Origin of the sequence: Streptomyces sp. NBC_01622 (genome assembly GCF_045209635.1) — a bacterium.
GTDB lineage: Bacteria > Actinomycetota > Actinomycetes > Streptomycetales > Streptomycetaceae > Streptomyces.
Genome location: NZ_CP109293.1, coordinates 4408722 through 4639407 on the forward strand (window position 1 = coordinate 4408722; position 230686 = coordinate 4639407).

Sequence of the window (230686 nt, forward strand, 5' to 3'; positions counted from 1 at the left end):
GCGGCGGGGTGATCGGCGCCGGGTCCCTGTCTGGCCGCTCGGGGTCCTTCGGGTCCTTGGGGCCCTCCGATGCCGGTACGGCGTCCGAGGGGCCCTCCAGGCGGTCGTAGGTCATCAGGAGCAGGACGACGAGGCCGAGCACCACCACCATGAACGCGAACGCGGCCTTGCTCAGCATGGCCCACGCGAACGCGCCCAGCAGTCCGTGCACCACGGCGACGCTGATCAGCAGGATGCGGCCGAGGCCGGCCGGGGCCCGGTCGCGGACCGCGACCAGCAGGGCGACGAGGGCGCATAGGAGGAAGTAGAGGCCGAAGAGGACTCCGCCGACCTTCGAGGAGACGGACATCGCGTCCGGGTCGATACCGGCCAGAGACATGTTCTGGCGGTCGGCGACGATCCCCAGGAACCAGTTCAGCGCCGCTACGCCGAAGGCCTCCACGAAGAGGACGACCGCCAGGATCCATGCCACCGGCCTGCGTACCACCGGCCCCCACCCACTCTCGACCACCGCTCGACCAATGTTGTCGTTACCCCAAGTACGTTCGAGGCACAGTGAACGCTACTAACGGGTAAACCGCGGGACAAGGGTTGCGGCAGGGGCAAAGAATCATTGGGCCATTCGTAGGGACTCCACAAAGAAACCGCGTGGCGCGCGGCACGCTCTCACAGAGACCTTGACCACACCGGAGGGCTAGGGTTTCACGGAGGAGTCCTGCGTACCGAGGTGCGACAAGGGATTTCACGGGTCGAGCGGGCCTCGTATCACGCTCCGTGTGGGCAAGCTCACCACAGGGGACGGGTCGATGCGCCGTGTCGGCAGTCCCTAAACTCGGCTTGTTTCAAGGAGGGAGCCTCAATCGTGCGCAAGGTGCTCATCGCCAATCGTGGCGAAATCGCTGTCCGCGTTGCCCGGGCCTGCCGGGATGCCGGGATCGCGAGCGTGGCCGTATACGCCGACCCGGACCGGGACGCTCTGCATGTCCGCGCCGCGGATGAGGCGTTCGCCCTGGGCGGTGACACACCGGCGAGCAGCTACCTGGACATCGGCAAGGTCCTGAACGCGGCCCGTGAGTCCGGTGCCGACGCCGTCCACCCCGGCTACGGCTTCCTGTCGGAGAACGCCGAGTTCGCGCAGGCGGTCCTCGACGCGGACCTGATCTGGATCGGCCCGCCGCCGCAGGCGATCCGGGACCTCGGTGACAAGGTCGCCGCCCGGCATATCGCGCAGCGCGCCGGCGCCCCCCTGGTGGCCGGCACCCCCGACCCCGTCTCCGGCTCGGACGAGGTCGTCGCGTTCGCCGAGCAGCACGGGCTGCCCATCGCGATCAAGGCCGCCTTCGGTGGCGGCGGCCGCGGTCTGAAGGTGGCCCGCACGCTCGAAGAGGTTCCCGAGCTGTACGACTCCGCGGTGCGCGAGGCCGTCGCCGCCTTCGGCCGCGGCGAGTGCTTCGTCGAGCGCTACCTCGACAAGCCCCGGCACGTGGAGACCCAGTGCCTGGCCGACACCCACGGCAACGTGGTCGTCGTCTCCACCCGTGACTGCTCCCTCCAGCGCCGGCACCAGAAGCTGGTCGAGGAGGCGCCCGCGCCCTTCCTCTCCGACGAGCAGGTCGCCGAGCTGTACGCCTCCTCCAAGGCCATCCTCAAGGAGGCCGGCTACGTCGGCGCCGGGACCGTCGAGTTCCTCGTCGGCCAGGACGGCACGATCTCCTTCCTGGAGGTCAACACCCGCCTCCAGGTGGAGCACCCGGTCACCGAGGAGGTCGCCGGCATCGACCTCGTCCGCGAGATGTTCCGCATCGCCGACGGCGAGGAACTCGGCTACGGCGACCCCGAACTGCGCGGCCACTCCTTCGAGTTCCGCATCAACGGCGAGGACCCGGGCCGCGGCTTCCTGCCCGCGCCCGGCACCGTCACCACGTTCGCCCCGCCGTCCGGCCCGGGTGTCCGGCTGGACGCCGGTGTCGAGACGGGCAGCGTCATCGGCCCGGCGTGGGACTCACTGCTCGCCAAGCTGATCGTCACCGGCGCGACCCGCGAGCAGGCGCTCCAGCGCGCGGCGCGGGCGCTGGAGGAGTTCCGGGTCGAGGGCATGGCCACCGCGATCCCCTTCCACCGCGCGGTCGTCAAGGACCCGGCGTTCGCCCCCGAACTCACCGGCTCCACCGACCCGTTCACGGTCCACACCCGCTGGATCGAGACCGAGTTCGTCAACGACATCAAGCCCTTCGCGGCTCCCGCGGACGCCGAGGCGGACGAGGACACCGACCGCGAGACGATCGTCGTCGAGGTCGGCGGCAAGCGCCTGGAGGTCTCCCTCCCGGTCTCGCTCGGCATGTCGCTGGCCCGCACCGGCCTCGCCGCCGGCGCCAAGCCCAAGCGCCGGGCGGCCAAGAAGTCCGGCCCCGTCGCCTCCGGCGACACCCTCGCCTCGCCGATGCAGGGCACGATCGTCAAGGTCGCGGTCGAGGAGGGCCAGGAGGTCAAGGAGGGCGACCTCATCGTCGTACTCGAAGCGATGAAGATGGAACAGCCGCTGAACGCGCACAAGTCCGGCACCATCAAGGGCCTCGGTGCGGAGGTCGGTGCGTCCATCACCTCCGGCGCCGCGATCTGCGAGATCAAGGACTGATCCGACCGCACGTCCAGAGGTGCCCGGCCGACAGGAACAGCCTGTCCGCCGGGCACCTCTGTAATGTGACGGGACAACGCCGAGGAGGGCAGGTGGGACCCATGGCCAGCACAGCCGGGCCGCCGGCGGGTCTGCGTGCCGACGCCCGCCGCAACTACGAGCGGCTGCTCGCCGAGGCCCGGGTGTCCTTCGCCGCGCACGGCACGGACGCGTCCCTGGAGGACGTGGCCCGGCGCGCGGGCGTCGGCATCGGCACGCTGTACCGGCACTTCCCCAACCGGCAGTCCCTGATGAGCGCGGTCTTCGAGGACGCGGTGGGTGAACTCCTCGCGCGCTCAAGGGAGTTGCTGTCCGCGCCGCAGCCGTGTGCGGCCCTGGTGACCTGGCTGCGGGAGATGGTGACCCACGCGAGCGAGTACCGGGGGCTTTCACGGGCGCTGATGGCGGTGGCCGACGACGACACGTCGGCGCTGGGCCGGTGCAGCGCGCCCATCCGGGAGGCCGGGGGTGCGTTGCTCTGCCGAGCGCAGGACGCCGGTGACGTGCGTGGTGACGTCGAGATCGGTGATCTGCTTCAGCTGACGCATGCGATTGCGTTGGCGGCGGAGGGGAACCCTGGGGATCCTGAACTGGCTGACAGGTTGCTGACGTTGACCTTGCGCGGGTTGAAGCCGTAGTGATTCGGGTGCGGCGCCGTCGTGGCTGGTCGCGCCCACGCGGCGGAGCCGCATATCGATACAGCCCCGCGCCCCTAAAAGCGGCCTGCGTTTTAGGGGCGCGGGGAACTGCGCGACCAGCCCCCACCGGCCCGCAGCCGAAATCCGCACCGATCAACGCCTGCGCAGATCCGCCACCCTGGCTGCCCGCTCCCGCTCCGGTGACTCCCCGCCCAGTACGCCCGCCGAGCGCAGCCCCGGTACTTGACCCCGTCGCGGAGCCGGAAGGGGTACGTCCCGGCGTCGTTGTTCCCGCGCCGGGGTCTGATCACCCCCCTGGCTGCCCGCCGCGCCGGCCACGGCGATCTGCACCCCCTGGTCGGCGAGGGCCTGCAACTCCGTGGCGGCGCGGTCGTCGTGGCCCGGGGGCTCATCGGTGACGAGGCGGGTGATCACGTCCGTGGGCACGGTCTGGAACATGGTGTCCGTACCGAGCTTGGTGTGGTCGGCGAGGACGACGACCTCGGCCGCCGCCTGCACGAGGGCCCGGTCGACGGACGCCGAGAGCATGTTGGACGTGGAGAGACCGCGTTCGGCGGTGAGGCCGCTTCCGGAGAGGAAGGCCCGGGAGACGCGGAGCCCCTGGAGGGACTGCTCGGCCCCGCTGCCCACCAGCGCGTAGTTGGAACCGCGCAGGGTGCCACCGGTCATCACGACCTCCACGCGGTTGGCATGGGCCAACGCCTGGGCCACCAGCAGGGAGTTGGTGACTACGGTCAGTCCGGGCACCCGGGCGAGCCGGCGGGCCAGCTCCTGTGTGGTGGTACCCGCCCCTACCACGATCGCTTCGCCCTCTTCGACGAAGCTCGCGGCGAGATCGGCGATTGCCGTCTTCTCGGCGGTCGCGAGATGTGATTTCTGCGGAAAGCCGGACTCCCGCGTGAACCCGCCCGGCAATACCGCACCGCCGTGCCGGCGGTCGAGGAGTCCTTCTGCCTCCAGTGCGCGCACGTCCCGCCGTACGGTCACTTCGGAGGTCTGGACGACGCGGGCGAGCTCACGGAGCGATACAGCCCCATTCGCTCGCACCATTTCGAGGATCAATTGGCGACGTTCTGCAGCGAACACGAAACTGACAGTAACCCCAACGACCGTCTGCTTTCAGCTGTTTGCGGTGAATAGCAGAAGTTGTTCGCACAGGAGGGCGAGAAGTGGTATAGGGGGTAGTCCCAGCGCCTATGCCGTACGAATGGGCGGCAACTCCCCGTGACCAACGGGGAGTCGGTGCGGCCTCAGACTTCGCCCGTCGCCTTGCGGGTGTGCAGCTGTCGGGCCACCTCGGCGATCGAGCCCGAAAGGGACGGGTACACGGTGAAGGCGTTCGCGATCTGTTCGACCGTCAGATTGTTGTCGACGGCGATCGAGATCGGATGGATCAGCTCCGAGGCGCGGGGCGCCACGACCACACCGCCGACGATGATCCCGGTGCCCGGACGGCAGAAGATCTTGACGAAGCCGTCCCGGATGCCCTGCATCTTCGCGCGCGGGTTGCGCAGGAGCGGGAGCTTCACGACCCGGGCGTCGATCTTGCCCGCGTCGACGTCGGCCTGGCTGTAGCCGACGGTCGCGATCTCGGGGTCGGTGAAGACGTTCGAGGAGACCGTCTTGAGGTTGAGCGGGGCCACCGCGTCGCCGAGGAAGTGGTACATGGCGATACGGCCCTGCATCGCGGCCACCGAGGCGAGCGCGAAGACACCGGTGACGTCACCGGCCGCGTACACGCCCGGAGCTGTCGTACGGGAGACCTTGTCGGTCCAGATGTGGCCCGAGTCGCGCAGCCTGACGCCCGCCTCCTCCAGGCCCATGCCCGCGGAGTTCGGGATGGCGCCGACGGCCATGAGGCAGTGGGAGCCGGCGATGACGCGGCCGTCGGCGAGGGTGACCTCGACCTTGTCGCCGACGCGCTTGGCGGACTCGGCACGGGAGCGGGCCATGACGTTCATGCCGCGGCGCCGGAAGACGTCTTCGAGTACGGCGGCTGCGTCCGGGTCCTCGCCCGGCAGGACGCGGTCGCGGGAGGAGACGAGGGTGACCTTGGAGCCGAGGGCCTGGTAGGCGCCGGCGAACTCGGCACCGGTGACACCGGAGCCGACCACGATCAGCTCTTCGGGGAGTTCGGTGAGGTCGTAGACCTGGGTCCAGTTCAGGATGCGCTCGCCGTCCGGGCGGGCGTCGTCCAGCTCGCGGGGGTGACCGCCGGTCGCGATGAGGACGGCGTCCGCGACGAGCGTCTCCTCGGTGCCGTCGGCCGCCTTCACGATGACCTTGCGGGAACCGTCGATCGCCTGCATGCCGTCGAGCCGGCCCCGGCCGCGCATCACGCGGGCGCCGGCCCGGGTCACGGACGCGGTGATGTCGTGCGACTGTGCGAGTGCGAGGCGCTTCACACGGCGGTTGACCTTGCCGAGGTCCACGCCGACGACCCTTGCCGCCTGTTCCAGCGGTGGAGTGTCGTCGGCGACGATGATGCCGAGTTCCTCGTACGACGAGTCGAAGGTGGTCATCACCTCGGCCGTCGCGATAAGGGTCTTCGACGGCACGCAGTCGGTCAGCACCGACGCCCCGCCCAGACCGTCGCAGTCGACGACGGTCACCTCCGCGCCGAGCTGCGCTGCCACCAGCGCCGCTTCATAGCCGCCGGGTCCGCCACCGATGATCACGATCCGAGTCACGTAGTCCATTGTCCCGCACGCTTCAAGGTGCTTCCGCCCGGGTGCGGGTGCGGTGGGTGGTTCGCCTGTGGTTCGGTCTGGGTCGGTGCCGTGTCGGGGGGTGTCCGTCCTCTGAACGGCGTGGAATCGGTCACTCGAGAATCTGGCGGTGTTGACGCGCCAACGGCTGCGGGCGGACACCCCCCGACACGTCACCTTCTCGCCGTACGCGGCCCCGAATACCGACGGTTACGGGAGTGGCGGGTGTGTCGGCTGCCGTACTCTCGGAGCATGTCGCTCTACGCCGCGTACGCCGGCAATCTCGACGCGCGGCTGATGACCCGCCGCGCCCCGCACTCGCCGCTGCGCGCCACGGGCTGGCTGAACGGGTGGCGGCTGACCTTCGGCGGTGAGCACATGGGCTGGGAGGGCGCGCTCGCGACGATCGTGGAGGCGCCGCGCTCCCAGGTCTTCGTCGCGCTGTACGAGATCGCGCCGCCCGACGAGGACTCCATGGACCGCTGGGAGGGCGTCGGCCTCGACGTCTACCGGCGCATGCGGGTCCGCGTGCACACGCTGGACGGCGAGGAACCCGCCTGGGTGTACGTCCTCAACGGATATGAGGGTGGGCTGCCGTCGGCGCGGTATCTCGGTGAGCTCGCCGACGCCGCGGAGTCGGCGGGCGCGCCGCACGACTATGTGATGGAGCTGCGGAAGCGCCCCTGCTGATGATTCGCGCGGCTTACTGAGGGCTTCCCACACACCACGCCCGTCACGGGTCTCGTTGGAAACGACAAGACAACGATCGCAATCCCGTGAGCTCTGTCATCTACGCGCGTAGGCCCAGACCAGCTACCCTCAACCGCGTGAACGCATCTCTTCTTCCGGACGACATCCAGGGCGACCCCCACGCCGCCGCTGACGCCGCCGCCACGCGCCTGCGCGAACTGACGGGCGCCGAGACCCACGACGTCGCTCTTGTGATGGGCTCCGGCTGGGGGCCGGCCGTCGACGCCCTCGGCGTACCCGAGGCCGACTTCCCCGTCACCGAGCTGCCCGGATTCCCGCCGCCGGCCGTCGAGGGCCACGGCGGCCGGGTCCGCTCGTACGCGATCGGTGACAAGCGCGCGCTGGTCTTCCTCGGCCGCACCCACTACTACGAGGGCCGCGGTGTCGCCGCCGTCGCGCACGGGGTGCGTACCGCCGTCGCCGCCGGCTGCAAGACCATCGTGCTGACCAACGGCTGCGGGGGGCTCCGCGAGGGCATGCGGCCCGGCCAGCCGGTGCTGATCAGCGACCACATCAACCTCACGGCGGCCTCCCCCATCATCGGCGCGAACTTCGTCGACCTGACGGACCTGTACTCCCCCCGGCTGCGGACGCTCTGCAAGGAGATCGACCCCGCTCTGGAGGAGGGTGTCTACGCCCAGTTCCCCGGCCCGCACTACGAGACTCCCGCCGAGATCCGCATGGCCAGGGTGATCGGGGCGGACCTGGTGGGCATGTCGACGGTGCTGGAGGCGATCGCGGCGCGTGAGGCGGGTGCGGAGGTGCTGGGTATCTCCCTGGTGACGAACCTCGCCGCGGGGATGACGGGGGAACCGCTGAACCACGAGGAGGTTCTGCAGGCGGGCCGGGACTCCGCCACGCAGATGGGGTCGCTGCTGGCCCAGGTGCTGGGCCGGCTGTAGGCAACCAGCCGTACCTTCGCCCACCCACCACACGAGAGGTTGACCGGACGTGCACGACGATCTCATCGCGCGGGCCAGGACCTGGCTCGCCGAGGACCCCGACGCGGACACCCGCGAGGAGCTGGGGAAGCTCATCGACGCCGGGGACGTCACGGAACTCGCGGAGCGCTTCGGCGGCACCCTCCAGTTCGGCACCGCCGGCCTCCGCGGCGAACTCGGTGCCGGACCCATGCGGATGAACCGCGCCGTCGTCATCCGCGCCGCCGCCGGCCTCGCCGCGTACCTCAAGCACAACGGCCACACCGACGGAGTCGTCGTCATCGGCTACGACGCCCGGCACAAGTCCGCGGACTTCGCCCGCGACACCGCCGCCGTGATGACCGGCGCGGGACTCCGGGCGGCCGTACTCCCGCGCCCGCTCCCCACCCCCGTACTCGCCTTCGCCATAAGGCACTTGGGCGCGATCGCGGGCGTGGAGGTCACCGCCAGCCACAACCCGCCCCGGGACAACGGCTACAAGGTCTACCTCGGCGACGGCTCCCAGATCGTGCCCCCGGCCGACGCGGACATCGCCGCCGAGATCGAGGCGATCAGCTCCCTGCACGACGTACCCCGCCCCACGGACGGCTGGGAAACACTCGACGACAGCGTCCTGGACGCCTACCTGGCCCGCGCCGACGCCGTTCTGGCCCCGGGCTCCCCCCGCACCGCCCGTACCGTCTACACGGCGATGCACGGCGTCGGCAAGGACGTCCTGCTGGCCGCGTTCGCCCGCGCCGGGTTCCCGGAGCCGGTGCTCGTCGCCGAACAGGCCGAGCCCGACCCGGACTTCCCGACCGTCGCGTTCCCCAACCCGGAGGAGCCGGGCGCGATGGACCTCGCCTTCGCCCGGGCCCGCGCCACGGACCCCGACCTGATCATCGCCAACGACCCCGACGCCGACCGCTGCGCCGTGGCCGTGAAAGCCGACGGCGACTGGCGCATGCTGCGCGGCGACGAGGTCGGCTCCCTGCTCGCCGCACACCTCGTGCGACGCGGCGCGCAGGGCACCTTCGCCGAGTCGATCGTCTCCTCGTCCCTCCTCGGCCGTATCGCCGAGAAGGCGGGCCTGCCCTACGAAGAGACCCTCACCGGCTTCAAGTGGATCGCCCGGGTCGACGGTCTGCGCTACGGCTATGAGGAGGCCCTCGGCTACTGCGTGGACCCGGACGGTGTGCGCGACAAGGACGGCATCACCGCCGCCCTGCTGATCACCGAGCTGGCGTCCGAGCTGAAGGAGGAGGGCCGCGATCTGCTCGACCTCCTCGACGATCTCGCCGTGACGCACGGACTGCACGCCACCGACCAACTCTCCGTGCGCGTCGAGGACTTGACCGTCATCGCGGACGCCATGCGGCGGCTCCGCGAGCAGCCGCCGACCGAGCTGGCCGGACTGGCCGTCACCAGGGCCGAGGACCTGACCGAGGGCACGGAGCTGCTCCCGCCCACGGACGGCCTGCGCTACACGCTCGACGGTGCCCGCGTCATCGTCCGGCCCAGCGGCACCGAGCCCAAACTGAAGTGCTATCTGGAGGTCGTGGTCCCCGTGGCCGCGCACTCCGACCTACCGGCGGCCCGCGCGCAGGCGGCCGGGACGCTGGCGACGATCAAGCGGGACCTGTCGGCGGCGGCCGGTATCTGAGCCGTCGCCCGCGGCCCAGCCGTCACCCGCGGTCGGACGGGGTGTCCCTGCCCGGGACACCCCGTCTTCGGTTCTGCCGCGCCACAGGACCTACAGCCAGCCCTGACGAACCGCCACCAGCACTGCCCACACGACCGCGAGCAGCGCGGCGTACGGCCACAGCGGACGCCCGCGCTCCTTCTCCCCACTCCCGCCGGTGGGCCGCAGGGCGGGCTCGGCGATCATCGCGGAGAGTTCGGCGGCCAGGGCGTCGTAGGGGTGGATCCGGCCGCGTGCGCGTTGCAGTCGGGCCGAGTGCGGGGCGGCGACCACCCAGGAATCGCCGCCGCGCCGGCGGAGCTTCAGGTCGAACCCCTCCCGGCGGGCCGAGCGGAGGTCGTCCCAGGGGATGTGCCGGGGCCAGAGCAGACCGTTCAACCAGATGCCGGTGCGGTCGGCGGTGATGCGCCAGGACAGCTTCACGGGGATACGGGTGGCGCCCCGGAGACCTATGAGGAACAGCAGGGCGCGATGCCAGAGGCTCTCGTCGGTCGCGATCCAGTACAGCCAGACGCCGCATTGCGCCATCAGGAAAGCCGCCAGCCAGTCCACCGGGCCCGCCCGCCAGCGCCGTACCGGCACGGGTTCGGCGCTCTCCGCCCGCACGGCCGCGACCAGTTCCTCGTGCCGCGCGTCGTTGCGGGCCGCCCGGACGGCCGCCCGCTTCTCCCGCACGAGCCGCCGCCGCACCCCGGACTCCGACAACGGCCTCACGGGTCCGGTCGACCACTGCGTCACCGGCCGGCCGCCCGGCTTCGGGGCGGCGCTGACGATGAGGATCTCCGCGCCGTCGTAGGGCGTGCCGTAGAGGACGGCCTCGCGGAGGGGGCCGGACCGCTCGGCGGGGAGACCGTCGGAAAGGGCGTCGTCGAGCGCGTCGAGGAGGCCGTCGACGTCGTCGGGATCCTCCGGGTCCTTGTCGGCGCGGTCGGCGCTGTCCTCCTGTTCCGAGACGGCGACCCGGAACAGGGGCCGTAGCGCGGCCGGGTCGTCGGCGGCGAGGATCTCTGTGTCGCCGTGTGCGCTCTCCCGGACCAGCACGCGCAGGACGGGTGCCGGAGCCTGCCGCAGCGCGCGGGCCCGTCGCCTGCCCTGTACGCCGGACAGCAGGACGGTGAGGCCGAGTCCGATGACGTAGACGCCGGTCATCGCGGCGGCCCGCTGGTCCTCGGCGTGGGGGACGAGCGGCGCCAGGGCGGTCAGTACGGCGCCGGGTACGAGAAGGAGCGCTCCGGCGCGGATGAGGAAACGGCCGCGGCGGACCGGCCGGCCGGCGTCGGGGAGACGGGCTGTGACGCCCTCTGACGCGGCGAGGGCCGCCTCCTGTTGCCGGGCACTCGCGCGTGTCCGGTATTCGGCGGGCGGCACGGAGAGCACCAGCGCCGGCAGGACGACACCGCCGAGCACCCACCAGGACGCGTGCGGCGGCCACGACGCGTACCCGACCACCGCGACGAACAGGACCGATGCCGAGTACCAGACGATCTCGGGCCGCCACAGCACCCAGATCAGCTGGAGCGGCAGCACCGCCGCGAGATACGGGGGCAGACCGCCGTAGTACAGCAGCGCCGCCGCCGACAGCCAGCCGGACAGCACCGCGAGCTTCACATGGACCAGTCGCAACCGCACCGACATCCGGCGCGGCGGCAACGCCAGCGTCCACCGGCGCGGGTGCTCCCCGCGCCAGGAAACGCAGCCGTCGGGTAGGGCGGAGGCGGGCAGCCGCGACAGCTCCCGGACGTTCGTGTCCATGACTTCCCAGAGACTCGGACCACGGGTGTGGTCGGCGTTGCTCGGCTTCGCCTCCGGGTGGGGGACCGCCGCCGCGGCCGAGTTCGGGTCGAATGATGACCCGGAAAGCTGTGAGAGCGGGGGCGGTCCGGTCAGCCCGTGGCCAGCAGGATCGCCAGTACTACGGCACCCGCGAGCGCCGGGGCGATCACCTCGTACGCCCAGCGCACCGTGACCTCTCCCTGCGCCGACTCCGCCTGCTCCCGGTTCTCCAGCAGCTCGTTCAGGTCGCTCATGATCTGGTCGGACTCCGCGCGCGTGGACTCACCGGCCGCGGAACCGCCGCCCAGGCCCCCGCCGAAGCCCCCGAACCCGCCGGCCCTGCCGCCCCGGCCGGCCTGGCCGCCCGCCTCCGCCTTGGACCGTGCCTCGCGACGCGCGGCCCGCTTGCGGCTGCGCAGCGAGACCGGGATCGCCCACAGCTGGAACTTGGTGCCGGACTTGGCGATGACCTCGTTCGAGAGCCCGGACCGCAGCGCGGCCACCTCGCCCCACGGCACGACGACGAGCCGGAACGGGTTGCGCACGCGCAGCCGGTCGTCGTTGGCGTACACGGCCGGGCGGAACGTGAAGGCGACCACCAGCGGCACGACGAGGATCAGCCCCGCGAGCGCCAGCCACGGCGTGCGGCCGTTTCCCCGTACGAGCGCGTCGATGCCGAGCCAGAGCCCGATGGCGAGCAGCAGGACGCCGCCCACGATGCCCATGGACGACCTGTAGATGCGGTCGGGGGGCTGCGGTGCGGGGGGCTCGTGGTGCGGGGTCGTCATGGGCCGATTGTGCCTCAGGGGTTCGCCTCATCGCCGTCGGGGACCTGTTCGTTTGCGAGTGCGGGTGCGTTGTGGCTTGTCGCGCCCACGCGGCGGCGCACTTGGATACAGCCCCGCGCCCCTTAGGTGTGACCAGGAGCCCGGGGTGTACAGCCGCTACGCGCGTAGATATGCTCGTCTGGTGACCATGCCCACCACTGCACCCACAGCACCCGCTCTCGGTGACGTCACCGCGTCCGACAGCACGCTGCGCCGCTTCCTCCACGGGCTGCCCGGCGTCGACGCGGTCGGCCTGGAGGCGCGTGCCGCCTCGCTCGGGACCCGTTCCATCAAGACCACCGCGAAGGCGTACGCCATCGACCTGGCCATCTCGATGGTCGACCTGACGACCCTGGAAGGCGCGGACACCCCCGGCAAGGTCCGGGCGCTCGGCGCCAAGGCGGTCCGCCCCGACCCGACCGACCGGACGAGCCCCTCGACCGCGGCCGTCTGTGTCTATCCCGACATGGTGGCCGTCGCCAAGGAGGCCGTCGCCGGCTCCTCCGTGAAGGTCGCCTCCGTCGCCACCGCCTTCCCGGCCGGCCGTGCCGCGCTCCCCGTGAAGCTGGCCGACGTGCGCGACGCGGTCGCCGCGGGCGCCGACGAGATCGACATGGTCATCGACCGCGGGGCGTTCCTCGCGGGCAACTACATGAAGGTCCACGACGAGATCGTCGCCGTGAAGGAGGCCTCGGGCGCCGCCCGTCTGAAGGTCATCTTCGAGACCGGCGAGCTGTCGACGTACGACAACATCCGCCGCGCGAGCTGGCTCGGCATGCTGGCCGGCGCGGACTTCATCAAGACGTCGACGGGCAAGGTCGCCGTCAACGCGACGCCCGCGAACACCCTGTTGATGCTGGAGGCAGTGCGCGACTTCCGCGCCCAGACCGGCATCCAGGTCGGGGTGAAGCCCGCGGGCGGTATCCGCACCTCCAAGGACGCCGTCAAGTTCCTGGTCATCGTCAACGAGACGGCGGGCGAGGACTGGCTGGACAACCACTGGTTCCGCTTCGGCGCGTCCTCGCTCCTGAACGACCTGCTGATGCAGCGTCAGAAGCTGGCCACCGGCCGCTACTCCGGCCCCGACTACGTGACGGTGGACTGATCCAACATGGCATCCGCATCCGCTTTTGAGTACGCACCGGCCCCCGAGTCCCGCTCGGTCGTCGACATCGCGCCCTCCTACGGCCTGTTCATCGACGGCGAGTTCACCGAGGCGGCCGACGGCAAGGTCTTCAAGACCGTCTCCCCCTCCACCGAAGAGGTCCTCTCCGAGATCGCCCAGGCGGGCGAGGCGGACGTCGACCGCGCGGTGAAGGCCGCCCGCAAGGCCTTCGAGAAGTGGTCGGCTCTGCCCGGCTCCGAGCGCGCCAAGTACCTGTTCCGCATCGCCCGGATCATCCAGGAGCGCAGCCGCGAACTGGCCGTCCTGGAAACCCTGGACAACGGCAAGCCCATCAAGGAGACGAGGGACGCCGACCTCCCCCTCGTAGCCGCGCACTTCTTCTACTACGCGGGCTGGGCCGACAAACTCGACCACGCCGGCTTCGGTGCGAACCCGCAGCCGCTGGGCGTCGCCGGCCAGGTCATCCCGTGGAACTTCCCGCTCCTGATGCTGGCGTGGAAGATCGCCCCGGCGCTCGCCACCGGCAACACGGTGGTGTTGAAGCCCGCCGAGACCACCCCCCTCTCCGCCCTGTTCTTCGCGGACATCTGCCGCCAGGCGGGCCTGCCCAAGGGTGTCGTCAACATCCTTCCGGGATACGGCGACACGGGCGCCGCGCTCGTCGCGCACCCGGACGTCAACAAGGTCGCGTTCACCGGCTCCACGGCCGTGGGCAAGGCGATCGCCCGCCAGGTGGCCGGCACGACCAAGAAGGTCACCCTCGAACTCGGCGGCAAGGGCGCGAACATCGTCTTCGACGACGCCCCCATCGACCAGGCGGTGGAGGGGATCGTCACCGGCATCTTCTTCAACCAGGGCCAGGTCTGCTGCGCGGGCAGCCGACTGCTCGTACAGGAGTCGATCCAGGACGAGTTGATGGATTCGCTCAAGCGGCGACTGTCGACCCTCCGCCTCGGCGACCCGCTCGACAAGAACACCGACATCGGCGCGATCAACTCCGCCGAGCAGCTCTCCCGGATCACCACGCTCGTCGAACAGGGCGAGGCGGAGGGCGCCGAGCGCTGGTCCCCGGCCTGCGAACTCCCGTCCTCCGGCTACTGGTTCGCCCCGACGCTCTTCACGAACGTCACCCAGGCGCACACCATCGCCCGCGACGAGATCTTCGGCCCGGTGCTGTCCGTGCTGACCTTCCGCACGCCCGAGGAGGCGGTCGCGAAGGCCAACAACAGCCAGTACGGCCTCTCCGCCGGCATCTGGACCGAGAAGGGCTCGCGCATCCTCGCGGTCGCGAGCAAGCTGCGCGCGGGCGTCATCTGGTCCAACACGTTCAACAAGTTCGACCCGACCTCGCCGTTCGGCGGTTACAAGGAGTCGGGCTTCGGCCGCGAGGGCGGTCGCCACGGCCTGGAGGCGTACCTCGATGTCTGACCGTTTGAGCGTCTTCAAGACCTACAAGCTGTACGTCGGCGGGAAGTTCCCGCGTTCCGAGAGCGGCCGGGTGTACGACGTGACGGACTCCAAGGGCAAGTGGCTCGCGAACGCGCCCCTTTCCTCCCGCAAGGACGCCCGTGACGCGGTCGTGGCCGCCCGCAAGGCGTTCGGCGGCTGGTCCGGCGCGACGGCTTACAACCGGGGCCAGATCCTCTACCGCATCGCCGAGATGCTGGAGGGCCGCAAGGACCAGTTCGTGCGCGAAGTCGCCGACGCGGAGGGCCTGTCGAAGTCGAAGGCTTCCGTGGTCGTGGACGCGGCGATCGACCGCTGGGTCTGGTACGCGGGCTGGACCGACAAGATCGCCCAGGTGGTCGGCGGCGGAAATCCGGTCGCGGGCCCCTACTTCAACCTCTCCTCCCCCGAGCCGACGGGTGTCGTCACCGTGCTCGCTCCGCAGGAGTCGTCGTTCCTGGGCCTGGTCTCGGTCATCGCCCCGGTGATCGCGACCGGCAACACGGTCGTCGTCATCGCGAGCGAGAAGTCCCCGCTCCCGGCACTGTCGTTGGGCGAGGTCCTGGCCACCTCCGACCTGCCCGGCGGAGTCGTCAACGTCCTCTCCGGCAGGACGGCGGAGATCGCGGCGCCCCTCGCCGCGCACCAGGACGTCAACGCGATCGACCTGGCCGGCGCGGACGACGTACTGGCGAAGGAGTTGGAGATCGCGGCGGCCGACAACCTCAAGCGCGTCCTTCGTCCACAGCCTGTGGATTACGCGGAGACTCCCGGGACCGAGCGCCTGACGGCCTTCCTGGAGACGAAGACGGTCTGGCACCCGACGGGTTCACTGGGAGCAGGCGGCTCCTCGTACTGAGCGGCCGAAGGCCCGCTCACCAGGGGCGCGGGGAACTGCGCGACCAGCCACACGGACTCGCACCCGGCAACGAGACCGCAGCTCCCCGAACCGCTCCCGCGATCGCTCAGCCCCCCAGCAAGCCAGTCACCTGTCCCACCACCGGCATGCTCCCGATCGACTCCGCCTCAGCCACCGGCCCCGTCAGCGCCTGCGAGGCCAACGGCTGAAAGTCGGCGAGCCGCGTGGCAACCCCGTTGTCGAGCGGGTCAACCCCCGTCCCCGCGAGCGGGTTGGGCTTGAGACCGGCAACGGGCCCGGTGACGTAGCCGACGGTGCCGGTGAGGGCGCCCAGACCCGCCGCAGGGTCGATCTTGCCCAGCGAGGTGGGCCGCGTCCGCATCACGTCCACCACCGGGGCGGTGTCCGCGGAGGCCGTCGCCGCACCCGCGCCCAGGGCGCCTGAGGCGATCGCGAGGGCGACCAGGGCGCGCTGGGCGGTCGGGTGCTGGGGGGACGTGTGTCGTGCCATTACTGGTGCCACCTTCTGGCGCGCAGGGTAATCAGGTCAGCACGAAGGGTAGTTGACGTGTGATGCGCGTTCCAATGCCGACCCGCGGGGTCGGCAGGACGTACGGAATACGTCAAACTGGTGTCCCGTGAGCATCCTTTCCCCGTCACCGGCCCGTGTCGTGCTGCTGTGCGGCCCCTCGGGTTCCGGCAAGTCCCTCGTCTCGGCCCGCTCCGGTCTTCCCGTGCTGCGGCTCGACGACTTCTACAAGGAGGGCGACGACCCGACGCTGCCACTGGTGGCGGGGAGTTCGGACATCGACTGGGACCATCCCGACTCCTGGGACGCGGAGGTCGCGGTCGCCGCGATCGTCGAGCTGTGCCGCACGGGTCGTACGGATGTGCCGGTCTACGACATCTCGCTGAGCGCCCGCACGGGCACCGAGGCTGTCGATGTGGGCCGGACCCCGCTCTTCATAGCGGAGGGCATCTTCGCGGCCGAGGTCATCACCCGGTGCCGGGAGCTGGGTGTCCTCGCGGACGCGCTGTGCCTGAGCCGGGGTCCCGTGCGCACCTTCCGGCGGCGTTTTCTGCGGGATCTCAGGGAGGGCCGTAAGTCCGTGCCGTTCCTGTTGCGGCGCGGCTGGCGGCTGATGCGGCTGGAGCGCTCGATCGTGGCCCGGCAGACGGCACTCGGCGCGTACGCCTGCGACAAGGACGAGGCGCTGGGCCGGCTGGCCGCGGCGGCGGTCGGACGGCGGCCGGTACGCACGACTCCGGCGCCCTCCCCCTCGTAGACAACAAAGAGCGGGACTGGACGGACCCCCCGGCCCTCCAGTCCCGCTCCCTCATTCCCCCGTGGTACTTCCCCCGTGATCCCCCCAGGACCCCGTCGGCACCCCCCAGCGCCGATCCCCCGTGGTCCCCTTCGTGCTCCCCCGTTACCTACTTCCCCCCCAACCCTCAGGCGACGAGCTCCCCGAAGGCGTCCTCCTCGTCACGGCCGAAGCTGAGGACCTCGTCCTCGCGCATGCGGCGGAGCGACCGCCAGATGCTGGACTTCACCGTGCCGACACTGATGTCGAGGATCTCCGCGATCTCCGGGTCCGTGCGGCCCTCGTAGTAACGGAGGACCAGCATGGTGCGCTGGAGTTCGGGCAGCCGGGCCAGCGCCTGCCACAGGACCGCGCGCAGTTCGGTGCCGCGCATCGCGTCCGTGTCGCCGGGCGTCTCCGGCAGTTCCTCGGTCGGGTACTCGTTCAGCTTGCGGCGGCGCCACGCGCTGATGTGCAGGTTCGTCATGGTGCGGCGGAGGTAGCCCCCGACCGCGGCCTTGTCGCTGATCCGGTCCCATGCCTTGTACGTCGAGAACAGCGCGCTCTGCAGCAGGTCCTCGGCCTCGAAGCGGTCGCCGGTCAGGTGGTAGGCGGTCGCGTACAGGGAGGCGCGGCGCTCCTGGACGTAGGCGGTGAACTCCGCTTCCGACAGCGAACGACGCTCCCCCGTGTCCTCCCTGTACCCGCTTCCCCCATGCGCTTCCCCCGTGTGCGCGTCAACCACCGTCATGTAACCGGTGTGCTGACGCCCGGCACCGCGAACGCACCCCCGCCCGCTCACGGCACCGGACTTCTCGGAACCCCGGGTGACGTCGTGCAGACGCGTGATGACTGCGTTGTTGCTGGTGCTGTGCAGCGTGCTCATCTCGCGCCCCCCGTAGTGGACTTGCCCGGTGTTCGGATGTTCCGGCTTGGTTCCTTCGTGGTTCCTTGCCTGTGCCGAAAATCCTGCCCGGGGCACTTCATGGACGTGTCCCCCGACTGTCACAGACCTGTCACAGGGGTGGGTCCCTGCGGCTGCCCTCAGAAAACGGACAGTCCGGTCACAGAAAGGAGCGCTACGGGCGTGTACCCGTGCAGGTGTCGAAACACCGCCCCCACATGGGCCAGAATGAGCCCCGTGCCTTCCCTGTTGCTGATCGAGGACGACGACGCCATCCGGACGGCCCTGGAGCTCTCGCTGACGCGCCAGGGACACCGGGTAGCCACCGCTGCCAGCGGCGAGGACGGTCTGAAGCTGCTGCGTGAGCAGCGGCCGGACCTGATCGTGCTGGATGTGATGCTGCCCGGCATCGACGGTTTCGAGGTGTGCCGTCGTATCCGGCGCACGGACACGCTGCCGATCATTCTGCTCACCGCGCGCAGCGACGACATCGACATCGTCGTCGGACTGGAGTCCGGCGCCGACGACTACGTGGTCAAACCCGTGCAGGGGCGGGTGCTGGATGCCCGCATCCGGGCCGTGCTGCGGCGCGGGGAGCGGGAGTCCAACGACGCGGCCTCGTTCGGTTCGCTGGTCATCGACCGGGCCGCGATGACCGTCACGAAGAACGGCGAGGACCTCCAACTCACGCCCACCGAGCTGCGGTTGCTCCTCGAACTGAGCCGGCGGCCCGGACAGGCCCTGTCCCGGCAGCAGTTGCTGCGCCTGGTGTGGGAGCACGACTACCTCGGTGACTCGCGGCTGGTGGACGCCTGTGTCCAGCGGCTGCGCGCCAAGGTCGAGGACGTGCCCTCGTCCCCGACGCTCATCCGTACCGTGCGCGGCGTCGGTTACCGCCTGGACTCGCCTCAGTGACCGACGCACCAGGGGGGATCCGCGGCTGGCGCCCGGGTCGTAAGGGAGTTCTGTGGCGGCTGCGGTTCACCAGCCTGCGCCTCAGGCTGGTGGTCGTCTTCGGTCTGGTCGCGCTGACCGCCGCCGTGTCCGCGTCCGGCATCGCCTACTGGCTCAACCGCGAGGCCGTCCTCACCCGCGCCCAGGACGCGGTACTGCGCGACTTCCGGCAGGAGATGCAGAACCACGCCGGCGCCCTGCCCTTGCACCCCACGCAGGACGAACTCATGCGCACGGCCGGTCAGATGGCCAACAGCAGCCAGCGCTTCAGCGTCCTGCTGGTCGCCCAGGACTCCAACGCCAAGACGGTCTACGGCAACTCGGGCGGCCTGAACGGGTTTTCGCTGGAGGACGTGCCCAAGTCGCTGCGCACGGCGGTGAACAAGCAGCAGTCGGTGACCGACGGCAACAAGGAGCCGTACCACCTGTACTGGCAGCGGGTCACCGAGCACGGCACGCCGTTCCTGGTGGCCGGTACGAGGATGATCGGCGGCGGTCCAACGGGCTACATGCTCAAGTCACTTGAGCCGGAGGCGAAGGATCTCAACTCCCTCGCCTGGTCGCTGGGGATCGCCACCGGGCTCGCGCTGATCGGTTCCGCGCTGCTCGCGCAGGCCGCCGCGACGACCGTCCTCAAGCCCGTGCACCGGCTCGGCATCGCCGCCCGCCGGCTCGGCGAGGGCAAGCTCGACACCCGACTGCGCGTGTCCGGGACGGACGAACTCGCCGAACTCTCAAGGACGTTCAACCAGACCGCCGAGGCGCTGGAGAAGCGGGTCGCCGACATGGCCGCCCGGGACGACGCCTCGCGCCGCTTCGTCGCCGACATGTCCCACGAGCTGCGGACTCCACTCACCGCCATCACCGCCGTGGTCGAGGTCCTGGAGGAGGAACTCGACGCCGAGACCGGCAGCGTGGACCCGATGATCGAGCCCGCCGTACGGCTCGTCGTCAGCGAGACCAAGCGGCTCGGCGACCTCGTCGAGAACCTGATGGAGGTCACCCGCTTCGACGCGGGCACCGCCCGCCTCGTCCTGGACGACGTCGACCTCGCCGACCAGATCACCGCCTGCATCGACGCCCGCGCCTGGCTGGACGCCGTAGACCTCGACGCCGAACGCGGCATCCACTCCCGGCTCGACCCGCGCCGCCTCGACGTCATCCTCGCCAACCTCATCGGCAACGCCCTCAAGCACGGCGGCTCCCCGGTCCGGGTGTCGGTCCGCCTGGAGGACGACGACCTCGTCATCGCGGTCCGCGACCACGGCCCCGGCATCCCCGAGGACGTCCTCCCGCACGTCTTCGACCGCTTCTACAAGGCGAGCGCCTCCCGCCCCCGCTCCGAGGGCAGCGGCCTCGGCCTCTCCATCGCCCTGGAGAACGCCCACATCCACGGCGGCGGCATCAGCGCCGCCAACTCCCCCGACGGCGGCGCGGTGTTCACCCTGCGGCTGCCGAGGGACGCCTCCGTACTCACGGAGGAGACCGACAAGGGCGAGGGCGAAGGGGACAGTTCGAAGGGGAACCCCTCATGACGGTACGCCGGTTGATGGCTCTCCCACTGCTCGGACTGCTGCTCGCCGGCTGCGGGATCCGGGCCACGGAGGTGCCGACCGACTTCGGGCCCGCGCCCTCGATGGTGCCCTGCACGCTCACCGAGCCGGACGTGTCGACGCAGGCCGCGCGCGGGGTGCCCGTGCAGGTGTTCCTGCTGTGCGGGTCGTCGCTGGTGACCGTCGACCGGACCGTACAGGTGCCGGACGGCACCGCGGACGTGCAGCGGCGCGTGATCGTGGCGCAGGGGCTGCTGGACCAGCTCGCACAGTCGCCGTCGCCGGGCGAGAAGGACGCCCGGTACACGACCGACGTGCGGGGCGGCATGACGGTCAGCGGGCCGCGCGCCAAGGACCCCAAGGACGCGTTGCGGCTGAGCAATTCACCGGCCGACCTGACGTCGTACGCGCTCGCCCAGATCGTCTGTACGTTCTCCGACTCGGCCGCGGCCGAGGGCGACGGCTCCGTCATCCTCGGCGGCCCCGACGACACCCCGCTGCGCCGCTACGAATGCACGGACGACGTCCGCTCCGCCCCCGGCACGAAGGCTCCGCCCTCCACCGAGGTGACGGACGGCTGACGGGGCGGGTGGGCCGACGGGACGCGCCGGTGCCGAGGACGGCACGGGGTGCCTGATCGAGATGCCCCGTGAAACAAAGTCCGTGTCCACCACGTCGTAGCTTCCGCAGGGAGTCCGTGCAGCTCTGACGGTCTCGCCCTCGTGGCCCTTGTACGAAACCTTGGCGGTGCGCGCGTTCGTGGTGTTCTGCACGGGGCCGCTGCACACGGTGCAGGAGCCGCCCTTCCCACCCTCCTTCTGGTGGCACTCCGCGAGCCGGACCTCCACTTGCCGCCCGGCGCCCCGGAGGTGAACAAGCCGGAAAGGAGGGGTGTGGCGGAAGCCTCAGCTTGGTGCTTGGGCCCTACCCGGAACCGATCGTGCCGGAGGGGGCGTCTAGTGGGGCGTGCAGCGTCAAGGCTCCATCGGCGGCAGTGCCGCGATTCGCGTCCGTGTGACAGGGGGTGTCCTCCTCGTCGCACATCTCGTGCTCGTCGCCTGGGTCACGCTGCGCCCGCGGGACGTCCCCTGGGTGATGCCGCCGAACCTGCACCCGCTGGCCAGCATCCGGGCCGATCTGGCGCTGGGCTGGCCGGAGGCGACGAAGCGGATCGGTGAGGGCCTCGCACTGCTGGCTCCGCTCGGCGTCCTGCTCCCGATGGTGAGCGGCCGGCTGCATGTCTCCCCGCTCGCGTCCCTGATCCGTACGGTCGCTGCGGGCGCCTTGATCTCACTCGGCATCGAACTGCTGCAGACCGGCGTGCCGGGCCAGGTCGTGGACGTCGACTCGCTGCTCATGAACACGGTGGGCGTGGCCCTCGCGCACGCCGCCATCGTCCCCGCCGCCCGCGCCTGGCTCCGCCGCAGGGGCGAGAGCCCCCTCCCCGCGCCCCTCCTCCAGGAGGAAGCGACTCAGGGACGGACCCCGACGATTCCCAGGGTCGGCATCGCACCGTAGAGCGACGCCCGCAGGCCTCCGCCTCCGTACCGTTGAGGGCAGTTGGGCAACCCGCCCACAACAACGAACGCCCAGGGCCCACCAAGGGCCAGTGTCCCCACGCGTCGGCCGGGAGAGAGCCGCAGGGGGCGCGCCGGTGTCGAGAGCGTGAACGCGCGGAGGCGCGCAGCGTCGAGCGCGTTCACGCTCTCGACACCGGCTGAGGCGCCCCCGAAGGCGAACGACCCAAAAAAGGAGTGTGCGCAACATGACCGCCATTGCCCGCCCCACCCAAGGCCGCATGATCGGCGGAGTGTGCGCAGCGCTGGCGCGGCGCTTCGGTACCTCCGCGACCACGATGCGGGTGATCTTCCTGCTCTCGTGTCTGCTGCCCGGGCCGCAGTTCCTGCTCTACATCGCGCTGTGGATCCTGTTCCCGTCAGAGGACAAGGTGCGCACCGAGGCCTGGTGACCCACCGAAGCCTGCCAAGACACCGGCGCACGTACGCCGATGGGGCGCACCCCTCGTCCGGGGGCGCGCCCCATCGGCGCGTTCGGGGGCGGGCTCGGCCCAACGGACCTCAGCCCAGCGGACCTCAGCCCAGCGGAACGCCGTTCAGCGGCAGGCCGTGCGTGGGCAGGCCCGTCCGCGACAGCGGGAGGCCGCCCAACAGTCGGGCGACGGGCGCGGTCGGGCCGTCGGAGAGGACCTTCTCGGCGGCCGGCTGCACGGCGGAGAGACCGCCCGCGAGCGCGGGCTGCGCCTGGCTCAGCGCCTCGCCGGCACCCGGCAGCGCCTTGGTGACGTTCTCCGCGGGCAGCGTGTGGGTCACGGCGCCCAGTACCTGGGTGGTGTCCGGGACCGCCGGAGCCGCGCTCGCGGCACCCGCGCCGACGGCGGCGAAGGCGGCACCGAGGGCGGCGACACCGAGGGTCTTGGCAGCAGACTGCTTCATGGTGAATGCGTCCTTGAATGGATGACGGGGAGCGGTCCAAGACCGTAAACACGCGAAGCCGCCCGCCGCAAACATCGAAATGCGGACGGATTGTGAACACCCGCCCGCATTCCCTGCCCTCCACTCAGTCCCGTTCATCCCTCTTCGGACACAGAACCGCTGGTGGAAGCCGTCTGCCGGAACAGCCATTCGGATTTCAGCTCGGCATAACCCGGCTTGATCACGTCATTGATCATCGCGAGTCGTTCATCGAAAGGAATGAATGCTGACTTCATAGCATTGACGGAGAACCATTGCATGTCGTCGAGCGAATAACCGAACGCCTCGACAAGGTGCTCGAATTCGCTGCTCATGCTGGTGTGGGACATCAGCCGGTTGTCGGTGTTGACCGTAGCCCGGAAGTGGAGCCGGCGCAGCAACCCGATCGGGTGCTCGGCGTAGGAGTCGGCGGCGCCGGTCTGGAGGTTGGAGCTGGGGCACAGTTCCAGCGGGATGCGCTTGTCCCGGACGTAGGAGGCGAGCCGGCCGAGCTTGACCGTGCCGTCGTCCTGGAGCTGGATGTCGTCGATGATGCGCACGCCGTGCCCGAGCCGGTCGGCGCCGCACCACTGCAGCGCCTGCCAGATGGACGGCAGTCCGAAGGCCTCGCCGGCGTGGATGGTGAAGTGGTTGTTCTCGCGCTTCAGGTACTCGAAGGCGTCGAGGTGCCGGGTGGGCGGGAACCCGGCCTCGGCGCCCGCGATGTCGAAGCCGACGACGCCCAGGTCGCGGTAGCGGTTGGCGAGTTCGGCGATCTCCAGGGCGCGGGCGGCGTGCCGCATGGCGGTGAGCAGGGCGCCGACGCGGATCCGGCGGCCGTTCTCGCGGGCCAGCGACTCCCCTTGCCGGAAGCCCTCGTTGACTGCCTCGACGACCTCTTCGAGGCTGAGCCCGCCGTCGAGGTGCTGCTCGGGCGCGTACCGCACCTCGGCGTATACGACACCGTCCTCGGCGAGGTCCTCCGCGCACTCGCGGGCGATCCGGATCAGCGCGTCCTGGGTCTGCATCACGGCGACGGTGTGCGAGAAGGTCTCCAAGTACCGTTCCAGGGAACCGGAGTCGGCGGCCTCGGCGAACCACACGCCGAGTTTGTCCGGGTCGGTCTCGGGGAGCCCGGTGTACCCGGCGTCCCTCGCGAGTTCGACGATCGTCCCCGGGCGGAGGCCGCCGTCGAGGTGGTCGTGCAGCAGAACCTTCGGCGCCCGGCGGATCTGGTCCGACGTCGGGGTGTTCGGGGTGCTCTGGCTCGTCATTTCCGCACTCTAACTCCTACGCGCGTAGATCGCCCGTTGTACGAATCCGTCGATACGTAACGGTGACCGCACGGAAGGATGGCGTACACGCTCACTTCTGACACTGTTCTGTCATGGCACAGCAAGCGACGCCGGTTCGGACGGCCCGGCTGGGGAGAGCGCTCGGTCCCGAACCGACCTCGGTGAGCGGCGTGGTACTGCTGCTCCCCGGCGGCGATGAGGTCTCCGCCCGCAGGCCCTCCCCTCTCCTGGCGACGGCCTCCGTACGGACGTTGGGGCGCCGGCTGTCCCGGGCGGGCGCCACGGAGGGGCTGGCCGCGCATGTCGTCCACTACCGCTGCCGCGGCTGGAACGGCAGCGAGGCGTATCTCGCGCACGACACCACCTGGGCGGTGGACGAGGCCGTACGACGCTACGGCGACGTGCCTGTGTGTCTCGCCGGGGTCGACATGGGCGGGCGGGCCGCGCTGCGCTCCGCCGGGCACGAGGCGGTCAACTCCGTTGTGGCGCTGGCTCCTTGGCTGCCCGAACAGGATGTGGCCGCGCCACCCGAACCGGTGAAGCAGCTGGTGGGCCGGCGGGTGCTGATCGTGCACGGCACGAACGACGAACGTGCCGATCCCGAACTGTCGTTCCGCCTGGCGGCCCGGGCGAAGAAGGCGAACCGTGACGTGTGCCGCTTCGAAGTGCACTCCGACGGCCACGCGTTGCACCAGCACCGCCAGGAAGTACACGCACTGACCGAGGACTTCGTACTGGGCGCGCTGTTCGGACGGGCGTTCGCCCGCCCGGTGGAGGACGCGCTGCAGGCTCCGCCGCCGCTGGGACTGCGGATGCCGCTGGCGGCGGGGTTCGGGCGTTCGTTGCGGAAGTGAGCCGGGCGCGGCGGCCGACTGGCGCAAACCCGGGTGGCGGGCAGGCAATGCAGGCGCGCCGCTACTGCGGGCGCAGCGGCCAACTGGCCCGCGCCCGGGGCGAGTCGGCAATGCGGTGGCGGCGGGCTTCAGGCGTTCCCTGCGCAAGTGAGCCCGGCACGAGCGCGCGGCGCGGCGGCCGGCCGGCGCCCACGGCCAGCCGGACAGGCGGTCGCGCCGCCACCGCACGGCAAAGCGGCCAACCGGCCCGCGTCCGGGGCGAGTCGGGACAGGCGCTCGCGCCACCGTCGCGTGGCACCCGGCCAACCGGCCTGCGTCCGGGGCGAGTCGGGAATGCACCGACGGCAGGCTTCAGACGCTCCCTGCGCAAGTGAGCCCGGCACGAGCGCGCGGCGCGGCGGCCGGCCGGCGCCCACGGCCAGCCGGACATGCGATCGCGCCGCCACCGCACGGCAAAGCGGCCAACCGGCCCGCGCCCGGGGCGAGTCGGGACAGGCGCTCGCGCCACCGTCGCGTGGCACCCGGCCAACCGGCCTGCATCCGGGGCGAGTCGGGAATGCACCGACGGCAGGCTTCAGGCACTCCCTGCGCAAGTGAACCGGACGCGACCGCACGACAGGGCGGCCGACCGGCCAGGACCCAGAGCCGGCCGGGGCATGCGGTCGCGCCGCCACCGCACGGCACAGCGGCCAACCGGCCTGCGTCCGGGGCGAGTCGGGAGCGCCGACGGCAGGCTTCAGGCACTCCCTGCGCAAGTGATCCGGTCGCGCCCGCCCGGCGCGGCGACCGACCGGCCAGCGTCCCGAGCCAGCCCGGACATACGCCCGCGCCGCCACCGCGCGGCACAGCGGCCAACTGGCCGGTGTCCGGGGCGAGTCGGGAATGAAGCCCAGGCCACCGGACGTTGATGCCCGCCGACCGACTCTCCTCCTCGCCCGGGAAGAAGGCAGGCCCATGACGACGTCCTCGCCGACCACCATGCGTGCCGTACGGCTCTCCGGCCCCGGCCCCGTACACAACCTGCGACTGACCACGCTTCCCCTCCCGCCCGAGCTGGACGGCTGGGTGCGGATCCGGGTCGAGGCGTTCGGGCTCAACCGGTCGGAGCTGAAGCTGCGGCTGGGGGTGAGCGAGGGCGTCAGCTTTCCGCGGGTGCCGGGTATCGAGGCGGCCGGTACCGTCGACGCGGCCCCGGCCGGCAGCGGGCTGGTGCCCGGGCAGAAGGTCGTCGCGATGATGGGGGACATGGGGCGTACCTACGACGGCGGCTATGCCGAGTACACGTCGGTGCCACTGGCTCAAGTGATCGCCGTCGACACCGAGTTGCCCTGGGAGGTGCTGGGCTCCCTGCCCGAGATGGTGCAGACCGCCTACGGCTCCCTCACCGTCGGCCTCGACCTGCGCCCCGGCCAGACCGTGCTGATCCGCGGCGGCACCTCCTCGGTGGGCCTGGCCGCCGCCGCGCTCGCCCGCCGGCGCGGCGCCACGGTGCTGTCCACCACCCGGCGCCCCGACCGGCTACCGCTGCTGAAGGAGCACGGTGTCGACCACCCCGTGCTCGACACCGGCGAAGTAGCCCCTGCCGTACGCGAGTTGTACCCGGACGGCGTCGACACCGCCCTCGACCTGGTCGGCACCCCGACCCTCTCCGACACCCTGCGCGCGGTACGCGTCCACGGCACGGCCTGCTTCGGCGGCAGCCTCTCCAACCAGTGGACCGTCCGTGACTTCTCCCCCAACGAGTACCTGCCCAGGGGCGTACGCCTCGCGGGCTACTTCGGCGACGCCTCCGACCTCCCCCAAGAGACCTTCCAGGAAATCCTGGACGCGATCGCCGGCGGCCAACTGGCCTTCCCCGTGGACCGCGTGTACGACGGCCTGGAGCAAGTCCCGCAGGCCCACGACGACATGGAGCACAACCGCGCCACCGGGAAGCTGGTCGTGCGGGTCCGGCACCTGAACTTCCCTATTCGGGCAGCAGGTTGCCCCTCCTCGACAGCAGGAACTTCTTGAAGGCGGCCACCGGGGGTGTGTCCGGGCGGCCGTCCAGCCAGGCCACGCCGATCTCCCGTACCGCCTTCGGGGCCGTGACCGTCAGCTCCGCAACTCCCGGGCGGGGTACGGCCGGTGGGGGGAGCAGGGCCACTCCCAGCCCCGCCGCCACCAGGCCCCGTAGCGTCTCCGCCTCCTCCCCCTCGAAGGCGATCTTCGGGCGGAAGCCGGCCTCCGCGCAGACGTCGTCGGTGATGCGGCGCAGGCCGTAGCCCGGTTCCAGGGTCACGAAGGTCTCGTCGGCCGCCTCCGCGAGGCGGATCCGCCTGCGGGACGCCAGGCGGTGGTCGGCCGGGACGACGAGGCGGAGTTTCTGCACGTCGAGGCGGTGGGCCACGACGTCGGGGGCGTCGAGGGTCGGGGCGGTCAGGAGGCACAGGTCCAGCTCGCCCGCGCGCAGCCGCTCCAGCATGGCCTCGCCGTAGTTCTGGACGAGGCTGAAGCGGACGCGGGGGTGGTCGGCGCGGAAGGCGCGGATGAGTTCGGGGACGGTCTCCGAGCCGAGGGTGTGGAGGAAGCCGAAGGCGACCTTGCCGGTGGTGGGGTCGGCGTCGGCGCGGACCTCGTCGGCGGCCTTCCCGATCTCGGCAAGGGCACGCTCGACCGAGGTGAGGAAGGTGCGGCCGGCGGGGGTCAACGACACCGTGCGGCCTCTGCGGGCGAACAGGTCGACGCCCAGGTCCTGTTCGAGGCGGACCATGGCCCGCGACAGGGTGGACTGCGGGACCTGCATCTCCTGCGCGGCCCGGGTGACGTGCTCGGTGCGGGCGACACCGGCGAAGTACGCGAGCCGGGGCGCGAGCAGCGCGACGATGTCTTCTGTGTCACCGGACGGTGACAGGTGAGCCTGTGAGCTGTACTGATGCTCCATGGGAACGATTATGGCGTTTCCGTGCATTGGACGGATGAGCGGGAGCGTACGTAGCTTCGAAGCATGTCTCCCGCCGATACCGGGGCGTCCACCGCCGTGGCCGCCACGCCCCCCGCCCCCGCCGCCACCACTTCCCCTTCCCCCGACTCACGGCTGACGCCGGGTGGTCCCGGCTATCGCCGGATGAGCTTCGCGCTCTTCCTCGCGGGTGTGGCGACCTTCGCGCTGCTGTACTCCACGCAGGCCCTGCTGCCGCTGATCTCCGGCGAGTTCGGGGTGGCGGCGAGCGCGGCCAGCTGGACGGTGGCGGCGGCGACCGGCGGACTCGCGCTGTTCGTCCTGCCGATGAGCGCGTTGTCGGAACGTTTTGGACGCCGTACGGTCATGACCGCGTCGCTGGTGGTCGCGGTGAGCATCGGGGTCCTGGTGCCGTTCGCGCCGTCGCTGGGCGCGCTGGTGGTGTTGCGGTTCCTCCAGGGGGCCGCGCTGGCCGGGCTGCCCGCGTCGGCGACGGCGTATCTGGCGGAGGAGGTCCGGCCGAAGGCGCTGGTCACGGCGATCGGCCTGTTCGTGGCGGGCAACAGCGTCGGCGGGATGAGCGGCCGGGTCATCACCGGGTGGGTCGCGCAGGAGTGGGGCTGGCGGGTCGCCGTAGGGGTGATCGGTCTGATCGCGGTCGGCTGCGCGGTCGCCTTCCGCCTCCTTCTCCCCGCGCCGCAGCACTTCACGCCGGGCTCGCTGCGCCCGCGTGTCCTGGCCCGCACGGTCCGCGCCCACCTCGCGAACCCGCTGCTGTGCCGGCTGTACGCGATCGGCGCCCTGTTCATGACGGTCTTCGGCGGCGTCTACACGGTGATCGGCTACCGCCTCACCGAGGCCCCCTTCTCCCTCCCCCAGGGCATCGTCGGCTCGATCTTCCTGGTGTATCTGGTGGGGACTGTGTCGGCGTCCACGGCCGGCCGCCTGGTCGGCCGGCTCGGGCGTCGGGGAGCCTTGTATCTGGCGGGCGGTACGACGGCCACGGGTCTGCTGGTCTCCCTCGCCGACTCGCTGCCCCTGGTCCTGCTCGGCCTGGTGCTGATCACGGCGGGCTTCTTCGCGGGGCACGCGGTCGCGTCCTCGGCGGTCAGCAAGACAGCGACCACCGGGCGCGCCCAGGCCTCCGCCCTCTACCAGTCCGCGTACTACATCGGCTCCAGCACCGGCAGTACGGTCGGCGCGCTGGCGTTCCACGCGGGCGGCTGGGCGGGCACGGTCGGCGTGGGCGTCCTGGCGGTGCTGGGCGTCGTGACGATCACGGTGCTCGGGTCGCGGGCGGCGCGGGTGGAGCGGGGACTCGCCGCCGCCTGAGCGGTCACATTCGCCCAACCCTGTAGTGAAACCTTCCTGACCTGCACGTTCAGCCACTCCGGACGCCATTGTCAGTGGGCTGCGCTACGTTTCGGGGTAAGGGAAGAACGGCCACAGGGGTGGGTGGGCGAGACCATGAGTGACAGCGCTGTGACTACGACGGACCTCGACATCAGGCTGGAGAAACACCGCGTCGAGCTGACCGGGTACTGCTACCGCATGCTCGGCTCCTCCTTCGAGGCCGAGGACGCGGTGCAGGACACGATGGTCCGCGCCTGGCGGAGTTACGACAAGTTCGAGGGGCGCTCCAGTCTGCGGTCCTGGCTGTACCGGATCGCGACCAACGTCTGCCTGGACATGCTGTCCGCGGGCAACAAACGGGCGCGGCCCGTCGACCTCAGCGACTCCACCCCGCTCGCCCAGGCCGCCCTGTCGCCCCGCCCGGACAACACCTGGCTGGAGCCGATGCCGGACGCGCGCGTGCTGCCCACTGTCGTCGACCCGGCGGAGGCCGCCGTCGCCAAGGAGTCGGTGCGGCTCGCGTTCATGGCCGCCCTGCAGCAACTGCCGCCCAAACAAAGGGCGGTGCTGATCCTGCGCGAGGTGCTGGCCTGGCGGGCCAACGAGGTCGCCGAGCTGCTTGGCACCTCGGTCGCGTCGGTCAACAGCGCGCTGCAGCGGGCCCGCGCCACCCTCGCCGAGCGGGACGAGAAGGCGGCCGACGCGACTGTCTCCGACCCGCTCGACGACGAGCAGAAGAAACTCCTGGAGCGGTATGTCGCGGCCTTCGAGGGCTACGACATGGCGGCCCTGACGGCGCTGCTGCACGAGGACGCCATCATGACGATGCCGCCGTTCGACCTGTGGCTGACCGGCCACGACGACATCACGGGCTTCATGACGACGATCGGCGCCGCCTGCGAGGGCTCCCGCCTGATCCCGGTGGAGGTGAACGGCCTGCCGGGCTTCGCCCAGTACAAGCCGGACCCGGAGGCGGGCGGCTTCAGCCCCTGGTCGGTGCAGGTCCTGGAGATCTCAGACGGCAGGCTCACCGGGTTCCACTTCTTCCTGGACACCGAGCGCTGGTTCCCGCTGTTCGACCTGCCCCTCCATCTCGAAGCGGAGCCCGACCAGATCGAGGAGGGCGCGTAGTCCGGGGCTGGGCCCGCGGAGCCTGATCCGGCCACCGGCCCGCCGCGCGGTCAGTTCAAGGCGGGCCAGGAGATCGACGGTACCGAGCCCCGGCGGCCCCGGCCCCACGGTCTCGACCGCGACGAGGACGACCCCGGCGCCGGTCGCCTCCAGCAGCCGCCGCACCTCGTCGCAGAGCCGCATCACCTCGTCACGGGTGACGGGGCGGTTCGGCACGAGTACAGCGGGTGTCATGGCGTCCACGATCGGTAGACCGGGTGGGCGGTCGTAACTCATCGGGAGCGACCGCCTAGGTTTGCTGTATGCCCCACGGATCAGCCCCGCCCTGGATACCCGACGCCCTCCCGCGCGCCGCAGCCGCCGAGGAGGCGCCGTGCAGGGGGTGTTGACCGGGTTCGCGGTCATCGGCGTCGTCATCGCCGTCGGCTATCTGCTCGGCCTGCGCGGCTCCCTCGGCGAGAACGGCCGTGACGTACTGACCAAGCTGGCCTTCAACGTGGCGTCCCCGGCCCTGCTGTTCACCACCCTCGCGCGGGCCGACCTCTCGGTGGTCTTCTCCAGCTGGCTGCTCGTGACGGTGCTGAGCACGGCGGCGGTGGCGGGTGTGTTCGTAGCGGTGGGGGTGGCACGCGGCTGGGGTGTGGGCCGTACGACGATCGGCGCGCTCTGTTCCAGCTACGTCAACTCCGGCAACCTCGGCATCCCGATCTCGGTGTACGTCCTGGGCAACGCCTCGCTGGTGGCACCGGTGATGCTGTTCCAGCTCGTGGTGGTCAGCCCCCTCGCCCTCACGGTCCTCGACCTGTCGGACCGGGGCGAGAAGGATCCCTGGTGGCTACGGCTGCTCACGCCCGTGCGCAACCCGGTCGCGGTCGGCTCCCTCACCGGGGTCGCGGTGGCGGCGTCCGGCGTGCACGTCCCGGGCCCGGTGATGGATCCGCTCACTCTGATCGGCAACATGGCGGTACCGGCCGTCCTCCTCGGCTTCGGCATCTCGCTGCGCGGAAGCGCGATGCCGGCGCGCGGTGTCGAGCGGTGGCCGGTGCTGCTGTCGGTCGCCCTGAAGTCGGTGGGGCAGCCGGCGATCGCCTGGGCGCTGGCGGTGGGGGTGTTCGGCCTGCACGGGTCGGCGCTGCTCGACGTGGTGGTGACATCGGCGCTGCCCGGTGCGCAGAACCTGTACACGTACGCGAGCCGCTATCGCGTGGGTGAGGGACTGGCCCGGGACTCGATCCTGCTGTCGACGATTCTGTCGGTGCCGGTACTGGTGGTGATCGCGGCGCTGCTCGGGTGAGCCGGGGCCCGTCTCAGGGCCGCCGTAAAACCCGTTGGCCGACCATGGCGGCCACTGCTACCTTTCCGCAGGCCGTGCGAGAGAACGAGGAGGCGGTACCCGTGAACACATCAACGACATGGGTGCTCTCCTCCGGGGTCACGGTCGGGCGATAGGTCGTCCGGGAGCGCCGTTCTGAGCTCTCCCGAAAGGCACGACCATGCAGCTCACTTCCGAGCAGCGCCTCGACGACGGCGTCCTCGAACGCGAATTCACCCTCGGCGAGATCCCCGGCACCCTGTGGACGCCCGACTCCACCGCACCGGCTCCGCTGATCGTCGTCGCCCACAACAACGGCCTGCCCAAGGCAGAGCCCCGGCTGGTGGCCCGGGCCAGGGCCACCGCGGCGGCCGGCTACGCGGCGGTCACCATCGACGCCGCGGGCTGCGGCGACCGTCCCCGTTCCGCTGCCGACGTACAGCTCCGCGCCGACCTCGGCCGGGCGATGCGGGCCGGTGAGCCGACCGACGAGATCTTCGAGTCCCTGGTCGGCCCGCTGGTCGAGAACGCGGCCCCGGAATGGCTGACCACCCTGGACGCCGTCCTCGCACTGCCCGAGGTCGGCGGCCCGGTCGGCTACTCGGGCTGGACCGCCCTCGGCATCCGCCTCGCGGTGACCGAGCCGCGCATCACGGCAGCCGGCTTCTTCGCCGGGGGCTATGTCCCCCGCGCTCAGCGCGAGGAGGCCAAGCAGGTCACCATCCCGCTGCTGCTCCTGCTCCAGTGGGACGACGAGGGCAACCCCCGGCAGCGGGCCCTGGATCTGTTCGACTCCTTCGGCACCGAGGAGAAGACCCTGCACGCCAACATGGGCGGCCACACGGGCACTCCGTGGTTCGAGTCGGAGGACGCGTTCCGGTTCTACGCCCGGCATCTGATGTAGGACCGGGCCCCAAGTAGGCAGGAGGGGCCGGGACTTGAAAGCCCGGCTCCTCTCCCACTCCCCCGACGACCGATCAGGCGATGCGCTCCAGCACCACCGGCGAAGCCGTGAACGCGGTGCCCTCCGCGCCGATGTCGTACGAGCCCTCGACCGCCTCCAGGGCGTACGCGAAGCGCTCCGGAGTGTCGGTGTGCAGGGTCAGCAGAGGCTGGCCCGCTGTCACCACGTCGCCCGGCTTGGCGTGCATCTCCACTCCCGCGCCCGCCTGGACCGGGTCCTCCTTGCGGGCGCGGCCCGCGCCCAGGCGCCAGGCGGCGATACCGATGTCGTAGGCGTCGAGGCGGGTGAGAACACCGGAGGCCGGGGCCGTCACCACCTGGCGCTCGCGGGCCACCGGCAGTTCCGCGTCCGGGTCGCCGCCCTGGGCCGCGATCATCCGGCGCCAGACGTCCATCGCCGAACCGTCGGCCAGGGCCTTCGCCGGGTCGGCGTCCTTGATGCCGGCCGCGTCGAGCATCTCGCGGGCCAGCGCGATGGTCAGTTCGACGACGTCGGAGGGGCCGCCGCCCGCCAACACCTCGACGGATTCCCGGACTTCGAGGGCGTTGCCCGCCGTCAGGCCCAGGGGGGTCGACATGTCCGTCAGCAGCGCGACCGTCTTCACGCCGTGGTCGGTGCCCAACCCCACCATCGTGGACGCCAGTTCACGCGCGTCCTCGATCGTCTTCATGAACGCGCCCGTGCCGACCTTCACGTCCAGGACCAGGGAGCCCGTGCCCTCGGCGATCTTCTTCGACATGATGGACGAGGCGATCAGGGGGATCGCCTCCACCGTGCCCGTGACATCACGCAGGGCGTACAGCTTCTTGTCGGCGGGAGCCAGGCCGTCGCCCGCCGCGCAGATGACAGCGCCGGTTCCCTCCAGTACGGAGAGCATCTCCTCGTTGGAGAGCAGCGCGCGCCAGCCGGGGATCGACTCCAGCTTGTCGAGGGTGCCGCCGGTGTGGCCGAGGCCGCGGCCGGAGAGCTGCGGGACGGCCGCGCCGCAGGCGGCGACGAGGGGGGCCAGGGGAAGCGTGATCTTGTCGCCGACGCCGCCCGTGGAGTGCTTGTCGGCGGTCGGGCGGGAGAGGGACGAGAAGTCCATGCGCTCGCCGGAGGCGATCATCGCGGCGGTCCAGCGGGCGATCTCGGAACGGTTCATGCCGTTGAGGAGGATCGCCATGTTGAGGGCGGCCATCTGGTAGTCGGCCACCTCCCCGCGGGTGTACGCGTCGATGACCCAGTCGATCTGCTCGTCGCTCAGTTCACCGCGGTCCCGCTTGGTACGGATGACGGAGATGGCATCCATCGACACTTGCGTCATGGCTTGGCTTTCCTTCCGGGCGTTCGGAAAAATGCGCGGCCCCGCTGAGCCGGATGGTCCAACTCAGCGGGGCCGCACGGGAGTTACCTGGTGAGATGGTCCGGCCCGAAGGCCTGCGGGAGCATCTCCGAGAGCGGCAGGATGCCCGCCGGTGTCTCCACCAGCAGACCGGGACCGCCGAACTCGTACAGCAGTTGTCGGCAGCGACCGCACGGGACGAGGATGTCGCCCTTGCCGTCGACACACGTGAAGTGCGTCAGCCGGCCGCCGCCGGTGCGCTGGAGGTCGGACACGAGCCCGCACTCCGCGCACAGGCCGAGGCCGTACGACGCGTTCTCCACGTTGCAGCCGGAGACCGTGCGGCCGTCGTCGACCCGGGCGGCGACCCCGACCGGGTAGCCCGAGTACGGCGCGTAGGCGTGGGACATCGCCTCCCGCGCCTCGGCGCGCAGTTCGTCCCAGTCCACGGCCAACTCGGCGGCGGGCGAGGTCACTTGCCCTGTCCCTTCCGGTACGGCAGGCCGTCCGCCTTCGGCATCCGCAGATGCTGCGCGGACAGCGAGAGGACCAGCAGGGTGACGATGTACGGGCTGGCGCCGACCAGTTGGGTCGGGACCTGGTCGGTGGTGGCGTACCAGACGAACATCAGGGCCGCGATGGCGGCGGTGACGCCGGCGGGGACGTACCGCTTCTTCCAGACCAGGTAGCCGACGCCGGCGACCAGCAGGAAGCCGAGGAGCAGGATCAGGGCGTGGACGTTGGTGGCGCCGCCGCGCAGGTTGAGGCTGTCGGTGTAGCCGAACAGGCCCGCGCCGAGGGCGAGTCCGCCCGGCATCCAGTTACCGAAGATCATCGAGGCGAGGCCGATGTAGCCGCGACCGCCGGTCTGGCCGTCGAGGTAGACGTTCGAGGCGACGATCGACAGAAAGGCGCCGCCGAGGCCGGCGAAGCCGCCGGAGATGATCACGGCGAGGTACTTGTACTTGTAGACGTTGACGCCGAGGGACTCGGCGGCCACCGGGTTCTCGCCGCAGGAGCGCAGGCGCAGGCCGAAGGCGGTGCGCCACAGGATCCACCAGGTGGCGGGGACGAGGGCGACCGCGATGACGGTGAGCGGCGACAGGTTGGTGACCAGACCGCCGACGAGACCGGCGATGTCGGAGATCAGGAACCAGTGCTTCTCGTTGAGCGTGTTGAGCCAGCTGGAGAGGCCGGGGATGTCGAAGTTGCCGAGCGAGTCGATCGGTGGGGACTGCTTGGCGGAGCCCTCGGAGGTGTCGGCGAAGGTGAACTTCGACAGATAGCGGGTGATGCCCAGCGCCAGGATGTTGATGGCGACACCGGAGACGATGTGGTTGACGTTGAACGTCACGGTGGCGACGGCGTGCAGGACGGCGCCGAGGCAGCCGCCGAGGATGCCGACCACGACACCGGTCCAGGGTCCCCACTGGTAGCCGGCCCAGGCGCCGAACCAGGTGCCGAGGATCATCATGCCTTCGAGGCCGATGTTGACGACGCCCGCGCGCTCGGCCCACAGACCGCCGAGACCGGCGAGCCCGATCGGTACGGCGGCGCGCAGGGCCGTGGACATCTGGCCGGTGGAGGTGATGCCGTCCGCGCCGGTGATGAGGCGGACGATCGAGGTGAGGATCAGCGCGCCCGCGATGATCAGCAGGAGCACGGGGAGGGAGAATCGGCGTCCGCCCTTGCCGGGCTGCTTCGCCTGCGGCTTGGCGATGGTCGCGGTACTCATCGGGCCGCCACCTCCTTCTTCTCGGAGTTGTTCCGGGCGGCGGCGGCGAGTTCCGCACCGACGCGGCTCTGCTGGCGGCGCAGGCCCCAGGTGCGGACGACCTCGTAGGAGATGACGACCGCGAACACGATCAGGCCCTGCATGATCGTCGCGATCTCCTTCTCGTACGCCACCGGGGTCGCGTAGTCGAGGGCGGGCGACGCCTTGTCGAGGAAGGCCCACAGGAGGGCGGCGAGGGCGATGCCGCCGGGGTTGTTGCGGCCCAGCAGGGCGATGCCGATGGCGGTGAAGCCGAGGCCCTCGGGGAAGGTGAGGCTGTAGGTGTGGCTGTCGCCGAGCAGCAGCGGCAGTCCGGCGAGGCCGGCGACACCGCCGGAGATCAGCATCGCGGTGAGCGTCATGCGCTTGGCGTCGACGCCGGAGGCCGCGGCGGCGGTCTCGGACTCGCCGGTGGCGCGCAGGTCGAAGCCGAAGCGGGTGCGGTTGAGGACCAGCCAGTACAGGACACCCATGATCACGGCGAGGAAGACCAGGCCGTAGATCTCGCCGGTGTCCGCGCCCATGTCGATGCCGGGGATCCAGCCGGACTTCTTCATGATGCCGGTCGTCATGTTGTTGCCGACCTGGACGCCCCACGTGTTGGTCTGCGTGAGGTAGAGGATCAGGCTGGTGGCGATCGCGTTCAGCATGATCGTGGCGACGACCTCGCTGACCCCTCGGGTGACCTTGAGGACGCCCGCGATTCCGGCCCAGAAGGCGCCGGTGAGGATCGCGACCAGGAGCAGCAGCGGGACCTGGAGCGCGGCGGGCAGCGCCACGTGCGCGCCGACGACCGCGGTCATCACGGCGCCGAGGCGGTACTGGCCGTCGACGCCGATGTTGAACAGGTTCATCCGGAAGCCGAGGGCGACCGCCAGGGCGGCGATGTAGTACATCGACGCCTGGTTGATGATCAGCACCTGGACGTCCGAGTACCCGATCTGCTGGAGCATCAGGTGGTACGGCTCGATCGGGTTCTTGCCCGAGGCGAGCAGCACGACCGAGGTCAGCAGGATCGCCGCGACAAGCGCCATGACCGGGCCGGCCACGGCGAGGAGCAGCCGCTCCTTGTCGAACTTCTTCATCGGGCCTCGTCCTCCGGGGCGGCGGTTTCGTCCGTGTTCTCTACGGTGCTCTCCGCGCCGTCCGCTTCTTCCTCGACGTGTTCGAGGTGACCGGACGCGGCGCCGGTCATGGCCGAGCCGAGTTCCTCGGGTGTGACGGTGGCCGGGTCGGCGTCGGCGACCAGCCTGCCGTCGTAGATCACGCGCAGGGTGTCCGACAGGCCGATCAGCTCGTCCAGGTCGGCGGAGATCAGCAGTACGGCCAGGCCCTCGCGGCGGGCCTCGCGGATCTGGTCCCAGATCGCGGCCTGCGCGCCGACGTCCACACCGCGGGTGGGGTGGGCGGCGATCAGGAACTTCGGCTTGTGGCTCATCTCGCGGCCGACGATCAGCTTCTGCTGGTTGCCGCCGGAGAGGGAGGCGGCGGTGACGTCGATGCCGGGGGTGCGGACGTCGTACTCCTCGACGATCCGGCGGGTGTCCTCCTGGGCGCCCTTGATGTCGAGCCAGACGCCCTTCGCGTTGGGCTTCTCGGTGACGTGGCCGAGGATACGGTTCTCCCACAGCGGGGCTTCCAGGAGGAGGCCGTGGCGGTGGCGGTCCTCGGGGATGTAGCCGATGCCGTGCTCGCGGCGCCTGCGGGTGGCCCAGGGGGTGATGTCGTCGCCGAGGAAGCCGATGGTGCCGGAGTCGGCGTTCTTCAGGCCGATCAGCGCGTCGATCAGCTCGGTCTGACCGTTGCCCTCGACGCCGGCGATGCCCATGACCTCCCCGGCGTGGATGGTGAAGGTGACATCGTCGAGGACGCGCTTGACGGCATCGCCCGCGACGGCCACGTCGCCGAGCAGTCCCCCGGCGGTGGGCTCCGACTCGGCGCCGAGGGAGGCGCCGGCGGCGTAGACGGTGAGGCTCCTGACCTCGATGACGGGCTGGTCGGTGACGGTCGACTCGGCCGTCTCGGGGGTGGGGAGTTCGCTGCCGACCATCATCTCGGCGAGCTGGCGGGAGGTCGTCTCGGCGGGGACGGCCGTGCCGACCGTGGTGCCGCGCCGGATGACGGTGATCTCGTCGGCGACCGACAGCACCTCGCCCAGCTTGTGCGAGATGAAGATGACGGCGAGGCCCTCGGACTTCAGCTCGCGCAGGTTGCTGAAGAGGGCGTCGACCTCCTGCGGGACCAGGACGGCGGTGGGCTCGTCGAGGATGAGGGTGCGGGCGCCGCGGTAGAGGACCTTGAGGATCTCGACGCGCTGGCGCTCGGCGACACCGAGGCTCTCGACGAGGACGTCCGGGCGGACGTTCAGGCCGTAGCGGTCGGAGATCTCCTTGATCTTCTTGCGGGCGCCGCCGCCGATGCCGTAGAGCTTCTCGCTGCCCAGGACGACATTCTCCAGGACGGTGAGGTTGTCGGCGAGCATGAAGTGCTGGTGGACCATGCCGATGCCGCGGGCGATGGCGTCGGCGGGCGACGAGAAGGTGGCCTGCTCGCCGTCGACGGCGATGGTGCCCTCGTCCGGCTTCTGCATGCCGTAGAGGATCTTCATCAGGGTCGACTTGCCGGCGCCGTTCTCGCCGACAAGGGCGTGCACGGTGCCTTTTCGGACAGTGAGATGGATGTCGTGGTTGGCCACGACACCGGGGAAACGCTTGGTGATCCCGGCCAGCTCGACCGCGGTCGACTGTGCGGTGAGCGGAGGGCTGCTGGACGCGTCGATGGCGAACTCTCCTCGTGGAAAGGGGCCTCTCTACGCGCGTAGCGCCCCTGCTTTAAATAGTGCCCGGACCTGACCGGCTTTGTTTGACATCCGATCCGTTCCGAGCATTCTGCCGCGCGAACGGGGTGCGGCGAGCCATCCTCCCCACACCCCGTTCCGTGGCCGTAACGCTGCCATTACAGCGCTCTTTTGGCCATGGTCGTAACTGGCCTACGCCCCTCGGATCAAGAGGTCTTGACCGTGATCGAGCCGTCCTTGATGCCGGCCTCGGCCTTCGTGAGGGCGGCCTGGAGGGTGGCGTTGTTCTTGAAGACCGGGTTGGAGTCGGCCAGGCCGACGCCGCCGTTGCTCAGCGAGCCGCGGATCTCGCCCTTGAGCGGCTTCTTGTCCTTGATGACGGACTTGGCGAGGTCGTAGACCGCGCCCTGCACGTTCTTCAGCGCCGAGGTGAGGATGTACGGCTTGTAGGCCGCCAGCGCCTTCTGGCTGTACTGGTCGGAGTCGACACCGATCGCCCACACCTTGTGCGCGGCGGCGGCCTTGATGACGCCCTGGCCGGAGAGACCCGCGGCGGCGTAGACGACGTCCGCACCGGCCTCGATCTGGCCCTCGGCCGCGCTCTCGCCCTTGTCGGGGCTGGAGAAGCCGCCCTCGGCAGCGGTCTGCGTCAGGTACTGCGACTTGACCTTCACGCCCTTCTTGGTGTCCGCGACACCCTGCGCGAAGCCCGCTTCGAACTTGTGGATCAGCGGGACGTCCACGCCGCCGACGAAGCCGACGGTGTTGGTCTTCGTGGTGAGCGCGGCGGTGACGCCGGCCAGGTAGGAGGACTGCTCCTCGTGGAAGACCATGTCGGCGACGTTGTCGGCATTGATGGTGTTGTCGTCGATGATGCCGAAGGTGATCTTCGGGAACTTCGCGGCGGCCTCCTTGACGGCGGGCGCGTAGGCGAAGCCGACACCGATCACCGGGTTGTACCCGGAGCGGGCCAGCGTCTCCAGGCGCTGCACCTTGTCCGCGTCGGACTCGCCGTCCTGCGGCTCCACGTCCCGGCCGCTGACGCCGAAGTCCTTCTGGGCCTTGGTGAAGCCCGCGTACGCGGCGTCGTTGAAGGACTGGTCGCCCTTGCCGCCGACGTCGTAGGCGAGGCCAATACCCTTGGAGGAGCCACTGCTGCTACTGCTGCTGGTGGACTCGCTGGACGAGCTGCCACAGGCGGAGACGGTGACGGCAAGAGCTGCGGTTGCAACGCCTGCAACGGCGATACGGGACACCCGGCGCATGGAACGAGACTCCTTCGTGCAAGCGCCCCAACCAGGCGCTGGTTCCGTCGCAGAGTAACGCGCGTAGACATGGTGGAGAACCCCAACTTGCCAGAGCGTTATCCGACCGTTTTGAACCCTTGCCAAACGCCAAGCACCCGGAGGGCGGACACGGAGAACACCGGGGAGCCCCGGGACCGTTTCGGTCCCGGGGCTCCCCGGTGTCGGCGTCAGGAAGGTGCTGTCACCCTCACTTGGTCGTGGTGGCGACCGTGACCTTGCCGTCGATGATGTCCTGCTTGGCCTTGTCCACCGCGGCCACCGCGGCGGTCATGGCCTTGTACTTCGGGTTGGTGTCGGAGAAACCGACGCCGTCGTTGTCGAGGCCGTAGCGGATCACGCCGGTCTTGGGCTTGCCCTCGTGCACGGACTTCACCAGGTCGTAGACCGCGCCGCCGACGTTCTTCAGCGCCGAGCCGAGGATGGAGTCCTTGTACTTGGCGAGCGCCTTCTGCTCGTACTGGTCGGAGTCCACTCCGATGGCCCACACACCCTTGGCGGAGGCCTCGGAGATGACGCCCTGGCCGGAGAGACCGGCGGCGGCGTAGATGACGTCCGCGCCCGCCTCGATCTGGCCGCTGGCCGCGTCCTTGCCCTTGTCGGGGCTGGAGAAGCCGCCCTCGGCAGCGGTCTGCGTCAGGTACTGCGACTCGATCTTGATGCTGGGGTTGACGGACTTGGCGCCCTGGTCGAACCCGGCCTCGAACTTGTGGATCAGCGGGACGTCGACGCCGCCGACGAAGCCGATGTGGTTCTTCTTGGTCGCCTTGGCCGCGGCCACGCCCGCCAGGTACGAGGACTGCTCCTCGTGGAAGACGAGGTCGGCCACGTTGGCGGCCTTGTCCTGCTCGTCGTCGATGATGCCGAAGGTGATGTTCGGGAACTTCGCGGCGGCTTCCTTGACGGCGGGCGCGTAGGCGAAGCCGACACCGATCACCGGGTTGTAGCCGGCCGTGGCGAGGCTCTCCAGGCGCTGCACCTTGTCCGCGTCGGACTCGCCGTCCTGCGGCTCGATGTCGCGGCCGGTGAGGCCGAAGTCCTTCTCGGCCTTCTGGAAACCGGCGTAGGCCGCGTCGTTGAAGGACTGGTCGCCCTTGCCGCCGACGTCGTAGGCGAGGCCGATGCCCTTGCCGGTGTACTTGCCGGACGAGGACGACGAACTGCCGCTGGCCTTGTTGGCATCCTTGCTGGAGCTACCGCAGGCGGTAGCCGCGAGGGCGATGACCGTGACGGCCACCGCGGCTTGGGAGAACTTCGTCCTCCGAGATGTATGACGCACAGCAAGCACTCCTTCGTCCTCACGGCACCGTCACCGGACCGCTTCCCCAACGCGCCGCCTCTGGTGGCGATTTCCGCGCACAGTAACGCGCGTAGACGAGGAGGGGAACGGGGTTTCTCCTTGCCGTTACCGGATCGTGCCGCCGTCGCGTTACGTTCACGCGCCGGTGGTTACACCCGGGTGACACAAGGGGACGTAGGGGTACCGAACGGGCACCTCTACGCCCCCGTACCGGTCAGAGCGCCGCGTCGATCAACGCGGCGGCGGTGAACAACTCCACGCCGACCGTGATCGCGGACTCGTCGGCGTCGAAGTCGCCCTGGTGGAGATCCCGTACGGTCCGCTCCCCCGGTGTGCGCACGCCCAGCCGGGCCATGGCGCCCGGCACATGCTCCAGATACCAGGAGAAGTCCTCGCCGCCCAGGCTCTGCTCGGTGTCCTCGACGGAGAGCGGCCCGCGGCGCGCGACCATGGCGTCCCGCAGCAGCTCGGTCACGAGCACGTCGTTGACCACGGGCGGCACCCCCCGCACGTAGTCGATCACCGTCTTGGCCCGGTACAGCCCGGCGACCTCGTCGATCGCCGCGTGCACGATGTCGGGCGCCCGCCGCCAGGCGTCGAGATCGAGACACCGTACGGTGCCCGACAGCTCGGCGTGCTGCGGAATGACGTTGGGGGCATGACCCGACTCGATCCTGCCCCAGGTCACGGAGACCCCGCTCCGCGCGTCCATACGGCGGGCGACGAGCGCGGGGACATCGGTGGCGACCCGGGCGGCGGCGGTGACCAGGTCGGTGGTGAGGTGCGGCCGGGCCGTGTGCCCGCCCGGCCCGTCGAGGGAGACCTCCAGCCGGTCGCAGGCAGAGGTGATCGGACCCACCCGCAGCCCGATCCTCCCACTGTCCACCTTGGGGTCGCAGTGCACGGCGATGATCCGCCCGACCCCCTCCAGCACCCCGCACTCGACGGCGTCGGCGGCACCGCCCGGCAGGATCTCCTCGGCGGGCTGGAAGAGCAGCCGCACCGGCCGGGGCAGCAGCCCCTGCTCGTGCAGCCGGGCCAGCACGAGGCCTGCGCCCAGCACCACGGTCGTGTGCACGTCGTGGCCGCAGGCGTGGGCACGGTCGGGCACGGTGGAGCGGTACGCGCAGTCACTCTTCGTGTCCGGGATGGGCAGGGCGTCGATGTCGGCGCGCAGCGCGAGCATGGGTACGCCGCTGTCGCGCGGCCCGATGTCACAGACGAGGCCGGTCCCGATGGCGAGAACACGCGGTTCGAGACCTGCCTGCTCCAGCCGGGCCTTGATCGCGGCGGTGGTCCGGAACTCCTGATTGCCCAGCTCGGGATGCATGTGCAAGTCCCGGCGGAACGCGACGAGTTCGGCCCGCAGGGCCTCCGGCAGGGTGCCCGGAAGCACATTCCCGACGGATTCGGCCCCGGACTCCGCCTCGGATTCCTCGGACTCTGGTGACATCAATTGCTTCACCCTCTGAAGGGTAGGGCGCCCGGGTGGTCAACTGACCCTCGATCAACAAAAAGTTCAACCCGTTAGACGAAGAAAATCTGACCGCCGACCGCTTAGCCGCTCGCGGGGATGGGTATGCTTCCCGCTTCTTCTGGGATACCACGTCCCACCGAGCCCCAGCCTGTCCCGTCCGTATCCCGGAATCCTCACGGCCACGCGACGTTGCGGCTACACAGCGTGGCGGTGCCAGGGGTGGCGGGAAAAGGATCTCCCGGATCTCCGGGCCGCGGGCCCTTGCTAGGGTCCGCCGACGTGACCGACGACTCCCACGCGGACCTCACAGGGGCCACCCGCTCCTCCTACGACGCGATCGCCCCCGCGTACAGCGCGGAACACCCCGACGGCCTGGGCGACGGCCCCCTCGAAACGGCCCTGCTGACCGCCTTCGCCGACCTCGTCCGTACGACGGCGCCCGAGGCACCGGTGGCCGACGCGGGCAGCGGCCCCGGCTATGTGACAGCACGCCTGAACGCCCTCGGCATCCCGGCCTTCGGCATCGACATCTCCCCGCACATGGTGGCGCTGGCCCGCGAGGCGCATCCCCAACTCCGGTTCGAGGTCGGCTCGATGACGTCCCTGGACGTACCCGACGCCACCCTGGGCGGCATCATCGCCCTCTACTCCACGATCCACGTCCCGGACCCCGAACTGCCGGGCGTCTTCAGGGAGTTCCGCCGGGCCCTACGCCCCGGCGGCCACGTACTCCTCGCCTTCCAGGCCTCGGAGGGCGAACACATCCACATGACGGAGCGCTACGGCCTGGACATCTCGCTCGACTACTACTTCCGAACGCCGGCCGAGGTCGCCGCACACCTCGCCGGGGCGGGCCTGACCCTTGACGCACAGGTGCGGGTGGAGCCACGGGGGGCGCAGAGGTGGGGGCGGGCTTTCGCGCTGGCTCACAAGCCGGTGGCGGCGGCTGGGTAGCGGTCGCCGTTGAGGTGACTCCCACTCCGGCGGCGTGAACGTTTCCGCGCAACTCGAAAGGGTGAACGCATCCCGATCGCCCGGACGCCCCGCCCCTTGATCAACCTAGGTTGCGCACATGGTCACATCAACCCACGAGGGCATGCACCGGATCTTCCAGGAGCGGCCCGAGATCCTGGCGCCCGTGTTCAAGGTTCTGGAGGTTCCGTTATCCGCCAAGGCGACCGTGGACGCCGTCACCACGGACGTGACGGAGACCCGGCCGCTGGAACGGCGCGTGGACACGGTCCTGCGCATCGGCCAGTCCGACGGCGAGGACTTCCTGCTCGCCATCGAGGCCCAGTCGGACAAGAAGGAGGCGAAAGCGGCGAGTTGGGCGTACTACATCGCCTACCTCCAGGCCAAGTACCGGCTGCCCGTGCTGCTTCTCGTGGTCTGTCAGGACCGGGCCACGGCCAGGTGGGCGGTCGGTCCCTTCGAATGCGGCACGAGCGAATGGACGGCGCTGCGGACGTATCCGCTCGTCGCCGGGCCGGACAACCTGCCGGTGATCACCGACACCAGGACCGTGGCGAAGAAGCTCGCGCTGGCCGTCCTCTCCGCGGTGGCCCACGCCCGCAACCCCGAGTGCGGCGCCATACTGGAGGCGATCGGCAACGTCCTCCAAGAACTCCAGGAAACGGACCCCGAGACGGTCGGGTACTTCGCCGAGTTCCTGGAAATCAACCTGGGTAACACCCCCGCCGGAATGCAGTGGAAGGAAATCATGTCGTTCGTCAGCTACTTCCCCGGCCGGGGGACGGTCCGTGAGACGGCCTACTTTGAGGGCAGGGCCGAAGGCAAAGCCGAAGGCGAGGCCAAGGGGATTCTGTTCGTACTGGAGGCGCGCGGCATCCCCGTACCGGACAGCGTGCGTGAGCGCATCACCACCTGCACCGATCTCGACCGTATGGACGCCTGGTTGGAGCGTTCCCGCACGGTCGAGCGGGCGGAGGACCTGTTCGCCGAGGACCCGGAGACTCCAGGGAGCGGGCCCGAGGCGGCCTGACCCCCTGCACCGCTCAAGCGTGCCCTACGCCGCCGTAACCGCCGACAACCGATGCACATCCTTCGCCGTCCCCGTAACCCCCGACAGGAACCCCTGCGCCCGAGGTGAGGCGTTCTCCGTCAGCCAAGCGGGGTCGATGTCACACACGGCGACCCGCACCTCCGTGCCCACCAGCGCCAGCGGCAAGGTGTGGACCACCGTCGACGGGAAGCTGAGGATCGTACGGCCGATGGGACCCCGGCGGGCGATCACCTCCAGCGGGAGGTCCGGGCGGACGATCTCCAGGCCCGTTTCGACCGCCAGCCGGTGCAGCTTCTCGGTGCTTTCCCTCCGATGGGCGAAGTACCGCGTCGCGCCGTGGGTCTTGGCCAGGGCGGTGACCGCCTCCACGTAGCGGTCGGCGTCGACCACGCCCGTTTCGACGAGGGACGTGCCGACCATGTCGGCGCCCTTCGTGATGCGGGGCGGGCCGAAGGTGGCGCGGGTCCAGGCGAACTCGTTCGCCGTGATCGTGACGCCCTCCGGGGTCTCCTCGATCGGCATCGAGGAGAAGATCTCCACCTTGCGGCGGGTGCTGGGGGTCAGGCGGCGGCGGGCCGAGGACGACACCGGGGCGAAGATCAGGTCGCGGGGGCCGGGGCGGCCCCCCTTCCGGTGCCAGCGCACCAGGCGTTCGCCGCTGGCGAGTTGCGCGACGAACTCCATCGTGGCCGTGCCGTCGTCCACCACCACCAGGTCGCGTGCCCTGGTGATCGTCAGCAACAACTGCACATACCGCGAGAACGGGTCGCCCATGACGATCCGGTCCGCCCTGCGCAGCAGCCGGGTGAGGCCGCCGATGGTCTGGAAGGGGGCCGCGGGTCCGCCCCGGGCCTCCTCCCAGCGCACGGTGTGGCCCTCGTCGCGGGCGAGGTCGGCCATGCGGCGCAGCTGGCCGCGGGTCATCGGGTCGGTCGGCGACAGGACCACGAGGGTGAGCCCCCCGCCGGGTGCCTCCTCGGCCCGGGGCGCACGGAGGTGCGCCCACTCCAGCACGTTCAGAAGCTGTACCGGACTCTCCACGAACGCGAGAGTGTGGGGGGTGAGGCCGGCGGTGCCGGCGTGGGGGCTCATTGTCGTACGACCGTCCCGTGACCGTAAGTGACGCTGGCGCTTGATGGTTCAGACTCAGACCGAGACCGGCTCGCCCGCAGCCGCGGCGATCTCCGCCTCGGCGACGACGCCGTTGACGCGGCGCAGCTTCTTCATCGGGCCGAGCTCCGAGTCGTAGACCTTCTTGACGCCGTCGCCGAGGGAAGCCTCGATGGTGCGGATGTCGCGGACGAGGCGGGTCAGGCCCTGCGGCTCGACCGACGCGGCCTGGTCCGAGCCCCACATGGCGCGGTCGAGGGTGATGTGACGCTCGACGAAGGTGGCGCCGAGCGCGACCGCGGCGAGGGTGGTCTGCAGGCCCGTCTCGTGGCCGGAGTAGCCGATCGGGACGTTGGGGTACTCGGCCTGGAGGGTGTTGATGACGCGGAGGTTGAGCTCCTCGGCCTGCGCGGGGTAGGTCGAAGTGGCGTGGCACATCAGGATGTTGTCGCTGCCGAGGACCTCGACCGCGTGGCGGATCTGCTTCGGCGTCGACATGCCGGTGGAGAGGATGACCGTGCGGCCGGTGGCGCGGAGGGAGCGCAGGAGCTCGTCGTCCGTGAGGGAGGCGGAGGCGACCTTGTGGGCGGGGACGTCGAACTTCTCCAGGAAGGCGACGGCCTCGGTGTCCCACGGGGAGGCGAACCAGTCGATGTTCTTGCTCTTGGCGTAGTCGTCGATCTGGCGGTACTCGTCCTCGCCGAACTCCACGCGGTGGCGGTAGTCGATGTAGGTCATACGGCCCCAGGGAGTGTCGCGCTCGATGTCCCACTGGTCGCGCGGGGTGCAGATCTCCGGGGTGCGCTTCTGGAACTTGACGGCGTCGCAGCCGGCTTCGGCGGCGGCGTCGATCAGCTTGAAGGCGTTCTCCAGCTCACCGTTGTGGTTGATGCCGATCTCGCCGACGACGTAGACCGGGTGGCCGGGGCCTGCGGACTTCGAACCGAACTGGCGCAGACGGGAGTTGTTGCTCATGACAGCGGGTTTCCTTACTTGGTGAGGGAATCGAGAGAGGGGCCGAGGATCCAGCTGGCGATCTCTCGGACAGCGCCGTCGCCACCGGGCACGGTGGTGACCGCGCGTGCGGCGCCGCGTACGACGTCGTGGGCGCTCGCGACCGCCACGGGCCAGCCCACGAGGGCGAAGCACGGGAGGTCGTTGACGTCGTTGCCGACGTAGAGCACGCGCTCCGGCGCGATGCCCTGCTCCTCGCACCACTGCTTCAGTGCGAGGTCCTTCCGGTCGATGCCGTGCAGGACCGGGAGCTGGAGCTTCCGGGCCCGGGCGGCGACGACCGGGTTCTGCTCCGAGGACAGGATCAGCATCTTCAGGCCGCTCTTGCGCAGCGCCGCGATACCGAGGCCGTCTCCACGGTGCACGGAGACGAACTCCCGTCCGTCGGAATCGATCAGCACCCTGTCGTCGGTCTGGGTGCCGTCGAAGTCGAGTACGACCGCGTCGATGTCGTCGGCGGTCGGCAGTGAGCCGGGGCGGTCCGCGTCGAAGAGCGGGGCCAACGCCCGTGCCCTGGCCAGCTCGTGGGGATCGTCGATCTCCAGCACCCGGGCGGGGTCGGTCCGTACGAGTTCCGTGCGGCCGAAGAAGCGGTGGCCGGCCTTGCGGAAGCCGGCCGCGTCCATGCCGTAGACGGCACCGGTCTCCAGGAAGTCCTGGGGGCGGTCCTGGCGGCGCGGGCGGAAGGACTTGTCGTGGTTGACGCCGTAACCGCCGCTGGTGACAGGGGGGGTGGCGACCTTCGTGGCGCCACCCAGCTCGCCCGCCCGCGTCGGCTCGACGACCGTGGTCGCCTCGTCGTCGGCGTCGCGCCACACGAAGCCGTGGAAGGGGGCGACGGTGTGCGCGGTGTCGGCGCCGTTCGCGACGATCGCGTCGACGATGCCGTCGACGTCCTCGCGGACGATGAACGGGCTGGTGCACTGCACCAGCAGGACCACGTCGACGGCCGCGCCGTGCAGCGCCTCGTGGGCGTCCATGGCGTGCAGGACGGCGGCCTCGGAGGTCGCCGTGTCGCCGGCGATGGCGGCGGGCCGCAGCACGACCTCGGCGCCGGCCTGTCGGGCGGCGGCGGCGATGGCCTGGTCGTCGGTGGAGACGACCACGTCCGTCACCAGCCGCGAGGCACGGCACTCGCGGACGGCGCGGGCCACCAGCGGCACTCCGCCGACGGGCGCGAGGTTCTTGGCGGGGACGCCCTTGGAGCCGCCGCGCGCGGGGATCACCGCGAGCACCCGGCGCATCGAAACGCCTTGGCCCGCTTGCGGGTTGGACATGGGCTCTACTCCTTGAGCGGGACTGTCGGCGTTCACAGCTCCCCCATCCGGCGGATGACGGGCGCCACGCGCTGCACGCCGTGGCGGTAGGCGCCGCGCGCGGCCCGGCGCACGATCTGCCGGACGGGTCCCGGCTCCTTGTCGGCGGCCGGGGCGCCGGGCAGCGGGGTGCCGTCCGGGCCGAGGTGGTGGCGGGCGAGGATGCCGGGCAGATAGCCGGGGGCTGTCTCGGGTGTGTAGTACGGCGTCAGGGCGGGCATGTCGCCGCCGGCCAGCAGCCTGGCGATGCGCTCCCGGGCCGCGTCGAAGGCCGTCTCGTACGACCCCTCGGCGGCGACGCCCTGCCGGGCCACCCACTCCGTGTCCGGCACCGGCTCGTACCCGGCGTCCAGTTGCTCCCAGGAGGCGAGGCACCCGGAGCCCACGAAGTGGTGGTTGCCGAGCCCCTCGCGGATGCCGAGGTCGGTCAGCACGACGGTGGGGATCCGGCGGTGCAGGGACTCCAGGGCGGCCGTCGAGCTGATGGTCACCAGGAGGTCGGTGCGGTCGAGCACCTCGCCCATGTGCCCGTACACCAGGCGGAAGTTGGCGGGCAGGTCCTTGCCCTGGACCAGCTTCTGGTAGGGCAACTCCTCGATGTGCGTGGTGTGTTCGCCGGGCTTGGAGCGCAGCTTGAGGAGGACCTCGCGGTTCGGGTGGAACCGTGCGTGCTGGATCGCCCTGTCGAGCAGGTAGTCGCGGTCCCTGCGGTTGTCGGGCACCGAGGGCTGTACGGCGAAGACGACCGTGTACGGGTCGCGCTCCCCCGTGTAGGCGTCCCCGCCGAGGAACGGCAGGGCGACCTCGGTCACCGCCGAGGAGTCGGCGCCGACCCCGTCGTAGACCTCCCGGAAACGGTCCGCGTCCTGGCGGGAGTTGGCGAGGACGAGGTCCGCGCCGTGCCGCAGCAGCAGGCCGTCCGCGAGCTTCTCGTAGACGACTCCGACATAGCCGGTGACGACGACGGGCCGCTCGGCGCGCCCGCGCCAGGCCCGTGCCAGACCGTGCAGCATCGCCTGGACCCCGCCGCCTACGAGGGAGAGGACGAGGATGTCGTACTGGTCCTCGGGGCCTCGCTGCATGGCGCGCAGGAACTCGACGGCGGTCACCTCGCGGAGGGAGTCCGCGGTGACGCCGACTTCCTTCAGCTGGCGGGCTGTTGGGGTGGCACGACCCCGCAGGAGGTATCCGTCCAAAGAGATGTCCGAATTCGGCGGAGCAATGCGATTCGCGGTGAGCGAACCCCATTTCCACCGGGTGTCGGAATCCGCGAGGACGGCTACTCGCAGGGTCTGCGTTGTACTTGCTGGCACACGGAAGACGCTAGGAAGCGATTCCGTTGTTCGGCCCAACCCGAAGGCAACAGACGGTTAACAGCACACCGCCGAATGGCGAATCAGGGCGCTTGCAGCGCGAAAACCTGGCCGCTTCATAGGTTCGCCACGCGCCGTTCATCCAATATCAAGGTGAAGGTAAAGACGGATGACGGGCCGCCGCCTAACGTCGTCTGCGTGGTCAAGCTCTCCGTCATCGTGCCGTTCTACAACGTGCAGCAATACGCGCCCGACACGCTCAGGAGCCTGCGGGCGAACGCGCGCGCGGACTTCGAATTCATTCTCGTCGACGACTGCTCGCGCGACGGGACACCCGACATTCTCGCGCGCGCGGAGCGCGAGTTGCCAGGCGCGGTGTATGTCAGACACGAGAAGAACGGAGGACTGGCGACCGCGCGCAACACCGGGATCGACAAGGCCCGGGGGGAGTATCTGACGTTCCTCGACGGGGACGACTGGCTCGCTCCCGGCTACTACCCCCAACTGGTGGACGCCATCGAGGAGTTGGGCTGCGACTTCGTGCGCACGGACCATGTCCAGTGCACCGCGCGGGCCCGCACCATCCAGCGGCTGCCGCACGGCAGACGCGGGGTCGTGATGAATCCGCGCGAGGCGATCCTGCCCGCCGACCGGTCCACCTCCGTCGACTACGCGTACGCCTGGGCGGGGGTCTACCACCGCCGGCTGGTCGACCGCGGCCTGCTCCACTTCACCGACGGGCTGCGCACGGCCGAGGACCGGCCGTGGATCTGGAAGCTACACCGGGAGGCGGAATCCTTCGCCGCGGTGAGCCTGCTCGGCGTTTTCTACCGGCGCGGGGTCGCCTCCTCCCTGACCCAGATCGGGGATGTCCGCCAACTCGATTTCATTCGCGCGTTCGACCAGGTCATCGAGGAAACCGCACAGGACCGGGACGCGGACAAACTGCTCCCCAAGGCCGTCCGTACTTATTGCGCAATCATTTCCCATCATCTGGGATCCATCGAAAGGTTCGAGCCGGCGGTGGCGAGAAAACTGAAGTCGATGAGCGCCGTCGCCCTGCGACGTATGCCACAGGACGTGGTGGACGAGGCGCTCGACTCCATGGACATCCAGCGCGCGACGAGGCTGCGCCGACTGCGCCGCCGTCCCGCCGCCGCGGGGGCCGCCGCGTGAGGACCCAGATCTTCCTGGCGTCGACGCTGTACGGCACGGCCACGCTGGCCGCCGCCCTCGACTCCGACTCCTTCCGCCCCGCCGACCGGCGCATCCTCCTGGTCTGCAACAACGCGGCGACCCCCGAGACCACACCCGGCCTCGACGAGGCCCCCGGCTTCGAGCAGCTGCGCGAGCGCTTCGACGAAGTGCTGTCGTGGAACGAGACCATCTCCCCCTTCCACCCCGGCGGCTGGTCCCCCCGCCTCGACGACGTCCCGCTGTGGGAGCGCCATCTGCGGCTCCTGTGGAACCTCGGCGACGACGAGGTGGAACTGGTTGTCGAGTCGATCCAGGTCAACCCGGCGCTCGGCGTCTGCCAGATCTTCACCGGCGCCCCCGTCACCGTCTACGCCGACGGCCTGATGAGCTACGGCCCGACCCGCAACAAGATCGACCCGCTGGTCGGCACCCGGGTGGACCGGCTGCTCCACCTGGACCTGGTCCCGGGCCTCACCCCGCTGCTGCTCACCGAGTTCGGCGTCGAGCCGGAGATCGTGCCGACCGACGCCTTCGTCAAGGTGCTGGCCGAACTCGGCGACACCGCCGACGAGTTGCCCCCGCTGCCCGACGAACCCGCCCTGCTGCTGGGCCAGTACCTCTCCGCGCTCGACATCCTCACCGCCGAGGAGGAGGAGGACCTGCACGTCCGGATGCTCAGGGGCGTGGTCCAACTCGGCCACACGCGTGTGGTGTTCAAGCCACACCCCTCGGCGCCGGCCCGCTGGTCGCGCGCGCTGGAGCAGGAGGCGGAGAAGCTCGGCGCCGACCTCACGGTCCTCGACACCCCGGTCCTCGCCGAGGTCCTTTACCAGCGGCTGAGACCCGTCCTGGTCGTCGGCTGCTTCTCCACCGCACTGCTCACCGCGAGCGCGCTGTACGGCCTGCCGGTCGCCCGCATCGGCACGTCCACGCTGCTGGACCGGCTGACGCCGTACGAGAACAGCAACCGGGTGCCGGTGACCATCGTCGACGCGCTGGTGCCCGAGCTGACGAACCGCGCGGCGGTCACCGACCAGCGCGAGGGCATGGCCGTGGCGGTGCTCAACGAGCTTGTCCAGGCCGTCGGTTACGCGATGCAGCCGAAGATCTACCCGAACCTGCGCCCGGCCGCCGAGGCCTATCTGACCCGGCGGCTCGACGGACACAGCTGGCGCTACTTCAAGCGCAAGCGCCTCACCTCGCTGGCGCTGCCCGGCGCGGTACCGGCCCAGCTCGCGTTCATCCCGCGCAACGCGACCGTGCGCCGGGTGGCCCGGCGGGCCCGGCTGCTGAAGCGGACCGTGAGCCGCTGACGCGGGGCCCACGGCACACCGGCGGGCCGGCTCCCCAGGGGCCGGCCCGCCGCCTTGTCCGGGCGCCGTACAGGCGGGTCGTGACGGTGGCCCCACAAGGTTGGGTACGCGCAGGCGAAACCTGGGTGAACGGACGCGGACGGGGTGACGAAGGGTCGCGGCGAGAGCGTAAACCCGGCCGGATGTCGTTCTAGTGTGCTGAGACCCAGCCAAGTCCCATCGAGGGGAAACCTGTGATCGACACGCCCGCGGACACCCGGGAGAACCCGACGGGCACCGTGGTCCGCGCCGTCCTGCCGCCGGCCGCCGACGAGCTGCCCCCGGCCGGTCCGCCGCGGCCGCCCAAACGCCGGGAGACCCGCCTGCGCGCCCTGGACGGGCTGCGCCTGGTCGCCGCGCTGATGGTGGCGGCCTACCACTACGGCGGCCGCGACGGCGACGTCGTCAAGGCGTGGGGCACCTCGCCCAGGCACCAGTTCCCCACGCTGCACACGCTGTTCTCCTACGGCTGCCTGGGCGTGCAGGTCTTCTTCGTGATCAGCGGCTTCGTCATCTGCATGAGCGGCTGGGGCCGACCGCTGCGCTCCTTCTTCGCCTCCCGTGCCTCCCGGCTGCTGCCCGCGTACTGGGCGGCGATCCTCGTCATCACCGGCGTCTTCGCGCTGCCGATGGTGGCGTACAAGGCCGCCGCGCCGAGCGACGTCCTGGTCAACCTGACCATGCTGCAGATGCCGTTGGGCGTCGACCGGGTGCTCGGCGTGTGCTGGACGCTGTGGGCGGAGATCCGCTTCTACGCCCTGTTCGCCCTGTGCGTCGTGCTGCCCGGCGCGAACCGGCGGCGCGTGATCATGTTCTGCGCCGGCTGGACGCTCGCGGCGGCGATCACCCAGGGCGCCAAGTCACCACTGCTCGACATCATTCTGATGCCCGAGTACGCGCCGTACTTCATCGGCGGCGTCGGCCTCTACCTCGTGCACCGCGACCGCAAGGACGCCTACGCGTGGGGCATCGTCGCCGTCAGCTGGCTGATCGGCCAGCACTACGCGGTGGCGAAGCTGTGGCACGCGCCCAACGACACGGCCTTCTCCAACCGCTCCGCCTGGGGCATCATCCTGGTCGTCACCTTCGGCTATGTCGCGGTCGCCGCGATCGCCCTCGGCTGGCTGCGCTGGGCGAACTGGCACTGGCTGACGGTCGCCGGCGCGCTGACGTACCCCTTCTACCTCGTCCACGAACACCTGGGCTGGGTCGTCATCAAGGCCTACCACCGGACCCTGGGCATCCCGTCGTACGCGACCGTCGTGCTCACCGTCCTCACCATGCTGCTGCTGGCATACGCGCTGAACCGCGTCGTCGAGAACCGGCTGACACCGAAGCTGCGCTCACTGCTGTCGACACCACGCAGCTGACCGCAGCCGGAAAACCCTCGACCCGGACGCCCGCTCCGCACCCCCGCACAACAGACGCACAGGAATTGGTCCGCCGTTCACCTGAGAGCCCGTTTGGCAGGACGCCGTTGGGCAGATGCTGGGGTGTCCCGCACGGGCTCAAACAGGCGAGCCCGTCCCTGTCAGGGAGCGTTCTCCACGATGACCCTCGCACCACGCACGATACGACCGCCCCACCGGCTCGACGACGTTCCCGGCTGGTTTCCCGTGCTCGACCAGGTGCTCTTCGAATGGTTCCTGGACCGGCAGGAGGCCACGGGAACGCGGGGCGATCTGCTGGAGGTCGGGGTGTACATGGGGAAGAGCGCGATCTGTCTCGGCCGGCACAGCCAGGACGGTGAGAACTTCACGGTCTGCGACCTCTTCGAGGGCGACGCCCTGGACGACGCCAACCAGGCGGAGTCGACGAAGTCGTACAGCGCGCTCACCCAGCAGGTCTTCGAGGAGAACTACCTCGCCTTCCACGACACCCTGCCCCGGGTCCTGAAGGGCCCCAGCAGCATCGTGCCGGCCGAGGTCGCCCCGGCCAGCTGCCGCTTCGTCCACATAGACGCCTCGCACCTGTACGAGCACGTCCGCGACGACATCGGCGCGGCCCGCGAGGCGCTGCTGCCCGGCGGGATCGTGGTCCTGGACGACTTCCGCTCGGAACACACGCCCGGCGTCTCCGTGGCCGTCTGGGAGGCGGTGCTCACCAGGGGCCTGCGCCCGATCTGCCTGAGCAGCCAGAAGCTCTACGGCACCTGGGAGGACCCGGGCCCCGTCCAGGACGAGCTGCTGGCGATGGTGCGCGGGCGCGAGGACTGCAACCTCAGCGTCCAGCAGGCCGCGGGGCACCGCATCGTCCGTCTGAAGTCCAAGAAGGGCATGCAGGCCCCGCCCTTCCCGCCGTCCCGGTTCGCGCACCGCAGGGAAGAGGTCGCGCCGGGGTCCGCGACGGCCAAGGCCCCGCTCCGCGGCCGTAGCACGGCCCGGGCCCGCCGCTTCGCGGCAGACGTGCTGCCGCCGATCCTGACCCGCGCGATCCGCAACGGCCTCAGCCGGTCCTGAACCGGGCCTCGATGCCCGCGATCACCAGGTCGAGCCCTTCCTCGAAGTGCCGGCCGTAGTCCTGGAAGATCTCCGCGCCCGCCGCGGCCGACATCGGGAAGTCGGCCATCAGGCGGGCGCGTTCGTCCATGTCGTAGCCCTCGCGGCGCTCGTCCGGCAGTGGCTGGACGCCCTGTTCCTCGCTGACGAAACCGATCGTGTAGAGGTACGACGTCGAGGTCGCGCGGACCGCCTGGGCGAGGGTGAAGCCGGCCTCTGTGAACAGCCGCAGGGTGTCTTCCATGTGCACGGCGTGCAGGGTGCCGGTGAAGCGTGAGCCGCTGAAGACCTTGGCGCCGTCGCGGTAGCCGAGCAGTGCGGAGCGCAGGCCCCGGTTGGATTTCAGCAGCCGCTGCTGCCAGGTGTCCTCGCGCGCGAGCGGGGCGTCGGCGACCATCCGCCGGTACATCTCGGTCGCCATCTCGTCGAGCAGCGCCTGTTTGTCCTTGAAGTGCCAGTACAGGGCGGGCGCCTTGACGTCCAGCTCCTTGGCGATGGCTCTCAGGGACAGCCGGTCGAAGCCGACCTCGTTCAGCACCTTCAGGGCGGTGTCCGCGACCCGTTTGCGGTCGAGGGGGATGCGTCGTTCCGTACTCACGCTCGACAGCTTGACAGCTTAACGGCGTTAAGGGCACCCTGATGCCCCTAGTCACTTAACAGCGTTAAGGGGATGGGGATCGTGACGGAACACGTGGATGTACTGGTGGATGCGCTGATCGTCGGCGCCGGCCCGACCGGCCTCGCCCTCGGCATCGACCTGGCCCGGCGCGGGGTGGACGCGCTGGTCGTGGAGAAGGCGGACGCACTGTTCCCCGGCTCGCGCGGCAAGGGGATCCAGCCGCGCACGATGGAGGTCTTCGACGACCTCGGAGTGATCGACGCGATCCTCGCGCAGGGCGGCACCTACCCGACCGGCGCGATCTGGCAGGACGGCCGGAAGGTCGGCGAGCACCGGATGTTCGAGCCCTCCGAGACGGACCCCGACACCCCGTACGGCACCCCGTGGATGGTGCCGCAGTGGCGCACCCAGGAGATCCTGTTCGCGCGGCTGACCGAGCTGGGCGGGACGGTGGCCTTCGGACGGGAGGTCACCGGCTTCACCCAGGACGAGACGGGTGTGACGGTCGGGTTCGCCTCCGGTACGGCGGTCCGCGCCCGGTACCTCGTGGCCGCCGACGGCGGTCGCTCGCTCGTCCGCCGGACCCTGGGCATCGGCATGACCGGCGAGACCGTCGACCCGAACCCGATGCTGGTCGCGGACGTCCGCATCAGTGGCCTGGACCGCGACAGCGTGCACGTCTTCCCGCCGCACGGCGACGTCGGCTTCCTCGCGGTCTTCCCGCTGGCCGGCACCGAGGACTTCCAGGTCGTCGCCCAGTTCCCGGAAGGCACCGCCATCGACCTCTCGCTCGACGGCATCCGCGAGACCGTGGCCGTCCGCACCCACCTCGCCCCCGAGGACGTGACCGAACTCCGCTGGGCCTCCGACTTCCGGCCGCGCGCCGCACTCGCCGACCGCTTCCGCGCCGGGCGGGTCTTCCTCGCCGGGGACGCGGCCCACGTCCACTCGCCGGCCGGCGGACAGGGCCTCAACACGAGCGTCCAGGACGCCTACAACCTCGGCTGGAAGCTCGGCGCGGTGCTGCGCGACGGCGCCCCCGAGTCCCTGCTCGACACCTATGAGGAGGAGCGGCTGCCCAACGCCGCCGACATGCTCGGCATCTCGACCCAGGTCCACCGCGGCGAGGTGCAACGCGGCAAGGCCACCCACCAACTCGGCCTCGGCTACCGCAGCCGCTCACTCGCGGTGGACACCCGCACCGACCTGCCCGAGGACACACTGCGGGCGGGCGACCGCGCCCCGGACCGCACGATCGACGGCGTCCGCCTCTTCGACACCTTCCGCGGCCCGCACTGGACCCTGCTGGCCCTGGACACGAAGCCCCCGACGGCCGTCGGCCATGCGGTGCGCGTCGTGGAGGGCCCCGCCGTCGAGACGTACGGCACAGGCCTCTTCCTGGTCCGCCCCGACGGCTACGTCGGCTGGGCGGGCACAACGGAGGACGGCCTCGCGGAATACGCGGACCGCTACGGCCTCCGCTAGACGGAACTGGCGAGCGACAACTTCACCGCGAACCCCAGGAACAGCGCGCCCGCCGCCGAGGTCGCCCCCGCCGCGAGCCGCCTGCGCCGCCGGAAGGCCGTCGCCAGCCGGGTCCCGCCGAAGATCAGCGCACTGAGGTAGAGGAAGCTCGCCAGCTGCGCGAAGGCGCCGAGCACGACGAACGACAGGGCGGGATAGGCGTAGCCCGGGTCGACAAACTGCACGAAGAAGGCGACGAAGAAGAGAATCGCCTTCGGGTTGAAGAGACTGACGACGAAGGCACGCCGGTACGGCCGCTCGTCGGCGGCCTCCGCGGCGGGAGCCGACTCCATGGCCGCCCGCTCCTTCCGGGTCCGCCACATCGCCCAAGCGGCCCGCAGCATCCCGAACGCGAGCCAGGTCAGATACCCGGCCCCCGCGTACTTCACGATCCCGAACAGCACGGCGTTGGCCTGCAGCAGCGAGGCGACCCCGGCCGCGGAGAGCGTCATCAGCACGGTGTCCCCGCACCAGACACCGGCGGCAGCCGTGTATCCGGCCCGGGTCCCGCGCCGGGCGGCGACCGAGACGACGTACAGCGAGTTGGGGCCGGGCAGCAGGACGATCAGGACCAGGCCGGCGAGGTAGGTGGGGAGGTCTATGACACCGAACATGAACACGAGTGTGTCATGGGGGTACGACAATCAGCCCTCGCCGTCGAGGAGGACGTCCACGGAGAGGTCGAGGGCGACGCCGACAGACTCCGGAACGGGCACGCTCTGGCCCCGCTTGTAGCGCTCGGGGTCGGGGTACTTGCCGTCGGCCGGGTCGGTGTAGAGAAGCACCTCGTCGTGCTTGCGGTCGACAACGAAGTACACGGGGACGTCAGCCCGCGCGCAGACATCGACCTTGGTGGCTGTGTCATTCGTCCAGGTACTGGAGGTCACCTCCAGTACCAAGCGGAAGACGTGCGGCGCGTAGCAGTTCTTCTCAATGAGTTCGTCTCCGTAATCGGCATCGACGACTGAGAAGTCCGGCACTGCATAGTCGTCCGGCCCGGTCGGCAGCCAGAGGCCGATGCCCTGAAGCCACTCAGCACCGCTTCCATCGATGCCTGCGCGTTCGAACGCCCTGGCAAGCTTGGTCAGCGTCTGCTGATGCGGGCCATCCGGCGGTGGTGTCACGACGGTACTCCCGTTGAGGATTTCCACCCGGTGCCCGGGCAGCTCCTCCCAGAGCCAGTCGGCAGCGTCAGCGAGCGACGACTCGTGCAGCATCACAGCCACGGCACCCTCCTTTCGGGAACACCCTCCGCGAGCGTAACCGGCTGCGTGCGCCTTCCGCCCTCGATCACCCATTCGGAGCAACCCCCAGATCAAAAGGCATCCGCCGGCACATAACTCCCCCACACGTCCCGCAGGGCCCCGCACACCTCCCCCACGGTCCCCCGAGCCCGCAACGCCTCCTTCATCGGATACAGCACGTTGTCCGTACCCTCCGCCGCCCTCCGCAGCGCGCCCAGCGCCGACTCCACCGCCCCCCGGTCCCGTTCGGCGCGCAGCCGCGTGAGGCGTGCGGCCTGCTGCGCCTCGATGGCCGGGTCGACACGCAGCGGCTCGTACGGTTCCTCCGTGTCGAGGCGGAAGCGGTTGACGCCGACGACGACCCGCTCGCCGGAGTCGGTCTCCTGGGCGACGCGGTAGGCGCTGCGCTCGATCTCGCCCTTCTGGAAGCCGTGTTCGATGGCACCGACCGCACCGCCCAACTCCTCGACGCGCCGCATCAGTTCGACGGCGGCCCCTTCCACGTCGTCCGTCATGCTCTCCACGGCGTACGAGCCCGCGAAGGGGTCCACGGTGGCGGTCACGTCCGTCTCGTACGCCAGGACCTGCTGGGTGCGCAGGGCTAGGCGGGCGCTCTTGTCGGTCGGCAGCGCGATCGCCTCGTCGAAGGAGTTCGTGTGCAGGGACTGCGTCCCGCCGAGGACCGCGGCCAGTCCCTGGACGGCGACGCGGACGAGGTTCACCTCCGGCTGCTGGGCGGTGAGTTGGACACCCGCGGTCTGCGTGTGGAAGCGCAGCATCAGAGATTTCGGGTTCCGCGCGCCGAACTCCTCCCGCATCACCCGGGCCCAGATCCTGCGCGCCGCACGGAACTTGGCGACCTCTTCGAGCAGCGTCGTACGGGCCACGAAGAAGAACGACAGCCGGGGCGCGAAGTCGTCGACGTCCATGCCGGCCGCGATCGCGGTACGGACGTACTCGATGCCGTCGGCGAGAGTGAAGGCGATCTCCTGCGCGGGCGAGGCGCCGGCCTCGGCCATGTGGTAGCCGGAGATCGAGATGGTGTTCCACTTCGGGATCTCGGCCCCGCAGTACCGGAAGATGTCCGCGGTCAGACGGAGGGACGGCTTCGGCGGGAAGATGTACGTCCCCCGCGCGATGTACTCCTTCAGTACGTCGTTCTGGATCGTGCCCGTCAACTGCCCTGCCGCCACGCCCTGTTCCTCGCCGACCAGTTGGTACATCAGCAGCAGGAGGGCCGCGGGGGCGTTGATCGTCATCGACGTCGACACCTTGTCCAGCGGGATGCCGTCGAACAGCACCCGCATGTCGTCCACCGAGTCGATCGCGACGCCGACCTTGCCGACCTCGCCCTGTGCGAGGGGCGCGTCGGAGTCGTGGCCCATCTGGGTGGGCAGGTCGAAGGCGACGGACAGGCCTGTGGTGCCGTGGGCGATCAGCTGCCGGTAGCGGGCGTTGGACTCCGCGGCCGTGCCGAAACCGGCGTACTGGCGCATCGTCCACGGGCGGCCCGTGTACATGGACGGGTACACCCCCCGTGTGAAGGGGTACTCCCCCGGCTCGCCCAGCCGCTCGGCCGGGTCCCAGCCGGCGAGTGCCTCCGGGCCGTAGACGGGTTGGACGGGCAGGCCTGACTCCGACTCGCGCACCATGGTGTGCACCTCCGGACACCACGATGCCGCGCCGTTCGCGGCCCGTCATCCGGGGGTACGTGTCCGGGTGACACCGGTGAGACGGCGGGGGTCCGGGATGCGTACTACGGGTATGGGGAGAGCGATCGTCGCCACGGCGGCCCTGTCGGCGCTGCTGGCGGTGTGCGGCTGCACGGTGCAGGGCACGGACGCGGACGGCAAGCACCACTTGCCGGTGCGCATCAAACTGCCGGGAGCCGATGCCGGCCCCTCGGCCACGGCGAGCGCCCCGAGCACGCCCGGCGCCACGCCCGCCGCGAACGTCCTGTGGTCGCGCGGCGACAGCGGCTCCGGAGTGCGCGAGCTGCAGGCGCGGCTACAGCAGGTCGACTGGCTCTTCGACGGGCCGACCGGGACCTACGACGACCTCACCGAGCAGGCCGTCGCCGGTTTCCAGGGCAAGCGGGGGCTGCCGAAGACCGGCGAGACCGACAAGGTCACCTGGCAGCGGCTGCTGGCGATGACGCACGAGCCGGGCAAGTGGGACCTGTATCTGATGGGCGGCCAGCCGGCCGGCGCACCCGACCCGCGCTGTCTGACCGGCCGGGTCCTGTGCATCGACAAGACGACCCGCACCCTGCGCTGGATGATCGACGGACGGACGGTGTCGACGATGTCGGTGCGCTTCGGCGCGCAGTACACCCCGACCCGGGACGGTGTGTTCCACGTCTACTGGAAGGCCCGGAACTGGGTGTCCACCCTCTACCACTCCCCCATGCCGTACGCGATGTTCTTCAGCGGCGGCCAGGCGGTGCACTACTCCTACGACTTCTCGGCCCGGGGTTACGCGGGCGGCTCGCACGGCTGCGTCAACGTACGGGACGAGGCGGCGATCGCGAGTCTGTTCGCGCAGGTGCGGACCGGCGACAAGGTCGTCGTCTACTGGTGAGGCGCGAGAGAAGTCGTGCGGGGCGCGGGCGGGACCGGGGGAACGTGTCCCGCCCGCGCCGAGTGCACGAGCCGTAGGTACGGGGGGAACCCCCGGCTCTGTGCGATGGCCGATGACCAGTCGGCTCACTCAGTACTGCGCCACGGGGCCCGAAAACGTCACACCCCGCGCGAAAAAAGTTCCGCGCGTCACGAAGTCGCAGGTCAGAGGGCGCTGTACGTCGGGCCCGGCGCCGGTGTCCGCGAGGCGCCGGTGGTGTACGACGCGGCCGGGGTGGACGGCGTCTGCCGGGCCGGCGGGGTGAAGGCGGAGGGGAGCGGGGTGGCGACCACGCCGTTGCCCTTGTGGCCACCGGCGCTCCCGCCACTGCCATTGCCGCCGCCCGGGGCGATCGGGGCTATGTTCCCGGTGCCCTCGTCGTCACCGCCCAGGCCGCCGCTCTGGTCGCCGCCCTGGGAGCCGCCGTTCTTGCCGTCGCCGCTGCCGCTGCCGCTGCCCTGGTCGTCCGAGCCGCCGCCGGTGTTCTTGAGCAGGCCCTTGCAGTACGTCCACACATGGGAGGTGCCGCCCGCCACGCCCTCCAGGGTGCGCTTGCGGCCGGGCTCCAGGAACTTGCCGTCGCGCACGGCACGGCAGGACGAGGCGACGGCGCTCCACCAACTGCCCGAGTGGGCGGAATTGTCCTCACCGGTGCCCGCGGCGGGGGTGCGGTCCGTGCCGCCGCCGACCGCCTCGCCGGAGGAGTCGTCGGAGCCGTCCGTGCCGCCGCCCGCCGAGGGCGTACCCGAGCCGAAGGTGCCGCGGGGCGAGGGCGAGACGAGCGGGCGGTCCGGGGTCGCGGCGGCGGAGACGGAGGCGGCGGGCGTCGGGTCGTCGAACGGCGACGGCAGGACTCCCGTACCGACCGCCGCCGCGACCCCGCCGGCCAGCCCGACGGCGAGCGCGGCGGTCAGCCCGAACCGCGCGGGTCTGCCCAGGCGCGGTCCCCGCACGGTCTCCACGGGCCGCCCGAGCCGGACGAGCCCGGCGTCGGAGGAGTGCGCGCGGCCGGGCCCGCCGAGGGCGGCCCGCTCGACATCGTTGCCGGTGCGTGCTGCCCGGAAGGCGGCCAACGCGGCTTCCTCGCCCGGGAGTTCGGCCTTGCCCGAGGTGGGTTCCACGGCCAGCGCGCCAAGGGTCCTGGCGAGCCGTTCGGCCTGGTCGCGGGCGGCCGGGTCGACGGCTTCGAGGGACTCACCGCGCAGCAGGAGTTCAGCGGTTTCGCGGTCCAGCCATCGGCCGGGGGTCCGGGGGGTGCCTCCTGGCACAGCAGAGCGCTCGTCGGCCATCACATGTCCTTCTGCGTCCGCGCGCGTGTATGCGTCACAGTGGCGGACGTCACCCCGCGGTCGCGCGGGTCTCGCTGGGGTGGCAGGGCGCCGAGGGCCGCGGCCGATTCGGGGTCGCCGCCCAGCAGTTCCGCGAGCCGTTTCAGACCGCGGTGCGCGGCCGTGCGGACGGCGCCGGGCCGCTTGCCGAGGGTCTGCGCGGCGGTCTTGGCGTCGAGGCCCATCACCACCCGCAGGACGACGGCCTCGGCCTGGTCCTGCGGCAGTTGGGCGATGAGGGAGAGGGTGCGGTCGGTGGCCAGCGCCTCGATGGCCTCGCCCGCCGTGTCGGACTCGGCGGCACGGCCGGCCAGCTCGGTCTCGTCGGCGACAGTCGCGGGGCGGCGGCCACGCATCCGTATGTGGTCCAGGGCGCGGTTGCGGGCGATCCGGGCCGCCCATCCCCTGAACCGGTCCGCGTCCCCGCTGAAGCGGTCCAGGTCCCGGGCGATCTGCAGCCAGGCCTCGGACGCGACGTCCTCGGCGTCGGGTTCGCCGACCAGCGTCCGTACGTATCCGAGCAGCCGTGGGTGCACCGTGCGGTACACAGTCCGGAACGCCGTCTCGTCCCCGTCCTGTGCCGCAAGCACCGCGGCGGTCAGCTCCGCGTCGTCCCCCAGCACGTGGTCCCTCGAATTTGTCGGTCGCGGCCGCACTCCGGCGCGAAAGGCACGTTACGACCTGAAACTGCTCCTCGTCCATGTCCGTACAACCCGCAACTACTTGCTTCGGGCGCGCGGTGTGACAGAAAACGCACTCCTGACGCTGTAGAGAGTACGGGCCGCCGCGCGGCCCGTGCCGCGCGACGGCCGGGGCCTCTCCTGTGGGGGGTGGCGGCCCCGGCCGTTGCCGCGACGGGGGCGACCGTGGGCGACACAGCACCAGCTGACGGCTCGTGGCCGAGTTCGGGGGGCGCGACCGTCTACCGCTACGACCGCGAAGGCACCGTTCTCCTGGCCTCGCCCGCGACGACAAGGCGCGCTGGGGCGCCAGCCCGCCCATCCGCGCCCCGTCCGATACCGCCAGTTCGCTCAGCACCGTGAGCCCTTTCAGCGTGGCTGCTGATCGGGGGGGGTGACACGGGCGTCCGCAACGGCCCCATCGACAAGATTCGCCCTACTGGATTTACCCACGAGCCGGGCACCTGGTGTCATCACCGTCGCGGCGGAGGCGGTCCCGGAGCGGGGCCCGATAACGATCCGGTCGCCGGTCGACGAGGCCTCGGGAGAGCGGCGACCCGGTGGAATCCGGCAGCGGCGGGGGCTTCTGGGGGCCCAGCCTGCGGCGCTGGGGACGCCGGTCGCTCGGTACGGTCAACACCCCTTACGCAGCAGGCGTGTTAACTCCGTGAAACCCGACGGAGTGACCTCCGATACGCACGGTTGACGGTGATAGCATTCCGCCGTCTGCGACCTTGATCCACTTTTGTTCAGGCCCCGAGTCTGAGCGCGCTTGTCTCTCCGCGTAGATCAGTCATGCAGTCCCCTGGACGGGTTGCGGATCCTTGCAAGGCGTACCCCCGATGACGCCTGCGTGCCACGCGCCGGGAAAGGTTTCCATGACTCAAGACGTGCTTCTTTGGTGCCTGGTTGCGATAGCGGTGACAGCCGTAGCCGCAGTCGTGGCGCTCGTGCTCCGCAGCAGAGCCCTGGGGAGGAGGAAGAGGGAGTCCGAGGCCGCGCTGGAGGCGCGGCTGCGGTACGCGCAGGGTGAACTCGACCGCGCCCAGGCCGCCTTGACCTCGCTGCGGGACGAGCAGGACGGTGTCATCCGCGAGGCGGAACAGGCCGCCGAGGAGAACACCAAGTCGGTCCTCAAGGGCGCCGCCCGTTTCCTGCAGAGCCTCGCGGCCGAGCAGACCACGCTGCTGGACGGGGTCCAGCGCGAGTACGGCGGCCACGCGGTCCTCTCCGACCTGATGGACATCACCCACGCCAACGCCCAGATGGCCCGCAAGGCGCAGGGCATCGCCGTGATGTGCGGTGCGCCGCTGGGCCGCCGCAGCCAGCCCGCCAGCGTCTACGACGTCGTCCGCAGCGCGCAGAGCCAGATCCGCAACTTCCAGCGGGTCGAGATCATGCAGCCCAGCGGTATCGCGCTGAAGGCCTCGGCCGTCGCGCCGGTCGCCCTGGCCGTGGCCGAGCTCCTCGACAACGCGGCCAGTTTCTCCCAGGCGGACGCCCCGATCGAGGTCACCTTCCGCCAGGTGCAGAAGAACCTGTGCATCGTCATCGACGACGCCGGCGTCGGCATGGGCGACGAGGACCGGCAGCGGGCCAGCGCGCTGCTGTCCGGCGAGGGTCTGCCCCGGCTGTCACAGCTGGGCACCCAGCCGAAGTTCGGTTTCCCCGTCATCGGTCTGATCGCCCGTCAGCACGGCTTCACGGTGGATGTCACCGGTGTCTCCCGGTACGGCGGCGTGCGGGCCGTCGTACTCCTTCCCGAGGAGCTGTGGACCATGGAGGAGGCCCTGCCGCCGGCCACCGAGGCGCCCGTGAGCAGCATCCGGCCGATGGAGACGGGACGGTCGGCGCGTACGGCGGGCGGTCTGCCGAAGCGTGGTTCCCGTATCTCGCCCACCGGTGTCACCACCGGCGGGGAGCAGGCGCCCCGGCGCAGTGCCCGGCGCGGCACCGGCAGCCTGGCGGCCCTGCAGCGCGGTACGCAGTCCGCGCGCGACACGGCCTCCTTCGACACCCCGACGCCCGGAGGGTCCGAAAACGCATGAGTACAGCAGACCTGTCCTGGATGGTCCAGGACATCGTGGACAACGTGCCCAGAGCACGGCACGCCGTGGTGCTGTCCGCGGACGGTGTCCCGCGCGGGTCCACGGACGACCTGACCGGCCAGGACGTGCGGACCATCTCGGCGGCCATGGCGGGGATGCAGTCGCTCAGCCGGGCCACCGCCCACTTCGCCGGGCTGGCCCGGGACCGGAACTGGATCCAGACGGTCATCGAGTTCCAGCACGGCTGGGTGTTCCTGATCGGGGCCGGGCAGGGTGCTTACCTGGCCGCCGCCGCGGAGCCCGACGTGGACATGGAGCAGCTGTCGTTCCGGATGAACCGGCTGGTCTCCCGGCTGGGCAACAACCTCACCGTCCCGGCGCGGGTGACCGGAAGTGAGCCGGCCCATCCCGGGGACGGCGCCGGGGCACCGCTGGACGGCGGGGGCGGCGGGGTCTTCCTGCTCGCGGAGCTGGACAAGGCGGTGGCGTCGGTGCCGGGCGCGCTGCACGCGCTGCTGCTGGGCGCGGACGGTCTGCCGCGCGGGGCGAGTTCGGGGATCGGCAGGAATCTCGCGGACACGATCTCGGCGGCCATGACCGGCATCCACGCCTACAGCCGGGCGACCGCTCCGTTCGCGGGCGGGCAGCAGGACGACGAATGGATGCAGACGGTCATCGAGTTCGAGCACGGCTGGGTGTTCCTGATCGCGGCCGGCGAGGGAGCGTTCCTCGCGGCAGCCGCCGAACACGGCTGTGACATCGAGGAGTTCACCGTACGGCTGGGCGACACGATGCCGGCGCTGACCGCCGGGTCGGCGGCCCGGGGAGGAAGGACGGGCGATGAGTGACGAACTGGACGGCGAGCTGGAGCTGACGGCTCCATTAGTCCCACTCTTCGTCATCGCGCAGGGTCGCGCGCTGCCACGGGAGAGCGAGTACGAGCACACCACGATCATCACGGCCCAGGACGGTGCCGTGGCGGCGGCCCGGACGCTGTCCCCCGAGGCCCGTACGGTCATGGATCTGATCGCGGACGGCTTCCTCTCGGTGGCCGAGGTCGCGGCCCACACCCGGCTGCCCCTGGGCATCGTCCGCATTCTGCTGGCGCAGATGGCCGAGGACGGCCTGATCCATGTGCGCAATCCGGTGCCCCATGCCGAACGCCATGATCCCGTCCTGCTGACCGCCGTGCTCGACGGCCTGATGCGAATTCGAACCGGAGCGTAGTCCCGTGTATCTGGATCCCGACGTCTCCCGCTCCGTGAAGATCCTGGTCGTGGGCCACTTCGCGGTCGGGAAGACCACGTACATCGGAAGCGTCTCCGAGATAGAGCCGCTACAGACCGAGGAGGAGATCACCGAAGCCAGCGAGGGGCTCGACGATCTCTCCGAGACCCCGGACAAGACGACCACGACCGTGGCGATGGACTTCGGGCGTCTCACCCTCGGCGAGGACCTGGTCCTCTACATCTTCGGAACCCCCGGGCAGGAACGGTTCAAGCAGATGTGGGAGGGGCTGTCCCGGGGAGCGCTGGGAGCGCTGGTCCTGGCGGACCCCGAGCGGCTGGAGGAGACGTTCCCCGTCCTCGACCTGGTCGAGGCGTTCGGTCTGCCCTATGTCATCGGCGTCAACACGTTCGAGGGGAAGCACGAGTTCCCGCTGTCGGAAGTGTGCGAGGCGCTCAACATCTCCGAGGAGACCCCGGTCATCCACTGCGACGTGCGTGACCAGGACTCCTCGATGCAGGCACTCATCACGCTCGTGAAGCACCTCTTGTCCTCACTCGGCTAGGAGCCAGCATGCAACAGCCCTTCGACACGTCCGGGGCGCCGGCCGGCTGCCCCGCGCACGGCAACGTCCCGCTGTACGGGTCCGACTTCGGCTCCGACCCCGAGAACATGTACGCCCAGCTGCGCACGCTGGGGCCCAGCGCCCCGGTCGACATCGCGCCGGACGTCGAGGTCGAGCTGGTGACCAGTTACGACGCCAGTCTCTACATCCTGCAGAACCCGACCCTGTTCGTGCGGGACTCGCGGCGCTGGAACGCCCTCAACCACGGGGAGATACCGGCGGACAGCCCGGCGCTGCCGATGATGGGCTACCGGCCCAACGCCCTGTTCAGCGACGGCGCGGCGCACGCCCGGCTGCGGCAGGCGGTCACGGACAGTCTCGCGACCGTCGACCAGAGCCGGATCGTCCGGCTGACGCAGCAGTCGGCCGACTACCTGATCAGCCAGTTCAGCTCCGAGGCCCTCGGCCAGGCGGAGCTGATGTCCGCCTATGCCCAGCCGCTGCCGCTGCTGGTCTTCGGTGAGCTGTTCGGCTGCCCGCCCGAGCTCGGCGACCGTGTGATCGCCGGGATCACCGGCATCTTCCAGGGCACCCCGGGCGCCGACGAGACCCTGGGCGGCGCGCTCGCCGAGCTGATCGCGCTGAAGCGCCGGCAGCCCGGCGAGGACCTCACCACCCGCCTGATGGTGCACTCCTCCCGGCTGACCGACGAGGAGGTGCTGCACCAGCTGGTGACCCTGCTCTCCGGCGGAACCGCGCCCCTGACGGCCTCGATCGGCACCAGCGCCGCGCTGTACCTCAGCGACGACTGGCCGAGCGGTCTGCCGGTCGAGGACGCGGTCGTCAAGACGCTGTGGAACTACGCGCCGATCGCCAACTACGCGGCCCACTACCCCACCCAGGACGTCGAGTTGGGCGAGCGGACGCTGCACGCGGGCGACCCGGTCCTGATTTCCTTCGCCGCCGCCAACACCGACCCCAAGCTGACCGCGCACCGCGAACAGCTCAGCTCCAAGGCCCATCTGGCCTTCGGCGCGGGCCCGCACGCCTGCCCGGCGAAGGACCCGGCGTTCATGATCGCGGCCACGGCCGTCGAGTCCCTGCTCAACCGGCTGCCCGACGTCGAGATGCGCGTCCCCTTCAAGGAACTCGCCTGGGTGCCGGCGCCGTGGAGCCGCCAGCTGGTGACCGTGCCGATCCGGTACACCCCCCGTACGGTGCCGTCCGCGGCCAAGCCCCGCCCGCCGCGGCCGGCCTCCGCCCAGGTCGCGCCGTCGGCCGCCGCCATGCCGCAGCCAGCCGGGTTCAGCCGGCCGTCGCACGCCGCTCCGAAGCCCAAGGGCGGGATGTTCAGCCGCTTCCGGGCCTGGGTGAATGGCGAGTGATGTAAGTAACCCTACGAAAGCACTGTGTTATTGGATGATTCAAACATCCCACGGGTACGGATGGCGGCTGGCAGAGAGGAGCCACCATCGTGGGAAGCGTCACGACTCCGTCATCGGACCGTCGGGCCACCGTCTCCCTGTTCTCCCGTCTTCGGACGGCTGACGGACAGGCCGATCCCTTCCCCATCTACGCAGAGCTCAGGGCGCGCGGCTCGGTCAGCCCCGCGCCCTGGGGCGGTCACCTCGTGACCAGCTACGGCACCTGCGACCAGGTACTGCGCAACGGCGTATGGCTCGAACCGGACACCGACTGGCGGGCGCGGCAAGGCGCCCGCACCCGCTGGAGCGCCCCCTCCGCACGGGAGATCAGCCGGACCATGCCGGCGCTCAACCCTCCGGAGCACACCAAGGTGCGCCGGTCGGCCGGTTCCTTCGACCGCTCCACCATCGAACAGATCGGCCGCCGGGTGAGCCAGGTCGTCGACCGGCTGCTCGGCACTCTGCACGAGCGCCTGCACGCGGGAGAGGCCGACTTCTCGGCACTGGTCAGCGAGGAACTCCCGGTCGCCACCATCGGCGACTGGCTCGGACTGCCCAGCGCGGACTGGCCCCGGCTGCGTGAACTGACCCACGACCAGGTCTTCACCCAGGAGCTGCTCCCGAACGCCAGCCAGCTGGCCCGTTCCGACGCCGCCATGGTGGAGCTGCGCGCCTACTTCCTGGAGCTGATCCGCGACCGGCGCGAACACCCCGGGGACGATCCCGTCTCCCGGTGGATCAGCGCTTGGGACGAGCTCGAACCGGACCGGGACAAGGCCGACGAAGCCGTCTACTTCCTCGCCCTGTTCGTCCTGCTGGCCGCCCTGGAGACGACGTCGACACTGCTGTCGACCATGACGCTCCTGCTGGTCGAGGACCCCGACCGCTGGAGTCTGCTCGCCGAACACCCGGACCTGGTCCCCGCGTTCGTGGAGGAGACCCTTCGCTACGACTCCCCCACCCACGTCATCAGCCGGGTCGCCTCCGAGGACTGCCTCCTGGAGGGCACCGAGGTCCAGGCCGGGGAGATGATCCACCTCATGGTGGGCGCCGCCCATCACGACCCCGCCCGGTTCACCGACCCCGGCTCCTTCGCCCCCCGGCGCAAGCCGACCCATCTGGCCTTCAGCGGAGGCATCCACTACTGCCTGGGCGCACCCCTGGCCCGGCTGGAGGCACAGACCCTGCTCAGCCGCATGATCGCCCGCCTGCCGAGACTCACCCTGGTCCGCCGCCCCGTGCAGGCACCCCGGGTGGCGTTCAGGCGACTTCTGAACCTGGACGTTTCACTGACATGAACCCGCCAATAACCTCCTCCAGCGCCGCCGCGCACGCCCCCGTTTCGGAGCCCGTGGACACCGCGGAGACCCCACCTCCCGCTGCCCCCATAAGCCTCGCCCGGACCGGGTCCGTCCTCCACGTACGGCTCAACCCGTCAGCTCAGGACGACGACGTCCTGAGCTCCGCCGTCCTGGACGCGCTCATCGCGGTCCTCGACGGCCTCCACGAACAGCCCGACATCCAGATCCTGGTGCTCTCCTCCCTCGGCGAGGACTTCTGTCTGGGAGCGGACCGCCGGGAGTACCAGGAGGCGCTGGCCGGCGATCCGACCGGGACCACGCTGCGGCGGATCGCGGACAAGGCCCACCGGCTGTGCCAGGCGCTGGAGAACACCCACGCCGTCACCATCGCCCGGCTCCACGGCAGGGTCATCGGAGCCGGCCTCGCGCTCGCCGCCCACTGCGATCTGCGCGCGGGGGCGGACACCTGCCGCTTCCGCATGCCGGAGATCGGCCTAGGACTCGCCCCCGCGTGGGGCGGCGCCATGGGACGTCTGATCACGGAGGCCGGTGCCGCCCGGATCCGTGAACTCATGCTCACCTGCGACGAGTTCGACGCCCCCACCGCCCACCACCTCGGGCTCCTCCACAAGGTCGCACCCCTCGACCAGCTGGACGACGCCGTCACAGCCTGGACCAGACCCCTCGCCCGGCGCTCCCCACAGGCACTCGTCCTGACCAAACGCATGCTCGCCGGCTACGCGAAAGCCGCCCGCACCAGCGACACCGCCCTGCTCGACTCCCACCTCCTCGCCGCTCAGCTCGCCCAGCCCCGCTGAGTGTCACGCCCGTGCCGTCCGGGGGTGGGTCCACCCCCGGACGGCACGGGCCTCCGTGTCCTCGGCCCGGTGTCCCGGCCACCGGACCAGTGCGCGTGCCGGGTGCGGTCGGTGCGGGATACACGTGGGTCATGCCTGACAACAGTGAACGTCGCTCGTCGGCCCCTGTCGTGTTCACCGGAGTCCGTCTGGTCGACGGCACCGGAGGCCCGCCCGTCGAGTCGGCGGCCGTGGTCGTGGAGGACGGCAGATTCACCTACGCCGGGCCGGAGCACGCGAGGCCGCAGATCCGCGAGGCGACCGTCGTGGACTGCGGCGGACGCACCCTGCTGCCCGGGTTCTTCGACTGCCACCTGCACTTCCTCATGGACAGCAACGCCGACTTCACCGGACGGCTGCTCACCAACCGGCCCACGGTCACCGTCTTCGAACGGGCCCGCCGCATGCGCGAGACCCTGCACGCAGGCATCACGACGGCCCGCGATCTCGGCGGCATCGACGCCGGTTACCGCGACGCCGTGGCGCTCGGCCTGATCGAGGGACCCCGGCTGCATGTCGCGCTGCGGCTGATGAGCCACACCGGCGGACACGCCGACTTCAGCATGCCCAGCGGCTACGACCCCTCGGCCCTCCTCGAGCCGTTCAGCGAGCTGGCCGACGATCCCGGCCAAGTCCGGCTGGCGACACGGCGGTTGCTGCGCGACGGCGCGGACGTCATCAAGGTCTGCGCGACCGGGGGCGTCAACAGCCCGAGCGACCAGCCCGAGGACGAGGGCCTGACCGTGGAAGAGATCGCGACGGTCGTGGACGAGACCCGCCGGCACCGCGGCCGGCCGGTCGCCGCGCACGCGCAGGGGACGGTGGGCATCAAGAACGCCCTGCGCGGCGGGGTGACCAGCGTCGAACACGGTTACCTCATCGACGACGAAGGCATCGATCTGATGCTGGAGAAGGGCGCGTTCCTGGTCCCGACGCTGTCGACCTTCCATGTCGAGCGCGACCGCTTCACGGCCGCCGCCCACGAGAAGAAGGCCCGTCTGGCGGAGGCGGCGACGAACCGGCTGAGCGAGGCGGTGCGGCGCGGCGTGAAGGTGGCGCTCGGCACGGACGCGGGCGCCGTTCCGCACGGGCGGAACCTCCAGGAACTCGGCCACCTGGTGCGGTTGGGCCTGTCACCACTGGACGCCGTCCGCGCGGGGACGCTGAACGCCGCCCAGCTCCTGGGCCTGGACGAGTCGTTGGGCACGGTCGAGGTCGGCAAGATCGCCGACGCAGTGGTGTGCGAGGGCGATCCGGTCGCCGACATCGGTCTGCTCGGGGATCCGGAGAACGTCGTACTGGTCATGCAGGAGGGCCGGATCGTCAAGCGGGGCAGGCCAGTTGGAGGCGCCGGGTAGTCGCGGGTCCGCGTGGGCCGGGGGGGCTCAGGCGGACCCGGGGCGCCAGTCGTCCTCGCGCCGGGGGCTGGTCGCGCGGTCGCCGGAATCCCTGGCCAGCCGGAACGCGGCCACCGCCCGCCGCTCCGCCTCGTCGTCCACGCCGACATCGCGTAACGCGGCGCCCAGCCGAGCCGGGAAGCCGTCGCCGTTCCGCTGCTCAGTCATGTCCGTGTCCATCCGTCGCCGAACCGTCGTCCGACTCCCCCAGCGTCCTGGTGCCGGCATCCGTCACACCCTCCGCGGCGAGTTCGCGGGCCAGCCGCTTCAGCCCCCGGTAGGCCGCCGTACGCACCGCACCGGGCCGTTTCCCCAGCACCCGCGCAGCGGCCGGCCCGTCGAGGCCCACGACGACGCGGAGCAGGACCGCCTCCGCCTGGTCGCGGGGCAGGCCGCGCACCAGGTCGAGGGCGTGTTCGGTGGAGAGGGACTCCAGTGCCTGGTCATGGGTGCTGTGCGGACCGGGGAGTTCGAATACGTCCTGTTCCAGCGCCGCCGGCCTGGGCCGCACCCGCTGTCTGCGCAGATGGTCCAGCGCCCGGTGCCGGGCGATGGTCGCCGTCCAGCCGCGGAAGCCGGCCCCGTCGCCCCGGAAGCGGCCGAGATCGCGGGCGATCTCCAGCCAGGCGTCGGCCGCCACGTCCTCCGCCTCGTCGCCGACCAGCCCGCGCAGATAGCCGAGCAGCCCGGGCTGCACGATCCGGTACGCGACCGCGAAAGCGTTGTCGTCGCCCTCCTGGGCGCGCGCGACAGCGGCACCCAGTTCCCCGTCGTGCGCGTGCCCGCGGCGGGGCTCGCCTGTCTGGCCCAAGGACTGTCCTCGTCCGTGCGTACCGAGTTCGCGAAGAATCCGTACCGGGCGCGGCGGTCCCCCGCACCCCCCATCGCCATCAGCGCCGGGCCTCACGGAATTGTCACAGCGTCAGCGGCCGGGGACTTCCGGGCGGTACGACAACTGCCGTGCACCGTACGGTCATTGACGCCCAGCGATCGGCACCGTGAAGACGGCGCGGGTACGGCACTTCGTACCGGCCGACAGGCGGATACACCCGCCGAGTCCCGGCGTTCGGCGACCTCTTGGTGTACGGCGGCCTTCCGCACCGGCGCGCACGCGGCGGGCGCTCAACCCGGTCATCGGTGCCGTCCCCCGATCCGGAGCCGGTCGCCTGCTTCGAGCGGGGCCGGCAGTCCTAAAGGGTGGTTTCCACGGGCTGTTGGGGTGTCTCCGCCGGGGCGGCGCCCGGTGACGGCACCCGGTCCGTGTTCACCAGGACGCCCGCGATGAGCGCGGCGAGCAGGAGCGAGCCCATCGCCCACCAGGTGGCGACGTTGAAGCCGTGCACCGCGGCCTTCGCCTCAAGGAGCCGCTTGTTCACTCCGGGGCCCGCGTGGGCGGTGGCGTAGCGCGCGGTGACCGTGGCGGCGATCGTGTTGAGGAGGGCCGTACCGATCGAACCGCCCACCTGCTGGGCGGTGTTGAAGGTGGCGGAGGCGGCGCCGGAGTCGCGCGGGGCGACGCCTCCGGTGGCCAGGGACACCGAGGTCATCATCGCCGTACCCATGCCGAGGCCGAGCATCAGCATGCCGGGCAGGATGTACGTGGCGTACGCGGGCTCCACCCCGACCTGGGCGATCAGCGCGAGCGCGCCCGCCGCGATCAGCAGGCCCGGGACCATCAGGGTGCGCGGCGGGACCCGGTACACCAGCCGGGCCGCGACCTGCGTGGAGCCGGTGATCATGCCGACGGTGATGGGGAGGTAGGCGACGCCCGTCTTGACCGGCGAATAGCCGAGGACGCGCTGCATGTAGTAGGTGAGGAAGAGGAACACGCCGAACATGCCGATGGTGACGAACAGGATGGTGAGGAACGCCCCGATCCGCTGACGGTCCTTCACCACCGTCGTCGGCAGCAGCGGAACCCGGGCCCGGGTCTGCCAGAACCCGAACGCGAGGAGCAGGACGACACCGGCGGCGAGCAGGCCCAGGACGAGTCCGTCGCCCCAGCTCCTCGACTCCGCCTCGGAGAAGCCGTAGACGAGGGTGAGCATGCCGCCCGAGCCGAGGAGGGCGCCGGGGATGTCGAGGTGGGCCTCCGGGTGCCGGGAGCTGCCGCTGAGCAGCACCCAGGCGCCGGCGAACGCGACCAGCGCGATGGGCACGTTGACGTAGAGGCACCAGCGCCAGTCCAGGTACTGGGTGAGGAAACCGCCGGCGAGCAGACCCACTGCCGCACCCGCGCCGACGATCGCGCCGAACACGCCGAAGGCCTTGCCGCGGTCCTTCGGGTCGGTGAACGTCGTCGTGAGCAGCGACAGCGCGGAGGGTGCCAGCAGCGCGGCGAAGACTCCTTGCAGCGCCCGGGCGCCGAACAGCATGCCCTGGTTGGCGGCGGCACCGCCGAGCGCGGACGCGGCGGCGAAGCCGATCAGGCCGATCATGAACGTGTTCTTGCGTCCGGCGAGGTCCGCGATCCGGCCGCCGAGCAGCAGCAGTCCGCCGAAGGCGAGGGTGTAGGCGGTGATGACCCACTGCCGGTTCCCGTCCGACATCCCCAGGTCGGTCTGGGCGGACGGCAGTGCGATGTTGACGATGGTCATGTCGAGGACGACCATCAACTGCGCGAGCGCGATGACGACCAGCGCCCACCAACGACGGTTTTCGGCCATGCGCCCTCCCCGGTCCGGCAGTTGCCCTCATCGTCCTCCCGGACCTCCCCCTGGGGGAACGCCAGCGTCTCTTATTGCGGCGATTTTGCCGTGTGCGGCACCCCGGGACGTCCGCCGAACTCCCTTACCTCTGTACGCCGTTGATCGCGTCCCGGCACAGCAGCCGCAGCGACCCGTCTCCGCCGAAACACCGCCGCGCCTCGTCGACGGGGTCCCACAGGCGCCCGTCCGGAGTACGCAGCCAGTGCTCACCGCCGGTCGCCCACCACTCGGCACCGGTCTGCCGCGCGATCACCTCGCCGGCGTACGCCCCGAATCCGCGCAACTCGCTCTCCACGGCGGCGTACGGCGCGCCCTCCCGCCGTATCTCCTCGATCATCCGGTCGACGCGCCACAGGCTCCGCGCCGAGTAGTCGAGGCGCACCCGCGCACCCTCGCGCATCATCGCCACCGCGTCCGCGGCCCACCGCACGGGCTGCGCGGCGGCCCTGGGCCGCGACCGCTCTCTCATCCGCTCTGTCACCACACCAGGAGAAGCACGGCCGGGCGGTCTTCCGGCACCACGATCCGGACATTCCCCCGGACCGGCGCAGGACCACCCCATCCTCACCGCACGACGATCACAGACTTCGCCGAATACGGAGTCCTGGCCCCGCTCACGCCCGTCCGCGTGCCCGGCGTGACACCACCGCGCGCAGTACCCGGCGGCCCTCCGTCGACACGGCCAGGACCTGGCGGAGTCCGCCCGGGGCGGGGCCGGAGAGGAGTTCGAGCACGGTGATCTGGCGGCGCAGTTCGGCGGCGACGAGCGGCGACAACCCGTCCGTACGGCCGGCCCGGCGGGCGTCGACCGGGGAGCCGTCGTCGGCGGGGTCGAGGAGCTGGTGGATCCGCAGCGAGGCGACGGAGCAGGCGTCGGCCCACTCCCGTACCGAGGGGTCGGCCGGCACGTCCGGGGCGGTGTCGAGCATCTGCCGGGCGAGCGGCGCGGCCAGGTCCTCACCGGGTTCCTCGAAGAGGGCGGGCAGTTCACCGCGCGCCTTCTCCAGCCGCTCGCCCCACTCCTCTCCCACCGCACCGTCCGCGAGGCCGGCCCACAACGGCCGCAGCACCTCGTCACCACCGCCCAGCAGTGGCACACACCGATCCAAACAAGCCAGCCCGCTGACGGCCAGCGCGCGTTCGTCGGCCTGAGCGATCAGTTCCACCAGACTCATCCGAACCTCCCTCGGCGGGGCCCCTCCCCTGCGAGGCCCGCGTTTCCCCTGACTGCGTGCCGCACCCCGGGAGTGTCACACGGGACGACCTCACGCAGGTCAAGAAAAGGGAACAAGAGGTTTTCAGCCAACAGGAGGCAACCCGTCGGCCGCCGGGCAGCGCCCCGCCCTCCCCGCTCAACCCACCTTGCCCGCAAGGGACTTGAACTGGGTCCAGGTCAGCTTCGGGGTTCCCGGGTCCCACAGTTTCTGAACGGTGGCTCGTAGCGGCATGCGGATGCCGGCCGCGACCTGGGCCTGGGTCTGGGAGTTGGCCAGGTCGCACCAGACCGCGAAGGAGCCGCCGAGGATCTGGCCGTCGTACTTCGCGGGGACGGCCTGCGTGCCGCGCAGCACGCGCGGGGTCCACTGTTCGTAGATCCGCCGCCCCGTCGGATAGACGAAGGTCTGCGGTTCGCCGAGGACGTAATACAGGTACTCGTCGTTGTAGTTGAGGACCTTGCGGCCCGCGCTCAGATAGGCGACGGGCTGCCGGGCGCCGATCTCCTTGCCCGTCCAGTACGCGACCTGGAGGTCCTTGGCGGCCTGTACGGACGTACCCGCGAAGAAGCCGTCGTTCCACACCCGCATCGTCCGGTCGTGGTTGCGGACCGTGTCGGCGCGGTCGTTGAGCCAGCCGGTGGTGAGGTCGGCGACGGTGCCGCCGGAGCCGTAGGCCTTCGTCGCGGCGGCGGCCAACTGCGGGAAGGACGCCTGGGGGTTGGCGACCGTCAGCGCCTGGTACTCGTCGCCGCCGAGGTGCCACTGGTCGCCGGGGAAGAGCCCGGCGTACTCGTCGAGGAGCTCGTCGACGATCGCGGCGGACGCGTCCTTGGAGATGTCGATCGCACCGCGCGTGGCGACGCCCGACGCGTTGCGGAGTTGCAGATCCGGGTGAGCGGCGAGCACCGCGCCGAGATGTCCCGGCGAGTCGATCTCGGGCACGACGGTGATGTGCCGGGCGGCGGCGAGATCGACGATCTGCTTCACCTGGGCCTTCGTCAGATGGTCCTTCGACACGACCTCGGGATGGGTCGTCGACTCGATCCGGAAGCCCTGGTCGTCGGAGAAGTGGAGGCCCAGCTCGTTGAACTTCAGGTCGCCCAACTCCCGTACCCGGTCCTCGATCCAGGACGCGGTGAACGGCTTGCGCGCGATGTCCAGCATGAACCCGCGCCGCGGCTTGGCCGGTTGGTCGTGCACGACACCCTCCGGCGCCGAACCGCCGCCGTGCACCTCCTGCTTGAGCGTGCGGGTGCCGTAGAACACCCCCGCGTCCGAGGGCCCGCTGATGGTGACCCGCCCGCCGCGCACGGTCATCGCGTACGACTCCGGGTTCGCGCCCTCGTCGTCGTTCAGCGCCAGTCGTACGTCCCCGGCGCGCACGTCACTCGCCTCGCCCGCGTACGTCAGCCCCAGCTCACCGGCGATCAGCCGCCCCTCGTCGACGAGGTCGGCGTCGTCGACGACGACCCGTTCCCCCTTGGCGGGGCGCCAGCCGGGGCCGCGCGCGGGGGTGTGCGAGCGCACGGCGGGAATCGTGCGGGGCGTCTGCGACAGCGGATAGACGCGGGTGGGGCTCGGGGTGGGAGTGGGCGTCGGGGTGCGCGAGTGGGCGGCCCGCGAGGAGGTGGAGGTGCCCTCGGAGGGACTCAGCGCGGCTCCGACCGGGCTCCCGTCGTCCCCGGACGACGCCCACAGCCCGAGGCCGACCCCGCCCCCGACCACCGCCGTGGCCACGGCGACGGCGATCAGCCCCCGCCGCTGCTTCAACGGCTTCAACGGCTTCAACGGCTTCGCCGACGAGCGGCGCCTGTGCTGGCTCACGGCGCCAACCTACGGCCCCGGGCGGACCGCGAGTGTCCACCACACGTTCCGAAACTCTCCCGTCCGGGTGAAACTCGGGCATCCAACGGACACGTCATGACCACTCCCGATAACGTGGTGACGCACCTCTCACTGCATCCCCTGCCGCACCATCCGTGACGCGAGGATCCACACTGCCTTCGCACCGCCTTCCCCACTTTCCCGGCCGACTGGCCATACCCGCGCTGCCCGAGCAGTCCCGCACCTCGCCGTCCCCGAAATCGCTGGAGACGTTCAACACAGCGCCTCCCGAGGACGCCCGGCACACCCTCCTCACCTGCCTCCACAGCCATCGCTGGTCCCGCCGCCTCACAGACCACCGCCCCTACCCCGACCTCGACGCCCTACTCGCCGCGTCCGACGAGGCGGCGTACGACCTCACCGTGGGGGACCTGGCGGAGGCGCTGGCGGGAGAATCACTGCCGGTCCTCCCGGACGACACGTACGAGGCCGCCCACATGGCCTTGGGGGCGGCCCGCGCGACGTACGAGGCGAGGTTCGGCCACGTGTTCGTCATCTGCGTCGACGACCTCCCCCCATACGAAGTCCTGGACCACGTGTTGGCAGGCATCCGGTCACGTTTGACGAACGATCCGGAGGAGGAACGGGTGGTCGTTGCGGAGGAGCTACGGCGCCTCGCAAGAGGGCGTTTGCTGGATACCCTCAGGGGCGCGGGGAACAGCGCGACCAGCCACGACGGCGCCGCACCCGGCAATCCAGACAAACACCCACTCCGCTAGCCCGTACGTGCACCTTTCCGTGCCAGTTTGATCACACCAGCAGGCCCGCCGTAAGACCCGCGTCAACGGCTGGATACGATGCTGAGGGCCGGTGGACCGTACCCGGCCGGGCCCGACCGACAGAGAAGCCGGCGCGGCCCTAAATCCCCGCTCCCGGAGGGTTCTTCCGTGCCGGCTGGAACGCTGTACCGCGGCCGGGAAGGAATGTGGTCCTGGGTGGCTCATCGAGTCACCGGCGTCCTCATCTTCTTCTTCCTGTTCGTACACGTGCTGGACACCGCTCTTGTGCGTGTCTCCCCCGAGGACTACGACAAGGTCGTAGCCACCTACAAGACGCCGATCGTGGGACTGCTGGAGTACGGCCTCGTCGCCGCGATCCTCTTCCACGCCCTCAACGGCCTGCGCGTCATCGCCGTCGACTTCTGGTCGAAGGGCCCGCGCTACCAGAAGCAGATGCTCTGGTCGGTCGTGGGCCTGTGGGTCGTGCTCATGCTCGGGGCGATCTACCCCGTGCTCGGCCACGCCGCTCGTGTTCTCTTCGGGAGCTGACACAGATGTCTACGACTGAAACCGCAGCGTCGGGCATCGGCCCCGTGGAGAGCGCGTCCGTCTACACCGTGGACAACCCCGCGCCCCTCATCGAAGCCCCCCGCAAGCGCACCAGGAAGACCCCGAAGTCGACCCGGGGCAATTTCGAGATGTACGGCTGGCTCTTCATGCGCCTGTCCGGCGTCGTGCTGGTCGTCCTGGTCCTCGGCCACCTGCTGATCCAGCTCGTGCTGGACGGCGGTGTCTCCAAGATCGGCTTCGCCTTCGTGGCGGGCCGCTGGGCCTCGCCGTTCTGGCAGGTCTGGGACCTGCTGATGCTCTGGCTGGCGATGCTGCACGGCGCCAACGGCCTGCGCACGGTCATCAACGACTACGCGGAGCGCGCGAACACCCGGCTGTGGCTCAAGGGCCTGCTCTACACCGCCACGGTGTTCACCATCCTGCTGGGCACGCTGGTGATCTTCACCTTCGACCCGAACATCCGCTAGGCCACCGGGCTGAGGGACTGAGGAATTCTGATGAAGATCCACAAATACGACACCGTCATCGTCGGCGCCGGCGGCGCCGGTATGCGCGCCGCGATCGAGTCGACGAAGCGCAGCCGCACCGCGGTCCTGACGAAGCTCTACCCCACCCGCTCCCACACGGGCGCCGCGCAGGGCGGTATGGCCGCCGCGCTCGCCAACGTGGAGGAGGACAACTGGGAGTGGCACACCTTCGACACGATCAAGGGCGGTGACTACCTGGTCGACCAGGACGCCGCCGAGATCCTGGCGAAGGAGGCCATCGACTCGGTCCTCGACCTGGAGAAGATGGGCCTGCCGTTCAACCGCACGCCGAACGGCACGATCGACCAGCGCCGGTTCGGCGGTCACAGCCGCAACCACGGCGAGGCCCCGGTCCGCCGCTCCTGCTACGCGGCCGACCGCACCGGCCACATGATCCTCCAGACGCTGTACCAGAACTGCGTGAAGGAGGGCGTGGAGTTCTTCAACGAGTTCTACGTCCTCGACCAGCTGATCGCCGACGTCGACGGCGTGAAGACCTCGGTCGGCGTGGTCGCGTACGAGCTGGCGACCGGCGAGATCCACGTCTTCCAGGCGAAGGCCGTGATCTACGCGTCCGGCGGCTGCGGCAAGTTCTTCAAGGTGACGTCGAACGCGCACACCCTGACCGGTGACGGCCAGGCGGCCGTGTACCGGCGCGGTCTGCCGCTGGAGGACATGGAGTTCTTCCAGTTCCACCCGACCGGCATCTGGCGCATGGGCATCCTGCTGACGGAGGGCGCCCGCGGTGAGGGCGGCATCCTCCGCAACAAGGACGGCGAGCGCTTCATGGAGAAGTACGCGCCGGTCATGAAGGACCTCGCGTCCCGTGACGTCGTGTCGCGGTCGATCTACACCGAGATCCGGGAAGGGCGCGGCTGCGGTCCCGAGGGCGACCACGTCTACCTCGACCTGACGCACCTTCCGCCGGAGCAGCTCGACGCCAAGCTCCCGGACATCACGGAGTTCGCGCGCACCTACCTCGGCATCGAGCCGTACACGGACCCGATCCCGATCCAGCCCACCGCGCACTACGCCATGGGCGGCATCCCCACGAACGTCGAGGGTGAGGTCCTCACCGACAACACCACCGTCGTCCCCGGGCTGTACGCGGCCGGCGAGGTCGCCTGCGTGTCCGTCCACGGCGCCAACCGCCTCGGCACCAACTCCCTCCTGGACATCAACGTGTTCGGGCGCCGGGCAGGCATCGCGGCGGCGGAGTACAGCCAGAAGGCGTCGTACGTCGAGCTGCCGGAGGACCCGGCGCAGCAGGTCATCGACCAGGTCGAGCACCTGCGCAACTCCACGGGCACCGAGCGCGTGGCGGTCATCCGCCGCGAGCTGCAGGAGACCATGGACGCGAACGTCATGGTGTTCCGCACCGAGCAGACGATCAAGACGGCGGTCGAGAAGATCGCGGAGCTGCGCGAGCGCTACCGCAACGTCTCGATCCAGGACAAGGGCCGCCGGTTCAACACGGACCTCCTTGAGGCCATCGAGCTGGGCAACCTGCTCGACCTCGCCGAGGTCATGGCGGTCTCGGCGCTCGCCCGCAAGGAGTCCCGCGGCGGTCACTACCGCGAGGACTACCCCAACCGCGACGACGTCAACTTCATGCGCCACACCATGGCGTACCGCGAGGTCGGCGACGACGGCACCGAGTCCATCCGTCTCGACTACAAGCCGGTCGTCCAGACCCGCTACCAGCCGATGGAGCGTAAGTACTGATGGCTACCCCTGTTCTGGACAAGGCGGAAGCGGCCGGCCAGCCCGAGCCCGGCTTCGCCGACTCCCCCTACATCACGGTCACCTTCCGGGTCCGCCGCTTCAACTCCGAGGTCTCGGCGGAAGCGGTCTGGGAGGACTTCCAGCTGGAGATCGACCCCAAGGAACGCGTCCTCGACGGTCTCCACAAGATCAAGTGGGACATCGACGGCACGCTGACCTTCCGCCGCTCGTGCGCGCACGGCATCTGTGGTTCGGACGCGATGCGGATCAACGGCAAGAACCGTCTCGCCTGCAAGACCCTGATCAAGGACCTCAACCCCGAGAAGCCGATCACGGTCGAGCCGATCAAGGGTCTGACGGTCCTGAAGGACCTGGTCGTCGACATGGACCCGTTCTTCCAGGCGTACCGCGACGTCATGCCCTTCCTCATCACGAAGGACACGAACGAGCCGACGCGTGAGCGTCTGCAGTCGGCGGAGGACCGCGAGCGCTTCGACGACACCACGAAGTGCATCCTGTGCGCCGCGTGCACATCCTCGTGCCCGGTCTTCTGGAACGACGGCCAGTACTTCGGCCCGGCCGCCATCGTCAACGCCCACCGCTTCATCTTCGACTCGCGCGACGAGGCGGGCGAGCAGCGCCTGGAGATCCTCAACGACCGTGACGGCGTGTGGCGTTGCCGCACGACCTTCAACTGCACGGACGCCTGCCCGCGCGGCATCGAGGTCACGAAGGCGATCCAGGAAGTGAAGCGGGCACTGATCACGCGCCGCTTCTGAGGTTCCTTCCGCTACGTCCATGAGGGCCCCGTTCCCGGGTTGGGAACGGGGCCCTCGGTCGTACCCGTCCCCAGGGACCCTGGGGAGAGCCGGGTCCAGGGTCTTCCCCAGTCCCCTCCCTGGCGACGCCGTACCCGGCGCGCTGCCAACGTTGCGGTTCCAGGCCCTGGTTCGGGGGTCTGGACAGGTCGCGTCGGCTCACTGCCGGGAGGGGCTGGTCTCATGCAGCCGTACGAAGAGGAATACGGAAGGCGTTACCGGGAGGAGGAAGAGGAGTTCGGTGCCGAGGGACGCCGCGAGGAGCGGGTGTCCGAGTCGCTGGAGAGCCCCTTCGACGAGGAGGAGGAAGTCCAGCTGGCCACCGAGCTGTTGGGGGTCACCTCCGAGGAGGAGCTGGAGGAGTTCCTGGGGAAATGGCTGAGGGCGGCCGCGCGGAAGGCCGGGGGCTTCCTGGGGTCCGCGACCGGCAAGGCGGTCGGCGGCATCCTCAAGAACGTCGCCAAGCAGGCGCTGCCCGCCATCGGAGGCGCCTTGGGGACGGCGATCGGCGGACCCGGTATCGGCACCGCGTTCGGCGCCAAGGCGGGCGACTTCGTGAGCAATCTGTTCGAGGTCGAGGGCGAGGGCATCGACCACGAGGAGTACGAGTTCGAGACCGCCCGGCGTTTCGTCGCCCTGAGCGGTGCCGCCGCGCGGAACGCGGCGTCCGGCTCGCGCCGGATAGCTCCGCGGGCTCTGGCGCAGCAGGCCGTCCACTCGGCTGCCCGCCGCTACGCACCGGGTGTGGCCCGGCGCTTCAGGACCTTCGCCGTGCCGGCGGCCTGGTTCTGGCCGGGGCCGCCCGTATCCGTGCCCGTCGAGGAGCCGGCCGGGGCACCGGCCGCCCCCGCCGCCAAGGAGGAGTGGGGCGCGTCCCCGGCGCTGGAGGAATGGCGGCACGGCGAGGAGCGGCGTGAGGAGGGGCGCCGCGAGGAACAGCGCGAGGAGTGGGGGAACGGCGAGGAACGGCGCGAGGAGCGGCGCGAGTTCGGTGAGGAGCGGCGCGAGGCCACGCGTGAGTTCGGTGAGGAGCGCGGCTGGGAGCACGCCGAGGAGGAAGAGGAGGAACGGGGCCGCGCCGAGGAGGAGCGGCGCGCCCGGGAGGAGGGCTGGGGGCACGAGGAGCGGACGCACCACGAAGGCCACCACGAGGGCCACCACAACGGCCGTGCCCGGTCGGGTCGTTGGGTCCGGCAGGGCCGCAAGATCGTCATCATGGGGGCCTGACCGCCATGGACCTGCGGCCGGCAGCCACCGCGCTGCTCGAAGGCGAGGCCCGCGCTCTGCTGACCCGTCTGAACCGGGTCAGGCCGTTCGCGCTGCACGAGACCATGGTGCCTGCCGCCGCACCGTCCGCCGCCGCCCAGAGCGCGATCGAGCGTTTCCTCATGGAGGGGCGGAGCAGGCTCCGGGGTCGGGTCGGCGCGTATCTGGAGTGGCTGGAAGGGCCGGGCGGCGACCGGGACCCCGAGTGGCAGCAGCACCAGTTCTCTTTGCTGCGCTGGGAGTTCAACTCCGTACTGAGCCACTTCGACGTCTTCTCGGAAGCCGTCACCCAGCGCAGCGAGCACGACGTCGGGGTGCAGCTCGCCGGGCTGGACGTCGCGGCGGTCGACGCGCTCGTCACGCCGGGCACCCCGCTCGCCGACCCGCCGCCCATCATCTGCTACCTCGCCCGAGGTCCGGGCGGCGCGATCCGCCGGGTACACACCCGCATCCCCGGCGGCGGGCGCAGCCCGGTCTCACTGATCCGGATCCCCCGCGAACGCATGGTGGGGTACGGGATCGGCTCGTCCCTGGTCCACGAGGTCGGCCATCAGGCGGTCGCCCAGCTCGGGCTCCTCGGATCGCTGCGGCCCGTCCTCTACGACATCGAGCGGCACGCGGGCACGGCGGCCGAGCGGTCGGCCTTCCGCTACTGGGGGCTGACCCTCTCCGAGGTGCTCGCGGATCTCTTCGCCGTGGGGAAGCTCGGCATCGGCGGCACCCTGGGTCTGATGGCCGTGGTGAGCCTGCCGCGCCGGCTGGTGCTCGCGCCGGCTCTCGACGACCCCCATCCGTTCCCCTACATCAGGGTCCGGCTCAGCTGCGCCGTGGGCGACGCCCTGTACCCGCATCCGCAGTGGCGGCAGCTGAGCACGCTGTGGGCCACGCTCTATCCGCCGCACCGCGCCCCGCGCGAACTGCGCGAGCTGACCGGCGTCCTCGAACGGTCCATGCCCCGCTTCGTCCGGCTGCTGGTGGGTCACCGTCCGCCCGCGCTGAGCGGTGCCCGGCTGGCCGACCTGATGCCCCGCTCCAGCCGTACCCCCGCGCTGCTGCTGGCCCGCTACCGGCGCTGGGTACGGCAGCCCGAGCTGCTGCGCACCGCACCGCCCACGCTCGTCCTCGCGGTTCTCGGCCAGGCCAGGGCCGCATCGCTGATCACACCGGAGGAGGAGAGCCGCCTGCTGGGGGAGTTGATCACCCACTGGGCACTCTCCAGCACGCTCGACGCCCTGGACGGGGCCGCAGAACACCGACAACCCATAGCCGCACACCCCGCGGAGCTCTCCGCGTACGACAGCCGTTGAGGAGGCCGTCATGGCCACGATCGAAGTACGGCCCCAGCAGATCCAACAGGGCGGACGCGTCTCACTGTTCGCCACATCCAGCCAGTCGGACCCCATCGTCACCTGGGAAGTCCTCGGCTTCGGCCCGCTGCCGAGCGACCCGCAGGACCCCGCCCGCGCCGTCTGGGACGTGCCCGACGACCAGCGGCCCGGCGCGTACACCGCCCGGGTGACGTTCCGCAGCCCGGGTGTCGCGGACGACGTGGCCACGGCCGACCTCACCGTGCAGGTGCGGCCGATCGCCGCCGGCGACAGCATCAATGTCCAGCTGCGCAGGGCGGGTTCGGACCCGACCGACGACCAGGCCCTGTGGACGGCGATCCGCCGCTCCACCGACCGGATCTCGTTCAACGAGTACAGCGCCTTCATCGACCCGCTGATGTCCGGCACCGGACTGCCCGACCCCAGCGAGCCGCGCAAGAAGACAGGGCCGCGCGCCCTGCCGTTCCCCGGCGTGGACGCGTACCGGCTGCTGAAGGTCGCCACCGAGGTGTTCCTCCTCGTGCGCTGCGGGGTCCACGTCGACAGCGACGACCTGACGTCCCCGTTCGACGGGGTCGACCTGGAGGAGGAGCGGCGCCGCTACGGCGAGTCGGGCGACGTGGACGGCGACGCCTTCGCGCGGGCCATCCAGCAGCGCTGGCTGCGCTACATCTCGGCCCACTCAGGGGGTGAACGCCGCCCGGACGAACAGGACTTGGCGCTGCTGCCCTACCTCGGGGTGATCCGGCTGAAGCTGGGCGAGCTGGCGATCACGGAGGCGGACAAGTTCGGTGTGGAGGCCTTCGGCATCCTGCGCGACAAGCTGACCTTCCCCTGCTTCCTCGAACTGATCTGGTCGTACTGGCACGAGGAGGGCATGCTGGTCCAGTCGGCCGAGGCGATCGCCGCGCGCTTCCAGAACGTGCACGGCCCCGGCGACTACGACCCGCTGGCCCATGTCGACATCGATCCGCTGCGTGCCCTCAGCCAGCTGATGTGGGGCTATGTGCAGGACGAGCAGAACCGGCTGTCGCCGCTGCGCCGGGCCTACGAGTACGACCACCACTACGGGGTCACCCAACTGGCGCCGGGCGCACCGCCGATCAGGCCGGTGGACAGCCGGCCGCGGTTCCTTGAGGCCTTCCACACCCTGCTGAGTCTGACGTCCGTGTTCTTCCGCGAGGACGACGACACCACGATCATCGCTGACGGCTTCCCGGTCCTCAACGCGCTCAAGGACGTCCATCTGCTGCTGACCGAGGGCCAGCACAACCAGTACGGCGACCTGCCCTGGACCGCCCGCCAGGAGATGCTGATGGAGGAGTGGCTGCTGGCCCGCCCGGAGATGCGCGAGTTCCTGCCCGGCCGCACGATGGTCGCCTACCCCGAGCAGTGGATGGACCGCGTCGACACCATGAAGCGGCTCCAGGGCTGGACCCCGGACACCGTCATCCACTTCCGCGACCTCGGCCGGTTCGGCGAGCAACTGCTCCTTTCGATCCGCTACGGCAACTGGAACGCGGTCAACGACCGTACCCAGGCGGCGAACTGGGGCCGCTACTGGCGTTCGGAGATCCAGGGGTACCTGCACTCGTACCGCTCGGTGACCGGGGTCGACCTCGGTCTGGAGCGCACGGACGGGCGCGTCGACGCCACCATGCCCGCCGTACATCTGCGCCGCAGGCTGCTGGAGCAGCAGGGCCGGCACGCCGTCGGCGCGGGCTCCGACCAGCGGGGCGCGCGACAGCTCGGCCGGGCCGAGCCGAGGGCACAACTGCCCCGGTCCGCCGGCGCACCGAGGGAACTGCCCCGCGGCAGGCAGCCCGAGCGGCGGCCCGCCGGGCTCCCGCCGGGGCGTTCCGCCGCGGCCCGGCGTGGCCGCCCGGAAGGGGAGTGAGGTCATGCCGACGACCTCGACCGCCGTACGGAAGGGGACGGAGCGCCCGCCCCCGACCCGGGCCGGGCACCTGCCCGGCACCACCGCCCGCAACCGCGCCTACGCCCGTTCGCTCGGCTGGGATGCCCATCTCCCGGCCGTCCGGCGGGTGTTGGACCGGCACCGCACGGACTGGGACTGGACCGTGCTCGGCGCCGAGACGCTGAAGTGGCAGACGGCGCAGGGCATTTCACCGGCGGACGGCCTCATCGGACCCGCCACCTGGGCGCTGCTGCGCACCGCCGCGGGAGTGGCCGGGGACCCCGCGATCAGCTGTCAACTCCCGGAGTACGGACCCGGTTTCCGGGCGACGGGCCGGCCCACGCACCGGTTCGGGCGGCCGGAGACCGCCCGTGCCCTGCTGGCCGTCGCCGCCGCCTGGCACCGGGCCCATCCCCAGGGGCCCGTGCTCCACATCCGGGATGTCGGCCGCAAAGGCGGCGGCCCGCTGACCGGGCGCGCCGCGCACCGGCTCGGCCTCGAAGCGGACCTCTACCCGGTGAAGTCCGACCGCCGCCAGGGACCGACGAACTGGCGCCACGCCTCCTACTCGCGGGCGCTCACCCAGGAACTCGTCGACCTGCTGCGGAACAACGACGTGCTGCCGGTCCACGCGATCTTCTTCAACGACCCGGAGATACGCGGCGTACGCCCCTTGGAGAACCACGACAACCATCTGCACGTGCGCTTCGCGCCGCCGCCCTCGCCTTCCTCACCGGCACCGTCGTCCGCCGCGCGCCGAAGTTCCGCCCCTGCGCTGGAGGTCGCCACGCCCCCGCGGCTCGGCGTCCTGAGCGCTCAGGGCAAGGCGCCCTATCAGTTCACCGCCGAGGACGCCGAGTGGACCGCGCGGTTCGTCATCGGGGAGTCGGGCGGCCGGGACGACGCCGACAGCCATGCGGTCATCTGGGCGATGTTCAACCGGTACGCGCTGCTCACCCGCCCCTACTACCGGACGTTCAACGCCTTTCTGCGGGCCTACTCGACCCCGCTGCAACCGGTCCTCAAGAGCTGGGGGGCGAGCAAACGGAACATGGCCCGCGCCGACTTCGTCCGCACGGGCGGTACCTTCGGACCGCCCGCGCCGCCCGGCATCCCGCGCGGTCAGCGCCGCGCCTATCTGGACCTCCAGCAACGGCCGTGGGCCCAACTGCCGTCCGCGGCACGGTCGGTGGCCGTGCGGGCGCTCGGCGGGGCGATCGCGAACCCGATCGGCAACGCCACGGAGTTCGGTTCCACGTACGTCTACTTCCACGACGCGAACCGCAGGTACCCGAACCCCGACGAGTGGCGGCGCTTCACCGAGCGGTACGCCGCCGGGATGGGCTGGCGGTGGATCGGCCCCGTGCCGGGCCTGGACCAGAACAAGAACACCTTCTTCGTCCAGCGCAGGCTCGCGGCACTGCCCGTCCCCGCGGTACGCGTCCTGGCGGGGTGAGCCGCGGAATCCGGCCGACCGGACCGCTCAACGGCACGCGCGTTGAACCGTCATGACAGGGCGAGCACCATGGCCCCGGGAACACCGACGCAACTACGGGGGTAGACGTCGACATGCCGGTGAACACACTGCTGCACCACGCGCACCGACCGGCCGAGGCCGGAGAACCGTCGTTCTACGGCCGGGAGCCGCAGCTCGGGGAAATGGAGAACAGGTTGCGCGAGGCCCGCGCCGGGGCATCGCGTCTGATGGTCGTCGAGGGTCCGCCCGGCATCGGGAAGACCGCCCTGGTCCGCCGCTTCCTGCGCACGGCGGACCGGGTACGCGTGCTGGAGGCCAGCGGCGCCGAGAACGAGACGGCACTGGCCTACGGCGTCCTCACCCAACTCCTCAGTCAGACCTCGGTGGGCGAGGACGCGCCGGGGCCGCGGGACGAGCCCGGCGCGGTCGGCGCGCGGCTGCTCGCCCTCGCCCACCGGATCCCGGCGGACACCGTCGTCGTGCTCGTCATCGACGACGCCCACTGGGCGGACGCGCCGTCGCTGGACGCCCTCACCTTCGTCCTGCGCCGTCTGCTGTCCGCGGCGGTCCTCACCGTGCTGGCCGTCCACGCGCCGGCCGATGCCCAACTCCCCAAGGGACTGGGGAGGTTGCTGGCGGACGACGAGACCCTCCGCCTCGCGCTCGACGGCCTGACCGCCGAGCAGACCGGCGCGCTGTGCGACCGGCTGCTGCCCACGGGCCTGCCGCCGCACGCCGTCGGCAGACTGCACGCCCACACCCGGGGCAATCCGCTGCATCTGCGCGCGCTGCTCCGGGAGGTGGAGCCGGAGGTCCTGGCCGCTTCCGACTCCCCGCTGCCCGCGCCCCGTTCGTACCAGTTCCTGGTCCGGGACCGGCTCGCACACTGCGACACGCCGGCCCGGGACCTGGTGGCCGCGGCCAGTGTGCTCGGGCCGCGCGCGCCGCTGCACCGGGTGGCGCAGCTGGCCGGTCTGGAGAACCCGCTGCCCGCCGTCGAACAGGCCGTGGGACAAGGGCTGTTGGAGGAGTGTCCGGCGGGCGGCCCGCCCGAGCTGGCCTTCCCGCACCCGCTGGTCCAGGCCGCCGTCTACCACCAGTTGGGGCCGGCCCGCCGGGCCGCGCTGCACACCGGGGCGGTGCAGGCCAGCAAGGACGCCGCCAGCCGTACCTGGCACCAGCTGCTCGCGGGCCGCAGCCCGGATCCGGCCCTCGTCGCCGACCTCGCCACGGGCGCCCGCCGGCAGGCCGCCGCCGGTGACTGGTCACGGGCCGCGTCGATGGCCGCGCACGCCTCCCGGCTGGCGGCGACCCGGCCCGAACGTGAGCGGCTGACCGTGGAGGCGGCGGACGCGCTGCTCTGCGAGGGGCGGGTGGAGGAGGCCGCCGACCTGGCGCGTGCGCTGCCGGGCGACAGCGCACGGGCGGCCCATCGCTATGTGCACGGCCATCTCGCGTTCGTCCGGGGCGAGACGCCCGGTGCCCGGCTGCTCCTGGACGACGCGTGGCGGCACTGCGACCCCGCCCTGGACCCGGCGCTGGCCCGGCGCATCGCGGAACGGCTCTCCCTCGTCGGCCTCGTCCAGGGCGAGGCGGCAGCCGCCGTACGGTGGGCGCAGCGGGCCGGGGCTCTGCCGCCCGTGCCGTTCACCGGCGCAATGCTGCGCTACGCCCAACTGGCCGCCCTGGGCCTGACGGACGCCGTGGAGGAGGGCATCGAGCGGGCGGCCGGGCTGCCGGAGTCGGTGCTCGTCCAGTCCGGCGACGTGGACCTGCTGCTGGGCCGCAGTGCGCTCAGGCTCGGCTTCGACGACCTGGAGGGCAGCCGGGCGGACCTGCGCTCGGCCGCGCCGCTGTGCCGGAGCGGTCCGGCGCCCCTGCGCGCGACGGCCCAACTCCTCCTGGGCGAGACCGAACTCCGCCTCGGGAACTGGGACGTGGCCCTGCGCGAACTCGAAGCGGCGGCGCAGACCGCTGTCACCCGCGGCCTCGGCTGGCTGGAGCCGGTCGCCTGCGCGGACGCGGCGGGGGCGCTCGCGCTGAGGGGGCGGACCGAGCGGGCCGCCGAGTACCTCGCGAAGGCCCTGGGCAGCGGCGGATACGGCCACGGAGCCGCGGGCTTCGCCCATGTGGCAAGGGCGCGGGCCCAGTTGGCGGCGGCCCGGGGAGCGCACGACGAGGTGGCGGGCGCGCTGCTGCCCCTGCTGGAGCGGGAGCCGGTGGCGCGGACGGTCGTGGCACCCTGGCGTGATCTGCTGGTGGACGCGCTCACCGCGCTCGGGGAACACCGGCAGGCCGAGCGGATCCTGGACGGCCTCGACGCGCCCTCCGCCCACCGGGGCCGGCACTCCCGGCTGGCGGCCGCGGCCCGGGCGCGCGGCACCCTGCTGGCGGCACGCCGGTCGCCGGATGCGGCGGAGCTGTCGTTCCGCACGGCACTGGGCCACGCGGAACAGGTGCCGGACCCCTTCGACCGGGCCCGCGTCCAGCTCGCCTACGGCGCGTTCCTGCGCCGCGCGGGCCGGCGGACCGACGCGACCGGGCAGCTGCGCCGGGCGCTGCGCACCTTCACCGAGCTGGGTGCCGCCCCGAGCGCGGCCCTCTGCGAACGTGAACTGGCCGCCAGTGGCGGGGCGGCCGCGTCCGACTCCCCTCTCACCCCACAGGAACTGGTGATCGGCCGCCTGGCCACGTCAGGACTGACCAACCGCCAGATCGCCCGCCAACTGGTACTCAGCGTCAAGACGGTCGAGTTCCACCTCAGCCACGCCTACACCAAGCTGGGCATCACGTCCCGCATGGGCCTGCTGGACAAACTGCCGGCCGGCCCCTGACTGGGTCCCGGCCGATTCACGCGCACCTGGTTCCACGATCGTCGCTGCTTCTAGAATCAACGTCGGAGGCGGCGGACGTGGAGGGGGCTCTGGTGGCAACTCTCGTGTCACCGGAGGTTGTTGCCGCCTATGTCGGCGCCGTCGCCGCCACGTTCGTGGGTGCCGTGGCCTACGCGCAGACGCGCAGTACCGCGCGCGACGGCCGGGATCACGACCAACGCCAGGCGAACCTGCGGGAGTTGCGCGCAGCCACCGACACCACGATCTCGCTCAGGACGTTCATCGTGCAGGAACTGCGCACGCTGGAGTACTACGTCGACGTGGCCCGCTCCGGGCAGGCGCTGCCTCCGCTGCGGGTGGCCCTGTCCTCGCGGCTGGAGGGCATGTACGGCGAGAGGATGCGGTCGCTGCCCTCGGTGTTCGAGCATGTGCAGGCGGCGTACGAGGGAGTGCTCGGCCAGATTCTGCGGGTCGACCAGATCCTGGACGAGTACGGAGCCTCCGGCATGCTGCCGAGCGGATCCGTCGTGGCCGACCACTTGTTCACCCTGCGCAGCCGGGTCGACAGTCTCGACGGCCTGATCGAGGCCGCCCGCTACGACTTCAGCACGATCGCCCCGCTCCCGGCCGGCTGGGACTCGTCCTTCACGGTGCCACCGGGCCGAGGCCGAGCTCGGCGCCGCCTCGGCCGGTGAGGCCGCGCCGGTCAGGGGCGCCGTCGGTTGATCGCCGTCAGGTCGATCTCGATGTCGAAGGGCACGGAGAGCTTGAGCCGGTCGTGGAAGATACCGGCGAGACCGTAGGACCTGGTGGCGGGGTCGAGTTCGTAGACGTAGACGACGGGGAGGCCCTTGTTCTCGTCCTGCTCGACCCGCCAGTAGTGGCGTACGCCTGCCGCCGCGTACTTGCGGGGCTTGGTCTCCCGGTCACGTTCGAGAGAGTCGACGGAGACCACTTCAACAGCCAGCAGGATGTCCTCTGGCTTGTACCAGGTCTGCCCCGGTCCTGTGTTCGCCTCCACCGGGAACACCAGGACATCGGGCTCGGGCCGATTCCTGTTGTCCAGCTTGATCGTCATTTCTCGCATGACGTCGATGTGGTCCGGTGCCTGCTCCAGGAGGCTGTTCTCCAGCAGACGCATGCAGCGTCCGTGAAAAGCGGTCTGCGGGCTCATGAAGACAAGGCTCCCGTCGATCAACTCCGTGTGCGGCGGGAGGCCCGGAATCCGGTCGAGGTCGTCCGCGGTCCAGCCCTCGGCGGGCGGGATCGGCCAGCGGTACGCCGGCTCGTCGTCCAGTCCGTTCTCAGATGCGGCGCTCATCAGTGCTCCCATAGGACGGAGTCTCGCCTGTCCATTCAGCCTACCCAGGCGGGATCAGGACTGCTTCACCTCAACGAGTGATCACATGGTCAGCCTGCGGTCGCCTCCCGACGGCACCCGCCTCCATCCACCTAATCTGACGGGATGTCAGATGAAGAGTCGTACGAACTGCTCGGCTTCGACAACCTCCTCCTCCCCGTGGGGGACCTCGCCGAGGCCGTCCCCTTCTACGAACGTGCCGGATTCACCGTGGGGTTCCGGCTGGACGAGGCCGGTATCGCGATCCTGAAGGTCGGCGGCGAGACGCCGGGGGTGCTCCTGCGACTGGAGGACGGGCTGGGACACAGACCACCCCCCTGGCCCGCGCCCCGCGTGTGGCTGGAGGTCCCGGACGCGCGGAAGGCCGCGCAGCGCCTCACCGGCGCCGGTGTCGCGCTGCTCGGCGCACCCTTCTCCGTGGCCACCGGGTGGACCGTCGAGATCGCCGACCCCTGGGGCAACGTCATCGGGTTCACGGACTACACGAAGCGGCCGGAGCTGGCGCGGCGGGTGTGACACAGGTCCCAGTCCGAGCAAGTTGAACGTGTTCAAAAGTGCGTCTACATTCTCCTTGTCAGCGTTTTTGAACGCGTTCAAGAAGGGGGAGGCGCATGGACCGCACGGTCGTCGCCTACGTCATCTATCTGATCGTCAGCATCGGACTCACCGTCTGGGTGGCCCGCACGCTCAGCCGCAACGGGCGGATCTTCCTCGCCGACGTCCTACGGGGGAACGAAAAACTCGCGGAGGCCGTCAACCACCTCCTCGTAGTGGGCTTCTACCTCGTGAACCTCGGGTTCGTCGCCCTGTACCTCAGCGGGGACGGCACCATCGAGGACACCCGGGGCATCTTCGAGGCCCTGTCGACCAAGGTGGGTGTGGTGCTGCTGGTGCTCGGGGTGATGCACCTGGGCAACGTGTACGTGCTCAACAAGATCCGGCGGCGCGGGGTCATGGAGCGGGAGCAGGTGCCGCCCGTCGCGCCGCAGGACTGGGTCGGGGCGTGAGCGCGGTGCCAGCCGCCCCGGCGGACCGGGCGACCCCGGTCCGCCGGCTCACCGTCCTGTACGACGCCGACTGCTCCCTGTGTACCTTCCTGCGCGACTGGCTCGTACGGCAGTCGCAGCTGGTGCCCCTGGAGCTGGTACCGGCGTCCTCCGAAGAGGCCCGGCGGCGCTTTCCCGGGCTCGACCATCGGGCCACCCTCGACGAGATCACCGTCGTCGGCGACTCCGGGCAGGTCTACCGGGGCGCCGCCGCCTGGATCGTCACCCTGTGGGCGCTGCGCGAACAGCGGCCGCTGGCCCACCGGTTGAGCACCCCGGCCGGCGCCCGGCTCGCCAAGGGCGCCGTGCTCGCCGCCGCGAAGTGGCTCGGGGCGCAGTGGGGGCCCGGGCGGCGGGGCGGCGGTGTGTACCGGCAGAGCGACGGCTGGACGTACGACCCGAGCCGCGGGTGGTCGTACACCGGGCCGGGCTGCGTCGGCGGTTCCTGCCCCACTGGATAGGCTCTCTTTCCGTGCCCGCGAAGAACGACAGCCCCGAAGTGGACGGCGGTACGCCCGCCAGGTCCGCGAAGTCCGAGCAGACCCGCGCGCTCATCCTGGAGACGGCCATGCGGCTGTTCCAGGAGCACGGCTACGACAGGACGACGATGCGGGCGATCGCCAAGGAGGCGGGCGTCTCGGTCGGCAACGCCTACTACTACTTCGCCGGCAAGGAGCACCTGATCCAGGGCTTCTACGACCGGATCGCCGAGGAGCACCGGCTCGCGGTCCGCGAGGTGCTGGACCGGGAGACCGATCTGGAGGCGCGGCTCGCGGGCGTGCTCCGGGTGTGGCTCGATATCGCGACGCCCTACCACGAGTTCGCGGTGCAGTTCTTCAAGAACGCCGCCGACCCGGACAGTCCGCTCAGCCCGTTCTCCCCGGAGAGCGAGCACGCGCGCGTGCAGGCCATCGACGTCCACAAGGAGGTGCTGTTCGGCGCGAAGACCAAGGTGGCGCCGGAACTGCGGGACGTGCTCCCGGAGTTGATGTGGCTCTCCCAGATGGGCCTGGTGCTGTACTGGGTGTTCGACCGGACCGAGGGGCGCGAGCGGAGCTACCGGCTCGCCGAGCGCGGCGCCCGGCTCACCGCGCGCGGTGTCTCCCTCGCCCGCTTCCGGGTGCTGCGGCCCCTCGTTCTGGAGGTGCACGAGCTGTTCACGGACTTCCTGCCGGGCATGACGCACGCGCTGCCCGACCCGGCGAAGAAGAAGCGCGGGGCGCCCGCCGACGTGCCTGACGACGACGGGCGCCCCTGAGCGCTCAGGTCAGTTGACGGCGTCGACCTCGCCCTCGGCCAGCTCGACGTCGTAGACCAGCGGATCGTCCGTGACCGCCACGTGCCGGGCGATCGAGCCGTACGACGGTGCCGTCGTCGCCAGGAGGTAGGTCCCCGGGCCGGGCACCGACACGATGTACGAGCCGTCGGCCAGGGACTCGACGCGGTCCAGCTGGCGTCCGCCCGCCGACAGCAGCGTGACGGCGGCGCCCTCCACGGCCTCCCCGTCGGTCGTACGGACGAAGCCGTGGACGGCCGAGGACGGGCCGTCGGGGACGGCGGGCGCGGGCTCCTCCGCGGGTTCCACCGCGAGGTGCGGCAGGCTCTTGTCGAGCCAGGCCGGGAGCCACCAGTTGGAGTTGCCCAGGAGGTGCATCGCGGCCGGCACCAGGGCCGTACGCAGGATGAAGGCGTCGAGGGCGACCGCGGCGGCCAGGCCGACGCCTGCCGTCGCCGCGCCCGTGTTGCCGCTCAGGACGAAGGCCAGGAAGACGCAGACCATGATCAGGGCGGCGGAGTTGATGACGCGGCTGGTCTCCGCGAGGCCGACGCGGACCGCGCGGGCGTTGTCCTTGGTGTGGACCCACTCCTCGTGCATACGGCTCACCAGGAACACCTGGTAGTCCATGGAGAGGCCGAAGAGCAGGGACAGCATGATGACCGGCAGGAAGGCGTTGATCGGGCCCTCCTTGCCGAGGCCCAGCAGGCTCAGGCCCCAGCCCCACTGGAAGATCGCCACCAGGACACCGAAGGAGGCCGCCGCCGCGATGAGGTTCATCAGGGCGGCCGTCAGCGGGACCACGAGCGAGCGGAACGCGAGCAGGAGCAGCAGGAAGCTCAGGCCGATGATCGTCGCGACGAAGAGCGGGAGACGGTCGCCGGTGACGGACGCGAAGTCCTTGGAGATCGCGGTCACCCCGCCGACGTGACCGGTCGCGCCGGCTTCGGGGATGACCTTGTCGCGCAGGGTGTCGATCAGGTCGTCGGTCTCCACCGACTGCGGTGAGGTCTTCGGGACGACCTGGATCACCGTCACCCCGCCCGTGGGCGGCAGCGCGGCGACCCGGGCCACGTCCTTCGTGGCCTCGATGTCCTTGACCAGGGTGGCCGTGTCACCGCCCGAAGTGACCACCTGGAGCGGGCCGTTGAAGCCGGGCCCGAAACCGTCGGCCAGGAGGTCGTACGCCTTCCTGGTGGTCGTCGAGGCGTTGTCGTTGCCCTGGTCGGTGGCGCCGAGGCGCAACGACAGTACGGGGAAGGCGAGTACGGCCATGACGACGAGGGCGAAGACGGCGATCCGGCGCGGACGCTTCTGCACGGCGGCCGACCAGCGGACCGCCAGGTTGTCGGTGCGCTCCGGCTCGGGTCCGGTCGCGGCCAGCTTGCGGCGCTGCTTGCGGCTGAGCACGCGCGGGCCCAGGAAGCCGAGCAGCGCGGGCAGCAGGGTCGTGGCCGCGAGGACGCTCAGGACGACCGTGAGCGAGGTGCCGATGACCACGCCGTCCAGGAAGCGCAGGTTCGTCACCAGCATGCCGGCGAGCGCGATGCACACCGTGCCGCCCGCGAACAGCACCGCGCGGCCCGAGGTGTTGAGGGCGACGACCGCCGACTCCTCGGGATCCAGGCCGCGTTGGAGGCCGCGCCGATGCCGGGTGACGATGAACAGGGCGTAGTCGATGCCCACACCGAGGCCGATCAGGGTGGCCAGGAGGGGCGCCAGGTCGGGGATGGCGGTGGCGTGGCTCAGGAGCTGGGTCGAGAACAGGCCCGTGCCGACGCCGAAGATCGCGATGCCGATCGGGAGCAGAGCGGCGTAGAACGAGCCGAAGGCCAGGAACAGCACGATCGCCGCCGCGAGGATGCCGACGCCCTCGGCTATGCCGCCCGGCGGTTCCTCCACGCGCTGGACGGCCTGGCCGCCCAGCTCGACGTGGAGGCCGTCGCGCCTGGCGCCCTGCGCGGTGTCGACGACCTTCTGGACGAGCTCCTTGGGGACGGCGTTCGCCTGCTCGGCGAAGGTGATCTGCGCGTAGGCGATCGTCCCGTCGGAGCTGATCTGGGCCGCGCCCCGGGCGCCGGAGTAGGGGCCGGTGACCTCGCCGACGCCCTTCATGCCCGCGATCTTGTCGAGGGCGGGCTGAATGCGGGTCTGTACGGACTGGTCCTTGACCGAGCCCGAGTCGACCTTCCAGACCACCGTGTCGGTGTCGCCCGAACTGTTCGGGAACGCCTTCTGCATCAGGTCGTACGCGCTCTTGGAGTCCGTGTCCGGGAGGGAGAAGACGTTCGCGTAGTCCGTCCCCGCCGTCGTCGCCGAGAAGCCCAGGCCGAACAGTGCCCCCACCCACAGCAACAGGACCACCAGCCGGTGCCGATAGCACCACCGTGCCAATGCCGCCACGCTCAACGCTCCTTATTCGAAACCGAGTTGCCTCGGTCGATCGGTCGGTTGGTCCCCCAGGTCCTGGGCAACAGAATTGGCGGTTGCACGCGCGCGTGGACACGTCCTGGCCATGACTCTCAAGGAACTCCAAAGACCGGACGGCCCCGATGTCAGTGGTGCGGCCGATACTGGGGGCATGACGGCTCCAGGAACCGTGCTGGTGGTGGAGGACGAACCGAGCATCGCCGACGTCCTCGCCATCGCGCTGCGCTACCACCGCTTCGAGGTCATGACCGCGGGCACCGTCCGCGAGGCGCTCGCGCTGGCCGAGCGCACCCGCCCGGACTGCGCGCTGCTGGACGTGATGCTCCCGGACGGCGACGGCCGCGCGCTCGGGCGGGAACTGCGCGCCCGCAGGCCCGACCTGGCGCTCGTCTTCCTCACCGCGCGGGACGCGCCGGCCGAGATCGTCGGCGCCCTCGGCTTCGGCGACGACTACATCACCAAGCCCTTCGACATCGACGTGGTCGTCGCCCGCATCACCGCCGTCCTGCGCCGCACCCGCCCCGCCGACGTCCTCCCCCAGCGCCCGCCGCTGCGCTACGGCGACCTGGAGCTGGACGAGACGACGTACTCGGTGCACCGCGAGGGCCGCTCGGTCGAGCTGACCCCCACCGAGTACGCCCTGCTGCGCTTCCTGGTGCGCAACGGCGGCCGGATCGTGCCCAAGGAGCAACTGCTGCGCCATGTCTGGCAGTACGAGCACACCCCGCCGGAGTCGACCGTCGTCGAGACCTACATCAGCTATCTGCGGCGCAAGCTGGAGACTCTCGGACCGCCCGTGATCACCACGCGGCGGGGCGTCGGATACGGGCTCGCATGAAATTCCGCCTGCCGAACTGCGAGCGCGGCGCCCACTCGCTGCGCGCCAAGCTGACCCTGGCCAACCTCGCGCTGCTCTCCCTCGGCATCGTCATGGCCACCGCCGTCAGCCTGATGGGCATGCGGCACTACCTGCTCGCCCAGGTCGACGCGGAGCTCACCAAGTCCCGTGACTCGCTGAGCAGTTCGCAGCTCACCATGCGGCAGATCAACGTCCTGAGCTCACTGGCCGGCATCGGCGACCGGCTGGTGCCCCAGCAGCAGCCCGGCTCCCCGAAACCGGACACCGTGTTCGCGGCGGTCGACCGCCAGGGCAAGGTGCTCACCATCGCCGGGTACGCCCCGACCGCCGCACAGCGGGCCCTCGCCGACGCCTTCCACGACCCGGCCAGGCTCACCAAGGACCGCACACCGCGCGACATCTCACTGCGCGGCGACTCCTACCGGGCGACCGGGACCCGGCTCACCGACGGCACGTACATCCTGATCGCCGCCTCCACCGGCGGCCTCCACCACGGCATGGCCAAGGCCCTCAAGCTGGACCTCACCTTCGGCAGCCTGCTGCTGGTGCTGCTCGCCACGCTCACCATGGTCAGCGTGCGGCGGCGGCTGCGGCCCCTGGAGGCCATGGTGGAGACCTCGACGGCGATCGCCGAGGGCGACCTGACCCGGCGCGTGCCCTCCAGCCACCATCCGACCCAGGAGGTCGAGCAGCTGCGGCTCGCCCTCAACTCCATGCTCCACCAGGTGGAGTCGGCGTACCGCACACGCGAGCGCACGGCGGCCCAGCTCCGCCGCTTCGTCGCCGACGCCTCGCACGAACTGCGCACCCCGCTGTCGGCGATACGCGGCTACCTCCAGCTCTACGACAAGGGCATGCTGACCGAGCCCGACGAGCGCAGACGCGCCTGGGACCGGATGAACGCGGAGGCCGACCGCATGGGCCGCCTCGTCGACGAACTCCTCACCCTGGCCCGCCTGGACCAGCGGCCCGAACTGCGCTTCAAGAACGTCGACCTGAGCCGCCTGGTGCGCGACGCCGCCGAGGACCTGCGGGTGCAGCAGCCGGAGCGGCCGGTCACGGTCGGCGCCGACGGCTCCCTGCTGGTGCGCGCCGACGAGTCGGGCCTGCGCCAGATACTCGGCAACCTGGTGACCAACGTCCGCACCCACACGCCCGCCGACGTGCCCGTGCGGCTCGGTCTGGAGCGCGAGGACGGGGTCGTACGTCTGTGTGTCGCGGACGAGGGCCCGGGACTGGAACAGGACGACGCGGCCCGTATGTTCGACCGCTTCTTCCGGGCGGGCGGCGGTGCGGGCAGCGGACTGGGGCTGGCGATCGTGCAGGGCGTCGTCCAGGCGCACGGCGGGGACGTGGCGGTACGGACGGCACCGGGCGAGGGGCTCGCGGTGACGGTGACACTGCCGACGCGGGCGCCCGTGGCGTCGTAGAACACCGGGCAGTTCAGGGGGTGTCGGTCTGGACGAGGGCCCACACCGTCTTGCCGTGCGCGCCGCGGTTCCAGACGCCCCAGGCCGCCGCGACGCCCTCCACGAGATGCAGACCGCGGCCGGCCTCCTCGACGTCCGTCACGACCCGCAGCCGGGGTTCGACCCGGCCCTCGTCCGACACCTCGATGAGGCAGGAGCCGTCCGCGAGGGCCGTCACCGCGACCTCGAACTCCCGCTCAAGGAGCGGCCCGTGGCGTACCACGTTGGTGGCCGGCTCGGACACCAGGAGCACCGCGTCCTGGAGCGCCGGATCGTCGCTCGCGTGCCCCCAGTCGGCCAGATGGTCCCGGACCCGGCGCCGGGCGAGCCCCACCGAGGCAGGGTGTCGGGGCAGCCGGAAGGAGTTGCGTCTGACCACGTCGGCTCCTCACCCCGCGCACACCTCCGTCACATGGTGCTGCGTGCGCGGGCCGTCCGGCGTCACTCGGCCGAAGCCGGCCCTGCGGGCGGGGGTCAGATCCAGTCCAGCGCCCACAGCCGGAACACGCCGGTGCCGTCCGTGAGGTAGGAGATGCCGCCGATGTCCTCGCTGCTCACGACGTACTCCTTGCGCTGCCACAGCGGGATCAGCGGCACGTCCTGGGCCACATCCGTCTGGAGGTCGCGGAAGTCGTCCGCGACGCGGCTGCGGTCGGCGAACTTCTGGCTGTTGAGGATGAGCTGGTCGACGAGCTTGTTGCTGTAGCCGGTGTTCATGGTGGAGCCGGTGCCGACGAGCGGGGAGCCGAAGGTGTCCGGATCGGGGTAGTCCGCGACCCAGCCGACCGCGTACGCGTCCAGCTTGCCGGTGGCCCAGCGCTTCTGGAAGTCGGTCCACTCGTAGCCCTTGACGTCCACCTTGAACAGGCCGCCCGCCTCCAGCTGCTTCTTCAGCTCGGCGGCCTCCTCGGCGCCGGAACCGTGCCCGATGCCGTAGCCGTAGGTGAAGCGCACCGGGACGGAGACACCGGCCTCTTCGAGGAGTGCCTTCGCCTTGCTGACGCTCTCGGCGGGGTACGCGTCGAAGAAGGACGTCGTGTGGCCGACGATGCCGGCCGGGATCAGCGAGTACAGCGGGTCGACCGTGCCGTCGTACACCGTGGCGGCCAGCTCGTCGCGGTTGATCAGCCAGGCCATGGCCCGCCGGACGAGGACGTCGTGCAGGGGCGTGCCCTTACGGGTGTTGAGGTACAGGTTGCGGGTGTCGGAGCTGTCGGCCTCCGACACCCGCTGGTTCGGGTCGCTGGCGGAGAGCCCGGAGAGCATCTTCGGCGGCAGCTGCCGGGTGGCGACCTGGACCTGCTTCGCCTTGTACGCCTTCTGCAGCGCGTCCGAGTCGGCGTAGTACCGCAGCTCGATCGGGCTCCCGGTGCTCTTGACCGCGCCCTTGTAGTGGCTGTTGGGCTTGAGGACGGCCTTCTTGTCCTTCGTATACGTCGACAGGGTGTACGGCCCGGTGCCGTCGACCTGGAATCCGTTGCGCGGGGCGTCCTTCGGGTACTTGCTGCTGTCGACGATCGCACCGGCGCCGGTGGCCACCTTGAACGGGAACGTGGCGTCCGGCGACGACAGATGGAAGGTGACGGTCATCCCGGAGGCGGTGACCGAGCCGAGCGTGGAGAGCAGGGACGACGGGCCGACATCCGAGTTGATCTTCTTGACCCGGTCGAAGGAGTACTTCACGTCCTGGGCGGTCATCTTGCGCCCGCTCGGGAAGGTGAGCCCGTCGCGCACCACACAGCGGTACGTCGTCAGCCCGCTGCCCACGAAGCCGCAGCTCTTGGCCGCGTCCGGGACGGGCGCCGTACCGCCCGAGTCGAACGTCATCAGCGACTGGAAGACATTGCTGTACAACGCCCAGGAACCCACGTCGTACGCGGCGGCCGGGTCGAGCGACGTGACGGCGTCCGTCGTCCCCACCGTGATCGTCTTGTCCTTGTTCCCGTCCGACGGCAGCAACTGCCAGCCGCCCACTCCCACGGCCGCCAGAACCAGCAGCGTCGCGAGAATCCGTATGCGAACCGACCGCATCGGTGTGCCCTCCCCAGAACCCTCCCGGGTTCCTGCGCATATGCCACTCCCCTAGTGGCGCGGATCACCTAACCACAGGAGTTTCGTCCGGGGGAAGAGGGTTCTGCCGAGATGAGAAAGAACTTACCGACGAGTGTTAATCGCCCGTTTCACAGGCGCCTCATAGCCATGTGACGGGGGCACCCCTAGCCGGCAACTGGGCCTGTTTCGAAGCCAGTTCGACGACCGTCGTCGCGGACCAAGTACGGGATCTTGAGACCACGAACAGCCCATGGCAGGCTCATGCCGCATGATCGATGAATTCGCGAAGGAAAGCCTGCACGGCAGACTGCGGCGGGACCGCGAGGCGCTGCTCTGGAAACTCGACGGCTTGTCCGAATACGACGCCCGCCGGCCTTTGACGGCGACCGGGACCAATCTCCTCGGCCTCGTCAAACACGTGGCCACCGTCGAGGCCAGGTACTTCGGCGAAGTCTTCGACCGCCCTTCCCCGGAACCGCTGCCCCGGTGGCAGGACTCCGACGGCAGCGATCTGTGGGCGACCGAGGACGAGACCCGCGATCAGATCACCGGGTTCTACCGGCGCACGTGGGAACACTCGGACGCGACGGTCAACGAGCTTCCCCTCGACGCCCCCGGCCACGTGCCGTGGTGGCCGGAACCGTATTCGAACACGAACCTGTTCGCCATCCTGGTCCATGTCCTCGGCGAGACCAACCGGCACACCGGGCACGCCGACATCCTGCGCGAGGGCCTCGACGGCCGGACCGGGATGCGCCCCGAACACGAGCAGCCGATCGACGAGGAAGCCCGTACGGCCTACCGCGCGAAGATCGAGCAGGCCGCCAGGCCGGCCGCACCCGTCAAGGCTCGGATCGCGCACCGATGAGTTTCCCGCGCCGTGCGGGTCTGTACGAGTGAGACCGACTCACGGAAGGCCGGCACACCATGCGGAAACTGATCTACGGCATGAACCTTTCCCTGGACGGCTACATCGCCGCGCCCGGCGACGACATCGGCTGGAGCGGACCGCCGAGCGACGAGCTGTTCCAGTTCTGGTCCGACCAGTTGCGGGCGACCGACCTGTCGCTGTACGGGCGCAAGCTGTGGCAGACGATGAGCTCCTACTGGCCGACCGGCGACCAGCAGCCCAATGCCACCCCGGCGGAGATCGAGTTCGCGCGGAACTGGCGGGACATGTCGAAGGTGGTGTTCTCCTCGACGATCGACAAGGTCGACTGGAACACCCGCCTGGTCACCGGCGACGCGGTCGCCGAGATCACCCGGCTCAAGGCCGGGGACGGCGGCCCGATGGACATCGGCGGCGCGACGCTCGCCGGGGCGGCCATGCGGGCCGGGCTGGTCGACGAGTACGTGCTGGCCACCGCGCCGGTCCTGGTGGGCGGCGGCACGCCGTTCTTCACCGCGCTGGACAACTGGGTGAACCTGAACCTGGTGGAGACGCGGACGCTTGCCGGCGGCGTGATCCTTACCAGGTACGAGACGAGGCGGTGACCCGGACCACCGCCCGAGCCACCCCAACACGACAACTAGGCCTGTTTCGACGCCAGTTCGACGATCGTGATGTCCGACGGCGCCCCCACGCGGGTCGGCGGTCCCCAGGCACCCGCGCCCCTGCTGACGTACAACTCGGTGTCCCCGTAACGCTCCAGGCCCGCGACCGTCGGATTGGCCGCCGCCGCGATGAAATTGCCGGGCCACAACTGGCCGCCGTGCGTGTGCCCGGAGAGCTGGAGGTCGACGCCGTGCTTCACGGCCTCGTGGATCTGCACGGGCTGGTGCGCGAGCAGCACGCACGCGCGCGTGACGTCACGATCCCCGAGCGCCTTCCCGAAGTCGGGCCCCTGTCCCTCGCTCTCGCCCTGGAGGTCGTTGACCCCGGCGAGGTCGAAACCGGGGAGTTCGGTGCGGGCGTTCTCCAGGGTGTGGATACCGAGCCTGCGGACCTCTTCCAGCCACTGTTCGGCACCGGAGAAGTACTCGTGGTTGCCCGTGACGAAGAACGACCCGTGCCGCGCCCGCAGCCCGGCCAGCGGTGCCGCCGCCGGCCCCAGGTTCTTGACGCTGCCGTCCACCAGGTCGCCCACGACCGCGATCAGATCGGGCTGCGTCGAGTTGATCGTGTCGACGACCTTCTGCGCGAAACCCCGCCCCAGGACCGGCCCCAGATGGATGTCGCTGACGACCGCGATCCTGAACCCGTGCGCGGACCGCGGCAGTTTGGCCAGCGGCACGGTGACCCGCTTGACGCCCGGCCCGCGCAGAACCCCGTAGGTGCCGTATCCGACGGTCCCCACGGCGGCAGCGGCAGCCGCACCCCCGACGACCCGGGAGACGAAGAGCCGACGGGAGGGGGCCGCTTCGGGGGCTGCGGATTCGGTCTCCTCTACGACCGCCCCGGCCCGCCCGCGCCGTCCGACGAACCGGCGCAGCAGCGGCCGTAGGACCTCTCCCGCGAGGACGGCCAGCAGCAGGTAGATCGCCAGGGCCATCCACAGGAAGCCGGGCCAGCCCAGGACGCGCTGGAGCCAGAGGGGGGCGCCGCCGCGCTCGGCGGCCAGGGCCGCGATCATCAGTACCGGGCCGGCCACGAACACGGCCGTGCCGGTGATTCGGGCCGGTCCCCACGCGCGCGTGGTGTCGCGGACCAGGCGGCGCCAGGCGTACCAGTGCGCCCCGCCCAGGACGGCTGCCGCGACCAGGACGACGAGAACGATGACGCCGATGGCCACTTCTTTATGACGTCTCGCGCAGTGCGCGCAGTCCACGCAACCCGAGGCCCCCGATGACCGTCCCCAATACGAAGGACACGACGGCCAGGGTCAGATGCACCCAGAAGTAGGCCGTCGGCCGGCCGTCGTCGAAGGCCAGTCCGCTGCCGTCCGCGACGAGATTCTTGACGAAAGTGATCCAGATGATCCAGCTCCACACCCCGAAGGCGAGCAGGAACCAGGAGACGGGGCGGCTGAGCTTCATGAGTCCAGTATCGCCGTCGTCCTCCGGGGCCGGTGGCCGGGGTGGGGCCGGTGACGGGACTTCGGGTCCCCGGGCATGTACGTTCACGTGCGTGCCCGCTCCACTGAAGACCGTCAGGCGATCCCTGCTGGTCCTTTCCGCCGCCCTGTCGTCCCTCGCGCTCACCGCGCCGCTCGCCCTCGCGGCTCCGAGTGCGACTCCCACTCCGAGCGCCGCCACAAGTGCATCGGCGAGTCCTACGGCCACTCCCCCGGCGACCATGTCGTCGGTGGGCGGCACCAGGCTCGCGCAGGCGGGGACGCAGGTCAATCAGGCGGCCGGTGTCCCCGTGCTGCCGAAGGACCTGACCGCGCGGTCGTGGATCGTGACGGACGCCGAGTCCGGTGATGTGCTGGCCGCGCACAACGCGCACTGGCGGCTGCCTCCGGCGAGCACCCTGAAGATGCTGTTCGCGGACACCGTGCTGCCGAAGTTCCCGAGGACGACCGAGCACAAGGTGATCGCGTCCGACCTGGCCGGCATGGGCGCCGGCTCCAGCGTGGTCCCGATAAAGGAGGGCGAGAGCTACACGGTCCGCGACCTGTGGCTCGGGGTCTTCCTGCGCTCCGGCAACGACGCCGTGCACGTCCTGTCCCACATGAACGGCGGCGTCGACCAGACCGTCGCCGACATGAACGCGCACGCCCAGGACCTCCAGGCGCTGGACACGCACGTGGTGACGCCGGACGGCTTCGACGAGCCGGGGCAGGTCTCGTCGGCGTACGACCTGACGCTGTTCGCGCGTTCCGGGCTGCAGAAGAAGGACTTCCGCGAGTACTGCTCGACGGTGAGCGTGAAGTTCCCTGGCGAGACCACGAAGGTGAAGGGCAAGTCGGTCCGCGGGACCTTCGAGATCCGCAACACCAACCGGCTGCTGAGCGGCGACTCGGACGTGTCGGTGTATCCGGGCATCGCCGGGGTCAAGAACGGCAACACCACCAACGCGGGCGCCACCTTCACCGGGGTCGCCGAACGCGGCGGCAAGGTGCTGCTGGTGACGGTCATGAACCCGGAGAAGGACGAGCACAACGAGGTCTACAAGGAGGCCGCGAAGATCCTCGACTGGGGCTTCCAGGCGGACGGCAAGGTGCAGCCGGTGGGTGAGCTGGTCGCGCCGAAGAACGCGGCGCAGGCGAGCGCCCAGCCGGGTGCGACGGCCAGCGGGGAGGCGGGCGGCGACACGGCGGGCACGAAGCCGTCCGCGTCCGCCACCCCTGTGGCCGCCGAGGAGGACGGTTCGAGCGGGGTCGGGATCGCGCTCGCGATCGTCGGCGGGCTGCTGGTGCTGCTGGCCGGCGGTGTCTTCCTGGTCAACCGGCGCTGGCCGCTGCCGGATCTGGTCCGTCGTCGCCCGCGTCCCTGACCTTGGGGTCCCCGGCGTCGTCGGCCGGGACGTAGTCGTCGTCCTCGTCCGGGCTGCTCGGGGTCGCCGTCCAGGCGGCGCAGAACAGGACGAGTTTCGAGGTGAAGTTCATCCACAGCAACAGCGCTACGGGGACGCCGAACGCGCCGTACATGCTCTTCGCGGCCACGCCCTGGATGTAGCCGCTGAGCAGCAGCTTCAGCAGTTCGAAGCCGACCGCGCCGATCAGCGCGGCCACGAGGAGCCGGCGGCGCGGGGGCTCGACACCGGGCAGCAGGGTCAGGACGTACAGCAGGAGCAGGAAGTCGGCGAGTACGGCGACGGCGAACGCGGCGATCCGCAGCAGGATGCCGCCCCAGCCGCCCTGGGCGATGCCCAGTTGGCCGTTGATCCAGTCGACCAGTGCGGAGGCGACGGTGGAGACGGCGATCGTCGCGAGAACGGCGCCGCCCAGGCCGACCAGCACCCCGGCGTCGATGAGCTTGCGCAGCAGCGGGTTCTCGTCGCGGTCGGGCAGCTCCCACACCGCGCGCAGGCACTCCCGCATCGAGCCGACCCAGCCGATACCGGTGATCAGCAGAACGACACCGGCGATGAGGCCGATGGTGCCCGCGTTGTCCACCAGGGAACCGATGTTGAGCTGGTCGGAGATGCCGGGGACCTGCTCGGCGATCTTGTCCTGGAGTTCGTGCTGCTGGTCGGTGCTGAGGGTGGCGGCGGCGATCGCGGCGGCCACGGTCAGCAGCGGGAACAGCGCGATGAAGCTGATGAAGGTCATGGCGGCGGCGAGCTGCGACCACTTCACCCGGTCGAGGCGCTCGTACGACCGCCACGCGTGCGTGGCCGTCAGGCGCGCCACCAGCGGCCCGACGAGGGGGAGCTTCTTCAGCCAGTCCATGATCCGATTCTGCCCCCGTCCACCGACACCGATGTGCGAGTACCCCACAAACACGGGTGCGTGGCGCCCTATTGAACGGCATCCGATTAATCGCCCATTTCAGGGAGGCCGCCGATGCCATACGACCAACCTCCCATAAGTGGGCGATACGGTCACGGGCATGCGTCCTCCACAGTCCCTCCTCGTTCTCGGCGGTACGTCCCGGATCGCACTGGCCACCGCCCGCAGACTCGTCGCCCGCCGCACCCGCAGGGTGTGGCTCGCGGGCCGCCCCTCGCCCGCCCTGGAGAGTGCCGCTTCACAACTGCGCTCCCTGGGGGCCGAGGTCCGCACCGTCGCCTTCGACGCGCTCGACCCCGACTCCCACGAGACCGTGCTCGGCAAGGTCTTCGCGGAGGGCGCCGTCGACCTGGTACTGCTCGCCTTCGGCACCCTCGGCGACCAGGCCCGCGACGAGCGCGATCCGGCCGCCGCGGTGCGGGTCGCGCACACCAACTACACCGGCGCCGTCTCGTCCGGCCTGATCAGCGCCCGGGCCCTGCAGGCCCAGGGCCACGGCTCCCTGGTGGTGCTCTCCTCGGTGGCCGGCGAACGGGCCCGCCGCTCGAACTTCATCTACGGCTCCAGCAAGGCCGGCCTCGACACCTTCGCGCAGGGCCTGGGCGACGCGCTGCACGGCACGGGCGTGCACGTCATGGTCGTACGACCGGGGCTCGTACGGTCACGGACCATGGCCGACCCGAGGGCTGCCTCGCTCACGACCACCCCCGAAGCGGTCGCCACAGCCATCGAACTCGGCCTGCGCCGCGGCTCGGAGACGGTGTGGGTGCCGGGAACGCTGCGCGTGGTGACGTCGGTGCTACGGCACCTCCCGCGGGGGCTGTTCAGACGACTGGCGGTCTGATCGCGCTCAATGGCTGGGGATCGTGCCGCGGTCGGTGCGGGCCGCCTGGGGTGGTACGACGGCGCCGCCGAAGGTGAACTCGCGGAGTTTGCGCCAGACGTCGTCGGCGCCCTGTTCGTAGAGCGCGAAACCGGTGCAGGGCCACTCGGCGCAGTAGTCGGCGAGCGCCTCGAAGGCGCGGTCCATCGACTCGTCGTCGATGCCGTGGGCCACGGTGACGTGCGGGTGGTACGGGAAGTGCAGCTCGCGCGCCACCGGGCCGGAGGCGGCGCGGATCTGCTTCTGCAGCCAGGTGCAGGCGGCGGCGCCCTCGGCCACCTGGACGTAGACGACCGGGGACAGCGGCCGGAACGTGCCGGTGCCGGAGAGCCGCATCGGGAAGGGGCGGCCGGCGGCGGCGACCGAGACGAGATGGTCCTCGACCTCGGACAGCTGCGCGGCGTCCACCTCGGTGGGCGGCAACAGCGTGACGTGCGTGGGGATGCCGTGCGCAGCGGCGTCACCGAAGCCCGCGCGCCGCTCCTGGAGCAGGCTGCCGTGAGGCTCCGGGACCGCGATCGACACGCCGATCGTTACGGTCCCCACGTCGTCTCCTGTCGTCCTGTCGGTGGTCGTGATGGTGCTGTCCGGTGGTCCTGATGCCGAGGGGGGCGGCCACGCGCGCGGCCACCCGGCTATCGACTGTACGGCCACACCTGAGTTGTGGGCAGGCGCAACCGTAGTGATGTGCAGCGCTCTGTCCAGTGGTACGCGGTCGGTACCGGGTGCGGTCGTGCGCCTCAGTGCTTGGCGGGCAGGAAGCCGACCCGGTCGTACGCCTGGGCGAGGGTCTCGGCCGCGACGGCCCGCGCCTTCTCCGCGCCCTTGGCCAGGATCGCGTCGAGCGTCTCCGGGTCGTCCAGATACTGGTGGGTGCGCTCCCGGAACGGCGTCACGAACTCGACCATGGCCTCGGCGAGGTCCGTCTTGAGCGCGCCGTACATCTTGCCCTCGTACTCGCGCTCCAGATCGGCGATCGACCTGCCGGTGAGGGTCGACTGGATGGTGAGGAGGTTGCTGACGCCCGGCTTGTTCTCGGCGTCGTAGCGGATCACGGTCTCCGTGTCGGTGACCGCGCTCTTGACCTTCTTCGCGGTCGCCTTCGGGTCGTCGAGGAGGTTGATCAGGCCCTTCGGGGTGGACGCCGACTTGCTCATCTTGATCGACGGGTCCTGAAGGTCGTAGATCTTCGCCGTCTCCTTGAGGATGTACGGCTTCGGGATCGTGAAGGTCTCGCCGAAGCGGCCGTTGAAGCGCTCGGCGAGGTCGCGGGTGAGCTCCACGTGCTGGCGCTGGTCCTCGCCGACCGGGACCTCGTTCGCCTGGTAGAGCAGGATGTCGGCGACCTGGAGGATCGGGTACGTGAACAGGCCGACGGACGCGCGGTCCGAGCCCTGCTTGGCGGACTTGTCCTTGAACTGCGTCATGCGGGCGGCCTCGCCGAAGCCGGTCAGGCAGTTCATGACCCAGGCGAGCTGGGCGTGCTCGGGGACATGGCTCTGGACGAAGAGCGTGCAGCGCTCCGGTTCGAGTCCGGCGGCCAACAGCTGCGCGACGGCCAGCCGGGTGTTGGCGCGCAGGTCCGCCGGGTCCTGCGGGACCGTGATCGCGTGCAGGTCCACGACCATGTAGAACGCGTCGTGGGACTCCTGGAGGGCCACCCACTGGCGGACGGCGCCGAGGTAGTTGCCGAGGTGGAACGAGCCTGCGGTGGGCTGGATTCCGGAGAGCACGCGGGGTCGGTCTGAGGCCATGCCTCTTATTGTCTCAGAGGTGTGGGGGTGGTTTCGGAGCGTGGGGAACCGACGGCCGGTGGGGGCTGGTCGCGCCCACGCGGCGGAGTCGCGTATTGACACCGCCGCGCGCCCGTGAAAGCAGGTCGGCTCAGCCCAGGTCGATTTCCGGGTACAAGGGGAATCCCGCTACCAGGTCCGCTGCCCGCTGGGCGATCTCCTCCGACACCTTCTCGTCCAGGACATGGGAGGCCTTGCTCGGGGTGCCCGACTTCGTCGTGCCCGGTTCGGTGCTGGTGAGGACTCGGTCGATCAGGGACGCGACCTCGTCCATCTCGGCGGTGCCCAGGCCGCGGGTGGTCAGCGCGGGGGTGCCGATGCGGATGCCGGAGGTGTACCAGGCGCCGTTCGGGTCGGCGGGGATCGCGTTGCGGTTGGTGACGATGCCGGAGTCGAGGAGGGCGGCCTCGGCCTGGCGGCCGGTGAGGCCGTAGGCGGAGGCGACGTCGATCAGGTTGAGGTGGTTGTCGGTGCCGCCGGTGACGAGGGTGGCGCCCCGGCGCATCAGGCCGTCCGCCAGCGCGCGGGAGTTGTCGACGATGCGCTGGGCGTAGTCCTGGAAGGAGGGCTGCCGGGCCTCGGCGAGGGCGACGGCCTTGGCGGCCATGACATGCGGGAGCGGGCCGCCGAGGACCATCGGGCAGCCGCGGTCGACCTGGTCCTTGAGGGAGTCGTCGCACAGGACCATGCCGCCGCGCGGGCCGCGCAGCGACTTGTGGGTGGTGGTGGTGACGATCTGGGCGTGCGGGACCGGGTCGAAGTCGCCGGTCAGGACCTTGCCCGCGACCAGGCCCGCGAAGTGCGCCATGTCGACCATGAGGGTCGCGCCGACCTCGTCGGCGATCTCGCGCATGATGCGGAAGTTCACCAGGCGGGGGTAGGCGGAGTAGCCGGCGACGATGATCAGCGGCTTGAAGTCGCGGGCCGACGCGCGCAGGGCGTCGTAGTCGATGAGGCCGGTCGCCGGGTCGGTGCCGTAGGAGCGCTGGTCGAACATCTTGCCGGAGATGTTCGGGCGGAAGCCGTGGGTGAGGTGGCCGCCGGCGTCCAGGGACATGCCGAGCATGCGCTGGTTGCCGAAGGCGTGGCGGAGTTCGGCCCAGTCGGCGTCGGAGAGGTCGTTGACCTGGCGGACGCCCGCCTTCGCGAGGGCGGGGACCTCGACGCGGTCGGCGAGGACCGACCAGAAGGCGACGAGGTTGGCGTCGATGCCGGAGTGCGGCTGGACGTAGGCGTGGCGGGCGCCGAAGAGTTCGCGCGCGTGCTCGGCGGCGAGGGACTCCACGGTGTCGACGTTGCGGCAGCCGGCGTAGAAGCGGCGGCCGATGGTGCCCTCGGCGTACTTGTCGCTGAACCAGTTGCCCATGGCCAGCAGGGTGGCCGGGGAGGCGTAGTTCTCGGAGGCGATCAGCTTGAGCATCTCGCGCTGGTCGGCGACTTCCTGGCCGATGGCGTCGGCGACGCGCGGCTCGACGGCACGGATCACATCGAGGGCGGCGCGGAAGGCGGTGGACTCGTTGGAGAGGGGCGCGGAATTGTCGGGCATGGGGACCTCCGGACGTGGCGTTCGGCGTTCTCGGTACGGCCCAGGCGCACGGCACACATTGCAGCTCGGGCCGCTCCCCGATGGTCGGTCCCATCCCAGCGCGCCAGTCACGGCCCGCCGGTCAGCCTACCGGGCGGGCCCGACGGTGCGGCTCCCGCGTCCACCATGCGGGCGAGGGTAGGAAAGGGGCACCCTCACCCCCGGGAGACGCCGTGACCAGTACGGAAGCCCTCATCGCCGCCGCCGAGGCGCACACCCCGCACACCTATCACCCGCTGCCGGTGGTGATCGCCACCGCCGAGGGCGCGTGGATGACGGACGTGGCGGGGCGGCGCTGTCTGGACCTGCTCGCCGGGTACTCGGCGCTGAACTTCGGACACGGCAACCCGCGGCTGATCGCGGCGGCGAAGGCCCAGTTGGAGCGGGTGACGCTGACATCGCGAGCGTTCCACCACGACCGGTTCGGCGCGTTCTGCGAGCAGTTGGCCGAGCTGTGCGGCATGGAGCTGGTGCTGCCGATGAACACGGGCACGGAGGCGGTGGAGACCGCGCTGAAGACGGCCCGGAAGTGGGGGTACCGGGTCAAGGGAGTGCCCGACGGGCGAGCGAAGATCGTGGTGGCGGGCAACAACTTCCACGGCCGTACGACGACGATCGTCGGCTTCTCGACCGACCCGGAGGCGCGGGCGGACTTCGGGCCTTACACGCCGGGCTTCGAGATCGTGCCGTACGGGGACCTCACCGCGATGCGGGCCGCCGTCAGCGAGAACACGGTGGCCGTGCTGTTGGAGCCGATCCAGGGCGAGGCGGGGGTGCTGGTGCCGCCGGCCGGATATCTGCCGGGGGTGCGGGAGTTGACGCGGGAACGGAACGTGCTCTTCATCGCCGACGAGATCCAGTCGGGGCTCGGGCGGACGGGGCGGACGTTCGCGTGCGAGCACGAGGGCGTGGTGCCCGACGTGTATGTGCTGGGCAAGGCGCTGGGCGGCGGGGTGGTGCCGGTGTCGGCGGTGGTGTCGAGCGCGGAGGTGCTGGGGGTGTTCCGGCCCGGGGAGCACGGGTCGACGTTCGGCGGGAATCCGCTGGCGTGCGCGGTGGCGCTGGAGGTGATCGCGATGCTGCGGACGGGCGAGTACCAGGCGCGGGCGGCGCAGCTCGGGGAGCATCTGCACGGAGAGCTGCAGCAGTTGAAGGACACCGGGCGGGTGACGGCGGTGCGGGGGCGGGGGCTGTGGGCCGGGGTCGACATCTCTCCGGCGGTCGGGACGGGCCGGGAGGTCTCGGAGCGGCTGATGGAGCGGGGCGTCCTGGTGAAGGACACCCACGGGTCGACGATCCGGATCGCGCCACCGCTGATGATCAGCGAGGAGGACCTGGACTGGGGACTGGCCGGACTGCGGGCGGTGTTGGGGGTCTAGAGATGGGTGAGAGGGCCGGCACGGGAGGCCGGTGGCGATCTCCCCTCCCCTAGAGTCCCTCTGTGCTCTTTGGAATGGTGTGCGCGCTCGGCGCGGCGATCTGCTTCGGTACGGCGACGGTCCTGCAGGCGGTTGCCACGCGGGCGGCGACGACGGGTGGGGGCGGGGACGCGGCGCTGTTGCTGCGGGCGCTGCGCCAGTGGCGGTACATGGCGGGGCTCGGGCTGGACGGGCTCGGGTTCGTGTTCCAGATCGCGGCGCTGCGGTCGCTGCCCATCTACGCGGTCGGGGCGGCCCTGGCGTCGAGCCTCGCGGTGACGGCGGTGGTGGCCGCGCGGCTGCTGAAGGTGCGGCTCAGCGGGGTGGAGTGGGCGGCCGTCGGTGTGGTGTGCGCGGGCCTCGCGATGCTGGGGCTGGCGTCCGGGGCGGAGGGGGACCGGGCCGGGTCCACGGCGTTGAAGTGGGCGATGCTGGGGACGGCCGGTGCGGTGCTGCTGCTCGGGCTGGTCGGTGGGCGACTGCCGGAGCGGGGGCGGGCGTTGACGCTCGGCCTGGGGGCCGGGTTCGGGTTCGGGGTCGTCGAGGTGGCGGTGCGGTTGATCGACTCTCTGGAGCCCTCGACGCTGGTGGCGAATCCGGCGACGTACGCGCTGCTCGTTGGTGGGGGCGCCGGGTTTCTGCTGCTGACGACGGCTCTGCAGCGGGGGTCGGTGACGACGGCCACGGCGGGGCTGGTGATCGGGGAGACGATCGGGCCGGCGGCGGTGGGGGTGGTGTGGCTCGGGGACCGTACGCGGGAGGGGTTGGAGTGGCTGGCGGTGCTGGGGTTTGCGGTGGCGGTGGTGGGGGCGTTGGCGTTGGCACGGTTCGGTGAGGCGCCGGAGGAAGCATCCGACCAGGCCTCCGTAGAGACCGTGTAGATCACGGCAGCACCCTGCACAGCGCCTCCACCGCTCCCGCCCACGCATGGTCCGGGGGTGTGCCGTAGCCCACCACCAGGGCGTCCAGGGGGTCGGCCTGGGCGTGTTCGTGGCGGTAGGAGGAGAGCGGGTGCAGGGCCAGGCCCTGCCAGGCGGCGGCCTGGACCACGGACTGTTCGGTGCTGGGTGGGAGGCTGAGGACGGCGTGGAAGCCGGCGGCGATGCCGGTGACGTGGACGTCGGGGGCGTGCTGGGCCAGGGCCTCGACGAGGTTGTCGCGGCGGCGGCGGTAGCGCAGGCGGGCGGCGCGGACGTGGCGGTCGTGGGCGCCGGAGGTGATGAACTCGGCGAGGGTCAGTTGGTCCAGGACGCCGCAGGTGTCGACGCCGCCCTTCGCCTTCACGACCTCGTCGGCGAGTGACGGCGGCAGGACCAGCCAGGCCAGGCGGAGGCCCGGGGCGAGGGACTTGCTGGCGGTGCCGAGGTAGACGACGTGGTCGGGGTCGAGGCCCTGGAGCGCGCCGATCGGCTGGCGGTCGTAGCGGAACTCGCCGTCGTAGTCGTCCTCCAGGACCAGGCCGCCGGTGCGCCGGGCCCAGTCGACGACGGCGGAGCGGCGGTCGTGACGGAGCGGGACGCCCATGGGGAACTGGTGGGCCGGGGTGAGCAGGACAGCCGGCTCGTCCGTCAACTGCCCCGGGTTCGTGCCCAGTTCGTCGAAGGGGAGCGGGCGGGTGCGCAGGCCGGCCCCGTCGAGGATCTGCCAGTGCGCGGGCAGGCCGTAGGACTCCACCGCGATGGTGTGGGCGCCGCGGGCCCGTAGTGCGGTGCCGATCAGCCGCAGGCCGTTGGAGATGCCCGCGCTGATCACGATGTGCTCGGGGTCTGCGCGGACGCCGCGGGCTCGGGCGAGGTAGGCGGCGAGGGCGGTGCGCAGGTCGGCACGGCCGCGGGGGTCGCCGTAGCCGAGGGCCTGGTACGGGGCGGAGGTGAAGGCGCGGCGGGCGGCCTTGAGCCACTCGGCGCGGGGGAAGGAGGCGAGGTCGGGGGTACCGGGGACGAGATCGTAGGCGGGGCGCGTGTGGAGGCGGCGGGGCGGGGTCGTGTCGGCGGGCGGGACGACCGCGCGGTCGGCGACGCGGGTGCCGGAGCCCTGGCGGGCGGTGAGCCAGCCCTCGGCGACCAGGTCGGCGTAGGCGTCGGCGACGGTGTTGCGCGCCACGCCCAGGTCGGCGGCGAGGGAGCGGGAGGAGGGGAGCCGGGTGCCGGGGGCGAGGCGGCCGGTGCGGACGGCGTCGCGCAGCGCGTCCGTCAGGCCCCGGCGGACGCCGGTGCCGGTGCCGGTACCAGTGCTGGTGCCGGTCGGTTCGAGATGGAGGTCTACGCCCAAAGTGGCCCACGTTTTCACCATGGAAATGGACCATACTCCTGGGCTGCCTGGCTTCTAGGGTCGAAACATGACCACAGCACAGGAAGCTCCTTACGCCCCCGAACACAGCCCCCGTCTCAACTGGGCCGAGCACGCCCCTGAGGTCTACAAGGCGATGGTCCGCCTCGACGCGGCGGCCCGTCGGGGGCTCGACCCGAAGCTGCTGGAGCTGGTGAAGATCCGTGCCTCGCAGCTCAACCACTGCGCGTTCTGCCTCGACATGCACACCAAGGACGCGCTGGCGGCGGGCGAGAGCGTGGAGCGGATCATCCAGCTGGGGGCGTGGGAGGAGTCGCGGCACTTCTACACCGAGAAGGAGCTCGCGGCGATCGAACTGACCGAGGCGGTCACCGTGATCACGGACGGCTTCGTGCCGGACGAGGTGTACGAGCGGGCGGCCGAGCGGTTCGAAGAGGCCGAGCTGGCGCAGCTGATCGCCGCAATCACGGTGATCAACGCCTGGAACCGGTTGGGGGTCAGCACGCGGATGGTGCCGGGGCACTACAAGGCGGGACAGCACAAGTGACCTTGCGGACGCGGGTGTTGGACCGGGAGGTCGGGCGGGCCTTGGCCACGGTGAGCGCCGCGGCGAAGAAGGGGCTGGGCGATCCCGGCCTCGCCGAGCTCGTCGTGATCCGGGCTTCGCAGCTCAACCACTGCGCGTTCTGCCTGGACATGCATCTCGCCGCCGCCCGTGAACTCGGGGTGAGTGAGCGGCAGTTGGACATGGCGGCTGCCTGGGAGGAGGCCGAGGGTGTCTTCGACGAGCGGGAGCGGGCCGCGCTCGCGCTGACCGAGGCGGTGACCGTGCTGACGGAGGGATTTGTGCCGGATCAGGTGTATGCGAGAGCCGCCGCGCATTTCGACGAGGGCCAACTCGCCCATCTCATCGGGCTGATCACCGCCATCAACAACTGGAACCGGGTGATGGTCAGCCGTCGTATCGAGCCCGGGGGTTATCCGTCTTGAGTGGAGTCGAGGTCTTTCGGAGTCTGCATCGGCGGCGGCTCCCCGGTGATCCGCTCGTGCTGCCCGGGCCCTGGGATGCCGTGAGTGCGCGGGTGTTCGTCGACGCCGGGTTCCCGGCGCTCGCCACGCCCAGTGCCGGGGTCGCCGCCTCGCTGGGGTATGCGGACGGGGCGACTCCGGTGGACGAGATGTTCGCGGCGGTCGCGCGGATCGTGCGGGCGGTGGACGTGCCGGTGTCGGCCGATGTCGAGGGCGGGTACGGGCTCGCGCCCAAGGAGTTGGTGGAGCGGCTGCTGGAGGCGGGTGCCGTGGGGTGCAATCTTGAGGACTCCAACGGGGGTGTCCTCAAGGACCCGCGGCAGCACGCCGAATGGCTCGCCGAGGTGCGGGCGGTGGCGGCGGACCAGTTGTTCGTCAACGCCCGCGTCGACACCTTCCTGCACGGCGACGGCAATCCCGAACGGGCCATCGAGCGGGCCGCGTTGTATGTCGCGGCGGGTGCGGACTGCGTCTATCCGATCGCCGCGCCCACCGATGTGCTGCCGCTGCTGCGCTCCGGCGTCCAGGGGCCGGTCAACGTGTTCGCGCGGGCGGACGGCGAGGGCCCCTCGCCCGCCGAACTCGGTGAACTCGGGGCCACTCGCGTCACGTTCGGGCCGGGGCTGCAGCGCCGGGCGGCACGCGCGCTGCAGGGAATGGCCGCCGAGCTGAAGCGTGGTGAGCTGCGGGGGCGGCGGGCCGGCTGAGGCCGTGAGCGGGGTCAGGACAGCCATGCCTTCCAGGTGGCGGGGTGGCTGTCCACCCACTTCTTCGCCGCGTCCGCCGGGGACAGCTTCTGGTCGGCGATCATCAGGGAGACCTCGTTCTGGTCCTCGGTCGTCCACTTGAACCTCTTCAGGAAGGCCGCCGCCTTGCCGCCCTTCTTCGCGAAGTCCGTGTTGAGGTACTTCTGGAGCGGGGTGTGCGGGTAGGCGCAGGCGACCTTGGCCGCGTCGGCGTCGCAGCCCTCCTTGTAGGCGGGGAGTTCGACCTCTGTCATGGGGACCTTCTTGAACAGCCACTGGGGTGCGTACCAGTAGGTGAGGAAGGGCTTCTTCTCCTTGGCGAACTGCTTCATCTGGGTGATCTGCGCGGCCTCCGAACCGGCGAACACCACCTGGTAGTTGAGCTTCAGGTTGGCCACCAGCGCCTTGTCGTTGGTGACGTATGAGGGCGAACCGTCCATCAGCTGGCCCTTGTTGCCGCTCTCGGCGGTGCGGAACAGCGAGGAGTACTTGTCGAGGTTCTTCCAGTCGGTGATGTCCGGGTGCTGCTTGACGAGATACGTCGGGACGTACCAGCCGATGTGCCCGGTCACCCCGAGACCGCCCGCGCGCGTGATCGTCTTCTTGTCGTCGACGTAGCGCTTCTCCTGGTCGGGGTGGCCCCAGTCCTCCAGGATCGCGTCGACCCGGCCCTGGCTGAGCGCGTCCCACGCGGGGACCTCGTCGACCTGGACGGTGTCGACGCGGTAGCCGAGCTTGTGCTCCAACAGGTACTGCGCGACGGCCACGTTGGCCTGCGCGCCCACCCAGGACTGGACGGAGAGGGTCACGGTCTTGGCGCCCTGCGCGTTGGCGAAGGGCGAGGCCTGCTTGGTCATGTCGGCGGCGCCGCAGCCCGAAAGCAGGGCGAGGGACATCACCGCGGCCACCGAATGAACCGAACGAACTCGCATGTCACGCTCCCTTCTTGGTGCGGCGTTCCGTCGGCTGGGTCACCCGGTCGAGCATCAGGCCGAGGCAGACGATCGCGGCGCCCGCGACCAGGCCGGTCGCCAAATCGCCCTGGGCCAGGCCGAACACGGCGTCGTAGCCGAGCGCGCCACCGCCGACCAGGCCGCCGATGATGACGACGGCGAGGACGAGGACCACACCCTGGTTGACGGCGAGCAGCAACGCCGGGCGGGCCAGCGGGAGTTGGATCTGCCGCAGCTGCTGGGTGCTGGTCGCGCCGAGCGAGCGAGCAGATTCCAGGGCGGCCGGGTCGACCTGGCGCAGGCCCTGGGTGGTGATGCGGACGACGGCGGGGAGGGCGTAGACGACGGCCGCCGCTACGGCGGGGGCGCGGCCCACGCCGAAGAGGGCGACGACCGGGATCAGGTACACGAACTGCGGCATCGTCTGGCAGACGTCGAGGACGGGGCGCAGGGCGCGTTCGAAGCGGTCGCTGCGGGCGGCGGCGATGCCGGTCGCGAAGCCGAGGACGAGGGTGACGGCCACGGCGGCGAGCACCTGCGACAGCGTGTCGAGCGACGGCTTCCACACGCCGAGCACACCGATCGCGGCCATGGCGAGGACGGCGGTGAGCGCGGTGCGCCAGGTGCCGATCACCCAGGCGAGGGCGGCGACGATCAGCAGCACCGACCACCAGGGCAGCCACTGCAGTCCGTCGCGTACGGGGTCCAGGACCCAGGTGGTGAAGTGGCCGGCCCAGTCGGCGGTGCCGCCGAGGTAGGGGACGCCGGAGTAGAGGTGGGCGGTCATCCAGTCGACGACGCGGTTCACCGGTTCGGCGATGTCCAGGCTCCAGCCGGAGGGCCAGTCGAGAGCGCCGGCGAGACGGGCGGCGACCGCTACGACGACGGTGGCGCCGAGGGCGTACAGCCACGGGCGGAGGCCCGATCCCGGCTCCCCCACCGGCTCGTCGGTCTGTTCGCCCGCCGCCGCCGTGACGCGGTCCAGTACGACGGCCAGGAGCACGATCGGGATACCGGCGGCCAGCGCCGCGCCCACGTCCACGGAGGCGAGGGCCTGGTAGACGCGGTCGCCGAGGCCTCCGGCGCCGATCACGGAGGCGATGACGGCCATGGAGAGGGCCATCATGATCGTCTGATTGAGGCCGAGGAGGAGCTGCTTGCGGGCCAGCGGGAGCCGCGCGGTCAACAGGCGTTGGCGTCCGGTGGCGCCGAGGGACTCGACGGCCTCCAGGACCTCCGGGTCGGCCTCGCGCAGGCCGAGCGCGGTGAGGCGGGCCATGGGCGGGGCGGCGTAGACGACGGTGGCGAGGACGGCGGCGGGGACGCCGATGCCGAAGACGAGGACGACGGGGAGGAGGTAGGCGAAGGCCGGGAGCACCTGCATGGTGTCCAGGACCGGGCGCAGTGCGCGGTCCGTCCGCTCGGAGAGGCCGCCGGCCAGGCCGAGCAGCGCGCCCACGACGACCGAGGTGAGCACCGCGACCACCATGAGCGCGAGCGTCTGCATGGTCGGCACCCACATACCGAGCAGCCCGCAGACGAGGAAGGCGACGCCGGTCCCGACCGCGAGCCGGACACCGGCCACCCGCCAGGCGACGAGCGCGCCGAACGCGGTGACGCCCGCCCAGCCCGCGGCGAGCAGCACCAGGTACACGGCGCGTACGGACAGGACGACGGCGTTGCTGATGTAGCCGAAGAAGTAGAGGAACAGCGGGGAGCTGTCGCGGTTGTCGATGATCCAGTCGTTGGCCCGGCCCAGCGGTCCGGACAGGTCGACGGTGAGGGCGCCCGGCCAACTGCCGCTGGACCAGTGGGCGTTGGCGAGCGGTACGAGGACGGCCGCGGCGAGCGCGAGCAACAGCAGCTTGTGCGCGGCCCGGTGCCGGAGGACGCCGGGGAGGGCGAGGCGCGGGGCGGGTGCGGTGACCGTGGCCATCAGACCGCCTCCTTGCCGATACCGGCGAGCTCCGCCCCTGCCACGACGTCCAGCAGCCGGGCCTGGTCGACCACGCCCAGACAGCGGCCGTCCTCCACGACACAGGCGGGCTTTCCGCTGCGGGACACGACCTTGATCGCCTCGGCGACGACCGTGTCGGCCGCGAGCGCACCGGGGTGCTCCGCTCCCCCGCAGTCCCCGGCCCGCATCGCCGTACGGACCGTCATGACGTCCGCTCGCGGTACGTCCCGTACGAACTCGCGGACGTAGTCGTCGGCCGGGGAGCCCACGATCTCCTCGGGGGTGCCGAGCTGGACGATCCGGCCGTCGCGCATCAGGGCGATGCGGTCGCCGAGCTTCAGCGCCTCGTTCAGGTCGTGGGTGATGAAGACCATCGTGCGGCCCTCCTCGCGGTGCAGCCGGACGACCTCCTCCTGCATGTCGCGCCGGATCAGCGGGTCGAGCGCGCTGAACGGCTCGTCGAAGAGGAGGACTTGGGGATCGACCGCCAACGCCCGGGCCAGGCCCACGCGTTGGCGCTGGCCCCCGGAGAGCTGGCCGGGGCGGCGCTGCTCCATCCCCTCCAGGCCGACCTTGGTGACGACCTCGGCGGCCCGGCGGCGGCGCTTCGCCTTGCCGATGCCCTGGATCTCCAGGCCGTAGGCGACGTTGTCCAGGACCGTGCGGTGCGGGAGGAGGCCGAAGTGCTGGAAGACCATCGCGGCGCGGTGGCGGCGGAGTTCGCGCAGCCGGGACCTGTCCATGGCGCGGACGTCCTCGCCGTCGATGGCGATCGAGCCCGCGGTCGGTTCGATGAGGCGGGTGAGGCAGCGGACCAGGGTGGACTTGCCGGAGCCGGACAGGCCCATCACCACGAAGACCTCGCCCTTGCGGACGTCGAAGGAGACGTCGCGGACGGCGGCGGTGCAGCCGGTACGGGTGCGCAGGTCGGCGGCGTCGAGGGCGGCGAGTTCCGGATCGGCCGGGATCTGCTCGGACTTGGGGCCGAAGACCTTCCAGAGGCCGTCCACGGAAAACACGGGACTGTTCACGGCAGTTGAGGTACTCATCACGCACCGCCCCCGATCAGGTCCACGGCCCGTTCGCCGACCATGAGCACCCCGATCATCGGGTTCACGGCGGGCATGGTCGGGAAGACGGAGGCGTCGGCGATACGGAGGCCGTCCAGGCCGCGGACCCTCAACTCGTGGTCCACCACGGCCAGTTCATCGGTCTCGGCGCCCATACGGCAGGTGCCCGCCGGGTGGTAGACGGTGTGGGCGACCTTGCGGGCGTACTCGCTCAGTTCGGCGTCGCCGAGGATCTCCGGGCCGGGGGCCACTTCCCGCTTGAGCCAGCCCGCGAGGGGCTCGGTGCGGGCGATCTCGCGGGCGATGCGGATGCCGTCGACGAGGGTGCGGGCGTCGTAGTCGTTCTCGTCGGTGAAGTAGCGGAAGTCCAGGGCGGGTTTGACGGCCGGGTCGGCGCTCTCCAGATACAGGCGCCCCCGGCTCTTCGGCTTGGGGATGTTCGGGGTCATCGAGACGCCGAACTCGGGGCGTTCGTAGCCGAGTCGCTCGGGATGGTCGGTGAAGGGGACCTGGTAGAAGTGGAACATCAGGTCGGGGCCCGGGTGCCCGGGGTCGCGGCGCACGAACAGGCCCGCGTCGGAGTCCATCGCGGAGTTCTCCGGGATCGGCCCGTTGGTCTCCCAGACGATCACCGACTCGGGGTGGTCGAGGAGGTTCTCGCCGACGCCGGGCAGGTCGAGCGCGACGGGGATGCCGAGTGCTTCGAGGTCCGCGCGGGGGCCGATGCCCGAGTGCAGGAGCAGACGCGGGGAGTCGACGGCGCCCGCGCAGAGGACGACCTCGCGGCGGGCCCGTACGAGGAGCTCCTCGCCGTCCTTGGTGCGGACGTGGACACCCTCGGCGCGGGTGCCGTCCAGCTCCAGGCGGTGGGCCCAAGTCTCAAGGAAAATGGTCAGGTTGGGGCGCTCGTCCATCACCGGGTGGAGATACGCGACGGACGCGCTGGACCGCTTGTTGTTCTCGGGGTGGTAGGCGAGGTCGAAGAAGCCGACGCCGTCCGTGAAGGGGGCCTTGTTGAAACCCTCGACGCGCGGGACACCGAGCGCCTCCTGGGCCGCGTCGACGAAGTCGCGGGCGATGGCGTTCCGGTCCTTCTCGTCGACGGGGACGATGTTGTTGAGGAGGCGGGCGTAGTACGCCTCCATCGATATCGCGCCCCAGCCCTTGGCGCCGGCCGCCTCCCACTCGTCCCAGTCGGACGGCAGCGGCTTGAAGGCGATGAGGGTGTTGTGCGAGGAGCAGCCGCCGAGGACGCGGGCGCGGCTGTGCCGGATGTGGGAGTTGCCGCGTGGCTGCTCGGTGGTGGGGTAGTCGTAGTCCAGCTCGCCGCCGAGCAGACCCATCCAGCGGCGCAGGGTCAGTACGTCCTCGCGGCCGACGTCGCTGGGGCCGCCCTCGATGACGGCGACGGTGACATCGGGGTTCTCGGTGAGGCGGGAGGCGATGACGGAGCCTGCGGTGCCGCCGCCGATGACGACGTAGTCGTACGAGTACGAGCTCTCGTGCTCGGGCATGGGGGTACTCACTCCAGTGGGGGCTGGGGGGTTGAAGGGGACGTGGGGGCGCGGCTCAGCCCGCGAACCAGCGCACCGGCCCCGGTGCCAGGTTCTGGTAGACGTGCTTGGCCTCGCGGTACTCGGCGAGTCCGGCGGGGCCCAGCTCCCGGCCCACACCGCTCTTTCCGAAGCCGCCCCACTCCGCCTGCGGGAGGTAGGGGTGGAAGTCGTTGATCCAGACCGTGCCGTGCCGCAGCCGTCCGGCGACGCGGCGCGCGCGGCCCGCGTCGGTGGTCCAGACGGCGCCCGCGAGGCCGTACTCGGTGTCGTTGGCGAGCGCGACGGCCTCGTCCTCGGTGCGGAAGGTCTCGACGGTGAGGACCGGTCCGAAGACCTCTTCGCGTACGACGGTCATCTCGCGGTGGCACTGGTCGAGGACGGTCGGCTCGTAGAAGTAGCCGGTGGCGGGGCGGGTCGCGGAGGCCTCGGGGCGCTTGCCGCCGGAGCGGAGCACCGCGCCCTCGGCGAGGGCACCGGCGACGTACGACTCGGTCTTGGCGCGCTGCTGTTCGGAGACGAGCGGGCCGCACTCGACGCCGTCCTCGGTGCCGCGGCCGAGGCGGATCCTGGCGGCGCGGCGGGCGAGTTCGGCGACGAAGCGTTCCCGGACGGTCTCCTCGACGATGAGCCGGGCGCCCGCCGAGCAGACCTGGCCGCTGTGGATGAAGGCGGCGTTGAGGGCCTGGTCGACGGCGGTGTCGAAGCCCTCCTCGGTGGCGCAGGCGTCGGCGAAGACGACGTTGGGGTTCTTGCCGCCGAGTTCGAGGGCGACCTTCTTCACGGTCACGGCGGCGGCCTGTGCGACCTTCGTGCCGCTGACGAGGCCGCCGGTGAAGGAGACGAGGTCGACGTCGGGGTGCTCGGCCAGCCGGGCGCCGACCGTGTGGCCGGGGCCCGTGACGAGGTTGGCCACACCGCTCGGCAGTCCCGCCTCGACGAGCAGGCCGACGAGGGCGATCGTCGTCAGCGGGGTGATCTCGCTGGGCTTGACGACGAAGGTGTTGCCGACCGCGAGGGCGGGCGCGATCTTCCAACTCGCCTGGAGCAGCGGGTAGTTCCAGGGGGTGATCAGCGCGCAGACGCCGACGGGCTCGTACACGACGACGCTGTGGACGTCGGGCGTGCCCGCGTCGACGACCCGGCCGGGGGCCTCGGCGGCGACGAGGTCGGCGAAGTAGCGGAAGGCGTCGGCGACGCAGTCGATGTCGACCCGGCCCTCTTCCACGGTCTTGCCCGCGTCCCGGCTCTCCAGCAGGCCGAGTTGTTCGCGGTCGCGCACCAGCAGGTCGGCGACGCGGCGGAGCAGGGCGGCGCGCTCGGCGACAGGCGTGCGCGGCCAGGCGCCCTCGCCCCCGTCGAAGGCGGCACGGGCGGCGGCGACGGCTATGTCGGTGTCCTTCTCGTCGCCCTCCGCGACCATGGCGAACGGCAGCGCGTCCGCGGGGGCGATGATCTCGCGGGTGGCACCGGAGACCGCTTCCAGCCACTCCCCGCCCACGTGAATGGTCTTCCCCGCCCGCTGTTCCGCCTTGTCGGCCATGATCGGCATTGCCTTCCGTTCCTGTTCAGCGTCCCGGAGTCACCTAACTGTCACTCTCGGGGACTGCGAGCGCCTGCCCGGGACGTCCGTATGCATGCGCAATCCATGGCCGAAAGTGGGCCGAGTCACTGAACAGGGGCACAAATGCCGCAGCACCATGGACTCCGGCGACTCCTTTGACTAAAGTCAAAGAAGTATGGAGCCAGTAACGGAACCCGCGCCGGTACGGCCGGAGGCCATCGCCGCCGTCCGCCGTTTCAACCGCTACTTCACCCGCCGTATCGGCGCCCTCGACGACCACTATCTCGGCCAGGACCGCCCGCTCGGCGAGGCACGGTTGCTCTTCGAGATCGGCGACGGCGTCTCCCTGCGGGAGCTGCGCGGCCGACTCGCCCTGGACGCGGGCTACTTGAGCCGGATGGCGAAATCCCTTGAGGCCCATGGCCTGGTCCGGCTGACCGTGCCCCCGCACGACACCCGACTGCGCCTGATCGAGCTGACCCCGGCCGGCCGTGTCGAGGTCAAGGAACAGAACCGCCGCGCCGACGCGCTCACCGCCGGCCTCCTCGGCACCCTCACCGCACCCCAACGCACCGAGCTGACCCGGGCGTTGGCGACCGCACAACGCCTCCTCCGGCTGGCCGGCAGCACGGTCGCCCTGGTCGACGGCGCCACCGAGGACGCCCGCGCCTGCCTCGATGCCTACGCCGCCGACCTCGACGCCCGCTTCCCCGAGGGCTTCGACAAGACCGATCTCGTACGGCCGGAGGAGGTCACCGGTCAGGCGGGCGCGTTCTTCGTCGCGTACGAGGAGGGACGGCCGGTCGCGTGCGGGGCGCTACGGACCCTGGAGCCCGGGGTCGGCGAGATCCGGCACGTCTGGGTCCACCCCGACGCCCGCCGCCTGGGCCTCGCCCGCCGCATCCTGACCGAACTCGAACTCGCCGCCGTGGCGCACGACTTCGCCGTCGTACGACTCGACACGCACGCGACGCTCACGGAGGCGCAGGCGATGTACCGGGCGTGCGGATACACGGAGATCCCGGCCTACGTCGACCATGTCTACGCGGACCACTGGTTCGAGAAGCGGCTGGCGCCTGGACGGCCGCGTGAACAGGACGGGCGTGGCGCCCGCTGAGAAACCGTCGGCAACGAACCGCCGCCGTCAGTCCCTCGGCTCGGACTGTCGCTCCTCGACGAGTTCGAACGTGATCCCGGCGGTGACCAGGCGGTCGATCAGCGCGTCGCCCATGGCAGCGGCCGGCGTGACCGGACCGGCCGTCCGCGGCAGGTCGTCGAAGGCGAGGCTCATCGCGGCTTCGCCGAGGATCTTGGCCGTCTCGGTGTAGCCGGGGTCGCCGCCGGACACCCGGCAGACCACGTGCCGGTCGCCACCGGTGCCGTGGAAGGTGACGGTGAACGTGCTCCTGGCGCGGACCTCCGCCGTCGGCCCCGCACCCGGGTCCCGCAACTTGAGCAGTACCGACCGCAGCGGCTTGATCTGCGCACCGACCAGCAGTGCGGCGACCAGACCGATGATCCCGGCCGCGGCCGGGAAGCGGCGGGTTCCGATCCAGTGGCGGTAGGTGAAGTCCGGTCCGTACCGGTCGAGCAGCCTGCCCGAGTACGCGATGTTCTGACCGTCGACACCGGGAAACGGCACGAGCCAGAGTCCGAAGCGGCGCGTCGGCCGCCCGCCCGGGTTCCGCGAGACGCGCCCCGCCGGTTGACCTTCGACGGCGGCACGGGCCCGGGCCGCGGTACGCCACTGGCGCAGCCGCGAAAGGTAGTTGACGACCGTGTGGTAGGTGCCGCCGGAGATGTCCGCCGAGGTCTGGACGACTCCGTCGACGGTGATCGGCAGGTCCTCAGGTCGGCCTCGCCCGCGAACCGCTCGGGCGTCAACTCCCCCTCCAGCAGCGGGTGTCCGGCCCTGACGACGCCGACCTCGCCCACCGCATGGGCCCGGCGCTGCGCACGGTGGCCCTGATCGTCCTCGCGGCAACGGCACTTGTGGTCCTCGGACACCGCGACCGACCCACGACACGCACTATCGCGTCCGGCGGGAAACGCGTAATATCGCGTCGCGTCCGAACATCAACTCCCCTCACGCACCGCCCAGTTGAGGAGCCCCCGTGCCCACCGCCCTCCTGAACCCCGTCCTCGACCTGCTGACCCTTCGCGCCACCGTCACCGCGGCCGAACCCGTCACCGCCCGGATGCGCCGACTGCGCGTCGAGGGCGACCCGCTCGCCGGCCTCGACGTCCGCCCCGGCCAGCAGGTACGCGTCCTGGTCGGCGGCCTGACCCTTCGTACGTACTCGGTGTGGCGCTACGACCCGTCCGGCGCCGTCGAGTTGTGCGTGCTGGACCACTCCGAAGGAGGGCCCGGGGCCCGCTGGGGGAAGAGCGTCGGCGTCGGTGAGCAGGTGCGGCTGCGGAAGCCCGAGGGCACCTTCACCCTCCGCCCCGACGCCGCCCACCACGTCTTCGTCGGCGAGGAGACGGCCTCCGTCGCCTTCGGCGCGATGCTGGCCGCGCTGCCCGAGGGGGCGCGAGTCTCCGGCGCCTTGGAGACGGAGTCGGACGCGGACCGGCTGCCGCTGGCCCACTCCGACCGCCTCAACTGGCTGGCCAGGGGCGGGACTTCACTCCCGGACGCGGTGCAGGACCTCGCCCCCGAGCCGGGCGGGATCGCCTACGTCGCCGGGGAGGCCCGGACCGTGCAGGCCGTACGGCAGGTGCTGGTAACGGAGTTGGGCTGGGACCGGAGGTCGGTCCTCACCAAGCCGTTCTGGGCGCCGGGTAAGCGGGGGCTGGAGTAGGGGCAGCAGGTCGGCAAGTCGCCCCCGCCGGTCAGCAGTTCGCGCCCGCCGGGCAGAAGGAAGCCACCGCCTCGGTGAGCGGGTCCCTGACCAGAGCCGGAGACAGCGACTCTGGGCCGCTGACGTGGATCGCGTAGAGCGAGCCGTCCGCCGCCTCGAAGCGGTGGTCGATCACGCGGCGGGCGCCCTGGTCCGGGTCGTCGTAGCGGTAGGCGAGTTCGGCCCAGGTGGGGCCCGAGGTGCGGTCGAGGAGCTGGTAGCCGGGCTGTCGGGCGAAGCCGTAGCCGGGGGCGCGCTCGGCGAGGTCCAGGGACTCGGCCGGGGAGGGCTCGGAGACGCGGAAGATCTGGAGGCGGCGGGTGCCGTCCGGGGAGTCGTAGGAGATCACCGGGGCCTTGGCGCCCTGCCGTTGGGCGCGGGTCCAGCCCCGGGGGATCTCGACGGTGTAGCCGGTGGGGTCCTGGGCGGTGCGGTACGACGATCCGGGCCCGGTCGTGCCCGTACTCGTGCCGCCCGTGCTCGTGCCGGCGCTCGCGTCCACGTGGTCATGGGCGACGCGGTCGTGCGTGACGTACCAGAAGCCGCCACCCGCGCCCGCGCCCAGCACGACCGCGGCGACGACCGCGAGGACCACCCGCCGGACCCGACGGTCGGGAGCGGGTGCGGGAGCCGGAACCGGGACGGGAGCCGGCGGCGAGACCCACGCCGGCGGGGTCAGCGAGGTCTGGGTCTCCGCCGTCGACCACACCGACCAGGGCGCCTGCCCTCTCTCCTCGCTCGGTCCTCGCTCCGCCCCGAAGCCGTTCCAGTCGCTCATCACGAACCCCCCGAATCACCCCACCGCGTACCTCTTCGTACACCTTCCGAAGTTAGCGGCGGAAACAGGGAACGGGCCCTGTTCCGGCCGTAACCGGAACAGGGCCCGTGCAAGCCCGTGACAGAGCCGTCGAGAAGGCTTGGCCAAGGGTCAGATCAGGCCGAGCGACCGAACCGCGTCGCGCTCCTCCTCCAGCTCCTTCACCGACGCGTCGATGCGGGCGCGGGAGAACTCGTTGATGTCCAGGCCCTGGACGATCTCGTAGACGCCGTCCTTCGTGGTGACCGGGAAGGAGGAGATGAGGCCCTCGGGGACGCCGTAGGAGCCGTCGGACGGGATGCCCATGGAGGTCCAGTCGCCGTCCGCGGTGCCGTTGACCCAGGTGTGGACGTGGTCGATGGCGGCGTTCGCGGCGGAGGCCGCCGAGGACGCGCCGCGCGCCTCGATGATCGCGGCGCCGCGCTTGGCGACGGTCGGGATGAACTCCTCGGCCAGCCACTTCTCGTCGTTCACGGTCTCGGCGGCGTTCTTGCCGGCGACCGTGGCGTGGAAGATGTCGGGGTACTGGGTGGCGGAGTGGTTGCCCCAGATGGTCAGCCGCTTGATGTCGGCGACCGTGGTGCCCGTCTTCTTCGCGAGCTGGGTCAGCGCGCGGTTGTGGTCCAGGCGGGTCATCGCGGTGAAGCGCTCGGCCGGTACGTCCGGGGCGGCGGCCTGCGCGATGAGCGCGTTGGTGTTGGCCGGGTTGCCGACGACGAGGACCTTGATGTCGTCCGCGGCGTTGTCGTTGATGGCCTTGCCCTGCGGCTTGAAGATGCCGCCGTTGGCGGAGAGCAGGTCGCCGCGCTCCATGCCCTTGGTGCGGGGGCGGGCGCCGACGAGGAGGGCGACGTTGGTGCCGTCGAAGGCGACGTTCGGGTCGTCCGTGATGTCGATGCCCTGAAGGAGCGGGAAGGCGGAGTCGTCGAGCTCCATCGCCGTGCCCTCGGCGGCCTTGAGCGCCGGGGTGATCTCCAGGAGACGCAGCCGGACCGGCACGTCCGCGCCGAGCAGCTGGCCGGAGGCGATGCGGAAGAGCAGGGCGTAACCGATCTGGCCGGCCGCGCCGGTGACGGTGACGTTCACGGGAGTGCGGGTCATGGCGTTCTCCGTTATGACAGCTGGCGGTGGGGCGGCACTGCCCCGGGGTGCGGGACGTACAAATGATCGATCTCTTGGCGTCAAGAGATCCACCGGTCAGGCTATCGCGCATCCGGGATCGCGGACTGCCGGGTCCGTGTGGCCCACCCCACAGCGCCCGGTTCGGGGCACGGAAAAGGCGGCCGTCCGGCTCGGGAGAGGAACACCGGACGACCGCCGTGGGGGTACCGGGGGTCCGGACTCCCGTGGGGGTACGGACCGCCTGCCCCCATCGGGGGCAAACATTCCCCACGTTCACCGAATCCCCACACACGTGCGCTAGGTCGTGCACCCCTTCTGGCCCGACGCGAGCGTCACGCAGGCCTTCGCCTCACCGGCGTCCTTCACCGCCACCATCGGGGTGTAGGCGATGTTGTCGCCGGCCGCCGTGATGCTGTCGCTCTCCTTGACGGTGCCCGCGCTCACCTGGACGGAGTCCCCCTGTGCTCCGGCGGTGATACGGCCCCAGGCGGCGGCGCAGGTCTTGCTGTAGCGGACCTCGACGACGGTCGTGCCGACGGTCGCGGTCTTGGCGGTCGTCGCCGCGCCCGCGTCCGTGGTGCAGCCCATGGCCTCGGCGTCCTTGCCGGTGCAGCCGGCGCCCGCGCACTTCACTCCGGTCGGCAGGTCGGGGTTCGTGCTGACGGACGGCGAGGCCGAGGTGTGCGTGGCGCTCGTCTTCTTGCCCCCGCCGCCGTGGTTGGTGGACAGGAACACGGCCGCGATCACGACCAGCACCCCGACGACTCCGGCACTGAACATGAGCAACCGCCGCCTGGCACCGGCCAGTCCGTCCGGCGGTCCCGGCCGGGGCGCCCGCGGCAGCTCGCCGTGCGGCACCGGAGCCTCCGGCGCCCGCCCGGCTCCCGGCCGCACAGCCGCGCCACCCGACTGCCCCGGCCCGGACCCGGACACCGGCCCCGCGTACCCGGCCAGCCCCCACGAGTTGCCGACCTGCGAGGCACCTTCCCGTACGTCGCTCTCGGGCGCCGCAGGCTGCGGCGGCACCGTCGGGGACACCCCCGCCGGGCCCGCGATCCCCGGGGTCGCGGTGGCACTGCCGCCCTTGCGGGACGACTTGCCGCCCTCAGCCTTACCGCCCTCGGTCTTACCGCTCGGCGCGTTCGCCGGAGGCGCCCCGAACTCGCCGAGCGCGGCCCGCGCCTGGGAGATCCGCATCGCCTCCATGGTCATGTCGTGCCGCATCTCCGAACGGCTCCAGGCCCGCTCGGCCAGCTCCCACATCGTGGTCAGATGGACGGGATGGGTGCCGGTGACCTCCGCGAGGGCGACGATCGCACCCTTCGGCGCGAGGAGCCGGCCATTGAGATAGCGGTCCCAGGACGTCTTGCTGTAACCCGTGCGGTCGGCCACCGCCGCGACGCTCAGGCCGCTGCGGTCCACGAGCCGGCGCAGCTGACCCGCGAACTCCTTGACCTGCGGATCGAGTTCATCCGGCAAGGCCCTCCAACGAGGCATTGCTTTCCCCCCTCTGCCCTGAATTGCCCACGCTAACGCGGTTGTCGGTCGAGTTCGTTGCAAATCCGCAAACTTGTCAATACATCGACACACTGGGCACATACCGGTGTTCACCCGAGCACGACGGCTCCCACGACAGCCGTGAGAAGCATCAGGACCAGCAGCACCAACGCGTACCGGAGCAGCCGTCCATCGGGTGCGCTCTCCCCCTTCTCAGGTGGTGTGTCCCACCAGGGGAGGGTCGGATCGTCCCGGTACTCGTCCCCGCCCGCCCCCTTCTCCGGGACGGTGACCGGGCGCGGCCAGGCCTGGACGGCCAACTCCCAGCGCACACCGATGCGTTCGGGGTCGGTGCCGGCCACCCGGCACAGCGCGACGACCGCCTGCCGGGGCGGGGGCTGGCCCGCGTTGAGATAGCGGTGCCAGGAGGACTTGCTGTACGCGGTGCGGGCGCCGAGCGCGGCCAGGCTCAGCCCGGTGCGGTCCTTGAGGAGGCGCAGGTGTTCCACGAAGTGCCGTACCTCCGCCGGCAGTTCGTCCGGCAGCGGCTGCCAGCCGCTCATCGCACCTCCACCGCCCGCCCGCTCGCCCGTCCCACTTGCCCGTTCCGAGCGAAATGACGACGCCGGAAGGGGAACGGTTCCCTCGTCGCGGCGGGGTGCGGACCGCGTAGCGAAACGGTCACCTCCCTGCCACAGCGCGCTGACAGCCGTTGAACAGCCCGCTCAAGGCGCGGCACGCTGAAACGCAGACGGCGGCGCGTCCTTGCTCGGGGGAGGGGACGGGCCGCCGTCGTGTGTCGTGAACCGACCGGCTGTCAGCTGGTGTTGACCGTGTAGTGCAGCGTGTCCTTGAGGAACGGGATGACCAGCCACGGCTTCGGCTGCGCCATCATCGCCAGCAGGACGATCGCGAGGCCGAGCACGCAGTAGGTGACGACATCGGTGAAGCGGGAGCGTACGGCGAGCATGCCGACGTCCGGCATGACCCAGCGCAGGACGGCGCCGGCCAGCAGTGCGGCGCCGATGAGCAGGGTGCCGTAGCGGAAGACGTCGAAGGCGGTCAGCAGGAGGCCGAGGCCGACCGTGCCGAGCACCGCGAGGATCGGCCACTGGCGGGCCGGGGCCGGGGCGGCACCGGACGCCGCCCGGCCGCCGCCCTCGGGGCGCGCGGTGTCGCGGGTGAAGAGGGGGAAGCGGCGGGTGGTGCGGCGCGGGGTGCCGTCGGCGTCGGGGGCGCTGACGGGGTCCGTCGCCTCGATGTCGTCCACGGCGTCCGTCCTCCCGCCGGCCGGTTCCTTGTTGTCAGGCGACACTGCGCTCCGCCGCCTCGACCACGTTGACGAGCAGCTGGGCGCGGGTCATCGGGCCGACTCCGCCGGGGTTCGGGGAGATCCAGGCGGCGACCTCGGCGACGCCGGGGTGGACGTCGCCCACGATCTTGCCGTCGGCGTTCCGGGAGACCCCGACGTCGAGGACGGCGGCGCCCGGCTTCACGTCCTCGGGCCGGATCAGATGGGCGGAACCCGCGGCGGCGACGATGATGTCGGCGCGCTTGAGGTGGGAGGAGAGGTCGCGGGTGCCGGTGTGGCACTGGGTCACCGTGGCGTTCTCGCTGCGGCGGGTGAGCAGGAGCGGCATCGGGCGGCCGATGGTGACCCCGCGTCCGACGACCACGACCTCGGCGCCCTTGATCTCCACGCCGTAGCGGCGCAGGAGGGTCAGCACGCCGTTCGGGGTGCAGGGCAGCGGGGCGGGCTCGTTGAGGACGAGGCGGCCGAGGTTCATCGGGTGGAGGCCGTCGGCGTCCTTGTCCGGGTCCATGAGTTCCAGGATGCGGTTCTCGTCGATGCCCTTGGGGAGCGGGAGTTGGACGATGTAGCCGGTGCAGGCCGGGTCCTCGTTGAGTTCCCGGACGACCGCCTCGATCTCCTCCTGCGTTGCGGTGGCGGGCAGTTCGCGCTGGATGGAGGCGATGCCCACCTGGGCGCAGTCGCGGTGCTTGCCCGCGACGTACTTCTGGCTGCCGGGGTCGTCCCCGACCAGGATCGTGCCGAGGCCGGGCGTGACGCCCTTCTCCTTCAGCGCCGCCACGCGGGCGGTCAGATCGGACTTGATCGCGGCTGCGGTGGCCTTGCCATCGAGAATCTGGGCGGTCATGACCCCATCCTCGCGGATGACCGGGCCCCGATTCCAATCAGGCGTCTCCACAACCCATACGCAAGATGCGGAATATACGCAATATACGGAATTCCGCTGGACGGGGGCAGCCGCCTCCAGAACCATGGGGACACAGTGCCGCGTGCAGTACCGGGGGAACGCAGCGCGTCCGTACCATCCGCACCATCCGCTTGATCCACAGGGCTTTCCTCCAGTCGGTGCCGCACGCCGTCCCCGCACTCGTCCGAGGCAGACGGAGGAGAGACGCCATGAGTTACGGCGACCCGAACAACCCGTATGGGCAGCCGCCCCAGCCGTCGCAGCCGCCCCCACCACCCCAGCAGCCCCCCACCGCTCCCGGCTACACCTACGGCTATCCCCAGCAGCAGCCGTATTCCGGCTATGGCTACGGCTACCCGGGCGGCGCGACGATGCCCGCGCAGTCGATGCCCGGGCTGCTCATGACCGCCCGCGTCTTCCTGTTCATCATCTCCGCGACGCAGATCATCGGCGGTCTGGCCTGGCTCTACTTCGGGGCCTTCGTCAGCGATGTGACGGACGACGCCACCTCCGTGGTCCCGATGAAGTCGCTCGACGACGCCGGTCACGCGGTGGCCGGAATACTGGTGTTCATCGGGCTCGTCAGCCTCGGCCTCGCCGCCCTGTCCATCACACTGGGCGTCAAGTTCAGCCGCGGCGGCCAGGGCGTCCGCGTGACCACGGTGGTCTACGGCGCGCTCGGCACGCTCGTCGGCTTCATCGTCCTGATCGTCGCCCTCGACAACGGACCGGCCGCGGCGGTCCTCTACTCGCTGCTGTGGGTCGGTTTCGGCGCGGTCATCACGGCGGCCCCGATGGTCGCCGGCGGTACGGCCTGGTTCGCGCGCCCGCGCTACTGAAAAGGGACCGAAAACAACAAGCGAACACATTCGGTCGCCGAACAATCCTGATGTTGCGCTTACACAACACATGAGGATTCCAACTGGACAAAAAGTGATCACCCCCACGAACATGAGCGGCGCAGTACCGCGGTTCATGTTCGGGGGGAAAACCGCTCAAGCAACGACGTTCCTCCGCACAACCCGCATCGTCCCCACCTGAGACAGTGCAGACGGAGGAACCTCGCCATGAGCTTCGGCGATCCCAACAACCCTTACGGGCAGCCCCAGAACGCCCCGCAGGGCCAGCCCGGTTACGGCTATCCCCAGCAGCCCCCGCAGCAGGGCTACGGGTATCCCCAGGGCGGCCAGCCCGGCTACGGCTACCCCCAGCAGCCCGGCTACCCGGGCGGCCCCGGCATGCCCGGCGCCCCGCGCATAGCCTCGATGGGCCGGCGTTTCGGCGCCCGCCTGATCGACGGCGTGATCCTCACGGTCATCTACTTCGTGCTCTCCTTCGCGGGCGTCGCCGGCTCGATCAGCGCGATCAGCGACTGCGACCCGAACGCCTCCGACTACCAGTCCTGCGTCGACGACGCGGCCGGCCACATGGTGGCCGCGGTCGGCGCGATCGTCGGGGCCCTGATGATCTGCAGCCTGCTCTACGAGTGGCTGATGATCGGTCTGGTGGGCGCGACCCTGGGCAAGATGGCCGTCGGCCTCCGCGTGGTGAAGGCCGACACCGGCCAGAAGCCGGGCCTGGGCTCGTCGATCATCCGCTGGGTCATCCCGCTGGTCGGCAGCCTCGCCTGCGGCATCGGCCAGCTCGTCGTCTACCTGTCCCCGTTCTGGGACAAGTCCGGCCGCCAGCAGGGCTGGCACGACAAGGCCGCGAGCACGATGGTCATCCAGAACTGACGGTCCCCATACGGCTCAGGGCCGTGCCACCCGATTCCTCGGGGGCACGGCCCTGAGCCGTATACAAGGCCGCAGCGGCGGACCTCAGTGGAAGAAGTGCCGCGTCCCCGTGAAGTACATCGTGACGCCGGCCTTCTTCGCGGCCTCGACCACCAACTCGTCACGGACCGAACCGCCGGGCTGGACAACGGCCTTGACGCCGGCCTCGGTGAGGATCTCCAGCCCGTCCGGGAACGGGAAGAACGCGTCCGAGGCGGCGAACGAACCCTGGGCACGCTCGGCACCCGCCCGCTCGACCGCGAGCTTCGCCGAGTCGACGCGGTTGACCTGGCCCATGCCGACGCCGACCGAGGCACCGTCCTTGGCCAGCAGGATCGCGTTGGACTTCACCGCGCGGCAGGCCTTCCAGGCGAAGGCGAGGTCGGCGAGGTCGGCCGGGGACAGCGCCTCGCCCGTCGCCAGCGTCCAGTTGGCCGGGTCGTCGCCGTCGGCCTGGAGCCGGTCGGTGACCTGGAGCAGCGCCCCGCCGTCGATCGCCTTGAACTCGACCGCGTTCGACGGGCCGCCCGGGGCCTTCAGCACCCGGATGTTCTTCTTCTTGGCGAGGGCCTCCAGCGCGCCCTCCTCGTAGTCCGGCGCGACGATGACCTCGGTGAAGATCTCGGCGACCTGCTCGGCCAGCTCCTTGCTGACCGGCCGGTTGACGGCGATCACCCCGCCGAACGCCGACAGCGGGTCACAGGCGTGCGCCTTGCGGTGCGCCTCGGCGACGTCCGAACCGACCGCGATACCGCAGGGGTTGGCGTGCTTGATGATCGCGACACAGGGCTCGGCGTGGTCGTAGGCGGCCCGGCGCGCGGCATCCGTGTCGGTGTAGTTGTTGTACGACATCTCCTTGCCGTGCAGCTGCTCGGCCTTCGCGAGACCGCCGCCCGAGGCGTCGACGTAGAGCGCGGCCGGCTGGTGCGGGTTCTCGCCGTAGCGCAGGGTGTTCTCGCGCTCCCAGGTGCCGCCCAGGAAGTCGGGGAACTGCGACTCGTCGAGGGGCGCGTACGAGGACGCGAACCAGCTCGCCACCGCCACGTCGTACGCGGCCGTGTGCTGGAAGGCCTCCGCGGCGAGCCGCTTGCGGGTGGTGAGGTCGAAGCCGCCCTCGGTGACGGCCTTGAGGACGTCGGCGTACCGCGCGGGGCTGGTGACGATCGCGACGGAGGGGTGGTTCTTGGCGGCGGCCCGGACCATGGAGGGGCCGCCGATGTCGATCTGCTCGACGCACTCGTCGGGCGTGGCACCGGAGGCGACGGTCTCGCGGAACGGATAGAGGTTGCTGACCACGAGGTCGAACGGCTCCACACCGAGCTCTTCGAGCTGCTGCCGGTGGTCTTCGAGACGCAGGTCGGCGAGGATGCCGGCGTGCACCTTCGGGTGCAGGGTCTTGACCCGGCCGTCCAGGCACTCGGGGAAGCCGGTCAGCTCCTCGACCTTGGTGACGGGGACGCCGGCGGCGGCGATACGGGCGGCCGTGGAGCCCGTGGAGACGAGTTCGACGCCCGCCTCGTGCAGGCCGCGCGCCAGCTCCTCGAGGCCGGTCTTGTCGTAGACGCTGACGAGCGCCCGTCGGATGGCTCGCTTGTTGCTCTCGGCGGTCACTGGATAACTACCTTTCGTCCCTCGATGCGATAGCCGTTGCGGGCCAGCCGCCCCACGACATCGACGAGCAGCCTTCGCTCGACTTCCTTGATGCGCTCGTGCAGAGCGCTCTCGTCGTCCTCGTCCCGGATCTCGACCACGCCCTGAGCGATGATCGGTCCGGTGTCGACGCCGTCGTCGACGAAGTGGACGGTGCAGCCGGTGACCCGGGCGCCGTACGCGAGCGCGTCCCGTACGCCGTGGGCCCCCGGAAAACTGGGCAGCAGGGCGGGGTGCGTGTTCACGACCCGGCCGCCGAAACGGGCGAGGAACTCCTTGCCCACGATCTTCATGAACCCGGCCGACACGATCAGATCGGGCTCGTACGCCTCGGTCGCCGCCGCGAGAGCCGCGTCCCACTCCTCGCGGGTCGCGAAGTCCTTCACCCTGCACACGAAGGTGGGCAGCCCGGCGCGCTCGGCGCGGGCCAGGCCCTCGATGCCCTCGCGGTCCGCGCCCACGGCCACGATCTCGGCTCCGTACGCCTCGTCGCCCTCGGCAGCGATGGCGTCGAGCAGCGCCTGCAGATTCGTACCGGAACCGGAGACCAGCACGACAAGGCGCTTGGCCACGGGTTTGGCGGCCACGGCGGGGCCCTTTCTCGGGGGAGCGGGGTGCGTCCGGCCGGCCCGTTCGTGCATTCATACGAATGCTTCGCGCCCCGGGATACGGGGAAGTCTACGAAGCGGCCGACCGTCAGCAACGATACCGGCACACCGGACAGCCCCCACGGGACGGGGGCGTGGCCGGAAGGTAGCGTCTGGGGAGAGCGGGTTCGGGAACGCGGTGGTCGTGCGACGCGTTCACGAAGTGACAGCTCATGTCGGAGAGACGTATTCAACAAGGGGAAGACGCTCACTTGATGCCGGACCGCAGTCTGCGACTCCTCACGTTCCCCCCGCAGTCGTTGCAGGGAGGGGAGCGCGGCACCGTGCTGCTCCGGGAGCGGCCCTCTTCGCCGCCCGACGCGCCCTCGGAGGAGCAGAGCGGTGCGGGGCAGGACGACAATCCGTTCGCCCCGCCGCCCGAGGGCACCCCGGACCGGCCGTGGCAGCCGCGGCGCCCGGAGGGTCGTGACAGCGGTGACGACGCCCCGCAGAGCGACGGCGGTCGTTCGCCGTGGGGCAGTCAGTGGAGCGACCGGCAGCCCGGGCGTTCCCAGGGCGGCTTCGGCGACCGGCCCGGCGGACAGGGGGGACCCAGCGGCGGCCCCGAGGGCCCGAGCGGGCCCGGCCCCGGCCAGGGCATGCGCTGGGACCCGACGGACCCGGCCCAGCGCCGCGCCCGCTACGCCCTGCTGAGCGGCATGTGGGCCTTCTTCTTCGCCCTCTTCAGCTGGCCGTACGTGGCCCTGCTGCTCGGCGCGCTGGCCCTCTACTGGGGCGGCAGCGCGCTGCGCGCCAAGCCCCGCACCACCGACCCGGACACCCCGGCCGCACCCGAGGCACCGGGCCGCCCCCAGACGACGGCTGCGGTGAGCGGCCTGGTCACCGCGTCCCTCGCCATCGCCCTGGTCGCCGCGATGTTCGTCGCGCAGCTGGCCTACAAGGACTTCTACACCTGCACGAACGACGCCCTCACGAACGAGGCGAAGCAGTCCTGCAACCAGCTGCTGCCGAAGGATCTGCGGGGCTTGCTGGGGACCACCAACTGACGGACGACGCCGGTCAGTTGGGCTCGGGCTCGTCCGCGGGTTCCGGGTGTTCCGGGTGTTCCGGTGGAGTCGACGCCTCCCTCAGGGCCGCCCAGCGGGCCTCGCGGGAGGCGTCGTCGTACCAGGGGGTGGGCGAGGGCGCCGACGGGACGTCGACGGGCAGGAAGTCGTACGGGTCGAACGTCGGGTCGTGGTCGTAGGCGATGTACGGCTCGTCGACGGGGGCCTGGACCGGTACAGGTACCGGTGTCTCCTTCGGTTTACGGGTGAACCAGCGTCGGCCGACCGTGAACGGCCTCCGGAACCGGCGTCCCGGCGGAGCATCCGGCGCCTTCTCGGCCGCGCCCTCCCGCGGCTTCCCGATCGTCGGCTTCGGCGCCCTGGGTTCCCGCAGTCGCCATGCCCGCAGCCCCATCGCCGTGGGTACCGCGACCACCGCGAGCCATCCCAGCGCCGCGCCCCCGGTCTGCCACCACACCGGCCCGAACCGCGCGAGCGCGGCACCCCCGAGCGGACCGCCCGACAGCTCCGCGAACAGCGCCAGCGCTACGGCGCACAGGGCGGCGGCGAGCAGTGCGGTGGCGGCGGTGCGGCCCTGCGGCCAGGGTGCCGACGCCCGGGTGACCGCCCCTCGTGAGCCGCCCGCTTCCACCACCTCGCCCTCGCCGTCGCCCTGTTGGCCCACCGCGACCCGTGCCACGAACCAGCCCACCGTCAGCCCGGCGGCCACCGGCAGCAGTACCGCCAGCCAGTTCAGCGGGGTTCCGGTGCCCGCGTCCGGGACCGCCGCGAGGAGTGGGAACGGGGGGAGCAGGGGGGCCGGGGCTGAGGAGAGGGGGTCCACCGTGTGGTGGGTGCCGAGCGCGAAGCCGGGGCCGAGGGCGTAGGCCGCCGACCAGACCGCCGCGTTCGGGATCAGCGCCAAACAGAGCAACAGCACGGCGAACCGGCCCGACAGAGCCTCCGTCAGCCGCAGGAACGACGTCTGCGCCGCGCCGCCGTGCCAGACCAGGGAAGCCGTGAGCAGCAGCGCACCGCCCCCGACGAACACCGCCGTGCCGATCCCGGCGGCGCGCGCGGCGGTGCCGATCCGGGCCCTGGACTCGCGGGCCTCCGGACCGAGGACGAGCCGCCGCAGCCCGGCCGGCAACAGCACCAGCACGCTCAACACGGGTTCACGCGGGCGCCCGTACGCCGTCCACACACCGGAACCGGCCGCGCCCGCCGCGAGCAGCGGCAGGCACACCACCGTCCAGCTCCAGGAAGGGGACAGCTGACCTCCGGACGCGTAGAGCGCGGCGGCGGTGCCGACGGCGAGGTAGCCGAGGGCGACGCCGGCCCAGGCGGTGCGGGCCGGGACCGGCGGGATGTCGGTGTCCTCGTCCGCCCCGCCCAGCACCGCGTCCCGGGCCGCCCGGTGCAGCAGCCAGACCGGCAGGACGAGGAGAAGCAGCGGGGTCACGCCTACGGGGGCCGGGATTCCGGAGAGGGTGTCGGTGCGGACCAGTTCGACGCCGTGCGCGAGGAGCCAGAGCGCGGCGGCCATGTGCAGGGCGCCGTCGGGTCCGCTGTCCGGGTACGGCGAACTGATCCAGAGCACCATCACGAGCACGGCGAACGAACCGAGTCCGAGCCCCGCCGCGACCGCGCCACCCAAGAGGCTGGCGGCCAGTCCGGAGGATCGGTCGCGCATCCGGGTGAGGAGGGACGACAGCGACGGTCGGCGGTGGGTCATCGGCATCACGACCGCCATGCTCCCAACGACACGCGCTTTCTCGTCGTAACAGGCGAACCTCCGAAGTGTCGCTCAATATAAATATATGTACCTTTTCGTACGAAGGGGCATCCGGTGACGCAGACCCCTGCAACCCCGCTCCCGCCGCCCGAGGAACGCCGACGGCTGCGCGAGGCCGCGTCCCTGACGCAGGCTCAGCTCGCCACGCGGGTGGGCGTCAGCCGCGAGACGGTGCGCGCGTGGGAGACCGGCCGCACCACACCACGCGGCCGGAAACGGGAGGCGTACGCGAAATTGCTCGACGACCTGGCCGAGGACATCCCCGCAGTGGAAGAGACGGAGGCAGCGGTGGAAGCCGTCGCGGCAGTGGTGCCGGAGGCTCAACCGGAGCCGGAGCACGCCGACATCGTCGTGGTCGAGATCCCCGTACCGCACACCGCTCCGGCGCCCGCCCCCCTGACACCCGCTCAGGCCTTCGACGCGCTCTACGCGTTCTGCGCGCCCTCCCTCGTACGGCAGACCTATCTGCTGACCGGGCGGCGCGAGTTGGCGCGGGAGTCCGTGGAACGGGCCTTCCAGACCGCGTGGCAGCGCTGGCCCGAGGTGGCGGTCGACCGCGACCCGGCCGGCTGGGTGCGCTCGGTCGCGTACGAGTACGCGCTCTCCCCCTGGCACCGCTTCCGCCCCAGATACCGCCACCCGGAACCCCCACCCCCGGCCCCCGCCGACCGCGCCCTGCTCACCGCACTCCTCGGACTCCCGCCGTCGTACCGCCGCACGCTTCTCCTCTACGACGGTGTCGGGCTCGGTCTCGCGGAGATGGCGGCGGAGACGGAGGCGAGCACGCCGGCCGCGGCGAACCGGCTGCTGCACGCGCGCGAGGCCGTCGCCGCGCGGCTCCCGGAGCTCTCGGACCCGGCCGAGCTGCACCGGCGGCTGACCGAACTGGCCTCCACGGGACGGTTGCACGCGGCCAAGCCGCCGACGGTGCGGTTCGTCGGCGAACGCCGCACCCTGTTCTGGACCCGGGCGGCGATCGCGTTCACCGTCACCATCATTGGCGCGACGACGCTGACGTTGCGGACGGCTCCGACGCACTATGAGCCGCCGGTGCCGTTGGGGCAGCGGGTGGAGGGGGTGCCGCCGCGGGCTGTGCAGGGGGCGTTGTCGGAGGAGGAGGTGCAGCTCCGGGACCGGTTGCGGAACGGGATGACTGTTGGACGCGAAAGGCTGCTTCCGTTGAGTCGTTAGGTGCGGGCCGGCGGGGGCCGGTCGCGCAGTTCCCCGCGCCCCTAAAAGAAACAGCGGGCCGGTGTCTTCAGGGGCGCGGGGCTGTATCAATTTGCGGCTCCGCCGCGTGGGCGCGACCGGCCACGACGCACCCGCAGCCGCCGAACAACCCGACCCGGCACCCCATGACGCGCGATGGGCCCGCCCCCACACAGGGGGCGGGCCCATCGACGCTCAGCTGAGAAACTCAGCCGGCCAGGATCTCGCGGGCCAGCTTCGCCGTCTCGGTCGGCGTCTTGCCGACCTTGACGCCGGCGGCCTCGAGGGCCTCCTTCTTCGCGGCGGCCGTGCCGGAGGAACCGGAGACGATGGCGCCGGCGTGGCCCATCGTCTTGCCCTCGGGCGCGGTGAAGCCGGCGACGTAACCGACGACAGGCTTCGTGACGTTCTTCGCGATGAAGTCCGCCGCACGCTCCTCCGCGTCGCCACCGATCTCACCGATCATCACGATCAGGTCGGTGTCGGGGTCGGCCTCGAACGCGGCGAGCGCGTCGATGTGCGTCGTACCGATGACCGGGTCGCCACCGATGCCGACGGCGGACGAGAAGCCGATGTCACGCAGCTCGTACATCATCTGGTACGTCAGCGTGCCGGACTTCGAGACCAGGCCGATACGGCCCGGCTTGGTGATGTCGCCCGGGATGATGCCGGCGTTCGACTGGCCCGGGGTGATGAGACCGGGGCAGTTCGGGCCGATGATCCGGGTCTTGTTGCCCTTGGCCACGGCGTACGCGTAGAACGCGGCCGAGTCGTGGACGGCGATGCCCTCGGTGATGACGACCGCGAGCGGGATCTCGGCGTCGATCGCCTCGACGACGGCGGCCTTGGAGAAGGCCGGCGGTACGAAGAGGACGGATACGTTCGCGCCCGTCTTCTCGATCGCCTCGGCGACCGTGCCGAAGACCGGGATCTCGGTGCCGTCGACGTCGACGGACGTGCCGGCCTTACGGGGGTTGACGCCACCGACGATGTTGGTGCCGTCGGCCAGCATGAGCTTGGTGTGCTTCATGCCCGTGGAGCCGGTCATGCCCTGGACGATGACCTTGCTGTCCTTGGTGAGGAAGATAGCCATGGCTGTTTTGTCCCTCGTCCCTTACTTCGCAGCCGCGAGCTCGGCGGCCTTGTCGGCCGCGCCGTCCATGGTGTCCACGCGCTGGACCAGCGGGTGGTTGGCGTCGGAGAGGATCTTGCGACCCAGCTCGGCGTTGTTGCCGTCGAGGCGGACGACGAGGGGCTTGGTGACTTCCTCGCCCTTGTCCGCGAGCAGCTGCAGCGCCTGCACGATGCCGTTGGCGACCTCGTCGCACGCGGTGATGCCGCCGAAGACGTTGACGAAGACCGACTTGACGTCGGGGTCGCCCAGGATGATCTCCAGGCCGTTCGCCATCACGGCCGCGGACGCGCCGCCGCCGATGTCGAGGAAGTTGGCGGGCTTGACCCCACCGTGGTTCTCACCGGCGTACGCGACGACGTCGAGGGTGCTCATGACGAGACCCGCGCCGTTGCCGATGATGCCGACCTCGCCGTCGAGCTTGACGTAGTTGAGGTTCTTCTCCTTGGCGGCCGCCTCAAGCGGGTTCGCCGAGTCCTTGTCCTCAAGCGCCGCGTGGTCCGCCTGGCGGAACTCGGCGTTCTCGTCCAGCGAGACCTTGCCGTCGAGGGCGATGACGCGGCCGTCGGCGACCTTCGCGAGGGGGTTGACCTCGACGAGGAGGGCGTCCTCCTTGACGAAGGTGTCCCACAGGGTCACCAGGATCTCGGCGACCTGCTCGGCGACGTCGGCCGGGAACTTCGCCTGCGCGACGATCTCGCGGGCCTTCTCGATGCTCACGCCCTCGTTGGCGTTGACCGGGACCTTCGCGAGCGCCTCGGGGTTCTCCTCCGCGACGACCTCGATCTCCACGCCGCCCTGGACGGACGCCATGGCGAGGAAGGTGCGGTTGGTGCGGTCGAGGAGGTACGAGACGTAGTACTCCTCGACGATCTCGGGCGCGGTCTCGGCGATCATCACCTTGTGGACCGTGTGGCCCTTGATGTCCATGCCGAGGATGTCCGTCGCACGCGCGACGGCCTCGTCCGGGGTGGCGGCGAGCTTCACGCCACCCGCCTTGCCACGGCCGCCGACCTTCACCTGGGCCTTGACGACGGACTTGCCGCCGAGCCGCTCCGTGGCTGCGCGGGCCGCCTCAGGCGTGTCGATGACTTCACCGGCCAGCACCGGTACATCGTGCTTGGCGAAGAGGTCCCTCGCCTGATACTCGAACAGGTCCACGCGCTTCCGTCCTCAGTGATCTCGCGGTTCGTTGGATGCGTGGGCGTGCCGCGAAGGGCAACGTGACGTCCGCTGTCACAAGGGAGGCGCACACGGTGACCGAGCGCGCGGCATGTCCGTCTCGCAGGTTATCGCTGCTTGCGGAGGGCCCCTAAATCGAGGGTCACACCTGAGCGGTGATACCTGTCACATGATGCCGGAGTCCGTGACACGGAGTGCCGCGGACGGGTCGTGCGGGCGGGGCCTCACCGGGTTGGGGTTGGCCCGGTGAGGCCCCTTGTACGCCCCCTTAGGGGTGCAGGGCGGCTGATTCCCACCCCAATGAGAATCTCTCCGCCCGTACCGTGAGATTCGCCCCGGACACACCGATGGCTTTCGACCGTCCGGGGGCTGTCACCTCACGGAGTCGGTTACTGCCGCTCCGGCACGGGGCTGCCGCTCCGGGCGCAGACATTGCGTGCGGCCTGGGCACCCTGGATGGCCGCGGCGGCCCGGACCCTGGACGCCCTCGGGACGGAGACCTCGGCGTCGACGAGGCGTCGGCGGATGTCGGCCGGGGTGTTGTCGGTGCTCATGGTCGTGTTCTTGCTCATGCGTGCGTCGGTTCCTCAGGCGTCACAGAAATCGGGACATGGCGACATTCCAGGCAGCTCATCTGCCGGAAGGGCCTGCCTAGCCTGGGAAAACGGGAACGTCCCGGTACCTGTCCCGGGTCTCTACGACGTCCGCACGCGCGGCGACACCGGGCACGAACCGCACGGGCACCCGGCTGTGCGAGGTCACGGCGTGCGCGTCACAGTGCCGCGAGGTACCGCCGTCCACGGCCGACTGGTTGCGCGGCGCACCGTCGGGGTCGCCGTTCGGCGCCTGATGGGCCGGCGCGGGTCCGGCGGCGGGCCGCGCACGGTAAAGGGTGTCGGAGGGGGTCACGGCGGCAGCGTCGGCCACCGAAGGCGGCCCGTACGTGACTCCTACGCCTACCTCCGGGTCGGCCGACCTCGCCTGCGAACCGTGTCCACCGCCCGAGGGCTGCGAGGCCGACCGGACGGGCACCGGCACCGTGTGCGCCGACGGCACCCGCACCGGAATCACCGGCCGGCTCGGCTGACTCGGCAATCCGGGAAGTGTGGGCAGCGTAGGCAACTCGGGCAACGAAGGTGCCTCGGCCAACACCGCGGTCACCGTCTTCGTCACCACGTCACTCACGGGCCGCACGACCCGCTCCACGGTGTCCGAGACCGGAGCAAGCACCGGAGCGACAACAGGAACCTGAACCGAAACCGGCTTCACCACCGAGGCCACCGAAGCCGCCACCGGGATCCCCGGCTTGCCGAGACTCACCGGCTTGCCCAGAACTCCGTCCGCCGCCTGCGCCTGTCCTCCGCACACGAGGCCGAACACGAACAACCCGCCCACCAGCAGGGCCAGTTGGAGCACACGCCGCCCCGCCGCCGTACGCGTCACGCGCAGGGCGGCACCGGACAGTGCGGCGGGCCAGATCATGAGGCGACGATCCTCGCACGGTCCTCCCGAGGACGCGCAACCCCCCTGTCCCCCGAGCCCGTTCGTCAGGCCGTGTCGGGTATCGGCAACGGCCGCTTCTCGATCGCCGCCGCCATCACCTCCGGGAACAGATCGGGCGTACAGGCGAAGGCCGGCGCCCCCAACGCGGCGAGCGCTGCGGCGTGTTCGCGGTCGTAGGCGGGCGCCCCCTCGTCGGACAACGCGAGCAGCGTCACGAACTGCACCCCCGACGCCTTCATCGCCGCGACCCGCTTGAGCATCTCGTTCCGTATCCCCCCTTCGTAGAGGTCGCTGATCAGCACGACCACCGTCTCCGCGGGCCGGGTGATCTGCGACTGGCAGTACGCGAGCGCCCTGTTGATGTCCGTACCGCCGCCGAGCTGTGTCCCGAAGAGGACGTCCACCGGGTCGTCGAGCTGGTCGGTGAGGTCGACGACCGCCGTGTCGAAGACGACGAGCCGGGTGTTGATCGACCGCATGGACGCCAGCACCGCCCCGAACACGGAGGCGTAGACGACGGACGCGGCCATCGACCCGGACTGGTCGATGCAGAGGACGACCTCCTTCTTCACGGACTGGGACGCCCGCCCGTATCCGATCAGCCGCTCGGGCACGATCGTCCGGTACTCCGGCAGGTAGTGCTTGAGGTTGGCCGCGATCGTGCGGTTCCAGTCGATGTCGTGGTGGCGCGGCCGGTTGATACGGGCGCTGCGGTCGAGGGCGCCGGTGAGGGTGGCCCGGGTGCGGGTGGCGAGCCGCTTCTCCAGGTCCTCGACGACCTTGCGCACCACCGCCCGCGCCGTCTCCTTCGTGGTCTCCGGCATCGCCTTGTTGAGGGAGAGCAGCGTGCCGACCAGGTGCACGTCGGCCTCCACCGCTTCCAGCATCTCCGGTTCGAGCAGCAGCGCGGACAGCCCGAGCCGGTCGATGGCGTCGCGCTGCATGACCTGGACGACCGAGGAGGGGAAGTACGTCCGGATGTCCCCGAGCCAGCGGGCGACGGACGGCGCCGACGCCCCGAGCCCCGCCGAACGGTCCTTCCCCGCCCGCTCGTTGTCCCCCCTGCCGTACAGCGCGGCCAGCGCGCCGTCCATCGCGGCGTCCTGCCCGGACAGCGCGCACCCGGTGCCATCGGCCGCGTCGCCCCCGAGCACCAGCCGCCACCGCCGCAACCGCTCCTGCCCCGGGTCCGCGACCACGCCGACGTCGCCGGTCCCAGCCACCCCGTTCGCCGTCATCGCCGTCGTCCCCGTCGCACCGTTCACCGTCATCCGCGCACCCCCGTACGCAGCCCTTCCCACAACGGCACGACCCGCACGGCAGTCGCCGGACGATCCTCGGTCCGACGCCCAGCGCCCACCGCCTGAGCCCTCTCCCCCGGCCTCCTCGTGCCCTGCCTACCGCTGCTCGCCGTCATCCCGCCACCCCCACAAGCTCGTTGTCGCTGTTCCCCACCAAGTCGTCCAGTCCCAGCATCAGCCGCAGCACCGGCACCACCGCATCCGCCCGCCCGGTATCCAACTCCGCGCCGAACCCGGATATCCCGACCGCCGTCGCCACCGCCCCCACCTGCTTCCCGGGCCCGCGCCGCACCAGCTCGCCGAGCGTTCTGCGCACCCCCGGCTCGTACGCCGAGAACGTGCGCCGCAGCAACGGCAGTACGTCCGTGAACGCCTCCGCCGGCACCCCGGTCAGCCATGCGTCCACCAGCCCGAGCAGCCGCTCGTCGTGCACGAGGAGCAGCCCGCCCCCGCCGCCGACGAAGCCCTCGATCCACGTCGCCGCGTCCGCCGGCGGTGTCCCGGGCGAGAGCACCAGCCCCATCAGCCGGGCCGCCTCGTCCGGCCCCAACTCCCCGCCGTCCAGCAGGAGTCGTACGGCACGTCCCCGGATGACGCCCGGCACGGTGTCCCGCGCGGAGAGCGTCCGAAGCACCGTGCGCCAGCGACGGCGCAGGTCGCCGTGGCCGAGGGCGGGAGCATCGCCGTGACCGGGCACGGAGGCATCTCCACTCCCGGCCTTCGAGGCCCTACCCCGCTCGGCCCCGAGGGCTGCATCCCGCCCAGCCCCACCAACATCCCCCAGCAGTGCCACCGCCCCGTGCACCGCGTCCACATGACGTCGCATCTCCTCCGCCGCGTCCGCGTCGAGAGCCGTGCAGGCCGGGGGCAGGCCGACGAAGATCCGCTCGGCGAGGCCCGCGGCGACCTCCGTCAGCGCGCCGGTGTCGGTGCCGCGCACGTCGCCGTAGCGCAGCGAACGGACCAGGGCGGGCAGCGCCTGGGCGAGGTGGCCGACGTCGGTGTCGAGGGCGGCGCGGTCGGCGAGGATCCGCATCACCACGGGGAGCGCGTCCGGGAGTTCGGCCAGCAGGCAGTGCTCGGCGAGGGCGGTGACGTCGGCGAGGCTCTGTGCCACGACGGCGTCCGTCTCCGCCTTGGCGTTCGCCGCGGCGAGCACGGTGGTGCCCCAGACGCCCGCCTCGGCGACCCGTACCGCCAACTCCGGTTCCCAGCGCAGCCGCCACGTCTCCCGGAACGTACCCGTGCTCCCCCGCGAGGCGACCGGCTCGCCCCACTCGATGCCCAGCAGCCGCAGCCGGTGCAGCAGTCTGCTGCGCGCGGCGTCGGTTTCCTTGCGCAGGTCGAGCTCCAACTCCCGCTCCAGCGCCTCCGGTTTGATCCGCAGCCTGCGCTGCTGCCGGTCGAGGTCGCGCTGCAGCGGCACGGCGGGAGCGCCCGGCGGCACCTCGCCCAGCACATCCCCTACGACGAGCCGGTCACGCACCAGGGACAGCGGGACGTCCGAGCCCTCGCACATCACCGCGCGCACCGCGTCGGTGGTCTCGCCGAGCCCCGGCAACGGCCGGCCGCGCATCACGGCTAGCGTCTCCGCCAGCCGTACCGCCTCGATGACATGGGCCGGGGAGACGATCCGGTCCTCCTCCCGCAGCAGCCCCGCGACCTTGGTCATCCACCGCTCGACCGGCCGGTCAGGCGCGGCGAACAGATGGCCGTACCAGCCCGGCGAGTCGATGCCCGCGCCGTAGCCGCCGGCCCGGGACAGCCTGCGGTGTGTCCACGGCACCCAGGTCAGCTCGGCCTTGACCTTGGGCAGCCCCTTCAGCAGTGCGCGGTCCGCTGCGACGGCGGTCCGCTGCCGCAGTGCGGGCACATGCCAGGCCCCGCACACCACGGCCACGCCGTCCTCGAACTCCCGTTGCGCCGCGCGTACTTGCAGCCGCATGTACGCCTCACGCACCAGGTCCCGGTCGTGCCCGCCGACCCCGTAGGTCTCGCGCAGCGCCCCCATGGCCTCCTCCAGCGCGCTGAACGGCGCGAACGGGTCCCGCTCCCCCACACCCCGGTGCTCGACGACGTCCTCCCACCAGCGCTCGGGGTCGTCGTACCCCGCGGTCTCGGCGAGCACGGCGAGGGGGTCGACGCGGATGTCGGGGCCGGAGGGCGTGTCGGGGGCGGGCGGGTCCGGCCGCCGCTCCTCTCCCGTGGGCTCGTCCTCGGCGTCCGGGGTGTCCTTCCCCTCCCTCTCCCACGCCAGCGTGTGCGCGGCCGGAAGGTCGATGAAACGGGCCGGCACCCCGTGCTCCAGGGCCCACCGAATCGCGACCCATTCCGGGGAGAACTCGGCCAGCGGCCAGAAGGCCGAACGGCCGGGCTCGTCCACGGCGTGGGCGAGGAGCGCGACCGGCGGTCGCATGTCCTCTTCGGCGGCCAGCGGAATCAGCGCGTCGGCCTCGGGCGGCCCCTCGATCAGTACGACCCGCGGCCGGGCCGCCGCCAGCGCGGCCCGCACGGCCCGCGCCGATCCGGGCCCGTGATGCCGCACCCCGAGCAGCAGCGGTCCGGCGCCCGGACCACCGGCCCCCTCAGTACCCGTCACTTCGTCCCCCTCGCCTCCGGGTCGGACTCCAAGCGGAGTCGTCGACCAGCCCCCTCGACCCGCTCACGCGCTCACCTCCCGGCAGGCCCGGTAGAAGTCCTTCCAGCCGTCGCGCTCCCGGACGACCGCTTCCAGGTACTCCTGCCAGATGACGCGGTCGGCCGCCGGGTCGCGGACGACGGCGCCGAGGATGCCCGCGGCGACGTCGCTCGGCCGCAGCAGCCCGTCGCCGAAGTGGGCTGCCAGGGCAAGTCCGTTGGTGACGACGGAGATCGCCTCGGCCGTCGACAGCGTGCCGCTGGGCGACTTCAGCTTCGTCCGCCCGTCCGCCGTGATCCCGTCGCGCAGCTCACGGAAGACGGTGACCACCCGGCGGATCTCGTCGACCCCCTCGGGCACCGCCGGCAGGTCGAGCGAGCGGCCGATCTGGTCGACGCGGCGGGCGACGATGTCGACCTCGGCGTCCGCGCTCTCCGGCAACGGCAGCACCACTGTGTTGAATCGGCGGCGCAGGGCGCTGGAGAGGTCGTTGACACCGCGGTCGCGGTCGTTCGCCGTGGCGATCAGGTTGAAGCCACGGACGGCCTGCACCTCCTGCCCCAACTCCGGTATGGGCAGCGTCTTCTCCGACAGGATCGTGATCAGCGAGTCCTGTACGTCGGCGGGGATCCGGGTCAGTTCCTCGACCCGTGCCGTCATCCCCTCCGCCATGGCCCGCATGACGGGGCTGGGCACCAGGGCGTCGCGGCTGGGGCCGTTGGCGAGCAGCTGCGCGTAGTTCCAGCCGTAGCGGATCGCCTCCTCCGGGGTGCCGGCGGTGCCCTGGACGAGCAGGGTCGAGTCGCCGCTGACCGCCGCCGCGAGGTGTTCGGAGACCCAGGTCTTGGCGGTGCCGGGCACGCCGAGCAGGAGCAGGGCGCGGTCGGTCGCGAGGGTGGTGACGGCGACCTCGACGATGCGGCGCGGGCCGACGTACTTCGGCGTGATCACCGTGCCGTCCGGCAGGATGCCTCCGAGGAGGTAGGTGGCGACCGCCCACGGCGACATCTTCCAGCGGACCGGGCGCGGCCGGTCGTCCTGTGCGGCGAGCGCGGCGAGCTCGTCGGCGAAGGCGTCCTCGGCGTGCGGACGCAGTGCCTCCGGCCGCTCGGCCGTCTGCTTCTCACTCGCCTGCGCGTTCATGGGTTCTGCGGACACAGTCATGGCTGAGGCCCCCTCCAGCTCGGCCGGTTCGGATCTGGTGTCCACCGTGCACCACGCCACTGACAATGCGATCTGACCTGCGGAAATGCTCGCGCCGGGCCGATTGTCAGTGCCGGGATCTACCTTCGATGTCATGACTCAGCAGGGGGTGCGCTGGACGGCTGACCAGGTGCTGGCACTGGCGCCTGACGCAGCGTCACGCAAGGCGGGAAGCAAGCTCGGGGCGGCGGGGCCGTGGTCCGAGGCGGGGAGTTCTGACGAGGGGACGGTGTGGGGGCTGTGCAAGGGCAGCGGCAGCAAGCCGTATCAGACGGTCGTCGACATCGCGGACACCGCGGGGCCGGCGTACAAGTGCAGTTGTCCGAGCCGCAAGTTCCCGTGCAAACACGCGCTGGGACTGCTGCTGTTGTGGGCGGGCGAGGACGGCGCGGTGCCGGCGGGGCAGGCGCCGGACTGGGCCGAGCAGTGGCTGGCGGGGCGGCGGAAGCGGACGGAGGAGAAACGGGCGGCGGACGCGCCGGGTTCCCCGGCCGCCGCTGATCCGGAGGCGGCGCGGCGCAGGGCGGAGCGCCGGGCCGAGCGGATCACCGCGGGCGCGGGCGAGTTGGAGCAGCGGCTGACGGACCTGCTGCGCACCGGGCTGGCCTCGGCGGAGCAGGCGGGGTACGGGGTGTGGGAGGAGACCGCGGCCCGCATGGTCGACGCGCAGGCGCCCGGACTGGCCGCGCGGGCAAGGGAGTTGGGGGCGATTCCGTCCTCGGGACCCGGCTGGCCGGTACGGCTGCTGGAGGAGTGCGCGCTGCTCCACCTCCTCGACCAGGCCTGGCTGCGCCGCGAGCGGCTGCCCGACGGTCTGGCGGCGACGGTCCGTTCCCGTATCGGCCTGCCCGGTTCGGCGGACGGCCCGCCGTTGCGCGACAGTTGGCTGGTTTTGGCTCAGTACGACACGGGGGAGCCGAAACTGACGACGCGCCGGATATGGCTGCACGGCACGGCGTCGGACCGTACGAGCCTACTTCTCTCGTACGGTGCGGCGGGCCGCGCCCCGGAACTCGCGCTGCCCGTCGGGCTGGCCCTGGAGGCGGAGGTGTCCGCGTTCCCCGGTGCCGGGCAGCTCCGGGCGGCCCTGGGCGAGCAGTTCGCGCCGCCCGGGCCGACGACGGCACGGCCGCGAGGCGTGACGACGGCTCAGGCCGCCGTCCGTTACGGGGAGGCGCTGCGGGACGACCCGTGGCTGGACGCGGTCCCGGTGACCTTGGACCGGGTCGTGCCGACCCCGGACGGCGACTCCTGGCAACTGGCCGACGCCGACACGGAGTCGGCACTCCCTCTCACCCCGACCGCCCGCTCCCGGCCCGGCCTGTGGCGACTCGTCGCGCTCTCCGGCGGCGCCCCGGTCAAGGTCTTCGGCGAGCTGGGCCACCGGGGCTTCACCCCGCTGACGGCCTGGCCGGAGGCGGCGGGAGAGCCAGTGTCCCTGTGCTGAGCGCACCCACCAACCCGACGGAAAGGCACCGCATGAACAGCCCCTCTGCCCCGGGCGACTGGGAGGACCTCGTCACCACTGCGCTCCTCGGCACGGACCGCCGTACGCCTCCGTGGTGCGCGCCGGGCCAGGACGCGCCCGTGGCGCTGCTGGACGCGGCGGCCGTGGAGACCGTACGACGGCGGGCGGGGCTGCGTCCGGCGCGGGCGGCCGAACTGCCGGAGCCGGCCGTGCCCGACACGCGTCCGGCGCTGCCCGTGGCGGCGGCCCGCAGACTGGTGATGCTCCTGACCGACCGTCCCGGTACGGGCGGCGGGGGACGCCGGGGCAGCTCGCCCGATCTCATGGAGTTGCTGCCCCAGTGGCTCGCGGCGGCCAACGCGCGCGGTTTCGGCGCGCCCGTCCAGGTGCTGCCCGCGCTGCTGGACGCGGCCCGGGGGCGTACGGATCTGCGGCCGGCGGCGCTGGAGTTCGCGGGCCCGCGCGCGTTGTGGCTGGCCCGGCTGAACCCGGACTGGCGGTTCGCCCTGCGCGCCACCCCGGGCGGCGGCACGGCCCTGCCGGACCTCGACGACCCGGGCCAGGTCCAACAGTTGTGGCAGGAAGGGCTGTTCGCCGAACGCGTCGGCCTGCTCGCGGCGATACGCGCGCAACGACCGGCGGTCGCACGGGAATTGCTCGTCACCACGTGGGCGACGGAGCGGGCGGAGGACCGGCTGATGTTCCTCGACTCGCTGCGTACGGGGCTCACGGCCGAGGACGAACCCTTCCTGGAGCAGGCGTTGGCCGACCGGAGCCGCAACGTACGAGCTACGGCGGCGGAGTTGCTGTCCGCGCTCCCGGACTCGGCGCTCGCCGCGCGGATGGCGGTCCGGGCCACGGTCTGCGTGGCGGTGGACCGTACGCGCGAGGAACCCGGCCTGATCGTCGAGGCGCCGCACGAGTGCGACCCGGGCATGGAGCGGGACGGTGTGGTCGCCAAGGCTCCGGCGGGGCGCGGTGAACGCTCGTGGTGGCTGGGCCAGTTGGTGGAGGCGACCCCGCTCGGGACCTGGGAGCGGCGGCTGGGCGGCCGTACGCCCCGGCAGATCGTGGCGCTGGCGGTGGCGGACGACTGGCGGGGCGAGCTGCACGCCGCGTGGTGCCGGGCGGCGGTGCGGCAGCGGAACGCCGAGTGGTCCCGGGCGCTGCTCGGGTCGCCGTCGGCACCCGAGGCGGGCGGGCCGGGGGCAGTGTCGCTGGCCGAGCGCGCCAAGCTGCTCGGCACGCTGGGCGGGGGCGAACGGGCCGAGTGGGTGGCCGGGTTCATCGCGGCGCAGGGGCTGTCCGAGGCGTTTCAGCTGCTCGGGGTGTGCGCGGTGCCGTGGGCCGCGCCGCTGGGGCGGGCCGTGGTGGACGCGCTCAACATCGCGCGGGACGCGGGGAGTTACCCATGGAGTTTCAGCGGGGTGATGGGACTGGCCGAGCGGTGTCTCGACCCGGCCGAGGCGAGCCGGCTCGACGGGTTGCTTGCGGTGCCGGACGAGGCGGAGGACGCGGCGCCGGGAGCGGGAGGTTATTGGGCGGAGGCGTTCCAGCGACTGGTGACGACGTTGCGGCTGCGTGCGGCGATGGCGCGGGAGTTGGAGGGGCCGTAGCAGCTCGGGGCTGGAGGCGCCGTAGCAGCTCGGGGGCTGAGAAATGACCGGCGCCGGGCAGCGAACCCCCGCTCGCCGCAGGCCCTACGCCCCGGCCGGCTGGCGCACGTTCTCCCGCACCCAGTCGACGATGGACTGCGTGGTCGCCCCGGGGGTGAAGATCTCCGCGACGCCCTTCTCCTTGAGGGGGGCGATGTCCGCCTCGGGGATGATCCCGCCGCCGAACACGAGGATGTCCTCCGCCTCGCGCTGCTTCAGCAGGTCGATCACGGCGGCGAAGAGCGTGTTGTGGGCGCCGGAGAGGATGGAGAGGCCGATCGCGTCGGCGTCCTCCTGGATCGCGGTGTCGACGATCTGCTCGGGGGTCTGGTGGAGGCCGGTGTAGACGACCTCCATACCGGCGTCGCGCAGCGCCCGCGCGATCACCTTGGCGCCCCGGTCGTGGCCGTCGAGCCCCGGCTTGGCCACCACCACGCGGATCGGACCGGCTGCCACACCCATCACTGCCTCCATGAAGCGACTGCGTTCATCCCTACCGACGGGTACCGCGGCACCCGCTCCGGCGCGGGGAGTGAACGAACGTTATCTCCAGCATCCCGCAACCGGCAGTTTCGCGGTGGATACCGAGGGGGAAATCACACGATGGGACACGTTCACCGCGCAGCGTTCCAGCGGGAACAAGCGCAACGGGAGCCGCAACGAGGTCGCCGCACCACCGCGCCGCAGGCCGCGCGCCGTGGTGGTGCGGCGCATCGGCGCAGGCACGAAGGGCACGCAGGGCAGGTGCGCCACGCCCGCCCCGCGCTGACCCTCGCGCACCGTCGGTGATCCTCGCGGTGGCCTCCCACGAGGGCACACGGGGGACGGAGCTGTCGATCCGTGTGCCGACAGGAGGTCGGCCATGAAGGTCACCAGGGCGGTGCAGCCCTTTCTCCCCCTCTGTCAGCGCCTTCTGCCCAGCAGGCTGGCGGGGCTCTCCATGACCCTCCTGAAAGCGACCGCCCTGGAGATCGCGATCCTCGCGGGCCACCTTCTCCTCTATCCGTCCGGCATCACCCAGGAACGCAGGCTGCCGCTTCCTCCGGCCCCCTCCCCAGAGGACGCGGCACAGCTGCCGACCGAGGCGAAACCCCCTGTGGTGCTGTTGCACGGGTTCATCGACAACCGCTCGGTGTTCGTGCTGCTGCGCCGGTCCCTGGCCCAGCACGGCCGCCGGCCGGTCGAATCGCTCAACTACTCGCCGCTGACCTGCGACATCCGTACCGCGGCCGAGCTGCTCGGCCGGCACATCGAGGAGATCTGCGAGCGCACGGGCAGTGAGCAGGTGGACATCGTCGGGCACAGTCTGGGCGGCCTGATCGCCCGCTATTACGCGCAGCGGCTCGGCGGTGACCTGCGGGTCCGCACGCTGGTGACGCTCGGGACCCCGCACTCCGGCACCGCCGTGGTCCCGCTGGCCAACGCCCATCCGATCGTCCGCCAGATGCGGCCCGGCTCGGCGGTGATCGAGGAACTGGGCCTGCCCGCCCCCGGCTGCCGCACGCATTTCGTCAGTTTCTGGAGCGACCTCGACCACCTGATGGAGCCACTGGAGACCGCCCGCATCGACCATCCCGACCTGATCACACAGAACGTGCAGGTCAGCGGCATCGGCCATCTCGCACTGCCGGTACACCCGGCCGTCGCGTCGGGCATCCGCCAGGCTCTCGACACCCCGAGGACACAGGCGCCGGCCACGACCAGCCGTACGGGCGGCCTGACGGTGGCCTGACAGCGGCCCGCCCACCGGCGCCCCGGGCGTTTCACACAGGGCGCCTACAGCGGCTGAACAGCCTCCAGCCTCGAACGCTATTCGAACGCAAGGCCAAACCCGTGCCCGCCGTCCCCCGAAACACGGCCGAATGCCCGTTTCCGGCTGACGCGAAACCAGAGGAAGATTGTCGGGCCCGCTTACTGCCGGGTACAGTCACCGCACTGCTCTGGCAGCCCCTGTTGTCGAGGCGAAAGAGAAGTTGGTGAACGACCGTCACCCGTCGGGGATCATGACCACCCCGGCTCCGGCCTCCGATGCCACCTCGGCGCAGTACGCGTCATACGGCGGACAGGACGCTCAGTACGGTGACTTCACCACGTACGGCGACCACTCCGCCACGGGTTTTCACCCCGGCGCGGACAGCGGCCAGACCACTTCGAGCTTCGCCACCGACCCCCTCTTCGGCGACATGCAGAGCCACGACGTCGGCTCGCACGCAACCGGCGCCTACAACTCCTCGGCCTGGTCCACGGGTGCTCAACACACCCTGAACTACGACCCGTACGCGGCCCAGCACCACGCCGCCTACGACACGGGCGCCTACGAGACCACCGCCTGGTCGGCCGACCACCAGCAGCTGTCCGCCATCCCGCCGCAGGCCACCAGCCCCGACATCAGCGGCCAGTGGGATGCCAACGCCTGGCTCCAGCCGGACCAGTCGGCCCATTCCGCCGCCCCCGCCAACCAGACCCAGCAATGGGAATGGGGCACGCAGGCCTTCGACACCGGCGCCTACGACGCCACGCAGTGGAACGCCGACGGCAGCCCCGCCGACGCGACCACCGCCTTCAAGCAGCCGTCGTACGACGGGACGCACGAGGGCACGTACGACGAACCCGCCCCGGAAGACGGCGAGTTGACCGCGACCGGCGAGCTGCCCGCCCTCGACCAGGCCAGGCAGGACCGGGACGGGACCGAGCCGCACCCCGAACTCCTGGAAGACCAGGAGGAGTTCACCCCGGCCCCGGCGACCGCCTCCCGGGCCGCGGGCCGCAACGGGAGCCGCTCCCGGCGCCGTACGCCTCCGAAGCGGTCCGCGCTGATGACGATCGCCGTGCCGTCCGCGTGTGTGATGGGGGTCGCGGGGATCGCCGCCGCGTCCGTCGGCACACTGACCGGCGGCAGCGACTCGACGGCGTCCGCCTCCGACGCGACCTCGGTGAAGCCGTCCGTCGCGAACAACAAGCTGGACGCGCAGATCAAGAGCCTCTCGGCCGGCGCCGACGACTTCGCCGACCGGGCCAGCCGTACGCAAGAACGTATCGACCTCAAGGCCCAGCAGGAGACCGAGAAGAAGAAGGCCGCGGCCGAGGCGGCCCGCAAGGAGCGGCTGCGCCCCAAGTACGTGCTGCCGGTGACGCAGAAGGGCCTCAGCGCCTACTTCGGCCAGGCCGGCGTCAACTGGATGTCCGTGCACACCGGCATCGACTTCCCCGTCTCGTACGGCACGACGGTGATGGCCGCGACCGACGGCGTCGTCAGTACGAAGTGGAACAGTGCCTACGGCAACATGCTGATCCTGACCGCGAAGGACGGCACACAGACCTGGTACTGCCACCTCTCCAGCTACCGCGTCCCCTCGGGGACGACGGTGAGGGCCGGCGATCCGATCGCGTACTCCGGGAACTCCGGCAACTCCACCGGCCCGCACCTGCACTTCGAGGTGCGCCCCGCGGGCGGCGCGGCGATCGACCCGCTCCCGTGGCTTCGCAGCCACGGGCTCAACCCGACGTAACTCCCGCTCCCCCTAAAGCTTTTCCACCGGCGCGTACCGCAGCAGCAGCCGCTTCGGCTTGTCCTCTCCGAAGTCGACCGTCGCCTCCGCGTTCGCTCCCGTGCCCTTCACACCGACGACCGTGCCGAGGCCGAACTGGTCGTGGGTGACCCGGTCGCCGACGGCCAGGGACACGACCGGCTTCTCCGAGGCCCTGCGGGTGGCGAAGCCCGAGGCGCCTGACGCCGACGAGCGCGAACGGGTCGAGGACAGCGAGGCCGCGATGCCCGAGGCCGGGCCCGTGGACGGCGGGGCCGCCATGGCGCCGGTCCGCTTCCACTCCACGTGTGCCGCCGGGATCTCCTCCAGGAAGCGGGAGGGCGGGTTGTACGACGGCTGTCCCCAGGCGCTGCGCAGTGAGGACCGGGTCAGATACAGGCGTTCACGCGCGCGCGTGATGCCGACGTAGGCGAGGCGCCGCTCCTCCTCCAGTTCCTTGGTCTGGCCGAGGGCGCGCATGTGCGGGAAGACGCCGTCCTCCATGCCGGTGAGGAAGACGACCGGGAACTCGAGTCCCTTGGCGGTGTGCAGGGTCATCAGGGTGATGACTCCGGAGCCGTCCTCGTCCTCGTCGGGGATCTGGTCCGAGTCGGCGACCAGGGCCACCCGCTCCAGGAAGGCGGCGAGCCCGACGGGCGTCTCGCTCTCGCCGTCCTCCGCGCTGTTCTCCTGTTCGAACTCCAGGGCCACGGCGGCGAGTTCCTGGAGGTTCTCGATGCGGGTCTCGTCCTGCGGGTCGGTGGAGGCCTGCAACTCGGCGAGATAGCCGGTGCGTTCGAGGATCGCCTCCAGGACCGTCGCCGGGCCCGCGCCGGACTCGACGATCGTACGGAGGTCCTCCATCAGCGTGTTGAACTTCTTGACCGCGTTCGTCGACCGCGCGGCCATGCCGTAGGCCTCGTCGACGCGCTTCAACGCCTGCGGGAAGCTGATCTTCTCGCGCTGCGAGAGGGCGTCGATCATCGCCTCGGCGCGCTCGCCGATGCCGCGCTTGGGAACGTTGAGGATGCGGCGCAGCGGGACCGTGTCCTCCGGGTTGGCCAGGACGCGGAGGTAGGCCAGGACGTCCCGGACCTCCTTGCGCTCGTAGAAGCGGACGCCGCCGACGACCTTGTAGGGCAGGCCGACGCGGATGAAGATCTCCTCGAAGACACGGGACTGGGCGTTCGTCCGGTAGAAGACGGCGACGTCTCCGGCCTTGGCCTCGCCCGCGTCGGTGAGACGGTCTATCTCCTCGGCGACGAACTGCGCCTCGTCGTGCTCGGTGTCGGCGACATAGCCGGTGATCTGCGCGCCCGCGCCCGCGTTGGTCCACAGGTTCTTGGGGCGGCGGGACTCGTTGCGCTCGATGACCGCGTTGGCGGCGGAGAGGATCGTCTGTGTGGAGCGGTAGTTCTGCTCCAGGAGGATCGTCGTCGCGTTCGGGTAGTCCTCCTCGAACTGGAGGATGTTGCGGATCGTCGCGCCCCGGAAGGCGTAGATCGACTGGTCGGCGTCGCCCACGACGCACAACTCGGCGGGCGGCAGGTCGTGTTCGCTCGGCGGTACGTCCTCGTCGCGCGTGCCGGTGCCGACGAGTTCCCGTACGAGCGCGTACTGCGCGTGGTTGGTGTCCTGGTACTCGTCGACCATGACGTGCCGGAAGCGGCGGCGGTAGTGCTCGGCAACGTCGGGGAAGGCGCGCAGCAGGTTGACCGTGGTCATGATCAGGTCGTCGAAGTCGAGGGCGTTGGCCTCGCGCAGCCGCGACTGGTACATGGCGTAGGCCTGGGCGAGGGTCTTCTCAAAACCGTCGGCCGCGCGGGCGGCGAAGTCCTCCTCGTCGACCAGTTCGTTCTTCAGGTTGGAGATCTGGGCGCTGAACGACTTGGGCGGGTAGCGCTTGGGGTCGAGGTCCAGGTCGCGGCAGACCAGGGCCATCAGGCGCTTGGAGTCGGCAGCGTCGTAGATCGAGAACGAGGAGGTGAAGCCGAGCTTCTTCGACTCGCGGCGCAGGATGCGCACGCAGGCGCTGTGGAAGGTCATCACCCACATCGCGTTGGCGCGCGGGCCGACGAGCTGTTCGACGCGCTCCTTCATCTCGCCCGCGGCCTTGTTGGTGAAGGTGATCGCGAGGATCTGGCCCGGATGCACATGGCGCTCGCCGAGGAGGTGGGCGATGCGGTGGGTGAGCACGCGGGTCTTGCCGGAGCCCGCGCCGGCCACGATGAGCAGCGGGGTGCCCGAGTGGACGACTGCCGCGCGCTGGTTCTCGTTCAGCCCGTCCAGGAGGGCGGCCGGGTCGACCGCCGGGCGCGGGGCGCCGTCCCGGTAGTAGGCGTCCCTGCTCGCGGGCACGTCGAACTTCCCGCCGAACAGGTCGTCCGGAACCGGCTCCGGTCCGTGCTCGTCCTCGGGCGGTGGCGGGGGCTCTTCATCGTGGGCCCGAGGGGCCTTGAGATCCGCCAGGAAGCTGTCGTCAAAGAGGCTGCTCATCGCCTTCCGAGTTTAGGGCGCCCCACTGACAACCGGCCGCCACCCCGGGAACTCGGGAAAATTCACGGTCCAGAACCGGTCGATAACGATCAGCGACGGCCAGACGCACGCATGACCGAGGTCACGCAAACGTATCGGGCATATCGGCCATCGACCTTCACACAAGCCACACAAATTGGTTAGCGTTCGATCAAGCTCCACGGCCCCACCGACCTCGGAAGGAGTCGCCTCCTTGGCGTCGTCGCACCGCAAGCCGCGTTCCGCGGGCTCGCGCATCGCAGGCATATGGACACCCGCCGACGACGGCGGTCCGCGCCTCGGAGAGGTCGAGAAGAAGATCGACGACCTCTACCGGCGGGTGGATTCGACGACCGAGAGGCCCGACGCGGCCAAGCGCACGCAGAAGATCGACTCCGTGCGGAAACAGCCGGGTTCCTTCACCGCCACCCCGCACGACCACTACGACCAGGCCCAGTTGATGAGCCGGCTGACCGCCCGCCGGAAGGGCGCGGTCGCCGCACACCTCACGGAGCGGTCCACGACGGCGGGGAAGCGTCAGGAGGCGGCCGTGAGCCTCCAGACCCCCGCCTGGACGCAGAGCGACCCGAGGACGGCCAAGGCCACCGTCCAGAAGAAGCTCTCCACCGCACGCGCGCTGTTGTCGCAGTCGGCCGCGCGGGAGCGGCGGCAAGAGGCGGCGGCACTCGCGAGGCAGGCCGTCGCCTTCGCCCGCGCCCAGATCGGCAAGCCGTACGTCGTGGGCGCCGCGGGCCCCGGCTCGTACGACTGCTCGGGCCTCGCCCAGGCCGCCTGGAAGGCCGCCGGAGTCACCCTCCCGCGCGCGACCACCGCCCAGGCGAACGCCGGCACAACGGTCCCCCTGGCCGACGCACAACCCGGCGACCTGGTCTTCTTCCACGACGACAGCAGTCACGTCGGTGTCTACGTGGGCGACGGCGTGATGATCCACGCCCCGAAGCCCGGCACCTGCGTCCGCGAGGAATCGATCCACTACGGGGGCACGTCGGCCATCCACAGCGTGGTGCGGCCGGCCTGAGCGGAATCCGTGGGCACGCGCGCGTGCGGCAGTTTTTGACGGCCACGCACGCGTGCAGGTGCTTCTGAGGTCCACGCGCGCGTGGCCCACTGTCGGCACCGGGGCGGCTCCCTAGCATCGGACCCATGTCCGGTACCGGTACCTCCCGCTTCCGCGCCTGGTGGGCGCAGCGTCCGCCGGCGGCCGGGGCCGTCGTGATGGCGACCGGCATCGTGTCGGTCGGGCTGCATCTCACCGGGTACGCGGTGCTCTCCCGTATCGCCTTCGCGCTGGCCTGTGCCTTCTGGCTGGGACTGGCCGCGGACTTCGCCATACGGCTGCTGCGGGACCGGCGGAGGTGGCTCACGGAGGCGGGGACGCCCGGTGCGGTGACCGCCGTCGCCGCAACCGCCGTACTCGGAACGCGGTTCTCGATCGCGGGCCGGCAGACCGTGGCGGAGGCGCTGCTCGCACTGGCCGTGGTGCTGTGGCCGGGGCTGCTCGTGCGGGTCCTGGGGAACTGGCGGGGGCGGATGCCCGGGACGGTGTTCCTCGGCTGTGTGGCCACGCAGTCGCTGGCCGTGCTGGGCGCCACGATCGCCGCGGCCGAATCGGTGGCCTGGCTCGCGCACACGGCGCTGGCGCTGTTCTGGTTCGGGCTGGCCCTCTACGGGTTCGCGCTGGCCCGTTTCGATTGGCGGCAGGTGATCATCGGGGCCGGTGACCACTGGCTCGTCGGCGGCGCACTCGCCGTCTCGGCACTGGCCGGGTCGAAGCTGATCGCCGCCGACAGCGCCCGCCTGTATCTGTGGAACTCCGACGACCGGGGCGTCCTGCGGGCCGTGACCGTGGCGCTGCTGGTGCTGGACGTGGCCTGGTGCGTGGTCCTGCTGGCCGCCGAGATCGTCTGGCCCAGGCCGCGCTACGACGTGCGCCGCTGGTCGACGGTGTTCCCGCTCGGGATGACGGCGGCGACCACGCTGTCCGTGGGCACCGCTGTGGACGTCCCGTGGCTCAGGACACCGGGGCAGGTGGTGCTGTGGATCGCGGTGGCGGCCTGGCTGGTGGTGGCCGCGGGGACGGTCCGGTTCTACCTCGCCGCCACGTCCGGGGTCACGTCCACAGGACCGCGATGAAGATGTTGACCATGGTGAGGCCGCCGACCAGCGCGAACTGGTTCTTGTCGACCGTCTCCTCGTCCCTCTTCACATAGACGAGTCCCAGGATCACGACCAGCAGCGCGAGCTTGATGCCGATCTTGATGTTGTTGACGTGCTGATCGTCGGCCTGGTTGAGGCCGACCAGGATCGCGCCGGTGACCAGCATGGTCAGCGCGCCGTGCAGCATGCCGGGGACGAAGCGGGCCGTCCCCTGGCCCATCGCCTTCATCTGGGTGAGGAAACCGCCGAGCAGCGCGGCGATGCCGATGATGTGCAGGCCGACGAAGAGATGGATGAGTACGTCCATGGGTCCGGAGCCTATTCAGGGGCCCGGGGCCGACCGACACCGGGCTGCCCTGTCGCTCACCGGATCTTGCATATATGCGGCCCATAGCACCGTGCCGCCCACCGCCGCGCCGGAACCGCTGCATCGGTCAGCGCGCCGCGTGAAGGCGGTGGCCCCGGACCGGAATGACAGTCACTTGACGTTAAAAGACGATCACCTCACATCATTTCCGTACATGCGTTACCGGGCCGTCATCTTCAGGTTTAGCGTCCTCCACCAGGTGACCGGCTCCCCACCGCCGCCCGGACCAGGGGCGGCCGTCGGACACCACCGCCGAGAAGGTCCGGCGGCGGCCCGCTCCCCCTGTGCGGGCCGCCGCCGGACGCGCAAACCGCCCGCTCCCCCGGCGGTCGTACGAAAGGACGTGCAGTCCACGTGGCAGCGCACCGCAAGCCCCGACAGCGCTCGCTCAGCGGCCATACGGCCCGCACCGCCGCCACGATCGCCCTCGCGGGCGCGGCGACGGCGACCGGCTTCGACGGGACCTCGCACGCCGAGCCGCAGCTGACACCGGCACAGGTCAAGGCCAAGGTGGACAAGCTGTACCAGGAGGCGGAGGTCGCCACGGAGAAGTACGACGGCGCGAAGGAGAAGGCGGACGCGGCCGAGAAGCAGCTCAACACCCTGCGGGACGAGGCGGCCCGCAAGACCGAGAAGCTCAACTCGGCGCGCGACGCGCTGGGTTACGTCGCCGCGGCCCAGTACCGCAGCGGCGGACTCGACCCCGCGGTGCAGGTCATGCTCTCGGACGACCCCGAACAGTATCTGGGCGGCGCCGAGTTCGCCGACCGGGCGGGCCACCGGCAGACGGCGGCCGTCGCTCTCGTACGGCAACAGCTGCGGGAGATCGAGCAGTTGCGCGGGGCCGCGCACATCGAACTGACCTCGCTGAAGTCGCGGCAGGCGGAGCTCGGCAGGCAGAAGAAGACCATCAACGGGAAGCTGGACCAGGCGCGGCGGCTGCTCTCCGCAGTGCCTCCGCAGCAGCGGGCCCAGGTCGAGCAGACCGCCGGCACCACGGGGCGCGCGTCACGGTCGGCAACCACGTCACGGGACGGGCTGCACGCGCCCGGCTCCTCCGCCGCCACGGCCGACGCCCCCAACTCCCGTGCTGCGGCGGCCGTTTCCTACGCCTACCAGAAGCTCGGCAGCCCCTACGTCTGGGGGGCGACCGGGCCCAACGCCTTCGACTGCTCGGGTCTCGTCCAGGCCGCCTACAACTCCGCCGGAGTCTCCCTGCCCCGCACGACCTACGCCCAGATCAACGCCGGCCAGCGGGTCTCCCGGGACGAACTGCGCCCCGGCGACCTGGTGTTCTTCTACTCGGGCATCAGCCACGTCGGCATCTACGTCGGCGACGGCCAGATGATCCACGCCCCGAACCCGTCGGCTCCGGTGCGGCTGGCGCCGATCGACCAGATGCCGTTCGCGGGGGCGACGCGGGTGGTGTGAAGCCCCGCCCGACGAACCCCCGGTGAACTCCCTTGCGGGTCACACCAGTCGGCGTGCCGTCGCCCACCGCGTCAGCTCGTGCCGGTTCGACAGTTGGAGCTTGCGCAGCACCGCCGAGACATGGGACTCGACCGTCTTCACCGAGATGAACAGTTGCTTGGCGATCTCCTTGTAGGCGTAGCCGCGGGCGATCAGGCGCAGGACCTCGCGCTCGCGCTGGGTGAGGCGGTCGAGGTCCTCGTCGACCGGCGGGGCGTCGGTCGACGCGAAGGCGTCGAGGACGAAGCCGGCCAGCCGCGGGGAGAAGACCGCGTCGCCCTCCTGGACCCGGAAGACGGAGTTGACGAGGTCCGTACCGGTGATCGTCTTGGTGACATAGCCGCGCGCACCGCCTCGGATCACCCCGATCACGTCCTCCGCCGCGTCCGACACGGACAGCGCGAGGAAGCGGACGGGCTGCTCGGCGTCGCTCATCAACGGGGCGCAGCGGCGCAGGACTTCGACCCCGCCGCCGCCCGGCAGGTGGACGTCGAGGAGGACCACCTCGGGGCGGGTCGCGGTGATGACCGTGACCGCCTGGTCGACGTCCGCGGCCTCGCCGACCACCTCGACGCCGGTCTCCTCGGTCCGGCCGATCTCCGCCTGGACCCCCGTACGGAACATGCGGTGGTCGTCGACGAGGACCACGCGCACGTGACGCCCGCCCGCGCTCCCGCCGGTCGGCTCCAGAGGCTCGTTCGTCTCGGTCGCGTCGCTCATGACGTCTTCTCCGCCCTCTCCATCTCCAGCTCGACCTCGGTACCGCCGTCCGGCACCGCGCGCAGCCGTGCCGTGCCGCCGTGTCGCTCCATACGGCCGATGATCGATTCTCTGACGCCCATGCGGTCGGCGGGTATCGAGTCGAGGTCGAAGCCCGGTCCGCGGTCACGGACGGACACGAAGACCTTCTTCCCCTCCACCTCGGCGTAGACCTGCACGGCGCCACCCTCGCCACCGTACTTGGCCGCGTTCACCATCGCCTCGCGCGCGGCCTGCATCTGGGCACCGATTCTCTCGTCGAGCGGGCAGTCCCCGACGATGACGACCTCGATGGGGACGCCGTGCTTGTCCTCGACCTCGGCCGCGCTGCGCCGCACCGCCTCGGCGAGGGTGTCGGGTTCGTCGGCCTCTTCCTTGCCGGTGCCCTCCGGTTTGTAGAGCCAGGCGCGCAGATCGCGCTCCTGGGCACGGGCCAGGCGGCGTACCTCGCTCGGGCTCTCCGCGTTGCGCTGGATCAGGGTCAGGGTGTGCAGCACGGAGTCGTGGACATGGGCGGCGACCTCGGCGCGCTCCTGGGCGCGGATGCGCATCAGGCGCTCCTCGGAGAGGTCCTGGGTCATCCGCACGAGGTACGGGCCGGCGAGCAGGGTGATGCCGACGAGGACCGCGAGGGCGGCCTGGAGCACCGAACCGAGGTGGGCGGCGGAGCCCTGCAGCACGAAGATCGCGGTGGCGCCTGCGGTGACCAGCAGGACGCCGCCGCCCGCGCGCAGCAGGCTGAGCGTACGGCGACGGCCGCCGACCTCGGCCCAGCGGGCGCGGCGGGCGTTGTCCGCCTGACGCCAGACGAGGGCCACGCCCGCGCCGACGAGGACGACCGGGAAGAGATAGGCCTTGGCGCCGTCGCCCAGATTCACATTGCCGACGAAGACCAGCGCCACGACGACCATGAGGAGCAGGGCGACGATCTGGCCCTTGTCCGGCTTGCGGGCGACGAGTCTGCGGCGGCCGTCCGCCGAGGTCTCGGTGGAGACGAGCGACGGGGGCCGCTGGCCGGCGACGCCGCCGACGCCGAGCGGCACGAAGAACCAGAACGAGGCGTACAGCAGCGCGCCGAGTCCGTCCGCGAGGAACAGGCCCACGAACACCAGCCGCACCCAGATCACCGGCAGGCCGAGATGCCCGGCGAGCCCCCGCGCCACACCACCGAGCCAGCGTCCGTCGCTGCTGCGGTAGAGCTTGCGCGGCGGCCGCGGGTCCTCGACTGACACTGCTGCGGCTTCCGGCATGCCACCGATGTTCACACGCCCCGCCGCCCGGAGCATCAGGGTCGGCCCCCGAGACTCCCCTGATCTTCGGAAACGACGCGGCTCAGGGGCCTTTCGCGGTGTCGGGGTCGGTGTCGAACACTCCCCCGGTCCCTGTCAGGGCGGATTTCAGGGTTCGGCCAGGGTCGTCCCGACTGCCATCGGCGCCTCGCGGCGGGCAGCATGGACGCATGACAGATCACGAGCACGCCGCGACGGGTCCGGGACCCGGCTCCGGCCCCGGCCCGGCAGCGGGCGGCGGGCCGCAGGACGCCGTGCCCGCCGCGGGTGCCGCGTCGTCGCCGGGCGCCGCGCCGTCGGGTGCCGCGCCTGGTGACACGATCACGGCCGCGCCTCCGCACCGGTTCCGGCGGGACCGGCGGTCCAAGGTGCTCGCGGGGGTGTGCGCGGGGCTCGGGCGGCAGTGCGACATGGACCCGGTGATCTTCCGGATCACCCTCGCGGTGCTCTCGGCGACGGGCGGCATCGGCCTCATCTTCTACGGCTTCGCCTGGCTCTTCGTCCCGTACGACGACGAGGAGGAGAACGAGGTCCGCAAGCTCTTCACCGGCCGCGTCGACGGCCAGGCCCTGGCGGCGGTGCTGTTCGCGCTGGTCGGCTGCGGTGTGTTCCTGTCGATGCTGAGCAACGCCAGCGTGCTCACCTTCGCCGTCGTCCTCTCCCTCCTGCTGGCGGGCGCGGGGTACTGGTCGCAGCAGCGCGGCGCCCCCGACCCCGACCCGCTGGCCGCGCAGGCCGTCGCCGACGCCCCGCCGGAGGCCCAGGCACCGCCGGTGCCCGCCGCCTACCCCTCCTGGTGGCGCGACCCGATCGTCAAGGACGGCACCCACGTCGGTGGCACCGGCTATCTCTGGGGCCCCGGGGACTCCCGCACCCGCGACATCACGGACGCGGTCCACATCAGCCTCGGCCCTTCGTACCCGCACTGGCCCCAGGATCTGCGGCCCCCGCGTCCGCCCGCCCCGAAGCCGCGCGGTCCGCGCTGGATCGGCGGCTGGGTCTTCCTGCTGGCCCTGCTCGCGGGCGCCCTCGGCACCGCCGCGCGATGGGACGACCAGGCGCTCGGCACCAGCCTGCAGATGGGTCTGGCCTGCGCGCTCGTCGTGTTCGGCCTGGGGATGGCGGTCAGCTCGTTCCTGGGGCGTACGGGGGCGGGCTCGGTGTTCCTCGCGATCGTCACGGCCGGCCTGCTCGCCGCCTCGGCGGCCCTGCCCAAGGACCTCACCACCCACTGGGAACGCCTCACCTGGCAGCCCACGGCGGTGGCCCAGGTGCAGCAGAACTACGACCTGGGGAACGGCGTGGGCACGCTCGACCTGACCCGGCTGCGGCTGGCCAAGGGGCAGACGGTGACAACGTACGCCCAGGTGGGCATCGGGCAGTTGAAGGTGATCGTGCCGTCGGACGTGACGGTGAAGCTGAGTGTGGACGTGGGCGTCGGGGACATCCAGTTGCCCGGTGACGGCAAGAAGGACGTGGACGTGGAACCGGGCAAGCACAAGCAGGTCACCCTGACCCCGGCGACGGGCGTGAAGAGCACCGGCACGCTGGACCTGGACCTCCGGGTCGACGTCGGACAGGCGGAGGTCAGCCGTGCTGCGTCATGAGTTCCAGCCCGGAAAGCTGGTCGTCGGTCTCTTCCTCGTCGCCGCGGGCGTGGCCTACGCCGGGGACGCGGGCGGGCTGTGGGTGACCGAGTGGTTCGCGGCGATCCCCCTGGTCGTCGTCGGCCTGTTGCTGGCCGGCGTGGTGGCCGGCGTCAACGGGGCGATCCGCAGACGACGCAGGGCCGGCCGTACGAGCACGGCCGACCCCGGTCCTGAGATATCGGGCTGACTAGCGGTAGCCACCCGCCCGCTGCCTTCGCCTCGCGCGTAGTGCCGCGTCCAGGGAGAACACGGAGGCGCCCGCGAGGACGAGGGGCAGCCAGGCCATCAGATAGGCGAGGTCGTTGCCGTAGTAGTACGGGTCCGACTGCCAGCTGATGGTCAGCCACAGGCTGAGGGAGATCAGCGCGCCGCCGAGTGCGGCGATGCGGGCCAGCAGGCCGATCAACGTGCCGATGCCGACGGCGAGTTCACCGAAGGCGATGGCGTAGCCGAAGCCGACGGGGCTCTTCAGGGACAGGTCGACCAGGGCCGGGATGGCGGACGAGTCGCGGACCGCGCGCATCGTCTCGCCGACCGACCCGGCGCCGGAGGCCTTCATGAAGGCGCTGTCGGTGAGTTTGTCCAGGCCCGCGTAGATGAAGGTGACGCCCAGGAAGACACGTAGTGGGAGGAGGGCGTACCGGGTGGCGGTGTCGCGCCAGCTCCGGTCGCCGTCGAGGTACGGGGTTTGCGTATCCATTCGAGTGCCGTGAGTCATCGCCCTTAGCCGCCTCTCGCCCGCCGTTGACCCCTCAACAGACCATACGTACGAAAAGGGGGACCCGCTCAACCATGCTTCGGACAGTTTTTCGCACTTCGGCCGAGTTCGGGCGGCAGTCGGCCGCGTTCTCTGGATATTCAGCTGTGGGCCCGGATCTGCCGCACACCCATATGGACGTCCTCGCCCATCGGCCGTCTCAGTCCGTCACGTCGACGACACAGGCATTCGTCTCCACGCCCGCCGCGGTCACGACCTGTACTTCCACGCGTCCGGGCTCGACGTCCACAGGGACCGGGACGGTGAGGAGGGTGTCCGTCGGGTTGGAGAACCCGCCGGTGACCGGGACCAGGGGTACGTGGACGTTGACCGGGCCGATGCGGACGACCATGCGGGAGAGGCGGTCCGCGGTCTGGGCGCCCGGGGGGACGAAGCCGGCGCCGCGGATCTCGATGTCGTCACCGGTGCGGATCGGGGCGTCGAGGTCGCCCGCCTCGCGGGAACGCACCACCGAGAGGATGACCGGACGGCCGCCTTCCGCGTACTTGCCGGCCAGGTATGTCGCGGCGGAGATGAGGACCACCACCGCCAAGCCCCAGGGCAGGTCCGGCAGTTGGTCGGGGCGGCGGGCGAGTCTCACGGCCGCGAAGACGAGGGCGACGGCGCTGATCGCGACGTACTGGATGTCGGCGAAGGTGCCGCGGCCGGCGTCGTCGGTGAGGAGGTCGGCCGCACGCGGGCGGTCGGCGGGGATCTTCTGGAGGCGCTGGCCGAGGACCCGCAGGCCGACGACCCGGCGCACGAGCACGGCGATCGCGCAGACCACGGCGAGGACGGTCACCACACCGGCGCCGCGGGCGAGTTCGAGGCCGGAGATGAGGGCGTCGCGTTCGGCGTGGTCGGAGGCGGCGGCGAGGCGGCCGGCCAGGACCAGCACTGCGTACGCCACGAACAGCACCCAGGAGACGGCCACCGCGCGGGAGGTCGACAGCCGGTTGTCCTCACCGATGACCGGGGCCAGCGCCCCGCCGCGCGCCCGGTGGAACCAGGAGGCGGCACTCAGCGCGCCGGCGACCACGAGCGCGGCCAGCAGTCCGGCCGTACGGGCCGCCGTCCAGCCCGCGCCGATCGCGGTGAGCGCCTGCACCAGGAGCAGGACGACGAAGCCGCCCCACACGGCGAAGGCCGTGCGGTGCCACAGGCGCGCCAGCCAGGCTCCGCCCTCGGCCCGGCCGCGTTCGGCGACGGCGTCGGCGGACTGGGTCAGTTCGTCGGAGACCCACTGCCGGGAGGCGGACGCCGAGTGCGCCACCGCCGCGGGCAGCCCCTCGCCGGCCGCGAAGCCGTCCCGCTTGACGAGGAACGCGGCGACCGCGCGCCGATGCCCCTCGCGTGCTCCGTGCGGGCAGTCCCCGCAGGTGCAGCCACCTCCGTGGGCACCCACCTGCTCGCCGCCCTGTCTCGCCTCCTGCACCGCCACGCCCGACGCCTGCCTTCCCCACGACCCTCATGGACCTCGGCCCTCGAAACCGGGCCCTCACATTCGGCGACCGGCTCCGAAGCCTTTGGCCACCGCCTTGCAACTCCCGCACGACAACAGCGGATTGTGCCCTACGGGACACGGCCCGCGTCCGGCAGGTCTGGTCAGCGCGGGTGAAGTGAGCGCCGCCGTGTTGACCCGGCTGCGAGAATTTCCGTATGGCCGAGATCATCCAGCGCGACGGGACCTGGGCCTTCGACGGCACAACGGTCAGGATCACACCGGGACTTCACCGCTCCGTGCCACTGTTCCGGCAGACGTACGGCGAGATCGCGGTGCCCCTCGAAGCCGTCGCGGGCGTCGTCTACGAACCCGAACGCAAGCGTGGCCGACTGCGGCTGAGGCTGCGCGAGGGGGCCGATCCGCTGTTGCAGGCGACCGGTGGGCGGCTGCCGGACGCGGCGGATCCGTACCGGCTGATCGTGGACATCGACCGGTCCGGGGTCGCCGAGTACGTGGCGGAGGAGATTCGGCACGCACTGCTCCTGGACCAGATCCCCAAGGAACCCACCAAGGCCTATCTGCTGCCGGGTCCGCCGGTCCCGGTCTCGGTCCGGTCCTCCGACGGCACGGTGTCATTCGACGGCGCCCAGGTGCGGATCGACTGGGCGGACACCTCCGAGCGCGTCAAGCGGGCCACCGGGCCGCGGATAGTCGCCGTGGGCGATCTGGTGCAGGTGGAGTGGTTGCCCAACTCCGGTTACGAGGACGGGTTCATGCGGTTCGTGACCCGGGAGACGGTGTTCTCCAAACTGCCGCCGGAGAAGGACCCGTACGCGCTCGACCTGTGGGGCAGCACCCGCCGTGATCTGCTCACCGCGCTGGTGGCGACGGCGGTGACCGCGCGGCTGCCCCATCCGTCGGTCCGTGAGCGGGAGAACGGCGAGTTCACGGACCGGCCCCCGCGTGCGGCCACCGTCCCGCCCCCGGCCGACCATCACGACGTACTCCTGCGCAGGCTGCGGGAGTTGGGCGAGTTGCACCGGGAAGGGGTGCTCACGGACGAGGAGTTCACGATGACCAAGGCGGCGGTGCTGCGCGGTTTCAGATAGAGGGGCCTCAGCTGAGGAGGTCCGGTTCGCTGCGGCTGATGTCCTGCCACAGGGGCTGGTAGTTGATCCATGCGACGAGGTCACCGCCGGTCTGTTCGCGGGTGGCGACGGCGAGTTTGTGGTCGATGAGGAGGGGTCTGCCTGCCGCCTTGGCGAGGAGCTGGACCTGGCAGGAGCGTTCCATGGACAGGAACCACCAGGCCGCCGCGTCCACCGAGTCGCCGACCGTCAGCAGGCCGTGGTTGCGGAGTACGAGCGCCTTGCGGGAGCCCAGCCCGGCGGCGATCCGCTTGCCTTCCTCTGCGTCGACGGAGACGCCGCTGAAGGCGTCGTAGAGCGCGTGGTCCTCGTAGAAGGCGCAGCTCTCCTGGCTGATCGGGTCGAGGAAGTCGCCGAGGGCGGAGAGGGCGCGGCCGTGCACGGAGTGGCAGTGGGCGACGGCGACGACGTCCGGGCGGGCGGCGTGGACCTGGGAGTGCACGGTGAAGGCGGCCTGGTTCACATGGTGGCCGCCCTGGAGCACCTGGCCCTCGGAGTTGGCGAGCACCAGGTCGCTGACGGTGACGTGCCGGAAGGGCATCCCGAAAGGGTTGACCCAGAAGCAGTCGGTGAACTCGGGGTCGCGGGCGGTGATGTGCCCCGAGACCCCGTCCTCGAAGCCGAGCCGGCCGAACAGGCGCAGGGCGCCCGCGAGCCGTTCCTTGCGGTGCCGGCGTTCGTCCTCGACCGACTCGTGCATCGGCGGCATGGCGAACCGCAGCCGGTCGGTGGGCAGGGGGGAGGGCGGCGTCGGCCCGTGCATCGGTCCTCCAGCACTGGGTTTGTTGTAAGGGCGAGAAGTTACCGCCGGTCGGTCGAAAAGGGCAGTGCAGGTCTGTAAAGAGGACAGAGGTTGTCGGTTATCGGCGGAACACTCGCCGTATGACAGCGAACTGGGCCACCTTCACCGCCGCCGAACCGGATCTCGCCGCGACCGTCGAGGAGCGTTTCGGTACCTTCACGCATCACGTCCTCGCGACCCTGCGCAAGGACGGGTCACCGCGTACGACCGGGCTCGAAGTGCGGTTCCTGGACGGCGAGTTGTGGCTCGGGATGATGCCCGACTCGCTGAAGGCGCTGGATCTGCGGCGCGATCCGCGCTTCGCGCTGCAGGCGAACCCGGGGCCGGGTACGGACACCCACGGCGGGGACGTACGGGTGAGCGGGCGGGCGGTGGAGGTGACGGATGCCGGGGTGAAGGGGGCGTACATGAAGGAGGTGGAACCGCCGGAGCCGTTCCACCTCTTCCGCACCGAGTTGACGGAGGTCGTGCGGACCTACGTCGAGGACGAGAAATATCTCGTCGTGCAGGTCTGGAAGCCCGGAGGGCCGGTGCGGACCCTCAAGCGGACCTGAGCCCCCGGAAGGCTCACTCCCACTCGATGGTCCCCGGGGGCTTCGAGGTGATGTCGAGGACGACTCGGTTGACGTCGGCGACCTCGTTGGTGATGCGGGTGGAGATCTTCGCGAGGACGTCGTACGGCAGGCGGGACCAGTCGGCGGTCATGGCGTCCTCGGAGGAGACCGGGCGCAGGACGATCGGGTGGCCGTAGGTGCGGCCGTCGCCCTGGACACCGACGCTGCGGACGTCGGCGAGGAGGACCACCGGGCACTGCCAGATGTCGCGGTCGAGGCCGGCCGCGGTCAGTTCCTCGCGGGCGATGGCGTCGGCGTCGCGGAGCAGGTCGAGGCGGTCCTTGGTGACCTCGCCGACGATGCGGATGCCGAGGCCGGGGCCCGGGAAGGGCTGGCGCTGGACGATCTCGTCCGGCAGGCCGAGCTCCTGGCCGACCATCCGGACCTCGTCCTTGAACAGCTTGCGCAGCGGTTCGACGAGCTTGAACTCTAGGTCCTCCGGCAGGCCGCCGACGTTGTGGTGGGACTTGATGTTCGCGGTGCCGGTACCGCCGCCGGACTCGACGACGTCCGGATACAGCGTGCCCTGCACCAGGAACGCGACCTCGGGGCCCTCGTCCGCGATGATCTCGGCCTGCGCCTGCTCGAAGACACGGATGAACTCGCGGCCGATGATCTTCCGCTTCTGCTCCGGGTCGGAGACCCCGGCGAGCGCGGTGAGGAAGCGCTCCTCCGCGTCGACGACGACGAGCTTGACGCCGGTCGCGGCCACGAAGTCCTTCTCGACCTGCTCGGTCTCGCCCTTGCGCATCAGACCGTGGTCGACGTAGACGCAGGTCAGCTGGTCGCCGATGGCGCGTGCGACAAGGGCAGCGGCTACGGCGGAGTCGACACCGCCGGACAGACCGCAGATGGCGCGCTTGTCGCCGACCTGCTCGCGGATCGCCGCGACCTGCTCGTCGATCACATTGCCGGTGGTCCAGGACGGGGTGAGGCCCGCGCCCCGGTACAGGAAGTGCTCCAGGACCTGCTGGCCGTGCGTGGAGTGCATGACCTCGGGGTGGTACTGGACGCCGTAGAGCTTCTTCTCGTCGTTCTCGAAGGCGGCGACCGGGACGACGTCCGTGGACGCGGTGACCGTGAAGCCCTCGGGGGCGGCGGAGCAGGCGTCGCCGTGCGACATCCAGACGGACTGCTCGTCGGGAGTGCCTTCGAAAAGGGTGGAGGACGACCGCGAGACATGCAGGGGCGTACGGCCGTACTCGCGGGCACCGGTGTTGTCGACGGTGCCGCCGAGGGTGGTCGCCATCAGCTGGAAGCCGTAGCACATGCCGAAGATCGGGACGCCGGCCTCGAAGAGTTCGCGGTCCAGGCGGGGGGCGCTCTCCGCGTACACGGAGGAGGGGCCGCCGGAGAGGATGATCGCCGCCGGGTTCTTGGCGAGCATCTCGGCGACCGGCATGGTGCTCGGCACGATCTCGCTGTAGACCCGGGCCTCGCGGACGCGGCGGGCGATGAGCTGGGCGTACTGCGCGCCGAAGTCGACGACCAGGACGGTGTCGGGGGCGGGGGTCGCTGACACGGGAGCGTGGCCTTCCGGCGGTGGGGCGGGGGTCTGGGTACCGATTCTAACGGGGGTCGCGTGGGACACCTCGCCGTCTCCCGGGGGCTCCGCCCCCAGACCCCCCGGACCTATGCCCGCCCACCACCCGTCTCGGCCGGCTCGATCGGCATCGTCAAGGCAAAAAGACAGCGGGCACCGTCAAAAGACTCTGTGGCATACTCGCCCCCATGCTCACGCACCCGACCTTCCTCTTTACCTATGGCAACCGGCCCGCCGGCTGCCATGGTCGAGCTGCTTGAGTTACTGACAAGCGACTTTCCAGGCGCCCCGGGCCGACAAGGCCCGGGGCGCCTGTCGTTTTCCGGGTCGTGTCGATCCGGGGCCGCCCTTCCGACCAGGAGCCCCTTATGACCGCCACCACGCCCGCCACCACCCCCGAGCAGACCATCGCCGACGCCCGTGAGCGGATCGACGCTCTCGACGACCGGATCATCGGGCTGATCCAGGAACGGGTCGCCGTGTCCGCCGTCGTGCAGGAGACGCGGATCGCCTCCGGCGGCCGGCGTGTGCACCTGTCGCGGGAGAACGAGATCCTGGGCCGCTACAGGGACGCGCTCGGCAAGCCCGGCACCTCGCTCGCGATGACGCTGCTCGAACTGTCGCGGGGGCGGATCTGAGTTCGAGCCCCGTCTCACCCGTACGGCGCGTGACCGCCCCGGGAACCGCTTCGTTGGTGGGGGTGTCCGTGCCAGCCAGGGGCGGGCCCGAAAGAACCACGCGTGGCTCGCTGGGGCGATGAGACGTACGGATCGTGCCGTACGTCGTGGGACCTCGCTCCAGGGTCGTGACCGGACGGCAGGGGACAGCAGCCCGGTCACCCAAGAGAACGGTCGGCTCCGGGGACGCCCGGGGCCGCCCGGCGGAACTGCAAAATGCACAAAGCCGGATCGAACGGTTGCGGTCGTCGTCTCCATCCAGCACGATGCGTAGAAGCCCCCCGAGCTCCCCTCTGAGCCCCAAGTCCCATAGCAGCCAACCGCATTGCGGTGCACCGTCCCACTGCCAAAGGTCGAGACCAAGTGCGCGCCCCGTGTGCGCCGGGGCGCCGACCCGGGGCACTTGAGACAACTTGAGACCAGCGGCGCAACCCCCCGGCGCCGCTCCCAGGCACCGGCGCCGCCCTGACGTCGGTGCTGACGGAGAAGGGCCCCGCGGCTCCGTCCCGCGGGGCCCTTCGCTTGCGTTCCTGCGGGTCCTCGCGCGCTCCTAGGTCCGGCTCACCGTCCCGCAGTTTCCCTCGCCCTTGCCGATGTCGCGGCTGCGGTCGTACGGGTCCGTCGTCGGGCCCGTGGGTGTCGCGCCCGTGGGGGACGACGTGGCGTCGGAGTCGAACTGCGGGTGCAGAAAGCCGTCGTAGACGTCGCAGGCCGAGTTGCCGAAGTCCGCGTTGTTGAGGGTGAGGGTCAGCAGGCCGGGGGTGACCTGGTAGCGGGCGGGGTCGAGGACCTCGGTGTCGATCACCCGGCGGACGATGGTGCGGGCGACCTCGGTGGAGCCGTCGGTCCGGACCAGCGGGTAGACGAAGGTGTAGTCGGCGTGGACGGTGACGCCCCCGCTGGAGTCCTTCGCGAAGGTGATGCGGCCACGGGTCTTCACCACCTTGCCGACCAGTCGTACGTCCTTGGGGTCGAAACGGCTGAACAGCAGCGTGGGGTCGTCGGCCTTGGTCGGGGCGGCCAGGGAGGTCTTCAACTGGTCGAGCACCTTGGGCTGCTTCGGGTCGAGGACGGCGAGCGCGGCGGACGGGCGGGCGCCGCCGATCGTCTTCGGGTCGAGGTTGGCTGCGACGAGCAGGATCTTCGTCTGCTGGAGGGCCAGTTCGACCCGGTCCTTCGAGAAGGTGCCCACGGCGGTCGCCTTCGGCAGGATGATGCCGGCCGCGCCGTCGGCCCAGTTCAGGGCGGGTGAACCGGCGAACGGCCGGTCCAGGGTGGGTATGTGGGGATCCGCGGTGGAGGGCGCGGCGGTCGGGGCGGCGGTCTCCGCGGCGAGCGGGGACGCGGCGTCCGAGTCCGCCTTGGCGCCGAAGGGGTCGCCGGGCAGCAGCGAGGGTCTCATCGCGACCACGACGACGACCACGGCGAGCGGGACGCCGAGTACGGCCCACAGGCGACGCCTGCGCCGGGCCCGCCCGTTCATCTCCTGCCAGGCCGGGCCGGTACGCCAGCCCTCGGGCTGCTCGGCCTTCTTCAGCCGCTCGGTCACCTGGCGGGCGCGCGCGGACGGTTCCTTCTGTGCGGAGGCCCGGATGTCACGCTCCGTGTCACGGGCGAACTTGTCCCAGACGTCGTCGGGGATCTCCGGGGTCGAGGACGGTTCCTCGGACGGTTTGTCAGACACCAGGTAGTTGTAGGCGCCCGAAAGCGTGTTCGCAAGCAGAACCTGGGTGTGACACAGCCCACATAAGAATCAGGTGAGGATTGACACAACCATTCACAGGTTTCCCGGGTCACACCTGCAGAACAAGGGCCACACCCGCGCCCCACACGCGGAGCCCTCCGCCCAGCGTGCTGCACTGTCGCAGCACTCCGGACTTCTTGAGGACTTCATGAAGCTTCGCCGTGTCATGGCCACGGTCGCCGCGACGGCCGCCATCGCCCCCCTCGCCCTGCTGTCGGCACCGGCCGCGTTCGCCGACGGCGGCTCGCCGGACACGTCGTCCAGCAGCCCCGCGGTCGAGGACAGCACCCCGGCGGCCGACGCGAGCACCCCCGCGGCCGACGACAGCACTCCCGCCTCGGACGCGAGCAGCCCGGCGGCGGACACCAGCACCCCCGCCTCGGACACCAGCTCCCCGGCGGCGGACACGAGCAGCCCCGCCGCGTCGGACTCCCCGAGCGGAAGCGCGTCGCCGAGCCCGTCCGCGTCGCCGAGCAAGCCGTCCGACGACTTCGACCCGTACGCGGACTGCAAGACGTTCGACCTGGACGAGAAGCTCTCCGCGTCGATCACCGGGCTGCCGAACAAGATCGTCGCCGGCTCCGGCTGGCACACCTTCAAGTTCGTGGTGAAGAACGCCTCGGACAAGGACCTGCAGAACGTCTGGATCAACGCGCTCACCGAGTACAGCGACGACGTGAACGAGGACTCCTCGCTCATGCTGGACCTGGCCGAGATCCAGCTGAAGCAGGACGGCAAGTGGACCGACTCCTACCAGGAGACCGTCGGCACCGGCAGCGACGAGACCACGCTGTCCGGCAGCATCGTCGCGGTGCTGCCCACCCTGGAGAAGAAGTCCTCGACCACGCTCGACCTGCGCGTGAAGATCAAGTCCTCGGCCCCCGCGGGCTCGTCGTTCGCGCTGAGCCAGGCGGTGTACGCGGGCAAGGGTGAGTCCTGCTACGTCAACGGCGACTACTACGAGTTCTCCGTGCTCGCCGCCGGCAGCAGCGACCCGGGCGACGTCGGCGAGGCCAAGCCGACCGGCCAGAAGCCGACCGGGACCAACGACGACCTGAAGCCGCAGGGCGGGGTCAACGAGGCCACCGGCAACCTCGCCGAGACCGGCTCCAGCTCCGCGCTGCCGGTGATCGGCCTCGTGGGCGGCGCGGCGGTCGTCGCGGGTGCCGCAGCGGTGGTCATGGTGCGCCGCCGCAAGACCGGAGAGAGCGCGTAACACGTAGCTCGCTCGACAAAGGACCTGCGCTCGGAGGGGGGCGCAGGTCCTTCTGTTTGTACGGCAACTGCCGCTTGTCTTCTACGGCTTACGACTTCGGCGGCACCGTCGGCATCCCCAGGAACGGCAGCTTCAGCGCGCCGAACGCCCCCTCGGGGACCGCCGGTTGACGCGGCTCCACCGGCTTCAGCCGTTCGTACGACGCCCCTTGGCGCGGACGCGGGTCCGGCTCGCCCTTGTTGGGCCAGTACGACATCGCGCGCTCGGCCTGCGCGGTGATGGTGAGCGACGGGTTGACGCCGAGGTTCGCCGAGACGGCCGCGCCGTCGACGACCGAGATGCCCGCGTGGCCGTAGAGGCGGTGGTACGGGTCGATCACACCGGTCTCGCGGGAGGCGCCGATGGGACAGCCGCCGAGGAAGTGGGCGGTGAGCGGGGTGCCCATGAGTTCGCCGACGTTGGAGCCCGCGAAGCCGTTGATCTCGGCGGCGATGGCCGCCGCGGCCTCCGAAGCCGCCCTGATCTGCTTGGGGTTGGGGGCGCCGTGCCCCTGACGTGCCGTCAACAGCCCTTTGCCTACGCCGTCCTGCTTCAGATACGTCGTCAGGGAGTTGTCCAGCGACTGCATCACCAGGCCGATGATGGTCCGCTCCGACCAGCGGCGGTTGGAGAGGGAGCGAAGGACCAGGAGCGGGTGGCGGGCCGCGTTCGCCAGCCAGGCCAGCACCCTCGACGAGCCCTCGGCGTACGGGACCTGGAGGATGGAGAGGCCGCCCATCGAGTTGGAGCCCTTGCCGTAGCGGACCGGTTCGATGTGGGTGTTCCCGTCGGGGTGGATCGAGGAGGTGATGGCGACTCCGCGGGTGAAGTCGGCCTTCGGGGTGCCGGTCGCTCTGCGGTAGCGGCGGTCGTTCGTCTGGGCGCCGACCAGCGCCTCCGAGTTGGTGCGGGTGAGTTCGCCCAACTTCTCGGAGAGGTACGGCAGTTGGCCGCCCGCCTTCATACGGTGCAGGAGGGTCTGGGTGCCGTAGGTGCCGGCGGCGAGGACGACCCTGCGGGCCTTGAAGGTACGGCCCTTCGACGACTTCCTCGCGTCCGTGGGCAGGGTCGCCACCGCGTAGCCGCCCTGTGAGTCGTCCGTGACGGACACGACCGTCGTCATCGGGTGGACCTCGGCGCCCGCCTTCTCGGCGAGGTGGAGGTAGTTCTCGTTGAGGGTGTTCTTGGCACCGTGCCGGCAGCCCGTCATGCACTCGCCACACTCCGTGCAGGCCTTGCGGGCCGGGCCCGCGCCGCCGAAGTACGGGTCCGCCACCTGCTCGCCGGGCCTGGCCTTCGCGGTGCCGTCGGCGTCCTCGCCGTCGCCGAAGAAGACACCGACCGGGGCCATGTGGAAGGTGTCGCCCACGCCCATCCGCTGGGCCGCCGCCTTCAGATGGACGTCGGACGGGGTCATCGTCGGGTTGAGCCGTACGCCGAGCATGCGGCGGGCCTGGTCGTAGTACGGGGCCAACTCCTCCTGCCAGTCCGTGATGTCGCGCCACTGGGGGTCTTCGAAGAACGGCTCGGGCGGTACGTACAGGGTGTTGGCGTAGTTCAGGGAGCCGCCGCCCACGCCCGCGCCGGCGAGAACCATGACGTTGCCGAGCAGGTGGATGCGCTGGAGGCCGTAGAGGTTGAGCCTGGGGGCCCAGAGGTAGTTCTTGAGGTCCCACGAGTTCTTGGGGAGGGATTCCCGGGTGAAGCGTCGGCCGGCTTCCAGGACACCTACGCGGTAGCCCTTCTCCGTCAGGCGCAGGGCGGTTACGGAACCACCGAAGCCCGAGCCGACGACGATGACGTCGTAGTCGTAGGTGTCCTGTGACACATGCTCTCCTCGTTGAGAACCAGGGACTGCTACTTGAGACGCAAGGCCTTCATGACCCGGAGACTGCGGCTCATGAACTGGGCGTATGCCTCGTCGGTCATGCCCAGTGACGGGGCCATCGGCAACAGTCGCTGCTGCGCGACCGTTTGGGCCTCCGTGTACTTGAGGATGCCCTCGGAGCCGTGGCGGCGGCCGAGGCCGGAGTCCTTCATGCCGCCCATGGGGGACTGGACGCTGCCGTAGGCGGAGGCGTAGCCCTCGTTGACGTTGACCGTGCCGGTGCGGAGGCGGGCGGCGACGGCCCGGCCGCGGCGGCCGTCCTTCGTCCAGACCGAGGAATTGAGGCCGTAGGAGGTGGAGTTGGCCGCTTCCACCGCCTCGTCCTCCGTCGTGAAGCGGTAGATGGAGACGACCGGGCCGAAGGTCTCCTCGCCGCACACCGACATCGGGGCTTCCACGCCGTCGAGGATGGTCGGTTCGAAGAAGTACGGGCCGATGTCCGGGCGGGCGACTCCGCCCGCGATCACCTTGGCGCCCTTGGCGACGGCCTCCTCCACGTGTCGCGTCACCGTCTCCAACTGGCGCTCCCCCACCAGCGATCCCATGTCGGCGCCGTAGGCGAGGGAGGTGCCGAGGCGCATGGCCTTGGTGCGGGCGGCGAAGCGTTCCAGGAAGGCGTCGGCGATCGACTCGTGGACGTACAACCGCTCGATGGAGATGCAGAGTTGGCCGGCGGAGGAGAAGCAGGCGCGGACCGCGCCCGCCGCCGCCTTGTCGAGGTCGGCGTCCTCCAGGACCAACATGGCGTTCTTTCCGCCGAGTTCGAGGGAGACGCCGACCAGCCGGGCCGCCGCGCCCTGCGCGACCTCGCGCCCGGTGCGGGTGGAGCCGGTGAAGGAGACGTAGTCGGCGCGCTTGACGACCTCGGGGCCGACGACCGGGCCCTCGCCGAGGACGACCTGGAAGACGTCAGCGGGCAGGCCGGCCTCGATGAGGAGGTCGCGGGCCCAGAGGGCGGTCAGGCAGGTCTCGGTGTCCGGCTTCATGACGACCGCGTTGCCCGCCACGAAGGCCGGGAGGGCGTCGCCGACGGAGAGTTCGAGCGGGTAGTTCCAGGGGGCGATCTGACCGACTACCCCGCGCGGGTGGCGGAGTTCGGTGACCTTGGTGAGGGTCGGGACGGCGCCGGTGTGCCGCTTCGGGCGGAGGTAGGCGGGGGCCTTGCGGCCGTAGTGGCGGGCCGCGACGGCGACGGCCTGCACCTCCTCGTGCGCGTGCAGCCGCGCCTTGCCGGTCTCCAGCTGGATCAGGTCGAGGACCTCGGCCTGGCGGGCGAGGACGAGATCGTGAAAGCGGAGCAGGACGGCCGCGCGCTGCCTTACCGGCGTCTGTACCCACAGGGCCTGTGCCGAGCGGGCCGCGTCGAAGGCCTTCGCCACGTCCTCGGGGGTGGACTCGGGCAGGTCGGCGAGCTTCTCACCGGTGAACGGCGTGTGGTTGGCGGTCCGGCCGGAGCCGACCACACCCTTCGTGAGCTGGGCAACCAGCTCCGGGGTGACCACATCGGCGGCGGTACGGGCGCCTGTGGGGGCCGGCGCGAGGGGGTTTGTGCCGGTCGTCGTTTCCGTACCGGTCTTTTCCGGGGCCTGCGAGTCCGTCATGTGCGGCAGGGTATGCCGCCACGAGGGGTTTGGGTACCCGTCGGTAATCGGGATTCACCAGGCGCTCACACCACGCCAGCGATCACTGGCAACGAATGCGCTGATCAGGGTGTTGTGCGGGGATGATCATCACTGGATCCCCTCCGGTTCACTTTTCCGGGAGGGTGAGCCGGGCTCGGGCGCCCTTGAAGAGCGCGGTGCCCTTCTTCTCCGCGGGAATGCCCTTGAGCATGTCCACGCGCAGTTCGTACATGCGGTGGTCCGCCGTGCGGACGATCAGGGCCATGGCGCGGGTGGGGACACCGGACTGTCCGTAGGTGGTGTCGGCCAGGACGGCGTCCTTGTTCCCGCGGAAGCTGGTGCGGGTGTACTGCGGGTTCGCCGTGCCCCGGCCCAGGGCGTGCGCTTCGGCGAGGGGCGAGTCGGTGGCCTTGTCCCATTCGGTGAGGCGGACGCGGAGGGCGCCGGCGCCGTAGGTGACGGTGCGGCTGCCGGCTGCCGCCTGCGTCTCTTGAAGCCGGTACTGGGACGGGAGGAAAAGAACCGCGTTCATACCGTCCCGCTGGTGAGCGGTCCAGGAGTCCGAGTCCTTGCCGAGGACTCTCTCCAGGACGGTGCCGAGGACGAGGCCCGCCACGAGGAGTACCCCGAGGGTGATGAGAAGGGTGCGGCGGGGACGGGACTTGGGCTTGGGGTCGGGCTTGGGCCTGGGCTCAGATTCGGCTTCGGGTTCGGGTTCCGGTACGGCGACGGGGACGGTGGCCGCCTCCTCGGGCTCCGCGTCGGGCTCCGCGTCCTGGACGGCGACCGCCGGCTCCGGTATGTCCTTGCCCGCGGCCACTGCCTCCAGTACCGCGCCCACCTCCTCCGCCCCCGGCCGCTCCTCCGGGTCCCGGGCCAGCATCCGTACGATCAGCGGTCCGAGGGGGCCCGCACGGGTCGGCTCGGGCGGTTCGCCGGACAGGATCGCGCCGAGGGTGGACTCCACGGTCGTACGGCGGAAGGGGGACGCCCCTTCGACGGCCGCGTACAGGAGTACGCCGAGGGACCACAGGTCGGAGGCCGGTCCGGCGCCGGTGCCCGACATGCGCTCGGGGGCGATGAATTCGAGTGAGCCGACGAACTCGCCGCTGGCGGTGAGGGATTCCTCGCCCTGGATGTGCGCGATGCCGAAGTCGGTGAGGACGACCCGGTCGTGGGGGCCGAGCAGGACGTTGGCGGGCTTCACGTCACGGTGCACTATCCCCACGGCGTGCGCGGCGCTCAGGGCGCCGAGGACGGCGCGGCCGATGCGCGCGGACTCGGCGGGGGCGAGGCGTCCGCGCTTGAGCAGTTCGTGCAGGGACTCTCCGCGCACCAACTCCATGACGATCCACGGGAGTTCTTCCTCGATGACGACATCGTGGATGGCGACGGCGGAGGGGTGGTCGACCCGGGCGGCGGCGCGGGCCTCGCGGTAGAGGCGGTGGGCGGCGCGCTGGAACTCCTCGTCCTCGGGGTCGCCGGGCAACCTCGGCTGTTTGACGGCGACTTCGCGGTCCACGAGTTCGTCGAAGGCCCGCCATACGGTGCCCATGCCGCCGGAACCGATCCGTTCGAGCAGCCGGTAGCGACCGCCGACCAGCCGTCCGTCGCGCACCTGTTCGCCGACTTCGCTCATGCCCCATCAGTACCGTGCCGGATACGGCCTTGTCGACGCGCGTCCTACTTCCCGAGCACCAGCGTGTCGCCCGCCCGCCGCACCTCCGCGACACCGCTCCCGGCGAAGTGCGCCGGAATCACCAACTCCCCTTCGTCCGCCGCCCGTTCGAGCACGCGCCGTCGACTCCGGGCGGCCTGCCGGGGATCGAGGCAGAAGCAGCTGCTGCACTCGGGGTGCGCGATCTGGACCGGGCTGTGCAGCAAGTCCCCGACGAACACGGCCCGTTCGCCGCCGGAGGCGACCCGCAGGACGGAGGAACCGGGGGTGTGTCCGGGCGCGGACTCCAGCGTGAGGTGCTCGTCGACGCGATGGGTGCCGTCCCACAGGGTGGCCAGCCCGGCGCGGTGTACGGGCGCGACGCTGTCCTCGTAGGTCAGGCGGTCGTCGGGCCGCACCCCGCCGCCGTAGTGGTTCCGGGGGCCGAAGTGGAAGTCGTCGGCGGCGGGGAGGAGATAGCGCGCGTTGGGGAACAGCGGCTCCCAACTCCCGTCCACGTCATGGGTGTTCCAGCCGACGTGGTCGCCGTGGATGTGGGTGTTGACGACGACGTCGACCTCCTCCGGTCGTACGCCGGCCCGCGCCAGCCGCCCCGGCAGGTCGCCCTGGCTCATGTGGAACAGCGGATTGCCGGGCCGCTCCCGGCCGTTGCCGACGCCGGTGTCCACGAGCACGGTCCGGCCGGCGCTGCGCAGCACCCAGGTCTGGAGCGCCACGACCGCCTGGTCGCTGTCGGGGTCCCAGTGGTCGGGGGCGAGCACGTCACGGTTGTCCTGCCACGCCTCGGGCGCCAGGTCCGGGACGAGGGTGCGGGCGGGGACGTAGGGCTGGTGCCACTCGACGACTCGGACGACTTCGACGTCGCCGATCCTCAGGGTCTGTGTGTTGTCCTCGGTCATGGAAACGAGCCTAGGGAGCTGTCGGCGAGTGTCTCAATGCGTGAATTGCTCATCCGGATACGCACACGGCTCACTGATGCCCCGTGGGCGTAGTGTGCCCGTATGGACGTGGTGAGCGACGCGATCTCCGCCGTACGGACCGGGCGGGCCTCCTCCAACCGACTGCGGGTGGGCGGGAGTTGGTGCACGCGGCTGGCGCCGTACGAGGGTGCGGGGTTCCATGTCGTGCTCGCGGGCGGCTGTCGGCTGGTGCCCGACAAGGGCGGTGAGCCCGTGGCGCTGGGCGCCGGAGATGTCGTCCTGCTGCCGCACGGTGCGGGACATGTGCTGGCGGACTCGTCCGGCGATACGGCACCGGCGGTGCCGTTCGAGGAGATGCGCCGGCCGGTCGGGGACGGGCCCGAGGTGGAGCTGCTGTGCGGGAAGTACCGGCTGGACCGGAGCCGTACGCATCCGCTGATGGCGGAGCTGCCGGAAGTGGTCCATCTGCCGAACCGGGTCGGCCGCCATCCCGAACTCCGGGCTGCGGTGGACCTGTTGGCGCGGGAGCTGGACGAACGGCGGCCGGGGGCCTGCCTGGCACTGCCGAGCCTGCTCGACCTGCTGCTGATCTACATGGTGCGGGCGTGGATGAGCGAGGCGGAGACGGGCAGTTGGCCGTCCGTGCTGAGCGATCCGGTGACCACGGCCGCGCTACGGGCGCTGCACTCCGACCCGGCCGCCCCCTGGACCAACGACCGGCTGGCCGCGGCGGCGGGCGTGTCCCGGGCGACGCTGGCCCGCCGGTTCACCGCGCTGGTGGGGCGGGCGCCGATGGCGTATCTGACGTGGTGGCGGCTGACGTTGGCGGCGACCCGCCTGCGGGACACGGACGCCTCGCTGGCAACTGTGGCCCGCGAGGCGGGATATGGGAGCCCGTACGCCCTGTCGCATGCGTTCAGCCGGGAGTTCGGGGTGACGCCGGGAAGGTATCGCGCATCGGGGGAAGTTCAGTGAGACGTCAGGTCCTGGTCGCCCTGGTCGCCATCGGGATCGTCGTACTCCTCCGCCAGCCGTAGCCCCAGGTCGGCCTCCCAGTCCAGGGCCCACCGCCGCAGTTCCGCGGTCTCCCGCGCGTCGAGTCCGTGCGCCGCGAACTCCTCGTCGCTCACCCAGACCACGCCCTCCAGCCGGTCCCGCAGGCCGGAGAGGTCGAACTCCGGCCCGGCGTCCCGCAGTCCGAGCTGTTCGAGTTCGACGACGGAGAAGTGGCGGCAGGCCGCGTGCACGGCGAGCACGTCCTGCGGCAGACCGCGGTCGGCGAGCGCGCGCACGCTCGTGACCGCCAGGTCCTCGTGACTCGCCGTCTCCGCCGTCCGCACCGCCAACTCCCCTTACCCCAGCGCCCGGTCAGGCATCCGAGCCGCCCAGTCGCAGCATCGCCAGCCGGGTCTGGTCGAGCACTCCGGCGTAGGTGTGGACCTCGTCGAGCTCACCGGTCAGGTAGTCCGTCCCGATGCCCGCCGTGACGCTCCGGCCGATCTGGAGGTCGCCGGTGGGTGTCCAGGTGTCCTTGTCCGTGACGCTCGCGGTGTCGACGGCGTAGATGTCACCGACGTACAGGCGCAGTTGGTCGGTCTTCTCGTCGTAGACCACCGCGAGGAACTCGTCCTCGCCCGCCCCGAACGGCGAGACGGGCGCGCTGACCGTGGTGGTCGGCGCGTCGGCGCTGTCCTCGTGGGCGACCACGGCCTGCCAGGACCTGGACGCGGCGACATAGCGCAGCGTGAACAGATCGGTGTGCTCGCCGGGCTGGGAGAGCACGGTCATGTCGTGCGTCGCCGTGTCCACGTCGATGCGCGCATGGGCCGTCACCGAGAAGCCCGCGTCGGTCGGGCGGACCGCGTCCGGTGTGGTGGCGTAGTCGCCGTCGCCGTCCAGGAGGAGGTCGCCGTAGCCCACCATGGGGTACCGCGCCGGGGTGCAGTCGGGGTTCACGTCGCAGTCGTCGGTGCCCGTGTTGATCGACGCGTCGCCCGCCAGGGTCAGCGGTTCACCGCCCGCGTACTCGGGGCTGCTGCCGCCGGTCGCCGTCTCCAGGTCCCAGTAGCCCTGGCGCTGCGGGGTGCGCGCGGCGGCGGCCGTGATCTCCTCGGGGACGTAGACGCGGTCCCAGACGTTCACGTCGGTGAGCAGACCGTGCCAGTGCGCGGTGTCCCCGGTGTCCCGTTCGGAGCCGAGCCGCAGGGGGCCTGCGCCGCCGGCCGCGACGGTGTTCCCGTCCGTCGCGACGAGGTCTCCGTCGACGTAGAAGCGGGCCGTGTGCTGCTCGGCGTCGTACACGCCGACGAGATGGGCCCACTCGCCCCGCTCGGGGGAGCCGCCGCTGAGGTGTACGGAACCGCCGCTCGCGGTGGGGAGCGCGAAGGACCAAGTGGGCGCGCTGTCCGAGGAGTTCGTCGCCAGGCCGAGGGTGAAGCCGGTCCGGCTGACGGCCGTCGTGTCGCCGTCGAGGGCGTCCGGGCGGACCCATGCGCCGACCGAGAAGATCTTCGCCGTGTCCACCGACGAGTCGAGCGTGCCGTACGCCTCGTCCGTGCCGTCGAACCGGGCGGCGGAGGCGACGCCCGTCCCGGTGGGGCCCTGCGCGTCGGGGGTGACGCCGGTGCCGGTGTCCGCGCCGGAGTCGCGCTGCGGGTCCCAGTGGGTGACCGCCGCCCGTCCCGTCCTGACCCGGACGAAGTAGGTCGTCCTGGCGCTGACGTTCCCCGCGGCGTCGATGGCCTGGGCGTAGAGGTACGTCGGCCCGTTCGTCTGCGGCAGCCAGCGCAGGGAGACCGGGGCGCCGGGCTCGGCCGCCGTGAGGGTCCGCGGAAGGCCGCCCATCCATTCGTAGCGGTACGACACCACGTCGTCGGACGCCGAGTCGAATACGAAGGTGCCGTAACTGCCCACGCCGTCATGCTCGTTCGTGTCGTCCGGGTACTCCGCCGACGAGACGACCGGTGCCTGTGGCGCCTCGGTGTCGCCGGCCGCCGTCGCGACTCCGGTCATGGCGGCGGTGGTCAGTGCCACGGCCGCGCAGGCCACCCCGGCGCGTCTCCACTCGGACGTCCTCAAGGTCAATCCCCTCCCAAGATCCGGTAAAGAGAGAATGACCTTAACTGCCGCCACTGACAACGCGATTGAGCGCAGTGAGCCCACGCTCACAGGCTGTCGACGTCCAGGTTGGCGATCGCCGCCCTCGCCACCTCGCGGCCACGGGCCGTGAAGTCGCCCTTGCCCGGATAGCTGACGGTGAGCCGGTACATGTCCCCGGCGGAGGTCTTGTAGTAGAGGATCCGCAGTTCGCGGGGAAGGGGGTTCTGGGTGTCGTCGGAGTCGTACACGACCGTGTTCTCGGCGGACGGTTCGCCCCGGTAGGTGCCGGTCGGCTTCGGGACGGTCTCCTTGGCCTTCCCCATGTCGAGGTCGACGCTGCCGCTGGTCTTGAAGTCGCCGTTGTCCGAGTACATTTCGGCCGCCGCCGAGTCCTTGATGTACCCGTTGGGGTCCTCGGACTTCTTGTCGAGGCTCAGGAAGACCCAGATACTGCCGCTCGGGTCGGTGTACGTGACCCAGTGACTCTTGTCCGAAGCGCGGTCGGGGGTGGTCCGCTTGTACGCGGCCGGGACGGCGAGCGTCGCGGCCACATCGGACTCGTGGTGCTTCTTCCAGCCGTGCGGCAGCGGCCCCGCGAACGGGTTCGCGATCACCAGGTACGCGGCTGCCACCGCGGCCGCGACGACCACGGCACCGAGCCCGAACCACGTCCTGCGGCCCAACCGGCGTCCCCCTGCGGCTCTTTGGACGTACCGCACCTCCTGCGTCGACGCCGGAGCCGGCGGGTTCGCCACCGACTCGAGTACGGCGCGCACCCGGGCCGCGTCCGGGCGGCTCGACGGGTCCTTGGCCAGCAGACCGGTGATGAGCTCGGCGAGCGGGCCCGGCGCCGAAACCGGCGGCGCGGGCACGGAGTTGAGGACCGACTGCAGGGTGGCGGGGGTGTTGCTGCGGCGGAACGGCGAGACGCCCTCCGTCGCCGCGTACAGGACCACGCCGAGCGACCACAGGTCGGAGGCGGGGCCGGGGCGCTGGCCCAACACCCGTTCCGGCGCGATGTATTCGGGCGAGCCGACGAAGCCACCGGTGTCGGTCAGGTTCGTCTCGCCCTCTATCTGGGCTATCCCGAAGTCGGTCAGAACGACCCGGTCGTGGCGGCCGAGCAGGACGTTGTCCGGCTTGACGTCACGGTGCAGGACGCCCGCCGCGTGCGCGGCCTCCAGGGCGCCCAGCACCTGGAGGCCGATACGGGCCGCGTCGCGCGCGCCGAGGGTGCCCTCCTGCAGCACCTCGCCCAGCGAGCGGCCGGTCACCAGCTCCATCACGATCCACGGCCGGCCGTCGACGACGGCCACGTCGTGCACGGTCACGACGGCAGGATGGTCGAGCCGGGCCGCCGCGCGTGCCTCGCGGCGCATCCGTTCGAACGCGTTGTCACGTTCGCGTTCGGGAAGATTATCCGGAACACGGGGTTCCTTGACGGCGACCTCGCGGTCCATCGTCTCGTCCCGGGCCCGCCACACCGTACCCATACCGCCATGCCCGAGCTTGCCGAGCAGCCGGTAGCGCCCGGCGATCAGACGTCCGGTGCCACTGTCCCGCGAGGGCTGCGGCACCTTCGGTCTGGGCGGTTGCAGAACAAAACTCGTCGTCTCGTCGGACCCGCCGCCCTGTCCCCCGTCGCTGCTCATGGGTCCATCCATATCGCGGCGACCGCTCCCGTATCCACAGGGAACGCTTTCCGGTCACACACCCGTGACTCGAACGGTCACCTATCTCCCTTTTGCTCCGGTACGAACGTGTCGAGTCACGCCGGTACGAACGTGTCCAGCGCCACGTCGAAGTACTCCTTCGCCTCCCGCACCTTCCCGACCGGCGCCGACACCCACACGTCGTACATCCGGCCGCCCTCCTCCCAGCACAGGTCGTAGGTGTGCCGGGGCCCCTCCGCCGCACTGAAGCCGTTCCAGGTGAACTCCCAGAGCGCGGCGGGGTGTCCGTAGTGGGTGGTGTCGGTGACCTTCCCGTCGTGGTAACCGGGGTTCGTGTCCGCGCCCCTGGCCGCCGCGCTCTTCATCACCGCGAGCGGGCCGCCCGCGTCGGGGTCGGACATCCTGATGCCGAGCCGGAAGGTCTCGCCCGGCGACATGTAGAAGATCCGCTCGCCCTGCGGGACGCGCACGAAGTCCTCCGGTACGGCGAGCGCGAAGCCGTCGGGGTCGTGGGCGACGCGGTAACCGGAGGGCGCGGTGGGCGAGTTGGCGGTCTTCGAAGGCGAGGGCGTGGCCGAGCGGGTGGGTGACGGTGACGTCGTACCGGCGCTCATGGAGGTCAACGATGCCGAACTCACCGGCGGGGAGGCCCCCTTGTCGTCCCCGCGCATCAACAGCGCCGCCGCCGACACCCCCGCCCCTGCCGTCGCCGCGACCAGCAGCGCGGCCACCAGGACACCGCGGGTGGAGCGCCGAGGGGGCGGCACTTCCGTGACGGGGGGTGTGGGTGACGGTATCGACGGCTTGGGCGGCGCCAACTCCCGCAGCGGAACGTCCTGTTGGGTCGGCGTGTAACCGGGCGTCGGGTGCGCGGCACGCCCGGCCGCCGCCTTCGGTGTGCGCCCCGTCTTCAGGAAGGCACGCAGCATCCGCTCGGCCTCCGCCGCCCCCAGCCGCCGTTCCGGATCGCGTTCGAGCAGGCCCCGTACGACGGGCAGCAGCGGCCGGGCCTCTTCGGGTGGCCGGATCTCGTCGAAGACGACGGCGTGCAGGATGCCGCCCAACGAGTCGCGCCGAAACGGCGATTCACCGCTCAGCACCGTGCACAGCAGCGCGCCCAGGGACCACAGGTCGGACGCGGGGCCGGTCCGCAGGCCGGACATCCGCTCCGGCGCGGTGTACTCGGGCGAGCCGACGAACGCGCCGTTCTCGGTGAGCGTCGTGGCACCCGCGACCTGCGCGATACCGAAGTCGGTCAGGACGACCCGGGCGAAGGCGGCCGGGTCCGGGTCCGGCTCCGGGTGCACCCGGCCGGAAGCGGTCCGGTCGGGCTCCGGCCCCTCGGCCGTGGTGTCCAGCAGCACGTTCGCCGGTTTGATGTCCCGGTGCAGGACGCCCGCCGCGTGCGCCGTGCGCAGCGCGCCGAGCAGGGCGACACCGATCCGGGCGGCCTCGGCGGCGTCGACCGGGCCGTGCGTGGAGACCCGGTCGGCGAGCGAGCCGCCGTCGATCAACTCCATGACGATGTACGGCCGTTCGTCCTGCTCCACGACGTCGTGCACGACGATGATGTGCGGATGCCGCAGCTGCGCGACCGCACGCGCCTCGCGCAGCGTCCGGTCGCGGTGCTGCCGGGCCTCCTCATCGGAGAGCGAGTCGTCCTGCGCGATCTCCTTGACGGCGACCTGCCGGCCCAGCAGTTGGTCGGTCGCCCGCCACACGACGCCCATGCCACCGCGCCCGAGCCGCTTCTCCAGTCGGTAACGCCCGGCGATCACCCGGACGTTGTCCCCCTCGGTCCCCATGCGCACCATCATGACGCAACCGGAAGCGGTCAGCCCGCGTCGGGACTCCAGCTCTGCAGGACCGACTTGAACTGTTTGCTCGTCGTCGCCCAGTCCGCGGCCGGCGCGGACATGTAGATCGCGTACTCGATCCCGTCACGGGACGTGTACGTCTCCTCGATGGCGCGCCGCGGCCCCGGGAAGGGCGTGTCCTTCGCCTGCGCGGTCCAGGTGTAGTCCCACAGGGATCCGGGGCGGTCGCGGTAGGTGTTCGCCTCCAGGGTCACCCGCTGGTAGTCGACCAGCCGTTGGAGCTGTACTTCCAGGTCCAGCTGGTGGGCGTTCGCGGTGGGGAAGTCCGGAGAGGGGTCGATGGCGATACGGACGAAGTGCTCGCCGCTGTCGGGCGTGTAGTCGACCTGCTTGATGCCGCCGGAGTCGCTGTAGACCTTCCGCACCCAGCCCTTGGGGAGCGATATGTCGAAGCCCCAAGGGTCGTGGTAGACCTCCCAGTTGGCGGGATCCGAGCTCTGCGGCGAGGTCGGCGTGGAACTCTGCGAGACCGACGCGCCCGGGGTGCCGCCCTGGTCCCGGCCCTGGTCCTGGTGCCACTTCTGCAGCCCCAGCGCCGTACCGCCGCCGACGACCGCGGCGAGGACGACCACCAGGACGACCGAACGGAACCGGCGGCGCTTCGGCGGAGCGGGCGCGGCACCGCCGGGCCCCACGAGGGAGACGGGGGGCGTCTGGTGGTGGTGCGTGGCCCCCGTCGCCGACGGATACGGCGTGCCGCCGGTGCCCGCGTACGGCGTCGGGCCAGTGCCGGGGTACGGCGTCGCGCCCGTGCCTGGGTACGGCGTCGCGCCCGTGCCGGGCGTGTCCGTGAAACTCTCCGCCCGTGAGCCCACCCGCTGCGTCGGCAGCCACTCCTCCGCCGACCGCGGCCGTCGTCCCTCGGCGGCCTCCGCGAGCATCTGCTCGGTCTGGTCCGCGTCCGGCCGCAGGTCGGGGTCCTTGTTCAGCAGCGCGGCGATGACGGGCGCGAGCGGACCGGCGTAGCGCAGTTCGCCGGCCTCCTCCTCGACGACGGCCTGCATGGTGGACAGCGGCGAGGTGCGGCGGAACGGCGACCGGCCCTCAACTGCCGTATAGAGCGTGGCGCCCAGCGCCCACAGGTCGGAGGACGGTCCCGGGTCGGCGCCGCGGACGCGCTCGGGGGCGAGGTAGTCGACGGAGCCGACGACCTCTCCGGTCCGCGTGATGGTGCTGTCGCCCTCGATCTGCGCGATACCGAAGTCGGTGAGCAGCACCCGCCCGTCCTGCCCGAGCAGCACATTTCCGGGCTTGACGTCACGGTGCAGGACGCCGGCGGCGTGCGCGGCGCGCAGGGCCCGCAGCACCCACATGCCGATGCGCGCGACCTCGGCCGGTTCGATGCGGCCCTGCTCCTTGACCTCGTCGGCCAGCGAGTTGCCCTCGACCAGCTCCATGACGATCCACGGGCGGCCGTCGTGTTCGAGGACGTCGTGCACGGTGACGACGGCGGAGTGGTTGATGCGCGCGGCGGCGCGCGCCTCGGCGCGGGTGCGCGCCAGCAGTCTCGGCTGGTCGCTCTCGGACACGTAGAGCGCGGCCGTCAACTCCTTGATGGCGACGGCCCGGTGCAGCACCTCATCGTGCGCACGCCACACCCGGCCCATGCCGCCGCTGCCGATCGATTCGGCGAGCCGATAGCGCCCCGCGAGGAGCAGGCCCTGCATCTGATTCACGTTGCCCCGCAATGCTCTTGACAGGCTCAGCGTAAAGACCGGCCCTCCGACAGGGAACCAGCGGGGTACCAAGGAGACCGCACTGTGACGGTTGTCGCTTCTGCGCCCGGACGGGAACCATTTGGCTCCGGCGCGCCGCCTCCGCGGGTCAGCCGGTGTACTGGTAGGTCGACGACGCCTGCTCGTACAGCCGTGTCACCTCGTCCCGTTGGGCCTCCGGGCCGCGTATCTGCACGATGTGGTAGCGGCCGTCGATGAGGAACACCATGTTGCGTACGAACAGGTCGCCGCTCTGGCTGTCCGTCCAGGTGAACTGCCCCTCGGCCATGGTCTTCCCGCCGACCGTGATGGTCCGCAGCCCGGTCGCCGTGGCCCAACTGGAGTCGCGGTAGGGCTGCAACTCCCGCTCGTTGTCCCGCTGGTACACCATCGGGTCGCTGCCGTACGTCGAAGCGCTGTCCCGCCCGGCTACGACGATCAGCTCGAAGTCGCCGTGGGAGTAGACCACTTGGCCGCTGCCGTTCTTCGGCGTACGGGTCCAGCCCTTGGCGACGGCGACCTGGAACCCCACGGAGTCCTTGCGCAGCACGAAGCCGTCGGCGACGTTCGAGCCGGTCTGCGTCTCGGTCGAACCGGCGGACTGGGAAGGGGTGTTGGAGGCAGAGCCGGAGGCTTCGGGCGAGGTCTGGTCGGGCTGCGGCTGACTGCTGGCCGCGGCCGACGACTGACTCGGCGCCGCACTCACGTCCCCCGCCGCTCCCGTCCTGTCCCCCTGCCCGGCGCCGGTGTTCTCCCCGGACTTGGGAAGGAAGAGCATGGCGTAGGCGATCGCACCGGCCAGCAGCAGGAAGATGAGCACCAGCAGGGTCCGGCCGAGGCGCCGGGGCGACCCGGTGACCTCCTGCTTGGCCCGCTTGTGCCGCCCGTGCGGGCTGGTCGCGGGCAGTCCGGCCCGCCGCCTGCGCACCAGCTCACCGCGCCGGCGCACGATCGGCAGCCGCCGCGGGTCGGTCGGCGGAGTGGCGACGACATGGGCACCGGCCTCGGGCTCGGGCGCGGAGCGCACCAACGACCGCAGCCAGCCCCGCAGTTCCTCGAAGTCCAGCCGCTCCGTCGGGTCCTGTCGCAGCAGTGACTCCACGACCGGCCGCAGCGGCCCGCACTCCTCCGCGAAGGCGGGCGGCTCCGCGCACACGAGCTGCACCAGCTCGGCGGTCGCCTCCTCCGGATAGGGAGCGTGCCCCTGCACGGCCCGGAAGAGCAGCGCGCCGAGCGCCCACAGGTCGGTGGCCGGCCCGATCGGCGCGGCCAACTGCCAGTTCTCATGCACCGGAACGGCCTGCTCCGGTGCCCACCGCTCGGTGACGGGCCCCACGACGGTCATCCGCACCTGCCGGGCCCGCTCGGCCGCCAACGCGGTCGCGGGACCACGCCGGACGGGAGCCCCGGCGGCAGCCAACTCGTCCCAGCGGGCGGGGGTTTGGGACTGGGAGTAGGGGTGGGGCTGGGGGGAGTTGCCGGGGACGGGGGTTGTAGTGGGAGGGGCGGGTTTGTTCAGGCTGGGAGCCGATGCTCCCGCACCGGCGAACGTGTCCGTCGGGGACGGCGCGCCGGGGCGTGGCGCGGCGCCCTGCCATGAGGCGGTGTTGCGGACGCCGTAGGGGTCGGCGATCTGCCCCGGCGGCGTGCTGCCGCCCGTGTGCTCCACTCCATGGCCACCGGCATACGGCAGTGGCGCCGACGGCAGAGCGGCCGAACCGCCCGTCTGTGCACCGCCGTTCTCGCCCTCGGGGGCGGGCCGGGCGCCGGGCAACGCCGGCCGTCCCGGCTGCTGGGCATCCTGCACCCGGGCGGCGGCACGCGCTCCCGCCCGGTATGCGGCGATGGCCCCGGCCCGCGCGGCCCGGACGTCACCGCCGGTGTCCACTTCCCTGCGGGCCAGCGCGGCCGACGCCCCGCTCCCGCCACCGCCCTCCACCCCGACTCCGGGCAGCCCTCCGGCAGCCCTGGCCTCGATGGCGGCCCGCCGAGCGGCCTCGGGGTCCACACCAGCGGGGCTCACGGCACGACTTGGGGCACCGGGGCCATCACTGTGGCGCGCGGCACCGGGTCCGCCGACCGCACCCCCGAATCCGATCGCGCCGCCACTGGCAGCTCCGGCGGCTCCGGTTCCGGCTCCGCGGAAGTCACCGGGGAGCGCAGGGGCCGTAGAAGCAGCGGCGGGTGCCGTAGAACCCGTAGAAACTCGGGGAGTTGGCGGAACCGTGGGGCCGCCGTGCTGTCCGGTGTGTTCGGGGTGGCCGCTGCCGCCCTCGGCCTCGCCGTCCTGCGGTGGCACCGGGTCGTAGCCGCACAGTGCCTCCTCCGCCGCGCCGACCGCGAGGCCGGTCAGCATCACGCGGCCGTCGTCGCAGACGAGCACCGTGCGCGCGGTGATGTTCCGGTGCACCCAGCCGTGCGCGTGCAGCACTCGCAGCGCCATCAGCACGTCGGAGGCGACCTCGGCCGCCCGGTACGGCGACAGCGGCTTCTCGGCGAGCAGCGCGGCAAGGGGCTGGGCGGACACCAGTTCGCTCACTATCCACAGCGAACCGCCTTCGGCGAACACGTCGAAGACCTGGTCCAGCCGGGGGTGGTCGGGGATCCGCGCCGCGGCCTGCGCGGCCTCGACCGCACGTCGTACCGCCGGATCGGTCGGCCGCCGTGTGGCGGTACGCGCCGCGGCCGGCCGCCGTGCGCCCCCGTCGCGGGCCGTGAACCCGTCGGGCAGCCCGTCCTCGCCGAGCACCTCCGCCTCGACGACCTCCGGCAACGGCACCTGGCGTACCAGGACTTCCTGCCCGCTGTAGGTGTCGAAGGCCCGGGTCTCGGTGAGTTCGTACTCGTCGGAGGGCGGCAGCGGCAGGCGGTAGCGGTCGGCGAGCACCCGACCCGCATAGTCGTCCACGTTGCCTCCCCCGGCCGCCCGGTTGGTCAATTCCGTTCGCCTTGCGCCCCGTTCCGCCTACTTACCTGGATGCGTACGGTCCGCAACCACTCACGATACGTGCCGGAGGCAACCCACAAAGAGGGGTTGACGGATCTGGCGCGCCAAACCCGGACCCACCCGCCTCACGACTTCGGTTCGAACGTCTTCGTCAGTGTCGTCCAGGTGTCCTTACGCAGCTCGCTGTCCCAATTGGCGGCTTTCGCGGTGTACATGAGCGCATAACCGAGATGGCTGTTGACGACGAATCCGCGGTCGATGGTCCGGTACTTCGTCCCGCCGTCCGTATAGGTGAACTCCCAGTCGGCCGTGTTCCAGCTCCGGTAGTCCACCTTCTCTATTCGGATCCGCGTGTACCCGGAGCGCGTCATGTACTGCTCCTGGTTCTCCCAGTCCGCCACCGGATTGTTCTTCGGCGTACTGGTCCAGGCGATCAGCAGCTTCTGCCCGTCGGGGCCGGCCAGCCGGACTCCGGCGGAGTCCGTCGACTGGTACGACCATCCGGCGGGCAGGCCTATGGAGAACCCCTGGCTTCCCTTGTACGTCTTCACGACAGCGGCGCCGCCCGAGGAGCCGCCGGTCTCGTCACCGCTCCCGCCGGACGCGTTCGTACCGGTGGACGTCGACGTGCCGCCCGAAGCCGACGCCGTCGACGAGGAGTCGGCCTGCGCGCCGCCCGTGCTCGCCGTGTCGCTGCCGTCCTTCTTGGTGCCGGTTCCGCCGCTCGCACTCGCACTCGCGCTCGCGCCGGCAACCGCCTTGCCACCGCTGTTCTTCTTCGACCCCTTCGAGCCGCTGCCGTCACCGCCGCCGAGCGTGAGCGCCAGCACGACACCGATCACCGCGAGCACGACGACCACCGCGATGATGACCAACGTCCGCTTCGGCACCACATCAGTGAGCGGCGCCCTCGGCACGGGCCGCGGCGGCAGATCCGGCGGCGTCATCACGGGCCACCCGGAACTCCGCCCACCCGAACCCGAGTTGGCCGCACGCGCGCCCACCTCGTGCGTCGCACCCGGGTCCTTGGCACCGGAGTCCCGCAGACCGGTCTCCCGCAGACCCGACGCCTGCACACCCAGGTCACGCGTACCCGGGTCACTCGTCCCCGGGTCCGCCGCACCGGCCTTCGCCGCCGGACCGGCCGCGGCACCCGAACCGGCGGTCACCGCACCGGAAGCACCCCCCGACCGAGCCGAAGGCACCCCGGGAGTCCGAGGCCCAGCAGCAACAGGCCCTGAGCCAGCCGCCGTTGCGCCCTTCGTGCCGCTGGAGTCACCGGCCTCCGAAGTACCCGAGCCACTCTTACCCGAAGCGCTGCCCGAGCCGGCCGCACCGGTCCCGGCAGCACCCGCGCCACCCGGCTTGCCGGCAACGGAAGTTGAAGCCGCGCCTTCAGCGGAATCCACACTCGTAGCCGAACCCGCGGCCGCACTCGAACCCGCGGCCGCCGAAGTCGCCGCCCCGGCCCCCGCCGAACCCCCCGCGGACTTCCGCATGGACCGCAACGCCCCACGCAACCGCTCGGCCCCCGCCGAAGCCCCCCCAGCGCTCTTCTTGCCGCCGGACTCGGCGGGCCCCGGCTGCGCGGGCAACGGCACCACCGTCGTCGCGTCCACCGGCGGCACCGGCTCGGCCTTGGGCTCGGGCGCGTGGATCACCGCGTTGAGCATCGCCCGGGCACCGGCGTCGTCGAGACGCTGGGCGGGGTCCTTGTTCAGCAGGCCGTAGATGACGTCCTTCAACGGCCCGGCGTTCTTCGGCTCCTCCAGCGGCTCGGTCATCACCGCGGTGAGCGTGGCGATCGCGGAACCCTTGTCGTACGGCGGTGCGCCCTCGACCGCCGCGTACAGCAGGCCGCCGAGCGACCACATGTCGGCCGCCGGACCCGGCTTGTGCCCGCGGGCCCGCTCCGGGGAGATGTACGAGGGCGCGCCGACGAGCATGCCGGTGGAGGTGATCGACGGGTCGCCCTCGACCTGCGCGATGCCGAAGTCGGTGAGCACGACCCGGCCGTCCTCGGCTATCAGCACGTTCGACGGCTTCACGTCGCGGTGCAGGATGCCCTCGCGGTGCGCGGACCGCAGGACGTCGAGTATCGCGAGCCCGACCTCCGCGGCGCGCCGCGGCTCCAGCAGGCCGTCCTCCCGGATGGCCTCGGCGAGCGACTTGCCCTCGACCAACTCCATGACGATCCAGGGCCGGTCGTCCTCGTCGACCACGTCGAAGACCGTCACCGCGCTGGTGTTGCGGATCCGCGCGATGGCCTTGGCCTCGCGCAACGTCCGTGTGATCAGCCGCCGTTTCTCGTCCTCGTCGATGCTGGACGGGAACCGCAGCTCCTTGACGGCGACCGTCCGGCCCAGGGTTTCGTCCTCGGCACGCCACACCGTGCCCATGCCTCCGCGGCCGAGCACTTCTCCCAACCGGTACCGCCCGGCGAGAAGACGCTCGTTCTTGTCCCGACGAGTGTCCTGACGGGATGTCTCCGCCCGCTCCGCCTCCGACATGCGTCCCCTCATGCAACCCGCCCTGACAGAGCCTCCATTGTCCCCCACCGAACAAGTGCCCAACGCCCAGGGGGCCTCTCGTCGCGCACCCCCCGCACATCCCGTCGGATATCCGGCGCAGGTCACACAGCCAAGCCGGGCAGGATGACCGCCGAGAACGGAGGTTCGCGATGCCCATCCCTCGGACACTGCTGGCCATTCCGGTGTCTCTGGCACTCCTCTGCCTGTCCACAGCCGCTTCGCAGGCAGGGCCGACGCCGGCCACGAACGCCCTGGTCCGACTGCTGGTCACCCGGGGCAGAGCCCCCGCCGCGGCACTACTGGCCGACGACGGGACGGAGTTCCGCTACACACAGGCCGGAACCGGCATCAGCCGTGCCGACCACTTCCGCGCCGGCAGCATCACGAAGACCTTCATCGCGACGGTGGTCCTCCAACTGGCCGCCGAACACCGGCTTTCCCTGTCCGACACGGTGGAGCAACACCTGCCGGGCCTGGTGCGCCGAGCGGGCAACGACGGGCGCGCGCTGACCCTGCGTTCCCTGCTCACCCACACCAGCGGCCTGTACGACTTCACCGCGACCACCGGGGGCACGGTCCCCGTGTCACCTCTTGCGGCCGTCCGTATCGCGCTCACCCACCCTCCGGCCGATCGAGGCCGCTTCTCCTACTCGAACACCAACTACGTTCTGCTCGGCCTGGTCGTCCGGCAGGTCACCGGCCACTCGTACGCCACCGAGGCCGAGCGCCGCATCATCGCTCCGCTGGGTCTGACGGGCACCTCCTTCCCGGGCTCCCGCACCGCTCTTCCCGCGCCACACAGCCGCGCCTACGAGGCCGACGGCTCCGACGTCACCGATCTCGACCCGCGGGTGGCCGGCGCCGCGGGCGAGCTGGTGACCACGCTCGCCGACCTGGACCGCTTCTACTCGGCCCTGCTCGGCGGCGGACTACTGCCCTCGCACTGGCTGCGCGAGATGCTCGACACCCGTACCGCACACGGCTCGTACGGCATGGGGCTGTTTCCGGTGAGGCTCCCGTGCGGCACCACGGTGTGGGGACACAACGGCCGGATCTCGGGCAGCTACGTGCGCACCGCAGCCACCGTCGACGGCCGTCATGTCCTCACCTTCCGGGTGAACACGAGCGAGATCGCAGACCCCGGCCTCGAACCGGCCCTGCTCGCCGCCGAGTTCTGCCCGCGCACCTCGTAGAACGGCCGGGTTCCGGACAAAGATCCCAGCTCACGACACTCGTTCGAGTGAAGCCGACGGCACCCCGCGGAGTTCCAGTCGGCTAAAGCGGCGCGATGTCCGGCGCCCCCAACCGTGCCGCGTCCGCAGTCAGGTCGTCGGGCTGGCGTTGCGACTCGCGCTCGGCCTCCACCCGCTTCTCGTAGTGCTCGACCTCGCGCTCGATCTGGTCCTTGTCCCAGCCGAGCACCGGTGCCATCAGCTCGGCGGCCTCACGGGCGCTGCGCGTGCCCCGGTCGAAGGTCTCGATCGAGATGCGGGTGCGGCGGGTCAGCACGTCGTCCAGGTGCCGTGCGCCCTCGTGCGAGGCGGCGTAGACGACCTCGGCGCGCAGATAGTCGTCGGCGGCCTGGAGGGGTTCGCCCAGCGTCGGGTCCTTGGCGATGAGGTCGAGGACCTCCTCCGCCATCGCACCGAAACGGTTCAGCAGGTGCTCCACGCGCACCACATGGATGCCGGTCTGTGCGGCGATCCGCGCTCGCGCGTTCCACAGCGCGCGATACCCCTCCGCGCCGAGCAGCGGCACGTCCTCGGTGACGCACTCGGCGACCCGCATGTCGAGCCCGTGCACCGCCTCGTCCACGGCGTCCTTGGCCATCACCCGGTACGTCGTGTACTTGCCGCCCGCCACGACGACGAGCCCCGGCACCGGATGCGCCACGGTGTGCTCGCGCGACAGCTTGCTGGTGGCGTCCGACTCGCCGGCCAGCAGGGGCCGCAGCCCCGCGTACACGCCCTGGACGTCGTCTCTGGTCAGCGGTACCGCGAGGACCGAGTTCACATGCTCCAGGAGGTAGTCGATGTCGGCGCTGGACGCGGCCGGGTGGGCCTTGTCGAGGTCCCAGTCGGTGTCGGTGGTGCCGACGATCCAGTGCCGGCCCCAGGGGATGACGAACAGCACGGACTTCTCGGTGCGCAGGATCAGTCCGCTGCTGGAGTTGATGCGGTCCTTGGGGACGACCAGGTGGATGCCCTTGGAGGCGCGGACGTGGAATTGTCCGCGCTCGCCGACCATGGCCTGGGTGTCGTCGGTCCACACACCCGTGGCGTTCACGATCTGCTTGGCGCGGATCTCGTACTCGCCGCCCGCCTCGACGTCCTCCACCTTGGCGCCGACCACCCGCTCGCCCTCGCGCAGGAACCCGGTCACGCGCGCGCGGTTGGCGACCTTCGCGCCGTACGACGACGCCGTGCGCACCAGGGTGGCCACATAGCGGGCGTCGTCCATCTGGGCGTCGTAGTACTGAAGGGCCCCCACCAGGGCGTCCTTCTTCAGCGCCGGTGCCACGCGGAGGGCGTGACGGCGGCTCAGGTGGCGATGGGTGGGCAGACCGCGGCCGTGCGCGCGGGCCATCGACATCGCGTCGTAGAGCGCGACGCCCGAGCCGGCGTAGAGGCGCTCCCAGCCCTTGTGCTGGAGCGGGTACAGGAACGCCACGGGCTTCACCAGGTGCGGGGCCAGCCGCTCCAGCAGCAGTCCGCGTTCCTTGAGCGCCTCGCGGACGAGGGCGAAGTCGAGCATCTCCAGATAGCGCAGGCCGCCGTGGATGAGCTTGCTCGACCTGCTCGATGTGCCGGACGCCCAGTCGCGCGCCTCGACCAGTCCCGTGGACAGGCCGCGTGTCACGGCGTCCAGGGCGGTGCCCGCGCCGACCACGCCGCCGCCCACCACGAGCACGTCCAGTTCGCGCTCGGCCATTCCCGCCAGTGCCTCGGCCCGCTGCGCCGGACCCAGTGTCGCTGTCCTCACCGCTGCCTCCCGCTATCGGTAGCGCCGGCCGCACCCGTTCGGCGAAGCCCGGTTCGTATCCCTCCTGCCCAAATTCTGACCGGGTTGCCCGACTTCAGCCACCACTCGCCCCCAGCCTGTGGACAACAATCACAGGACTGCCGAAAAACACAGCCACCCAATCCCACATAACGGTCATATTTACTCCTAGTCTGACATTGCGCTCGCTCGTTCTGTCCACAGGGCTTGCGCACCTGTCCCGCTTCGGTTATTGGGAAGGACGGCCCACGCCATGCCCGCAGATCTCGCCGTCATCGGACTCGGTCCTCTCGGCCTGCCCCTGGCCCAGGCCGCTGTCGCCGCCGGTATCGCCACGGTCGGCTTCAAGACCGGCCCCGAGGCCGGCTCCCTCAGCCCCGCCGAACTGCGCCGGATGCTCTCGGGGGGCTTCCGGCCGGCCACCGACCCCGCCGAGCTCGGCCGCGTACGCACCGCCGTGATCTGCGCGCCGACACCTCCGGACGCGGACGGTGGCCTCGACCTCAGCCAGGTGGAGACGGCCGCCCGCGCCCTCGCCGCCCACCTGCGCCCGCACACCACGGTGATCCTGGAGTCACCGGTGCACCCCGGCACCACCGAGAACTTCCTGCGCCCCCTCCTCGAAGAGGGATCAGGCCTCCGCGCGGGCCGCGACTTCCACCTCGCCTACTCCCCCAGCCGCGTGGACCCCGGCAACCGCGACTTCACCCCGGCCAACACCCCCAAGGTGATCGGCGGCCTGACCCCGGCCTGCACCGAGTCGGCAGCCGCCTTCTACGGCCGGCTCACCGACAAGGTGGTACGCGCGCGTGGCCTGCGCGAAGCGGAAACCGTGCAGCTACTGGAGACCAACTTCCGGCACGTCAACATCGCCCTCGTCAACGAAATGGCCGTCCTGTGCCACGACTTGGGCGTCGACCTCTGGGACGTCATCCGCTGCGCCGAGACGAAACCATTCGGCTTCCAGGCCTTCCGCCCCGGCCCCGGCGTCGGCGGCCACGCCGTCCCCCAGGACCTGACGGCACACGGCGGTCGCCCGCTCCGCATGGTCGAACTCGCCCAGCAGGTCAACAACCAGATGCCGCGTTACGTCATCCAGCGCGCCGCCGCGCTCCTCAACGAGCACGGCAAGTCCGCGCGCGGGGCCCGCGTCCTCCTCCTCGGCGTCACCTACAAGGCCGACCTCGCCGACCAACAGGCCACCCCCGCCCAGGAGATCGCGATCCGCCTCATGGAACTCGGCGCCTCCGTCAGCTACCACGACCCCCACATCCCCTCCTGGAGCGTCCTGGACCGCCCGGTCCCCCGCGCGGACTCCCTCTACGAGGCGGCGGCCGACGCCGACCTGACGATCCTGCTCCAGCAGCACCGGACGTACGACCTCCAAGGCCTGTCCGTGAAGGCGCAGTTGCTGCTGGACACGCGCGGGGCCACACCGACGGGCGCGGCACACCGGCTCTGAGCACGAAAACGACTGGTCACAGGGCCACTTCGACCTGCTAATCTCCCCTCACTCGTCGCACAGCTGTCGCATATCCGTGCGCGCGCATCTCTGCTTCACCTTTCCTGTCTTCACATCCCGTGGGGGGATCTCTGTCATGAGCGAGTCAGTCACACCACCACAGCCACCTGCCCAGCCGCAGCCGGTCGACGGCAACCCGTACGCCCAGCAGCCCGGCGCCGTACCGCCGCCTCCGGCACCGAGCGCGCCGTACGCCCCGCCGACCCCGTCGGCTCCCCTGCTGAACAACATCGCGCTCGGCCTGGTGACCGCCGTCGTCGCCGCGCTGATCGCCGCCGGTGTCTACGGCTTCGTCATCGGCACCACCAAGCACGAGATCGGCTGGGCGGCGGTCGGCGTCGGCTTCGGCATCGGCCTCGCGGCGGGCAGGCTCGGTGGGCGCAACCCCGCGCTTCCCGTGGTCAGCGCCGTCCTGGCCCTCGGCGCGGTCTACCTCGGCCAGTTGGTCGGCGAGGCGATGATCGGCGCGGACGAGCTGGGCGTGAGTTTCAGCAAGGTGTTCTTCGACCACTTCGACGTCGTCCAGGACGCCTGGAAGGCCGACGCCGACCCGCTCACCTTCGTCTTCTTCGCCATCGCCGCGTTCGCCGCGTTCTCCGGCGCCAAGAAGGCGGCGCTCTGACCCCGGCGCGCGGGGAGTGCAGGGGCGGCGCTTGAGGCGGGGTGTGCGTCGGGGGTTGGTGGCGTGTGACTCGGGGCGCCGGTAACGTAAGAAACAGGTGGAGCCCACCGCAGTGGCTGCTGCGGTGAGCTCCTGAAAAGTGAACGGAGTGTCCACCCCTAGTTGTCGTGGGGGTGGCCGCTCACTTTCCGCCGTACATCCACAAGATCCACCTCCTCCGTTGCTTCACCATCCGAAGACGGATCCGGTCCCAGCGGGTGGGCTTGCGGTGGCGACCCATGGGCGCCCCCTTCCACGAGGCCGCCCATTAGCCCGGTAGGCGGTTCGTCTGGAATTCGGGCCTGGCCCCGAGAGCCCGGGTCCGGAACGATTTCCGTCGAAGGGAGCACCCCAGACAACTGGGGCGCCGATCACGGACGCTACCGCCCCGACACGCCCCACCAGCGAACTTTCGCCCCGAACGCAACCGTGCGCCCCCCTAATCCCAACACGCGCCCCACCACCCCCACTTGGGCACACAAAAGGGCCCGGACCACCCAGCCCGGGCCCTTCGAGGCGTCGTAGAACCGCCTACCGCCTACCGCTTGTGCTGTGAGTCCGCGACCGTCACCTCGACGCGCTGGAACTCCTTCAGTTCGCTGTAGCCGGTGGTCGCCATCGCCCGCCGCAGCGCGCCGAAGATGTTCATCGAGCCGTCGGGGACGTGGGACGGGCCGGTGAGGATCTCCTCGATCGTGCCGACCGTGCCGAGGTCGACCTTCTTGCCGCGCGGGAGTTCCTCGTTGACCGCTTCCATGCCCCAGTGGTGGCCCTTGCCGGGGCCGTCCGTGGCGCGGGCCAGCGGGGAGCCCATCATGACCGCGTCGGCGCCGCAGGCGATCGCCTTGGGTAGGTCGCCGGACCAGCCGACACCGCCGTCCGCGATGACGTGCACGTACCGGCCGCCGGACTCGTCCATGTAGTCGCGGCGGGCAGCCGCCACGTCCGCGACCGCTGTCGCCATCGGGACCTGGATGCCCAGGACGTTGCGCGTGGTGTGCGCGGCGCCGCCGCCGAAGCCGACCAGGACGCCCGCCGCGCCCGTGCGCATCAGGTGCAGGGCCGCCGTGTACGTGGCGCAGCCGCCGACGATCACCGGGACGTCCAGCTCGTAGATGAACTGCTTCAGGTTCAGCGGCTCGTGCGAACCCGACACGTGCTCCGCCGAGACCGTCGTACCGCGGATGACGAAGATGTCCACGCCCGCGTCGACGACGGCCTTGGAGAACTGGGCCGTGCGCTGCGGGGAGAGCGCGGCGGCGGTGACCACGCCCGAGTCGCGCACCTCCTTGATGCGCTGCCCGATCAGCTCCTCCTTGATGGGAGCCGCGTAGATCTCCTGGAGACGGCGGGTCGCGGCGTCCGCGTCCAGCTCGGTGATCTCGTCGAGGAGCGATTGCGGGTCCTCGTACCGGGTCCAGAGGCCTTCGAGGTTCAGCACGCCGAGGCCGCCGAGCTCGCCGATGCGGATCGCGGTGGCCGGGGAGACGACCGAGTCCATGGGGGCGGCCAGGAACGGCAGTTCGAAGCGGTAGGCGTCGATCTGCCAGGCGATCGAGACCTCCTTCGGGTCCCGCGTACGGCGGCTGGGGACGACGGCGATGTCGTCGAAGGCGTACGCCCGGCGGCCGCGCTTGCCGCGCCCGATCTCGATCTCAGTCACGTGTGTGGCCTTTCCTTCTTGCGTCTCAGCGTCTTCCAGTATCGCCGACGGGTACGACAAGGGCGGCCCCGGATGCTCCGGAGCCGCCCTCGACTCACTTCACGCGCGCGTGGCGATCACTTGTTGCGGCTGTAGTTCGGTGCCTCGACCGTCATCTGGATGTCGTGCGGGTGGCTCTCCTTGAGGCCCGCCGAGGTGATCCGGACGAAGCGGCCCTTGGTCTCCATCTCCCCGATGGTGGCCGCACCGACATAGCCCATGGTCTGGCGCAGCCCGCCGACGAGCTGGTGCAGCACGTTGGCCAGCGGGCCGCGGTAGGGCACCTGGCCCTCGATGCCCTCGGGCACGAGCTTGTCGTCGGAGGCGACCTCGGCCTGGAAGTAGCGGTCCTTGGAGTACGACCGGCCCTGGCCGCGGGACTGCATCGCGCCGAGCGAGCCCATGCCGCGGTACGACTTGAACTGCTTGCCGTTGATGAACTGCAGCTCGCCCGGGGACTCCTCGCAGCCCGCGAGGAGGCTGCCGAGCATCACCGTGTCGGCGCCGGCGGCGAGCGCCTTGCCGATGTCGCCGGAGTACTGGAGGCCGCCGTCGCCGATGAGCGGAACGCCGGCCGCGCGGGCGGCGAGGGAGGCTTCGTAGATGGCGGTGACCTGCGGGACGCCGATGCCGGCGACGACGCGGGTGGTGCAGATGGAGCCGGGGCCGACACCGACCTTGATGCCGTCGACACCGGCGTCGACCAGGGCCTGGGCGCCGTCGCGGGTGGCTACGTTGCCGCCGATCACGTCGACGCCGACGCTCGACTTGATCTTCGACATCCAGCTGAGGGCGTTGCTGTTGTGGCCGTGCGAGGTGTCGACGACCAGGAAGTCCACACCGGCCTCGGCGAGGGCCTGGGCGCGCTCCAGCGCCTCGGGGCTGGCGCCCACGGCAGCGCCGACGATGAGGCGGCCCTCGGCGTCCTTGGCGGCGTGCGGGTACTGCTCGGCCTTGACGAAGTCCTTGACCGTGATGAGGCCCTTGAGGATGCCCGCCTCGTCCACGAGGGGAAGCTTCTCGATCTTGTGGCGGCGCAGCAGCTGCATGGCGTCGGCGCCGGTGATGCCGACCTGGCCGGTCACCAGGGGCATCGGGGTCATGACCTCGCGCACCTGACGGGACCGGTCGGTCTCGAAGGCCATGTCGCGGTTGGTGACGATACCGAGCAGCTTCTTGTTGCCGTCGGTCACCGGGACGCCGCTGATACGGAACTTGGCGCACAGGGCGTCGGCCTCGGCGAGCGTGGCGTCCGGGTGCACGGTGATCGGGTCGGTGACCATGCCGGACTCGGAGCGCTTCACGAGGTCGACCTGGTTGACCTGGTCCTCGACGGACAGGTTGCGGTGCAGGACGCCGACGCCGCCCTGGCGGGCCATCGCGATGGCCATCCTGGACTCGGTCACCTTGTCCATCGCCGCGGAGAGCAGCGGGATGTTGACCCGGACGTTGCGCGAGATGCGGGACGAGGTGTCGACCGCGTTCGGGAGCACCTCGGATGCGCCCGGCAGCAGCAGCACGTCGTCGTAGGTCAGCCCCAGTGTCGCGAATTTGGCGGGCACTCCGTCGACGTTGGCAGTCATGACACCTTCCCCAATGGCCTTGATCGGTGCGGATGTCCATGCTAACGGGAAGCACGGTCCCCGAATTCCACGATTCCACGGCTACGGCTCACTCCGGGCTTCGTATGTTCGTACGTGTGCCGTCGGCCGACTGTTCAAGAAGGGCGCCACCGCCAAAGGCAGCAGCCGCACAGGCCCTACTGCTCGGCCAGCGCCCGCAACCGGCTCAGCGCGCGGTGCTGCGCAACCCGGACGGCGCCGGGTGACATTCCCAACATCTGGCCGGTCTCCTCGGCCGTAAGGCCTACGGCGATGCGCAGCAGGAGCAGTTCGCGCTGGTTCTCCGGGAGGTTGGCCATGAGTTTCTTGGCCCATTCGGCGTCGCTGCTGAGCAGGGCGCGCTCCTCGGGTCCGAGGGAGTCGTCCGGCCGCTCGGGCATCTCGTCGGACGGCACCGCCGTGGAACCGGGGTGGCGCATCGCGGCCCGCTGAAGGTCGGCGACCTTGTGGGCGGCGATGGCGAAGACGAAGGCCTCGAAGGGGCGGCCGGTGTCCTTGTAGCGCGGGAGTGCGAGGAGGACCGCTACGCAGACCTCCTGGGCGAGGTCCTCCACGAAGTGCCGTGCGTCGCCCGGGAGTCGGGACAGACGGGTGCGGCAGTAACGCAAGGCCAGTGGGTGTACGTGTGCGAGCAGATCGTGGGTGGCCTGCTCGTCTCCGTCGACCGCGCGAAGGACGAGCCCACCAATCGCCCCTTGGGCACTGGCCCCCTCGTCGTCACGCATCGGTCCATGGTGCCTTGCGGCCGTGTGGTCCGTGGCACCGCGTCCGTTGTTGTGCACCGAAGCGTTATGAGCAGGTGCGCCGGAACTCATCTCCTGCGCCCTCCCCTCCCGCTCGACCGACTCGTCCCCGAGGAACTCCACACCTCAAGGATGCGGCATCCGCGGCGAAACGAGCAGCGGGCGCCCGCCGGGCCCCGTCACCCTCCCCGCCCGCCCTGAGGCAGGCGGGGATTCCCGTACCCCCGCTACGACCCACTGACCTGGCCCTAACGGACCAGACCCCAGCGGAAACCGAGCGCCACGGCGTGCGCCCGGTCCGAGGCGCCGAGTTTCTTGAAGAGCCGTCGGGCGTGGGTCTTGACGGTGTCCTCGGAGAGGAAGAGTTCGCGACCGATCTCCGCGTTGGAGCGGCCGTGGCTCATCCCTTCGAGGACCTGGATCTCGCGCGCGGTGAGCGTCGGCGCGGCGCCCATCTCGGCGGACCGCAGCCGGCGCGGGGCCAGTCGCCAGGTCGGGTCGGCGAGGGCCTGGGTGACCGTGGCCCGCAGTTCGGCGCGTGAGGCGTCCTTGTGCAGATAGCCGCGGGCGCCGGCCGCGACCGCGAGGGCCACGCCGTCCAGGTCTTCGGCGACGGTGAGCATGATGATGCGTGCGCCCGGGTCGGCGGACAGCAGCCGCCGCACGGTCTCGACACCGCCGAGTCCCGGCATGCGTACGTCCATCAGAATGAGGTCCGAGCGGTCGGCGCCCCAGCGGCGGAGGACTTCCTCCCCGTTGGCCGCGGTCGTCACGCGCTCGACACCGGGCACGGTCGCGACCGCCCGGCGGAGCGCCTCTCGGGCAAGCGGGGAGTCGTCACAGACGAGGACGGATGTCATGGCCGCCCTCCGCAGCTGATGCGCGTCACCTTGAGCCTCCAGGCTGGTACGAAATCGTCACCTGTGCGGTCGACCGTCTCGGACGCCTGCCCGAGCACTTGTGTTTGCAACCGCCTCGCACTCTCAACGACGGTCACTCGAAAGAGTTACGGGGCCGTGTGTCGTCTTCGGCACTCTACGTGAGGGTGCGGACACGGCGGAGGCGTGCGCGGCCGACCCTCAAGCTTTCATCACAACCGGTGCCCCATTCAGCCCTATTTCTTCCCTTTTACTGGTGTCTGAGGCTAGATTCGCAATGAGTCATATTTTCATCTCCTTAGATCGTAGTTGTACGGTCGTGGACACTGTATCCGCCCATAACGGCTGCAAGGGGTCACGCAATGGCAGATTTCTCCCGCCTTCCCGGACCGAACGCGGACCTGTGGGACTGGCAGCTCCTGGCTGCCTGCCGAGGGGTCGACAGCTCGCTCTTCTTTCATCCCGAGGGCGAGCGCGGTGCGGCACGAAGCGCTCGTGAGAACTCGGCCAAAGAGGTCTGCATGAGGTGCCCGGTCCGCGCACAGTGCGCGGCGCACGCGCTGACGGTGCGCGAGCCGTACGGCGTCTGGGGCGGCCTCACCGAGGACGAGCGCGAAGAACTGATGGGGCGGGCCCGTAACCGGCTGGTGTCGGCCTCGACCGCCGGGGACATGGCTTCGAACAACTGAAGGAACGTTTCTCCAACAGGGACCTCAGCAAGGTCTCCCACAAGCTCTCCGACAGGGGCACGCGTGCGCGTGCCCCCTACTTTTGGCGTGCCGCCCGCGCCAGCTGGTCCAGCGTCGCCGCCACCGCGGGCACCTGCGCCAGGTCGGGCAGGGTCAGCGCGACGATCTCCCGCCGCACCGCCGGTTCCAGGGTCACCGTCCGCGCGCCCCGGGGCCGTACGGACTCGATGGCGAGCTGGGGCAGTACGGCGACGCCCAGGCCCGCGCTCACCAGGCCGACGACCGCCGGATAGTCGTCGGTCGCGAAGTCGATGCGCGGGGTGAAGCCCGCGGTCTCGCAGGCCTCGACCAACTGGCCGCGGCAGCGCGGGCAGCCGGCGATCCAGGGTTCCCCGGCGAGTTCGCCGATGGCGACGGAGCCCGCGCGCGCGAGCCGGTGTTTCTCCGGGACCAGGGCGACCAGGCGGTCGCGGAGCAGGGGTCGTACGACCAGGTCGGACCAGTCCTCGGCGCCCGTCGCGGTCTCGTAGCGGAAGGCGAGTGCGATGTCGCAGTCGCCCTCGCGGAGCAGTTCGACGGAGTTCGGCGGCTCGGCCTCCTCCAGGAAGACGCGGGTGCCGGGGTGGGCGGCGCGCAGGGCGGCGAGGGCGGTGGGGACGAGGGTCGAGCTGCCGCTCGGGAAGGAGACCAGGCGGACCCGGCCGGCGCGCAGGCCCGCGATCGCGGCGACCTCCTCCTCGGCGGCGGTCAGACCGGCGAGGATGCCGGCCGCGTGCCGGACCAGGGCCTCGCCCGCCTGGGTCAGGCGCATCTCGCGGCCGGTGCGGATCAGCAGCGGGGTGCCGACCGAGGTCTCCAGGGCCTTCATCTGCTGGCTGACGGCGGGCTGGGTGCAGCCCAGCGCGCGCCCGGCCGCCGAGAAGGAGCCGGTGGCGGCGACGGCGCGCAGCACACGGAGATGTCGGGCCTCGATCATGCGCCGAGCATAAGCCGACCTTGGGTGTCCGGGTGAATAATGCGCCACACCTTTGGGGCACTCTCGCCTACCGTGACGTCATGAAGCTTCTCTCGCTGAATCTGGGCCGGGCCACGGCCGTGCCGTACACGGACCAGCCGGACGGCGTGACGGGGATCGACAAGCAGCCGACCGACGGGCCCGTCCGGGTGAGCGCGCCCGGCCCCAAGGGGATCGCCGGGAGCGGTCTCGCCGGGGACACGGTGTGTCATCTGCGCCACCACGGCGGCGACGACCAGGCGGTGTACGCGGTCGCGCGCGAGGATCTCGACGACTGGGAGCGGGAGTTGGGGCGCCCGCTGGCCGGCGGTTCCTTCGGGGAGAACCTGACGACACTGGGGCTCGACGTGTCCGGCGCGCTGATCGGCGAGCGCTGGCGCATCGGTTCCGAGGTGGTCCTTGAGGTCACCTGCGGACGCATTCCGTGCCGCACCTTCCAGGACCACCTGGGCGAGCGGGGGTGGGTGAAGCGGTTCACCCGGAAGGGCGCGCCGGGGGCCTATCTGCGGGTGATCGAGCCCGGTGAGATCCGGGCGGGGGACGCGATCGAGGTCGTGCACCGGCCCGGCCACGGGGTGACGGTGGCCCTGCAGTTCCGGGCCGTGACGACCGAGCGGGCGCTGCTGCCGCGGCTGCTCCCGGCGGGCGAGGCACTGCATCCGGAGGCTCTCGCGCAGGCCCGGAAATATGTCGCGGAGCACGCGGGCTGACCTACCGTCACGGCCCGTTCGACGCCTGGTTCGACACGTGTTCGTCACGGATCGGGAGGGCCTGTGCAGAGATCCGGCCCGGTCGCCCCGGGTCACTAATCTTGCGCCATGACAACGGCATTGATTACGGGATCGACCGCGGGGATCGGTGCCGCGTTCGCGCGGCGGCTCGCGGCGGACGGACACAACCTCGTGCTGGTGGCGCGGAACACCGAGCGGCTCGGCGAACAGGCGACCGAACTGCACGACCGGCACGGCATCGAGGCGGAGGTGCTGACCGCCGACCTCGCCACGGACGAGGGTATCGAGACGGTGGCCGCCCGGCTGGCGGACCGCAAGAACCCGGTCGACCTGCTGGTCAACAACGCGGGCTTCGGCAACAAGGGCCGCTACCTCGACGTACCGATGGCGGACGAGCTGAAGATGCTCAAGGTGCACTGCGAGGCGGTGCTGCGGCTGACCAGCGCGGCGACCGAGGCGATGCGGGAGCGCGGGCGGGGCGGGGTGGTCAACGTGGCGTCGGTGGCGGCCTTCGTGCCGCGCGGGACGTACGGCGCGTCGAAGGCGTGGGTGGTGCAGTTCACCCAGGGGGCGGCGAAGGACCTGGCCGGGACAGGCGTACGGCTGATGGCGCTGGCGCCCGGTTTCGTGCGGACCGAGTTCCACGAGCGGGCCGGGATGGGCACGGACAACATCCCGAACTGGATGTGGCTGGACGCGGACAAGCTGGTCGCGGCGGCACTCGCGGATCTGGCGCGCGGCAAGTCGCTGTCGATCCCGGACCCGCGCTACAAGGCGCTGATGGGCCTGGTGAAGATCACTCCGCAGGCGGTGCTCGGCGGGATCACGTCGAGGACCGGGCGGAAGTACGGGCCGCAGTGACGGCAGCCGCCCCGCTGACAGTGGCACGAAGGCCCGGCTCCCCCAGAGGGGTGCCGGGCCTTCGGTGTACTACGGGTTCACCGACCTGCGTCAGTGGGAGTGGCCGTGGCTGTGACCACCGGCGGCCGGCTCCTCCTCTTCCTTCTTCTCGACGACCAGGGTCTCGGTCGTGAGGAGGAGGGAGGCGATGGAGGCGGCGTTCTCCAGGGCGGAGCGGGTGACCTTGACCGGGTCGATGACGCCGGCCTTGACCAGGTCGCCGTACTCGCCGGTCGCGGCGTTGAAGCCCTGGCCGGGCTCCAGGTCGGCGACCTTGGAGGTGATGACGTAGCCCTCCAGGCCGGCGTTCTCGGCGATCCAGCGCAGCGGCTCGACGACCGCGCGGCGCACGACCGCGACACCGGTGGCCTCGTCGCCGGTCTTGCCGAGGTTGCCCTCGAGGACCTTGGCGGCGTGGACCAGAGCGGAGCCACCGCCAGAGACGATGCCCTCCTCGACCGCGGCGCGGGTCGCGGAGATGGCGTCCTCCAGACGGTGCTTCTTCTCCTTGAGCTCCACCTCGGTGGCGGCGCCGACCTTGATCACGCACACGCCGCCGGCCAGCTTCGCGAGGCGCTCCTGGAGCTTCTCGCGGTCCCAGTCGGAGTCGGTGTTCTCGATCTCGGCCTTGATCTGGTTGACGCGGCCCGCGACCTCGGAGGAGTCACCGGCACCGTCGACGACGGTCGTGTCGTCCTTGGTGACCGTCACGCGACGGGCGGAGCCGAGCACGTCCAGGCCGACCTGGTCGAGCTTGAGGCCGACCTCCTCGGCGATGACCTGACCGCCGGTGAGGGTGGCGAGGTCGCCGAGCATCGCCTTGCGGCGGTCGCCGAAGCCGGGGGCCTTGACCGCGACCGCGTTGAACGTGCCGCGGATCTTGTTCACGACCAGGGTCGACAGGGCCTCGCCCTCGACGTCCTCGGCGATGATCAGCAGCGGCTTGGAGGCGTTGGCCTGGATGACCTTCTCCAGCAGCGGCAGCAGGTCCTGGATGGAGCTGATCTTGCCCTGGTGGATGAGGATGTACGGGTCCTCCAGGACCGCTTCCATCCGCTCCTGGTCCGTCACGAAGTACGGCGACAGGTAGCCCTTGTCGAAGGCCATGCCCTCGGTGAAGTCCAGCTCCAGACCGAAGGTGTTGGACTCCTCGACGGTGATGACACCGTCCTTGCCGACCTTGTCCATCGCCTCGGCGATGAGCTCGCCGACCTGGCTGTCCTGCGCGGACAGACCGGCGACGGCCGCGATGTCGGCCTTGTCGTCGATGGGCCGCGCGGTGGCGAGCAGCTCGTCGGAGACGGCCTTGACGGCGGCGTCGATGCCCTTCTTCAGGGCGGCCGGGGAGGCACCCGCGGCGACGTTGCGCAGGCCCTCGCGCACGAGCGCCTGGGCGAGCACGGTGGCGGTGGTGGTGCCGTCACCCGCGATGTCGTTGGTCTTGGTCGCCACCTCCTTCACCAGCTGGGCACCGAGGTTCTCGTACGGGTCGTCGAGCTCGACCTCGCGGGCGATGGTGACGCCGTCGTTGGTGATGGTGGGAGCGCCGAACTTCTTGTCGATGACGACGTTGCGGCCCTTGGGGCCGATCGTCACCTTGACCGTGTCGGCAAGCTTGTTGACGCCGCGCTCGAGGGCGCGACGGGCGTCCTCGTCGAACTTCAGGATCTTCGCCATGGGAGCGGTTCAGCCCTCTCGGAAAACGTGGGTGAAACGAACCGCGCCCCTGACGCCCGGCTTCATAAGGTCGCGGGGGCCAGGGGCGCAGCTCACAAACTGAATGTGCGTGAAGCGAATTACTTCTCGATGATCGCGAGCACGTCGCGGGCCGAGAGGACGAGGTATTCCTCGCCGCTGTACTTCACTTCGGTGCCGCCGTACTTGCTGTACAGCACGATGTCGCCGGTCTTCACGTCGAGCGGAAGACGCTCGCCGTTCTCGAAGCGGCCCGGGCCCACGGCCAGGACGACGCCCTCCTGGGGCTTCTCCTTGGCCGTGTCCGGGATGACCAGGCCAGAGGCCGTGGTCTGCTCGGCGTCGAGCGGCTGGACCACAATGCGGTCCTCAAGCGGCTTGATGGCAACCTTGGAGCTGGTGGTCGTCACGATCCGACCTCCCCCTTCGGAGATCTCACGGGGTTAACTGTCTGAGGTGGCGACCAGGTGGATCCGTCGTCGCGGGTGCCGGACCTGCCCGTCGCTATTGGCACTCTCCAGGGGGGAGTGCCAGACCTGAGACTATGACTGCGATTAGCACTCGGTCAAGCGGAGTGCCAATGCCGGCGGCACTTGGGCAGATTTTTTGGTGACCGTCGGCCGGAGTGGGCGCCCCTGGGGGCCGCGCCCCCAGACCCCCGCCATCGGCCTTCGGCCTCGTCCTCAGACGCCGGACGGGCTGATTGACGACCGGCGTTGGACAGTTCCCGCATCATGGCGAAGTCGTCCCCGGACCAGATCGACGATGTCCCGCCCCGGGAACCCGTGGTCGTCCTCGGCCGGTTCCCGTTCCTGCGCCTGCCGGAACACCGACTCAAGATCCTTCCGGTACGGCGGATCAGGTCGCAGGTAGACATCGGTGCCTCATCAGCCCCCGCGTCCGCGACAGGATCCGCCGGACAGGCCCTAGAGGTAGTCCTCCAGCCGGCCCACCGTCAGGCCCTGTTCCTGGATGCCGCGCAGCAGTCCGGCCGTGCTGTCGGCCGGGGCGACGCGGACGATGTCGCCCGGGGCGAGGTGGTGGTCGCCGCGCGTGTAGGTGAGCGTTCCGGTGGTCGTCGCGGCCCGCCACAGGACCAGCGCGGAGATGCCGCAGTCGGCGGCGGCGCGGAGGGTCGTCGTGTCGTACGTGCCGTGGGGCGGCCGGAGCAGACGGGGTGCGGGCCGGGTCCGGTGGCCGCAGATCTCGGTGCGCTGGGCCGTGTAGGGCAGGCCCGCGAAGTGGCCGTGCCCGGGTTCGGCCGCGGTGCGGAACACCGTGACCGGGAGCCGGAGTTCACGGACCATGTCGGCGAACCCCGGGTCCGGCCTCCCGCTCTCGTCACGGTCGCCGCCACGGGTGTCGTAGGTCAGGAAGACGACCTTGTCGCGGGTGCGGACGTGGTCCACGACGGGTGGGAGGCCCGGGCCCGCCGAGCGGGCGGGGGGCCCGGGGGACGGTTTCGGAGCGGGGGCCAGGGGGGCCGTCAAACCCCAGTGGCGGTACGGCTGTTCGCGAGCCGTGCCGTGCGGGCGCACGCGCTGGGCGGCCTTCTTGCCGAGCCGTTCGATGGGGTCGACGGACTGGGCGCAGCCGGTGAGGAGGGTGGCCGCCAGGGCGACGGCCACCGGTACCCGGACCCTCACAGGTAGTCCTCGAGGCGCGCCACCGCGTACCCCTCGGCAGTGACCTTGCCGAGGAAGCGGCGCATGTCGTCGACCATCGTGCCCTTCCAGTCCGCACGGCCCCGGAAGTGGGTCAGGACGATGTCGCCGGGGTGCAGCTGCAGGTCGTCCTCGCGGTACTCCCAGTGGTCGACGAAGACCTCCTCGTCCCAGATCGGGGCGTACTTGATGCCGCAGGACTTGGCGGCGACGAGGGTGTCGTGGTTGTAGTTCCCGTACGGCGGCCGGAAGACCGTCGGCGCCTTGCCGAACTGCTTCTTCATGATGTCCTGCATGCCGCAGATCTCATGCTTCTGCTCGGCGTAGGACAGGTCGGGCAGGTACGGGTGCGTGAGGGTGTGGTTGTTGAGCGTGTGGCCCTCGGCCTGCATCTTCTTGAAGTAGCCGTAGTCGTCCTTGACCAGGTAGTTGCTGAGGAAGGCCGTGTACGGGATCTTCAGGTCGCTCATCATCCGCAGGAACGCGGGGTCCTTGTTCTCGCCGTCGTCGATGGTCAGGAAGACGATCTTCTGCTTCGTGGGGATCGTCGTGAAGACCGGCGGGAGGTTCAACTCCTCCTGGTCGTCCACCTCGAAGCCCTTGCGCGCGGTGATCTCCGGCTTGTGCGCGGGCGCCGGCGGAGCCTGGAGCGGCACCTTCGCCAGCCCCCAGCGCTTCGCGGCGGCGACCCGGGCGGCGTAGGCGGCGCGCAGCCTGGAGGCGTAGGAGTCGAGCGCGCGGGCCGGGGGCGCGTGGAGGGGCTGCGCGCCGTGTGCCGGAGGCGCGGCCTTGTCGGCGCCGGGCTGGGTGCAGCCGGAGACGACGGCGGCGAGCGCGAGGGCGGCGAGCGCACCACGGACGCCCGCCCTCCGACGCCGAGTCGCCCGGTTCCCGTACGCCCGATTAATGTCATTTTGTACGACTACTCGCATGACGTCGGATCCTTTCAGGCCCCGGCCCCGATCCCGTGCCGACACCGCCAACACACCGCCACCGGAGGCACACCGTCCACCGACTGGCCCACAATGTCCCGGTGAACGACCCCGTACTCGCCTTCGCCGCCCTGCTCACCCCCGAGGGCCGTGCCCTCCTCGACGAGGTCCGCGGCACCGACCCGGCCAAGGAACTCGCCGTCGCGACCCGGCTGCGCCGCGAGCACCCCGCCGACCTCGTCTCGGCGGCCCTCGGCCAGGCCCGGCTGCGACAGCGGGCGGCGGTGGCGAAGTTCGCGCCTGAGGACGCCGACCGGATGTTCTTCACCCCGAACGGTTTCGAACAGTCCACCCGGGCGACGGTCGCCACCTACCGCGCGGGGCGCCTTCGCGAACTGGGCGTGACCTCCGTCGCCGACCTGTGCTGCGGAATCGGCGGCGACGCGATCGCGCTGGCACGGGCGGGGGTGCGCGTGCTGGCCGTGGACCGCGACCCGCTGACGGCCGCCGTGGCCCGGGCGAACGCGGAGGCGCTGGGCCTGGCCGACCTGATCGAGGTGCGCGAGGCGGATGTCACGGACGTGGACACCTCCGCGTACGACGCCGTGTTCGTCGACCCCGCGCGCCGGGGCGGCCGGGGCCGCATCTTCGACCCCGAGGCGTACTCGCCCCCGCTGTCCTGGGCCGTCGGCGCCGCTACGACGGCCCCGCTCGCCGCGCTGAAGATCGCGCCCGGAGTGCCGCACGAGGCGATCCCGGCGACGGCCGAGGCGGAGTGGATCTCGGACGGCGGGGATGTGAAGGAGGCGGTGCTGTGGTTCGGGGCGGGGGTGCGGCCGGGTGCCGTACGGGCAACTCTCCTCCCCGGCCCACGAGTTCTGCACGGCCGCGGACTGCCCGACCCCGAAGTCCGTTCCGTGGGGCGGTACTTGTACGAGCCCGACGGCGCCGTCATCCGCGCCCACCTCGTCGCCGAGGTCGCGGAGAAGGTGGGGGGTGGCCTCGTCGACGCGACCATCGCGTACGTAACGGCGGATGAGCTACGGCCGACCCCGTACGCCTCCGCCTACGAGATCACCGATCAACTCCCCTTCGGAGTCAAGAAGTTGAAGGCACTGCTGCGGGAACGGGAGGTCGGCGTACTCACCGTGAAGAAGCGGGGGTCGGCCGTCGAGCCGGAGGAGTTGCGGCGGAAGGTGAAGCCTCAGGGGCCCAACTCGGCGACGGTGTTTCTGACTCGGGTGGCGGGGGCGCCGACGATGCTGATCGGACGGCCGGTCTAGTGCGCATCAGGCAACGTTCACCTCGCTGTTGGAGCACGGGGTACGGAGCACCGCGCAGTAAATCGGTGGGGTGACGCAGAGGGATCTGCCACGCTCGTCGGATGGGTGCATTGGACGCAGTGGCAGGCAGGGTCGCCGGTGGGGCCACCGTGACGTTCCGGCCCAGCGGCTCCTCGATGGTCCCGCTGATACGCAGTCGGCAGCGGGTGGTCGTCGCTCCGGTCGACCCGTCGAAGCTGGAGGTCGGAGACATCGTCCTCGCCCGTGTCGCAGGGACGGTCTACCTGCACCTGGTGTCGTCGGTGGACCTCGCCGGCAAGCGGGTGCAGATCAGCAACAACCGTGGCCGCGTCAACGGCTGGACCGGCCACGACCGCGTCTTCGGCATCTGTGTGGCGGTCGACGACGTCACCCGGTCAGGAGCCGCGGGCAAGACCGTCGCGGCCGACTCCGACCAGTCCACCCGGACCTGAGCAGGCCCTAATCCGCCTCTTCGGCCCTGCGCAGCAGGAGTTGGCGTTCGCGTTCGTTGCGTGCCAGTGAAGCCGCCCGTACGAACTCCGCCTTCGCCTCCGTCGTACGACCGAGGCGCAACAGCAGGTCGCCGCGGACGCTGGGCAGCAAGTGGTAGTCGCGCAGGGCGGGTTCGGCGGCGAGGGTGTCGATGATCTCCAGGGCGGGGGCCGGGCCGTCCGCCATCGAGACGGCCACCGCCCGGTTCAACTCGACCACGGGGGACGGGGATCGGGTGGCGAGGAGGCCGTAGAGGGTCGCGATCGTCGGCCAGTCGGTCTCGTCGTAGGTGTACGCGTGGGCGTGGCAGGCGGCGATGGCGGCCTGGAGGGCGTAGCGGCCGGGGGCGCCGGTGGACACGGCGTCGGCGCGGCCGAGGGCGGTGATGCCGCGGGCGATGAGCAGGCGGTTCCAGCGGCGGCGGTTCTGGTCCCTGAGGAGGACGGGGTCGCCGTTCGGGGCGGTGCGGGCGGCCGAGCGGGAGGCCTGGAACTCCAACAGGGCGGCCAGGGCGTGCACTTCGGGTTCCTTCGGCATCAGGCCGGAGAGGAGGCGGGCGAGGCGGAGTGCGTCCTCGCACAGGCCGGGGCGGAGCCAGTCGTCGCCCGCCGTAGCCGCGTAGCCCTCGTTGAAGATGAGGTAGATGACGTCGAGGACGGAGCCGACGCGGGCCTCGCGGTCGGGGCCGTAGGGGACCTCGAAGGCCACGTTCTTCGTCGCCAGGGTGCGTTTGGCGCGGACGATGCGCTGGGCGATCGTCGGTTCGGGGGCGAGGAACGCGCGGGCGATCTCGGGGGTGGTCAGACCGCCGAGGAGGCGCAGGGTGAGGGCGGTGCGGGCCTCCGGGGACAGGACCGGGTGGCAGGTGGTGAAGACCAGGCGCAGGAGGTCGTCGTCGATGTCGTCGGGGGCCGACGGTTCCTCGGGCGGGGCCGTCGTCTCCAGGGTGCGGCCGATCTCCTGGAGCTTGCGGGCGTAGTTCTCCCGGCGCCGGACCAGGTCGACGGCGCGGTGCCTGGCGGTGGCCATGAGCCAGGCGCCCGGGTTGTCGGGCACGCCGTCCCTCGGCCACTGCTCAAGGGCGGCGACCAGGGCATCCTGGGCCAGTTCCTCGGCGATGCCGACGTCGCGGACCGTGCGGGCGACGGCGGCGATGATCCGCGGGGACTCGATACGGAAGACGGTCTCGATGGCGGTGTGCGGGTCGGTGGTGGGCTGCGATTCGGAGTTCACCTGAAAACCGTAGGACGCCCCGGCCTTCAGGCCTGGGGAGAATCCGGCTTCCCGCCTCGTGGGGCAGGGTTGGCCGGATCGCCGCCGGGCGATCCGGCGTCCGCCGAGACGGCGGTGAGGCCGACCTCGATCAGATACAGGATCTCGGAGTTGATGGACCGCCGGTCCGCAGCCGCCTGGGCGCGCACACGGCCGTGGAGTTCTTCCGGGAATCGGACGTTAAAGTTGACCATGTAGCCATCCTATAGCTACTGTGTAGCCATGACGGCATCGCAGATGACGGAAGACACTCGGCACGCCCGGTGGACCTTCCGGCTGCGCGTGTCGTCGACCGCTGGCACGCAGCTGTGCGCGGAATGGGATCGGTGCAGGTGGGTGTGGAACGAGTGCGTGGCCAAGTCCAAGGCCGTGCACGCGTACAACAAGGCCAGCAGGGAAAAGGTGACCTGCGGTCCGGCCCAGCTCGACAAGATGCTGACCGAGGCCAGGAAGGCAACGCCGTGGCTTCGCGAGGGCAGCTCGGTGCCGCAGCAGCAGATCATCCGCAACTTCGGCAGGTCCCGCTCGAAGGCGCAGAAGGACATCAGGGACCGTCTGCCGCAGAGGCGGCGGGCCGGGATGCCGAAGCACAAGAAGAAACGCGAAGTCCTCCCGAGCCTGAACTACACCCAACGCGGCTTCCGGCTGAAGGACGGGCGCCTACACCTGGCGGGCGGGATCGCACTGAACGTGGTGTGGTCGCGGGACCTGCCCGCTGACCCGTCCTCGGTACGGATCTGCCAAGACAGTCTCGGCCACTGGTATGCCTCCTTCGTCGTCCCTGCCCAGGCCGAACCCCTGCCCACCACCGGCGCGGCGATCGGTATCGATTGGGGCGTGAAGGAGACCGCGACCACCACATCCGACGCCCACGACCTGCCCCATGCCCAGCACGGCCAAAAGGCCCAAGCGAAGCTGTCGCGCTACGACCGGATGATGGCCCGCAGGAAGCCCAAGAAGGGCCAATCCGGCTCGAAGGGCTACCGCGAAGCGAAGAAGCTGCGGGCGAAGGCATACAGGAAGGTGGCCCGTCAGCGGCAGGACACCGCCCGTAAGTGGGCCAAGGGCGTCGTGACCAACCACGACGTGATCGCGGTCGAGGATTTCCGGCCAAAGTTCCTCGCCAGAACCAGCATGGCCCGCAAAGCCGCCGACGCGGCGATCGGTGCCACCAAGGCGGCCTTGTTGGAGATGGGCCGTAAGCACGGGCGGGACGTCCGTCTCGTGAACCCCGCGCACACCACCATGGACTGCGCGCAGTGCGGAGCGAGAACCAAGCACGCACTTCCTCTTTCGGAACGTACCTACACCTGCACCGTGTGCGGAGCCATGTCCCCCAGGGACAAGAACTCCGCGCGCGTGATGCTCGTCCGGGCTGGTCTCAACCCGGCTGGTGTCGAGGGCGCAAGACCTCCTGGAGCGCTGCTCCAGGAGGCAGCCTGAGCCAGGAATGCCCCGCGTTGGCGGGGGAGGTTTCAAAGCCCACCATGCAACATCACCTCACCTGTGCGACCTCAGGCAAAAGAAAGCCCAGGAATCCTCAGCCCTCCGCGATCTCCCGCACCTCGCACGTGACCGTCCAGAACTCCTCGTGCACCTTCAGGAACCGCTTGGTCCACTCGATCGCCTCGGCCATGTCCTTGCACTGCATGAGGGCGTAGCCGCCGACGACCTCCTTGGACTCGGTGAAGGGGCCGTCGGTGACGGAGATCTTCCCGCCCTCCCAGTGGACCCGCGCGCCCTGCGCGGTCGGCGTGAGGCCGGCGGTGTCGAGCATCACTCCGGCCTTGGTGATCTCCTCGATCAACTCGCCCATCCGCTGCATCAGTTCGGGGCTCGGGCCCTCGGCGGGGGCGGTCTTCTCGTCGATCTGCACGAGGGAGAGATAGCGGGGCATGGTGACTCCTCGGGACTGATGGTGACCGGGTCCTTCCCGGCCTTTCAACCATGCGTCGAACGAGGGGCCGCCGCATCGACACACTCGCCGGAATTCCCCGAAGAATTTTTCCGGCACTCTGTTTCCGCAGGTCAGCTCGCATTTCGCACGCGCACTGTCCAGGCTGCCCGGCTCTGGGTACGTTCGAGTAACCGGGTGTCGCTCGAAGGGGGAGTCCACGATGGTCTCAGCCAGTCCGGATTCGTCCGGCACCGGCGCGACGCTTGCGGAGCCGATCCGACGGCTGAGGCTCTCCGTCAAGGAGGCCACCGATTCCCGGGACGACTCCGAGGCGCTGCCCGTCAAGGTCCGCGAGGTCCTTGAGAACCTCGTGCGGGTCGCCGACGCGGCACGGGGCGACGGGGTCGGCACGGGCACCACGAGACCCTCTGTCACGTACACGAAGCGATCCGTCGACAGGAACCCGCGCCGGAGGGCGCTGAGGTCGGCCGCGCAGGACGCCATCCGGAACTGGCTGCTCACGGAGGTCCACGCCCTGACGGTGGAGCTGCGTTCGCAGCACTTCGCCCCCGAAACTCTCCAAGAGGTCTTCAGCGGGCCCCCGGGGCAGAGCGAAACCCCTCCCGGCGCGAGCAGAGTCCACGCCGGCGAGAAGGCCGTAGCCCTCGCCTTCGAGGTCGCCTCATATGTCTCCTTGCGGGAGGCGGGCCCCGAGGCATGGGCGCGCAAGGGAGCCAGTGTCACGGCCCGCGGCAGCGGCAAGGACATCGAGGCTGCCGTCAAGATCGCTCAGTATCTGCTGGGACCGTCACCCGTCTCCATGGCGAACGACGTCACCAAGATGCTCGGCGAGGCGGTGGCGAACATCAACAAGCAGCGGCTGCAACGATGTGCGGCCGAAGTCGCCCGGGCCGTCGCGGCCTACGAGTCCTCCCTCAAACCTGGGGCGGCCCCACCGCTCAGAGATCTCCAGGAGAGCCCCTCCGCTCACGTCTCTCCACTCGAGGACAGGCCGTCTGTCACCCCGGATCAGCCGTCACATCGCCCCGCCCGTCCCTCGTCCAGGCCTCCACACCCGAAGAACGGCCATCCGGCCCCCGGATCCCTCTGACGCCCACCCCTCAACCCAACGACTCCCACAACTCGCTCGCCGCCGGCTCCTTGGCGATCACCCGGTTCGGATCGGACGGGGCCGTGACCACCGGCATCGTGATCGTCTTGACCGCGTCCGCCGACAGGCCCTTCAGGCTCTGGCCGAGGCTGATCAGTTCGCTCAGGGAGTCGAGGCCGGTGTCGGTGGTGAGGCTGTCGGTGATCGCGTCGGTGACCTCGTAGAGCTTGGTGGGGTCGGTGAGGAGGTCGTGGGAGGAGATCTGGGTCAACAGCGCCTTCACCAGCATCTGTTGGAGGCCTATTCGGCCGAGGTCGCTGCCGTCGCCTATGCCGTGCCGGGTGCGGGCGAGGGCCAGCGCCTGCTTGCCGTTGAGGTGGTGGGTGCCCTTCTTCAGGTGCAGGTGGCTGTAGTCGTCGTCGATGTCCTCGGTGGTCGTCACAGTGACGCCGCCCAGCGCGTTGACCAGCTTCGCGAAGCCCGCGAAGTCGATCTCTATGTAGTGGTCCATCCGGACGTCCGTGATCGACTCGACCGTCTTGACCGCGCAGACCGGGCCGCCCACCGAGTACGCGCTGTTGAACATCGCGTGGTACGCCACGGAGGTCGAGCCTCCCGACTTCAGCGGGCAGGACGGGCGGGTGACGAGGGTGTCGCGCGGGATGCTGACGATCGTGGCCTTCTTACGGCCCGCGTCGATGTGGACGACCATCGCCGTGTCGGAGCGGGCGCCGGAGCTGTCGCCGCCGCCGAGCGACTGGTTCGCCTTGCCGCTGCGCGAGTCCGAGCCGAGGACCAGGATGTTCACCGAGCCGGTCGGCACGGGGGCGGCGGACGCGGAGGCGGACGCCGAGGGTGTGGTCACCGCCTTCGCGGGGCGGTTGGCGCCGAGCGCGCTGTCGATGTCGACGCTCTTGATGTTGTTGTTGAGGTGCCAGTAGGCCCAGCCCGCCGTGGCGACGCCCAGGACGAGGGCGCCCGCCAGAGTGAGGCCGGCGATCTTCAGCGCCCTCGACCGCCGGCCCACTCGTCTGTCCCCGTCGGCGTTCTCGTTGTCCGTCACGGGGAGGAACGTAAGTCCGAATTATTAGGAGAAAGTTAGGGGAAGCGTCCCGGGACGGTTTTCTGCGGAAAATCTCACGGTTCTCAGTCCCGCTTCACGCTCCCCGCCTCCCTCATCCCAGGGTCACCACCGGTACCGGGTTGCTTCCGCTCCAGGACGCGTTGAACCCGAACGTCACCGAACCGCCGTCCGGGACCGTGCCGTTGTAGCTCGCGTTCGTGCAGGTCACGGCCGCCCCCGACTGGGTGCACGTGGCGTTCCAGGCCTGCGTGAGCTGCTGGCCGGCGCCGTACGTCCAGCTCGCTCTCCAGGACGACAGCGCGGTGCCGGTGCAGGCGATCGTCACCTGCCCGGTGAATCCGGTGTTCCACTGGCTGGTCACGCCGTACGTCGCCGAGCACGCGCCGGTCGGCGGGGTCGTGGTCGTACCGCCGAGTGCCTCCGCGACGCCGTAGTACGCCGGTTTCGGCGCGTAGTTCTCGTCGTACGGTGTCGCCGCCCCGTAGCCCGGGAAGGTGCCCGGCACCCAGGAGTCGGCGTCGGTGAAGCCCCAGACGGTGACGTTCACGCAGCGCGTGACGGCGACGCAGGCGGCGACCACGCTCTTGAAGTCGGCCTTCTGCTGGGCGAGTTTGGTGGCGTCCGCCGGGAGTGCCATGCGTACGTCGAGTTCGGTGATCGCCACGTCCACGCCCAGGTCGGCGAAGCGCTGGATGTTCTGCTGGAGAGTGGCCGGGACCTGGCCGAGGATCAGGTGGGCCTGGAGGCCGACGCCGTCGATCGGAACGCCCGCCGCCCTAAGGGACTTGACCAGGTTGTAGAGAGCGGTGGACTTCGCGTTGACGCCCTCGACGTTGTAGTCGTTGATGTACAGCTTGGCCGCCGGGTCGGCCGCGTGGGCCCAAGTCAGCGCCTGCGCTATGTAGTTGGCGCCGAGGCCGGTGTACCAGAGCGTCGAGCGGTAGGTGCCGTCCTCGTTGAAGGGTTCGTTGACCACGTCCCAGGCGGCGATCTCGCCCTTGTAGCGGCCGACTTCGGTGCTGATGTGGTTCTGCAGCAGGCTGCCGAGCTGGGCGGAGGTCCAGGTGCCGTTGGTCAGCCAGCTCGGGTTCTGGCTGTGCCAGACCAGGGTGTGGCCGCGCACCTGCTGGTTGTGGGCCTGCGCGAAGGCGACGATCTGGTCGGCCTCGGTCCAGTCGAAGCTGCCCTGCGTGGGCTCTACGGTTCCCCACTTCATGGCGTTGCCGGGGGTGAGCGAACTGAACTGCGCGCCCGCGATGTCGCCGTAGCCGCCGGTGAGTTCGGAGCCGGTGACCGCGGTGCCGACGACTTTGCCCTTCGCGGCGGCGAGGTCGCGCAGCGGGGTGTCGGCGGCGTGCGCGGCGGGTGCGCTGAGGAGCAGGGCGGCGCCGGTGACCAGGGCCGCCAGGGGCAAGCCGGTTCTCAGAGATCTCATGCGGGTGCCTCCGAAAGTTTCGGTTGTGCAACCGATTGGCTTCGGAGGAGTGTGGGGCGGCTCACCCCACTCGTCAATACGTCACCTTCCGGCCACGCGGGTCACCGCTCACGCGGGTCACCGCTCCGAGGCCGCGGGCGCCGCCGTACTGCTGCGCACCACCAGGCTCGTGGCCAGTTCCACCCGCCGCGCCGCCGAGGACTCCGGCTCGCGCGCGAGGTCGAGCACCAGCTTCGCCGCCGCCTCGGCCATCTCGGTGAGGGGCTGTCGTACGGTCGTCAGCGGCGGGCCGACCCAGCGGGCGACCGGGAGGTCGTCGAAGCCGACCACGCTCAGGTCCTCCGGGATGCGCAGCCCCAGTTCACGCGCGGCCTCGTACAGGCCGAGGGCCTGGAGGTCGTTGCCGGCGAAGACGGCGGTGGGCCGGTCGGGGCGGCGCAGCAGGTCGAGGCCCAGGCGGTAGCCGGCCTCGTGGTGGAAGTCGCCGGTGACGATCAGCGAGCCGTCGACCGGCAGCCCGGCCGTCTCCAGCGCGGCCCGGTATCCGTCGACGCGGGCGCGGCTGCACATCATCCGGGAGGGTCCGCTGATCGCGCCGATCCGGGTGTGGCCGAGTTCGACGAGGTGCCGGGTGGCGGCGAGCCCGCCCTGCCAGTTCGTCGCGCCGATCGACGGCACGTCGGCGCCTGGGTCCCCGGCCGGGTCCATCACCACGAACGGGATGGAACGGCTGGTCAGCAGCGCCCGCTGGGACTCGTCGAGCCCGGACAGGACGAGGACCACGCCGTGCGGGCGGCGGGCGGCGACCTGGTCGGCCCAGGTCCGGCCGGGTGTCAGTCGCCCCGCGCTCTCGCTCAGCACCACGCTCAGCCCGGCGTCCCGCGCCACGTTCTCCACGCCCCGGATGACCTCCAGCGCCCAGGCGCTCTCCAACTCGTGGAAGACCAGGTCGATCAGCGGGGAGCGGGTCGCCTCGGCGCGGCGGCGCCGGTAGCCGTAGACGCGGAGCAGGTCCTCGACGCGGGTGCGGGTCGCGGGGGCGACATCGGCACGGCCGTTGAGGACCTTCGAAACAGTCGGAGCCGAGACTCCGGCCTCGCGGGCGATCTCGGCGAGCGTCGCGGTCTGCGTTTCTACGGCTTTCGAAGGTTTCATGTCCGCGATCGTATCCCTGCGCGACCTCTTGACGAAGCTTCTGTCTCGCCATACGTTCCCGGAACATTCGTAGCCCTTACCGAAACATTCGTGAAAGGCCGTCCTATGGAGTCCTACAGCAGGCGCTGGTTCCTCGGCGCCGGTGCCACCACCCTGCTCACCACCGGACTCACGGCCTGCGGCTCCAGTGACAGCACCGGCAGCAGCAGTACGGTCACCGCCTTCGTCTACGGGGACGACGCGACGAAGGTGCAGGTCAAGGCGGTCACCCGGTTCAACGCGTCGGCGGCGGCGAAGAAGGCCAAGGGCAAGATCAAGCTGGAGAAGGTGCCCGGCACCGACTACCCGGCCAAGCTGCGCACCGCGATGGGCTCGCCGAACGCGCCCGACGTCTTCTTCAACTGGGGCGGCGGCTCCATCAAGGCCTACCAGGAGGCCAACCAGCTGGTCGACCTCACCGACACCATCAAGTCCGACCCTGTCCTGAGCAGCGGCTTCCTGCCCTCGGTACTCGCGGCGGGCGCGCTCAAGGGCAAGAACTACGGCATACCGATGCGCGGCATGCAGCCGGTGATCCTCTTCTACAACAAGTCGGTCTTCGCCGCGCAGAAACTCCAACCGCCCACCACCTGGGCCGAGTTGCTCGACATCAACAAGAAGCTGAAGGCGGCGAACATCACGCCGTTCGCGCTCGGCGGCGCCGACATCTGGCCCGAGCTGATGTGGCTGGAGTATCTGGTCGACCGGATCGGCGGACCCGAAGTCTTCGACCGCATCAAGAACGGCGACGCCTCCGGCTGGGGCGACCCCGCCGTCCTCAAGGCCGCCGAGACAGTGAAGCAACTCATCGACGACGGCGCCTTCGGCAAGGGGTTCAGCTCCGTGTCGTACGTCAACGGCGGCGCGCCCGCGGTCTTCGCCAAGGGCAAGGCGGCGATGCATCTGATGGGCTCGTGGGAGTACTCGACGCAGCTCGGCAAGTTCCCCGACTTCGCCAAGACGAACCTGGGGTGGTCCGCGTTCCCGAAGTACGAGGGCGGGGCGGGCGACATCCGCAACGTCGTCGGCAACCCCACCAACTACTGGTCCGTGAACGCCCGTACGGGCAACAAGGACGCGGCGATCGCGTTTCTGCGGGACTGCGCGTCGGAGGCGTACGCGAAGGACCTCGTCGCCAACGGGGACATCCCGACCACATCGAACGCGGAGAAGCTCCTCGACTCCTCCCCCAACCCCGAGTTCGCCAAGTTCCAGTACCAACTGGTGCAGCAAGCACCGGCGTTCACGTTGAGCTGGGATCAGGCGGTGGATCCGGATGTGTCCACCCCGATGCTGACGGAGATCAACAAGCTGTTCGTGGGGAAGAGTTCGCCGGCTGAGTTCGTGTCCGCGCTGAAGGGGCTGAAGTGAGTAGTCGCTCCGCGGCGGGGGTGGTTCGTCGGGTGCCGGTGCGTCGTGGCTGGTCGCGCAGTTCCCCGCGCCCCTACAGGGGCGCTTCACCTCACGGCGTCTGGGCTGTGCCCGGGGTTTTGTTCTTCGTTTTCTTCGCTGTCGCCCCTATGGTCCTCGCCGTCTATCTCTCCTTCACCACCTGGAACGGGCTCGGCGACCCGAAGCCCGTCGGGCTCGCCAACTGGCAGAAGCTGCTGCACGACGACCGGCTCACCCAATCCCTCACCGTCACCGTCCTGTTGACGGTGACCAGCTGGGCCTTCCAGACGGTCGTGTCGCTCCTGCTCGGCGTGTGGGCGGCGGGGCGGCAGCGCAACCGGGCAGTCCTCTCCGCGATCTTCTTCGTGCCGTTCCTGCTGTCCTCGACGGCGATCGCGCTGCTCTTCTACGCGTTGCTCGACCCGAACTTCGGCGTCATCCACCAGGACACGCTGGGCTCGACCAGTGGCGCGTTCCTCGCGATCGTGTTCGTCGGGGGCTGGCAGTTCATCCCCTTCCACACGCTGATCTACCAGGGCGGGGCCCGCCAGATCCCCGAAGTCCTCTACCAGGCGGCGGCAATCGACGGTGCCGGGCGCTACCGCCAGTTCTTCTCGATCACGCTGCCCCAGCTCCGCAACACGGCCACGACCTCCGGCGTGCTGATGATCGTCGGCTCGCTCACCTACTTCGAGACCGTCCTGATCCTCACCCAGGGCGGCCCCGGCACGGACACGGCGATCCTGCCGTACCTGATGTACGAGGCCGGCTTCAAGAGCTACGACTTCGGCTACGCGAGCGCGATCGCGACCTTCCTGGTCGTGGCCGCCACCGCGCTGTCCCTCGTCCTGGTCCGGCTCACCGGTTTCGGCGCCATGCGCAGTACCCGCGAAGGGATGTGACGGAGTGTCACACGACACCTTGCCGCGTCCGGTGAAGACGACAGAGGAACCCGTGGAAGAGCAGCGGCCCCGAAGGCGCCGGCACTGGACCCGACGCCCCAACCCCCTCGCCGGCCTCGGCTCCCTCCTCTGGCTCGCGGTCGTCATCGTCCCCATCTACGCGATGATCTCGGCCTCGCTCACCCGCCAGGACAAGGCCCTCGGCAACAACGCGCTGAAGCCGCCCACCGATCCGACCCTCGCCAACTACAACACCGTCCTGCACAACGGCTTCGGCCACTTCCTCGCCAACACGGCGCTGGTGGCGGCGGCGGTCGTATGCATCGTCCTGGTCCTGTGCGTGCCGCTCGCCTACGTGGCCGTACGCACCCGCACGGTCTGGTCGAGCGCGGCCTTCCGCCTGTTCCTGCTCGGAGTGGCGATCCCGGCCCAAGCCGTCGTGGTCCCCCTGTACCTGATGATCGCCAAACTCAACCTCTACGACAGCCTGTTGGCGGTGATCCTCCCCACCGCGGCCTTCGCGATGCCGGTCTCCGTGCTGGTGCTGACCGGCACCCTGCGGGACATCTCGGAGGACCTGTACGAGGCGATGGCGCTCGACGGCGCCTCGGCGACCCGGATGCTGTTCCAGCTGGTCATCCCGCTGACCAAGGGCGGTATCAGCACCGTCGTCATCTACACGGCGCTCCAGGCCTGGAACGGCTTCCTCTTCCCGCTGATCTTCACCCAGTCCGACGGGCCCCGGGTCCTCACCCTCGGACTCTTCAACTACGTAAGCCAGTTCGGCGTGAACATCCCCGCACTGCTCGCCTCGGTCGTCCTCTCCGGCATCCCGATCTTTGCTGTCTACCTGGTGGCCCGGCGCGCCCTGGTCGGCGGCCTGATGGGCGTGGGCGGCAAGTGAATCTCCCCAACTCACCTTTTCCGACAGGAGTTTCATGACCACCGCCCCCTGGCGCGACCCCGCACTGCCCGCCGCCGCCCGCGTCGACGACCTGCTCGCCCGGATGACCCTGGAGGAGAAGTCCGCCCAGCTGTACGGCGTTTGGGTGGGTGCCGACACGGACGGCGACGGAGTCGCCCCGCTGCAGCGGGAGATGACCTCCGACTACGACTGGGGCGAGCTGATCACCCAGGGCCTGGGACAGCTCACCCGTTCCTTCGGTACGGCCCCGGTGGACCCGGAGTTGGGTGCGCAGGCGCTGGCCCGCGCGCAGCGCCGGATCGCCGCGGCCGGCCGCTTCGGCATTCCGGCCGTCGCCCACGAGGAGTGCCTCGCCGGGTTCACGGCCTGGGGTGCGACGGCGTACCCGGTGCCGCTGGCCTGGGGCGCGAGCTTCGACCCGGCGCTGGTCGAGGAGATGGCCCGGCACATCGGCGCCGACCTGCGCGCGGCCGGCGTCCACCAGGGACTCGCCCCGGTCCTGGACGTCGTACGGGATCCGCGGTGGGGGCGGGTGGAGGAGACGATCGGGGAGGACCCGTATCTGGTGGGGACCATCGGTGCCGCCTATGTGCGGGGTCTCGAGTCGGCCGGGGTGGTCGCGACGCTGAAGCACTTCGCGGGGTACGCGTCCTCGGTGGGGGCGCGGAATCTGGCGCCGGTGCGGGCAGGGGTGCGGGAGTTCGCGGACGTGGTACTGCCGCCGTTCGAGATGGCGCTGCGGGAGGGCGGCGCGCGGTCGGTGATGGCGGCGTACAACGAGACGGACGGCGTACCGGCGTCGGCGGACCCGGCGCTGTTGACCCAACTCCTGCGGGAGGACTGGCAGTTCACGGGGACGGTGGTCGCCGACTACTTCGGCATCGGTTTCCTGGAGACGCTGCACCGGGTGGCGGGCAGCCCGGCGGAGGCGGCCCACGCGGCGCTGGCGGCGGGGATCGACGTGGAGCTGCCGACGCTGAAGTGCTACGGGAAGCCGTTGGTGGAGGCGGTGCGGGCGGGGGACGTACCGGAGTCGCTGATCGAGCGGGCGGCGCGCCGAGTGCTGCTGCAGAAGTGCGAGTTGGGGCTGCTGGACGAGGACTGGGCGCCGGAGCCGACCGGCCGGATCGACCTCGACTCGGTGGCGAACCGCGCGCTGGCCCGCCAACTGGCGGAGAAGTCAGTGGTGTTGCTGGACAACCCGGACGGTCTGCTGCCGCTCGCCCCGGATGCCCGGATCGCGGTGGTGGGCCCCAGGGCGGCAGACGCGCTGGCGATGCTCGGCTGCTACTCCTTCCCGTCCCACGTGGGTGTCCACCATCCCGAGGTGCCGATGGGCATCGAGATCCCCACTCTGCTGGAGTCGCTGCGGGCCGAACTCCCGGTCGCCAAGGTGACGTTCGCGGAGGGGTGTGATGTGTCCGGGCCGGACACGACCGGTTTCGAGGAGGCGGTCGCGCGAGCGTCCGAGGCGGATGTGTGCGTGGCGGTGCTGGGCGACCGGGCCGGCCTGTTCGGGCGCGGCACGTCGGGTGAGGGCTGCGATGTCGCGGACCTCCGACTGCCCGGCGTCCAGGCCGACTTGCTGGACGCGCTCGTGTCGACGGGCGTCCCGGTGGTACTGGTCCTGCTCACCGGCCGCCCGTACGCGCTGGGCCGTTGGCACGGCCGGCTGGGTGCGGTGGTCCAGGCGTTCTTCCCGGGGGAGGAGGGCGGCCCGGCGGTGGCGGGAGTGCTGTCGGGCCGCGTCAACCCGTCCGGCCGCCTCCCGGTGAGCGTCCCGCACGTGCCGGGCGGCCAGCCGTGGACGTATCTGCAACCCCCCTTGGGCCTGGCCGACGAGGTCAGCAGCCTCGACCCGACCCCGCTGTACGCCTTCGGCCACGGCCGCTCCTACACGACGTTCGCGTGGGAGCCCGCCGAACCAAGGGAGTCGGAGATCGACACGAACGGCTCCTACGACCTGACACTCACCGTCCGCAACACCGGCGACCGGGCGGGTGCCGAGATCGTCCAGCTGTACCTGCACGACCCGGTGGCTTCGGTGACCCGCCCGGACGTCCGCCTGATCGGTTACCAGCGGCTGGAGTTGGGCCCGGGAGAGGCGTCCCGGGTGACCTTCCACTTCCACCCGGACCTGTCGGCGTTCACCGACCGCTCGGGGCGCCGGGTGGTTGAACCGGGCGCGCTGGAACTGAGGTTGGCTGCGTCCAGCGCGGAGGTACGGCATACGGCACGAGTGACGCTGACGGGGCCGGAACGCGTACTGGGCACGGACCGGCGGCTGTTGTGCGAGACGGAGGTACAGGCCCAGGGATGAGGACCGGGTGCGGTTCAGACCGGCCGAGGCGAGGAGCTTGCCCGCCCGACAAGCTCCACCGACTCGAACCGCCACCGGTGCACCGCCCGCATGACCAACTCCCCCTCCGGCTCGGGAAGTTCGGGCAACTCGGTGTCGTAGTCCGCGTCCCACCACGTGATGACGAGGACGCGGTCCTGGGGGGCGCGGAGGAACTCCCGGCGCAGAGGCTCGGCCGGCAACCGTTGCGCCCGCGCCCAGGCGAGCAGTTCGGCCCCCCGCCCCTCGGCCGCCCGCGCCTCCCACATCAGTGCGACCGTCACGAGTACAGGTTCTCCTTGCTGACCTCGTGCACATGATCGTGACCACGCCCCGGCACATGGGGATCGGTCACCGGGAGGGACGAGTCCGCCGAGAGGTCCCAGTCCGAGGGGGCCCGGTCACGGGCCACCATCTCCGCGCCGAGGGCGGCGACCATCGCGCCGTTGTCCGTGCACAGCTTCGGGCGCGGGACGCGGAGGCTGATGCCGGCCGCCTCGCAGCGCTCCGCCGCCAGGGCCCGCAGGCGGGAGTTCGCGGCGACTCCGCCGCCGATCATCAGGTGGTCGACGCCCTCGTCCTTGCAGGCCCGTACGGCCTTGCGGGTGAGCACGTCGACGACCGCCTCCTGGAAGGACGCCGACACATCGCGCACCGGCACGTCCTCCCCGGCCGCCCGCTTCGCCTCGATCCAGCGGGCCACGGACGTCTTCAGCCCGGAGAAGGAGAAGTCGTACGCCGGGTCGCGCGGCCCGGTCAGTCCGCGCGGGAACGTGATCGCCGTGGGGTCACCCTCCTTCGCGTACCGGTCGATGACCGGCCCGCCCGGGAAGCCGAGGTTCAGCACGCGGGCGATCTTGTCGAAGGCCTCGCCCGCCGCGTCGTCGATCGTCGCGCCCAGCGGCCGTACGTCCGAGGTGATGTCCGAGGAGAGGAGGAGGGAGGAGTGGCCGCCGGACACCAGCAGGGCCATGGTCGGTTCCGGCAGCGCGCCGTGTTCGAGCTGGTCGACGCAGATGTGCGAGGCCAAGTGGTTTACGCCGTAAAGAGGCTTGCCCAGCGCGTAGGCGTACGCCTTGGCCGCCGAGACGCCTACCAGGAGCGCGCCCGCGAGTCCGGGGCCCGCCGTGACCGCGATGCCGTCGAGGTCGCTCGCGCTGACGCCCGCGTCCTTCAGGGCGCGCTGGATCGTGGGGACCATCGCCTCCAGGTGGGCGCGGGAGGCCACCTCCGGTACGACCCCGCCGAAGCGGGCGTGTTCGTCGACGCTGGACGCGACCGCGTCCGCGAGCAGGGTGTGGCCGCGGACGATGCCGACGCCGGTCTCGTCGCAGGAGGTCTCGATGCCGAGGACGAGGGGTTCGTCAGCCATTGATCTCGGTTCCTTGTACGGAAGTTGAGGGGTCGGTCAGGCGCATCACCAGGGCGTCGACGTTGCCCGGCTGGTAGTAGCCGCGCCGGAAGCCGATGGGCGCGAAGCCGAAGCGCTCGTAGAGTTTCTGCGCGCGGACGTTGTCGACGCGGCATTCGAGCATGACCTCGGCGCACTCGAACTCGCTTGCCGCGCTGAGGAGTTCGGTGAGGAGGGTGGCGCCGAGGCCGGTTCCCCAGTGGTCGCGGGCTACGGCGATGGTCTGGATGTCGGCCTGGTCGCCGGTGGTGGCGACGCCCGCGTAGCCGATGACCCGGACACCGCCCTCGTACTGTTCACCGGTCACCTCGGCCACCAGGTACCGGCGGGTCGCCTCGGCGCCGCGCGCGTGTGCCAGTTCGGACCAGAACATGCCCCGGGACCAGGCGTCCTCGGGGAAGAGGTCCTTCTCCAGTTCGAGCACGGGGTCGATGTCCCACCAGCGCATCTCGCGCAGTCGAAGGCTCGTGGATTCGGTCACTTGGGGGTGACCACCTTGTAGTTCTTGGGGACCTGGGCGTCGGGGCGGCGCAGGTAGAGCGGCCGGGGCGCGGGGAGTTCGACGCCCGCCGCCAGTCTCTCGGCGGCCAGCGAGGCGAGTGCGGCGGCGGACACGTGCTCGGGCTCGTGGGCGGACGGGAAGGTGTCCGGGTAGAGCAGGGCGCCCGCGCCGACGGCGGGCAGTCCCACGACCTGGTCGGCGAGGTCGGCGGGCCGGTCCACGGCCGGGTCGGTGACCCGGGTGCGGGAGTCGGCGTAGCGGGCCCAGTAGACCTCCTTGCGACGCGCGTCGGTGGCCACGACGAAGGGGCCGTCGAGGTCGGCGGCGTAGGCGAGGCCGTCCAGCGTGCACACACCGTGCACGGGCACGCCGAGCGCGAGCCCGAAGGTGTCGGCGGTCATCAGGCCGACGCGCAGTCCGGTGTAGGGGCCGGGGCCGATGCCCACGACGATTCCCGTGACGGCGTCGAGCTTGAGCCCCGCGCCGGCGAGCACACGGTCGACGGCCGGGAGCAGCAGCTCACCGTGGCGGCGCGCGTCCACCTGACTCGAC

General features: G+C 70.8%; 205 protein-coding genes and 1 riboswitch (2 of these 206 only partly in view). Of the genes, 96 read left to right on the forward strand and 109 right to left on the reverse strand.

The window, feature by feature from the left end:
* Positions 1-472, reverse strand: partial view of a hypothetical protein gene (locus tag OH768_RS19780; protein WP_406455395.1) — the 5' portion only. 20 nt of this gene lie to the left of the window's left edge; the window shows 472 of its 492 coding nt (coding positions 1-472); its start codon is at positions 470-472; its stop codon lies beyond the left edge, outside the window.
* A 390-nt stretch (positions 473-862) separates the two neighbouring features.
* On the opposite strand from OH768_RS19780, the gene OH768_RS19785 reads away from it, so the two are divergent.
* A complete protein-coding gene (locus tag OH768_RS19785; RefSeq protein WP_406455397.1) occupies positions 863-2635 on the forward strand; it encodes an acetyl/propionyl/methylcrotonyl-CoA carboxylase subunit alpha in 1773 nt (590 codons plus the stop codon).
* A 101-nt stretch (positions 2636-2736) separates the two neighbouring features.
* Positions 2737-3312, forward strand: coding sequence for a TetR/AcrR family transcriptional regulator (locus tag OH768_RS19790; RefSeq protein WP_406455399.1), 576 nt, complete (start codon positions 2737-2739; stop codon positions 3310-3312).
* 153 nt (positions 3313-3465) lie between these two features.
* On the opposite strand, the gene OH768_RS19795 is transcribed toward OH768_RS19790, so the two are convergent.
* The gene (locus OH768_RS19795) at positions 3466-4395 is read right to left on the reverse strand and encodes a DeoR/GlpR family DNA-binding transcription regulator (protein ID WP_406465349.1); all 930 of its coding nucleotides are present in this window, start codon (positions 4393-4395) and stop codon (positions 3466-3468) included.
* A 188-nt stretch (positions 4396-4583) separates the two neighbouring features.
* Positions 4584-6032: an NAD(P)H-quinone dehydrogenase gene (locus OH768_RS19800; RefSeq protein ID WP_406455401.1), complete on the reverse strand. Its 1449-nt coding sequence runs from the start codon at positions 6030-6032 to the stop codon at positions 4584-4586.
* A gap of 261 nt (positions 6033-6293) precedes the next feature.
* Here OH768_RS19800 and OH768_RS19805 point away from each other — a divergent pair, with 261 nt between their 5' ends.
* From OH768_RS19805 to OH768_RS19815, 3 genes are all read left to right on the forward strand, one after another.
* Complete coding sequence (locus OH768_RS19805) at positions 6294-6731, forward strand: gamma-glutamylcyclotransferase (protein ID WP_019066947.1); 438 nt, start codon at positions 6294-6296, stop codon at positions 6729-6731.
* A gap of 137 nt (positions 6732-6868) precedes the next feature.
* Entirely contained in the window at positions 6869-7693 is an 825-nt protein-coding gene (locus tag OH768_RS19810) for a purine-nucleoside phosphorylase (protein ID WP_406455403.1), read from the forward strand.
* A 49-nt stretch (positions 7694-7742) separates the two neighbouring features.
* On the forward strand, positions 7743-9374 hold the full coding sequence (locus OH768_RS19815; RefSeq protein ID WP_406455405.1) for a phospho-sugar mutase: 1632 nt from the start codon (positions 7743-7745) through the stop codon (positions 9372-9374).
* A gap of 90 nt (positions 9375-9464) precedes the next feature.
* On the opposite strand, the gene OH768_RS19820 is transcribed toward OH768_RS19815, so the two are convergent.
* Positions 9465-11165 carry a hypothetical protein gene (locus OH768_RS19820; RefSeq protein WP_406455407.1) on the reverse strand — a complete coding sequence of 567 codons (1701 nt, stop codon included), beginning with the start codon at positions 11163-11165 and terminating at the stop codon, positions 9465-9467.
* Between the two features lie 131 nt (positions 11166-11296).
* The gene (locus OH768_RS19825) at positions 11297-11974 is read right to left on the reverse strand and encodes a PH domain-containing protein (RefSeq protein WP_406455409.1); all 678 of its coding nucleotides are present in this window, start codon (positions 11972-11974) and stop codon (positions 11297-11299) included.
* 187 nt (positions 11975-12161) lie between these two features.
* On the opposite strand from OH768_RS19825, the gene deoC reads away from it, so the two are divergent.
* Genes deoC through OH768_RS19840 form a run of 3 tightly spaced genes read left to right on the forward strand, consistent with a single transcriptional unit; the run spans position 12162 to position 15444 of the window.
* A complete protein-coding gene (gene deoC / locus OH768_RS19830) occupies positions 12162-13118 on the forward strand; it encodes a deoxyribose-phosphate aldolase (RefSeq protein ID WP_406455411.1) in 957 nt (318 codons plus the stop codon).
* Positions 13119-13124: 6 nt separating this feature from the next.
* Positions 13125-14567 carry an aldehyde dehydrogenase family protein gene (locus tag OH768_RS19835; protein WP_406455413.1) on the forward strand — a complete coding sequence of 481 codons (1443 nt, stop codon included), beginning with the start codon at positions 13125-13127 and terminating at the stop codon, positions 14565-14567.
* Entirely contained in the window at positions 14560-15444 is an 885-nt protein-coding gene (locus OH768_RS19840; RefSeq protein ID WP_406455415.1) for an aldehyde dehydrogenase family protein, read from the forward strand. Before OH768_RS19835 ends, OH768_RS19840 begins: the two co-directional genes overlap by 8 nt.
* Positions 15445-15550: 106 nt before the next feature.
* Here OH768_RS19840 and OH768_RS19845 read toward each other — a convergent pair whose 3' ends face one another.
* On the reverse strand, positions 15551-15955 hold the full coding sequence (locus tag OH768_RS19845) for a hypothetical protein (RefSeq protein ID WP_406455417.1): 405 nt from the start codon (positions 15953-15955) through the stop codon (positions 15551-15553).
* 127 nt (positions 15956-16082) lie between these two features.
* On the opposite strand from OH768_RS19845, the gene OH768_RS19850 reads away from it, so the two are divergent.
* Positions 16083-16730 (forward strand): uridine kinase, encoded by a 648-nt coding sequence (locus OH768_RS19850; protein WP_406455419.1) that lies wholly within the window; start codon positions 16083-16085, stop codon positions 16728-16730.
* A 166-nt stretch (positions 16731-16896) separates the two neighbouring features.
* On the opposite strand, the gene OH768_RS19855 is transcribed toward OH768_RS19850, so the two are convergent.
* Positions 16897-17634, reverse strand: coding sequence for a SigE family RNA polymerase sigma factor (locus OH768_RS19855; RefSeq protein WP_019066937.1), 738 nt, complete (start codon positions 17632-17634; stop codon positions 16897-16899).
* A gap of 255 nt (positions 17635-17889) precedes the next feature.
* On the opposite strand from OH768_RS19855, the gene afsQ1 reads away from it, so the two are divergent.
* From afsQ1 to OH768_RS19880, 5 genes are all read left to right on the forward strand, one after another.
* Entirely contained in the window at positions 17890-18567 is a 678-nt protein-coding gene (gene afsQ1 / locus OH768_RS19860) for a two-component system response regulator AfsQ1 (protein WP_406455421.1), read from the forward strand.
* Positions 18564-20141: an ATP-binding protein gene (locus OH768_RS19865; RefSeq protein ID WP_406455423.1), complete on the forward strand. Its 1578-nt coding sequence runs from the start codon at positions 18564-18566 to the stop codon at positions 20139-20141. Before afsQ1 ends, OH768_RS19865 begins: the two co-directional genes overlap by 4 nt.
* Complete coding sequence (locus OH768_RS19870; protein WP_406455425.1) at positions 20138-20740, forward strand: hypothetical protein; 603 nt, start codon at positions 20138-20140, stop codon at positions 20738-20740. The genes OH768_RS19865 and OH768_RS19870 overlap by 4 nt, the downstream gene beginning before the upstream one ends.
* Before the next feature lie 385 nt (positions 20741-21125).
* On the forward strand, positions 21126-21677 hold the full coding sequence (locus OH768_RS19875; protein WP_406455427.1) for a VanZ family protein: 552 nt from the start codon (positions 21126-21128) through the stop codon (positions 21675-21677).
* 247 nt (positions 21678-21924) lie between these two features.
* Positions 21925-22128 (forward strand): PspC domain-containing protein, encoded by a 204-nt coding sequence (locus OH768_RS19880; protein ID WP_026178268.1) that lies wholly within the window; start codon positions 21925-21927, stop codon positions 22126-22128.
* Positions 22129-22252: 124 nt separating this feature from the next.
* On the opposite strand, the gene OH768_RS19885 is transcribed toward OH768_RS19880, so the two are convergent.
* Complete coding sequence (locus OH768_RS19885; protein ID WP_406455430.1) at positions 22253-22612, reverse strand: ATP-binding protein; 360 nt, start codon at positions 22610-22612, stop codon at positions 22253-22255.
* A 134-nt stretch (positions 22613-22746) separates the two neighbouring features.
* Positions 22747-23904, reverse strand: coding sequence for an adenosine deaminase (locus tag OH768_RS19890; RefSeq protein ID WP_406455432.1), 1158 nt, complete (start codon positions 23902-23904; stop codon positions 22747-22749).
* Between the two features lie 113 nt (positions 23905-24017).
* Between OH768_RS19890 and OH768_RS19895 the strand changes: the two genes are divergently transcribed.
* Together OH768_RS19895 and OH768_RS19900 are read left to right on the forward strand one after the other, a co-directional pair.
* Positions 24018-24779 carry an alpha/beta hydrolase gene (locus OH768_RS19895; protein WP_406455434.1) on the forward strand — a complete coding sequence of 254 codons (762 nt, stop codon included), beginning with the start codon at positions 24018-24020 and terminating at the stop codon, positions 24777-24779.
* A 954-nt stretch (positions 24780-25733) separates the two neighbouring features.
* Complete coding sequence (locus tag OH768_RS19900; protein ID WP_406455436.1) at positions 25734-26792, forward strand: zinc-binding dehydrogenase; 1059 nt, start codon at positions 25734-25736, stop codon at positions 26790-26792.
* On the opposite strand, the gene OH768_RS19905 is transcribed toward OH768_RS19900, so the two are convergent.
* Positions 26746-27702 (reverse strand): LysR substrate-binding domain-containing protein, encoded by a 957-nt coding sequence (locus OH768_RS19905; RefSeq protein WP_406455438.1) that lies wholly within the window; start codon positions 27700-27702, stop codon positions 26746-26748. The genes OH768_RS19900 and OH768_RS19905 overlap by 47 nt on opposite strands.
* Before the next feature lie 63 nt (positions 27703-27765).
* Between OH768_RS19905 and OH768_RS19910 the strand changes: the two genes are divergently transcribed.
* Positions 27766-29052, forward strand: coding sequence for an MFS transporter (locus OH768_RS19910; protein ID WP_406455440.1), 1287 nt, complete (start codon positions 27766-27768; stop codon positions 29050-29052).
* Between the two features lie 135 nt (positions 29053-29187).
* The gene (locus OH768_RS19915) at positions 29188-30204 is read left to right on the forward strand and encodes a sigma-70 family RNA polymerase sigma factor (RefSeq protein ID WP_406455442.1); all 1017 of its coding nucleotides are present in this window, start codon (positions 29188-29190) and stop codon (positions 30202-30204) included.
* Here OH768_RS19915 and OH768_RS19920 read toward each other — a convergent pair.
* On the reverse strand, positions 30088-30480 hold the full coding sequence (locus OH768_RS19920) for an STAS domain-containing protein (RefSeq protein WP_406455444.1): 393 nt from the start codon (positions 30478-30480) through the stop codon (positions 30088-30090). The two genes, OH768_RS19915 and OH768_RS19920, sit on opposite strands and share 117 nt — an antisense overlap.
* Before the next feature lie 97 nt (positions 30481-30577).
* On the opposite strand from OH768_RS19920, the gene OH768_RS19925 reads away from it, so the two are divergent.
* Both OH768_RS19925 and OH768_RS19930 read left to right on the forward strand, forming a co-directional pair.
* The gene (locus OH768_RS19925; protein WP_406455446.1) at positions 30578-31498 is read left to right on the forward strand and encodes an AEC family transporter; all 921 of its coding nucleotides are present in this window, start codon (positions 30578-30580) and stop codon (positions 31496-31498) included.
* A 199-nt stretch (positions 31499-31697) separates the two neighbouring features.
* Positions 31698-32420 (forward strand): alpha/beta hydrolase, encoded by a 723-nt coding sequence (locus OH768_RS19930; protein ID WP_406455448.1) that lies wholly within the window; start codon positions 31698-31700, stop codon positions 32418-32420.
* Between the two features lie 73 nt (positions 32421-32493).
* On the opposite strand, the gene OH768_RS19935 is transcribed toward OH768_RS19930, so the two are convergent.
* The 8 genes from OH768_RS19935 to OH768_RS19970 form a co-directional block, all read right to left on the reverse strand.
* The gene (locus tag OH768_RS19935; RefSeq protein ID WP_406465351.1) at positions 32494-33777 is read right to left on the reverse strand and encodes a thymidine phosphorylase; all 1284 of its coding nucleotides are present in this window, start codon (positions 33775-33777) and stop codon (positions 32494-32496) included.
* A gap of 92 nt (positions 33778-33869) precedes the next feature.
* A complete protein-coding gene (locus OH768_RS19940; protein ID WP_019066919.1) occupies positions 33870-34280 on the reverse strand; it encodes a cytidine deaminase in 411 nt (136 codons plus the stop codon).
* Positions 34277-35539 carry an ABC transporter permease gene (locus OH768_RS19945; RefSeq protein WP_406455450.1) on the reverse strand — a complete coding sequence of 421 codons (1263 nt, stop codon included), beginning with the start codon at positions 35537-35539 and terminating at the stop codon, positions 34277-34279. Before OH768_RS19945 ends, OH768_RS19940 begins: the two co-directional genes overlap by 4 nt.
* Positions 35536-36663: an ABC transporter permease gene (locus tag OH768_RS19950; RefSeq protein ID WP_406455452.1), complete on the reverse strand. Its 1128-nt coding sequence runs from the start codon at positions 36661-36663 to the stop codon at positions 35536-35538. Before OH768_RS19950 ends, OH768_RS19945 begins: the two co-directional genes overlap by 4 nt.
* The gene (locus OH768_RS19955) at positions 36660-38357 is read right to left on the reverse strand and encodes an ABC transporter ATP-binding protein (protein WP_406465352.1); all 1698 of its coding nucleotides are present in this window, start codon (positions 38355-38357) and stop codon (positions 36660-36662) included. The genes OH768_RS19950 and OH768_RS19955 overlap by 4 nt, the downstream gene beginning before the upstream one ends.
* A gap of 224 nt (positions 38358-38581) precedes the next feature.
* A complete protein-coding gene (locus tag OH768_RS19960) occupies positions 38582-39640 on the reverse strand; it encodes a BMP family protein (RefSeq protein ID WP_406455454.1) in 1059 nt (352 codons plus the stop codon).
* Positions 39641-39869: 229 nt separating this feature from the next.
* Entirely contained in the window at positions 39870-40916 is a 1047-nt protein-coding gene (locus OH768_RS19965) for a BMP family protein (RefSeq protein ID WP_406465353.1), read from the reverse strand.
* A gap of 277 nt (positions 40917-41193) precedes the next feature.
* Complete coding sequence (locus OH768_RS19970) at positions 41194-42432, reverse strand: M20 family metallopeptidase (RefSeq protein ID WP_406465355.1); 1239 nt, start codon at positions 42430-42432, stop codon at positions 41194-41196.
* 303 nt (positions 42433-42735) lie between these two features.
* Here OH768_RS19970 and OH768_RS19975 point away from each other — a divergent pair, with 303 nt between their 5' ends.
* Together OH768_RS19975 and OH768_RS19980 are read left to right on the forward strand one after the other, a co-directional pair.
* A complete protein-coding gene (locus tag OH768_RS19975; protein ID WP_406455456.1) occupies positions 42736-43410 on the forward strand; it encodes a class I SAM-dependent DNA methyltransferase in 675 nt (224 codons plus the stop codon).
* A 118-nt stretch (positions 43411-43528) separates the two neighbouring features.
* Positions 43529-44458: a hypothetical protein gene (locus tag OH768_RS19980; protein ID WP_406455457.1), complete on the forward strand. Its 930-nt coding sequence runs from the start codon at positions 43529-43531 to the stop codon at positions 44456-44458.
* A gap of 24 nt (positions 44459-44482) precedes the next feature.
* Here OH768_RS19980 and OH768_RS19985 read toward each other — a convergent pair whose 3' ends face one another.
* The 4 genes from OH768_RS19985 to OH768_RS20000 are packed head-to-tail and all read right to left on the reverse strand — an operon-like array spanning position 44483 to position 49232.
* Complete coding sequence (locus OH768_RS19985) at positions 44483-45571, reverse strand: hypothetical protein (protein ID WP_406455458.1); 1089 nt, start codon at positions 45569-45571, stop codon at positions 44483-44485.
* A 54-nt stretch (positions 45572-45625) separates the two neighbouring features.
* Positions 45626-46564, reverse strand: coding sequence for an N-acetylneuraminate synthase family protein (locus OH768_RS19990; protein WP_406455460.1), 939 nt, complete (start codon positions 46562-46564; stop codon positions 45626-45628).
* 14 nt (positions 46565-46578) lie between these two features.
* Positions 46579-47880, reverse strand: a complete 1302-nt coding sequence (locus OH768_RS19995) for a cytidylyltransferase domain-containing protein (protein WP_406455462.1) — start codon at positions 47878-47880, stop codon at positions 46579-46581.
* Positions 47881-47912: 32 nt separating this feature from the next.
* A complete protein-coding gene (locus OH768_RS20000) occupies positions 47913-49232 on the reverse strand; it encodes a DUF6716 putative glycosyltransferase (RefSeq protein WP_406455464.1) in 1320 nt (439 codons plus the stop codon).
* Positions 49233-49430: 198 nt separating this feature from the next.
* Here OH768_RS20000 and OH768_RS20005 point away from each other — a divergent pair, with 198 nt between their 5' ends.
* From OH768_RS20005 to OH768_RS20020, 4 genes are all read left to right on the forward strand, one after another.
* A complete protein-coding gene (locus tag OH768_RS20005) occupies positions 49431-50408 on the forward strand; it encodes a glycosyltransferase family 2 protein (protein WP_406455466.1) in 978 nt (325 codons plus the stop codon).
* Complete coding sequence (locus OH768_RS20010) at positions 50405-51742, forward strand: alpha-2,8-polysialyltransferase family protein (protein ID WP_406455468.1); 1338 nt, start codon at positions 50405-50407, stop codon at positions 51740-51742. Before OH768_RS20005 ends, OH768_RS20010 begins: the two co-directional genes overlap by 4 nt.
* Before the next feature lie 233 nt (positions 51743-51975).
* Positions 51976-53151, forward strand: a complete 1176-nt coding sequence (locus OH768_RS20015) for an acyltransferase family protein (RefSeq protein WP_406455470.1) — start codon at positions 51976-51978, stop codon at positions 53149-53151.
* Positions 53152-53331: 180 nt separating this feature from the next.
* Entirely contained in the window at positions 53332-54240 is a 909-nt protein-coding gene (locus OH768_RS20020; protein WP_406455472.1) for a class I SAM-dependent methyltransferase, read from the forward strand.
* Here the strand turns inward: OH768_RS20020 and OH768_RS20025 are convergent.
* Complete coding sequence (locus OH768_RS20025; protein WP_406455474.1) at positions 54227-54877, reverse strand: TetR/AcrR family transcriptional regulator C-terminal domain-containing protein; 651 nt, start codon at positions 54875-54877, stop codon at positions 54227-54229. The two genes, OH768_RS20020 and OH768_RS20025, sit on opposite strands and share 14 nt — an antisense overlap.
* 72 nt (positions 54878-54949) lie before the next feature.
* Between OH768_RS20025 and OH768_RS20030 the strand changes: the two genes are divergently transcribed.
* Positions 54950-56383 carry an FAD-dependent oxidoreductase gene (locus tag OH768_RS20030; protein ID WP_406455476.1) on the forward strand — a complete coding sequence of 478 codons (1434 nt, stop codon included), beginning with the start codon at positions 54950-54952 and terminating at the stop codon, positions 56381-56383.
* On the opposite strand, the gene leuE is transcribed toward OH768_RS20030, so the two are convergent.
* The 3 genes from leuE to OH768_RS20045 form a co-directional block, all read right to left on the reverse strand.
* The gene (leuE, locus tag OH768_RS20035; protein ID WP_388102718.1) at positions 56380-57036 is read right to left on the reverse strand and encodes a leucine efflux protein LeuE; all 657 of its coding nucleotides are present in this window, start codon (positions 57034-57036) and stop codon (positions 56380-56382) included. The two genes, OH768_RS20030 and leuE, sit on opposite strands and share 4 nt — an antisense overlap.
* Before the next feature lie 30 nt (positions 57037-57066).
* Complete coding sequence (locus OH768_RS20040) at positions 57067-57648, reverse strand: Uma2 family endonuclease (protein ID WP_406455478.1); 582 nt, start codon at positions 57646-57648, stop codon at positions 57067-57069.
* Between the two features lie 89 nt (positions 57649-57737).
* A complete protein-coding gene (locus OH768_RS20045) occupies positions 57738-59318 on the reverse strand; it encodes a methylmalonyl-CoA mutase (protein ID WP_406455480.1) in 1581 nt (526 codons plus the stop codon).
* 112 nt (positions 59319-59430) lie between these two features.
* Between OH768_RS20045 and OH768_RS20050 the strand changes: the two genes are divergently transcribed.
* A complete protein-coding gene (locus OH768_RS20050) occupies positions 59431-60246 on the forward strand; it encodes a L,D-transpeptidase family protein (RefSeq protein WP_406455482.1) in 816 nt (271 codons plus the stop codon).
* Positions 60247-60449: 203 nt separating this feature from the next.
* On the opposite strand, the gene OH768_RS20055 is transcribed toward OH768_RS20050, so the two are convergent.
* Positions 60450-61574, reverse strand: coding sequence for a hypothetical protein (locus OH768_RS20055; RefSeq protein ID WP_406455484.1), 1125 nt, complete (start codon positions 61572-61574; stop codon positions 60450-60452).
* Positions 61574-62236, reverse strand: coding sequence for an RNA polymerase sigma factor (locus OH768_RS20060; protein WP_406455486.1), 663 nt, complete (start codon positions 62234-62236; stop codon positions 61574-61576). Before OH768_RS20060 ends, OH768_RS20055 begins: the two co-directional genes overlap by 1 nt.
* 998 nt (positions 62237-63234) lie before the next feature.
* On the opposite strand from OH768_RS20060, the gene OH768_RS20065 reads away from it, so the two are divergent.
* The 8 genes from OH768_RS20065 (at position 63235) to OH768_RS20100 (ending at position 71073) form a co-directional block, all read left to right on the forward strand.
* Complete coding sequence (locus OH768_RS20065) at positions 63235-64341, forward strand: ATP-binding protein (RefSeq protein ID WP_406465357.1); 1107 nt, start codon at positions 63235-63237, stop codon at positions 64339-64341.
* Positions 64342-64361: 20 nt separating this feature from the next.
* On the forward strand, positions 64362-65189 hold the full coding sequence (locus tag OH768_RS20070) for a roadblock/LC7 domain-containing protein (RefSeq protein ID WP_406465359.1): 828 nt from the start codon (positions 64362-64364) through the stop codon (positions 65187-65189).
* On the forward strand, positions 65182-65568 hold the full coding sequence (locus OH768_RS20075) for a DUF742 domain-containing protein (protein ID WP_317883846.1): 387 nt from the start codon (positions 65182-65184) through the stop codon (positions 65566-65568). The genes OH768_RS20070 and OH768_RS20075 overlap by 8 nt, the downstream gene beginning before the upstream one ends.
* A 4-nt stretch (positions 65569-65572) precedes the next feature.
* Positions 65573-66133 (forward strand): GTP-binding protein, encoded by a 561-nt coding sequence (locus tag OH768_RS20080; RefSeq protein WP_403601448.1) that lies wholly within the window; start codon positions 65573-65575, stop codon positions 66131-66133.
* 8 nt (positions 66134-66141) lie between these two features.
* Entirely contained in the window at positions 66142-67518 is a 1377-nt protein-coding gene (locus OH768_RS20085) for a cytochrome P450 (protein ID WP_406455489.1), read from the forward strand.
* A gap of 89 nt (positions 67519-67607) precedes the next feature.
* Positions 67608-68855, forward strand: a complete 1248-nt coding sequence (locus OH768_RS20090; RefSeq protein ID WP_406455491.1) for a cytochrome P450 — start codon at positions 67608-67610, stop codon at positions 68853-68855.
* Positions 68852-69676 (forward strand): enoyl-CoA hydratase/isomerase family protein, encoded by an 825-nt coding sequence (locus OH768_RS20095; protein ID WP_406455493.1) that lies wholly within the window; start codon positions 68852-68854, stop codon positions 69674-69676. Before OH768_RS20090 ends, OH768_RS20095 begins: the two co-directional genes overlap by 4 nt.
* A 131-nt stretch (positions 69677-69807) precedes the next feature.
* Positions 69808-71073, forward strand: a complete 1266-nt coding sequence (locus tag OH768_RS20100) for an amidohydrolase family protein (protein ID WP_406455495.1) — start codon at positions 69808-69810, stop codon at positions 71071-71073.
* A gap of 27 nt (positions 71074-71100) precedes the next feature.
* Here OH768_RS20100 and OH768_RS20105 read toward each other — a convergent pair whose 3' ends face one another.
* From OH768_RS20105 to OH768_RS20130, 6 genes are all read right to left on the reverse strand, one after another.
* On the reverse strand, positions 71101-71280 hold the full coding sequence (locus OH768_RS20105; RefSeq protein ID WP_406455497.1) for a hypothetical protein: 180 nt from the start codon (positions 71278-71280) through the stop codon (positions 71101-71103).
* Complete coding sequence (locus OH768_RS20110) at positions 71273-71923, reverse strand: RNA polymerase sigma factor (protein WP_406455499.1); 651 nt, start codon at positions 71921-71923, stop codon at positions 71273-71275. The genes OH768_RS20105 and OH768_RS20110 overlap by 8 nt, the downstream gene beginning before the upstream one ends.
* A 379-nt stretch (positions 71924-72302) precedes the next feature.
* Positions 72303-73778 (reverse strand): MFS transporter, encoded by a 1476-nt coding sequence (locus tag OH768_RS20115; RefSeq protein ID WP_406455501.1) that lies wholly within the window; start codon positions 73776-73778, stop codon positions 72303-72305.
* Positions 73779-73902: 124 nt separating this feature from the next.
* A complete protein-coding gene (locus tag OH768_RS20120; protein ID WP_406455503.1) occupies positions 73903-74289 on the reverse strand; it encodes a hypothetical protein in 387 nt (128 codons plus the stop codon).
* A gap of 145 nt (positions 74290-74434) precedes the next feature.
* Complete coding sequence (locus tag OH768_RS20125; RefSeq protein WP_406455505.1) at positions 74435-74995, reverse strand: hypothetical protein; 561 nt, start codon at positions 74993-74995, stop codon at positions 74435-74437.
* Between the two features lie 177 nt (positions 74996-75172).
* Complete coding sequence (locus OH768_RS20130; protein WP_406455507.1) at positions 75173-76861, reverse strand: beta-N-acetylhexosaminidase; 1689 nt, start codon at positions 76859-76861, stop codon at positions 75173-75175.
* Positions 76862-77016: 155 nt separating this feature from the next.
* On the opposite strand from OH768_RS20130, the gene OH768_RS20135 reads away from it, so the two are divergent.
* From OH768_RS20135 to OH768_RS20185, 11 genes are all read left to right on the forward strand, one after another.
* Positions 77017-77640: a 2-oxo-4-hydroxy-4-carboxy-5-ureidoimidazoline decarboxylase gene (locus OH768_RS20135; protein ID WP_406455509.1), complete on the forward strand. Its 624-nt coding sequence runs from the start codon at positions 77017-77019 to the stop codon at positions 77638-77640.
* A gap of 168 nt (positions 77641-77808) precedes the next feature.
* Positions 77809-78189 (forward strand): succinate dehydrogenase, cytochrome b556 subunit, encoded by a 381-nt coding sequence (sdhC, locus tag OH768_RS20140; RefSeq protein ID WP_406455511.1) that lies wholly within the window; start codon positions 77809-77811, stop codon positions 78187-78189.
* A gap of 5 nt (positions 78190-78194) precedes the next feature.
* Entirely contained in the window at positions 78195-78677 is a 483-nt protein-coding gene (locus OH768_RS20145; protein WP_406455513.1) for a succinate dehydrogenase hydrophobic membrane anchor subunit, read from the forward strand.
* 30 nt (positions 78678-78707) lie between these two features.
* Positions 78708-80462, forward strand: a complete 1755-nt coding sequence (gene sdhA / locus OH768_RS20150) for a succinate dehydrogenase flavoprotein subunit (protein WP_393036195.1) — start codon at positions 78708-78710, stop codon at positions 80460-80462.
* Positions 80462-81241, forward strand: coding sequence for a succinate dehydrogenase iron-sulfur subunit (locus OH768_RS20155; protein WP_043677140.1), 780 nt, complete (start codon positions 80462-80464; stop codon positions 81239-81241). The genes sdhA and OH768_RS20155 overlap by 1 nt, the downstream gene beginning before the upstream one ends.
* A 222-nt stretch (positions 81242-81463) precedes the next feature.
* On the forward strand, positions 81464-82507 hold the full coding sequence (locus tag OH768_RS20160) for a hypothetical protein (RefSeq protein ID WP_406455515.1): 1044 nt from the start codon (positions 81464-81466) through the stop codon (positions 82505-82507).
* Positions 82508-82512: 5 nt separating this feature from the next.
* The gene (locus OH768_RS20165; RefSeq protein ID WP_406455517.1) at positions 82513-83853 is read left to right on the forward strand and encodes a hypothetical protein; all 1341 of its coding nucleotides are present in this window, start codon (positions 82513-82515) and stop codon (positions 83851-83853) included.
* A 10-nt stretch (positions 83854-83863) separates the two neighbouring features.
* Positions 83864-85771 (forward strand): hypothetical protein, encoded by a 1908-nt coding sequence (locus OH768_RS20170; RefSeq protein WP_406455519.1) that lies wholly within the window; start codon positions 83864-83866, stop codon positions 85769-85771.
* A 4-nt stretch (positions 85772-85775) separates the two neighbouring features.
* Positions 85776-87248: a penicillin-insensitive murein endopeptidase gene (locus tag OH768_RS20175; RefSeq protein ID WP_406455521.1), complete on the forward strand. Its 1473-nt coding sequence runs from the start codon at positions 85776-85778 to the stop codon at positions 87246-87248.
* Between the two features lie 113 nt (positions 87249-87361).
* Positions 87362-90103 carry a helix-turn-helix transcriptional regulator gene (locus OH768_RS20180; protein ID WP_406455523.1) on the forward strand — a complete coding sequence of 914 codons (2742 nt, stop codon included), beginning with the start codon at positions 87362-87364 and terminating at the stop codon, positions 90101-90103.
* 92 nt (positions 90104-90195) lie between these two features.
* Positions 90196-90798, forward strand: a complete 603-nt coding sequence (locus tag OH768_RS20185; RefSeq protein ID WP_406455525.1) for a hypothetical protein — start codon at positions 90196-90198, stop codon at positions 90796-90798.
* A gap of 11 nt (positions 90799-90809) precedes the next feature.
* On the opposite strand, the gene OH768_RS20190 is transcribed toward OH768_RS20185, so the two are convergent.
* A complete protein-coding gene (locus OH768_RS20190) occupies positions 90810-91424 on the reverse strand; it encodes a Uma2 family endonuclease (protein WP_406455527.1) in 615 nt (204 codons plus the stop codon).
* A 144-nt stretch (positions 91425-91568) separates the two neighbouring features.
* Here OH768_RS20190 and OH768_RS20195 point away from each other — a divergent pair, with 144 nt between their 5' ends.
* The 4 genes from OH768_RS20195 (at position 91569) to OH768_RS20210 (ending at position 93767) form a co-directional block, all read left to right on the forward strand.
* Positions 91569-91979 (forward strand): VOC family protein, encoded by a 411-nt coding sequence (locus tag OH768_RS20195; RefSeq protein WP_406455529.1) that lies wholly within the window; start codon positions 91569-91571, stop codon positions 91977-91979.
* Positions 91980-92074: 95 nt separating this feature from the next.
* Complete coding sequence (locus OH768_RS20200; protein ID WP_019066862.1) at positions 92075-92470, forward strand: hypothetical protein; 396 nt, start codon at positions 92075-92077, stop codon at positions 92468-92470.
* Positions 92467-92970 (forward strand): thiol-disulfide oxidoreductase DCC family protein, encoded by a 504-nt coding sequence (locus OH768_RS20205; protein WP_406455531.1) that lies wholly within the window; start codon positions 92467-92469, stop codon positions 92968-92970. Before OH768_RS20200 ends, OH768_RS20205 begins: the two co-directional genes overlap by 4 nt.
* An 11-nt stretch (positions 92971-92981) precedes the next feature.
* Positions 92982-93767 carry a TetR family transcriptional regulator gene (locus tag OH768_RS20210; protein WP_406455533.1) on the forward strand — a complete coding sequence of 262 codons (786 nt, stop codon included), beginning with the start codon at positions 92982-92984 and terminating at the stop codon, positions 93765-93767.
* 9 nt (positions 93768-93776) lie between these two features.
* Here the strand turns inward: OH768_RS20210 and OH768_RS20215 are convergent, their stop codons facing one another.
* Positions 93777-96179, reverse strand: coding sequence for an MMPL family transporter (locus tag OH768_RS20215; protein ID WP_406465361.1), 2403 nt, complete (start codon positions 96177-96179; stop codon positions 93777-93779).
* A gap of 187 nt (positions 96180-96366) precedes the next feature.
* Between OH768_RS20215 and OH768_RS20220 the strand changes: the two genes are divergently transcribed.
* Both OH768_RS20220 and OH768_RS20225 read left to right on the forward strand, forming a co-directional pair.
* Positions 96367-97053: a response regulator transcription factor gene (locus OH768_RS20220; protein WP_406455535.1), complete on the forward strand. Its 687-nt coding sequence runs from the start codon at positions 96367-96369 to the stop codon at positions 97051-97053.
* Positions 97050-98504 (forward strand): sensor histidine kinase, encoded by a 1455-nt coding sequence (locus OH768_RS20225; protein ID WP_406455537.1) that lies wholly within the window; start codon positions 97050-97052, stop codon positions 98502-98504. The genes OH768_RS20220 and OH768_RS20225 overlap by 4 nt, the downstream gene beginning before the upstream one ends.
* Before the next feature lie 13 nt (positions 98505-98517).
* Here OH768_RS20225 and OH768_RS20230 read toward each other — a convergent pair whose 3' ends face one another.
* Both OH768_RS20230 and OH768_RS20235 read right to left on the reverse strand, forming a co-directional pair.
* Positions 98518-98922 carry an ATP-binding protein gene (locus OH768_RS20230; protein WP_406455539.1) on the reverse strand — a complete coding sequence of 135 codons (405 nt, stop codon included), beginning with the start codon at positions 98920-98922 and terminating at the stop codon, positions 98518-98520.
* Positions 98923-99017: 95 nt separating this feature from the next.
* Entirely contained in the window at positions 99018-100574 is a 1557-nt protein-coding gene (locus OH768_RS20235) for an ABC transporter substrate-binding protein (RefSeq protein WP_406455541.1), read from the reverse strand.
* A 289-nt stretch (positions 100575-100863) separates the two neighbouring features.
* Here OH768_RS20235 and OH768_RS20240 point away from each other — a divergent pair, with 289 nt between their 5' ends.
* Positions 100864-101463 (forward strand): DinB family protein, encoded by a 600-nt coding sequence (locus OH768_RS20240; protein WP_406455543.1) that lies wholly within the window; start codon positions 100864-100866, stop codon positions 101461-101463.
* A gap of 59 nt (positions 101464-101522) precedes the next feature.
* Positions 101523-102089: a dihydrofolate reductase family protein gene (locus OH768_RS20245; protein WP_406455545.1), complete on the forward strand. Its 567-nt coding sequence runs from the start codon at positions 101523-101525 to the stop codon at positions 102087-102089.
* A 35-nt stretch (positions 102090-102124) separates the two neighbouring features.
* Here OH768_RS20245 and OH768_RS20250 read toward each other — a convergent pair whose 3' ends face one another.
* Both OH768_RS20250 and OH768_RS20255 read right to left on the reverse strand, forming a co-directional pair.
* Positions 102125-103327, reverse strand: coding sequence for a metallophosphoesterase (locus OH768_RS20250; RefSeq protein WP_406455547.1), 1203 nt, complete (start codon positions 103325-103327; stop codon positions 102125-102127).
* 4 nt (positions 103328-103331) lie between these two features.
* A complete protein-coding gene (locus OH768_RS20255) occupies positions 103332-103571 on the reverse strand; it encodes an SCO4848 family membrane protein (RefSeq protein WP_262056102.1) in 240 nt (79 codons plus the stop codon).
* Between the two features lie 91 nt (positions 103572-103662).
* Here OH768_RS20255 and OH768_RS20260 point away from each other — a divergent pair, with 91 nt between their 5' ends.
* Positions 103663-104973 (forward strand): D-alanyl-D-alanine carboxypeptidase family protein, encoded by a 1311-nt coding sequence (locus OH768_RS20260; RefSeq protein WP_406455550.1) that lies wholly within the window; start codon positions 103663-103665, stop codon positions 104971-104973.
* Here OH768_RS20260 and OH768_RS20265 read toward each other — a convergent pair.
* The gene (locus tag OH768_RS20265) at positions 104921-105871 is read right to left on the reverse strand and encodes a YihY/virulence factor BrkB family protein (protein ID WP_406455552.1); all 951 of its coding nucleotides are present in this window, start codon (positions 105869-105871) and stop codon (positions 104921-104923) included. The two genes, OH768_RS20260 and OH768_RS20265, sit on opposite strands and share 53 nt — an antisense overlap.
* A 160-nt stretch (positions 105872-106031) precedes the next feature.
* Between OH768_RS20265 and OH768_RS20270 the strand changes: the two genes are divergently transcribed.
* The gene (locus tag OH768_RS20270) at positions 106032-106775 is read left to right on the forward strand and encodes a decaprenylphospho-beta-D-erythro-pentofuranosid-2-ulose 2-reductase (protein WP_406455554.1); all 744 of its coding nucleotides are present in this window, start codon (positions 106032-106034) and stop codon (positions 106773-106775) included.
* 6 nt (positions 106776-106781) lie between these two features.
* Here the strand turns inward: OH768_RS20270 and OH768_RS20275 are convergent, their stop codons facing one another.
* From OH768_RS20275 to OH768_RS20285, 3 genes are all read right to left on the reverse strand, one after another.
* Positions 106782-107360 carry a 2'-5' RNA ligase family protein gene (locus tag OH768_RS20275; RefSeq protein ID WP_406455556.1) on the reverse strand — a complete coding sequence of 193 codons (579 nt, stop codon included), beginning with the start codon at positions 107358-107360 and terminating at the stop codon, positions 106782-106784.
* Positions 107361-107554: 194 nt separating this feature from the next.
* Entirely contained in the window at positions 107555-108568 is a 1014-nt protein-coding gene (gene trpS / locus OH768_RS20280) for a tryptophan--tRNA ligase (RefSeq protein WP_406455558.1), read from the reverse strand.
* Positions 108569-108698: 130 nt separating this feature from the next.
* A complete protein-coding gene (locus tag OH768_RS20285; protein WP_406455560.1) occupies positions 108699-110153 on the reverse strand; it encodes a glycine hydroxymethyltransferase in 1455 nt (484 codons plus the stop codon).
* A gap of 31 nt (positions 110154-110184) precedes the next feature.
* A riboswitch (ZMP/ZTP riboswitch) is annotated at positions 110185-110274 on the reverse strand.
* A gap of 91 nt (positions 110275-110365) precedes the next feature.
* Between OH768_RS20285 and rocD the strand changes: the two genes are divergently transcribed.
* Together rocD and OH768_RS20295 are read left to right on the forward strand one after the other, a co-directional pair.
* Entirely contained in the window at positions 110366-111571 is a 1206-nt protein-coding gene (rocD, locus tag OH768_RS20290; RefSeq protein ID WP_406455562.1) for an ornithine--oxo-acid transaminase, read from the forward strand.
* A 74-nt stretch (positions 111572-111645) separates the two neighbouring features.
* Positions 111646-112491, forward strand: coding sequence for a hypothetical protein (locus OH768_RS20295; RefSeq protein ID WP_406465362.1), 846 nt, complete (start codon positions 111646-111648; stop codon positions 112489-112491).
* Between the two features lies 1 nt (position 112492).
* Here the strand turns inward: OH768_RS20295 and OH768_RS20300 are convergent, their stop codons facing one another.
* Entirely contained in the window at positions 112493-113902 is a 1410-nt protein-coding gene (locus OH768_RS20300) for a PLP-dependent aminotransferase family protein (protein ID WP_406455564.1), read from the reverse strand.
* A gap of 46 nt (positions 113903-113948) precedes the next feature.
* Between OH768_RS20300 and OH768_RS20305 the strand changes: the two genes are divergently transcribed.
* Genes OH768_RS20305 through OH768_RS20315 form a run of 3 tightly spaced genes read left to right on the forward strand, consistent with a single transcriptional unit; the run spans position 113949 to position 115635 of the window.
* On the forward strand, positions 113949-114446 hold the full coding sequence (locus tag OH768_RS20305; protein WP_406455566.1) for a carboxymuconolactone decarboxylase family protein: 498 nt from the start codon (positions 113949-113951) through the stop codon (positions 114444-114446).
* Positions 114443-114889, forward strand: coding sequence for a carboxymuconolactone decarboxylase family protein (locus OH768_RS20310; protein WP_406455568.1), 447 nt, complete (start codon positions 114443-114445; stop codon positions 114887-114889). Before OH768_RS20305 ends, OH768_RS20310 begins: the two co-directional genes overlap by 4 nt.
* Positions 114886-115635 carry an isocitrate lyase/phosphoenolpyruvate mutase family protein gene (locus tag OH768_RS20315; RefSeq protein ID WP_406455570.1) on the forward strand — a complete coding sequence of 250 codons (750 nt, stop codon included), beginning with the start codon at positions 114886-114888 and terminating at the stop codon, positions 115633-115635. Before OH768_RS20310 ends, OH768_RS20315 begins: the two co-directional genes overlap by 4 nt.
* A gap of 14 nt (positions 115636-115649) precedes the next feature.
* On the opposite strand, the gene OH768_RS20320 is transcribed toward OH768_RS20315, so the two are convergent.
* The 5 genes from OH768_RS20320 to OH768_RS20340 are packed head-to-tail and all read right to left on the reverse strand — an operon-like array spanning position 115650 to position 122750.
* Positions 115650-116606 (reverse strand): ABC transporter substrate-binding protein, encoded by a 957-nt coding sequence (locus OH768_RS20320; RefSeq protein WP_406455572.1) that lies wholly within the window; start codon positions 116604-116606, stop codon positions 115650-115652.
* Between the two features lies 1 nt (position 116607).
* Positions 116608-118563: an ABC transporter permease gene (locus OH768_RS20325; protein ID WP_406455574.1), complete on the reverse strand. Its 1956-nt coding sequence runs from the start codon at positions 118561-118563 to the stop codon at positions 116608-116610.
* Positions 118563-119633, reverse strand: a complete 1071-nt coding sequence (locus OH768_RS20330; protein ID WP_406455576.1) for a glycine betaine/L-proline ABC transporter ATP-binding protein — start codon at positions 119631-119633, stop codon at positions 118563-118565. Before OH768_RS20330 ends, OH768_RS20325 begins: the two co-directional genes overlap by 1 nt.
* Entirely contained in the window at positions 119633-121168 is a 1536-nt protein-coding gene (locus OH768_RS20335) for a GMC family oxidoreductase (protein ID WP_406455578.1), read from the reverse strand. The genes OH768_RS20330 and OH768_RS20335 overlap by 1 nt, the downstream gene beginning before the upstream one ends.
* Positions 121169-121223: 55 nt before the next feature.
* On the reverse strand, positions 121224-122750 hold the full coding sequence (locus tag OH768_RS20340; protein ID WP_406465364.1) for an aldehyde dehydrogenase family protein: 1527 nt from the start codon (positions 122748-122750) through the stop codon (positions 121224-121226).
* Between the two features lie 196 nt (positions 122751-122946).
* Here OH768_RS20340 and OH768_RS20345 point away from each other — a divergent pair, with 196 nt between their 5' ends.
* Complete coding sequence (locus OH768_RS20345) at positions 122947-123888, forward strand: GNAT family N-acetyltransferase (protein ID WP_406455580.1); 942 nt, start codon at positions 122947-122949, stop codon at positions 123886-123888.
* A 27-nt stretch (positions 123889-123915) separates the two neighbouring features.
* Here OH768_RS20345 and OH768_RS20350 read toward each other — a convergent pair whose 3' ends face one another.
* Positions 123916-124413, reverse strand: a complete 498-nt coding sequence (locus tag OH768_RS20350) for a hypothetical protein (protein ID WP_406455582.1) — start codon at positions 124411-124413, stop codon at positions 123916-123918.
* A gap of 472 nt (positions 124414-124885) precedes the next feature.
* Between OH768_RS20350 and OH768_RS20355 the strand changes: the two genes are divergently transcribed.
* Positions 124886-125575 (forward strand): siderophore-interacting protein, encoded by a 690-nt coding sequence (locus OH768_RS20355; RefSeq protein WP_406455584.1) that lies wholly within the window; start codon positions 124886-124888, stop codon positions 125573-125575.
* 31 nt (positions 125576-125606) lie between these two features.
* Here the strand turns inward: OH768_RS20355 and OH768_RS20360 are convergent, their stop codons facing one another.
* The 6 genes from OH768_RS20360 to OH768_RS20385 all read right to left on the reverse strand — a co-directional run bounded on the left by OH768_RS20360 (position 125607) and on the right by OH768_RS20385 (position 131209).
* The gene (locus tag OH768_RS20360) at positions 125607-126392 is read right to left on the reverse strand and encodes a hypothetical protein (RefSeq protein ID WP_406455586.1); all 786 of its coding nucleotides are present in this window, start codon (positions 126390-126392) and stop codon (positions 125607-125609) included.
* Between the two features lie 150 nt (positions 126393-126542).
* Complete coding sequence (locus OH768_RS20365; protein ID WP_406455588.1) at positions 126543-127532, reverse strand: malate dehydrogenase; 990 nt, start codon at positions 127530-127532, stop codon at positions 126543-126545.
* A 318-nt stretch (positions 127533-127850) separates the two neighbouring features.
* Positions 127851-129032 carry a helix-turn-helix domain-containing protein gene (locus OH768_RS20370; RefSeq protein ID WP_406455590.1) on the reverse strand — a complete coding sequence of 394 codons (1182 nt, stop codon included), beginning with the start codon at positions 129030-129032 and terminating at the stop codon, positions 127851-127853.
* A gap of 128 nt (positions 129033-129160) precedes the next feature.
* A complete protein-coding gene (locus OH768_RS20375) occupies positions 129161-129613 on the reverse strand; it encodes a helix-turn-helix domain-containing protein (protein ID WP_406455592.1) in 453 nt (150 codons plus the stop codon).
* A 254-nt stretch (positions 129614-129867) separates the two neighbouring features.
* On the reverse strand, positions 129868-130311 hold the full coding sequence (locus OH768_RS20380; protein WP_406465366.1) for a DUF3017 domain-containing protein: 444 nt from the start codon (positions 130309-130311) through the stop codon (positions 129868-129870).
* A gap of 43 nt (positions 130312-130354) precedes the next feature.
* Positions 130355-131209 carry a bifunctional methylenetetrahydrofolate dehydrogenase/methenyltetrahydrofolate cyclohydrolase gene (locus OH768_RS20385; protein ID WP_362974943.1) on the reverse strand — a complete coding sequence of 285 codons (855 nt, stop codon included), beginning with the start codon at positions 131207-131209 and terminating at the stop codon, positions 130355-130357.
* Positions 131210-131478: 269 nt separating this feature from the next.
* On the opposite strand from OH768_RS20385, the gene OH768_RS20390 reads away from it, so the two are divergent.
* Positions 131479-132108, forward strand: a complete 630-nt coding sequence (locus tag OH768_RS20390; protein WP_406455594.1) for a hypothetical protein — start codon at positions 131479-131481, stop codon at positions 132106-132108.
* Between the two features lie 228 nt (positions 132109-132336).
* On the forward strand, positions 132337-133005 hold the full coding sequence (locus OH768_RS20395; protein ID WP_406455596.1) for an RDD family protein: 669 nt from the start codon (positions 132337-132339) through the stop codon (positions 133003-133005).
* Positions 133006-133089: 84 nt separating this feature from the next.
* Here the strand turns inward: OH768_RS20395 and purH are convergent, their stop codons facing one another.
* Positions 133090-134655, reverse strand: a complete 1566-nt coding sequence (purH, locus tag OH768_RS20400; protein WP_406455598.1) for a bifunctional phosphoribosylaminoimidazolecarboxamide formyltransferase/IMP cyclohydrolase — start codon at positions 134653-134655, stop codon at positions 133090-133092.
* Positions 134652-135281: a phosphoribosylglycinamide formyltransferase gene (purN, locus tag OH768_RS20405; protein ID WP_406455600.1), complete on the reverse strand. Its 630-nt coding sequence runs from the start codon at positions 135279-135281 to the stop codon at positions 134652-134654. Before purN ends, purH begins: the two co-directional genes overlap by 4 nt.
* A gap of 275 nt (positions 135282-135556) precedes the next feature.
* On the opposite strand from purN, the gene OH768_RS20410 reads away from it, so the two are divergent.
* The gene (locus OH768_RS20410) at positions 135557-136348 is read left to right on the forward strand and encodes a hypothetical protein (protein ID WP_406455602.1); all 792 of its coding nucleotides are present in this window, start codon (positions 135557-135559) and stop codon (positions 136346-136348) included.
* Positions 136349-136361: 13 nt separating this feature from the next.
* Here the strand turns inward: OH768_RS20410 and OH768_RS20415 are convergent, their stop codons facing one another.
* Positions 136362-138101: a DUF6350 family protein gene (locus OH768_RS20415; protein WP_406455604.1), complete on the reverse strand. Its 1740-nt coding sequence runs from the start codon at positions 138099-138101 to the stop codon at positions 136362-136364.
* A 96-nt stretch (positions 138102-138197) separates the two neighbouring features.
* On the opposite strand from OH768_RS20415, the gene OH768_RS20420 reads away from it, so the two are divergent.
* Positions 138198-139334 (forward strand): helix-turn-helix domain-containing protein, encoded by a 1137-nt coding sequence (locus tag OH768_RS20420; protein WP_406455606.1) that lies wholly within the window; start codon positions 138198-138200, stop codon positions 139332-139334.
* Positions 139335-139560: 226 nt separating this feature from the next.
* Here OH768_RS20420 and sucD read toward each other — a convergent pair whose 3' ends face one another.
* The 7 genes from sucD to OH768_RS20455 all read right to left on the reverse strand — a co-directional run bounded on the left by sucD (position 139561) and on the right by OH768_RS20455 (position 148272).
* Positions 139561-140445 (reverse strand): succinate--CoA ligase subunit alpha, encoded by an 885-nt coding sequence (gene sucD / locus OH768_RS20425; protein WP_019066811.1) that lies wholly within the window; start codon positions 140443-140445, stop codon positions 139561-139563.
* A gap of 21 nt (positions 140446-140466) precedes the next feature.
* Positions 140467-141645, reverse strand: a complete 1179-nt coding sequence (sucC, locus tag OH768_RS20430; RefSeq protein ID WP_328679935.1) for an ADP-forming succinate--CoA ligase subunit beta — start codon at positions 141643-141645, stop codon at positions 140467-140469.
* A gap of 410 nt (positions 141646-142055) precedes the next feature.
* Positions 142056-142238, reverse strand: a complete 183-nt coding sequence (locus OH768_RS20435) for a hypothetical protein (protein WP_406455609.1) — start codon at positions 142236-142238, stop codon at positions 142056-142058.
* Between the two features lie 79 nt (positions 142239-142317).
* The gene (locus tag OH768_RS20440) at positions 142318-143148 is read right to left on the reverse strand and encodes a hypothetical protein (protein WP_406455611.1); all 831 of its coding nucleotides are present in this window, start codon (positions 143146-143148) and stop codon (positions 142318-142320) included.
* A gap of 65 nt (positions 143149-143213) precedes the next feature.
* Entirely contained in the window at positions 143214-144407 is a 1194-nt protein-coding gene (locus OH768_RS20445; RefSeq protein ID WP_406465367.1) for a VWA domain-containing protein, read from the reverse strand.
* Between the two features lie 175 nt (positions 144408-144582).
* The gene (locus OH768_RS20450) at positions 144583-147069 is read right to left on the reverse strand and encodes a DUF5682 family protein (RefSeq protein ID WP_406455613.1); all 2487 of its coding nucleotides are present in this window, start codon (positions 147067-147069) and stop codon (positions 144583-144585) included.
* A 63-nt stretch (positions 147070-147132) separates the two neighbouring features.
* Positions 147133-148272, reverse strand: a complete 1140-nt coding sequence (locus tag OH768_RS20455) for an AAA family ATPase (protein ID WP_406455615.1) — start codon at positions 148270-148272, stop codon at positions 147133-147135.
* A 133-nt stretch (positions 148273-148405) separates the two neighbouring features.
* On the opposite strand from OH768_RS20455, the gene OH768_RS20460 reads away from it, so the two are divergent.
* Positions 148406-149758 (forward strand): SWIM zinc finger family protein, encoded by a 1353-nt coding sequence (locus tag OH768_RS20460; protein ID WP_406455617.1) that lies wholly within the window; start codon positions 148406-148408, stop codon positions 149756-149758.
* Positions 149759-149790: 32 nt separating this feature from the next.
* On the forward strand, positions 149791-151395 hold the full coding sequence (locus OH768_RS20465; protein WP_406455619.1) for a DUF5691 domain-containing protein: 1605 nt from the start codon (positions 149791-149793) through the stop codon (positions 151393-151395).
* An 84-nt stretch (positions 151396-151479) separates the two neighbouring features.
* On the opposite strand, the gene OH768_RS20470 is transcribed toward OH768_RS20465, so the two are convergent.
* Positions 151480-151896 carry a cobalamin B12-binding domain-containing protein gene (locus tag OH768_RS20470; RefSeq protein ID WP_406455621.1) on the reverse strand — a complete coding sequence of 139 codons (417 nt, stop codon included), beginning with the start codon at positions 151894-151896 and terminating at the stop codon, positions 151480-151482.
* A gap of 400 nt (positions 151897-152296) precedes the next feature.
* Here OH768_RS20470 and OH768_RS20475 point away from each other — a divergent pair, with 400 nt between their 5' ends.
* Together OH768_RS20475 and OH768_RS20480 are read left to right on the forward strand one after the other, a co-directional pair.
* A complete protein-coding gene (locus OH768_RS20475; RefSeq protein ID WP_406455623.1) occupies positions 152297-153166 on the forward strand; it encodes an esterase/lipase family protein in 870 nt (289 codons plus the stop codon).
* Positions 153167-153437: 271 nt separating this feature from the next.
* Positions 153438-154943: a M23 family metallopeptidase gene (locus OH768_RS20480; protein WP_406465369.1), complete on the forward strand. Its 1506-nt coding sequence runs from the start codon at positions 153438-153440 to the stop codon at positions 154941-154943.
* 12 nt (positions 154944-154955) lie between these two features.
* Here OH768_RS20480 and pcrA read toward each other — a convergent pair whose 3' ends face one another.
* Positions 154956-157457, reverse strand: coding sequence for a DNA helicase PcrA (pcrA, locus tag OH768_RS20485; RefSeq protein WP_406455625.1), 2502 nt, complete (start codon positions 157455-157457; stop codon positions 154956-154958).
* A 232-nt stretch (positions 157458-157689) separates the two neighbouring features.
* Here pcrA and OH768_RS20490 point away from each other — a divergent pair, with 232 nt between their 5' ends.
* Positions 157690-158514: a C40 family peptidase gene (locus OH768_RS20490; RefSeq protein ID WP_406455627.1), complete on the forward strand. Its 825-nt coding sequence runs from the start codon at positions 157690-157692 to the stop codon at positions 158512-158514.
* A gap of 125 nt (positions 158515-158639) precedes the next feature.
* Positions 158640-159629 carry a tellurite resistance/C4-dicarboxylate transporter family protein gene (locus tag OH768_RS20495; protein WP_406455629.1) on the forward strand — a complete coding sequence of 330 codons (990 nt, stop codon included), beginning with the start codon at positions 158640-158642 and terminating at the stop codon, positions 159627-159629.
* On the opposite strand, the gene OH768_RS20500 is transcribed toward OH768_RS20495, so the two are convergent.
* Positions 159607-159960, reverse strand: coding sequence for a hypothetical protein (locus OH768_RS20500; RefSeq protein WP_019066795.1), 354 nt, complete (start codon positions 159958-159960; stop codon positions 159607-159609). The genes OH768_RS20495 and OH768_RS20500 overlap by 23 nt on opposite strands.
* Before the next feature lie 414 nt (positions 159961-160374).
* Between OH768_RS20500 and OH768_RS20505 the strand changes: the two genes are divergently transcribed.
* A complete protein-coding gene (locus OH768_RS20505; protein ID WP_406455632.1) occupies positions 160375-161451 on the forward strand; it encodes an NlpC/P60 family protein in 1077 nt (358 codons plus the stop codon).
* A gap of 39 nt (positions 161452-161490) precedes the next feature.
* Here the strand turns inward: OH768_RS20505 and OH768_RS20510 are convergent, their stop codons facing one another.
* Complete coding sequence (locus OH768_RS20510) at positions 161491-162210, reverse strand: response regulator transcription factor (protein ID WP_019066793.1); 720 nt, start codon at positions 162208-162210, stop codon at positions 161491-161493.
* Positions 162207-163535 (reverse strand): PspC domain-containing protein, encoded by a 1329-nt coding sequence (locus tag OH768_RS20515; RefSeq protein WP_406455634.1) that lies wholly within the window; start codon positions 163533-163535, stop codon positions 162207-162209. Before OH768_RS20515 ends, OH768_RS20510 begins: the two co-directional genes overlap by 4 nt.
* A gap of 173 nt (positions 163536-163708) precedes the next feature.
* Here OH768_RS20515 and OH768_RS20520 point away from each other — a divergent pair, with 173 nt between their 5' ends.
* Together OH768_RS20520 and OH768_RS20525 are read left to right on the forward strand one after the other, a co-directional pair.
* Positions 163709-165145 (forward strand): PspC domain-containing protein, encoded by a 1437-nt coding sequence (locus tag OH768_RS20520; protein WP_406455636.1) that lies wholly within the window; start codon positions 163709-163711, stop codon positions 165143-165145.
* A complete protein-coding gene (locus OH768_RS20525; RefSeq protein ID WP_406455638.1) occupies positions 165132-165374 on the forward strand; it encodes a hypothetical protein in 243 nt (80 codons plus the stop codon). Before OH768_RS20520 ends, OH768_RS20525 begins: the two co-directional genes overlap by 14 nt.
* Here OH768_RS20525 and OH768_RS20530 read toward each other — a convergent pair whose 3' ends face one another.
* Both OH768_RS20530 and OH768_RS20535 read right to left on the reverse strand, forming a co-directional pair.
* The gene (locus OH768_RS20530) at positions 165375-165905 is read right to left on the reverse strand and encodes a DoxX family protein (RefSeq protein WP_200714171.1); all 531 of its coding nucleotides are present in this window, start codon (positions 165903-165905) and stop codon (positions 165375-165377) included.
* Between the two features lie 199 nt (positions 165906-166104).
* Positions 166105-167385, reverse strand: coding sequence for a hypothetical protein (locus OH768_RS20535; RefSeq protein WP_406455640.1), 1281 nt, complete (start codon positions 167383-167385; stop codon positions 166105-166107).
* Positions 167386-167603: 218 nt separating this feature from the next.
* Here OH768_RS20535 and OH768_RS20540 point away from each other — a divergent pair, with 218 nt between their 5' ends.
* A complete protein-coding gene (locus tag OH768_RS20540) occupies positions 167604-168497 on the forward strand; it encodes a DUF4429 domain-containing protein (protein WP_019066786.1) in 894 nt (297 codons plus the stop codon).
* A gap of 7 nt (positions 168498-168504) precedes the next feature.
* Here the strand turns inward: OH768_RS20540 and OH768_RS20545 are convergent, their stop codons facing one another.
* Entirely contained in the window at positions 168505-169299 is a 795-nt protein-coding gene (locus OH768_RS20545) for a class II aldolase/adducin family protein (protein ID WP_406455642.1), read from the reverse strand.
* A gap of 119 nt (positions 169300-169418) precedes the next feature.
* On the opposite strand from OH768_RS20545, the gene OH768_RS20550 reads away from it, so the two are divergent.
* Positions 169419-169892, forward strand: coding sequence for a pyridoxamine 5'-phosphate oxidase family protein (locus OH768_RS20550; RefSeq protein ID WP_406455644.1), 474 nt, complete (start codon positions 169419-169421; stop codon positions 169890-169892).
* 13 nt (positions 169893-169905) lie between these two features.
* Here the strand turns inward: OH768_RS20550 and guaA are convergent, their stop codons facing one another.
* The gene (gene guaA, locus OH768_RS20555; RefSeq protein ID WP_406455646.1) at positions 169906-171474 is read right to left on the reverse strand and encodes a glutamine-hydrolyzing GMP synthase; all 1569 of its coding nucleotides are present in this window, start codon (positions 171472-171474) and stop codon (positions 169906-169908) included.
* A 389-nt stretch (positions 171475-171863) separates the two neighbouring features.
* On the opposite strand from guaA, the gene OH768_RS20560 reads away from it, so the two are divergent.
* Entirely contained in the window at positions 171864-172133 is a 270-nt protein-coding gene (locus OH768_RS20560) for a chorismate mutase (RefSeq protein ID WP_406455648.1), read from the forward strand.
* A gap of 589 nt (positions 172134-172722) precedes the next feature.
* Here the strand turns inward: OH768_RS20560 and OH768_RS20565 are convergent.
* Positions 172723-173856 (reverse strand): hypothetical protein, encoded by a 1134-nt coding sequence (locus OH768_RS20565; RefSeq protein ID WP_406455650.1) that lies wholly within the window; start codon positions 173854-173856, stop codon positions 172723-172725.
* A 208-nt stretch (positions 173857-174064) separates the two neighbouring features.
* On the opposite strand from OH768_RS20565, the gene OH768_RS20570 reads away from it, so the two are divergent.
* Positions 174065-175132 carry an LAETG motif-containing sortase-dependent surface protein gene (locus tag OH768_RS20570; protein ID WP_406455652.1) on the forward strand — a complete coding sequence of 356 codons (1068 nt, stop codon included), beginning with the start codon at positions 174065-174067 and terminating at the stop codon, positions 175130-175132.
* Between the two features lie 88 nt (positions 175133-175220).
* On the opposite strand, the gene OH768_RS20575 is transcribed toward OH768_RS20570, so the two are convergent.
* From OH768_RS20575 to OH768_RS20590, 4 genes are all read right to left on the reverse strand, one after another.
* Entirely contained in the window at positions 175221-176999 is a 1779-nt protein-coding gene (locus OH768_RS20575) for a GMC family oxidoreductase N-terminal domain-containing protein (RefSeq protein ID WP_406455654.1), read from the reverse strand.
* A 29-nt stretch (positions 177000-177028) separates the two neighbouring features.
* Complete coding sequence (locus OH768_RS20580) at positions 177029-178660, reverse strand: succinic semialdehyde dehydrogenase (RefSeq protein WP_406455656.1); 1632 nt, start codon at positions 178658-178660, stop codon at positions 177029-177031.
* A 148-nt stretch (positions 178661-178808) separates the two neighbouring features.
* Positions 178809-180320 carry a serine/threonine-protein kinase gene (locus OH768_RS20585; protein ID WP_406455658.1) on the reverse strand — a complete coding sequence of 504 codons (1512 nt, stop codon included), beginning with the start codon at positions 180318-180320 and terminating at the stop codon, positions 178809-178811.
* A gap of 44 nt (positions 180321-180364) precedes the next feature.
* Positions 180365-181258 (reverse strand): MBL fold metallo-hydrolase, encoded by an 894-nt coding sequence (locus tag OH768_RS20590; protein ID WP_406455660.1) that lies wholly within the window; start codon positions 181256-181258, stop codon positions 180365-180367.
* Between the two features lie 102 nt (positions 181259-181360).
* On the opposite strand from OH768_RS20590, the gene OH768_RS20595 reads away from it, so the two are divergent.
* Positions 181361-182254 (forward strand): AraC family transcriptional regulator, encoded by an 894-nt coding sequence (locus OH768_RS20595; RefSeq protein WP_406455662.1) that lies wholly within the window; start codon positions 181361-181363, stop codon positions 182252-182254.
* Here OH768_RS20595 and OH768_RS20600 read toward each other — a convergent pair.
* The 7 genes from OH768_RS20600 to OH768_RS20630 form a co-directional block, all read right to left on the reverse strand.
* The gene (locus OH768_RS20600; protein ID WP_406455664.1) at positions 182248-182619 is read right to left on the reverse strand and encodes a hypothetical protein; all 372 of its coding nucleotides are present in this window, start codon (positions 182617-182619) and stop codon (positions 182248-182250) included. The two genes, OH768_RS20595 and OH768_RS20600, sit on opposite strands and share 7 nt — an antisense overlap.
* A 28-nt stretch (positions 182620-182647) precedes the next feature.
* A complete protein-coding gene (locus tag OH768_RS20605; RefSeq protein ID WP_406455666.1) occupies positions 182648-184357 on the reverse strand; it encodes a LamG-like jellyroll fold domain-containing protein in 1710 nt (569 codons plus the stop codon).
* A gap of 86 nt (positions 184358-184443) precedes the next feature.
* On the reverse strand, positions 184444-186030 hold the full coding sequence (locus OH768_RS20610; protein WP_406455668.1) for a serine/threonine-protein kinase: 1587 nt from the start codon (positions 186028-186030) through the stop codon (positions 184444-184446).
* A gap of 116 nt (positions 186031-186146) precedes the next feature.
* Entirely contained in the window at positions 186147-187856 is a 1710-nt protein-coding gene (locus OH768_RS20615) for a serine/threonine-protein kinase (protein ID WP_406455670.1), read from the reverse strand.
* 29 nt (positions 187857-187885) lie between these two features.
* The gene (locus tag OH768_RS20620) at positions 187886-189595 is read right to left on the reverse strand and encodes a serine/threonine-protein kinase (RefSeq protein WP_406455672.1); all 1710 of its coding nucleotides are present in this window, start codon (positions 189593-189595) and stop codon (positions 187886-187888) included.
* Positions 189596-189752: 157 nt separating this feature from the next.
* Positions 189753-192551, reverse strand: coding sequence for a protein kinase (locus OH768_RS20625; RefSeq protein WP_406455674.1), 2799 nt, complete (start codon positions 192549-192551; stop codon positions 189753-189755).
* 164 nt (positions 192552-192715) lie between these two features.
* On the reverse strand, positions 192716-195100 hold the full coding sequence (locus tag OH768_RS20630) for a serine/threonine-protein kinase (RefSeq protein ID WP_406465370.1): 2385 nt from the start codon (positions 195098-195100) through the stop codon (positions 192716-192718).
* A gap of 170 nt (positions 195101-195270) precedes the next feature.
* Here OH768_RS20630 and OH768_RS20635 point away from each other — a divergent pair, with 170 nt between their 5' ends.
* Positions 195271-196314 (forward strand): serine hydrolase domain-containing protein, encoded by a 1044-nt coding sequence (locus OH768_RS20635; RefSeq protein ID WP_406455676.1) that lies wholly within the window; start codon positions 195271-195273, stop codon positions 196312-196314.
* Positions 196315-196396: 82 nt separating this feature from the next.
* Here the strand turns inward: OH768_RS20635 and OH768_RS20640 are convergent, their stop codons facing one another.
* Positions 196397-198103: a glycerol-3-phosphate dehydrogenase/oxidase gene (locus OH768_RS20640; RefSeq protein ID WP_406455678.1), complete on the reverse strand. Its 1707-nt coding sequence runs from the start codon at positions 198101-198103 to the stop codon at positions 196397-196399.
* A 271-nt stretch (positions 198104-198374) separates the two neighbouring features.
* Here OH768_RS20640 and OH768_RS20645 point away from each other — a divergent pair, with 271 nt between their 5' ends.
* A complete protein-coding gene (locus OH768_RS20645; protein WP_406455680.1) occupies positions 198375-199583 on the forward strand; it encodes a nucleotide sugar dehydrogenase in 1209 nt (402 codons plus the stop codon).
* A 136-nt stretch (positions 199584-199719) separates the two neighbouring features.
* Complete coding sequence (locus tag OH768_RS20650; RefSeq protein WP_406455682.1) at positions 199720-200265, forward strand: hypothetical protein; 546 nt, start codon at positions 199720-199722, stop codon at positions 200263-200265.
* Positions 200266-200842: 577 nt separating this feature from the next.
* Here OH768_RS20650 and OH768_RS20655 read toward each other — a convergent pair.
* The 4 genes from OH768_RS20655 to OH768_RS20670 form a co-directional block, all read right to left on the reverse strand.
* Complete coding sequence (locus OH768_RS20655; protein ID WP_200715867.1) at positions 200843-201967, reverse strand: GuaB3 family IMP dehydrogenase-related protein; 1125 nt, start codon at positions 201965-201967, stop codon at positions 200843-200845.
* Positions 201968-202083: 116 nt separating this feature from the next.
* On the reverse strand, positions 202084-203589 hold the full coding sequence (gene guaB / locus OH768_RS20660) for an IMP dehydrogenase (protein ID WP_406455684.1): 1506 nt from the start codon (positions 203587-203589) through the stop codon (positions 202084-202086).
* Positions 203590-203765: 176 nt separating this feature from the next.
* Positions 203766-204353, reverse strand: a complete 588-nt coding sequence (locus tag OH768_RS20665) for a sigma-70 family RNA polymerase sigma factor (protein WP_200715865.1) — start codon at positions 204351-204353, stop codon at positions 203766-203768.
* A 266-nt stretch (positions 204354-204619) separates the two neighbouring features.
* Positions 204620-205231 (reverse strand): response regulator transcription factor, encoded by a 612-nt coding sequence (locus OH768_RS20670; protein WP_003948568.1) that lies wholly within the window; start codon positions 205229-205231, stop codon positions 204620-204622.
* Positions 205232-205611: 380 nt separating this feature from the next.
* On the opposite strand from OH768_RS20670, the gene OH768_RS20675 reads away from it, so the two are divergent.
* Positions 205612-205938 carry a WhiB family transcriptional regulator gene (locus tag OH768_RS20675; protein ID WP_406455687.1) on the forward strand — a complete coding sequence of 109 codons (327 nt, stop codon included), beginning with the start codon at positions 205612-205614 and terminating at the stop codon, positions 205936-205938.
* Positions 205939-206014: 76 nt separating this feature from the next.
* Here OH768_RS20675 and OH768_RS20680 read toward each other — a convergent pair whose 3' ends face one another.
* Positions 206015-206914, reverse strand: a complete 900-nt coding sequence (locus tag OH768_RS20680; protein WP_406455689.1) for a LysR family transcriptional regulator — start codon at positions 206912-206914, stop codon at positions 206015-206017.
* A gap of 80 nt (positions 206915-206994) precedes the next feature.
* Between OH768_RS20680 and OH768_RS20685 the strand changes: the two genes are divergently transcribed.
* Together OH768_RS20685 and OH768_RS20690 are read left to right on the forward strand one after the other, a co-directional pair.
* Entirely contained in the window at positions 206995-207663 is a 669-nt protein-coding gene (locus OH768_RS20685; RefSeq protein ID WP_406455691.1) for an MOSC domain-containing protein, read from the forward strand.
* A gap of 108 nt (positions 207664-207771) precedes the next feature.
* Positions 207772-208545: an SDR family NAD(P)-dependent oxidoreductase gene (locus OH768_RS20690; protein ID WP_406455693.1), complete on the forward strand. Its 774-nt coding sequence runs from the start codon at positions 207772-207774 to the stop codon at positions 208543-208545.
* A gap of 90 nt (positions 208546-208635) precedes the next feature.
* On the opposite strand, the gene groL is transcribed toward OH768_RS20690, so the two are convergent.
* The 4 genes from groL to OH768_RS20710 form a co-directional block, all read right to left on the reverse strand.
* Entirely contained in the window at positions 208636-210261 is a 1626-nt protein-coding gene (gene groL, locus OH768_RS20695; protein ID WP_362974832.1) for a chaperonin GroEL, read from the reverse strand.
* Between the two features lie 119 nt (positions 210262-210380).
* On the reverse strand, positions 210381-210689 hold the full coding sequence (gene groES / locus OH768_RS20700; protein WP_019066754.1) for a co-chaperone GroES: 309 nt from the start codon (positions 210687-210689) through the stop codon (positions 210381-210383).
* Positions 210690-211205: 516 nt separating this feature from the next.
* Complete coding sequence (locus tag OH768_RS20705; protein WP_406455695.1) at positions 211206-211925, reverse strand: hypothetical protein; 720 nt, start codon at positions 211923-211925, stop codon at positions 211206-211208.
* A complete protein-coding gene (locus tag OH768_RS20710; RefSeq protein WP_406455697.1) occupies positions 211922-212875 on the reverse strand; it encodes a polysaccharide deacetylase family protein in 954 nt (317 codons plus the stop codon). Before OH768_RS20710 ends, OH768_RS20705 begins: the two co-directional genes overlap by 4 nt.
* Before the next feature lie 101 nt (positions 212876-212976).
* Here OH768_RS20710 and OH768_RS20715 point away from each other — a divergent pair, with 101 nt between their 5' ends.
* Both OH768_RS20715 and OH768_RS20720 read left to right on the forward strand, forming a co-directional pair.
* Complete coding sequence (locus OH768_RS20715) at positions 212977-214158, forward strand: THUMP-like domain-containing protein (protein ID WP_406455699.1); 1182 nt, start codon at positions 212977-212979, stop codon at positions 214156-214158.
* A 101-nt stretch (positions 214159-214259) separates the two neighbouring features.
* Positions 214260-214631: a S24/S26 family peptidase gene (locus OH768_RS20720; protein WP_406455701.1), complete on the forward strand. Its 372-nt coding sequence runs from the start codon at positions 214260-214262 to the stop codon at positions 214629-214631.
* 7 nt (positions 214632-214638) lie between these two features.
* On the opposite strand, the gene OH768_RS20725 is transcribed toward OH768_RS20720, so the two are convergent.
* Positions 214639-215904: an RNA polymerase sigma factor gene (locus OH768_RS20725; RefSeq protein WP_406455703.1), complete on the reverse strand. Its 1266-nt coding sequence runs from the start codon at positions 215902-215904 to the stop codon at positions 214639-214641.
* Positions 215905-215930: 26 nt separating this feature from the next.
* Positions 215931-216137 (reverse strand): TA system antitoxin ParD family protein, encoded by a 207-nt coding sequence (locus tag OH768_RS20730; protein WP_406455705.1) that lies wholly within the window; start codon positions 216135-216137, stop codon positions 215931-215933.
* A 28-nt stretch (positions 216138-216165) separates the two neighbouring features.
* Here OH768_RS20730 and OH768_RS20735 point away from each other — a divergent pair, with 28 nt between their 5' ends.
* Positions 216166-217386, forward strand: a complete 1221-nt coding sequence (locus tag OH768_RS20735; protein WP_406455707.1) for an RNA-guided endonuclease InsQ/TnpB family protein — start codon at positions 216166-216168, stop codon at positions 217384-217386.
* Positions 217387-217483: 97 nt separating this feature from the next.
* Here the strand turns inward: OH768_RS20735 and OH768_RS20740 are convergent, their stop codons facing one another.
* The gene (locus OH768_RS20740) at positions 217484-217840 is read right to left on the reverse strand and encodes a YciI family protein (protein WP_043676922.1); all 357 of its coding nucleotides are present in this window, start codon (positions 217838-217840) and stop codon (positions 217484-217486) included.
* Between the two features lie 220 nt (positions 217841-218060).
* On the opposite strand from OH768_RS20740, the gene OH768_RS20745 reads away from it, so the two are divergent.
* Entirely contained in the window at positions 218061-218951 is an 891-nt protein-coding gene (locus OH768_RS20745; RefSeq protein WP_406455709.1) for a hypothetical protein, read from the forward strand.
* Between the two features lie 10 nt (positions 218952-218961).
* Here OH768_RS20745 and OH768_RS20750 read toward each other — a convergent pair whose 3' ends face one another.
* From OH768_RS20750 to OH768_RS20760, 3 genes are all read right to left on the reverse strand, one after another.
* Positions 218962-220014: an LCP family protein gene (locus OH768_RS20750; RefSeq protein WP_406455711.1), complete on the reverse strand. Its 1053-nt coding sequence runs from the start codon at positions 220012-220014 to the stop codon at positions 218962-218964.
* 112 nt (positions 220015-220126) lie between these two features.
* Positions 220127-221470 (reverse strand): endo-1,4-beta-xylanase, encoded by a 1344-nt coding sequence (locus tag OH768_RS20755; protein WP_406455713.1) that lies wholly within the window; start codon positions 221468-221470, stop codon positions 220127-220129.
* Between the two features lie 117 nt (positions 221471-221587).
* The gene (locus tag OH768_RS20760) at positions 221588-222625 is read right to left on the reverse strand and encodes a LacI family DNA-binding transcriptional regulator (RefSeq protein WP_406455715.1); all 1038 of its coding nucleotides are present in this window, start codon (positions 222623-222625) and stop codon (positions 221588-221590) included.
* 105 nt (positions 222626-222730) lie between these two features.
* On the opposite strand from OH768_RS20760, the gene OH768_RS20765 reads away from it, so the two are divergent.
* Genes OH768_RS20765 through OH768_RS20780 form a run of 4 tightly spaced genes read left to right on the forward strand, consistent with a single transcriptional unit; the run spans position 222731 to position 228203 of the window.
* On the forward strand, positions 222731-224035 hold the full coding sequence (locus tag OH768_RS20765; protein WP_406465371.1) for an ABC transporter substrate-binding protein: 1305 nt from the start codon (positions 222731-222733) through the stop codon (positions 224033-224035).
* A 38-nt stretch (positions 224036-224073) separates the two neighbouring features.
* Positions 224074-224958 carry a carbohydrate ABC transporter permease gene (locus tag OH768_RS20770; RefSeq protein WP_406465372.1) on the forward strand — a complete coding sequence of 295 codons (885 nt, stop codon included), beginning with the start codon at positions 224074-224076 and terminating at the stop codon, positions 224956-224958.
* A gap of 4 nt (positions 224959-224962) precedes the next feature.
* On the forward strand, positions 224963-225862 hold the full coding sequence (locus OH768_RS20775; RefSeq protein WP_406455717.1) for a carbohydrate ABC transporter permease: 900 nt from the start codon (positions 224963-224965) through the stop codon (positions 225860-225862).
* Positions 225863-225896: 34 nt separating this feature from the next.
* On the forward strand, positions 225897-228203 hold the full coding sequence (locus tag OH768_RS20780) for a glycoside hydrolase family 3 N-terminal domain-containing protein (protein WP_406455719.1): 2307 nt from the start codon (positions 225897-225899) through the stop codon (positions 228201-228203).
* A gap of 14 nt (positions 228204-228217) precedes the next feature.
* On the opposite strand, the gene OH768_RS20785 is transcribed toward OH768_RS20780, so the two are convergent.
* The 4 genes in view from OH768_RS20785 to tsaB are tightly spaced (at most 29 nt apart) and all read right to left on the reverse strand, a layout consistent with a single transcriptional unit that may run on beyond the window.
* On the reverse strand, positions 228218-228505 hold the full coding sequence (locus tag OH768_RS20785; protein WP_406455721.1) for a hypothetical protein: 288 nt from the start codon (positions 228503-228505) through the stop codon (positions 228218-228220).
* Positions 228502-229593: a tRNA (adenosine(37)-N6)-threonylcarbamoyltransferase complex transferase subunit TsaD gene (tsaD, locus tag OH768_RS20790; RefSeq protein WP_406455723.1), complete on the reverse strand. Its 1092-nt coding sequence runs from the start codon at positions 229591-229593 to the stop codon at positions 228502-228504. Before tsaD ends, OH768_RS20785 begins: the two co-directional genes overlap by 4 nt.
* Positions 229586-230080, reverse strand: a complete 495-nt coding sequence (gene rimI / locus OH768_RS20795; RefSeq protein ID WP_406465373.1) for a ribosomal protein S18-alanine N-acetyltransferase — start codon at positions 230078-230080, stop codon at positions 229586-229588. The genes tsaD and rimI overlap by 8 nt, the downstream gene beginning before the upstream one ends.
* A 29-nt stretch (positions 230081-230109) precedes the next feature.
* Positions 230110-230686, reverse strand: partial view of a tRNA (adenosine(37)-N6)-threonylcarbamoyltransferase complex dimerization subunit type 1 TsaB gene (tsaB, locus tag OH768_RS20800; protein ID WP_406455725.1) — the 3' portion only. 77 nt of this gene lie beyond the right edge of the window; only the last 577 of its 654 coding nucleotides appear in the window; the start codon falls outside the window, past its right edge; it ends in the stop codon at positions 230110-230112.

What these genes read in the sequence shown, in the direction of transcription:
- trpS (WP_406455558.1), bottom strand. Translation starts at nt 108,568, where the DNA reads ATGGCCTCAGACCGACCCCGCGTGCTCTCCGGAATCCAGCCCACCGCA.
- OH768_RS20325 (WP_406455574.1), bottom strand. Translation starts at nt 118,563, where the DNA reads ATGGCCACGGTCACCGCACCCGCCCCGCGCCTCGCCCTCCCCGGCGTC.
- OH768_RS20630 (WP_406465370.1), bottom strand. Translation starts at nt 195,100, where the DNA reads ATGTCGGAGGCGGAGCGGGCGGAGACATCCCGTCAGGACACTCGTCGG.
- OH768_RS20170 (WP_406455519.1), top strand. Translation starts at nt 83,864, where the DNA reads ATGGCCACGATCGAAGTACGGCCCCAGCAGATCCAACAGGGCGGACGC.
- OH768_RS20765 (WP_406465371.1), top strand. Translation starts at nt 222,731, where the DNA reads ATGGAGTCCTACAGCAGGCGCTGGTTCCTCGGCGCCGGTGCCACCACC.
- OH768_RS19980 (WP_406455457.1), top strand. Translation starts at nt 43,529, where the DNA reads ATGGTCACATCAACCCACGAGGGCATGCACCGGATCTTCCAGGAGCGG.
- OH768_RS20160 (WP_406455515.1), top strand. Translation starts at nt 81,464, where the DNA reads ATGCAGCCGTACGAAGAGGAATACGGAAGGCGTTACCGGGAGGAGGAA.
- OH768_RS20270 (WP_406455554.1), top strand. Translation starts at nt 106,032, where the DNA reads ATGCGTCCTCCACAGTCCCTCCTCGTTCTCGGCGGTACGTCCCGGATC.
- OH768_RS20235 (WP_406455541.1), bottom strand. Translation starts at nt 100,574, where the DNA reads ATGCGGTCGGTTCGCATACGGATTCTCGCGACGCTGCTGGTTCTGGCG.
- OH768_RS20305 (WP_406455566.1), top strand. Translation starts at nt 113,949, where the DNA reads ATGACCACAGCACAGGAAGCTCCTTACGCCCCCGAACACAGCCCCCGT.
- tsaD (WP_406455723.1), bottom strand. Translation starts at nt 229,593, where the DNA reads ATGGCTGACGAACCCCTCGTCCTCGGCATCGAGACCTCCTGCGACGAG.
- OH768_RS20720 (WP_406455701.1), top strand. Translation starts at nt 214,260, where the DNA reads ATGGGTGCATTGGACGCAGTGGCAGGCAGGGTCGCCGGTGGGGCCACC.
- deoC (WP_406455411.1), top strand. Translation starts at nt 12,162, where the DNA reads ATGCCCACCACTGCACCCACAGCACCCGCTCTCGGTGACGTCACCGCG.
- OH768_RS20050 (WP_406455482.1), top strand. Translation starts at nt 59,431, where the DNA reads ATGGGGAGAGCGATCGTCGCCACGGCGGCCCTGTCGGCGCTGCTGGCG.
- OH768_RS19835 (WP_406455413.1), top strand. Translation starts at nt 13,125, where the DNA reads ATGGCATCCGCATCCGCTTTTGAGTACGCACCGGCCCCCGAGTCCCGC.
- OH768_RS20285 (WP_406455560.1), bottom strand. Translation starts at nt 110,153, where the DNA reads ATGCCCGACAATTCCGCGCCCCTCTCCAACGAGTCCACCGCCTTCCGC.
- OH768_RS20145 (WP_406455513.1), top strand. Translation starts at nt 78,195, where the DNA reads ATGTCTACGACTGAAACCGCAGCGTCGGGCATCGGCCCCGTGGAGAGC.
- OH768_RS20470 (WP_406455621.1), bottom strand. Translation starts at nt 151,896, where the DNA reads ATGGGTGTGGCAGCCGGTCCGATCCGCGTGGTGGTGGCCAAGCCGGGG.
- OH768_RS20460 (WP_406455617.1), top strand. Translation starts at nt 148,406, where the DNA reads ATGACTCAGCAGGGGGTGCGCTGGACGGCTGACCAGGTGCTGGCACTG.
- OH768_RS20395 (WP_406455596.1), top strand. Translation starts at nt 132,337, where the DNA reads ATGAGCTTCGGCGATCCCAACAACCCTTACGGGCAGCCCCAGAACGCC.
- OH768_RS19950 (WP_406455452.1), bottom strand. Translation starts at nt 36,663, where the DNA reads ATGAAGAAGTTCGACAAGGAGCGGCTGCTCCTCGCCGTGGCCGGCCCG.
- OH768_RS20155 (WP_043677140.1), top strand. Translation starts at nt 80,462, where the DNA reads ATGGCTACCCCTGTTCTGGACAAGGCGGAAGCGGCCGGCCAGCCCGAG.
- OH768_RS19825 (WP_406455409.1), bottom strand. Translation starts at nt 11,974, where the DNA reads ATGACGACCCCGCACCACGAGCCCCCCGCACCGCAGCCCCCCGACCGC.
- OH768_RS19790 (WP_406455399.1), top strand. Translation starts at nt 2,737, where the DNA reads ATGGCCAGCACAGCCGGGCCGCCGGCGGGTCTGCGTGCCGACGCCCGC.
- OH768_RS20265 (WP_406455552.1), bottom strand. Translation starts at nt 105,871, where the DNA reads ATGGACTGGCTGAAGAAGCTCCCCCTCGTCGGGCCGCTGGTGGCGCGC.
- OH768_RS20680 (WP_406455689.1), bottom strand. Translation starts at nt 206,914, where the DNA reads ATGATCGAGGCCCGACATCTCCGTGTGCTGCGCGCCGTCGCCGCCACC.
- OH768_RS20570 (WP_406455652.1), top strand. Translation starts at nt 174,065, where the DNA reads ATGAAGCTTCGCCGTGTCATGGCCACGGTCGCCGCGACGGCCGCCATC.
- OH768_RS19880 (WP_026178268.1), top strand. Translation starts at nt 21,925, where the DNA reads ATGACCGCCATTGCCCGCCCCACCCAAGGCCGCATGATCGGCGGAGTG.
- OH768_RS19890 (WP_406455432.1), bottom strand. Translation starts at nt 23,904, where the DNA reads ATGACGAGCCAGAGCACCCCGAACACCCCGACGTCGGACCAGATCCGC.
- OH768_RS20180 (WP_406455523.1), top strand. Translation starts at nt 87,362, where the DNA reads ATGCCGGTGAACACACTGCTGCACCACGCGCACCGACCGGCCGAGGCC.
- OH768_RS20455 (WP_406455615.1), bottom strand. Translation starts at nt 148,272, where the DNA reads ATGACTGTGTCCGCAGAACCCATGAACGCGCAGGCGAGTGAGAAGCAG.
- OH768_RS20670 (WP_003948568.1), bottom strand. Translation starts at nt 205,231, where the DNA reads ATGACATCCGTCCTCGTCTGTGACGACTCCCCGCTTGCCCGAGAGGCG.
- OH768_RS20195 (WP_406455529.1), top strand. Translation starts at nt 91,569, where the DNA reads ATGTCAGATGAAGAGTCGTACGAACTGCTCGGCTTCGACAACCTCCTC.
- OH768_RS20500 (WP_019066795.1), bottom strand. Translation starts at nt 159,960, where the DNA reads ATGGACGTACTCATCCATCTCTTCGTCGGCCTGCACATCATCGGCATC.
- OH768_RS20320 (WP_406455572.1), bottom strand. Translation starts at nt 116,606, where the DNA reads ATGCGAGTTCGTTCGGTTCATTCGGTGGCCGCGGTGATGTCCCTCGCC.
- OH768_RS20190 (WP_406455527.1), bottom strand. Translation starts at nt 91,424, where the DNA reads ATGAGCGCCGCATCTGAGAACGGACTGGACGACGAGCCGGCGTACCGC.
- OH768_RS20480 (WP_406465369.1), top strand. Translation starts at nt 153,438, where the DNA reads ATGACCACCCCGGCTCCGGCCTCCGATGCCACCTCGGCGCAGTACGCG.
- OH768_RS20300 (WP_406455564.1), bottom strand. Translation starts at nt 113,902, where the DNA reads ATGGTGAAAACGTGGGCCACTTTGGGCGTAGACCTCCATCTCGAACCG.
- OH768_RS20465 (WP_406455619.1), top strand. Translation starts at nt 149,791, where the DNA reads ATGAACAGCCCCTCTGCCCCGGGCGACTGGGAGGACCTCGTCACCACT.
- OH768_RS20515 (WP_406455634.1), bottom strand. Translation starts at nt 163,535, where the DNA reads ATGCTCCGGGCGGCGGGGCGTGTGAACATCGGTGGCATGCCGGAAGCC.
- OH768_RS20635 (WP_406455676.1), top strand. Translation starts at nt 195,271, where the DNA reads ATGCCCATCCCTCGGACACTGCTGGCCATTCCGGTGTCTCTGGCACTC.
- OH768_RS20345 (WP_406455580.1), top strand. Translation starts at nt 122,947, where the DNA reads ATGGAGCCAGTAACGGAACCCGCGCCGGTACGGCCGGAGGCCATCGCC.
- OH768_RS20220 (WP_406455535.1), top strand. Translation starts at nt 96,367, where the DNA reads ATGACGGCTCCAGGAACCGTGCTGGTGGTGGAGGACGAACCGAGCATC.
- OH768_RS19840 (WP_406455415.1), top strand. Translation starts at nt 14,560, where the DNA reads ATGTCTGACCGTTTGAGCGTCTTCAAGACCTACAAGCTGTACGTCGGC.
- OH768_RS20780 (WP_406455719.1), top strand. Translation starts at nt 225,897, where the DNA reads ATGACCACCGCCCCCTGGCGCGACCCCGCACTGCCCGCCGCCGCCCGC.
- OH768_RS19985 (WP_406455458.1), bottom strand. Translation starts at nt 45,571, where the DNA reads ATGAGCCCCCACGCCGGCACCGCCGGCCTCACCCCCCACACTCTCGCG.
- OH768_RS20730 (WP_406455705.1), bottom strand. Translation starts at nt 216,137, where the DNA reads ATGGTCAACTTTAACGTCCGATTCCCGGAAGAACTCCACGGCCGTGTG.
- OH768_RS20520 (WP_406455636.1), top strand. Translation starts at nt 163,709, where the DNA reads ATGACAGATCACGAGCACGCCGCGACGGGTCCGGGACCCGGCTCCGGC.
- OH768_RS20375 (WP_406455592.1), bottom strand. Translation starts at nt 129,613, where the DNA reads ATGAGCGGCTGGCAGCCGCTGCCGGACGAACTGCCGGCGGAGGTACGG.
- OH768_RS20675 (WP_406455687.1), top strand. Translation starts at nt 205,612, where the DNA reads ATGGCAGATTTCTCCCGCCTTCCCGGACCGAACGCGGACCTGTGGGAC.
- OH768_RS19900 (WP_406455436.1), top strand. Translation starts at nt 25,734, where the DNA reads ATGACGACGTCCTCGCCGACCACCATGCGTGCCGTACGGCTCTCCGGC.
- OH768_RS19870 (WP_406455425.1), top strand. Translation starts at nt 20,138, where the DNA reads ATGACGGTACGCCGGTTGATGGCTCTCCCACTGCTCGGACTGCTGCTC.
- OH768_RS20740 (WP_043676922.1), bottom strand. Translation starts at nt 217,840, where the DNA reads ATGCCCCGCTATCTCTCCCTCGTGCAGATCGACGAGAAGACCGCCCCC.
- OH768_RS20685 (WP_406455691.1), top strand. Translation starts at nt 206,995, where the DNA reads ATGAAGCTTCTCTCGCTGAATCTGGGCCGGGCCACGGCCGTGCCGTAC.
- OH768_RS20390 (WP_406455594.1), top strand. Translation starts at nt 131,479, where the DNA reads ATGAGTTACGGCGACCCGAACAACCCGTATGGGCAGCCGCCCCAGCCG.
- OH768_RS20045 (WP_406455480.1), bottom strand. Translation starts at nt 59,318, where the DNA reads ATGGTGCGCGAGTCGGAGTCAGGCCTGCCCGTCCAACCCGTCTACGGC.
- OH768_RS20590 (WP_406455660.1), bottom strand. Translation starts at nt 181,258, where the DNA reads ATGACCGAGGACAACACACAGACCCTGAGGATCGGCGACGTCGAAGTC.
- OH768_RS19855 (WP_019066937.1), bottom strand. Translation starts at nt 17,634, where the DNA reads ATGAGCACGCTGCACAGCACCAGCAACAACGCAGTCATCACGCGTCTG.
- OH768_RS20245 (WP_406455545.1), top strand. Translation starts at nt 101,523, where the DNA reads ATGCGGAAACTGATCTACGGCATGAACCTTTCCCTGGACGGCTACATC.
- OH768_RS20030 (WP_406455476.1), top strand. Translation starts at nt 54,950, where the DNA reads ATGGGGATCGTGACGGAACACGTGGATGTACTGGTGGATGCGCTGATC.
- OH768_RS20545 (WP_406455642.1), bottom strand. Translation starts at nt 169,299, where the DNA reads ATGCACGGGCCGACGCCGCCCTCCCCCCTGCCCACCGACCGGCTGCGG.
- OH768_RS20645 (WP_406455680.1), top strand. Translation starts at nt 198,375, where the DNA reads ATGCCCGCAGATCTCGCCGTCATCGGACTCGGTCCTCTCGGCCTGCCC.
- OH768_RS19895 (WP_406455434.1), top strand. Translation starts at nt 24,018, where the DNA reads ATGGCACAGCAAGCGACGCCGGTTCGGACGGCCCGGCTGGGGAGAGCG.
- OH768_RS20495 (WP_406455629.1), top strand. Translation starts at nt 158,640, where the DNA reads ATGTCCGGTACCGGTACCTCCCGCTTCCGCGCCTGGTGGGCGCAGCGT.
- OH768_RS20175 (WP_406455521.1), top strand. Translation starts at nt 85,776, where the DNA reads ATGCCGACGACCTCGACCGCCGTACGGAAGGGGACGGAGCGCCCGCCC.
- OH768_RS20105 (WP_406455497.1), bottom strand. Translation starts at nt 71,280, where the DNA reads ATGACTGAGCAGCGGAACGGCGACGGCTTCCCGGCTCGGCTGGGCGCC.
- OH768_RS20620 (WP_406455672.1), bottom strand. Translation starts at nt 189,595, where the DNA reads ATGCAGGGCCTGCTCCTCGCGGGGCGCTATCGGCTCGCCGAATCGATC.
- OH768_RS20690 (WP_406455693.1), top strand. Translation starts at nt 207,772, where the DNA reads ATGACAACGGCATTGATTACGGGATCGACCGCGGGGATCGGTGCCGCG.
- guaB (WP_406455684.1), bottom strand. Translation starts at nt 203,589, where the DNA reads ATGACTGCCAACGTCGACGGAGTGCCCGCCAAATTCGCGACACTGGGG.
- OH768_RS19885 (WP_406455430.1), bottom strand. Translation starts at nt 22,612, where the DNA reads ATGAAGCAGTCTGCTGCCAAGACCCTCGGTGTCGCCGCCCTCGGTGCC.
- OH768_RS19845 (WP_406455417.1), bottom strand. Translation starts at nt 15,955, where the DNA reads ATGGCACGACACACGTCCCCCCAGCACCCGACCGCCCAGCGCGCCCTG.
- OH768_RS20360 (WP_406455586.1), bottom strand. Translation starts at nt 126,392, where the DNA reads ATGAGCGACTGGAACGGCTTCGGGGCGGAGCGAGGACCGAGCGAGGAG.
- groL (WP_362974832.1), bottom strand. Translation starts at nt 210,261, where the DNA reads ATGGCGAAGATCCTGAAGTTCGACGAGGACGCCCGTCGCGCCCTCGAG.
- OH768_RS20085 (WP_406455489.1), top strand. Translation starts at nt 66,142, where the DNA reads ATGCAACAGCCCTTCGACACGTCCGGGGCGCCGGCCGGCTGCCCCGCG.
- OH768_RS20435 (WP_406455609.1), bottom strand. Translation starts at nt 142,238, where the DNA reads ATGAGCAAGAACACGACCATGAGCACCGACAACACCCCGGCCGACATC.
- OH768_RS20530 (WP_200714171.1), bottom strand. Translation starts at nt 165,905, where the DNA reads ATGACTCACGGCACTCGAATGGATACGCAAACCCCGTACCTCGACGGC.
- OH768_RS20070 (WP_406465359.1), top strand. Translation starts at nt 64,362, where the DNA reads ATGGTCCAGGACATCGTGGACAACGTGCCCAGAGCACGGCACGCCGTG.
- OH768_RS19915 (WP_406455442.1), top strand. Translation starts at nt 29,188, where the DNA reads ATGAGTGACAGCGCTGTGACTACGACGGACCTCGACATCAGGCTGGAG.
- OH768_RS20760 (WP_406455715.1), bottom strand. Translation starts at nt 222,625, where the DNA reads ATGAAACCTTCGAAAGCCGTAGAAACGCAGACCGCGACGCTCGCCGAG.
- OH768_RS20445 (WP_406465367.1), bottom strand. Translation starts at nt 144,407, where the DNA reads ATGACGGCGAACGGGGTGGCTGGGACCGGCGACGTCGGCGTGGTCGCG.
- OH768_RS20100 (WP_406455495.1), top strand. Translation starts at nt 69,808, where the DNA reads ATGCCTGACAACAGTGAACGTCGCTCGTCGGCCCCTGTCGTGTTCACC.
- OH768_RS19905 (WP_406455438.1), bottom strand. Translation starts at nt 27,702, where the DNA reads ATGGAGCATCAGTACAGCTCACAGGCTCACCTGTCACCGTCCGGTGAC.
- OH768_RS20550 (WP_406455644.1), top strand. Translation starts at nt 169,419, where the DNA reads ATGACAGCGAACTGGGCCACCTTCACCGCCGCCGAACCGGATCTCGCC.
- OH768_RS20120 (WP_406455503.1), bottom strand. Translation starts at nt 74,289, where the DNA reads ATGAGAGAGCGGTCGCGGCCCAGGGCCGCCGCGCAGCCCGTGCGGTGG.
- OH768_RS20415 (WP_406455604.1), bottom strand. Translation starts at nt 138,101, where the DNA reads ATGGCGGTCGTGATGCCGATGACCCACCGCCGACCGTCGCTGTCGTCC.
- OH768_RS20560 (WP_406455648.1), top strand. Translation starts at nt 171,864, where the DNA reads ATGACCGCCACCACGCCCGCCACCACCCCCGAGCAGACCATCGCCGAC.
- OH768_RS19805 (WP_019066947.1), top strand. Translation starts at nt 6,294, where the DNA reads ATGTCGCTCTACGCCGCGTACGCCGGCAATCTCGACGCGCGGCTGATG.
- OH768_RS20410 (WP_406455602.1), top strand. Translation starts at nt 135,557, where the DNA reads ATGCCGGACCGCAGTCTGCGACTCCTCACGTTCCCCCCGCAGTCGTTG.
- OH768_RS19960 (WP_406455454.1), bottom strand. Translation starts at nt 39,640, where the DNA reads ATGCGCCGGGTGTCCCGTATCGCCGTTGCAGGCGTTGCAACCGCAGCT.
- OH768_RS20095 (WP_406455493.1), top strand. Translation starts at nt 68,852, where the DNA reads ATGAACCCGCCAATAACCTCCTCCAGCGCCGCCGCGCACGCCCCCGTT.
- OH768_RS20755 (WP_406455713.1), bottom strand. Translation starts at nt 221,470, where the DNA reads ATGAGATCTCTGAGAACCGGCTTGCCCCTGGCGGCCCTGGTCACCGGC.
- OH768_RS20580 (WP_406455656.1), bottom strand. Translation starts at nt 178,660, where the DNA reads ATGACGGACTCGCAGGCCCCGGAAAAGACCGGTACGGAAACGACGACC.
- OH768_RS20055 (WP_406455484.1), bottom strand. Translation starts at nt 61,574, where the DNA reads ATGGCCGACGAGCGCTCTGCTGTGCCAGGAGGCACCCCCCGGACCCCC.
- OH768_RS20385 (WP_362974943.1), bottom strand. Translation starts at nt 131,209, where the DNA reads ATGACCGCCCAGATTCTCGATGGCAAGGCCACCGCAGCCGCGATCAAG.
- rimI (WP_406465373.1), bottom strand. Translation starts at nt 230,080, where the DNA reads ATGCGCTGGTGGGACATCGACCCCGTGCTCGAACTGGAGAAGGACCTC.
- OH768_RS20595 (WP_406455662.1), top strand. Translation starts at nt 181,361, where the DNA reads ATGGACGTGGTGAGCGACGCGATCTCCGCCGTACGGACCGGGCGGGCC.
- OH768_RS19920 (WP_406455444.1), bottom strand. Translation starts at nt 30,480, where the DNA reads ATGAGTTACGACCGCCCACCCGGTCTACCGATCGTGGACGCCATGACA.
- OH768_RS20610 (WP_406455668.1), bottom strand. Translation starts at nt 186,030, where the DNA reads ATGAGCAGCGACGGGGGACAGGGCGGCGGGTCCGACGAGACGACGAGT.
- OH768_RS20125 (WP_406455505.1), bottom strand. Translation starts at nt 74,995, where the DNA reads ATGAGTCTGGTGGAACTGATCGCTCAGGCCGACGAACGCGCGCTGGCC.
- OH768_RS19800 (WP_406455401.1), bottom strand. Translation starts at nt 6,032, where the DNA reads ATGGACTACGTGACTCGGATCGTGATCATCGGTGGCGGACCCGGCGGC.
- OH768_RS20650 (WP_406455682.1), top strand. Translation starts at nt 199,720, where the DNA reads ATGAGCGAGTCAGTCACACCACCACAGCCACCTGCCCAGCCGCAGCCG.
- OH768_RS20020 (WP_406455472.1), top strand. Translation starts at nt 53,332, where the DNA reads ATGACCCTCGCACCACGCACGATACGACCGCCCCACCGGCTCGACGAC.
- OH768_RS20240 (WP_406455543.1), top strand. Translation starts at nt 100,864, where the DNA reads ATGATCGATGAATTCGCGAAGGAAAGCCTGCACGGCAGACTGCGGCGG.
- sucD (WP_019066811.1), bottom strand. Translation starts at nt 140,445, where the DNA reads ATGGCTATCTTCCTCACCAAGGACAGCAAGGTCATCGTCCAGGGCATG.
- OH768_RS19995 (WP_406455462.1), bottom strand. Translation starts at nt 47,880, where the DNA reads ATGTCCAACCCGCAAGCGGGCCAAGGCGTTTCGATGCGCCGGGTGCTC.
- OH768_RS20585 (WP_406455658.1), bottom strand. Translation starts at nt 180,320, where the DNA reads ATGAGCGAAGTCGGCGAACAGGTGCGCGACGGACGGCTGGTCGGCGGT.
- OH768_RS20255 (WP_262056102.1), bottom strand. Translation starts at nt 103,571, where the DNA reads ATGAAGCTCAGCCGCCCCGTCTCCTGGTTCCTGCTCGCCTTCGGGGTG.
- OH768_RS20710 (WP_406455697.1), bottom strand. Translation starts at nt 212,875, where the DNA reads ATGCGAGTAGTCGTACAAAATGACATTAATCGGGCGTACGGGAACCGG.
- pcrA (WP_406455625.1), bottom strand. Translation starts at nt 157,457, where the DNA reads ATGAGCAGCCTCTTTGACGACAGCTTCCTGGCGGATCTCAAGGCCCCT.
- OH768_RS20735 (WP_406455707.1), top strand. Translation starts at nt 216,166, where the DNA reads ATGACGGCATCGCAGATGACGGAAGACACTCGGCACGCCCGGTGGACC.
- OH768_RS20615 (WP_406455670.1), bottom strand. Translation starts at nt 187,856, where the DNA reads ATGGGGACCGAGGGGGACAACGTCCGGGTGATCGCCGGGCGTTACCGA.
- OH768_RS20335 (WP_406455578.1), bottom strand. Translation starts at nt 121,168, where the DNA reads ATGCCCGAGCACGAGAGCTCGTACTCGTACGACTACGTCGTCATCGGC.
- OH768_RS20225 (WP_406455537.1), top strand. Translation starts at nt 97,050, where the DNA reads ATGAAATTCCGCCTGCCGAACTGCGAGCGCGGCGCCCACTCGCTGCGC.
- OH768_RS19910 (WP_406455440.1), top strand. Translation starts at nt 27,766, where the DNA reads ATGTCTCCCGCCGATACCGGGGCGTCCACCGCCGTGGCCGCCACGCCC.
- OH768_RS20665 (WP_200715865.1), bottom strand. Translation starts at nt 204,353, where the DNA reads ATGCGTGACGACGAGGGGGCCAGTGCCCAAGGGGCGATTGGTGGGCTC.
- OH768_RS20075 (WP_317883846.1), top strand. Translation starts at nt 65,182, where the DNA reads ATGAGTGACGAACTGGACGGCGAGCTGGAGCTGACGGCTCCATTAGTC.
- OH768_RS20745 (WP_406455709.1), top strand. Translation starts at nt 218,061, where the DNA reads ATGGTCTCAGCCAGTCCGGATTCGTCCGGCACCGGCGCGACGCTTGCG.
- sdhA (WP_393036195.1), top strand. Translation starts at nt 78,708, where the DNA reads ATGAAGATCCACAAATACGACACCGTCATCGTCGGCGCCGGCGGCGCC.
- OH768_RS19970 (WP_406465355.1), bottom strand. Translation starts at nt 42,432, where the DNA reads ATGTCACCAGAGTCCGAGGAATCCGAGGCGGAGTCCGGGGCCGAATCC.
- OH768_RS20330 (WP_406455576.1), bottom strand. Translation starts at nt 119,633, where the DNA reads ATGAGTACCTCAACTGCCGTGAACAGTCCCGTGTTTTCCGTGGACGGC.
- OH768_RS20510 (WP_019066793.1), bottom strand. Translation starts at nt 162,210, where the DNA reads ATGAGCGACGCGACCGAGACGAACGAGCCTCTGGAGCCGACCGGCGGG.
- OH768_RS20440 (WP_406455611.1), bottom strand. Translation starts at nt 143,148, where the DNA reads ATGATCTGGCCCGCCGCACTGTCCGGTGCCGCCCTGCGCGTGACGCGT.
- OH768_RS19990 (WP_406455460.1), bottom strand. Translation starts at nt 46,564, where the DNA reads ATGAGCAACAACTCCCGTCTGCGCCAGTTCGGTTCGAAGTCCGCAGGC.
- OH768_RS20165 (WP_406455517.1), top strand. Translation starts at nt 82,513, where the DNA reads ATGGACCTGCGGCCGGCAGCCACCGCGCTGCTCGAAGGCGAGGCCCGC.
- OH768_RS19945 (WP_406455450.1), bottom strand. Translation starts at nt 35,539, where the DNA reads ATGAGTACCGCGACCATCGCCAAGCCGCAGGCGAAGCAGCCCGGCAAG.
- OH768_RS20115 (WP_406455501.1), bottom strand. Translation starts at nt 73,778, where the DNA reads ATGGCCGAAAACCGTCGTTGGTGGGCGCTGGTCGTCATCGCGCTCGCG.
- OH768_RS19930 (WP_406455448.1), top strand. Translation starts at nt 31,698, where the DNA reads ATGCAGCTCACTTCCGAGCAGCGCCTCGACGACGGCGTCCTCGAACGC.
- OH768_RS20295 (WP_406465362.1), top strand. Translation starts at nt 111,646, where the DNA reads ATGGTGTGCGCGCTCGGCGCGGCGATCTGCTTCGGTACGGCGACGGTC.
- OH768_RS20200 (WP_019066862.1), top strand. Translation starts at nt 92,075, where the DNA reads ATGGACCGCACGGTCGTCGCCTACGTCATCTATCTGATCGTCAGCATC.
- OH768_RS20475 (WP_406455623.1), top strand. Translation starts at nt 152,297, where the DNA reads ATGAAGGTCACCAGGGCGGTGCAGCCCTTTCTCCCCCTCTGTCAGCGC.
- OH768_RS20540 (WP_019066786.1), top strand. Translation starts at nt 167,604, where the DNA reads ATGGCCGAGATCATCCAGCGCGACGGGACCTGGGCCTTCGACGGCACA.
- OH768_RS20340 (WP_406465364.1), bottom strand. Translation starts at nt 122,750, where the DNA reads ATGGCCGACAAGGCGGAACAGCGGGCGGGGAAGACCATTCACGTGGGC.
- leuE (WP_388102718.1), bottom strand. Translation starts at nt 57,036, where the DNA reads ATGTTCGGTGTCATAGACCTCCCCACCTACCTCGCCGGCCTGGTCCTG.
- OH768_RS19820 (WP_406455407.1), bottom strand. Translation starts at nt 11,165, where the DNA reads ATGGACACGAACGTCCGGGAGCTGTCGCGGCTGCCCGCCTCCGCCCTA.
- OH768_RS20365 (WP_406455588.1), bottom strand. Translation starts at nt 127,532, where the DNA reads ATGACCCGCACTCCCGTGAACGTCACCGTCACCGGCGCGGCCGGCCAG.